The organism is Sphingomonas adhaesiva (assembly GCF_036946305.1).
GTDB lineage: Bacteria > Pseudomonadota > Alphaproteobacteria > Sphingomonadales > Sphingomonadaceae > Sphingomonas > Sphingomonas adhaesiva_B.
Genome location: NZ_JAQIJJ010000008.1, coordinates 1 through 193,695 on the forward strand (window position 1 = coordinate 1; position 193,695 = coordinate 193,695).

The 193,695-nt window shown below is 69.6% G+C and carries 166 protein-coding genes, 7 pseudogenes, 1 riboswitch and 1 other annotated feature; of the genes and pseudogenes, 81 read left to right on the plus strand and 92 right to left on the minus strand.

Annotated features, from left to right (window positions below):
• From PGN14_RS13575 to PGN14_RS13610, 8 genes and pseudogenes are all read right to left on the minus strand, one after another.
• Positions 1–284: pseudogene (locus PGN14_RS13575) on the minus strand (SulP family inorganic anion transporter); the annotation flags it as partial.
• Positions 285–343: 59 nt separating this feature from the next.
• Positions 344–399 (minus strand) — a sequence feature (sul1 is cis-regulatory element that is thought to sense ions involved in sulfur or methionine metabolism; They are found in Alphaproteobacteria).
• A 68-nt stretch (positions 400–467) separates the two neighbouring features.
• A complete protein-coding gene (locus PGN14_RS13580) occupies positions 468–686 on the minus strand; it encodes a hypothetical protein (protein WP_335300108.1) in 219 nt (72 codons plus the stop codon).
• Between the two features lie 252 nt (positions 687–938).
• Entirely contained in the window at positions 939–1,658 is a 720-nt protein-coding gene (locus PGN14_RS13585; protein WP_335300109.1) for an amidohydrolase family protein, read from the minus strand.
• Between the two features lie 332 nt (positions 1,659–1,990).
• Positions 1,991–3,169: a sulfotransferase gene (locus tag PGN14_RS13590; RefSeq protein ID WP_443019517.1), complete on the minus strand. Its 1,179-nt coding sequence runs from the start codon at positions 3,167–3,169 to the stop codon at positions 1,991–1,993.
• A gap of 91 nt (positions 3,170–3,260) precedes the next feature.
• Positions 3,261–3,929: pseudogene (locus PGN14_RS16880) on the minus strand (tetratricopeptide repeat protein); the annotation flags it as partial.
• The gene (locus PGN14_RS13600) at positions 3,926–5,062 is read right to left on the minus strand and encodes a TonB-dependent receptor domain-containing protein (RefSeq protein WP_335300112.1); all 1,137 of its coding nucleotides are present in this window, start codon (positions 5,060–5,062) and stop codon (positions 3,926–3,928) included. The gene PGN14_RS13600 and the pseudogene PGN14_RS16880, both read right to left, overlap by 4 nt.
• A 28-nt stretch (positions 5,063–5,090) precedes the next feature.
• Positions 5,091–5,783, minus strand: a pseudogene (locus PGN14_RS13605) (TonB-dependent receptor plug domain-containing protein); the annotation flags it as partial.
• 70 nt (positions 5,784–5,853) lie between these two features.
• Entirely contained in the window at positions 5,854–6,531 is a 678-nt protein-coding gene (locus PGN14_RS13610) for a TonB-dependent receptor plug domain-containing protein (protein WP_335300113.1), read from the minus strand.
• Positions 6,532–6,931: 400 nt separating this feature from the next.
• Positions 6,932–7,154: riboswitch (cobalamin riboswitch) on the plus strand.
• Between the two features lie 122 nt (positions 7,155–7,276).
• Here PGN14_RS13610 and PGN14_RS13615 point away from each other — a divergent pair.
• The 3 genes and pseudogenes from PGN14_RS13615 (at position 7,277) to PGN14_RS13625 (ending at position 9,318) form a co-directional block, all read left to right on the plus strand.
• Positions 7,277–8,260 carry a putative oxygenase MesX gene (locus PGN14_RS13615; protein ID WP_335300115.1) on the plus strand — a complete coding sequence of 328 codons (984 nt, stop codon included), beginning with the start codon at positions 7,277–7,279 and terminating at the stop codon, positions 8,258–8,260.
• A gap of 28 nt (positions 8,261–8,288) precedes the next feature.
• Positions 8,289–8,549: pseudogene (locus PGN14_RS13620) on the plus strand (methionine synthase); the annotation flags it as partial.
• 19 nt (positions 8,550–8,568) lie between these two features.
• The gene (locus PGN14_RS13625) at positions 8,569–9,318 is read left to right on the plus strand and encodes a methionine synthase (RefSeq protein ID WP_335300116.1); all 750 of its coding nucleotides are present in this window, start codon (positions 8,569–8,571) and stop codon (positions 9,316–9,318) included.
• A 44-nt stretch (positions 9,319–9,362) separates the two neighbouring features.
• Here PGN14_RS13625 and PGN14_RS13630 read toward each other — a convergent pair whose 3' ends face one another.
• Positions 9,363–10,127, minus strand: coding sequence for a hypothetical protein (locus PGN14_RS13630; RefSeq protein ID WP_335300117.1), 765 nt, complete (start codon positions 10,125–10,127; stop codon positions 9,363–9,365).
• An 85-nt stretch (positions 10,128–10,212) separates the two neighbouring features.
• Between PGN14_RS13630 and PGN14_RS13635 the strand changes: the two genes are divergently transcribed.
• From PGN14_RS13635 to PGN14_RS13660, 6 genes are read left to right on the plus strand one after another with little or no spacing between them, the layout of a single operon-like run.
• Positions 10,213–10,926 (plus strand): DUF4129 domain-containing protein, encoded by a 714-nt coding sequence (locus tag PGN14_RS13635; protein WP_335300119.1) that lies wholly within the window; start codon positions 10,213–10,215, stop codon positions 10,924–10,926.
• Positions 10,923–12,197, plus strand: coding sequence for a hypothetical protein (locus tag PGN14_RS13640; RefSeq protein WP_335300121.1), 1,275 nt, complete (start codon positions 10,923–10,925; stop codon positions 12,195–12,197). The genes PGN14_RS13635 and PGN14_RS13640 overlap by 4 nt, the downstream gene beginning before the upstream one ends.
• Positions 12,194–13,150 carry an AAA family ATPase gene (locus PGN14_RS13645; protein ID WP_335300122.1) on the plus strand — a complete coding sequence of 319 codons (957 nt, stop codon included), beginning with the start codon at positions 12,194–12,196 and terminating at the stop codon, positions 13,148–13,150. The genes PGN14_RS13640 and PGN14_RS13645 overlap by 4 nt, the downstream gene beginning before the upstream one ends.
• Before the next feature lie 13 nt (positions 13,151–13,163).
• Positions 13,164–14,477, plus strand: a complete 1,314-nt coding sequence (locus tag PGN14_RS13650) for a DUF58 domain-containing protein (RefSeq protein WP_335300123.1) — start codon at positions 13,164–13,166, stop codon at positions 14,475–14,477.
• A gap of 26 nt (positions 14,478–14,503) precedes the next feature.
• Positions 14,504–15,493, plus strand: a complete 990-nt coding sequence (locus PGN14_RS13655; protein ID WP_335300124.1) for a stage II sporulation protein M — start codon at positions 14,504–14,506, stop codon at positions 15,491–15,493.
• The gene (locus tag PGN14_RS13660; RefSeq protein ID WP_335300125.1) at positions 15,480–16,376 is read left to right on the plus strand and encodes an RDD family protein; all 897 of its coding nucleotides are present in this window, start codon (positions 15,480–15,482) and stop codon (positions 16,374–16,376) included. Before PGN14_RS13655 ends, PGN14_RS13660 begins: the two co-directional genes overlap by 14 nt.
• 27 nt (positions 16,377–16,403) lie before the next feature.
• On the opposite strand, the gene PGN14_RS13665 is transcribed toward PGN14_RS13660, so the two are convergent.
• Both PGN14_RS13665 and PGN14_RS13670 read right to left on the minus strand, forming a co-directional pair.
• Positions 16,404–16,748 (minus strand): YybH family protein, encoded by a 345-nt coding sequence (locus PGN14_RS13665; protein ID WP_335300126.1) that lies wholly within the window; start codon positions 16,746–16,748, stop codon positions 16,404–16,406.
• Positions 16,745–17,974 (minus strand): NAD(P)/FAD-dependent oxidoreductase, encoded by a 1,230-nt coding sequence (locus tag PGN14_RS13670; RefSeq protein ID WP_335300127.1) that lies wholly within the window; start codon positions 17,972–17,974, stop codon positions 16,745–16,747. Before PGN14_RS13670 ends, PGN14_RS13665 begins: the two co-directional genes overlap by 4 nt.
• Positions 17,975–18,088: 114 nt before the next feature.
• On the opposite strand from PGN14_RS13670, the gene PGN14_RS13675 reads away from it, so the two are divergent.
• Entirely contained in the window at positions 18,089–18,451 is a 363-nt protein-coding gene (locus PGN14_RS13675) for a gamma-glutamyltransferase (RefSeq protein ID WP_335300129.1), read from the plus strand.
• Between the two features lie 56 nt (positions 18,452–18,507).
• Positions 18,508–19,740 (plus strand): GTP-binding protein, encoded by a 1,233-nt coding sequence (locus tag PGN14_RS13680; protein WP_335300130.1) that lies wholly within the window; start codon positions 18,508–18,510, stop codon positions 19,738–19,740.
• A gap of 24 nt (positions 19,741–19,764) precedes the next feature.
• Here the strand turns inward: PGN14_RS13680 and PGN14_RS13685 are convergent, their stop codons facing one another.
• The gene (locus PGN14_RS13685; RefSeq protein ID WP_335300131.1) at positions 19,765–21,963 is read right to left on the minus strand and encodes a beta-glucosidase; all 2,199 of its coding nucleotides are present in this window, start codon (positions 21,961–21,963) and stop codon (positions 19,765–19,767) included.
• Positions 21,954–24,536, minus strand: a complete 2,583-nt coding sequence (locus PGN14_RS13690) for a family 20 glycosylhydrolase (protein ID WP_335300133.1) — start codon at positions 24,534–24,536, stop codon at positions 21,954–21,956. Before PGN14_RS13690 ends, PGN14_RS13685 begins: the two co-directional genes overlap by 10 nt.
• Before the next feature lie 268 nt (positions 24,537–24,804).
• Between PGN14_RS13690 and PGN14_RS13695 the strand changes: the two genes are divergently transcribed.
• Positions 24,805–27,564 carry a TonB-dependent receptor gene (locus PGN14_RS13695; protein WP_335300135.1) on the plus strand — a complete coding sequence of 920 codons (2,760 nt, stop codon included), beginning with the start codon at positions 24,805–24,807 and terminating at the stop codon, positions 27,562–27,564.
• Between the two features lie 21 nt (positions 27,565–27,585).
• On the plus strand, positions 27,586–28,740 hold the full coding sequence (locus PGN14_RS13700) for an acyltransferase family protein (RefSeq protein ID WP_335300136.1): 1,155 nt from the start codon (positions 27,586–27,588) through the stop codon (positions 28,738–28,740).
• Between the two features lie 4 nt (positions 28,741–28,744).
• Here the strand turns inward: PGN14_RS13700 and PGN14_RS13705 are convergent, their stop codons facing one another.
• A complete protein-coding gene (locus PGN14_RS13705; RefSeq protein WP_335300138.1) occupies positions 28,745–30,403 on the minus strand; it encodes a tetratricopeptide repeat-containing sulfotransferase family protein in 1,659 nt (552 codons plus the stop codon).
• Positions 30,404–30,484: 81 nt separating this feature from the next.
• Here PGN14_RS13705 and PGN14_RS13710 point away from each other — a divergent pair, with 81 nt between their 5' ends.
• From PGN14_RS13710 to PGN14_RS13740, 7 genes are all read left to right on the plus strand, one after another.
• Positions 30,485–31,255, plus strand: coding sequence for a GntR family transcriptional regulator (locus PGN14_RS13710; RefSeq protein WP_335300140.1), 771 nt, complete (start codon positions 30,485–30,487; stop codon positions 31,253–31,255).
• A 63-nt stretch (positions 31,256–31,318) separates the two neighbouring features.
• Complete coding sequence (locus tag PGN14_RS13715; RefSeq protein WP_335300288.1) at positions 31,319–32,323, plus strand: SIS domain-containing protein; 1,005 nt, start codon at positions 31,319–31,321, stop codon at positions 32,321–32,323.
• Complete coding sequence (gene nagA / locus PGN14_RS13720) at positions 32,320–33,471, plus strand: N-acetylglucosamine-6-phosphate deacetylase (protein WP_335300142.1); 1,152 nt, start codon at positions 32,320–32,322, stop codon at positions 33,469–33,471. Before PGN14_RS13715 ends, nagA begins: the two co-directional genes overlap by 4 nt.
• Positions 33,472–33,490: 19 nt before the next feature.
• On the plus strand, positions 33,491–35,977 hold the full coding sequence (gene ptsP / locus PGN14_RS13725) for a phosphoenolpyruvate--protein phosphotransferase (protein WP_335300143.1): 2,487 nt from the start codon (positions 33,491–33,493) through the stop codon (positions 35,975–35,977).
• Positions 35,974–37,659, plus strand: coding sequence for an N-acetylglucosamine-specific PTS transporter subunit IIBC (nagE, locus tag PGN14_RS13730; RefSeq protein WP_335300144.1), 1,686 nt, complete (start codon positions 35,974–35,976; stop codon positions 37,657–37,659). The genes ptsP and nagE overlap by 4 nt, the downstream gene beginning before the upstream one ends.
• Positions 37,660–37,723: 64 nt before the next feature.
• Complete coding sequence (locus tag PGN14_RS13735) at positions 37,724–38,335, plus strand: TetR/AcrR family transcriptional regulator (RefSeq protein WP_443019518.1); 612 nt, start codon at positions 37,724–37,726, stop codon at positions 38,333–38,335.
• Positions 38,336–38,683: 348 nt separating this feature from the next.
• Positions 38,684–39,082: a hypothetical protein gene (locus PGN14_RS13740; protein ID WP_335300147.1), complete on the plus strand. Its 399-nt coding sequence runs from the start codon at positions 38,684–38,686 to the stop codon at positions 39,080–39,082.
• Positions 39,083–39,112: 30 nt separating this feature from the next.
• Here the strand turns inward: PGN14_RS13740 and PGN14_RS13745 are convergent, their stop codons facing one another.
• Together PGN14_RS13745 and PGN14_RS13750 are read right to left on the minus strand one after the other, a co-directional pair.
• A complete protein-coding gene (locus tag PGN14_RS13745) occupies positions 39,113–39,820 on the minus strand; it encodes an anti-sigma factor (protein WP_335300149.1) in 708 nt (235 codons plus the stop codon).
• Complete coding sequence (locus tag PGN14_RS13750; RefSeq protein WP_335300152.1) at positions 39,810–40,421, minus strand: sigma-70 family RNA polymerase sigma factor; 612 nt, start codon at positions 40,419–40,421, stop codon at positions 39,810–39,812. The genes PGN14_RS13745 and PGN14_RS13750 overlap by 11 nt, the downstream gene beginning before the upstream one ends.
• 115 nt (positions 40,422–40,536) lie before the next feature.
• Here PGN14_RS13750 and PGN14_RS13755 point away from each other — a divergent pair, with 115 nt between their 5' ends.
• The 3 genes from PGN14_RS13755 to PGN14_RS13765 all read left to right on the plus strand — a co-directional run bounded on the left by PGN14_RS13755 (position 40,537) and on the right by PGN14_RS13765 (position 43,496).
• Positions 40,537–41,508, plus strand: coding sequence for a ferritin-like domain-containing protein (locus tag PGN14_RS13755; protein ID WP_335300154.1), 972 nt, complete (start codon positions 40,537–40,539; stop codon positions 41,506–41,508).
• Between the two features lie 55 nt (positions 41,509–41,563).
• The gene (locus PGN14_RS13760) at positions 41,564–42,574 is read left to right on the plus strand and encodes a ferritin-like domain-containing protein (RefSeq protein ID WP_335300155.1); all 1,011 of its coding nucleotides are present in this window, start codon (positions 41,564–41,566) and stop codon (positions 42,572–42,574) included.
• Between the two features lie 85 nt (positions 42,575–42,659).
• Positions 42,660–43,496, plus strand: a complete 837-nt coding sequence (locus tag PGN14_RS13765) for an outer membrane protein (protein ID WP_335300156.1) — start codon at positions 42,660–42,662, stop codon at positions 43,494–43,496.
• Between the two features lie 86 nt (positions 43,497–43,582).
• Here PGN14_RS13765 and PGN14_RS13770 read toward each other — a convergent pair whose 3' ends face one another.
• The gene (locus PGN14_RS13770) at positions 43,583–46,048 is read right to left on the minus strand and encodes a sulfite reductase flavoprotein subunit alpha (protein ID WP_335300157.1); all 2,466 of its coding nucleotides are present in this window, start codon (positions 46,046–46,048) and stop codon (positions 43,583–43,585) included.
• Between the two features lie 112 nt (positions 46,049–46,160).
• Between PGN14_RS13770 and PGN14_RS13775 the strand changes: the two genes are divergently transcribed.
• The 3 genes from PGN14_RS13775 to PGN14_RS13785 all read left to right on the plus strand — a co-directional run bounded on the left by PGN14_RS13775 (position 46,161) and on the right by PGN14_RS13785 (position 49,140).
• On the plus strand, positions 46,161–48,344 hold the full coding sequence (locus PGN14_RS13775; protein WP_335300158.1) for a TonB-dependent receptor: 2,184 nt from the start codon (positions 46,161–46,163) through the stop codon (positions 48,342–48,344).
• 113 nt (positions 48,345–48,457) lie between these two features.
• On the plus strand, positions 48,458–48,733 hold the full coding sequence (locus PGN14_RS13780) for a metal/formaldehyde-sensitive transcriptional repressor (RefSeq protein ID WP_335300159.1): 276 nt from the start codon (positions 48,458–48,460) through the stop codon (positions 48,731–48,733).
• Positions 48,734–48,789: 56 nt separating this feature from the next.
• Positions 48,790–49,140, plus strand: coding sequence for a DUF3147 family protein (locus PGN14_RS13785; RefSeq protein WP_335300160.1), 351 nt, complete (start codon positions 48,790–48,792; stop codon positions 49,138–49,140).
• Positions 49,141–49,160: 20 nt separating this feature from the next.
• Here PGN14_RS13785 and PGN14_RS13790 read toward each other — a convergent pair whose 3' ends face one another.
• The 3 genes from PGN14_RS13790 to PGN14_RS13800 all read right to left on the minus strand — a co-directional run bounded on the left by PGN14_RS13790 (position 49,161) and on the right by PGN14_RS13800 (position 51,585).
• Positions 49,161–49,859 carry a glutathione S-transferase gene (locus tag PGN14_RS13790; protein ID WP_335300161.1) on the minus strand — a complete coding sequence of 233 codons (699 nt, stop codon included), beginning with the start codon at positions 49,857–49,859 and terminating at the stop codon, positions 49,161–49,163.
• Positions 49,860–49,937: 78 nt separating this feature from the next.
• On the minus strand, positions 49,938–50,672 hold the full coding sequence (locus PGN14_RS13795) for a class I SAM-dependent DNA methyltransferase (RefSeq protein ID WP_335300162.1): 735 nt from the start codon (positions 50,670–50,672) through the stop codon (positions 49,938–49,940).
• A 37-nt stretch (positions 50,673–50,709) separates the two neighbouring features.
• Entirely contained in the window at positions 50,710–51,585 is an 876-nt protein-coding gene (locus PGN14_RS13800; RefSeq protein WP_335300163.1) for a class I SAM-dependent methyltransferase, read from the minus strand.
• Between the two features lie 30 nt (positions 51,586–51,615).
• On the opposite strand from PGN14_RS13800, the gene PGN14_RS13805 reads away from it, so the two are divergent.
• Positions 51,616–52,017, plus strand: coding sequence for a helix-turn-helix domain-containing protein (locus PGN14_RS13805; RefSeq protein ID WP_335300164.1), 402 nt, complete (start codon positions 51,616–51,618; stop codon positions 52,015–52,017).
• Between the two features lie 18 nt (positions 52,018–52,035).
• On the opposite strand, the gene PGN14_RS13810 is transcribed toward PGN14_RS13805, so the two are convergent.
• Genes PGN14_RS13810 through PGN14_RS13820 form a run of 3 tightly spaced genes read right to left on the minus strand, consistent with a single transcriptional unit; the run spans position 52,036 to position 53,575 of the window.
• Positions 52,036–52,647, minus strand: a complete 612-nt coding sequence (locus PGN14_RS13810) for a DNA-3-methyladenine glycosylase I (protein ID WP_335300165.1) — start codon at positions 52,645–52,647, stop codon at positions 52,036–52,038.
• Positions 52,648–52,650: 3 nt separating this feature from the next.
• Positions 52,651–52,935 (minus strand): YciI family protein, encoded by a 285-nt coding sequence (locus tag PGN14_RS13815; protein WP_335300166.1) that lies wholly within the window; start codon positions 52,933–52,935, stop codon positions 52,651–52,653.
• Between the two features lie 10 nt (positions 52,936–52,945).
• Positions 52,946–53,575, minus strand: coding sequence for a TetR/AcrR family transcriptional regulator (locus PGN14_RS13820; RefSeq protein ID WP_335300167.1), 630 nt, complete (start codon positions 53,573–53,575; stop codon positions 52,946–52,948).
• Between the two features lie 294 nt (positions 53,576–53,869).
• Between PGN14_RS13820 and PGN14_RS13825 the strand changes: the two genes are divergently transcribed.
• The 8 genes from PGN14_RS13825 (at position 53,870) to PGN14_RS13860 (ending at position 64,584) form a co-directional block, all read left to right on the plus strand.
• The gene (locus PGN14_RS13825; protein ID WP_335300168.1) at positions 53,870–56,791 is read left to right on the plus strand and encodes a TonB-dependent receptor domain-containing protein; all 2,922 of its coding nucleotides are present in this window, start codon (positions 53,870–53,872) and stop codon (positions 56,789–56,791) included.
• On the plus strand, positions 56,788–58,341 hold the full coding sequence (locus PGN14_RS13830; RefSeq protein WP_335300169.1) for an alpha/beta hydrolase-fold protein: 1,554 nt from the start codon (positions 56,788–56,790) through the stop codon (positions 58,339–58,341). The genes PGN14_RS13825 and PGN14_RS13830 overlap by 4 nt, the downstream gene beginning before the upstream one ends.
• 80 nt (positions 58,342–58,421) lie before the next feature.
• Entirely contained in the window at positions 58,422–59,231 is an 810-nt protein-coding gene (locus PGN14_RS13835; protein ID WP_335300170.1) for an IclR family transcriptional regulator, read from the plus strand.
• Positions 59,232–59,253: 22 nt separating this feature from the next.
• Positions 59,254–60,198 carry a dihydrodipicolinate synthase family protein gene (locus tag PGN14_RS13840; RefSeq protein ID WP_335300171.1) on the plus strand — a complete coding sequence of 315 codons (945 nt, stop codon included), beginning with the start codon at positions 59,254–59,256 and terminating at the stop codon, positions 60,196–60,198.
• 3 nt (positions 60,199–60,201) lie between these two features.
• Positions 60,202–60,891: an SDR family NAD(P)-dependent oxidoreductase gene (locus PGN14_RS13845; RefSeq protein WP_335300172.1), complete on the plus strand. Its 690-nt coding sequence runs from the start codon at positions 60,202–60,204 to the stop codon at positions 60,889–60,891.
• Positions 60,892–60,914: 23 nt separating this feature from the next.
• Positions 60,915–62,087: a mandelate racemase/muconate lactonizing enzyme family protein gene (locus PGN14_RS13850; protein WP_335300173.1), complete on the plus strand. Its 1,173-nt coding sequence runs from the start codon at positions 60,915–60,917 to the stop codon at positions 62,085–62,087.
• Between the two features lie 63 nt (positions 62,088–62,150).
• The gene (locus tag PGN14_RS13855) at positions 62,151–63,545 is read left to right on the plus strand and encodes a sodium:solute symporter family protein (RefSeq protein ID WP_335300174.1); all 1,395 of its coding nucleotides are present in this window, start codon (positions 62,151–62,153) and stop codon (positions 63,543–63,545) included.
• 4 nt (positions 63,546–63,549) lie between these two features.
• On the plus strand, positions 63,550–64,584 hold the full coding sequence (locus PGN14_RS13860) for an alpha/beta hydrolase (protein ID WP_335300175.1): 1,035 nt from the start codon (positions 63,550–63,552) through the stop codon (positions 64,582–64,584).
• 16 nt (positions 64,585–64,600) lie between these two features.
• Here PGN14_RS13860 and PGN14_RS13865 read toward each other — a convergent pair whose 3' ends face one another.
• The 8 genes from PGN14_RS13865 to PGN14_RS13900 all read right to left on the minus strand — a co-directional run bounded on the left by PGN14_RS13865 (position 64,601) and on the right by PGN14_RS13900 (position 75,350).
• On the minus strand, positions 64,601–65,947 hold the full coding sequence (locus PGN14_RS13865) for a methyl-accepting chemotaxis protein (protein ID WP_335300177.1): 1,347 nt from the start codon (positions 65,945–65,947) through the stop codon (positions 64,601–64,603).
• Between the two features lie 134 nt (positions 65,948–66,081).
• The gene (locus PGN14_RS13870) at positions 66,082–68,517 is read right to left on the minus strand and encodes a PQQ-dependent sugar dehydrogenase (RefSeq protein ID WP_335300178.1); all 2,436 of its coding nucleotides are present in this window, start codon (positions 68,515–68,517) and stop codon (positions 66,082–66,084) included.
• A 78-nt stretch (positions 68,518–68,595) separates the two neighbouring features.
• Positions 68,596–68,931, minus strand: coding sequence for a hypothetical protein (locus tag PGN14_RS13875; protein ID WP_335300179.1), 336 nt, complete (start codon positions 68,929–68,931; stop codon positions 68,596–68,598).
• A complete protein-coding gene (locus PGN14_RS13880) occupies positions 68,915–70,102 on the minus strand; it encodes a DUF2252 family protein (protein ID WP_335300180.1) in 1,188 nt (395 codons plus the stop codon). Before PGN14_RS13880 ends, PGN14_RS13875 begins: the two co-directional genes overlap by 17 nt.
• Before the next feature lie 81 nt (positions 70,103–70,183).
• Positions 70,184–71,932: an N-acyl-D-amino-acid deacylase family protein gene (locus PGN14_RS13885; protein WP_335300181.1), complete on the minus strand. Its 1,749-nt coding sequence runs from the start codon at positions 71,930–71,932 to the stop codon at positions 70,184–70,186.
• 27 nt (positions 71,933–71,959) lie between these two features.
• Entirely contained in the window at positions 71,960–72,724 is a 765-nt protein-coding gene (locus PGN14_RS13890; protein ID WP_335300182.1) for an IclR family transcriptional regulator, read from the minus strand.
• Complete coding sequence (locus PGN14_RS13895) at positions 72,721–73,605, minus strand: 3-keto-5-aminohexanoate cleavage protein (RefSeq protein ID WP_335300183.1); 885 nt, start codon at positions 73,603–73,605, stop codon at positions 72,721–72,723. The genes PGN14_RS13890 and PGN14_RS13895 overlap by 4 nt, the downstream gene beginning before the upstream one ends.
• A gap of 2 nt (positions 73,606–73,607) precedes the next feature.
• Positions 73,608–75,350: an N-acyl-D-amino-acid deacylase family protein gene (locus PGN14_RS13900; RefSeq protein WP_335300184.1), complete on the minus strand. Its 1,743-nt coding sequence runs from the start codon at positions 75,348–75,350 to the stop codon at positions 73,608–73,610.
• A 195-nt stretch (positions 75,351–75,545) separates the two neighbouring features.
• On the opposite strand from PGN14_RS13900, the gene PGN14_RS13905 reads away from it, so the two are divergent.
• Together PGN14_RS13905 and PGN14_RS13910 are read left to right on the plus strand one after the other, a co-directional pair.
• Positions 75,546–76,322 carry an SDR family NAD(P)-dependent oxidoreductase gene (locus PGN14_RS13905; RefSeq protein WP_335300185.1) on the plus strand — a complete coding sequence of 259 codons (777 nt, stop codon included), beginning with the start codon at positions 75,546–75,548 and terminating at the stop codon, positions 76,320–76,322.
• Positions 76,323–76,391: 69 nt separating this feature from the next.
• Positions 76,392–78,869, plus strand: a complete 2,478-nt coding sequence (locus tag PGN14_RS13910; RefSeq protein ID WP_335300186.1) for a TonB-dependent receptor — start codon at positions 76,392–76,394, stop codon at positions 78,867–78,869.
• A gap of 39 nt (positions 78,870–78,908) precedes the next feature.
• On the opposite strand, the gene PGN14_RS13915 is transcribed toward PGN14_RS13910, so the two are convergent.
• Positions 78,909–79,388: a GAF domain-containing protein gene (locus PGN14_RS13915; RefSeq protein ID WP_335300187.1), complete on the minus strand. Its 480-nt coding sequence runs from the start codon at positions 79,386–79,388 to the stop codon at positions 78,909–78,911.
• 165 nt (positions 79,389–79,553) lie between these two features.
• Between PGN14_RS13915 and PGN14_RS13920 the strand changes: the two genes are divergently transcribed.
• Complete coding sequence (locus tag PGN14_RS13920) at positions 79,554–80,387, plus strand: SDR family NAD(P)-dependent oxidoreductase (protein WP_335300188.1); 834 nt, start codon at positions 79,554–79,556, stop codon at positions 80,385–80,387.
• Between the two features lie 24 nt (positions 80,388–80,411).
• On the opposite strand, the gene PGN14_RS13925 is transcribed toward PGN14_RS13920, so the two are convergent.
• Together PGN14_RS13925 and PGN14_RS13930 are read right to left on the minus strand one after the other, a co-directional pair.
• A complete protein-coding gene (locus tag PGN14_RS13925; RefSeq protein WP_335300189.1) occupies positions 80,412–82,607 on the minus strand; it encodes a xanthine dehydrogenase family protein molybdopterin-binding subunit in 2,196 nt (731 codons plus the stop codon).
• Positions 82,604–83,065 (minus strand): (2Fe-2S)-binding protein, encoded by a 462-nt coding sequence (locus tag PGN14_RS13930; RefSeq protein ID WP_335300289.1) that lies wholly within the window; start codon positions 83,063–83,065, stop codon positions 82,604–82,606. Before PGN14_RS13930 ends, PGN14_RS13925 begins: the two co-directional genes overlap by 4 nt.
• Positions 83,066–83,258: 193 nt before the next feature.
• Between PGN14_RS13930 and PGN14_RS13935 the strand changes: the two genes are divergently transcribed.
• The 14 genes from PGN14_RS13935 (at position 83,259) to qhpE (ending at position 96,874) form a co-directional block, all read left to right on the plus strand.
• Positions 83,259–83,861: a TetR/AcrR family transcriptional regulator gene (locus PGN14_RS13935; protein WP_335300191.1), complete on the plus strand. Its 603-nt coding sequence runs from the start codon at positions 83,259–83,261 to the stop codon at positions 83,859–83,861.
• A gap of 81 nt (positions 83,862–83,942) precedes the next feature.
• Positions 83,943–85,088, plus strand: coding sequence for an MFS transporter (locus tag PGN14_RS13940; RefSeq protein WP_335300192.1), 1,146 nt, complete (start codon positions 83,943–83,945; stop codon positions 85,086–85,088).
• Positions 85,089–85,145: 57 nt separating this feature from the next.
• Positions 85,146–86,303 (plus strand): amine dehydrogenase large subunit, encoded by a 1,158-nt coding sequence (locus PGN14_RS13945; RefSeq protein WP_335300193.1) that lies wholly within the window; start codon positions 85,146–85,148, stop codon positions 86,301–86,303.
• A 2-nt stretch (positions 86,304–86,305) separates the two neighbouring features.
• A complete protein-coding gene (locus tag PGN14_RS13950) occupies positions 86,306–86,845 on the plus strand; it encodes a MauE/DoxX family redox-associated membrane protein (protein ID WP_335300194.1) in 540 nt (179 codons plus the stop codon).
• Positions 86,846–86,852: 7 nt separating this feature from the next.
• A complete protein-coding gene (locus PGN14_RS13955) occupies positions 86,853–87,455 on the plus strand; it encodes a methylamine utilization protein MauD (protein WP_335300195.1) in 603 nt (200 codons plus the stop codon).
• Positions 87,456–87,482: 27 nt separating this feature from the next.
• A complete protein-coding gene (locus tag PGN14_RS13960; protein ID WP_335300196.1) occupies positions 87,483–88,028 on the plus strand; it encodes a methylamine dehydrogenase light chain in 546 nt (181 codons plus the stop codon).
• A 3-nt stretch (positions 88,029–88,031) separates the two neighbouring features.
• Positions 88,032–88,565 carry a c-type cytochrome gene (locus PGN14_RS13965; RefSeq protein WP_335300198.1) on the plus strand — a complete coding sequence of 178 codons (534 nt, stop codon included), beginning with the start codon at positions 88,032–88,034 and terminating at the stop codon, positions 88,563–88,565.
• A gap of 143 nt (positions 88,566–88,708) precedes the next feature.
• Positions 88,709–90,529: a quinohemoprotein amine dehydrogenase subunit alpha gene (gene peaA, locus PGN14_RS13970; protein ID WP_335300199.1), complete on the plus strand. Its 1,821-nt coding sequence runs from the start codon at positions 88,709–88,711 to the stop codon at positions 90,527–90,529.
• Positions 90,526–91,977, plus strand: a complete 1,452-nt coding sequence (gene peaB, locus PGN14_RS13975; RefSeq protein ID WP_335300200.1) for a quinohemoprotein amine dehydrogenase maturation protein — start codon at positions 90,526–90,528, stop codon at positions 91,975–91,977. Before peaA ends, peaB begins: the two co-directional genes overlap by 4 nt.
• Positions 91,974–92,303: a quinohemoprotein amine dehydrogenase subunit gamma gene (gene qhpC, locus PGN14_RS13980; protein WP_335300201.1), complete on the plus strand. Its 330-nt coding sequence runs from the start codon at positions 91,974–91,976 to the stop codon at positions 92,301–92,303. Before peaB ends, qhpC begins: the two co-directional genes overlap by 4 nt.
• Positions 92,304–92,343: 40 nt before the next feature.
• Positions 92,344–93,432, plus strand: coding sequence for a hypothetical protein (locus PGN14_RS13985; protein WP_335300202.1), 1,089 nt, complete (start codon positions 92,344–92,346; stop codon positions 93,430–93,432).
• A 36-nt stretch (positions 93,433–93,468) separates the two neighbouring features.
• On the plus strand, positions 93,469–94,464 hold the full coding sequence (locus PGN14_RS13990; protein ID WP_335300203.1) for a hypothetical protein: 996 nt from the start codon (positions 93,469–93,471) through the stop codon (positions 94,462–94,464).
• The gene (locus PGN14_RS13995; RefSeq protein WP_335300204.1) at positions 94,461–96,161 is read left to right on the plus strand and encodes an ABC transporter ATP-binding protein; all 1,701 of its coding nucleotides are present in this window, start codon (positions 94,461–94,463) and stop codon (positions 96,159–96,161) included. The genes PGN14_RS13990 and PGN14_RS13995 overlap by 4 nt, the downstream gene beginning before the upstream one ends.
• Positions 96,158–96,874: a subtilisin-like serine protease QhpE gene (gene qhpE / locus PGN14_RS14000; RefSeq protein ID WP_335300205.1), complete on the plus strand. Its 717-nt coding sequence runs from the start codon at positions 96,158–96,160 to the stop codon at positions 96,872–96,874. The genes PGN14_RS13995 and qhpE overlap by 4 nt, the downstream gene beginning before the upstream one ends.
• A gap of 48 nt (positions 96,875–96,922) precedes the next feature.
• Here qhpE and PGN14_RS14005 read toward each other — a convergent pair whose 3' ends face one another.
• A complete protein-coding gene (locus PGN14_RS14005) occupies positions 96,923–99,658 on the minus strand; it encodes a TonB-dependent receptor (protein WP_335300206.1) in 2,736 nt (911 codons plus the stop codon).
• 389 nt (positions 99,659–100,047) lie between these two features.
• Here PGN14_RS14005 and PGN14_RS14015 point away from each other — a divergent pair.
• A pseudogene (locus PGN14_RS14015) lies at positions 100,048–102,106 on the plus strand (sulfotransferase).
• On the opposite strand, the gene PGN14_RS14020 reads toward PGN14_RS14015, so the two are convergent.
• Both PGN14_RS14020 and PGN14_RS14025 read right to left on the minus strand, forming a co-directional pair.
• Positions 102,095–102,451: a c-type cytochrome gene (locus tag PGN14_RS14020; protein ID WP_335300208.1), complete on the minus strand. Its 357-nt coding sequence runs from the start codon at positions 102,449–102,451 to the stop codon at positions 102,095–102,097. The pseudogene PGN14_RS14015 and the gene PGN14_RS14020 overlap by 12 nt on opposite strands.
• Before the next feature lie 114 nt (positions 102,452–102,565).
• On the minus strand, positions 102,566–104,755 hold the full coding sequence (locus tag PGN14_RS14025) for a penicillin acylase family protein (RefSeq protein ID WP_443019519.1): 2,190 nt from the start codon (positions 104,753–104,755) through the stop codon (positions 102,566–102,568).
• A gap of 28 nt (positions 104,756–104,783) precedes the next feature.
• Between PGN14_RS14025 and PGN14_RS14030 the strand changes: the two genes are divergently transcribed.
• A complete protein-coding gene (locus PGN14_RS14030; RefSeq protein ID WP_335300210.1) occupies positions 104,784–106,052 on the plus strand; it encodes a metal-dependent hydrolase family protein in 1,269 nt (422 codons plus the stop codon).
• Positions 106,053–106,269: 217 nt separating this feature from the next.
• Here the strand turns inward: PGN14_RS14030 and PGN14_RS14035 are convergent, their stop codons facing one another.
• From PGN14_RS14035 to PGN14_RS14155, 25 genes are all read right to left on the minus strand, one after another.
• Entirely contained in the window at positions 106,270–107,967 is a 1,698-nt protein-coding gene (locus PGN14_RS14035) for a class I adenylate-forming enzyme family protein (RefSeq protein WP_335300211.1), read from the minus strand.
• 46 nt (positions 107,968–108,013) lie between these two features.
• On the minus strand, positions 108,014–108,691 hold the full coding sequence (locus PGN14_RS14040) for a nitroreductase (protein ID WP_335300290.1): 678 nt from the start codon (positions 108,689–108,691) through the stop codon (positions 108,014–108,016).
• Between the two features lie 11 nt (positions 108,692–108,702).
• Entirely contained in the window at positions 108,703–109,938 is a 1,236-nt protein-coding gene (locus tag PGN14_RS14045) for an acyl-CoA dehydrogenase family protein (protein ID WP_335300212.1), read from the minus strand.
• A gap of 11 nt (positions 109,939–109,949) precedes the next feature.
• Positions 109,950–110,708 (minus strand): enoyl-CoA hydratase/isomerase family protein, encoded by a 759-nt coding sequence (locus PGN14_RS14050; protein WP_335300213.1) that lies wholly within the window; start codon positions 110,706–110,708, stop codon positions 109,950–109,952.
• Positions 110,701–111,954 carry an acyl-CoA dehydrogenase family protein gene (locus PGN14_RS14055; protein WP_335300214.1) on the minus strand — a complete coding sequence of 418 codons (1,254 nt, stop codon included), beginning with the start codon at positions 111,952–111,954 and terminating at the stop codon, positions 110,701–110,703. Before PGN14_RS14055 ends, PGN14_RS14050 begins: the two co-directional genes overlap by 8 nt.
• A gap of 13 nt (positions 111,955–111,967) precedes the next feature.
• Positions 111,968–113,080: an acyl-CoA dehydrogenase family protein gene (locus PGN14_RS14060; protein WP_335300215.1), complete on the minus strand. Its 1,113-nt coding sequence runs from the start codon at positions 113,078–113,080 to the stop codon at positions 111,968–111,970.
• A 74-nt stretch (positions 113,081–113,154) separates the two neighbouring features.
• Complete coding sequence (locus PGN14_RS14065; protein ID WP_335300216.1) at positions 113,155–113,847, minus strand: FadR/GntR family transcriptional regulator; 693 nt, start codon at positions 113,845–113,847, stop codon at positions 113,155–113,157.
• Positions 113,844–114,590, minus strand: a complete 747-nt coding sequence (locus PGN14_RS14070; RefSeq protein WP_335300217.1) for a helix-turn-helix domain-containing protein — start codon at positions 114,588–114,590, stop codon at positions 113,844–113,846. Before PGN14_RS14070 ends, PGN14_RS14065 begins: the two co-directional genes overlap by 4 nt.
• 52 nt (positions 114,591–114,642) lie before the next feature.
• Entirely contained in the window at positions 114,643–115,902 is a 1,260-nt protein-coding gene (locus PGN14_RS14075) for an MFS transporter (RefSeq protein ID WP_335300218.1), read from the minus strand.
• Positions 115,899–117,299, minus strand: coding sequence for an FAD-binding oxidoreductase (locus PGN14_RS14080; protein WP_335300219.1), 1,401 nt, complete (start codon positions 117,297–117,299; stop codon positions 115,899–115,901). Before PGN14_RS14080 ends, PGN14_RS14075 begins: the two co-directional genes overlap by 4 nt.
• A gap of 17 nt (positions 117,300–117,316) precedes the next feature.
• The gene (locus PGN14_RS14085; protein WP_335300220.1) at positions 117,317–119,482 is read right to left on the minus strand and encodes a TonB-dependent receptor; all 2,166 of its coding nucleotides are present in this window, start codon (positions 119,480–119,482) and stop codon (positions 117,317–117,319) included.
• 136 nt (positions 119,483–119,618) lie between these two features.
• Positions 119,619–120,407, minus strand: coding sequence for an SDR family NAD(P)-dependent oxidoreductase (locus PGN14_RS14090; RefSeq protein ID WP_335300221.1), 789 nt, complete (start codon positions 120,405–120,407; stop codon positions 119,619–119,621).
• Positions 120,408–120,537: 130 nt separating this feature from the next.
• Entirely contained in the window at positions 120,538–122,034 is a 1,497-nt protein-coding gene (locus PGN14_RS14095; protein ID WP_335300222.1) for a carboxylesterase/lipase family protein, read from the minus strand.
• 96 nt (positions 122,035–122,130) lie between these two features.
• Complete coding sequence (locus tag PGN14_RS14100) at positions 122,131–122,841, minus strand: hypothetical protein (RefSeq protein WP_335300223.1); 711 nt, start codon at positions 122,839–122,841, stop codon at positions 122,131–122,133.
• A gap of 97 nt (positions 122,842–122,938) precedes the next feature.
• On the minus strand, positions 122,939–123,247 hold the full coding sequence (locus tag PGN14_RS14105; protein ID WP_335300224.1) for a hypothetical protein: 309 nt from the start codon (positions 123,245–123,247) through the stop codon (positions 122,939–122,941).
• 191 nt (positions 123,248–123,438) lie between these two features.
• Positions 123,439–124,044 carry a hypothetical protein gene (locus PGN14_RS14110; protein WP_335300225.1) on the minus strand — a complete coding sequence of 202 codons (606 nt, stop codon included), beginning with the start codon at positions 124,042–124,044 and terminating at the stop codon, positions 123,439–123,441.
• Between the two features lie 30 nt (positions 124,045–124,074).
• Positions 124,075–126,126: a M13 family metallopeptidase gene (locus PGN14_RS14115; RefSeq protein ID WP_335300226.1), complete on the minus strand. Its 2,052-nt coding sequence runs from the start codon at positions 126,124–126,126 to the stop codon at positions 124,075–124,077.
• Positions 126,127–126,183: 57 nt separating this feature from the next.
• A complete protein-coding gene (locus PGN14_RS14120) occupies positions 126,184–127,224 on the minus strand; it encodes an LLM class flavin-dependent oxidoreductase (protein ID WP_335300227.1) in 1,041 nt (346 codons plus the stop codon).
• A 108-nt stretch (positions 127,225–127,332) separates the two neighbouring features.
• Positions 127,333–129,717: a TonB-dependent receptor plug domain-containing protein gene (locus tag PGN14_RS14125; RefSeq protein WP_335300228.1), complete on the minus strand. Its 2,385-nt coding sequence runs from the start codon at positions 129,715–129,717 to the stop codon at positions 127,333–127,335.
• A gap of 122 nt (positions 129,718–129,839) precedes the next feature.
• Positions 129,840–130,937 (minus strand): PepSY-associated TM helix domain-containing protein, encoded by a 1,098-nt coding sequence (locus tag PGN14_RS14130; protein WP_335300229.1) that lies wholly within the window; start codon positions 130,935–130,937, stop codon positions 129,840–129,842.
• Positions 130,934–133,141 carry a TonB-dependent receptor gene (locus PGN14_RS14135; RefSeq protein ID WP_335300230.1) on the minus strand — a complete coding sequence of 736 codons (2,208 nt, stop codon included), beginning with the start codon at positions 133,139–133,141 and terminating at the stop codon, positions 130,934–130,936. Before PGN14_RS14135 ends, PGN14_RS14130 begins: the two co-directional genes overlap by 4 nt.
• 84 nt (positions 133,142–133,225) lie before the next feature.
• A complete protein-coding gene (locus PGN14_RS14140; protein WP_335300231.1) occupies positions 133,226–133,648 on the minus strand; it encodes a DUF2946 family protein in 423 nt (140 codons plus the stop codon).
• Positions 133,649–133,787: 139 nt separating this feature from the next.
• Positions 133,788–136,166: a TonB-dependent receptor gene (locus tag PGN14_RS14145; RefSeq protein ID WP_335300232.1), complete on the minus strand. Its 2,379-nt coding sequence runs from the start codon at positions 136,164–136,166 to the stop codon at positions 133,788–133,790.
• A 98-nt stretch (positions 136,167–136,264) separates the two neighbouring features.
• Positions 136,265–138,190, minus strand: a complete 1,926-nt coding sequence (locus PGN14_RS14150) for an oxidoreductase family protein (protein WP_335300233.1) — start codon at positions 138,188–138,190, stop codon at positions 136,265–136,267.
• Positions 138,191–138,222: 32 nt separating this feature from the next.
• Positions 138,223–138,480, minus strand: a complete 258-nt coding sequence (locus PGN14_RS14155) for a hypothetical protein (protein ID WP_335300234.1) — start codon at positions 138,478–138,480, stop codon at positions 138,223–138,225.
• A 160-nt stretch (positions 138,481–138,640) separates the two neighbouring features.
• Here PGN14_RS14155 and PGN14_RS14160 point away from each other — a divergent pair, with 160 nt between their 5' ends.
• From PGN14_RS14160 to PGN14_RS14205, 10 genes are all read left to right on the plus strand, one after another.
• Positions 138,641–139,600: a LysR family transcriptional regulator gene (locus PGN14_RS14160; RefSeq protein ID WP_335300235.1), complete on the plus strand. Its 960-nt coding sequence runs from the start codon at positions 138,641–138,643 to the stop codon at positions 139,598–139,600.
• A gap of 72 nt (positions 139,601–139,672) precedes the next feature.
• On the plus strand, positions 139,673–140,329 hold the full coding sequence (locus tag PGN14_RS14165) for a TetR/AcrR family transcriptional regulator (protein ID WP_335300236.1): 657 nt from the start codon (positions 139,673–139,675) through the stop codon (positions 140,327–140,329).
• Positions 140,330–140,465: 136 nt separating this feature from the next.
• Complete coding sequence (locus tag PGN14_RS14170; protein WP_335300237.1) at positions 140,466–142,760, plus strand: TonB-dependent receptor; 2,295 nt, start codon at positions 140,466–140,468, stop codon at positions 142,758–142,760.
• A 31-nt stretch (positions 142,761–142,791) separates the two neighbouring features.
• Positions 142,792–143,604, plus strand: coding sequence for an SDR family NAD(P)-dependent oxidoreductase (locus PGN14_RS14175; RefSeq protein WP_335300238.1), 813 nt, complete (start codon positions 142,792–142,794; stop codon positions 143,602–143,604).
• An 11-nt stretch (positions 143,605–143,615) separates the two neighbouring features.
• The gene (locus PGN14_RS14180) at positions 143,616–144,149 is read left to right on the plus strand and encodes a cupin domain-containing protein (protein WP_335300239.1); all 534 of its coding nucleotides are present in this window, start codon (positions 143,616–143,618) and stop codon (positions 144,147–144,149) included.
• Complete coding sequence (locus PGN14_RS14185; protein ID WP_335300240.1) at positions 144,146–145,234, plus strand: zinc-binding dehydrogenase; 1,089 nt, start codon at positions 144,146–144,148, stop codon at positions 145,232–145,234. The genes PGN14_RS14180 and PGN14_RS14185 overlap by 4 nt, the downstream gene beginning before the upstream one ends.
• Positions 145,225–145,731, plus strand: coding sequence for a hypothetical protein (locus PGN14_RS14190; protein WP_335300241.1), 507 nt, complete (start codon positions 145,225–145,227; stop codon positions 145,729–145,731). The genes PGN14_RS14185 and PGN14_RS14190 overlap by 10 nt, the downstream gene beginning before the upstream one ends.
• On the plus strand, positions 145,728–147,263 hold the full coding sequence (locus PGN14_RS14195; protein ID WP_335300242.1) for an acyl-CoA synthetase: 1,536 nt from the start codon (positions 145,728–145,730) through the stop codon (positions 147,261–147,263). The genes PGN14_RS14190 and PGN14_RS14195 overlap by 4 nt, the downstream gene beginning before the upstream one ends.
• Positions 147,260–148,297 carry an alcohol dehydrogenase family protein gene (locus PGN14_RS14200; RefSeq protein ID WP_335300243.1) on the plus strand — a complete coding sequence of 346 codons (1,038 nt, stop codon included), beginning with the start codon at positions 147,260–147,262 and terminating at the stop codon, positions 148,295–148,297. The genes PGN14_RS14195 and PGN14_RS14200 overlap by 4 nt, the downstream gene beginning before the upstream one ends.
• Before the next feature lie 69 nt (positions 148,298–148,366).
• Positions 148,367–149,455, plus strand: coding sequence for a GGDEF domain-containing protein (locus PGN14_RS14205; protein WP_335300244.1), 1,089 nt, complete (start codon positions 148,367–148,369; stop codon positions 149,453–149,455).
• Between the two features lie 177 nt (positions 149,456–149,632).
• Here the strand turns inward: PGN14_RS14205 and glsA are convergent, their stop codons facing one another.
• Positions 149,633–150,556, minus strand: a complete 924-nt coding sequence (glsA, locus tag PGN14_RS14210; protein ID WP_335300245.1) for a glutaminase A — start codon at positions 150,554–150,556, stop codon at positions 149,633–149,635.
• On the minus strand, positions 150,553–152,637 hold the full coding sequence (locus PGN14_RS14215) for a catalase (RefSeq protein WP_335300246.1): 2,085 nt from the start codon (positions 152,635–152,637) through the stop codon (positions 150,553–150,555). The genes glsA and PGN14_RS14215 overlap by 4 nt, the downstream gene beginning before the upstream one ends.
• Before the next feature lie 356 nt (positions 152,638–152,993).
• Here PGN14_RS14215 and PGN14_RS14220 point away from each other — a divergent pair, with 356 nt between their 5' ends.
• From PGN14_RS14220 to PGN14_RS14245, 6 genes are all read left to right on the plus strand, one after another.
• Positions 152,994–154,064, plus strand: a complete 1,071-nt coding sequence (locus PGN14_RS14220) for a helix-turn-helix transcriptional regulator (RefSeq protein WP_335300247.1) — start codon at positions 152,994–152,996, stop codon at positions 154,062–154,064.
• A 161-nt stretch (positions 154,065–154,225) separates the two neighbouring features.
• Complete coding sequence (locus PGN14_RS14225) at positions 154,226–155,680, plus strand: hypothetical protein (protein WP_335300248.1); 1,455 nt, start codon at positions 154,226–154,228, stop codon at positions 155,678–155,680.
• 78 nt (positions 155,681–155,758) lie between these two features.
• On the plus strand, positions 155,759–156,091 hold the full coding sequence (locus PGN14_RS14230; protein ID WP_335300249.1) for a hypothetical protein: 333 nt from the start codon (positions 155,759–155,761) through the stop codon (positions 156,089–156,091).
• 38 nt (positions 156,092–156,129) lie between these two features.
• The gene (locus PGN14_RS14235; RefSeq protein WP_335300250.1) at positions 156,130–156,804 is read left to right on the plus strand and encodes a C39 family peptidase; all 675 of its coding nucleotides are present in this window, start codon (positions 156,130–156,132) and stop codon (positions 156,802–156,804) included.
• Positions 156,801–157,478, plus strand: a complete 678-nt coding sequence (locus PGN14_RS14240) for a hypothetical protein (protein WP_335300251.1) — start codon at positions 156,801–156,803, stop codon at positions 157,476–157,478. The genes PGN14_RS14235 and PGN14_RS14240 overlap by 4 nt, the downstream gene beginning before the upstream one ends.
• Positions 157,478–158,800 carry a transporter gene (locus PGN14_RS14245; protein ID WP_335300291.1) on the plus strand — a complete coding sequence of 441 codons (1,323 nt, stop codon included), beginning with the start codon at positions 157,478–157,480 and terminating at the stop codon, positions 158,798–158,800. The genes PGN14_RS14240 and PGN14_RS14245 overlap by 1 nt, the downstream gene beginning before the upstream one ends.
• A 10-nt stretch (positions 158,801–158,810) precedes the next feature.
• On the opposite strand, the gene PGN14_RS14250 is transcribed toward PGN14_RS14245, so the two are convergent.
• Positions 158,811–159,704: an EamA family transporter gene (locus PGN14_RS14250; RefSeq protein WP_335300252.1), complete on the minus strand. Its 894-nt coding sequence runs from the start codon at positions 159,702–159,704 to the stop codon at positions 158,811–158,813.
• Between the two features lie 84 nt (positions 159,705–159,788).
• Here PGN14_RS14250 and PGN14_RS14255 point away from each other — a divergent pair, with 84 nt between their 5' ends.
• Together PGN14_RS14255 and PGN14_RS14260 are read left to right on the plus strand one after the other, a co-directional pair.
• The gene (locus PGN14_RS14255) at positions 159,789–160,262 is read left to right on the plus strand and encodes an Lrp/AsnC family transcriptional regulator (RefSeq protein ID WP_335300253.1); all 474 of its coding nucleotides are present in this window, start codon (positions 159,789–159,791) and stop codon (positions 160,260–160,262) included.
• 61 nt (positions 160,263–160,323) lie between these two features.
• Complete coding sequence (locus PGN14_RS14260; protein ID WP_335300254.1) at positions 160,324–160,962, plus strand: TetR family transcriptional regulator; 639 nt, start codon at positions 160,324–160,326, stop codon at positions 160,960–160,962.
• Positions 160,963–160,981: 19 nt separating this feature from the next.
• Here PGN14_RS14260 and PGN14_RS14265 read toward each other — a convergent pair whose 3' ends face one another.
• Entirely contained in the window at positions 160,982–163,453 is a 2,472-nt protein-coding gene (locus PGN14_RS14265) for a zinc-dependent metalloprotease (RefSeq protein ID WP_335300255.1), read from the minus strand.
• 107 nt (positions 163,454–163,560) lie between these two features.
• Here PGN14_RS14265 and PGN14_RS14270 point away from each other — a divergent pair, with 107 nt between their 5' ends.
• Complete coding sequence (locus PGN14_RS14270) at positions 163,561–165,186, plus strand: acyl-CoA dehydrogenase family protein (RefSeq protein WP_335300256.1); 1,626 nt, start codon at positions 163,561–163,563, stop codon at positions 165,184–165,186.
• Positions 165,187–165,317: 131 nt separating this feature from the next.
• Here PGN14_RS14270 and PGN14_RS14275 read toward each other — a convergent pair whose 3' ends face one another.
• A complete protein-coding gene (locus PGN14_RS14275; protein ID WP_335300257.1) occupies positions 165,318–167,072 on the minus strand; it encodes a histidine kinase famiy protein in 1,755 nt (584 codons plus the stop codon).
• Between the two features lie 190 nt (positions 167,073–167,262).
• Here PGN14_RS14275 and PGN14_RS14280 point away from each other — a divergent pair, with 190 nt between their 5' ends.
• A complete protein-coding gene (locus PGN14_RS14280; RefSeq protein ID WP_335300258.1) occupies positions 167,263–167,928 on the plus strand; it encodes an energy transducer TonB in 666 nt (221 codons plus the stop codon).
• 26 nt (positions 167,929–167,954) lie between these two features.
• Here PGN14_RS14280 and ruvC read toward each other — a convergent pair whose 3' ends face one another.
• The 4 genes from ruvC to PGN14_RS14300 form a co-directional block, all read right to left on the minus strand.
• The gene (gene ruvC / locus PGN14_RS14285; RefSeq protein ID WP_335300259.1) at positions 167,955–168,461 is read right to left on the minus strand and encodes a crossover junction endodeoxyribonuclease RuvC; all 507 of its coding nucleotides are present in this window, start codon (positions 168,459–168,461) and stop codon (positions 167,955–167,957) included.
• Positions 168,462–168,609: 148 nt separating this feature from the next.
• Positions 168,610–168,963: an endonuclease domain-containing protein gene (locus PGN14_RS14290; protein WP_335300260.1), complete on the minus strand. Its 354-nt coding sequence runs from the start codon at positions 168,961–168,963 to the stop codon at positions 168,610–168,612.
• Positions 168,964–169,048: 85 nt separating this feature from the next.
• A complete protein-coding gene (locus PGN14_RS14295) occupies positions 169,049–169,792 on the minus strand; it encodes a YebC/PmpR family DNA-binding transcriptional regulator (RefSeq protein WP_335300261.1) in 744 nt (247 codons plus the stop codon).
• A gap of 29 nt (positions 169,793–169,821) precedes the next feature.
• Positions 169,822–170,364, minus strand: coding sequence for a DUF1003 domain-containing protein (locus PGN14_RS14300; RefSeq protein WP_335300262.1), 543 nt, complete (start codon positions 170,362–170,364; stop codon positions 169,822–169,824).
• A gap of 113 nt (positions 170,365–170,477) precedes the next feature.
• On the opposite strand from PGN14_RS14300, the gene PGN14_RS14305 reads away from it, so the two are divergent.
• Positions 170,478–171,941 (plus strand): ATP-binding protein, encoded by a 1,464-nt coding sequence (locus tag PGN14_RS14305; protein WP_335300263.1) that lies wholly within the window; start codon positions 170,478–170,480, stop codon positions 171,939–171,941.
• A gap of 120 nt (positions 171,942–172,061) precedes the next feature.
• Here the strand turns inward: PGN14_RS14305 and PGN14_RS14310 are convergent, their stop codons facing one another.
• From PGN14_RS14310 to PGN14_RS14320, 3 genes are all read right to left on the minus strand, one after another.
• Entirely contained in the window at positions 172,062–172,592 is a 531-nt protein-coding gene (locus PGN14_RS14310) for a PilZ domain-containing protein (protein WP_335300264.1), read from the minus strand.
• A 103-nt stretch (positions 172,593–172,695) separates the two neighbouring features.
• Positions 172,696–172,962 carry a DUF2312 domain-containing protein gene (locus PGN14_RS14315; RefSeq protein ID WP_335300265.1) on the minus strand — a complete coding sequence of 89 codons (267 nt, stop codon included), beginning with the start codon at positions 172,960–172,962 and terminating at the stop codon, positions 172,696–172,698.
• 131 nt (positions 172,963–173,093) lie between these two features.
• A complete protein-coding gene (locus tag PGN14_RS14320; protein WP_335300266.1) occupies positions 173,094–174,419 on the minus strand; it encodes a metal-dependent hydrolase family protein in 1,326 nt (441 codons plus the stop codon).
• Positions 174,420–174,503: 84 nt separating this feature from the next.
• Here PGN14_RS14320 and PGN14_RS14325 point away from each other — a divergent pair, with 84 nt between their 5' ends.
• The gene (locus PGN14_RS14325) at positions 174,504–175,292 is read left to right on the plus strand and encodes a 2-keto-4-pentenoate hydratase (protein WP_335300267.1); all 789 of its coding nucleotides are present in this window, start codon (positions 174,504–174,506) and stop codon (positions 175,290–175,292) included.
• A gap of 9 nt (positions 175,293–175,301) precedes the next feature.
• On the opposite strand, the gene PGN14_RS14330 is transcribed toward PGN14_RS14325, so the two are convergent.
• The 18 genes and pseudogenes from PGN14_RS14330 to PGN14_RS14415 form a co-directional block, all read right to left on the minus strand.
• Positions 175,302–175,598 (minus strand): GCN5-related N-acetyltransferase, encoded by a 297-nt coding sequence (locus PGN14_RS14330; RefSeq protein ID WP_335300268.1) that lies wholly within the window; start codon positions 175,596–175,598, stop codon positions 175,302–175,304.
• 48 nt (positions 175,599–175,646) lie between these two features.
• Positions 175,647–175,847 carry a hypothetical protein gene (locus PGN14_RS14335; RefSeq protein WP_335300269.1) on the minus strand — a complete coding sequence of 67 codons (201 nt, stop codon included), beginning with the start codon at positions 175,845–175,847 and terminating at the stop codon, positions 175,647–175,649.
• Positions 175,848–175,977: 130 nt separating this feature from the next.
• Positions 175,978–177,369, minus strand: a complete 1,392-nt coding sequence (lpdA, locus tag PGN14_RS14340; protein ID WP_335300270.1) for a dihydrolipoyl dehydrogenase — start codon at positions 177,367–177,369, stop codon at positions 175,978–175,980.
• A gap of 42 nt (positions 177,370–177,411) precedes the next feature.
• Positions 177,412–177,702 (minus strand): GIY-YIG nuclease family protein, encoded by a 291-nt coding sequence (locus PGN14_RS14345; RefSeq protein ID WP_335300271.1) that lies wholly within the window; start codon positions 177,700–177,702, stop codon positions 177,412–177,414.
• Between the two features lie 120 nt (positions 177,703–177,822).
• Positions 177,823–179,058, minus strand: a complete 1,236-nt coding sequence (odhB, locus tag PGN14_RS14350) for a 2-oxoglutarate dehydrogenase complex dihydrolipoyllysine-residue succinyltransferase (RefSeq protein WP_335300272.1) — start codon at positions 179,056–179,058, stop codon at positions 177,823–177,825.
• Between the two features lie 64 nt (positions 179,059–179,122).
• Positions 179,123–182,093: pseudogene (locus PGN14_RS14355) on the minus strand (2-oxoglutarate dehydrogenase E1 component).
• Positions 182,094–182,256: 163 nt separating this feature from the next.
• Entirely contained in the window at positions 182,257–183,141 is an 885-nt protein-coding gene (gene sucD, locus PGN14_RS14360) for a succinate--CoA ligase subunit alpha (protein WP_335300273.1), read from the minus strand.
• A gap of 54 nt (positions 183,142–183,195) precedes the next feature.
• Positions 183,196–183,492, minus strand: a complete 297-nt coding sequence (locus tag PGN14_RS14365; RefSeq protein WP_335300274.1) for a GIY-YIG nuclease family protein — start codon at positions 183,490–183,492, stop codon at positions 183,196–183,198.
• Between the two features lie 56 nt (positions 183,493–183,548).
• The gene (mdh, locus tag PGN14_RS14370) at positions 183,549–184,511 is read right to left on the minus strand and encodes a malate dehydrogenase (protein WP_335300275.1); all 963 of its coding nucleotides are present in this window, start codon (positions 184,509–184,511) and stop codon (positions 183,549–183,551) included.
• Positions 184,512–184,776: 265 nt separating this feature from the next.
• Positions 184,777–185,880 (minus strand): cell division protein ZapE, encoded by a 1,104-nt coding sequence (gene zapE, locus PGN14_RS14375; RefSeq protein WP_335300276.1) that lies wholly within the window; start codon positions 185,878–185,880, stop codon positions 184,777–184,779.
• Positions 185,881–185,942: 62 nt separating this feature from the next.
• Positions 185,943–186,416, minus strand: coding sequence for a PaaI family thioesterase (locus tag PGN14_RS14380; RefSeq protein WP_335300277.1), 474 nt, complete (start codon positions 186,414–186,416; stop codon positions 185,943–185,945).
• Between the two features lie 4 nt (positions 186,417–186,420).
• Positions 186,421–187,203 carry a succinate dehydrogenase iron-sulfur subunit gene (locus tag PGN14_RS14385; RefSeq protein WP_335300278.1) on the minus strand — a complete coding sequence of 261 codons (783 nt, stop codon included), beginning with the start codon at positions 187,201–187,203 and terminating at the stop codon, positions 186,421–186,423.
• Between the two features lie 171 nt (positions 187,204–187,374).
• Positions 187,375–187,845: a VOC family protein gene (locus tag PGN14_RS14390; protein WP_335300279.1), complete on the minus strand. Its 471-nt coding sequence runs from the start codon at positions 187,843–187,845 to the stop codon at positions 187,375–187,377.
• A 16-nt stretch (positions 187,846–187,861) separates the two neighbouring features.
• Positions 187,862–188,248 (minus strand): VOC family protein, encoded by a 387-nt coding sequence (locus PGN14_RS14395; protein ID WP_335300292.1) that lies wholly within the window; start codon positions 188,246–188,248, stop codon positions 187,862–187,864.
• Positions 188,197–188,658, minus strand: coding sequence for a VOC family protein (locus PGN14_RS14400; RefSeq protein ID WP_335300280.1), 462 nt, complete (start codon positions 188,656–188,658; stop codon positions 188,197–188,199). Before PGN14_RS14400 ends, PGN14_RS14395 begins: the two co-directional genes overlap by 52 nt.
• Positions 188,659–188,677: 19 nt before the next feature.
• Positions 188,678–189,400: a DUF1428 domain-containing protein gene (locus PGN14_RS14405; RefSeq protein WP_335300281.1), complete on the minus strand. Its 723-nt coding sequence runs from the start codon at positions 189,398–189,400 to the stop codon at positions 188,678–188,680.
• Entirely contained in the window at positions 189,397–190,098 is a 702-nt protein-coding gene (locus PGN14_RS14410; protein ID WP_335300282.1) for a glutathione S-transferase family protein, read from the minus strand. The genes PGN14_RS14405 and PGN14_RS14410 overlap by 4 nt, the downstream gene beginning before the upstream one ends.
• Entirely contained in the window at positions 190,098–190,532 is a 435-nt protein-coding gene (locus PGN14_RS14415; protein ID WP_335300293.1) for a VOC family protein, read from the minus strand. Before PGN14_RS14415 ends, PGN14_RS14410 begins: the two co-directional genes overlap by 1 nt.
• A gap of 74 nt (positions 190,533–190,606) precedes the next feature.
• Between PGN14_RS14415 and PGN14_RS14420 the strand changes: the two genes are divergently transcribed.
• The 5 genes and pseudogenes from PGN14_RS14420 to PGN14_RS14440 all read left to right on the plus strand — a co-directional run.
• Entirely contained in the window at positions 190,607–191,290 is a 684-nt protein-coding gene (locus PGN14_RS14420) for a winged helix-turn-helix transcriptional regulator (RefSeq protein ID WP_335300283.1), read from the plus strand.
• A 55-nt stretch (positions 191,291–191,345) separates the two neighbouring features.
• Entirely contained in the window at positions 191,346–192,350 is a 1,005-nt protein-coding gene (gene cobS / locus PGN14_RS14425) for a cobaltochelatase subunit CobS (protein ID WP_335300284.1), read from the plus strand.
• 44 nt (positions 192,351–192,394) lie between these two features.
• Positions 192,395–192,676 (plus strand): type II toxin-antitoxin system Phd/YefM family antitoxin, encoded by a 282-nt coding sequence (locus tag PGN14_RS14430; RefSeq protein ID WP_335300285.1) that lies wholly within the window; start codon positions 192,395–192,397, stop codon positions 192,674–192,676.
• A complete protein-coding gene (locus tag PGN14_RS14435; RefSeq protein WP_335300286.1) occupies positions 192,676–193,062 on the plus strand; it encodes a type II toxin-antitoxin system VapC family toxin in 387 nt (128 codons plus the stop codon). Before PGN14_RS14430 ends, PGN14_RS14435 begins: the two co-directional genes overlap by 1 nt.
• Positions 193,062–193,695 (plus strand): annotated as a pseudogene (locus PGN14_RS14440) (cobaltochelatase subunit CobT); the annotation flags it as partial. The gene PGN14_RS14435 and the pseudogene PGN14_RS14440, both read left to right, overlap by 1 nt.

Genomic DNA, 193,695 nt, shown 5'->3' on the forward strand with positions numbered 1-193,695 from the left:
ATAAATCGACGCCATGCTCGCGCACGAGTGGCACGACGACGACCGCGACCCGCGGCCGTCGCGGCCGAGATCATGCCGGGGCGGCCGCCGACCAGCGCGATCGTGATGGCGATCGCCACCGAGGCGTACAGGCCGACGCGCGGATCGACCCCGGCGATGATCGAGAAACCGATCGCCTCGGGGATGAGGGCGAGCGCGACGACGATGCCGGCAAGCACGTCGCGGCGGGCGGCGGCGCCGTCAGTGAACCACTGGCGGCGATAGGAAGCGAGATCGAATGTCATGGAAGATCCACATCAGGGCACATGGCGCATCAGGCGGCGCATTCGGGTTTCATGTGTGATGTTGTCCGGCGGATCGGCGGCCGGCATAGCCACCCGGGGTCTCACCGGGTCCTTGCGATTGCCGGCGCTCTTAAATGAAGGAGCCGGTCGCACGCAACCATCGTCGATCGTCGATCCCGGCCGTCATCCGCCCCGGAGGCGTTGGTTCTCGGCCGCGACCTTCGCCTTCACCGTCGCCAGCATCGCGTCGAGCGCCGCCCGGTCGTAGGTCTTGCCGCGCAGGATGACGGCGCGGATCGCGCGGGTCGCCGCGATGTCGGTGAGCGGGTTGCGGTCGAGCAGGACGAGGTCGGCCGCCTTGCCGCCGCGATGCTGCCGTAGCGGTCCAGTTGCCCGAACCATTGCGGGCCGGCGCGTGTGGCCGACGCCAGCGCCTGGGGCGGCGTCAGGCCCTTCGACACGAACAGCGACAGTTCGTCGTGAAGGCCGATGCCGGGATAGTTGAAGGAGTTGAGGAAGCCCGCGTCGGTGCCGGCGATGATCGTCACCCCCGCCTTCTGCAGCATCGGCAGCACCGCGGCGCTGCGTTCATATTCCGCATGTCGTGCCGCGATCGCGCCGGCATCGGCCCCGGCGGCGCGTCCGATGCGCCAGTCATAGGTCTTGCGCAGCTTCGGCCCGATATAGGCGAGATACGGATCGTTCGCATGGTCCGTCGCGGTCGAGATAGGCGAGGATGCGGCTGCCGTTGAGCGTGGGCGTGACGAACACGCCGCGCTGCGCGAACAGGCGATAGGCGGCCATTGCGGTGGCCTCGTCGAAGCCGGCCTGGATGCGGCGATTGGCCTCGGCGCGGTCGATACGCTTCGCCGCGACATCGGCGGCAATGGCCGCTTCGTCCTTCACGCCCGCCTTGAAGGCGTAACCGATATGCTCGATCGAGCTGATCCCCGCGTCGACCGCCTGCCGGACCGTCAACGCCATGGGGATATGCCCCGAGGTGCGCAGCCCGACGGCCTTCGCGCGACCGAGCGCGTACAGGAACAGTTGCGGATCCAGCGTGCTGTCGGTGATCTTGACGAAATCGACGCGGTCGCGCTGCAATCGGGCGATGGCGGCATCGACGTCGGCGCGGCTGCCGACCTCGATCGTGCCCTTCCACACGGGCTTCAGCCCCTCGATCTTCGCGCCGGAGGTGAGCAGACGCGGACCCAGGAGCGTGCCGTCGGCGATCGCCTGCCGCCAGGCGAGCACCTGGTCCGGAAGGTCGCCCGAGCAATCGCGGATCGTGGTGATGCCGTGCGCGACATAGAGCGGAAACAGCGCCTCATTCTCGGCGATGAGGTCCGGCCCGCCGCCGAAATGGACGTGCATGTCCCACAGACCGGGAATGACGAACCGGCCGCGACCCTCGACACTGGCGGCGGCGCGCCATCCTCTCGCGATCGTGGCGTCGGGGCCGACCGCGACGATCTCCTCGCCGCGAAGGACGATCGCCTGACCGGGCTGCGCCCGGGCGCGTTCGACGTCGATGATGGTGACGTGCCGGACGATCGTGTCGGCCGCTGGTGGCGGGGCAGGGGGCGGCGGAGGCGAGCAGCAAGGCCAATGCGGGAAGGAGCATCTTCATGGCGCCCCGGATAGCGCGGGATCGCGCCGCTGGCGACCGAGGGTGTCGCGCCCCGCTCCGCGTGCAAGGTCGATCGCTACGACCGCCAGTCGTCGATGGCGTCGCCCAGCGCGATCCGCAACGCGCCCAGCCACGGCGCGAACATGGTCCAATGGTCCAGCCCGGAACGATAGATCGGCTGGCGCACCTGCTCCGAACTCACGGTGCGCACCGCGCGATCATTTTCGAAGAACCGCAAACAGGCGTGATCGAACGGCAGCCCCGCCGCCGCGACCAGCCGGCGCACTTCCACCTCGGTCGCCTCCACCAGGTCCTCATAGATCACCCGGTGGACCGCATCGGGCTGCACGCTGGTCATGTGGCGCATGATGGTCAGATAATAGCGGTAATATCGGCCCAGATCGCCCAGGTCGTAGGAATGGTCCTGCCCCTCGGCGAACAATTGCTTGAAGCAGGAAAAGCACGTCGCCATCGGCGCGCGCCGCACGTCGATGATCGTGGCGCGCGGCAGGATCAGCCGGATCAGCCCGACGTGGCGGAAATTGTTCGGCATCTTGTCGACGAAACGCGGTCGCCCCAGCCGCCGGTGGATCGCGGCACGCGCGAGATAGTCCTCGCCCAGCGCGCGCACCTCGGCGCGCGTCAGCGCCTCCGCCCCGTCGCCCACCCGCGCCGCGATCGCCCCCATATAGGACAGCTCCATCGTCCCCTCGACCGCGGCATGGCTGGCCAGGATCTGTTCGACCAGTGTCGAGCCGGAGCGCGGCAGCCCGACGACGAAGATCGGCGCGGCATCGTCGACGCCCCAGCCCGCGCGCGCGGCGAAGAAGTCGGCGGTGAAGACGCGCGCGACCTGTGCGGCATGGGCGCGATGGTCGATGAGGGCCGCGCCACGCCGCCGCGCGATGGCCGCGCCACGGGCATAACAGGCGAAGCTCTCCCCGGCCTGCGCGTCATCCTCCAGCCGCCGGCCCAGCGCATAGGACAGGCGCATCCGGTCGACCTCCGGCAACGAAGCGTCCGCCAGCAGCGCGCGCATCGCGGCCTCGTCGGCGGCGGTCAGCGCGGCGATCTTCAGGTTGGCGAGGCTCCACCACGCTTCGCCGTTGCGCGGATCGAGCGCGAGCGCCCGGCGATAGGCGGCGATCGCGCGGTCGCGGTGCCCGCTGGTGCGCAGCGCATGGCCGTGATTGACCGCGATCCGCGCGTTCGCGGGGGTAGCGCGCCGCGAGCATGCCGTGCAGCGCCTCCGCACCCTGATCGTCGCCAAGCAGCGCGAGGCAGCCCGCGCGCAGGTTCTGATAGGCCGGATTGTCGGGGTCACCGGCTTCGAGCGGCGCCAGTTCGGCCAGCGCCGCCTCCGCCTGCTGCCGGGCGAAGAGCGTGTGCGCGAGATCGAACCGCGTCCGCACCAGCGTCGGGTCGATCGCCAGCGCGTGGCGCTGCAGCGTCTCCGCATCGTCATAGGCGCGCGCCGCGACATAGCAGGCGGCGAGCAGCCGCAGCGCCTCGACATCGTCGGGGTGCGCCAGCAGGTGCGCGCGCAACCGTGGCTCCGCGCGATCGAAGTGTCCCAGCGTCACCTGCTCGGCGAGTGCGGCGAGCATCGCTTCGGCCCCCGTCAGCCGGGCGAGCGCGGCGCGCGCGGTCGTCTCGCGCGCATAGTCGCCGATCGCGAAGGCGGCGTCCGACAGCGCCTCCCATGCCTCGATCAGGTGCGGGTCGAGCTGCACCGCGACGTCGAGCTGCGCCACGCCCTCCGCCGGCTGCCCCGTCATCCCCAGCGCGAGCCCCAGTTCGTAGCGGGTGCGCGCCGCGCGCGGATACGCACGCGCCAGATCGGTCAGGATCGGCAGCGCGCGACCGGCATCGCCGCGTCGCCGCAGCGCGGAGGCGAGGATCAGCCGGGGGCGCGGATCGCCCGGATGCGCCGCGATCAGCGCGCGCGCCAGCCGCTCCGCGGTGGGCGCGTCCTCTGCCAGCGCGGCGGCGGCGGTGGCGAAGGGATCGGTCATCTACGGTCGCACGGGCCTCCGGCTCCGGCCCGGCCCCGGGAGATCGGGGCCGGGCCGGTCGACGTCAGAACTTGAACGTCAGCCGCGCGTAATAATAGCCCCCGTTGATCCCCCATGGGGGTGAACGCGATGGCGGCGCGATAGACGTTGTTGAGCAACGGCCGCGTCACGCCATTGGCGACGATCGTCGGCATCTGCGGCGCCTGCTTGTCGAACAGGTTGCTGGCACCGACGTTGAACCGCACCGCCGGCGTCACCTTGTAGCCGACATCCAGGTCGGTGATGAACGTCGTACCGATCGTCACCAGCCGGGCATTGGTGCCCGATCCCGATCCGTCCGGGCTCAGATGCTGGCTGGTCTCGCCGTACATCGTTTCGCGCAGGTCGACGGACAGCGGCCCGCGGTTCCACGTCGCACCCGCGATCACCTTCATCCGCGGCGTGGCGGTGGTCAGCGCGTCGATCGCATAGCGCGTCATCAGCGCGGTCTGTCCCTGCGCCGCATTATAGACCGCGGCAGGCAGGTCGATCAGCCGCGTCAGCTCGGTCTTGTTGTGATTGACGCCCAGCGACCAGTCGACATGCCCGGCATCGCCGAAGTCGCTGGCATAGGATGCGGTCGCCTCCACGCCGCGGGTACGCGTGTCCGCGCCGTTGGTGAAGATGTCGATCCCGGCATAGGAGGTCGCATCCGCCAGCGAGATGCGCCGCGCCGCCAGCGCGTCCAGCACCGCCTGCGACACGATCGTCGATCCGTTGGAGCCGAACAGGTCGCCCGACCCGACGATGCGGTCGCGGATTCTGATCTGGTAGGCGTCGACCGTCAGCTGGAGCGCCGGGGCGGGATGCGCGACCATGCCCAGCGAGAAATTGGTCGATTTCTCCGGCTTCAGCCTGGAGAAGCCGAGCAGCTGCGCCGCGTCCGAATTGGCGGGCAGCTGGCCATAGACATAGCCCGGCCCGATGTTGACCGCGGAATAATATTCCTCCGCCAGCGTCGGCGCGCGGAAGCCGTTCGACACCGTTCCGCGCAGCGCAAAGGCGGGGGAGAAATCGTAGCGCGCGGTGCCCTTCGCGGTCAGCACCGATCCGAAATCGGAAAAAATGCTCGTGCCGCGCCGCGACCTCGACATGCAGCGCGTCGGTCGGATCGACCGCCAGATCGGCGTAGAACGCGTAGGAACGCCGGCGATACCTGCCCGCGTCGGTCGGCGCGAAGCCCTGATAACCCTGCGCACCGCCATAGGCATAGGCCGCGAACTCTCCGGCCGCGACCTCATAGGTGCCGCGGCGATATTCCGCGCCCAGCGCCAGCGTCACCGGCTTGGCCAGCCCGACCGCGAATTCGTGCGTCAGGTCGAGGTTGGCGGTGAGCTCCCCGTTCGAGAGCTGCCCGTCGTAGAAGTTGCGTTGCAGGTCGGTCAGCGGGGTCGCGCTCTGCGACTGGAGCTGGCGGAAGATGACGCGATGCGCCGAACCCAGCGTATCGATCTTCACCGCGTCGCGGCCATAGGTGGCCGACAGGTCGTAGGTCCATCCCGACGCCGCGCCCTTCAGCCCCGACGTGAACGAGAAATCCTCCTCGCGCAGCCCTTCCTGCGGCGAGAAGCCGTTGGGCAGCGGATAGACGGTGGTGCCGGTGCTGGTGGTGCCCGACACGCGCGCGCCATCGCGATAATTCTGGTTCGAGCGTGCGGTGCGGTTGCCGTAGCTGCCGAAGGCATAGACGGTGGCCGCGTCGGTCAGCTCGTAGCCTGCGTCGAAGGTGGCGTTGTAGATCTTGTAGGTCGCATCGCCGTTGATGCGGTTGACGCGCGGATAGCCCGGCGACGCCTTCAGCCCGGCGACCACCACCGGATTGGTCGCGGTCAGCGTGCAATCGGCGTCGAAATAGCGGCGATCGCACGCGCCATGCTGCGTGAAGTCATGGTAGCGATACTCGCCGGTCAGGTTCAGATAGCCACGCTCGCCCAGCCCGAACCCGGCGTTGACCGCGGCGGTCGCGGTCTTGCCGCCATTCTCGTAATTGCCGCCGCCGTTCAGCACCACGGTGCCGCCGTCGCGTGCGCGCTTGGTGATGATGTTGACGACACCGGCGATGGCGTCCGACCCATATTGCGCCGCGGCACCGTCCTGCAGCACCCTCGATGCGCTGGATCGACGCGACCGGCACGAAGCTGAGGTCGGTGGTCGCCCCGCCCGAGAACGGGCTGCCGCCGGCGACCGCCAGATTGGCGGTGGTGTGGCGGCGCTTGCCGTTGACCAGCACGAGCGTGTCGTTGGGGCTGATCCCGCGCAGCGCGACCGACAGGGTCAGGTTGGCGGTATCGTTGCCGAAGCCCTGGACGTTCAGCGACGGCAGCGAGCGCGCCAGCGCGCCGCCCAAATCGACCGGGCCGACGTTCTGGATCGCGGCGGCCCCCACGACCTGGATCGGCGCCGGGCTGTCGCTGGCCCGCATGCCGGACTGGCGCGTGCCGGTCACCACGATCGTGTCGACACCGTTATCCGTCGGGGTCTGCGCCGTCTGGCCGGAATCGGCATAGGCGGATAGCGGCGTGACGAGGGCGAGCGCCGACGTCGTGAGCAGGTAGAACCTCATGATGCTCCTCTGGATTAGTCTGCGTCCGACCCGCCAACGTGGTGCGCGTCCTGCGGGGGAGCGCGCTATCCGACGCAGATGCTAATCACCTGTTTCCGGCCACAGCTGCCGCAAAACGGCATGGGCGGAATATAAAATGTCATTTTCATGAAACGAACGGCATTTCGGTCTGAATGACGGCAAAGATCAATTTGAAGGAAAGTGAGAAAGATAGGATCGATTCTCGAATGTAACTTTCTCGTCATTCTTTATTCATTTAGGTTCTGGCGTCTGGTCGTCGGTCCAGCTATCTTGTCTGTGTCCGCAATCCCGGGATGGAGGCTGCTGCCTCAGACTGTCGTCGCCACATCAAGATATAAAGATATCTTTATATGGATGTTGACAGCACCGCGCCGATGGTGTTGAACGGCCATGTCGAGGTTCCCCATCCCAGGCATGGCGGTGGGGCTAAGACGGGAAGCCGGTGGTGTCCGTCAGGGCAGAATCCGGCGCTGCCCCCGCAACTGTAAGCGGCGAGCGGCGGCTCCATTTCGTGTCACTGGGCTTTGCAACGAGCCCGGGAAGGCCGGAGCCACCGTGTTGACCCGTGAGCCAGGAGACCTGCCTCCGACGCCATAACGTTCCTCGGACGGGGGTTCCTCCGGTGGATCGCGCTTGACGCGTGGATCCCCGGGGCGATGCCGGCCGGACCCCTTCATGCCTTGCGCGCTTTCGCCTGACCTCCGCCCGCTATGCGAGGTGAGTCATGACGAACAGCGGGTTCACGTTCACGATCAGCAGCATCCCCTTCGACGAGGATTATCGTCCCGCCGACAACACGCGGATCACCACCAATTTCGCCAACCTCGCGCGCGGGGAATGCCGGCGGGAGAATCTGCGCAACACGCTGGTGATGATCGACCATCGCTTCAACGCGCTGATGCACTGGGACAATCCCGCGGGCGATCGCTACACGATGGAGCTGCGGATCGTCTCGGCCATGCTTGGAACCGGGGAGGGCGACGGCCACGAAACCTTCCCGCTGATCGAGATCCTGCAGACCGCCGTCATCGACGGGGCCAGCGGCGAGCGCATCGACGGCATGGTCGGCAACAACTTTTCCTCCTACGTCCGGGATTACGATTTCAGCGTTGTCCTGCCCGATCACCTCAGGAGCGGAGGTGGCGGCGCGCCGCAGGGGTTCGGCGATCTGCACGGCAACCTGTTCAGGCGCTTCCTCGATTCGCGCGCCTATCGCGACCATTTCCGCAAGGCGCCCGTCATCTGCCTGAGCGTGTCGAGCCGGGAGGTCTATCGCCGGACCGCCAACGTCCATCCGATCCTGGGCGTCGAGTATCGCAACGACAGCTGCTCCCCGACCGACGAATATTTCGCCAAGATGGGCATGAAGGTGCGCTACTTCATGCCGCCGCACGGTGTCGCGCCGCTGGCCTTCTATCATATCGGCGATCTGGTCAGCGACTATACCAACCTCGAACTCGCCAGCACGATCGCGACGATGGAGACGTTCCAGAAGATCTACCGTCCGGAGATCTACAACGCCAATTCCGTGGCGGCGGAGCAGTACCGGCCCAGCCTGACGTACCAGGACTATTCGCTGACGCGCATCCTCTACGATCGCGAGGAGCGCAGCCGGCTCGCCGCCCTGCAGGGCAAGTTCGCCGAAGAGCATGTCATCAAGCCGCACGGTGCCGCGCTCCGGCGCTGGTCCGCGAGCTGCGGCCTGTGATCCCCCCGCACACGAAGGTATTCGTATCATGACGACATTGTTGCCGACGACGACCGCGGGCAGCCTGCCCAAGCCTTCCTGGCTCGCCCGGCCCGAGACCCTGTGGTCGCCGTGGAAGCTGGAGGGCGAGGAACTGATCGCGGGCAAGCAGGACGCGCTGCGCCTGGCGGTCGACGATCAGCGGCAGGCGGGCATCCATATCCTCGGCGACGGTGAACAGACCCGCCAGCATTTCGTCACGACCTTCATCGAGCATCTCGACGGCGTCGATTTTGACAAGCGCGAGACGGTGCGCATCCGCAACCGCTATGACGCCAGCGTGCCGACGGTCGTGGGCGCCGTGTCGCGGCCCCCGCCCGGTCTTCGTCGACGATGCGCGGTTCCTGCGCGCGCAGACCGACCGGCCGATCAAGTGGACGCTGCCGGGGCCGATGACGATGATCGATACGCTGTACGATGCGCATTATCGGAGCCGCGAGAAGCTGGCCTGGGAATTCGCCCGCATCCTCAACGAGGAAGCGCGCGAGCTGGAAGCCGCCGGCGTCGACATCATCCAGTTCGACGAACCCGCGTTCAACGTCTTCTTCGACGAGGCCAACGACTGGGGCATCGCCACGCTGGAACGCGCGGCCGCGGGGCTGAACGCGGAGACCGCCGTCCACATCTGCTACGGCTATGGCATCAAGGCCAACACCGACTGGAAGAAGACGCTCGGCGCCGAATGGCGGCAATATGAGGAAACCTTCCCCAACCTCCAGAAATCGTCGATCGATATCATCTCGCTGGAATGCCAGAATTCGCGCGTGCCGATGGACCTGATCGAGCTGATCCGCGGCAAGACGGTGATGGTCGGCGCGATCGACGTCGCGACCGATACGATCGAGACGCCGGAACAGGTCGCCGACACGCTGCGCAACGCGCTCCGCTTCGTCGATGCGAACAAGCTCTATCCGGCGACCAACTGCGGGATGGCGCCGCTGTCGCGCACGGTCGCGCGGGGCAAGCTGGCGGCATTGGCTGCGGGTGCGGCGATCGTCCGTGGCGAATTGGGGGGCTGACCCGGGATCGGGAGAAGGGGGGGGCGGCGACGTCTTGGCGCCGCTCAGGCGAAGACCTCCGCCAGCCGGTCGGTCTGCGGCCCTTCGCCCCGCTCGCGCAGCGTGAAGTACAGGCTGGTGAGCAGCGTCGACCACAAGGCGGTCGTGATCGTCGCGGTGAACGCGCCGACCACCAGCGTCCCCGCGATGCCGGACCCTTCACTCAGGATCGCGCCGGGGATCGCCGCGACCGCCGCCAGCAGCCAGGTGATGACCAGCGCCACCACCATCACGAAGAAGATACGCCACCGCGCGCCCTTCGTCAGTGCGCGGCTGCGCCCGAACGCCTCGGTCACGCCGGCATCCTCCTCGACCAGCGCGGGCGCCGCCACCGACCACATCACGAACAGGATGACGCCCGGCACGAACAGCAGCGCCATGCCCAGCATCACGCCCAGCCCGAGCAGGATCGACAGCCCCAGCAGCGGCAGCACCTTCGCCAATCCGCCGCGCAGGCTTTCGCCGAGGCCGATGCTGCGCCCCTCCAGATAGGCGCTGGTCGTGCGCACCAATGCGGCCTGAGACAACATGCTGCCGAGCAGGAAAACCACAAGAAATCCAAAGAATAGCGCTCCCTTGCCCAGTTGCGCATTGGGGTTGTCCCCGGTTTCGACCGTCAGGAGATAGCCGAAAAGCTGTTGCGGCAAGGCGCCGAGCAGGAATGCGATCGCGAAGACCGTGGCGGGGTTGCCGCGCATCACCCCGAACGCGCCCCCCAATACCGTTCCGATCGCCAGCGGCGCTGCCTTGCGCGCCTCATTGTCTTGCATCGTTCGCCCCCCTGTTCAGCAATTCTCCCGAACCTGTCGCAAGATTGTGGATTTGTCACTCGGGATGTGAATAGATGCCTGCCGAATGGGGGCATCGACAGGCATGGCGGCGGGCGCGGACGCACGACTGGCCGCGGCGCATCGCGCGTTGCGCGAGGCCGGGGACGTGCAGTTCGACCTGCCCCCCGCCGATCCGCCGGCGCACGCCCCCGCCTGGTTGCAGGCGCTGGGCGAATGGACGCGCTGGATCCTGTCGCCGATCGGTCGCCTGCTGCGCTGGATCGGCGGGTTCATGCCGGATGCACCGTATGCGCGCATCGTGCTGTGGACGATGCTGGCGGTCCTTGCGCTGCTGGTGGTCGCCGCGGTCGTGGCGCGCCTGCGCGAGGGTGCGTGGCGGCTGCCGTGGCGATGGCGGCGCGCGACCGTCGCCGCCGCGGCGGCGGACGTGGATCCGGCGAGCGACTGGACCCCCGATGCGGCACCCGCGCGGCGCTGGCTGGAACAGGCCGACGCACTGGCGAGCGAGGGGCGCTTCGCGGAGGCGATCCACCATATCCTGTTGCGCAGCGTCGACGATATCGCGCGCCGTCGCCCGCGGTTGGTGCGCCCCGCGCTGACCAGCCGCGACCTGGCGCGCGCGGAGGCGATCCCCGCCGCGCCGCGCCGCCTGTTCGCGGACCTGGCGGCGGTGGTGGAGCGCAGCCTGTTCGGCGGCCGTGCCGTCGATGCGGGCGAGTGGGAGCGGTGCCGCGCCGCCTATGCCGAGTTCGCGCTGCCGCGCGGGTGGCAGGGATGAGCACCAGCGCACCGGGGCCGTTCCGCACGATGACGGTCGCCATCCTGATCGCCGTCGGCGTGGTCGGCTTCGTCGCGATGCTGGTCCTGGGCGCCTTCGCCCCCGACCTGCGATCCGGGCGCAACGGCGGCGGGCACGCGCTGTCGGATGCGGCGACCGGGTACAGCGCGCTGGTCGAGCTCGCACGGGCGACCGGGCGCCACCCGCGCATCGTGCGCGACCCGCGACTGTTCAACACCCCCGACCTGCTGGTGGCCACGCCGGAGCGGGGGGAGGTCAACATCAGCGCCGCGCTCACCAACCGCGACTATGTCCCGACGCTGTTCGTGCTGCCCAAATGGCGGACCGAGGCCGACCCCGACCGTACCGGCTGGGTGCGGCGCACCGGCATGTTGCCGCTGTCGGAGCCGATCGGCGTGCTGGCGCCGGGGATCCGCTTCGCGATGGCGCGGCGCCGGGACGACGGTGGCGAGGTGCTGGCCACCACCGCCTTCCCCGAAACCGTGCGGCTGCGCGCGCCATGGCGGATGCAGGTCATCACCGGCGCGACCTTCGCGCCGCCGGACGAGGATGCGGATGAGGAGGCGCATGAGGACGGGGAGGAGCAGGCGGCGCGGCCGGTGCTCCGCCCGCTGGTGGTCGACCGGCACGGCGCCATCGTGCTGGCGCAGATCGGCACCACGCCGCGGTACGTGCTGTCCGATCCCGACCTGATCGACAACCTCGGCGTGAAGGAGCTGGACCGCGCCGCCGCGGCGCTGGCGATGCTGGACGCGCTGGACCCGCGCCGGGCGAAGGGGATCGCGTTCGACGTGTCCTTCAACGGGCTGGGGCCGACGCAGAACCCGCTCAAGCTGATGTTCGAGCCGCCGTTCCTAGCGATGACGCTGACGCTGGCCGTGGCGCTGTCGCTGGTGGGGTGGCGCGCGCTGGCGCGGTTCGGGCCGATCGTGCCGCGCCGCGATCCGATCCCCGCGGGCAAGACGGCGCTGGTCGACAACAGCGCTGCGCTGGTGCGCAAGGCAGGGCGCGAGGCGGCGATGGGCGCGCGCTACGCCGCGGCGATCCGCGACCGCGTGGCGCGCGCGTTCGGCGTGCCGGGACGTGTGCAGGGCGTGGCGCTGACCGCCTATCTCGATACGATCGGCGACGCGCCGCATTATTCGCAACTGGCCGGCGCGGTGGAAGCCGCGGGCGACCGCCACGCCGTTTTGAGGGCCGCGCGTGCGCTGCACGCCTGGTCGACGAGCAGGATAGGGAGAGATCGGTGACGGTGAACGACGTCCAGGCGCTGGCCGCGGACATCCGCGCGGAGGTGGCGCGCGCGGTGGTTGGGCAGGAAGCGACCGTGGAACTGATGCTGATCGCGCTCTTCTCGGGCGGGCACATCCTGCTCGAAGGGCCGCCGGGCACCGCGAAGACGCTGCTCGCGGCGTCGTTCGCGCGCGCGTTGGGGATCGGGTTCGGTCGGATCCAGTTCACGCCTGACCTGATGCCGGGCGACATCATCGGCGCGAACCTGTTCAACTTTCAGACCAGCGCGTTCACGCTGACGCGTGGCCCCGTCTTCACCGAGCTGCTGCTGGCGGACGAGATCAACCGTACCCCGCCCAAGACGCAGGCCGCGCTGCTGGAGGCGATGCAGGAGCGCACGGTGACGATCGACGGCACCAGCCTGCCGCTCAGCGACCGCTTCACCGTCATCGCGACGCAGAACCCGATCGAGCAACAGGGCGTCTACCCGCTGCCCGAGGCGCAGCTCGACCGGTTTCTGTTCAAACATACCGTCGGCTATCCCTCCGCCGAGGAGGAGAGGCGCATCATCGCGCGTCACGGTGCGCGCAAGCACGCGATGGCGCCCGACGACTGGGGCGTTGCCCCGGTTGCGGATGCGGCCCGGCTGGAGGGTGCGGTGGCCGCGGTCGCCGAGGTGCGGATGGTCGACGAGGTGACCGACTATATCCTGGCGCTGGTTCGCGCGACCCGCGGCGTCGCCGACCTGGAAAGCGGGGCCAGCCCCCGGGCGGGGGTGATGCTGGCCGGTGCCGCCCGCGCGCGCGCCGCGATCGAGGGGCGCGACTTCGTCATTCCCGACGATGTGAAGGCGCTGGCGCCGGCGCTGTTGCGCCACCGCCTGATCCTGTCGCCCGCCGCGGAGATCGACGGGCGACAGATCGACGATGTCGTCGCCGGCATCATCGAGACGATCGACGCACCGCGCTGACGCCGCTGCCGCGATGATCTACCCCACCCGTCTCGCGGTTCTGGCGACGCTCGCCGGCCTGCCGGTGGTGCTGCTGGTCGCGCTGATCCTGCCGGCGCAGTGGCAGGTCGCGCTCGCCTGGCCGCTGGGGGTGCTGGCGCTGACGATCGCCGACGCGCTGACGGGGCTGCGGCCGGGCCGGGTGCGCGCGACGGTGACGCTGCCGGCGACGGCGGGGGTGGGCACCACGCTCGACGCCGCGCTGACGATTGTCGTGGAGGGCGCCGCGCCGTCCCGCATCGCCTTCGACATCGGCGGCAATGCGCTGCTGGAGCGGGTGGATGCCGGCATCACCTCGCTCGATCTCGCTGCCGGCGGGGGCCGGTACGCCATAGGCTATCGCGCGGTGCGCCGCGGCACCGCGACGCTCGACCGGCTGTGGCTGCGCTGGCCCGGCGCGCTGCGGCTGGCGTGGAAGCAGCAGGTGGTGGCGCTGGACGCGCACGCCGCCATCCTGCCCGACCTGACGCCGGTGCACGAACGCGGGGCGCAGATCTTCCAGCGCCACGCGCTCCAGGGGCTGATGGTACAAGTCGATCGCGGCGACGGCGCGGACTTCGACGCGCTGGTCGAGTTCCGCAGCGGGATGGACCGGCGCGCGATCGACTGGAAGCAATCGGCGCGCCACCAGAAGCTGCACGCCAAGGAATATCGTACCGAGCGCAACAGCCAGATCGTCTTCGCGATCGACGCGGGGCGACAGATGTCGGAGCCGGTGGCGGGGCTCAGCCGGCTCGACCGGATCGTGTCGGCGATGCTGCTGACCGGCTGGGTCGCGCTGAAACTGGGCGATCGCGTCGCGCTGAACACGTTCGATGCGCGCCCGCGCATCGCCGGCGGGCTGGTCGGCGGCGCCGCTGCGTTCGGTGCGTTGCAGCGGCTGGCGGCGCGGATCGCGTATAGCGAGGAAGAGACCAACTACACTTTCGCGCTGTCGACGCTGGCGGCGCGGCTGACGCGGCGGTCGATGATCGTGCTCTTCACCGAGGTGACCGATCTCGTCTCCGCCGACTTCATGGTGCGCGCCGCGGCGCGGTTGATGCACCGGCACCTGTTGCTGGTGGTCGTGCTGCGCGACGAAGAACTGGAGGCGATCCTGGACCGCGCGCCGCAGACGCCCGACGACGTCACCCGCGCGGTGACCGCGGCGGCGCTGTTGCGCGATCGCCTGATGGTGCTGACGCGCCTGCGCCACCTGGGCGCGCATGTCATCGAAAGCGGCCATGACGAGGTCGCGACCCGGCTGGTCGAGGGCTATATCGACCTGAAGCGCCGGAACCTGTTGTGACCGATCCCGCTCCCCACGGCCCGCCGATGAACGCCGCGCGCTTCCGCGAGGCCTATGCCGCGGAATGGCAACGGCTGGAGACGATCGTGACGCGGCTGGAGAAGAGGTCCGCCCGGTCGCTCGACGACGACGACCTGCTGGCGCTTCCGTCGCTCTATCGCAGCGCGCTGACCTCGCTGTCGGTCGCGCGCGCCACCTCGCTCGACCGCGGGCTGGCGACCTATCTCGAACAATTGTGCACGCGCGCTTATTTCCAGCTCTACGGCGTGCAGACGTCGGCGTGGCGCCAGCTCGGCACCTTTCTGCGCCGCGGCTGGCCGCAGGCGACCCGCGCGCTGTGGCGCGAGACGTTGTTCTGCCTGATGCTGATGGCGGCGGGCGCGGTGGCGGGCTTCTTCCTCGTGCGCGCGGACCCCGCCTGGTATTATGCGCTGATCCCCGACGGCATGGCGTCCGGGCGCAACCCGACCGCGAGCGTGGAGGCGCTGCGATCGTCGATCTATGGCGCGAAGCAGGAGATGCTGGCGACCTTCGCGGTGTCGCTGTTCACGCACAACAGCCAGGTCGCCATCTTCGCCTTCGCCCTTGGGTTCGCCTTCGCGATCCCGACGCTGATGCTGGTCACCTACAATGGCCTGATGCTGGGCGCGATGGTGGCGGTGTTCGCGGACAAGGGGCTGGCGGTCGGCTTCGCCGGCTGGCTGACGATCCACGGCACGACCGAGCTGCTGGCGGTCGCGATCGCGTCGGCGGCGGGGGTGCGGATCGGATCGGCGGTGGCGTTCCCGGGGCGCGAGGCGCGCGCCGACGCCGCGGTCACCGCGGGGCGCGAGGCGGCGGTGGCGATGGGCGGCGCGGTCTGCATGCTGATGGTGGCGGGCGTGCTGGAGGGGATCGGGCGCCAGACGGTGCAGTCGGACGGCTTACGCTTCGCGATCGGCGTCGCCGCGCTCGCCGGCTGGATCGCCTATCTCTACCTGCCGCACTGGTCGGGGCCGCGCGATGCGCTGGACTAGGCGCCAGACCGCCCCGCCGCCATCGCTGGTGCGCCGGTTCATGACGCCGGAGCGAGTCGACCTGCGCATCGAGCTGGGCAGCGCCACCGCGCGCGCCATGGCGTTCCTGCTCGACTGGATCGCGATCCTCCTGCTGATGGCGCTCGCCACCGCCGGGATCGCGTTGCTTGGCCGGCCGGAGGATCGCGGGGAACTCGCCGGGATCCTGTGGCTGGTCGGGCTGTTCGTGCTGCGCAACGGCTGGTTCGCGCTGTTCGAGATGGGCCGCCGCGGGGCGACGCCGGGCAAGCGCGTGCTGGGGCTGCGCGTGATCGCGCGCGACGGCGGACGGCTTACTCCCGCCGCGGTGATCGCGCGCAACGCGCTGCGCGAGGTGGAAATCTTTCTGCCGCTGTCGTTCCTGGCGATGGACGGCGCCAGCAACGATCGCATCGGCGGGTTCATGGCCGTCTTCTCGCTGTTGTGGGCGGGCATCTTCTTCCTGTTCCCGTTGTTCAACCGCGACCGGCTGCGCGTCGGCGATCTGCTCGCGGGCACCTGGGTGGTCAACGATGCGCGCGATGCGTCGAGCCGCGCGGTGGTCGATCGCGCGGACGATCCGGTGCCGCGGCGCGTCTTCACCGACGCCGCGCTCGACCTCTACGGCGTCTATGAATTGCAGATGCTGGAGGACGTCCTTCGCGCGCGGCGCGAGGCGGCGGTCGCCACGGTCGCCGCGACGATCCGGCGCAAGGCGGGGCTGCCCGACGACGGCGACGATCTGGGCTTCCTGTCCGATTATTACGAGGCACTGTGCGGCCGACTGGAACGGGGCATCATGGTCGGACGACGCCGCGAGGACAAGCACGGCGCGCCGCGCGTGCCGCGCGATGCCGCAGCATAGGGTCTGTTCCGGCGCGGCGCAGGCCGCTCAGAGCTGGTGCACGTACACTTCGTTCAGCGCGATACGATCGCCGTCCAGCAGGACGAGGTCGAACCCGCGCAGCCGCCCGCCGCCCTCGATATCGCAATACCAGCGGCCGCAGAAGCCGCCGGGGATCGGCCATGTCTCGTCCGGGGTGTAGGTCATCGCCGGGGTCGCGGCGAAGAGCTGGGTCAGATAGGCCTCCAGCGCGGCATGGCCGGTGATGCCGCCGGCGGTCTGCGGATCCATGTAGCGGCAATCCTCGGCATAGAAGCCGAGCAGCCCGGGCACGTCCTTCGCGGTCCAGCGTGCCAGCCAGTCGGCATTGTAGCGTGCGATGTCCATGCTCATGCTCCCACCACCCGGGCGACGTGCGCCGGCTCGAAGATGTCGGCGGGCACCGCCTCCGGCCCGGCGAGGACGGCGACGCCGTGCAGCCCCAGCGTCGGGTCCGCGGCCGCACCTTCGTGATAGCGGCGACGGCGGTTGCGCGCATCCTCACCGAATTCCATGTCGAGCGTCGCCTGCATTTCGGCTGCGAGCCGCAGGCGGCGCATCCGCTCGACCCGCTCCTCCTCATAGGGGCGGAAATCCGGTGCGGCGCCGTCGGGGGTGGCGCGCAGGATGTCGCTGACGATCCGCACGTCGCGATAGGTGATCGACAGCCCCAGCCCCAGGATCGGATCGTTCCATCCGGCGGCGTCGCCGATCAGCACCGCGCCGGGCGCGAACGGCCGCTCGGCCAGCGCGCTGTTGTTGTAATAAGCGAACAGCGGCCCCGCCGGGGTGCCGGCCGCGATCGCCTCGTTATGCGGCGCGGAGCGCAGGCGGAAGGCATCGAGGAAGCGGCGCGGCCCCTCCGCCCCGGCGAAGCGCGTCTTTGCCGGCAGGTCCCAGCCGCCATAGACGCGGACGCGGCCATCGCCCTGCGGAAAGGTGAGGAAGGCGAAATCGCCCTCGGTCCCGATCGTCTGGCGCAGCGGATCGACCCCCGCCACATCGTCGACCAGCAGCCCGGCGAACCAGTGATGCGGCTTGTCCTGATGGAGCGTCAGGCCCGCGGCACGGCGAACCTGCGACTGGCGCCCCTCCGCACCGACCACCAGCGGCGCGGTGGCGACCTGCTCGCGGCCCTCGTGGACATAGGCGACCGATGGCGACGCGCCGAGCGTGATCGCGCCCACCGCGACGCCGCGCAGCGCCTCCGCACCGGCGAGGACGGCCTGGTCGAACAGCGTCTGGCAGTGGACCGGGTGGCGGATGCACAGCGGCCCCACCACGCCGTCCGCGAACATCCCCAGCGGCAGCGCGCCGGCTTCCGCGGCGGCGGGATCGCGCGTTTCGTCATAGGTCACATGGCTGGTCAGATGGTGCCCGCCCGCCGCCACCAGCGCGTCGTACAGCCCGGTCCGCTTCGTCTCGGTGACACCCCAGGGCGCGATCCACTCGCCGCGGACGCGATCCTCATAAGCGGTGGATTTCTCCAGCAGCAATACGCGCCGGCCCGCGCGCGCCATCACGGCCGCCAGCGCGGATCCGCCGATGCCGCCGCCGACGATGATGAGATCGTGGGTCACGCCCTGTCCTCTCCGAAATGTCCTTTCCGAACGCCTTTTTCAGGCGCTGTCGGGCCAGTGTGACATGCGGGCATCGCTTTGATAAGCGGGAATGATTGATCAGGGCGCGCCGGATTGGCAGACGCCCCGCAACGGGCTGGCGAGCAAGACCTCTGCCGCGGAGCGCGCCGCGCTGATCCGCCCGGACCCGGCGAGCGCGTCGGCTCGACGATCACGCCGCTGATCGTGTTCCGGGAAGAGCGTCCGTGGCTGGTCACCGGGACGCCCGGCGGCGGCTATATCATCGCGACGATGGTGCCGTTGCTGTCGAACGTGATCGACCACCGCCTGAACGTCGCCGAAGCCGCGGAGCGGCCGCGGATCAACCAGGGCGGCGGCGATGCGCTGATCGCGGAGGCAGCGGCGGGTATCAGACGCGCGCCCGCGCCGCCCCGCTTCCTGGATAGCGGGCGGTGCCGATCGACCACTATCCGATGACAATCAGAATGAGATAATATATCATCCTGAGAATGGTGACACAGGAGTCTGTAGAAATGAGCCAGTTCGCGGGTGACGCACGCTTGCCGGTAACGGTGTTGTCCGGCTTCCTCGGAGCAGGGAAGACGACGCTTCTCAATCACATCCTCGCCAACCGCGAGGGCCGGCGGGTGGCGGTGATCGTCAACGACATGTCGGAGGTGAACATCGACGCCGATCTGGTCCGCGGCGGCGAGGCGGCCTTGTCGCGGTCCGAAGAGGCACTGGTCGAGATGACCAACGGCTGCATCTGCTGCACGTTGCGCGACGACCTGCTGGCCGAGGTGCGCACGCTCGCGGAGGCGGGGCGGTTCGATTATCTGGTGATCGAGAGCACCGGCATCTCCGAGCCGTTGCCCGTCGCGACCACCTTCTCCTTCCGGGACGAGAACGGTGCCTCGCTGGGCGATGTCGCGCGGCTCGACACGATGGTGACGGTGGTCGACGCGCTGAACCTGCTGGCGGATTATTCGAGCCAGGATTTCCTCGCCGATCGCGGCGAGACGATGGGCGAGGAGGACACGCGCAGTCTGGTCGGCCTGCTGGTCGAGCAGATCGAATTTGCCGATGTCGTGATCGTCAACAAGGCGTCGTCGGTATCGCCGGAGCAACGCGCGGTCGTGAGGAAGCTGGTCGCCAGCCTCAATGCCGATGCGATGATCGTGCCCGCCGATCACGGCCGCGTCGACCTCGATCTCGTGCTCGCGACCGGCCTGTTCGACGAGGAGAAGGCGGCGCGTCACCCGCTTTGGGCCAAGGAGCTGTACGGCTATGCCCATCATCAGCCCGAAACCGAGGAATATGGGATCGAGAGCTTCGTCTATCGTGCCCGCCAGCCGTTCGATCCGGCACGGTTCCATGCCTTCCTTACCGATGGCCGGCTCGACCATGTCGTTCGCGCCAAGGGCCATTTCTGGCTGGCGACGCGCGCCGACTGGGTCGGCGAACTCGCGGTGGCGGGTAGCCAGGTGGAGACGGCGCGCATGGGCCGCTGGTGGGCCTCGATCCCGAAGAACCAGTGGCCCGACGACGGCCGGTTCGAGGAATTCGTCGCGAGGCACTGGGATCCGGTATGGGGCGACCGGCGGCAGGAGCTGGTGATCATCGGCATCGACATGGACGAGCAGCGCATCCGGCGGCGGCTCGACGCCTGCCTCGTGCCTGCCGCCGCCGTCACCCCCGCGCTATGGGCGACCTTGCGCGATCCGTTCCCCGCCTGGGGAGAGCGTCAGCTGGAGGCCGCCGAATGACCGCTGCGGCCGCCCGACGCCGGCTCAATCGGCGAAGCGCGTCGCCGACAGCATGAGGCTGACGGGCGGGCCGAGATCGCGCGACGAGGTGCCGAGACGGAAGCGATAGCGTCCGCCCGCGATCACCCATCGCTCGGTCGCGCTGTCGTAGCTGGCGAGCAGGCGCGGATCGACCGTGATCGTCGCGCGTCGCATGGTGCCGGCGGGCAGGTCGAGCCTTGCCCAACCCGCCAGCCGGCGTGGCGCCTCAAAGCCGCCGTCCGCGCGCTCGACATAGAGTTGCGGCACGGCGGCGCCGCGGCGCGTGCCGGTATTGCGGACCGCGAACGACACCCGGACGCCGCGTCTCGCGCGGGCCGCCGTGGGGGCGTCGAACGCGAAGCGGGTGTAGGACAGGCCGTGGCCGAAGGCGAAGAGCGGCGCACGCCCGTCGCGGTCGAACGCCTTGTAGCCCACCGCCGCACCCTCGCAATAATCGACCGCGAAGGCGGTGCCCGGTGCGGGCGTGCCATGCAGCGGGGTGCAGCGACCCGCTGCGTCGTCGCGCGGGACGGTGATCGGCAGGTGCCCGGACGGATTGACCGCACCGGTCAGCAGCCGCGCCAGCGCCACACCGCCGCCCGCCCCCGGATACCAGCCCTGCAGGATCGCGTCGACGCGATCCGCCCAGGGCATCAGCACCGCACCGCCGGTTTCCAGCACGACGACGCTGCGCCGCGCCGTGCCCGCGACGGCGGCGATCAGCGCATCCTGTCCGTCGGGCAGCGTCAGCGACGTATCCTGCGATTCCGCGGTCCATTGCGTCGCGAAGACGATCGCGACGTCGCTTTCCGCCGCCGCACGCGCCGCGGCGACGGGATCGCTGCCGTCGAGATAGGCGACGCGAACTCCCGGCAGCAGCCGCCGCAGCGCCGCCAGCGGCGAGGACGGCAGATAGATCACCGGCCCGGGCCAGCTGGTGGGGGAGAGGCCGGGCACCGCATTGCCCCCCACCGGATGCACCTGCGACGAGCCGCCGCCCGACAGCACGCCGACATCGGCATGACCGCCGATCACGACGACGCGGTGCAGCGCCGCGGCACGCAGCGGCAAGGTATCGCGCGCGTTGCGCAGCAGCACCGCGCCCCGCTCCGCGGCATCCTGCGCCACCGCGCGGTCGGCGGCGGCATCGATCGGCGCGATCGCGACGGGGCGGTCGACCAGTCCGTTGGCGAACATCGAGCGCAGGATGCGCCGCACCATGTCGTCGAGCCGCGCGGGGCTGACCGCACCGCGCGCGACCGCCTGCGCCAGTGGCGGGCCGAAATAGGACGAAGCATCGAAGGTCGCGGCGGATTGCTGGTCGAGGCCCGCATTCGCCGCCGCCACCGTCGAATGCACCGCCCCCCAGTCCGACATGACCCAGCCGGGATAGCGCCAGCCGCGCTTCAGGACATGGTTCAGCAGCCAGTCGTTCTCGCACGCATAGGCGCCGTTGACGCGATTATAGGCGCACATGACCGCGCCGGGCCGTCCGCGCTCGATCGCGATCTGGAAGGCGAGAAGGTCGGACTGGCGCAGCGCGGCACGGTCGATCCGCGCGTCGAGCGTGAACTGGTCGGTCTGCTGCGCATTGAGCGCATAATGTTTGATCGTCGAGACGATCCCATTGGACTGGATACCCGCGATCTGCGCGCCCACCATCCGCCCGGCGAGCAGCGGATCCTCGCCGCCATATTCGAAGTTGCGGCCGTTGCGCGGCTCGCGCGTCAGGTTGATCCCGCCCGCCAGCAGCACGTTGAAGCCATAGCGGCGCGCCTCGCCGCCGATCATCGCGCCGCCGCGCCGCGCGATGTCCTCATCCCAGCTCGCGATCGTCGCCAGCGTGGAAGGAAGCGCGATCGCGGCGCGCGCGGTGCGCGCGGTCGGTTGCGTCGCGACGCCCATCGCGGCGTCCGCCTCCCACAAGGGCGGAATGCCGAGCCGCGGGACACCGGGGACATAGCCCGCCGATCCGTCCCGCGCGGCGGCGGGCGCATGGACCTCCGGCTTGCCGACCTGTTCTGAGGCGAAGGCGCCGATCACCATCACCAGCTTTTCCTCGCGCGTCATCGCCGCCAGCGCCAGCGCGGCGCGACGATCGGGCGACAGCGCGGGGTCCTGCCACGCCCGGTCGCCCTCCGCCGCGGGGACAGGTGCAGCGATCATCACCAGCGCGAAGGGAAGAAGGCGCCTCACTGCCACGCCGCCCGCGTCGGAACGACCGTGACGGTGCGGCTGGCGCGGCGGCCATCCGGGGTGCGGCTGCGCACCGCGACCGGGCCGTCGACCGCCACCGGCGCGGCGTAGCGCGTCCAGGCGCCGCCCGCGACGCGATATTCGATCGTCGTGCCGGGCAGTTCCGCCACCGCCTCCAGCCGCCCGCCGGCGATGCGCGCACCGGGCGGCGCGAGGCGATAGACGATGCCGTCGCGGTCGAGCGCGCCCAGCCGTGCCGAGACCCGCCCGGCGAAGTCGCGCCATCCCGCCAGCAGCGCCGCCGGATCGACCCGCGCGTCGCCATAGCCATAGCGCGCGCCCGGCGCATAGGCGGGCTCCCACGCGGGGGGCGACCAGGCGCGTTCGGCGAGCGCGAACAGGCGCGGGAACAGCATATATTCGACCTGCGAATCGCGCCGCACCATCTCGCTCCACAATTGCCCCTGGATCCCGGCGATCACGCGTCCGGGGGCGAGCGGAACCGGGTCCGCGACGGTGCCGGTGCGGTTCAGGATGTCGGTCGCCACCGCGGCATTGGCGGCGAGATTGCCGGGCATGAAGGCATAGAGCCGGAACAGGTCGATCTCGCGCGTCGCCCAGGTCGCGCCGGATTCATCGGGATCGACCGCCTGCGGCATGTCGAGATACGTGAAGTCCGGCATCGACAGCACCACCGTCCAGCCGCGGTTGGCCTGCGCATGCGCCTCCGCCACCGCATTGCCGAACAGGCCGCTCCACACATTCGACTGGATGGTGGGCGGCAGCGCCGCGGGATCGGCATGGGTAAGGCCGTCGCTCCACGCGGCCGGCTCGATCCCTTGCTGCGACAGCATCGTCGCCACGCGCTCGACGAAGCGGGCGCCCATCTGCGCGACCGGGGTGCCGAGCCGCGCCGCCTCCGCACGGCATGCCGGGGAACCGGTCCAGGCGCCCGCGGTCTCGTCCGCCCCGATGTGGAAGCGGCGCAGCGGCACGCCGGCGCGGGCGTGGAGCGCCGCCATCCGCGCCACCACCGTCTCGACGAAGCGGAAGGTCTGCGGGATGCAGACGTTCAGCGTATTATCGTCATAGGTCTGGATGCTGCGATACCGGGTCGCGTCGGCGGGTTCGACCAGGCGATAGCGCTCTGCCTCCGCGGTCCGGCCGGTGGCGGCGAGCCGGCGGTAGCGCGCCTCCATCGCCTTGATCGCGGCGCGCGAATGGCCCGGCATGTCGAACGAGGGGATGACCGTGATCTGGCGCGCCTTCGCCGCGGCGAGGATGGCGAGATAGTCTGCGGTGGTGAGATAGCCGTTGGTGCCCGCGTCGCGCGCCGGGTCCGCGCCGAGCTGCGGCTGGAGGCAGGTCGCATCGTCGAGCGCCAGGCAGCGATAGGCGCCGACCTGCGTCAGTTCGGGCAGCGCCGGGATCTCCATCCGCCAGCCCTCGTCGTCGGCGAGGTGGAGGTGCAGCGTGTTGAGCTTCACCGCCGCCATCTGCTCGATCAGCCGCAGCAGTTCGGCCCGCCCGTGGAAATTGCGTGCGATATCGACGTGGAGCCCGCGATAGCCGTAGCGGGGGTGGTCGACGATCGACAGCGGCCGCACCACGCCATGGTCATGTTCCGCCTGTTGCGTCAGCGACCGCACGGCATAGGCGGCGCCGGCGGCGTCATGCGCGGTGATGCGTACACCCTGGGCATCGACGTCGAGGCGATAGCCCTCCGCGGGCAGGTCGCGGTCGCCCACTACGATCCGCAGCGGGACCGGGCCGGCCCCGATACCCGCCCTGGCCAAGCCGTCCAGCGCCGGCGCGATCACCGCGCGCGATACGCCCGACAGGACCGGGCGCACGCCATGCGACAGGTCGAGCGATGCCCCGGCCGAACGGCGCACCTGCGTCGGCGCGGGGAGGATGACGATATCGGGCTGCGTCCCGACGCCCCGCGCGACATAGCGGTCGAAGGCGCGCGGCGGCGTCAGCCAGCGGTGGGTGTCGATGCCGTCCGCGGTCGCCAGCCGCGCCTCGTCGGTCATCGGCGCGATATAGGGCAGGGTTTCCAGCCCGGTGTCCGGATCGGTGCCGGGGCGCGTCGCGGCGATCACCGCGGGGGCGGCGCCGGGTGCCCTGACCCAGGCGTGCGGCAGGACGAAGGCGCGCGAGAAGAACGGCACGCTGGTCGTCAGCCGTAGCCGGTAATGCCGGCCGGGCGCCAGCAGATGCCCGGGCTTGAGCGAGAATAGCGTGACGTCGCCGTTGACGAGGCGGCTGTCGAACTCGGCACTGTCGATTGCCAGCACCGATCCGATGATGCTGGCGCCGATCTCCAGCCCCGCGGGCGGGGTGACGTCCGCGGGTGTGTCGAGGTCGATGTCCTCGATCATGCAGCGTCGCGGCGGCGCCCCCGGCGGCGGGGGCGGGGCGGCCGGATCGCGCGGGCAGGTGGTCGGATGGTTGTCGACGATCGTGACGCGATAGCCGAGCCCGGCGGCGAAGCGGGACAGATCGGCGGGAGCCGGCGTCGCACCCGAAAGCGCGGGCAGCCCCGCCGATGCCAGCACCGCAATGAGCAACCGCATCCTACGCTCCCCGCAACGATCGGAGCGGAAAGGATTTCCGCTGCCGAGGTCCGCTACCTCGCCCGCGATCGTGCCGCCAGTACGCCGATAATACAATACCAAAATATGACTTCACGGCCATGCCCAGACACAAAGGCGCAACATTTGTCTTGCGATCTAGAGCTGCAAATGATTACTTTCGTGCTCTACCGGGCAGCGGTTCGAGTCCATCACGGCAGCAAGCCAACCGATCCAATGCCAATATAGAGCAAATCGGAAGGGGGCTTCCATGACCGTCAAGGCAATCCTGTCGTCCGTCAGCGTCCTCGCACTGACCGTATCGGTGCCCGCACTCGCCCAAACCCAGCCGTCCACCGTACCGTCGACCAAACCGTCCGCCGCCGATCGCGCCGACGACCAGGCGTCCGACGATATCGTGGTGACCGGCATCCGCGCCTCGATCCAGGCGTCGCTGAACCAGAAGCGCAAGTCGGACATGGTGTCCGAGGTCATCACCGCGCAGGACATCGGCAAGTTTCCGGACAAGAACGTCGCGGACTCGCTGGGGCGGCTGACCGGCGTCAACGTCGTCACCGGCACGGCGGCGGCGGGCGGGTTCGGCGAGAACCAGTCGGTCTCGATCCGCGGCACCGATCCGGAACTGAACCTGACGCTGCTCGACGGGCACAGTCTGGCGACGGGCGACTGGTTCGTGCTCGATCAGGCGAATGGCGGCCGCAGCTTCAACTTCAGCATGTTCCCGTCCGAGATCGTCGGCAGCCTGGAAGTCTATAAGAGCGCGCAGGCCGACATTCCGGAGGGCGGCATCGGCGGCACGATCAACGTCCACAGCCGCATGCCGCTGGACTTGCCGTCGGGCACGTTCAACCTGACCGCGCAGGAGGTGTACAACGACCTGTCCGACAAGTGGAAGCCGCAGGTGTCGGCGGTGGCGAGCTGGAAGAACGCGGCCGGCACGCTCGGCATCCTCGCCGCCGGCTTCTACGAGGCGCGCTCCTTCCGCCGCGACGGGCAGGAGTTCCTGGGCTATGCGACGCAGGAGGATTTCAACGGCACCGGCAAGACCGTCGCCTATCCGGCGCTGATCGGCGCGGCCTATTTCACGCAGGAGCGGATCCGCAAGGGCGGCACCGTCACCATCCAGTTCAAGCCGACCGACACGCTCGACCTGGTGGCGACCGGCCTCTACACGCGGATGAGCGCCGACAACGTCAACGTGAACAGCATGGCGTGGACGAGCAAGCTGGTGACGGAGAATTCCACGCCCGGCATCCCCGGCTATGCGCTCGGCGCCTATACCACCGCCGATTACGAGGGGATCACCTATCTGACCTCCGCCGCCTGGCGCGCGACCGGGGCGGGCGGGACGCCGGCCTATGGGCGGGTACAGGACGACATCTTCCGCACCGCTTTCTCCTCCACCTTCAACGGCACGCTGGATGCCACCTGGCGCCCGGCGGACGGCCTCGGCGTCCACGGCACGCTGGGCTATACCGAAGGTCGCGGCGAGACGACCTCGTCGGACGCGTGGGAGAGCTATTGGCAGACCGGCATGACCTATGCCTTCGCGGGCAAGCGGGCGGAGGTGACCTATCCGGGGCTGCCGACCGATCCCACGTCGACCGCGTATCTGAAGAATTCCTTCAGCGGCACCTGGGGCGGCGCGACCATTTCGCCCGACAAGGAATTCTACGCGCAGCTCGACCTGGAGCAGGTCATCGAGGACTCGGCCTGGCTGCGCGCGATCAAGACCGGCGCGCGCTACACCCATCACACGCGCGCGGTGAATGCGACCGGCGTCATCTGGGCCGGCAACGAAACCCCGCTCGCCGATCCGCAGAACGGCGCGTCGGGCACCAGCCAGATCGGTCTGTACGACGTCTATGACGGCGCCACCACGCCCGCCGATTTCGGCCGCCGCATCGGCATCGCCGGACGCTATTCGCTCGCCAGCCGGGCGAAGATCGACGCCATCCTGAAGACCCGCGGCGGATCAACCGAAGCCTTCTATCCGCCGTCGAGCTTCTCCGTGAAGGAAGACGACACCGCCTTCTACGCGATGGCGAAGATCGGCAACGACCGCAACTGGCGTGGCAACATCGGGCTGCGCACGATCCGCACCGATATCGACACATTGCAATATTCGCCCAACGTTGCGCCGACGATCAGCAACAAGTTCGGCGACTTCGGCGAGGTGAAGGCGGGGCGCGGCTATTGGGACGTGCTGCCCAGCGCCAACTTCACCTACAACGCCACCGACAAGCTGCTGCTGCGCGCCGCCGCGGCGAAGGTGATGTCGCGCCCCGGCTATGCCCAGCTCGCCGGCGCGTTCAGCGTCGACGACCTCAGCCTGTCGGGCAGCGCGGGCGGCAATCCGGACCTCGATCCGTTCCGCGCGTGGCAGTTCAACCTCGCCGCCGAATTCTATTACGGCCCGCAGGCGCTGTTCTCGGTCGGCGTGTTCGGGCTCGACATCCAGAATTACATCACGACCACCACCACGACGCGCTTCTATCGCACCGTCCTGCACCCCAACGGCGCCAATTTCATCGTCGAGGCGCCCGTCAACGGCGGCGGCGGGACCAACAAGGGCGTCGAGGTCAACTGGCAGCAGCCGATCGGCCGGGGCTTCGGCTTCATCGCCAACTACACCTATTCGGATGCGAAGAAGGACAAGGACGCCGTCACCGCCGCCGACCATTTCAGCCGCGAGATCGACGGCAATTCGAAGCACACTTGGAACCTGACCGGCTATTTCGAGAACGATCGCGTCAGCACCCGCCTCGCCTACAGCTATCGCTCCAAGTTCCGCTCCGGCATCGATCGCGCCACGCCGATGTGGCAGGACGATTTCGGGCAGCTCGACGGATCGCTGCTGGTACATCTCACGAAATATCTGGCGCTCAGCGCCGACGCGCAGAACATCACCAACGCCAAGCTCTATTATTTCGTCGGCGATCCCGCGGTCCCGCGGGCCTATTACGACAACGGCCGCACCGTCTATGTCGGTGCAAGGCTGACCTTCTGAGCCATAGCGGGAGAGGATGACATGACCGCAGCCGCCGCTCCCGCCATCGGACCGCAGGCGACCGGCCCGCGCGATCCGCACGACCGCGCCGGGCGGCGGCTGCGCTCGCTCGACCTGCTGCGCGGGCTGACCGTCGCGGGGATGATCACCGTCAACGCCACCGCGGGGGTGCAGGGGCTGGACAAGCCGGTGTTCCCGCTGCTCCTGCACGCCGACTGGGCCGGCTTCACGCTGGCGGACACCGTCTTTCCCGCGTTCCTGACGATGGTCGGCGTCTCGATCGCGATCTCCGCGAAGGGCGATGCGGCGAGCGGGCCGGCGACGCGGCGCGTGCTGGCGCGCGCGGGACGGATGATCCTGCTCGGCCTGCTGCTCGGCCATATGTTCTTCCTGGCGGATTTCCACCGCTACGTGCCGCGGCTGCCCGGCGTGTTGCAGCGGATCGGCATCGTCTTCGCGATCTGCGCGCTGCTCTATCCGCGGCTGGGCGAGCGGGGGCGTGCGCTCCTCACGGGCGGGCTGCTGCTGGGCTATTGGCTCCTGTGCCTGATGCCGATCCCCGGCGGCGCGCCGACCGATCTATGGGTGCAGGGGCACAATCTCGTATCCTGGGTCGATCGCGGCGTGTTCGGCAACTGGCGCTACGTGAAGGGGCCGGACGGCTACGATCCCGAGGGCGTGCTGAGCACGCTGCCGGCGATCGCGCAGGGGCTGATCGGGACGCTTGCCGGCGACTATATCCGTCGCGGCCTGCCCGTGCCCGTCGCGGCGAAGCGGCTGCTGCTCGCGGGGGTGGCGGGCATGGCGGCGGGGTTGCTGTGGGGTTTCGTCTTCCCGATCGCCAAGAACCTGTGGACCAGCAGCTTCGTCCTGCTGTCGGCGGGGCTGACGGTGGCGTTGCTCGGCGCGTTCCACTGGTGGTTAGATCGCGACGACCGGCCCGCGACGAATGGTGACCTGCTGGGCAGTTTCGGGCGTAACGCGATCGCCGCCTATGTGCTGCACGACCTGGCCTCGATCATCCTGACCGGCGATGCGATCCAGGCGCCGTTCAAGCTGCTGGCGCCGGTCGTCGGCACGCAGGTTGCGGCGCTGGCGCCGGTGGCGATCTTCGTCCTGATCGTCTGGTATCCGATCGCCTATATGGACCGGCGCGGCTGGTATCTGCGCGTCTGAACGGTCACGCTTCGTAGCCGTCCCACGCCATCGCCGCCGCCACGACCGGCACGACGGGCGCGAGCGCGGACGCATGGGCGCGCCAGCGCTCGACCGATCGCGTATGGAGCGGCTCGCGCACCTGCGCATGGCTGGGCGTCGGCGCGTGGCGCGACTGGCGATGGAACGCGAGCTGCGCGGCGTCCTGCGCCAGCCCGACCGCCGCCATCACCCGCGCGATCTCCGTCGGACCGTCCGCGACCAGCCGTTCGTACCGCACGGTCGTGAAGCCGGGCGACAGCCGCTCGCGATAGCGCTCGACCAGCGCCGATACCGCCGCGAGATGATGCGCCGCATCGTCGAGCCGATAGGCGCAATTCCCGCCATGCGTCATGTCGTGCGCCATCATCGACACCAGCACGTCGAGCGGATGCCGGCGCATCAGGATCATCGGCGCGGCGGGAAAGGCGAGCCGCAGCAGCGGGGTATAGACCTCGTTCAACGGCATCTTGTCGGTGAAGAAGCGCACACCCTGCGTCAGGCCATGGGTGTCGGCGCGCGCAAGATAGAGGTCGCGGAACAGTGCTGGCAGGTGGTGTCGGTCGGCGATGCGCAGCCCGCCCGGCCCCTCCGCGCCCAGCATCGCGGCCGCGGCGTCGCGCAGCTCGGCGGCGAAGGGCAGCTCGCCGCCGGCGCGGATATCGGGATGCGCCGAGAGGATCTGCTCCATCAATGTCGTGCCCGACCGCGGCATGCCCATGACGAAGATCGGCTGCGCCACGTCGCTGCGGACGGCGGCGCCGCGAAGGCCAGCGGGCCAGCGCGCGAGCGTGGCGAACGTCGCCGCCGCGGCGCGGCGATCGTGTGGACGCGCCAGCCGCGCCTTGCCCGCGACGAAGTCCGCCCACGCCTCGGCATGGCGGCCCGCGCGCTCGCGCAGCCGCCCGCGCAGCAGGAGCGCGCCGCCGCCCACCTCGCCGGGCAGGCGGTCGAGCTGCGCCAGCGCCTCGCGCCAGCGATCGGCCATCGCCAGGACGCAAAGCCCCAGCAGCGACACGTCGCGGCCGAGCGGCGCCGCCAGCGTCCGCAACCGCGCGAAGGCCGCCGCGGCCGCGTCCGCGTCGCCCGCCTGCTCGGCCGCTTCCGTGGCGAGCGCGGACGCCTCGAACGAGGCGGGCATCGCGGCGGCGAGCGCCCGCGCGTCGTCAAGCCGCCCGGAGCGCAGCAAGGCGCGGCCCAGCTCGGGCAGGATCGCGGCGCGATCGCCGGGTGCGGCGTGGCGCACCGCCGCGCGCAGATGCCAGATCGCCTCGGGCAATGCCTCGCGCAGCGCCAGCCGCTGCCCGACGAAGGCATGGGCGGCGGCATCGTCGGGCATGTCCGCGAGCGTCGCGCGCGCCACCGCCTCCGCCTCCTCGGCACGTCCATGGCGCAGCAGGAAGTGCGCCAGTTCGTCGCGTGCCCACCCTGCGTGCGGCACGACCGTCACGAGGTGGCGCAGGTGCCGTTCGGCCGCGGCCATGTCCCCGCAGGCCTCGGCCGCGCCGGCGGCCACGTCGAGGAGGTCGGCGTCGTCCGGGTGGGTCGCCATCAACGCGACGAGGTGCCGTCGCGCCTCCGCGGCCTGCCCGGCCAGGACGGCGTTGCGCAGCGACTCGATCGCGGTCTGGGACGGAGCGGACATGACCGATCCGTGCCATTTTCATCTGCCATCCGACAATGGTAGGTGAGTGGACGTCGGGAAGAGGGTGGGAAGCGGGGCGACATGGCGTTCAAGGATCGGATCGGTGCGCTGCCGGCGGATGGCACCGGCCCGCTCTATCTCCGCTTCGCCACGCTGCTGCGTGACGCGATCGCGCGGGACGTGCTGATGGATCAGGAAGCGCTGCCGAGCGAGCGCGAGTTGTGTGCCGATTACGGTATCTCGCGCATCACCGTGCGCCGCGCGATCGCCGCGCTCAGCGACGAAGGGTTGCTGGTGCCGCGGCGCGGGGCCGGAACCTTCGTCGCGAAGACCGCGGCCGCGACCGCCGCCGCCGCGCCGGGGCGGGTGGAGAAGAGCTTCTCCGGCCTGTCGTCCTTCACCCAGGACATGCTGGCGCGCGGATCGCGCCCGTCGAGCCGGTGGCTCGGGCGATCGCAGGGGCAGGTGACCCCGGAAGAAGCGCTGTCGCTGGCGCTGTCGCCGGGGACGCCGGTCTATCGCTTCCACCGCCTGCGCCTCGCGGACGAGCGGCCGCTGGCGGTCGAATATTCCACGGTTCCGGCCTATTGCCTGCCCTCGCTGGAGGCGGTGGCGGACTCGCTCTACGTCGCGCTGGATGCGGCCGGCGCGCGGCCCGCGCGCGCGCTGCAACGGTTGCGTGCCGCGCCCTTCGCCGAGGAACAGGCGACGCTGCTCGACGTCGCGCCGGGCCATGCCGGGCTGCTGATCGAGCGGCGCAGCTTCCTGGCGGACGGTCGCGCGGCGGAGCTCACGTTGTCCTATTACCGCGGCGACGCCTATGACTTTGTTGCGGAGCTGGTAGAGGTCTAATATAGGACCAATAGCAGATCTATCGGAGACTCTTGGGACGTGAGCCGTGATGCGACGACGCTGATGCTCGCCGAGGCCGGGCAGGCTGGGGCAGCGGTCGCGCGCTTCCTGTCGACCAATGCCGCAGCCATCGATGCGCTGGCGGACCGCCTGCGCGCCGCGCCGCCCGCGGCGATCGTCACCTGCGCGCGCGGATCGTCGGATCATGCCGCGACCTACGGCAAGTACGTGCTGGAGACCGCGCTGGGCATCCCCGTCGCCTCCGCCGCGCCCTCGATCGCCTCCGTCTTCGCTGCGCCGGTCGCGCAGGGCGCGGAGCGGCTGGTGATCGCCATGTCGCAATCGGGGCGCAGTCCCGACCTGATCGCCACCGTCGCCGCGCACCAGCGCGCCGGGGCGCTGGTCGTCGCACTGGTCAACGACGCCGCATCGCCGCTGGCGCAGATGGCCGACACGCTGCTGCCGCTGGAGGCCGGCGCCGAACGCTCCGTGGCGGCGACCAAGTCGTGCCTGGTGGCGATGGCCGGACTGGCCGCCCTCGCGGCGGCCTGGGCGCGCGATGCGGCGCTGGCCGCGGCGGTACGGGCATTGCCGGACCATTTGTCCGACGCCTTCGCGCTTGACTGGAGCGCGGCGGAGGCGCCGCTGGTCGCGGCGTCGAGCCTGTTCGTGCTCGGCCGCGGCTATGGCTTCGGCATCGCGCAGGAGGCGGCGCTGAAGCTGAAGGAGACCGCTGCGCTCCATGCCGAGGCGTTCAGCGCGGCGGAGGTGCGGCACGGCCCGATGACGATCGTGCGCGCGGGCTTTCCCGTGCTCGCCTTCGCCACGTCGGATGCCGCGGGGGATGCGGTGCGCGCGGTCGCGCGGGAGTTTGCGGCGCGCGGCGCGATCGTGCGGCTGGCGGACGCGGGCGGAGGCGGCGACCTGCCGGCGCGCGCGACGCATCCGGCGATCGAGCCGCTGCTGATGCTCCAGAGCTTCTACCGCCTCACCAATGCGGTGGCGCTGGCGCGCGGGCTCGACCCCGACCGCCCGCCGCACCTCTCCAAGGTGACGCGCACGCTATGACGCGATGGATCTTCACCGGTGGCCGGGTGGTGACGCCCGCGGGCGTGCTGCCGGGCGCCGCGATCGCGCTCGACGGCGACCGGATCGCGGCGATCGAGGTGGCGATCGATGTGGCGGGGGCGGATGCGGCGATCGACCTCGACGGCGGCTGGCTGCTGCCGGGCTTCGTCGACACGCAGGTGAACGGCGGCGGCGGCGTGCTGTTCAACACCGACATGAGCGTCGAGGGCATCGCCGCGATCGCCGCCGCACACCGCCGCTATGGCACGACCGCGCTGCTGCCGACGCTGATCAGCGACACGCCGGCGCAGGTGGCGGCGGCGCTCGACGCCGTCGATGCGGCGATCGCGGCGGGGGTGCCCGGCATCGTCGGCATCCATGTCGAGGGGCCGTTCCTCAACCCCGTGCGCAAGGGGATCCACGACCCGGCGATGTTCCGCCGCCTCGATGCCGCGACGATCGCGCTGTTGACCGCGCCGCGGCGGGGTCGCGTGATGGTGACGCTGGCGCCCGAACAATGCGACGGCGCGGATATCGCGGCGCTCGCCGCGGCCGGGGTGCGCGTGTCCGCCGGGCATAGCGACGCGACCTACGAGCAGGCGATGGCCGGCTTCGCCGCCGGGGTCAGCGGGGTGACGCACCTCTATAACGCGATGTCGCCGCTCGGCCATCGCGCGCCCGGGATGGTCGGCGCCGCGCTCGACGCGGGCAGCGCCTGGTGCGGGCTGATCGCGGATGGCGTCCACGTCCATCCCGCCGCGCTGCGCGTCGCGGTGCGCGCATTGCCGGCGGACAAGGCGATGCTGGTGACCGATGCGATGCCCAGCGTCGGCGCGCGCGAGAAGGACTTCACGCTCTACGGTCGCCGTATCCATGTCGCGGACGGCGTGTGCCGGGGCGAGGACGGGACGCTCGCCGGCTCCGACCTCGACATGGCGCGGGCGGTGGCGAACATGGTGCGCGAGGTCGGCGTGGCGCCCGCTGCGGCGGCGGCGATGGCGGCGACCCATCCGGCCGCCTTCCTGGGCCTGTCGCATGAGCGCGGCGCGCTGGCGCCCGGATTGCGCGCCGACTGGGTGTGGCTCGACGCCGACTGGCGCGTGCGGGGCGTGTGGATCGGCGGCGAGCGGGTCGTGCACGCGGCCTAGGATCGGGAGAGGACGGCGCGTGGCACGATTGACCCTTGTTTCCCCGCTGCGCGGCTGGGCCATGCCGCTGGAGGAGGTGCCCGACCCGGTCTTCGCGGGGCGACTGATGGGGGAGGGCGCCGCGATCGATCCGGTGGGATCGAGCCTGCACGCGCCGTGCGACGCCACGATCGTATCGGTCCATGCCGCGCGCCACGCGGTGTCGCTGCGCGCCGACAATGGCGCGGAGATCCTGCTGCACCTCGGCATCGATACGGTCGCGCTGGACGGCGAGGGCTTCGTCGCGCATGTCGCGGCAGGGCAGGCGGTGCGCGCGGGCGAGCGGCTGATCTCCTTCGATCTCGATCGCCTGCTGGCGACCGCGCCGTCGATGGCGACGCCGATGCTGCTCACCGATCCCGATGCCTTCGCGGTGGTCGAGCGGCATGTCGCGCGCGGGGTGGAGGTGGGCGATCCGCTGCTGGTGGTCGAACCGCGGAGCCCGGTGGCGGCGGCATCGGTCGACACCGGTACGACGGCCGAGCGCCTCGTTACCGTGTCGCTGCCGCATGGCCTCCACGCCCGGCCGGCGGCGCGCATCGCCGCGCTCGCGCGCGGCTTCGACGCGGCACTCACGATCGGAAAGGCCGGCACCGATGCGCCCGCGACCAGCGTGACCGCCATGCTCGCGCTCGACGTGCGGGCCGGCAACACGGTCCGGATCGCGGCGCAGGGCGGCGACGCCGTGGCGGCGGTCGCGGCGGTGGCAGAATTGATCGACAGCGGCATGGAGGAGGGGGTGGTGGCGCCCGCACCAACTCCGCCCGTGCCGACATCGCCCGACGACGGCCTGTTGCGCGGCGTCATGGCCGCGCCGGGCATCGCGATCGGCACCGCCCGCTGGCTCGCGAGCGAGGATCGCGTGGTGGCGGAGGACGGCGCGGGCGTCGCGATCGAGCGACGGCGGTTGGACGACGCGATCGCGGCGGTGCGTCGGCGGCTGGCCGGGCAGACGGCAGCGGCATCGGCCGCCGTGCTGGCGGCGCATCGCGAACTGCTCGACGATCCCGCGCTGCACGATGCCGCCGCCGCGGACATCGTCGCCGGGCGCAGCGCGGGGCTGGCGTGGCGGCGCGCGCTCCGCGCACAGGCGGCGCGGCTGCGTGACACCGGCAACCCGCGCATGGCCGAGCGCGCCGACGATCTCCTCGACATCGAGCGACAGGTGCTCGCCGCGCTGGATGGCGAGGCTCCGGCGGCGCGGCAGGAGTTCGCGCCCGGCACGATCCTGCTCGCCGACGACCTGCTGCCGTCCGATGTCGCCGCGCTGGAGGGCGGGGCGGTGGTCGGGCTGTGTTCGGTGCGTGGCGGGCCGACCTCGCATGTCGCCATTCTGGCGGCGGGACTGGGCCTGCCCGCGATCGTCGCCATGGGCGAGGCGCTGCACCGCGTGGCGGACGGCACGCCGCTGATCCTCGACGCGACCGCGGGGCTGATCACGCCCGATCCCGACACTGCCAGCCTCGCCGCGGCGACGGATCGTCGCGATGCGGCGCGCATCCGACGCGACGCCCTGCGCGCGGCATCGGCGGCGCCTGCGGCCACCGCCGACGGAACCCGGATCGCGGTGATGGCCAATCTGGCGACGGTCGAGGATGCCGCCGCCGCGGTGGCGAACGGGGCGGAAGGGTGCGGACTGCTGCGCACCGAATTCCTGTTCCTCGATCGCGCCGCACCGCCCGACGAGGCGGAACAGGCCGCCGGCTATCGCGCGATCGCCGGCGCGCTCGGCGAGCGACCGCTGATCGTGCGGCTGCTGGATATCGGCGGCGACAAGCCGGTGCCGTGGCTGGCGCAGGCGGCGGAGGACAATCCGGCGCTCGGGCTGCGCGGAATCCGCGTCGGGCTGGCGCGCCCCGACCTTCTCGACACGCAATTGCGCGCGATCCTGTCCGCCGGCGCGACCTGCCGCATCATGGTGCCGATGATCGCGAGCGTCGCGGAGATCGTCGCCGTGCGCGCGCGCGTCGATCACCTGCGCGCGGCGCTCGGCATCGCGCATCCAGTCGAGGTCGGGATCATGGTCGAGACGCCGGCGGCGGCGGTGACCGCGGACCTGCTCGCGCGCCATGCCGACTTCCTGTCGATCGGCAGCAACGACCTGACGCAATATGCGCTGGCAATGGACCGCGGCAATCCGGCGGTCGCCGCGCAGGTCGACGGGCTTCACCCGGCGGTGCTGCGGCTCATCGACGCAACCTGCCGCGGCGCGGCCGGGCAGGGGCGCTGGACCGGGGTGTGCGGCGGGCTGGCGTCCGATCCGCTCGCGGTGCCGATCCTCGTCGGCCTCGGCGTGACCGAATTGTCCGCCACGCCGGCGCGGGTCCCGGAGATCAAGGCCGCGGTCCATGCCGCGACGCTGGAAGCGTACCGCGCGCTGGCACGCGACGCGCTGGCGCAGGAGACGGCGGAGGACGTGCGCCGGCTGGCGCGCGCCTTCGCATCGCAGGGGGAGGCCAGGGCATGAAGGCGTTGATGCAAGGGGTGCAGGCGCTCGGTCGCGCGCTGATGCTGCCGATCGCGGTGCTGCCCGCCGCCGGGCTGCTGCTGCGTCTGGGCCAGCCCGACCTGCTCGACATCGCGTTCGTCGCGACCGCGGGGGAGGCGATCTTCGCCAACCTCGGCCTGTTGTTTGCGATCGGCGTCGCGACGCAACTGGCGCGCGACGGCAATGGCGCGGCCGGGCTGGCCTCGCTCGTCTGCTATCTCGTGTCGCGCAATGGGGCGCAGGCCTTGATGGTGGCGCCGGCCGACGTCACCGGCGACCTTGCCATCGCGGCGTGGAAGGTGAAGGCGATCGGGCGGCTCGACGTGCCGATGGGGATCCTGTCCGGCATAGCGGGCGGCCTGTTCTACAATCGCTTCGCGGGCATCCGCCTGCCCGACTATCTCGCGTTCTTCGGCGGCCGGCGCTTCGTGCCGATCGTCAGCGGCGTCGCGGGGATCGCGATCGCGCTCGTCCTGGGCGAGGGATATGGCGCGATCTCGACTGGGATCGACCGGCTGAGCTGGAGCATCGCCGCGGCAGGTCCGTTCGGGCTGTTCGCCTATGGCGCGCTCAATCGGCTGCTGCTGGTCACCGGGCTGCACCATATCCTGAACAACATCGTCTGGTTCGTGCTCGGCGACTATCAGGGCACGACCGGCGACCTGCGCCGCTTCCTCGCCGGGGATCCCGGTGCGGGGGCGTTCATGACCGGTTTCTTCCCGGTGATGATGTTCGGCCTGCCCGCCGCCTGCCTCGCCATGTATCATGAGGCGCGGCCGGAGCGGCGGCGCGCGGTGGGCGGGATGCTGCTCAGCCTCGCGCTCACCTCGCTGCTGACCGGGGTGACCGAGCCGATCGAATTCTCCTTCATGTTCCTCGCGCCCGCGCTGTACCTGCTGCATGCGCTGCTGACCGGCGTGTCGATGGCGCTGACCTATATGCTGGGCATGCGGCTGGGGTTCGGCTTCTCGGCCGGGCTGCTCGACTATCTGCTGAACCTGGGAAAGGCGACGCGTCCGCTGCTGTTGTTGCCGGTCGGGCTGGCCTATGCCGCGATCTATTACGGCTCGTTCCGCTTCGCAATCCGCCGCTGGAACCTCGCGACGCCGGGGCGCGAGGTGGAGACGGCCGCGGCCGATGGCCAGGTTGCCGAGGGTGATCGCGGCGCGGCGTTCGTCGCGGCGCTGGGCGGGGCGGCCAATCTGACGACGATCGGCGCCTGCACGACGCGGCTGCGGCTGGTGCTGGCCGATCCGGGCCGGGTGGACGAGCCGCGGTTGAAGGTGCTGGGCGCGCGCGCGGTGCTGCGCCCGTCCCCGACCATGCTACAGGTCGTGCTGGGGCCGGTCGCCGACGCGGTGGCATCGGAGATGCGCGAGGCGGCAGCGGGCGGCGCGACGGCCATCGCACCACCGTCGCCGTCGCTGGCCGCCGACGAACCGCTCGCCCCCGTGCTCCTCGCCGCGCTGGGCGGGGCGTCGAACGTTCGCGCGCATCACTGGCGTCCGGGCCGTGTCGTGGTCGAGGTGCGCGACGCCACCGCCATCGACCATGCCGCACTCGCTGCACAGGGCATTCGCCTCGCGCTGCCGCTCGACGGCCGGCTCCACCTGCTGTTCGCCGCATCGCAAAGGGACGATCTGGTCGACCGCGCCGCGTGACGACCCGTCCAGCCGGGTTTTGCGCCTTGTGAATGCCGCCCCGGTATTTTATATACCGCCCGTTATGGAAATGTCCGCCGTTCCTGCCGTCAAAGGCCGTCCCCGTGAGTTCTGCGTCGATCGGGCGCTGGCGGCGGCGCTGGGCGTGTTCTGGTCGAAGGGGTATGAGGGCGCCTCGATGGCGGACCTGACCGGGGCGATGGGGATCACCAAGCCCAGCCTTTATGCCGCGTTCGGCAACAAGGAAGCCTTGTTCCACAAGGCGCTCGACCTCTACGAATCCGAGAAGCTGGAATATACGCGTGCCGCGCTGAAGCAGCCGACCGCGCGCGCGGTGGCGGAGCATTTCATGCGCGGCGCGATCGATGCGCAGATGAGCAGCTGCGATCCGAAGGGTTGCCTGGGCGTCATCAGCGCGACCGCGTGCGGTGCCGAGGCGGAGTCGATCAAGGCCGACGTCATCCAGCGCCGCGATTCGTCGCAGGCGGCGCTGGTCGAGCGGTTCGAACAGGCGCAGCGCGAGGGCGACCTGCCCGCGCACGTCGATGTGCCGGGCCTCACCAGCTACCTCTATGCCATTCTGCAGGGAATGGCGGTGCAGGCCGGGTCGGGGGCGACGCGCGCCGATCTGGAGCGTGTGGTCGAGACCAGCCTGACGATGTGGCCCAGCAACTGAGGGCGGATCGCCCAAAATAATTTACCGCGCGGTATAGAAAGCGATTGACGCCACTCCCCGCGATTTCTATACCATGCAGTATAGAAGAGGGGCCGGCCAGCGGCTCCCCAGTGTCTCCAAGGGAGGGCATCGTGCAACGCAATCCCGCCTGTCCGTCGAACGGGTGATCGCGCTCTAGGCGGCGATCGCCCCGGTTCCGCGTCCATTTCTCCGCGTCCTTCCGCTCGCGCGCCCGTCACGCGAGGCTGGAGCGTCGCATCCACACATCAGCGCCGCCGGGCGGTGCCGTCGCGATCCGCGTGGGTCGCGGCCGCCGCCGGCGCGCGCCTCGAACAAGGGAGGTTCCTCATGGCCTATGTGGATTTCTCCGGCGACCTGCTGCTCGCCGATGCCGCCCCGATCGCCACGCCGCCCGCGGTGACCGCCGGCGAGAAGGCGCGGCTGAGCGCGCTGGAATGGTCGGTGGTGGCGCTCGCGCGCGGCGACCGGCTGTCCTCGCTGTCGCGGCCCCGCCGCATGTCGATCGCGCTGGGCAAGGTGTTCGGCACGCGGCGCCAGCCGGCGCATCTCGCCGATCCGCGGCTGGAGGCGTTGCGGCGGATGGCGGTGCTGACCTGGCATCGCGGCTTCGCGGTGCCGGCCAGCGAGGTGCGCGCCTTCTTCCGGGCCGGCTTTTCGACCGATCAATATGAGACGGTCACCGCCAGCATCGTCACCGCCCGCCTGCGACAGGGGCTGCCCGTCTGAACGTCGGCGGGGCGCGTTGCCGCACCGCGCTCACGTCATCACGACGACGCCTGATGCGATGACGGGACCGGTCGGCGCCCCGGTCGGCGAGCCGCCCTGCGGCTCGATCGAGATCGCGAGCGTGTCGCCTTCCTTCAGGCCGGCCATCGGGTCCGTCAGTTGTGAGGACCGGCCCGTCGCGGACAGCAGGCCGAGCGGGTGCGGCACCTTGTCGGGACCGATCGCCCACAATTCCGCGCTACGCCCGCGTGGCACCGGCACCGCGGCGGTCAACCGCAGCGCGCCGTCGTTTCGCGCGAGCCACGCCGCCACCGGGGCCTGCGCGCCGGCGTTGGACGGGACCAGCACCGCGATCAGCGGTGCGGCCGGGGCCGGGGCCGGGGCGGGTGCGGGTACGACGATCGGTGCCGGCCGGGGTATCATCACCGCCGCGGCGAGCGAGGCCGCCACCGCGCCGCTGACCAGCCCCCCGGTGAACCATCCCCACCGTCGCGGCGCCTGCGGCATGACGGCTGCGCCCGCCGCCTCATCGACGCGCGGCAGCAGGTCGGTCGTCGGCGCGACCGGCGGATAATCGTCGAGCAGCCCGCTGAACTGTTCGCGCCACCAGGCGACCTCCTGCGCGAAATCGGCATCGGACAGCACCCGCCGCAGCGCCGCGGCGCGTTCGTCGCCGTCGAGCAGCCCCAGCGCCAGTTCGGCCGCCTGCGTGGAGGGGGTGGGGGGATCAGAGGTCATCGGTCATGCGCTTGCGTAGTTGCAGCAGGCCGCGCCGCACCCTGCTCTTCATGGTCGCCAGCGGCACGCCGGCGCGTTCCGCCAGTTCGGCATAGGTGGCACCGTCCAGGAAGGCCGCGCGGATCGCGTCGCGCGATCCGCGATCCAGCGTCGCAAGACAGCGGTGGACGTGGTGCGCATCCTCCCGCGCGATCATCGCGACATCTGCGAGGGCCGCGTCGTCCGCCGTCTCCACCGCCGCGCGCGGTTCGGCATCCGGTGGCGGGGGCAGGGGATGGCCGTTGGCGCGCCGCCAGTCGATCGCCCGGTTGCGCGCGATCGTCGCCAGCCAGGTGATCGGGCTGGAGCGCAACGGCTCGAAGCTCGCGGCGCGGCGCCAGATGATGAGATAGACTTCCTGCAACACATCTTCCGCGGCCTGCCGCTCTCCACAGATGCGCAGGCAGATACCAAAAAGCTTGGCGGAGGTAAGCTGATACACCTTGCGGAAGGCGGCACCGTCGCGCAGTCCGGTCGCGGCCAATGCCGCCGCCAGCGCCGCGCGGCGTTCCGTATCGGGTGACGCGACGTCACCGACACCGGATGGCTCACTCTCCTGCATACCGATTGTTTTTCCGTGGCTGCATCCGCGCGGCTTCGCGCTTCGTACCTTCATACGTTCGCGCCGGAACACCCGTTCCGACCGCGAGCGTACATAAGGGAGGAGCCAAGTGACGATGGAGCAGGATTTGGTCGTCGACGCGTTCGACGCGCGCGTGCATCGCCGCCAGGGGCGACGCGCGTTCTTCACCGCCGCGCTGGGCGCCGCCGGCTCCGCCTTCGTCTTCAGCGATCCGGCCCGGGCGCAGTCCACGGTAACCGACGCCGACGTGCTGAACTTCGCGCTGAACCTCGAATATCTGGAGGCGCAATTCTATCTCTACGCCGTCAACGGCGCCGGGCTGCCCGCGAATCTGACCGCCAGCGGCAGCGGCGCGGCGGGCGGCACCGTCACCGGCGGCGCACGCGTCGATTTCTCCGGCGACGCGCTGGTCGGCGCCTATGCGCGCGAGATCGCGGCGGACGAACAGGCGCATGTCAACTTCCTGCGCACCGCGCTGGGCAGTGCGGCGGTGGCGATGCCCAACATCAACATCTCCGGCGATGCCAGCGGCCCGTTCACCGCGGCAGCGCGCGCGGCGGGGGTGGTCCCGGCGAACGGGACGTTCAACCCCTATGCCAGCCCCAACGACTTCCTGCTGGGCGCGTTCATCTTCGAGGATGTCGGCGTCACCGCCTACAAGGGCGCGGCGCCGCTGATCGGCAACAAGACCTTCCTGGAGGCCGCCGCGGGCATTCTGGCGGTGGAGGCGTATCACGCCGCGATCGTGCGCACGACGCTCTATGCCAAGGGCATCCAGGATCTGGTGACCGCGACGGAGCGCATCTCGAACGCGCGCGACACGCTCGACGGGGCGCCGACCGAGGATCTGGTGCGCGGTATCGCCCCGGACGACGATCAGGGCATCGCCCCCGCCGGCAGCGGCACCACGCTGCGCTCCAACATCGCACCGCTCAACAGCAACGGCCTGGCCTATAGCCGGACGACGGGACAGGTGCTCAACATCGTCTATCTGAACGCCGCGACCACGACCATGGGCGGCTTCTTCCCCAATGGCGTCAACGGCACCATCCGGTCGACCACATGAGCCGGCGATCGCTTCGTCGCGGTCCCGCCAACGCCTCTTTCCAGGGATGACCCCCATGATCGACCATCGCCAAGCTCTCGATATCCTCGCCGCCACCGAAACGCGTCGTGCGGCACGACGACAGTTCCTGAAGGTCGCCGGCGGCAGCACGCTGGCGCTCGGCAGTGCCACCTTGCTCGCCGGCTGCTTCGACTCGGACGGCGACGATGCGCCCAACCCGACGCCCACCCCCACGCCGACCCCGGCCGCGGTCACCGACAGCGACATCCTCAATCTCGCGCTCAACCTCGAATATCTGGAGGCACAATTCTACGCCTATGCCGTCAACGGCGCCGGGCTCTCCTCCAGCCTGACCGCGAGTGGCAGCGGCACCGCGGGCGGCACCGTCACCGGCGGCGCGGCGGTCAATTTCGCCGCGGACCCGCTGGTCGGCGCCTATGCGCGCGAGATCGCCGCGGACGAACTGGCGCATGTCGTCTTCCTGCGCACCGCACTGGGATCGGCAGCGATCGCGATGCCCAACATCAACATTTCCGGTGACGCCAGCGGCGCGTTCACCGCGGCGGCGCGCGCCGCGGGCGTGGTCGGCGCAAACGAGACGTTCAATCCCTATTCCTCGCCGGAGAATTTCCTGCTGGGCGCCTATCTGTTCGAGGATGTCGGCGTCACCGCGTACAAGGGTGCCGCGCCGCTGCTGAGCAGCAAGGTGTTCCTGGAGGCGGCCGCGGGCATCCTGGCGGCGGAGGCGTATCACGCGGGGCTGGTCCGCACCGTCCTCTATGCCAAGGGCGTCGCCACGCCCACGCTGATCACCGCGGCGGGGCGCATCTCCGACGCGCGCGACCAGCTCGATCAGGGCGGCGATACCGATCAGGGGCTGACCACCAGCGGCGGCGGCGCGAACCTCGTCCCCGCCGATGGCGACGCGATCGCCTACAGCCGCAACAGCCAGCAGGTGCATAACATCGTCTATCTCAACACCAGCGGTGCGAACCGAACCGGCGGCGGCTTCTTCCCCAACGGAACCAACAATCCCAACCCCACGCTGCGGGTGGGGCTGCCCTGACGCGCGCCGTCGGACCGATCCAGGACGTGTGGCGGGAGGGCGACGAACGGCCCTTCCGCCCTTTGATGCAAAAGGGAGATATTCGATGAAGATGCTCGTTTCGGCAGCCGGTGCGCTGTCGCTCCTCCTCGCCGTTCCCGCCGCCGCGCAGGAGGATGGCGGGTTCAACGGCCTCTATATCGGCGCCGCCGGCGGCTATGACGTCCAGTCCAACGACGGCGGCTCGGGCGTGCTGTTCGACCGCAACCTCGACGGCCGGTTCGGCGATGTCGTGCGCACCGGGTCGGGGGCGGACGCCTTCTCGCCCGGCTTCTGCAACGGGTCGGCGGCGAACCAGCTGAGCCCCGGCGCGGGCGGGGCGTGTACCAACGACAAGGACGACTGGGCCTATTACGGGCGCATCGGCCTCGATGCGCAGCGCGGCGCGCTGGTCGTCGGCGTGGTGGGCGAGTTCGGCACCACCAACATCACCGATGCGGTCACCGCCTTCTCCAGTACCCCCGCCAGCTATGTCTTCAATCGCGGGATCGACTGGGAGGCGGGCATCCGCGCGCGTGCCGGCTTCACCCCCAACAACACCACCCTGTTCTACGGCACGTTCGGGCCCGGCTATGCGCGGATCGACCGTGCCTTCGGCTCGACCAACACGACCAACACCTTCAGCGGACGCGGAAAGCGCGACCAGTTCGGCTATCAGGCCGGCGGCGGCATCGAGCAGCGCATCGGCAGTTTCTCGATCGGCCTCGAATATCTCTATCATCAATATCGTGACGACGATTATGTCGTGCGCGCCGCCGGCCCCGCCGGCACGCCCTTCACCAACGCCAACAACGGCGGCACCGCCACCGGCACCGACTTCATCCGCTCGGACGACAAGTTCCGCTGGCATTCGATGCGCGCGACGGTGGCGTTCCGCTTCTAACGGAATGCCGAACCGACGGCGGGGGGCGCGATCCAGCGTCGCCCGCCGCCGCTCCCGCTGATTTGGGTCGCAACGGCGCAGTGCCGTCAGTAGATGTCGCGCCGATACCGGCCATCGCCCAGCATGGCCTCCAGCGTATCGTCCCCCAGCGCCGCGGTCAGGACCTGCTGCACGCCGACCGCCATTCCGTCCATGCTGCCGCAGACGTAGATCGCCGCGCCCAACGCGACGGCACCGGCGACGGCGTCGGCCGAGGCGGCCAGCGCGTCCTGGACATAGCGCGGTCCGCATCCCAGCCGGGACCAGGCGGTCATGGACCGCACCAGCGTCCCGCGCGCGGCGTGGGCATGGCGTTCGGCGGCGTGATAATCGTCATGGTCGGGGTGACGTTCGCCCCAGAACAGCCACGCCGGGCCGCCGCCCTGCGCCGCGCGATGGCGAAGGTGTGCGAGCAGCCCGGCGAGGCCGGTGCCGTTGCCGATCAGGATCAGCGGGGTGGCGGGGTCGGCCGGGGCGTGGAACGATGGATTGCGGCGGGTCCGCGCCCGCACGATCCCGCCCATCGGCGCCCCGCCGGTCAGCCAGCCCGATCCCAGGCCGGGGAAGCCGTCGGCCGCGTCGCATCGCCGCACGATCAGCTCGACCCGACCCGACGCCGGGATCGAGGCGATCGAATAGTCGCGATGTGCGAGCGGCTTCAGCGCGGCCGGATCGATGCCGGCGGTGGGATCGTCCGGCAGGATATGCGTCGCCAGCAGTGCGCGAAGCTCTGGCGTGTCGGCCATGCGAGAGGCGCGCAGGAAGGCCTCGACGCGCCGCGGGTCGTGCTCCGGCAGGATTTCGATGATGTCGCCCGCCTGCCAGTCGGCCCGGCCGTCGACCGGCTCCAGCGCGATGTGCCACGCCTCGCCGCCGCTGCTGCCGGGATTGAGGAGCCGGCGCTCGACCAGCCGCCAGTCGTCCATCGGGGCGGGAGCCCAGTCCGGTTGGTCGGTCCGCGCACCCACGCCGACCAGTTGCTGCTGCCATTGGCGCTGGACGTCGGGATCGTCGCCATGCATCTCGATCAGGTCGAACAGGCGCGTCGCCCCGCTTGCGTGCAGCCAGCCGTCGATGCGATGCCCGAAGGCGCAGAAATCGGCATATTCGCGGTCGCCCAGCGCCAGCACGGCATAGCGCAGGTGCGGGAGATCCGCGACACCGCGTGACATCGTCCGCGCGAAGCCACGCGCGGCATCGGGCGGCTCGCCCTCGCCATAGGTGCTCGCGACGACGAACAGGCGCGTCGCCTGCGCCAGCGTCTCCGGCGTCAGCGCCGCGACCGGCACGGCGGCGGCACCGGGCAGCGCCTGTGCGGTCAGCTGCGCGATCCGTTCGGCCGATCCGGTCTGCGACGCGAAGGCGACGATCGTCGGCGCGGCGCCGCCCGGCGTGTCGGGCGCATCCCGCACGACCGCCGCCAGCGCCGCCTTGCGCCGCCGCCGCGCGAGGTACAGCAGGAGGCCGGTGATCGTGAACAGCGGCATCGTCATGCTGGTGAGCAGCATCACGATGCGTCCCGGCAGCCCGAAATAGGCGCCGCGATGAAGCTCATAGACGCTGGTGACGATATCCTCGCCCCAGCGCCGCTGCGCATAGGGGGTGGAGGACAGCATGGCGCCGCTGGTGCCGTCGATCGTGATCTCGTCGGACACGCGGTCGTGCCGTCCGCCGGGCAGCTTGCCGCGGAACTGCACGGTGGCGCCGTCGCGCACCGTCGCGGTCACCTGTTCATAGGCGCGACCGCCGCTCGCCCGGACGAAGCCGGCCCAGGCGAGCGACAGGTCGGCGCGTGCGTCCTTCGCCGCATGGCCCTTGGTGGCGGCCGGCGGGGAGGTCAGCAGGTGCTGCACCCCGTCGCGATACCAGCCATAGGACCACCATAGCCCCGTACTGCCGCTGATCAGGTAGAAGACCAGCACCCAGCCGCCGACCACCGCGTGCAGCGCGCGATGGAGGTTGCGCCCGGTCTTCCGAAGGTCGAGCACGAACCAGTTGCGCCAGTCGAGCGGCCGCCGCGGCCAGCGCAGATAGAGCCCAGACAGCGCGAAATAGATCAGCGACAGCGCGGCGAAGCCCGTGATCTGTCGTCCCCAGCCGTTGCCGTCGCCCGGCAGCGCCATCCATCGATGCAGTTTCTCGACCGTTTCGAAAAAGCGCGCGCCGCCGGCGTCACCCAGCATCGCACCGGTGGCGGGGTCGAGGTAGCTGCGCAGCCGCTCCTTCGACGCACCTAGCGTGTAGGTGACGATCGCGGCGCGCGCGGGATCGCGCTGCGTCACCAGGCGGGTGATGCGCGCGCCGGGATGTCGCGCCTCGACATGCGCGACCAGCTCGGGGCCGGACAGCAGCCGGGCCGTGGCCGGCGCGACCGTGACGATGCCGGGATTGGTCGCCGCGAGCAGCTCCGGCTCGAACGCGATGATCGCCCCCGTCACCCCCATGACGGCGAGGACCAGCCCCGCGGTGATGCCCAGGAACCAGTGGAGTTGGAACAGGACATTGCGCGCCATGTCAGCGGGAACCGCCTCTTGTTAATGAGAGCCATTCGCGTTAGGCGGCGCGCCGACGATGGTCAATGGTTTCGATGGGGGAATGACAATGCGGCGGGGGAATATACGGGGCATGATGCTGTGCGGCGTGGCGCTGATGACGCCGGGCCTCGCATCGCCGGCCGCGGCACAGGCGGTCGTCGAGGCGCAGCACGATGCCGCGGCGGAGGGCGAGGATGTCGTCGTCACCGCCGCGCGGACCGTCCTGCCGCCCAACGCCTTGCCGCTGACGATCGACATCATCGACAAGCAGACACTGGATCAGCAGATCGCGATCTCCGGCAGCATCACCGATGCGGTCGCGGTGCTGACGCCCAGCTTCTCGCCGACGCGGGGCAAGCTGTCGGGTGCGGGCGAGACGTTGCGCGGGCGATCGCCGCTCTATGCGATCAACGGCATCCCGCAGACGACGCCGCTGCGCGATGGCAGCCGCGACGGTTTCACGATCGATGGCTTCTTCATCGACCGGGTCGAGGTGATCTATGGATCGAACGCGCTGCAGGGCGTCGGCGGGACCGGCGGCATCGTTAACCAGGTGACGGTCGGCGCGCCGCGGCAGGAGGGGGTATCCGGGCGGCTGCTGGTACAGGGCACCGCCGCCGACGGCTTCGACGCATCGTCGCTCGGCGGCAAGGTTGCCGGGCTGGTGCAGTACAAGGCGGGCATCGTCGACGTGACGGTGGGCGCCTCCTACGAGCGGCGCGGCGTGTTCTTCGACGCGCAGGATCGCCGTATCGGCATCAACCTGACGCAGGGCGAGACGCAGGATTCGCGCGCCTACGACCTGTTCGCCCGCATCGGCGTGGCGGTGCGGGATACCGGGCGGCTCGACCTGATCGCCAACCGCTACGAGCTGAACGGAGACGGCGATTATATCGCGCTGGCGGGCAACCGCGTGACCGGCGTGCCGACCAGCGCGGTGCGCGGTGATGCGCCGGGCAAGCCCGCCGCCAACCGGGCCGAGGCATTGTCGCTGTCCTATACCGACAGCGACGTCGCGGGCGGCAATCTGACCGCGCAACTCTTCTTCAACCGCACCTACGACACGTTCGGCGGCGAGATCGCGCCGATCGCGACCTTCCAGGATCCCGCGATCGCGCCGGTCGGCACGTTGTTCGACCAGTCGGAGAACCGGTCGCGCAAGCTGGGCGCGCGCGCCAGCTACGAGCGCGCGGTGCCCGGTATCGAGGCGTTGGTCGCCACCGTCGGCTTCGACGCCTTGTGGGACAGGACCGAGCAGCGACTGATCGCCACCGACCGGATCTGGGTCCCGCCCGCCGATTTCCGCAGCCTGGCGCCGTTCGCGCAGGCGAACCTGAAGCTGTTCGACGGCGTGCTGCGGCTGGCCGGCGGCGTGCGGTGGGAGAATGTGACGGTCCGCATCGACGATTATCACACGCTCGCCTCGACGACCTATGACGGTCGCAATGTCGCGACCTATGGCGGGGTGGCCGTGACCGGCGGTGAGCCCGGGTTCGACCGCCTGCTCGTCAATTACGGTGCCATCCTGGAGCCGGTCGCGGGTCTCCGCGCCTATGCCAGCTATGCGCAGGGGTTCACGATGGCCGATATCGGGCGCATCACGCGCGCGGTCGGCACGCAGGGTACGAACCTGAGCAACTTTCGCGCGATCGATCCCGTCGTCTCGGACAATCGCGAGGTCGGCGTGGAGGTGAAGCGCGGGCCGCTGGATGCGAGCGCGACCTATTTCTGGTCGTCGAGCGACAATGGCCAGGTGCTGCTCGCGCTCGGCAACGGCATCTTCCAGGTGCAGCGCCAGCGGGTCGAGATCCAGGGGCTGGAGATCAACCTGGGCGTCAGGACGCCGATCGAAGGCCTGCGGCTGTCGACCGGCTATGCCCACCTGCTCGGCCGCTACGACAGCGACACCGCGGCGCCCGATGGCGTGGTCGACACCGATCTGGACGGCACCAACATCTCGCCGGACCGCCTGAACCTCGCCGCCGACCTTGCTACGGGGCCGTTGACGATGCGCGTGCAGACGCAATTCTATCTCCAGCGCAGCTTCCACGGGAAGGCGAACCCCGATCAGCGCAACAATTTCGGCGGCTATGACGTGACCGACGCCTTCGTGCGCTATCAGACGCGGTTCGGCGGGATCACGCTGAGTGCGCAGAACATCTTCGACGCCTTCTACATCGACTATAACAGCGACACCCGCCTGCCGAACGACAATCTGGCGTTCTTCGCCGGGCGCGGGCGGACGTTCACGCTGGGATGGGACATGCGCTTCTGATCGTCGGGGACCGAGCGGGCTGCGCAGGCCTTCGGCTCGGTCCCGCCGCGGTGCGCCACGTCGTCTCGCAATGGGATTGAAGATCATCCCAATATAGGGTAGGGGGGTATTCTATGTCACACCTCACCAGCAACACCGATGCCTTGCAGAAGCGCGTGCGCCGGATCGTCGGACAGCTTCAGGCCGTGGACCGGGCGCTGGCGGTCGAGGAGGATTGCGCGACGACGCTGCATCTGGTCGCCGCGGTGCGCGGTGCCGTGAACGGGCTGGTCGAGGAATTGATCGAGGCGCATTTGCGCGAGCATGTCGCCGCCGCCGATCTGTCGCCGTCGCAGCGCGATGACGGCGCCGAGGCGTTGATGACGGCGATCCGCCGCTACGCCAAGTGACGCGGCGCGTCGGGATCACGCGTCGATCCACCTGATCTTTCCCGGGAGGCAATGCGATGGGCTATCTGGCCGTGAAGTCGGTCATCTCCGCGATCATGATCGCGCTCGCGTCGGAAATGGCGAAGCGCTATCCGGGCTTTGGCGCGCTGATCGCGTCGTTGCCGCTGGTGTCGGTGCTGGGAATGATCTGGCTGTGGCACGATCGCCCCGATCCGGAGAACATGGCCGCGCATGCCAGCGCGACATTCTGGTATGTCCTGCCCTCGCTGCCGATGTTCCTCGTCATCCCCGTGCTGTTGCGGCACGGCGTGCCCTTCTGGATCGGGCTGGGGGGCGGGTGCCTGCTGACCATCTCGCTCTATATGACGATGATGTGGGTGGGACCGCGCTTCGGCCTGCCGCTGTAGGCCGGCGTTCGCGTCGTGCGTCAGCCGGCGACCGTGCGCAGCGATCGTTCGATATCGCCGCCGCAATAGGCGTCCCCGTAATCGGCGAAGCTCTTCCGCTTCAGCGCGTCGAGCGCGGGCAGCGCCTGGATCCGCCGGGTCAGCCCCCAGATCGTCGGCGTCGTCTCCGCTCCCAGCGTCGCGATCGTCGGCAAGCGGTCGGCCATGGTCGACCACAACGTCGCGGTCACGATGTCGGCGACTCCCGGCGCGGGGGTGCCGAGCAGGAAGCCGCGATCGGCACTCAGCCCATGGCGCGCGCCGACCGCGTCGAAGATGCGCATCCATTTGCGCAGCCGCGGCACGAACGCCTCCCATGCGGACGGCGTCCACATCGATGTGCCGCCGTTCCGCGTCAGTTCGTCGATCACGTCGTTGGCGTCGTTCACCACCTTGGCGGTCAGCGCCCGCCCTTCCGCGGTGTCCGGCAGCAGATCCAGACGCTCGCCCAGATACAGCGCGATCGCCGCCATCTGCGAGATCGCGCACCTCGTCTCACCGTCGATCAGCAGCGGCGGCCCCATGAAGGCGATCGGTTGCTCGGCGGGATCGCGTTCGAGGAGCGCGGCATTCTCGTCCGCATCATGCTCGGTCCAGCTCTTGCCGGCATAAGCGAGGATGGCGCGGATGAACTGACCGCGAAACGGCAGCGGCCAGTAATAGAGGTCGTAATCGCTCATGACGGGCTCTCGCGGTGGTGACGGGGAGAGAATGACGGCATGGCCGCATCGTTCCTGACCGGCGGTCACCCGGCGGGTTCAACGCTTCCGCGCCACGATGGCGTGCATCCTGCCGCAGGCTCGATCGTGCGTGACGGAAAAGCCGGTCCGCTCCAGCCCGGCGGTCAGGTCCGCGGGCGACAGGCGCAGCTTGCGGTAGCTGCTCTTGCGCAACGTCCAGCCTTCCGGGGAGCGGACATGGATCAGGTCGCTGACAGTCACCGTCTCGGGCGCATAGTCGAGCGCGCAGAGCATGATGCGGTCGTCGTCGGCACGGACGGGCAGGAAGCGGTCCAGTCCGCGCGGCTCGGCCGACAGATCACGAAACGTCAGCACCAGCCAGCCGCCGGGGCACAGCCGATCGTGCGCGTCGTCGAACAGGCGGAACACGTCGCCGCGATGGTCGAGATGGGGCAGCGTGTCGCCCATGCAGGCGATGGCGTCGGCGCTGCCCGGTGCGACCAGGGTCGTGAACGCGCGCAGGTCCGCCTGTTCGGTGCGGATCGCGCGGTCGCCCTTGGCCGCCGCCAGTTCGTCCAGCAGCGCGCGGCTGGTGTCGACGGCCAGCACCGTGCGCGCGCCGATGTCGCTGAGCGCACAGGATTGATAACCCGGCCCGCACCCCAGATCGACCGCGAGGCCGGTCGGCGCGACGCCCAGTTCGGTCAGCAGCGCGCGTTGCTCGTCGACCTTCTGCGCGAAGGGCAGCCCGCTCATCCACGAATAATGCGCCGCGAGCAGATCGTCGTAGTGGCGCTGTACGTCATTCGTCATCACGTTCTCCTGTTGCGAGCGGGGAGCCGGCGGGCGCTTATGGCGTGCGTGCGCGGACGCTCCAGCACGCCGCGTCGAACCGCGCCATGCCGTCCGTCACGAACGGCGCGAAGGCGGCATCCAGCCGCGCCTCCGCATCGCGCCGCGCCGGCGCGTCCAGTGTCGGCAGCACCATGCCGGCCCGTCCCATGCGACGGATGTAGAGCGACAGCTCGGCCACGGTCATGGTGCAGGGCAGCGCAAACGGCTGGATGTCGATCTCCGTCCAGCCGCTCGCCTCCAGGATCGCGGCGACCCGTCGCGCATCGGCAAAGGCGAACTGGCCGGGCGCATGGGGGTCGGACGGCGTGTCGCCGCCCGCGATCGGGGCGATCACCCGCTCCGCCGTCGCCATGAAGGGATTGTCCGCGGCGCTGCGCCAGACCGCGCACTCCAGCGTTCCGCCGGGACGCACCGCACCGGCGATCCGCGCGAAGGCGACGACCGGATCGTCGAAGAACATGATGCCGAAGCGCGACACCACGGCATCGTGATGCCGCCTGCCGAAGTTGTGGCGCTGCGCGTCGCCGGTCACGAACTCCACATGGTCCAGCCTCGCCGCGGTGGCGCGACACCGGGCGATCGCGGTCAGGGCGGGGGAGATGTCGATGCCGGTGCATCGCGCGCCTGGCCCCAGCCGCCGTGCGATCGCCAGCGTGGTCGCGCCCGCCCCGCACCCGATATCCAGGATATCGCGGGCGCCGTGCGCCGCCACGCGCTCCGCGATCCACTCCTCGAACGGCAGGAACAGCCGGTCGAGCAGCGGCTGGAGTTCCGCCCAGGTGTCGCCGCGACGGGCGGGCCATGACGCAGGGTCGGTCGACGTTCGCTGTTCCACCGCAAGATCCTTGTTCGACGGGGTGAGTCGCGCCATCGTGCCACTTCAAGTTCGGTTGAGGTCAAGATGGCGCTGATCGATATCGCGGAGGTGGCAAAACGCTCCGGCGTGCCGGCGTCGACGCTGCGCTTCTACGAGGAGCGGGGGCTGATCCGGGCGATCGGGCGCCGTGGCCTGCGCCGCACCTTCGACGCGGACATCTTCGACCGGCTGTCGCTGATCGCCTTGGGACGGGTCGCGGGGTTCTCGCTCGCGGAGATCGGCGGCATGCTGGGACCGGACGGCGCGCCCGCGATCGACCGTGCGATGCTTCAGGCGAAGGCGGATGGCATCGATCGCACCATCCGCCGGCTCACCGCGCTGCGCGACGGCCTGCGTCACGCCGCCGATTGTCCCGCGCCGCGCCATGCCGACTGCCCCACCTTCCAGCGGTTGCGCGCGGTCGCGGCCGGTCGTGCGCGTCGGTGATCGCGCGCGGTCGCGACGTCAGTCGCCCGGCGGCACGAAGGCGCGCCGGGCAGCCGCGGCGCGGTCGCGGATGATGCAGCCGTCGACATGGTCGTTGACCAGGCCCATCGCCTGCATGAAGGCATGGACGGTGGTCGGCCCCACGAACGTCCAGCCGCGCTTCTTCAGATCCTTCGACAAGGCGATCGACGCCGGCGAGGTCGATGCCGTCTGCGGCGCGGCGCGTTCCTCCGCCGCCGGCTCGAACCGCCAGACATAGGCGGCGAGCGATCCCTCGCGCGTCACCAGTTCCTGCGCGCGCCGGGCATTGTTGACGACGGCGGCGATCTTGCCGCGATGGCGGACGATGCCGGTGTCGTGAAGCAGCCGTTCGACATCCGTATCGGTGAACGCGGCGATGCGATCGATGGCGAAATCGTGGAACGCCGCGCGGAAATTCTCGCGTTTGGCGAGGATGGTGCGCCAGCTGAGACCCGACTGGAACCCCTCCAGGCACAGTTTCTCGAACAGGCGACGGTCGTCGTCGACCGGAAAGCCCCATTCGGTGTCGTGATAGGCGAGGAAGTCGGGCGCCGCCGCGCACCAGCGGCAGCGTGGCTGCCCATCCGGGCCGGGGATCGTCGCGGTCATCGTTCAGCCCTTCAGGAAGGCGAGGCGCGCGTCGGTGCGCCCCGGTGCGACGGCCAGGATCTCCGCGACGACCACGCCGTGCGCGACGAAGGGATCGTCCTGCACGCGCGCCGCGATCGCCGCCGGGGACGCATCCTGCGCGAGGATCATGCCGCCCGCCGACGGTTGAAGGCTGCCGACCAGCAGGAACACGCCGTCGGCGACGCCGCGGTCGATCCAGTCGTTGTGCGCGTCGATCAGCGACGCGGCCTTCGTCTTGTCGGCGAAGCGGAGGATGATGACGAACATGGCGGCTCCTTCAGGCGGTCGGGCGGGGCGAGGGGGACGGGTCGAGGGGAGTCGGGTCGAGGGGAGACGGGGCGGGCGGGCATCGGGCCAGCAGCCACGCCTCCATGTCCGCGACCTCGCGGCGCACGAACGCCGCGTCGCGCAGCGCGGTGGCGAGCGTGGCGACGCCCTGGCTACGCATCAGCAGGTGGAGCGCCAGCGCATCCGCCTCCGCGGCATGACCCAGCGCGGCGAACTGCCGGGCAAGCCAGTCGCGGAACAGCGCGAACAGCCCGGCGGCATCGTCCCTGGCGGCATGGTCGCGCTTCGCCAGCTCGTTGCACAATGTGCCGACCGGGCAACCATGCGCCATGATCGCGGCGCCGTTCGCGACCAGCAGGTGGATGAAGCGGCGAATCCGGTCGACGGGGGTTTGCGCCTCGCTCTCCCACCCGTCCAGCATCGCGCTGGTCTGCGCGCGCCGATGCTCGATCACCGCGTCCAGGATCTCGTCCTTGGTCCTGAAATGATAATAGAAGTTGCCGCGCGACAGCCCGGCCTCTCCAGCGATGTCGGCGAACGACGTCGCCGCATAGCCGCGCGCATAGAAGAGCCGGTCGGCGACATCCACGATATGCCGGCGTGTATCGTTCGCGCCCATCCTCCGCCTCCCGTCACGATGCGCCGTCGACTGTCCGGACAGTCTCTAGGACGTTTGCCCTATTGATTAGGGCAAATGTCCTAGAGGATCAAGAGTGGCCCGGTGCGTCCGGTCGCTCGCTGTTGGTGCCCGCGCATCGCTCGGCAATGCTGATCGCGAGGCCTTTTGGATAAGCAGGCGATTTCAGAACGATACAGCATCGCCTCGATGCTCGATCAACGCGCCGCTTGACGCACCTCCAGAAATCCAATATTCGTAATGCAAATAAAAGTTCGCAATGCGAACATAGGAGGGATGATGGGGAAGCGTCTGTTGGGTACGGTCAGCCGAATCGCGGTCATCGGCATACCGATCGTCTGCACACCGGCCGCCTGGGCACAGTCCGTCATCTCCCCGACCCCGCCGGTGGACGATTCGGCCACCACGACGCAGCAGGCCGCGGAGCAGGACATCATCGTCACCGGATCGCGCATCCAGAACGCCGGGTCGCAATCGCCCACGCCGCTGACCGTCCTCGACGCCAGCAAGATGCAGCAGGTGGCGCCCTCGGCGGTCGACGACATCATCGCGCAGCTTCCCGCCTTCCGCTCGTCCTCCGGACCCAATCAGGTGCAGCGCAACGCCGGGTCGATCTCGACCGGGCAGAGCCTCACCAACCTGCGCGGTCTCGGCAGCCAGCGCACGCTGCTGCTGATCGACGGGCGCCGTCCCGTGCCCACCAATCCGCAGGGCACGACCAGCACCAGCATCATCCCGGTCGGGCTGATCCAGCGGCTGGAGGTGGTCACGGGCGGCGCATCGGCGGCCTATGGCTCCGACGCGGTGGCGGGCGTCGCCAATTTCGTGCTGGCCGACCGGATCGACAAGATCCAGGGGCAGGTGCTGGGCGGCATCTCCGACCATGGCGACAATAAGGAATTCGGCGCCAACATCGCCTTCGGCCTGACGGGCGGTGCCGATGGTGGCTTCCGCCTCGTCTTCGGCGCCGACTATAACAAGAACAACGGCGTCGGGAACATCTACAGCCGCGACTGGAGCGCTGTCGAGGCCGGCAATTCGGGCAATCCGATCTCCTTCGGTGCGAACCGTCCGGCGGGTACGCCCGCGTTCGGCTGGGCCAATGGCGTCGAATATGCGACCCAGACGCTGGGCGGCGTCATCAACGGTGCGACGACCACCGCCGGCACCGCCTCCACCGCGCTCAACCAGCTCGCCTTCGCGCCGGACGGCAGCACCTATCGCCTCGTGCGCGGGCCGGTCTTCGGCAATCTGATGATCAATTCGTCGAGCAACCCGGTCGCCACCCCGATCGCGCAGTGGAACCTGAAGCAGCCGCTGGAGCAATTCACCGCGATGACGCGCGCCACCGGCGACATCGGGGCGGACACCACCGCCTTCTTCGAGGTCGGCTATGCGCGCAGCAACGTCTTCACCTACTCGCAATATCACCAGACTCCGACGCTGACGATCCTGGCGAGCAACCCCTATCTGCCACAGGGCACCCGCGACCTGATGACGGCGAATAACATCGCGTCGTTCAACATGGGCCGTGTCGATACCGAATGGCTCGGCACCTCGGCGGACAACACCTATTCGACGTTCCAGCTGGCGACCGGGCTCAAGGGTTCGGTGTTCGGCGGGTTCAAATGGGACGCGTCCTATTCGTTCGGGCGCTCGACGATCGATTCAAAGGTGTTCGGCACGCGCGAGGCGAACCTGTTCGCCGCCGCTTATGCGGTGCGTGACGCCAGCGGCAACATCGTCTGCGGTCCCGTGTCCAGCAATCCCAATTTCGCGGCGAACCGGCTGACCAACACGGTCCAGCCCGGCAACGTCCTGTCCGGCTGTACGCCGTTCAACCCGTTCGGCGCCGGCAACGCGTCCGCTGCGGCGCGTGACTATATCTCGGGCATCGAATATACCGACGTCATCATGCGCCGCCACGACGTGGCGGTGAACCTGACCGGTCCGTTGTTCCAGCTGCCCGGCGGCGCGGCGGCGATCGCGGTCGGCGGGGAGGTCCGCTGGGACTCGCTCGACCAGCGCGCGGACGCGTTGCAGGAGCGCGGCCTCTATTCGTCGGGCAACAACAAGTCCTACGCCGGCAGCAACCAGGTGAAGGAGGTCTATGGCGAGATCGACCTGCCGCTGCTGCGCGACGTCACCGCGTTTCGCTCGCTCGGACTGAACGGCGCGATCCGCCGCACCGACTATCGCGTCAGCGGCGCGGTGACGACGTGGAAGGTCGGCGGCACCTGGGAGCCGGTGGATGGCCTGCGCTTCCGCGGCACCCGCTCGCGCGATATCCGCGCGCCCTCGCTGTCGGAGCTGTTCTCGATCGGCGGCATCTCGGCCACCGGTTCCTTCTTCAATCCGTTCAATGGCCAGTCGGCACGGCTTCCGACGCAGACGGTCGGCAATCCGGCGCTGCGGCCGGAGAAGGCCGACACCACGTCCGCCGGCGTGACCTTCGAAGGGCGCGGCGGGTTGAGAGGGTTCCGCTTCTCGGTCGACTATTACAAGATCAAGGTGCGCGACGTGATCGCATCGGTGTCGGCGACCGACATCCTGCAACGCTGCTTCCAGGGCAGCACCCTGTATTGTTCCGCGATCACCTTCGACAATTCGGCGTTCGGCATCGCCAACATCTTCGTGCGGCCGTTCAACCAGTCGTTCCTGGAGACCGACGGGCTGGATATCGAGGCGGGCTATCGCCGCGACCTCGCCGGCATCGGCCTGCCGGGCACGATCGACGCCACCGTCTTCGCCACCTATCTGGCGCATCTCAAGAGCACCGATGTCGCCGGCCCGACCGGGGTCACGCTGGACAATGCCGGCTATCAGGCGGGCGCGCCCAAATGGGTGGTGTCGGCGTTCCTCAACTACCGGCTGGAACCCGTCACGGTCGGGTTGCAGATGCGCGCCTTCTCGAACATCAAATATTCGCCGCTGTACAGGGGGCCGGGCGAGGCCGGCTACGATCCCGCGGCGGCCAACAGCATCAACAAGAATACGTTCGCAGGGCAGGCCTTCTTCAACCTGAACCTCGCCTACGGCTTCGAGATGATGGGCAGCAAGATGCAGCTGTTCGGCAATGTCGCCAACCTGCTCGACACGCATCCGCCGGATTATGCGATCGCGGCGATCAACCTGGGCGGCAACCCGTATGATTATGTCGGACGCACCTATAAGGTCGGGCTGAGGTTCGGGCTGTGAGGCTGGCACTCGCCCTCGCGCTGGCCGCGGTGCCGGCCGCCCCGCTCGCGGCGCAGACTGTGCTGTCGGACTATGAAAGCGCGGCGCGCGCGAAGGAGATGCGCGCCAACACGGTCTGGCGGCTGGCGTTCCGCCCGACGCTGATGGTGCTTGAACAGGCGGTCGCGATCCTGGGTCGCGACGCGCCGCCGGCTGCGCGCACCCGCGCCGAGGCGCTGGTCGCCGAGGCGAAGGGCAAGGACGAGCCGACCGCGCGTCGCCTGCTGACGGAGGCGGCCGCGGTGTTGCAGGGGCAGGCCTGGAGCCCCGACACCGCGCTGGTCGACAGCCTGTCGATCCGGCCCGAGCGCGCGGTGCTGGACGGCGGACGCCAGACGGTGACGATCGCCGCGCTCTACCCGACCTCCGGTGCGAAGCCCGCGCGCTACACGATCGACCTGCTGCGCGCCGAGCCGACGTCGTCGGCCACGCCCAGGCGCGGCGCGCTGGTGCGGCGCCTCGCGTCGGGCAGCGTCGGCGCGCTGCCGGCACGACCCGGCGTCGCGCTGACCGGCGTGGAGGACGGCGTCTATATCCTGCTGGCCACGTTCCGCACCGCATCGGGTGCGGTCAGCGAGGCGGCCGCGCCGGTCTATCTGGTGCGCGACCTCGCCGCGCGTCATGCCCGCGTGCGCACGCGGCTGGCGCGGATCGCCGGCCACGAGGCGGCACGGCAGACCGCGGAATATCCCTATGCGCTGGCCGAGGCGATCAACGCCGGCACGCGTGAGGTGATCGCCTACGACTTCGCCGCCGCGATGACGCGGTCGGACGCGATCGTCACCGCGCTGGAACAGGGGCGCGACCCGGTCGCGCGCGCCACCGGGTTGCAGGATCGCGCCTATCGCTTCGCGGACACCGGCGAACTCGTCCCCTATCAGCTCTACGTGCCGAAAGCGTGGACACCGGGTCGCGCCTGGCCGCTGGTGGTCGCGCTGCACGGCGCCAATCTGGACGAGCGTAACATGCTGGGGCGTGCCGATGCGCGGATGCAGGCGCTGGCGGAGCAGCACGGCATGATCGTCGTCGCGCCGCTCGGCTATCGCATCAACAGCGGTTACGGCTCCGAACGCGGGCTGAACGTCGTGATCGGCGACGATGCCATGCGCCGGCGCCGCAGCGAGCAGGACGTGCTCGCCGTCGCCGATCTGATCGCGGCGGAATATGGCACCGATCCCGCGCGTACCTATCTGACCGGCAATTCGATGGGTGGGGCGGGTACGTGGTGGATCGGCGGCCATCATCCCGATCGCTGGGCCGCGATCGCGCCCGCCGCCTATGGCGGGGTCACCGCGGCCGATGTCGCGGGCTTGTCGAAGCTGCCGATCCTGGCGGTCGTGGGGGAGAAGGACGAACTCGGCATGGCCGATCGCGTCCGCGCCTCGGTCGCCGTGCTGAAGGCCGGCGGCGTCGAACCGCAGCTGCTGGTCGTGCCCGGTGGCACGCATGCCAGCGGCTTCGACATCGCCATGCCGAAAATCTTCGACTTCTTCGAAAGCCATCGGCGGTGATTTCCGCCGCATCCCTTATGCTCGTGCCCGGACAGCCGGCGCCGCGCCCCCGCGCGCGCCGGATCGACAGGGAGCCGTGCGTGAGCGAAGACAAGAATATCGTGAAATCGGTGGCGAAGGCATTCGCCGTCCTCCAGAGCTTCACCCCCGACGCCAGCGAGATGGTGCTCGCCGATGTCGCGCGCGCCGCGGGCGTCGACAATGCCACCGCGTTCCGCATGCTCAACACGCTGGTCGGGCTCGGCTTCGTGGAGAAGGTGCCCGAGACGCGGCGCTTTCGCCTGACGTTCAAATGCCTCGAACTGGGCTTCAACGCGATCGCGCGGTCCGACATCCGCAGCCTGGGGCGTCCGCTGCTACGCGGGCTGGTCGGCGACCGGATCGAGGCAGCGTCGATCGGCGTGCTGGACGGGCATGAGGTCGTCTATGTCGAGCGGATCCAGGCGGGGTTGCAGCGGCTGGCGGTCGACGTGCGCGTCGGCAACCGCGTTCCCGCTTTCTCCTCCGCGCTGGGTCGCGCGATCCTGGCGCATTTGCCGATCGACGACGAACGCGCCATCCTGACCGCCAATCCGCCGTCGCGCCTGACCGATCACACGATCGTCGACATCGATCGCCTGTTGCAGGAAATCGCCAAGGTGCGCCGCGACGGCTTCGCCGTGTCCGATCAGGAGACGGTCACCGGGCTGCGTGTGCTCGCCGCCCCGATCACCGACGTCGACGACGTGCCGATCGCGGCGCTGAGCGTCGCGGCACCCAGCTTCGGCCAGAGCGTCGAGGATTTCGTCGCCGAGGCGAGCGGGCCGACCCGCGACGCCGCGCGCCGGCTGTCGCTCGCCGTCCGTGCCGCCGGCGGCACCGCTGCCCATCCCTTCACCGGTCAGACCTGAACCACCACGGAGACTTTACCCAGTGCACAACCAGCTCGATCTCAAGGGACTGATTCCCGCGATCGCCGTCCCCTTCCGCGAGGATCACGGCATCGACGCCCCCGGCCTGACCCGCCTCGCCCGGTGGCTCGCCGAGCAGCCCGGCATCAAGGGACTGATGACCAACGGCCACACCGGCGAGGTCTTCTCGCTGACGCCGGAGGAGCGTACCGAGGTGACGCGCATCACCGCCGAAGCGGTCGCGGGCAAGGTGCCGGTGATCTCCTCGATCGTGTGCGAGGGCATTCGCGACGCGGTCGCACAGGCGCAGGCCGCGCGCGAGGCGGGGGCCTCCGCGCTGGACGTGATGCCGCCGCACCACTGGCTGCGCTTCGGCTTCCGCGACGATCACGTCATCGACTATTTCACCGCGATCGGCGAGGGCGCGGGGCTGCCGCTGGTGGTGCACGTCTATCCGGCCTGGACGAAGGCCAGCTTCTCCTCCGCCTTGCTCGCCCGGCTGGCGCAGATGGACCATGTCCACGCCTTCAAGATCGGCACGCGCGAGATGAACAAATATGCGCGCGACCTGAAGGCGATCCGCGCCGCCGCGCCGGACAAGGCGCTGCTGACCTGCCACGACGAATATCTGCTCGCCTCGATGGTGCAGGGCGTCGACGGCGCGCTGGTCGGTTTCGCGTCCTTCATCCCCGGGCTCATCAACGACCTGTTGCAGGCGGTGTGGCGCGGCGACCTGAACGAGGCGATGCGCATCCAGGCGATCATCGATCCGCTGAAGGATGCGGTCTATGGCGCGGGCGAGCCGACCGGCGAGGCGCATGCCTGCATGAAGGCGGCGATGGCGGCCGCCGGGCTGATCGACCGCGCCACCGTCCGCCCGCCGACGGTGCCGCCGTCGGCCGAGGAACTGGCGCGCATCGACGCCGCCGTGGCCCGCGCCGGGCTGACGCCGCGCGTCGCGGCCTGAGCCATGGCCGCCCGTCCTCCCCGCACCGCGATCGTCACCGGCACCGCCAGCGGCATCGGCGCGGCGATCGCACACCGGCTGGCGGCGGACGGGTGGCGCGTGGTCGGCGTCGATCGCGCGCGCATCGACGATGCCGCGCATCTGGCGGCACAGGTGACGCTCGACCTCGCCGATATCGCCGCGATCCCCGCGGCGCTGGCGCCTCACGTTGGCGCGGTGGCGCTGGTCCATGCCGCCGGGGTGATGCGCACCGGCACGCTGGAGACGCTCGACCCCGCCGACGGCGCGACGATGTGGGCGCTCCACGTCGCCGCGCTGACCGCGATGGCGCAGGCGATCGTTCCGGCGATGGACGGCGGCGGTCGCATCGTCGCGATCGGCAGTCGCACCAGCGCGGGCGCGGCGGGCAAGAGCCAATATGCCGCGGTCAAGGCGGCGATGGTCGGCCTGATCCGCTCCTGGGCGATCGAGTTGGCGCCGCGCGGCATCACCGCCAATGTGATCGCGCCCGCCGCGACCGCGACGCCGCTGCTCGCACGCGCGGATCGCGCCGCCGTGCCGCCCGTGCTGCCCCCGATCGGCCGCTATGTCGAGCCGGCGGAGGTGGCCGCCTACGCCGCCTTCCTGCTGTCGCCCGATGCCGGCGCGATCACCGGACAGCAACTCCTCATCTGCGGTGGCGCCTCGCTCTGACGCCGCGCCTAAAAGGAACGATTGTGACCTCACCCCGTATCGTCGATATCGTCGAAGTGACGAAGCCGATCGCCTCGCCGATCCGCAATGCGTACATCGATTTCAGCAAGATGACCGCCAGCCTCGTCGCGGTGGTCACCAATGTCGAGCGCGACGGGCGTCGCGTCGTCGGCTATGGCTTCAACTCCAACGGTCGCTACGGCCAGGGCGGGCTGATCCGCGAGCGCTTCGCCGACCGGCTGAAGGAAGCCGATCCCGCCACCCTGCTGGACGAGACGGGCGAGAATTTCGATCCGCACCGCATCTGGTCGACGCTGATGACCAATGAAAAGCCCGGCGGCCACGGCGAGCGTTCGGTCGCGGTCGGTACGATCGACATGGCGGTATGGGATGCGGTCGCGAAGATCGCGGGCAAGCCACTGTTCCGCCTGCTGGCGGAACGCAGCGGGCGCGAGGCGAACCCGCGCGTCTTCGTCTATGCCGCCGGCGGTTACTATTATCCGGGCAAGGACGACGATGCGCTGCGCGCCGAGATGCGCGGCTATATCGACCGCGGCTACAATGTCGTGAAGATGAAGATCGGTGGTGAGAGCCTGTCGGTCGACCGCCGCCGCATCGAAAGCGTGCTGAAGGAGATCGACGGCGATGCGCAGCTCGCGGTCGATGCCAATGGCCGCTTCGATACGCTGACCGCGATCGATTATGCCAAGGCGCTGCGCGACTATCCGCTGTTCTGGTACGAGGAAGCGGGCGATCCGCTCGACTACAAGCTGCAGGCCGCGCTGGCCGAATTCTATCCCGGGCCGATGGCGACGGGCGAGAATCTGTTCAGCCATCAGGATGCGCGCAACCTGCTGCGCTATGGCGGGATGCGGCCCGACCGCGACTGGCTGCAGTTCGACTGCGCTTTGTCCTATGGCCTGGTCGAATATATGCGCACGCTCGACGCGCTGGCGGAGGCCGGCTGGTCGCCGTCGCGCTGCATTCCGCACGGCGGGCACCAGATGTCGCTCAACATCGCGGCCGGGCTGGGGCTGGGCGGCAACGAAAGCTACCCCGACCTCTTCCAGCCCTATGGTGGCTTCCCCGACAGCGTGCGGGTGGAGGACGGGCATATCGTCATGCCCGACATCCCCGGCATCGGGTTCGAGGGGAAGGGCGACCTGATCGCGGAGATGCGCGCGCTCGCCCAATGACGTGGACATTCCGGTGAGAGGGGCGGGCGATGCACCCGCTCCCGCCGCGACGGGAGAGAATGGATGACCGACGACGCCCTGCGCCACGGCCTGATCGTGGGATCGGTATTGGTCTATATCGTGCTGACCAGCCTGCTCGCCTTCGTGCTGCGCAGTCGGACCAACGCGCAGTTCATGGTAGGATCGCGCGCGCTGCCCGCGGTGGTGATCGCGGTGCTGCTGATGAGCGAGTTCATCGGCGCGAAGTCGACCGTCGGCACCGCGCAGGAGGCGTTCGAGAAGGGGATGGCGGCGGGCTGGTCGGTGCTGGCCGCCGCGATCGGCTTCCTGCTGCTGGGCATCTTCTTCGCACGGCAGATCTATACCTCGCAGCAGCATACCATCTCCGGGCTGGTGGAGCAGCGCTTCGGCAACGGCGCGCGGATCGCGGTATCGATCATCATGATCTACGCGCTGCTGCTGGTGAACGTCGGTAATTACGTCAGCGGCGCCGCCGCGCTGGCGACCGCGCTGCGGCTCGACCTGACCACCTCGACCTTCGTCATCGCCGGGTTCAGCGCGGTCTATTACGTGTTCGGCGGGCTGAAGAGCATCGCCTATGTCACCGTGCTGCACAGCGCCATGAAGCTGTTCGGGATCGCGATGCTGGTCGTGGTCGCCGCATCGCTCACCGGCGGGATCCAGCCGATGCGGGATGCGCTTCCCGCCTCCTATTTCACCTGGGACGGCGATATCGGCGCGAACACGATCTTCGCCTGGATCGTCGGCACGCTGGGCGCGATCTTCTCGACGCAATATATCGTGCAGGCGATCGCCGCGAACCGCGATGCGCGCGCCGCCCGCTCCTCCGCGCTGCTGGCCGCGTTGCTGTGCCTGCCGCTCGGTTTCGCGCTGGCGTTCGTGGGGGTCGCGGCGCGCTATCTCTTCCCCGATCAGGACAGCCTGTACGCGCTGCCGGTCTTCATCGATCGCATGTCGTCGCCGATGGCGGCGGTCGTCACCGTCTCGCTCGTCGCCTCGGCGCTGGTCAGCGTCAGCACCGTCGCGCTGGCGACCACCGCGCTGGTGATGCGTGACTTCTACGTGCCCTGGCGCAAGCCTGAGCCGGAGGCCGAACTGCGCGCCACGCGATGGGTCGCGCTCGCGGTCGGACTGGTGCCGCTGCTGTGCGTGTTCGTCACCCCGCACATCCTGCAATTGTCGTTCTTCACGCGCGCGTTGCGGCTGTCGATCGCGATCATCGCGCTGACCGGCGTCTATCTGCCATGGCTGGGCAGCGGGCGCGGCGCGGTGGCGGCTCTGGTCGCCAGCGGCGTGCTGACCACGATCTGGTACCTGCTCGGCAACCCGCTGGGCATTGACAACATGTATGTCGCCGCGGTCACCCCGGCCGCGGTGCTCCTCCTCGAACGCTGGATCGGCCGTCAGGGCGACCCCGTTCGCGAACAGCGAGTCTGAAGCCATGACCCTGCGCCCGATCGTTGCCCTTGCCGCCCTTCTCGCCACCACCGCCGCGACGGCACAGACCGTCCGGGTCGATCCCGACGGCAGCATCGCCATGCCCGCGATGACGGTCCCGTCGTCGCCGCTGATGAGCAACGAGGGCAACCGGTCGCGTGTCGAGCATATCATGACCGAACGTTCGCTGAAGGGACGGTCGATCGCGGACCTCAACGCGGCGCTGTTCGGCCCGCGTCTGGAGCGGGCGAAGGCGCGCTACAAGGTCAGCGTGCGCCGCGACACGATCGGCGGCATACCCGTCCTCGTGTACGAACCCGCAGCGGGCGTTGCCAAAGCGGATCGCGGCAAAGTGCTGCTGAACGTCCATGGCGGCGGCTTCGTCGGCTGTTTCACGGAATGCGGCGGTCTGGAATCCGTCCCCGTCGCCGCACTGACGGGGATCCGCGTCATCAGCATCGACTATCGCCTGGCGCCGCAGGCGCGCTATCCCGCGGCCTCAGAGGATGTCTCGAGCGTCTATCGCGCGGTGCTCAAGACCGCGCCGGCGCGTCGCATCGGCCTGTTCGGATGCTCCGCCGGCGGGTTGCTGACGGCGCAGTCGCTGGCGTGGTTCCAGACGCACGGCCTGCCGGCGCCGGCGGTCGCGGGCATCTTCTGCGCCGGTGCCGATGCCACGATGGCGGGGGATTCGCGCACCTATGGCGCGGTGCTGGGTGACGGGGAGGCGCCGCCATCCGCCGCGCCGCGTCCGCTGGGCTATATGGCGGGCGCCGCCGCGACCGACACCGCCGCCTTTCCGGCGCGCGACGCGTCGGTGCTCGCCAAATTCCCCCCGACGCTGGTCGTGGTCGGCACGCGTGACTTCGCGCTCAGCAGCGCCGTCTATCTCCATTCGCGGCTGGTGGCCGCCGGGGTGCCGGCGCAGCTGAACGTCTGGGAAGGCGGCCGGCACGCCTTCTTCTACGATGCGGACGTGCCCGAGGCGCGCGAGGCGCACCAGGTCATCGCACGCTTCCTGACGTCGCACCTGCGCTGACGGCAGGCGGTCGGCGTCAGGCGCGGCGCCGCGATGCCGTGTGGGACGCCGCGGCGCGGGCCGATCCGATCGGCACGACGTCGCGCGGGCGGACGTGGAAGCGGCGCGTCTCGGTCGACATGCGGTCGGTCTGTTCGGTCAGGCTGGCGACGGCGGCCATCGTCTCCTCGACCATCGCGGCGTTGCGCTGCGTCATGACGTCCATCTCGCCGACCGCCTGATTGACCTGCTGCAACCCGGTCGCCTGCTGGTTGGCGGCCGCTGCGATGTCGGACACCAGGACGCTGATGTTCGAGATGCGCCCCGAGATGCGATCCAGCGAGGCGCCGGCGTCCGCGACCAGCCTCGCGCCGACCTCGACCTGCTGGCTGGACGTGGTGATCCGCGCCTTGACGTCCTTCGCCGCGTCCGCCGAGCGCTGCGCGAGCGCGCGCACCTCGCTCGCCACCACCGCGAAACCCTTGCCCGCATCGCCCGCGCGCGCGGCCTCGACCCCGGCGTTGAGTGCCAGCAGGTTGGTCTGGAACGCGATGCCGTCGATCACGGCGATGATCTCGCTGATCTCGTCGGAGGAACGCTCGATCCCGCTCATCGCGTCGACGGCACGGCGGACGACCTCGCCGGACTGTTCCGCGTCGCGGCGCGCCTCGCTGACCGCGTCGTTGGCGTGGACCGCATGGGTCGCGGTGTCGTGAACGGTGGTGGTGATCTGCTGCATCGCGGCGGCGGCCTGTTCCAGCGACGCGGCCTGCTGCTCGGTACGGCGCGACAAATCGTCGGCGGCGCGATGGATGTCGTTCGCACCGTCGGCGATCCCCGCGGCACTGGTGTCGACCACCGACAGCGCGGAGCACAGCGCCGCCGCCGCGGTGTTGAAGTCCTCCTTCAACTGCACGAAGGCGCCGCTCAACTCCGCGGTGATGCGATAGGTCAAATTGCCGGCCGCGATCTCGTTCAACCCGGTGCCCATCGCCAGCGCCATCGCGCGCTGCGTCTCGCATTCGGCGGCGGCGAGCGAGCTTCCGCGGAAGCTCTCCATCGCGGTGGTCATGCGGCCGACGCAGTCGCGATGCCGGGTATAGGCAACGGGGCTGTCGAGGTCGCCGGCCGCCAGCGCCTCCATCCGCAGGACGGTGTTCACATAGGGCGTGCAGATGAGGTGCGAGGCCAGCATTGTCACCGCCAGAACCGTCAGGACCAGCGCCGCCGCGACCGAAGCGACGACCGCGACGTCGATACCCGGCGCTGCCGCCGCCGCGTAGCAGGCGAGCGCGGCGAGCATCGCCGACAAGGTGCCGTACACGACGAGCAGCACCTTGAACTTCAGGCGGATCGGGGCGGTTTCCTTGAACCACTTCAGCATGGGCAGCATCGCTTCTTCAACATCGTGACGATGCCCAACGGCGTGAATTTTGCCGGTAAACGCCCGCTTAATCGCGTCCGCCGCGCGGCGCGGGTTAGACCGAAGTCCAATCCGGACCGCAAAAGTCCCGCCGTTCAGAGGAAGGAATAGTCGCCCGCCGTCAGCAGCGGGCCGGGCGTGCCGCCCGCGCTCACCCGAATCTGCCCCCAGGCGACGCCGGCCGCGTCATGCACCTCGTAGATCCGGGCGTTGCCGCTGTCGCCGACCCAGTCGAGTGTCGATCCTTTGGCGAAGCCGCTGACGCGGATGGTGTCGCCACCCGGCTGGCCGGCGCCCTGGAAGTCCACGATCAGGTCAGTCGTCCCCGTCAGCGCCAGGTCGCCGGCCGCGATCACGAACGTGTCGTCGCCTGCCCCGCCGCTCATCCGGTCGGCGCCCGGGCCGCCGGTGATCGTGTCCCTGCCGGCGCCGCCCGACAGGATGTCGTCGCCTGCGCCACCGTTCAGCGAGTCGTCGCAAGCTCCGCCGCGCAGGACGTCGTTCCCCTCCAGCCCTGCGATCATCACCCTGGCGGTGGCGGAGGAATAGTCGAGCGTGTCCGCGCCCGCGGTCCCGCGCACATAGCTGCCCGGCGTCACATCGTCGTTGCGGATGATGCTGCTTGCCGCCGCATGGAGCGGATCGATACTGCCGCCGCTGGCGGAGGTCAGCGTCACCGTGAAGCTCTCGTCGCCTTCGACCACGACATCGCCGGCGACGGCGATCGTTACGATCGCGGTCGTCTGCCCCGGCGCGAAGACGACCGATCCGGTCGGCAGCGCCCCGCCGACGAAATCCGCGCCGTTCGCGACCGCGCTGGTGGTGGCGAACGTGACGGTCGCGGCGGTGCCGAGCGCGCCGTGGCGCTCGATCGTGAACGCGAACGGCGTGCTGCCGCTGTTGCCTTCCGTCGCCGCGGCGGTGACCGCGACGATCGAGAAGGTCGTCGGCAGGTAGGCCGCGGCATCCACCGTGCCGTCGTCGAAGGCCAGATGCTCGACGCCGGTGAGCGTATCGATCCCGTCGAACGGGCCGCTGCGGGTGTCACTGACGATCAGCCGGCCGCTCGCCTGGTCGTATTGGATCAGATGCTGCGCGAGCGTGCCGGAGAAGCGCGCCGTGTCGTCGCCCGCGCCGCCGTCGAGCGTGTCGTTGCCCAATCCGCCGACCAGCAGGTCGTCACCCGCGCCGCCCAGCAGGACGTCGTCGCCGCTGCCGCCGTACAGGGCATCGTTCCCCGCGCCACCGTCCAGCGTATCGTTGCCGTCGCCGGCGGCCTCGGAGAAGCTCAGCCGCAGGAACTTGCCGTCGACGCCCATCGCATAGAGCTGGCCGTTGCCGCTCTGCGCGAAGGAGACGATGGCGCTGAACCGTCCGGCATCCACGCGCAGGTCGGCGTCCAGGTTGCGGAAGAACTGGGGCTCGCCATCGACGATGCGGGTCGCCCACAGGTGATTGGCGGAGAAATCGGCGAACAGATACAGGTCCTGCGCACCGCCCGGCCCGTGATAGACATAGCCGCCGGTCACCGACGTCCCGTTCAGCGGGCCGCTGCCGTGCGTATATTCGAGCGCGGGGTCGGTATAGGCCGGGTCGTTCGACCCCGTGGACCCTTCCTTGACCCGCCATCCGAAGTTCAGCCCGCCCGGCGTGCCCGCCCTGACGTAATTGACCTCCTCGGTCGTGTCCTCGCCCACGTCGGCGATGTAGAGGTCGCCGGTCTTCGTATCGAAGCTGTTGCGCCAGGGATTGCGCAACCCGGATGCCCAGACCTCGGGCGCGCCGCTGCCGGTCGCGAAGGCATTGCCCTCCGGGATGGCGTAATTGCGGTTCGCATCGTCCGGGAAGCCGTCGCCATGGACGTCGATCCGCAGCATCTTGCCCAGCAGCGAGTTGGGATCCTGCGCGGTATCCTCGACCCGCCCCGGATAGCCGCCGTCGCCCGTCGCGATATACAGATAGCCGTCGGGGCCGAAGTCCATCCACCCGCCGTAATGCTGGCTGCCCGGGTGATCGAAGGTGAGGATCGTCCGGGCCGATGCCGCGTCGGCCTGGTTCGGGTCGGCGGCGGAGCGCGTATATTCGCGCACCTCCACCGCGCCGGCCTGGTTGGTCAGATAGACGTAGAACCGTCCGTTGGCGGCGTAATCGGGATCGAACGCCAGCCCCAGCATCCCCTGTTCGCCGCCGGTGGCGAGGCCGGCGTCGGGCAGGTCGAGGAACGGCGTGGCCCGCTTCGTCTCGGTGGTGGTGTCGAGGACGATGATGCGGCCGGCGTGTTGCTCGACGACGTAGAGCAGGTCCGGCTGCCCCGGCGGGGAGGCCGCATAGACCGGGCTGGCGAAGCTGAAGGGAAGCCGATGGATGTCGATGACGCCCGAGTCCGGCGTGCGGTCGGCGGTGCCGAAGCCATAGAGGATGTCGTCGCCGTCGCCGCCGAACAGCTGGTCCGACCCCAGTCCGCCCGACAGGACATCCGCGCCGGCGGATCCGGTAACGCGATCATCCGCCGCGCCGCTGACAACGATCATCGCACATCCCCGCTCTTCCCCTTCGCGAGACTGGGCCGGGGCGTCGCGCTTAGCAAGCTGAAAAGGCGGGGGCTTTCGTCAAGGCTCGCCGTCCAATCGCGCGTACCAGCCGGCATAACCGGTGTTCTTCGCCATGTGGCGGTTGAGGTCGGGGGCGCCATCGTCCCACCACACCGGCCCACGCTCGCCCAGCGCCACCTTCGCCGCCTGTACCCGCTCGCGCGCACGGCGCAGCGCCGCGTCGTCGCGCGCGCGGAGTGCGGCCTGCACGGCACGGCGCGCCGACATCAGCGCATCGACCAGCGTCTGGCGCTCGTGCGGGTCGAGCGCGGGATCGCTGGTCCGCCACAATCGTCCGCGGACGACCAGATAGCGGCCGTCCGGGGTCGTCACCGCGTCACGCGGCGAGGGCATAGCGCCGACAATGGTCGAGATAGCCCACCTCGTGCTGCCCGGCCAGCGCGACCACGCTTTCCCACAGCCAGGTCGGCGTATCGATCGCGCTGCGACGATCCGCCTCCAGCACGCCCAGCCAGTGGTCGCGCGCGGCGCGATCCATCTGGCGGCCGTGCGCCTTGCCCACCACGAACGCCAGATGGCGCGCGGCGCGCACCGCCTCGCCATGGCTGAACTGATCGACCTCCAGCTTCAGATCGTGCGGCGTCAACTCGCGGATGAACAGCGACCGGTCCAGCATCCGCACCGGCAGCATCCGCGTGCCGAGATAGGGGGACAACGCCCGCGCCGCGGCGACCACGCGCTCGCCGTCGTCCTGCGGCATGACCGCCCCGGCGGCGGCAGGCGCGATCGGGTCCGTCGCCTCCTTCAGGTCGATCAGGGCGTAGGACCAATTGCCCTTGCGGGTGCGGACGCCGACGATCGCGGCATAGCGCAGCAGCCCCAGCGAACTGCATCCCTTCATCCAATAGGCGGCGTCGACCAGCCGCACCTCGCGGTTCCCGCGCTTGCCCTTCAGCGAGAGCACCATCGCGGCGACGCGGTCGTCGTCGAACAGATGCTCCAGCGCCGCGCGCTCCTCCGCCGCCAGTTGCCAGAACCGCTTGCCGAGCGGGATGCGCGGTTCGACCGCGTCGAGCCGCTCCCTGGCGAGATGGCACCAGCGCCGGCCCAGTGCCGCGCGCTCGACGCTGCGCACGACATCGGATTCCTCGCCGCAATCGTGGCACGCCGGATCGCGGATCGCGGCGGCATAGCCGTCGACCATCTCCTCCATCATCCGCATCGTGACGACGCCGGGCAGGTCGGAGCCGCGCGCCGCCGTCGCCAGCGACAGCCCCAGCCGGATCAGGTCGTGCGCGGGGTTGCCGATCACCGCCTGGTCCAGGTCGCGGATCTGGATCTCGATCCGGCCATCGCCGTTGGCGACGGGGCCGAGATTGCCGAGGTGACAGTCGCCGCAGATCCAGATCGGCGTGCCCTGCGGCACCCGCGCCGCGACCCGCGACGCGGCCAGCCATTCGTAGAATTTCGCGGTGTTGCCGCGCACATAGGCATGCGCGGACCGGGCCATCTTGAGCGTGCGCTTGCGATCGAGAACGGCGTGACGCTCGGCAGGAAGGGGCATGGACGGCAGAACCTCGTTGCTCGTTTCCGGGGCAACGCCTGGTCGCCCGAAAAGTAACGAAACGTTGCCGTCCTGCCGCGCTCACGCCGCCAGCGCGCGTCCTCCGCGCAACAGGCGCCCCGGGGTGCGGCCGGTCCATTCGCCGCGTTCGAAGGTGGGCATTCCCGACTTCACCGTCCAGCGATAGCCGCGCGGCTGCTGCAACAGGCGGGTGCCCCCGGCGGGAAGGTCCTGGACGATCTCGGGCGGTGCCAGCGACAGCTCGTCCAGCGCGATCACGTTGAGGTCGGCGAGATAGCCCGTCGCCACCACCCCGCGATCGTGCCAGCCGACATGCGCCGCGTTGCGCCGGGTATAGCCATGCACCAGCTGCTCCAGCGGGGTGCTGAGCCCCGACTTGCTGCCGCGCGACCACAAGGCGATCGTCGTCGTCGGAAAGCTGCCGTCGCAGATCGTGCCGCAATGCGCGCCGCCATCGGACAGGCCGTAGAGCGCATGCTCGCCCGTCATCATGCCGAACACGTCGTCCAGATTGCCGCGCGCATAGTTGATGAGCGGCATGTACAGCAGCCGGCGGCCCCTTTCCTCCAGCAGCGTGTCATAGACGAACGCGGCCGGATCGGCGCCCGCGCGCGCGGCGGCGGCGCCGATGGAATGGCGCTCGTCCGGTTCGTAGTCGACCGGGTCGGTCATGCGGAACATGCGGGTGAAGCCGCGGGTGATGAGCGCGATGAACCCCTCGCTGGCATGGAATGCGGCATGCTCCTCCAGGATCGCGGCGCGCACCGCCGGGTCCGCCAGCGCGTGCAGCCGTTCGTCCACGCTGGCGCTGGTCGCGGCGATGCGGCGATAGGTGGCGGTGACGACGAACGGATTGGTGGTCGAGGCGAAGCTGAGGATCGCGCCGATCGGGCGCGGCGCCACCTGCGTGGTGACGGGCAGGCCGTCCGCGACCATCTGCGCCACCTCGCGATAGATGCCCTTCCAGCGGTCGGGCGCGTCGTCGGTCTGCTGCACGGTGAAGGACACGCGCCGCCCGCTGGTGGTGGCGAGGCGGCGGATCAGTTGCAGCTCCGCCGCGGCGAAATCGTCGTCCGCGGTCAGATACGCGTCGGAGATCAGCTGGATCACGCCCTTGCCGCTGTCGCGCAGCGCCGCGGCGATCCCCATCAGTTCGGGATCCTCCGCGGTCAGCGTACCGATGTTCAGCCCGTCGCGGCTGCGATGCGCATGGGTGCGCGAGGTGGAGAAGCCGAGCGCGCCGGCCTCCATCGCCTCGCGCGTCAGCGTCGCCATCGCCGCCACCTCGCGCTCGCTGGGGCGCGCCAGATGGTCGCCGCCGCGATCGCCCATCACATAGGCGCGCAACGCGGCATGCGGCAGGTGCGCACCCAGATCGATCGTATATTCGCGCCGCGCCAGCGCATCCAGATAATCGGGGAAGCTCTCCCAATCCCAGGTGAGCCCCTCGGCCAGCGCGCTGCCGGGGATGTCCTCCACCCCCTCCAGCAACTGGATCAGCCAGTCGTGCTTGTCGGCGCGCGCGGGCGCGAAGCCGACCCCGCAATTGCCCATTGCGGCGGAGGTGACCCCGTTGATCGACGATGGCGCCAGCACCTGGTCCCACGACACCTGCCCGTCGTAATGGGTGTGGATGTCGACGAATCCCGGGGTGACGATGCAGCCGTCGGCGTCGATCGTCTCGCGCGCGGTGCCCTCGGCCTCGCCGACCGCGACGATCCGGCCGTCCGCCACGCCCACGTCGCCGCGGAATCGCGCCGCGCCCGTGCCGTCGACGATCGTGCCGTTCTTGATGAGGAGGTCGTACACGCTGGCTCTCCGTTGCTGTCTCGTTGATCAGGCGTTGGCCGCGTCCGCCACCGCGCGCAGCCGGCGAGCGATGGGGTGGACGTCGGCATTCGGATCGGCGTCGAACATCGCCGCGGCGATGACGTGGCGCAGCGGTCCCGCGGATTCGAGCGGCACCGCCACGCCCAGGATGCCGGCGTTGACATGGCCGCGATCGACCCCGACGCCGTCGCGTCCCGCCGCCGCCACCTCGCCGAGCCAGGTCGCGTAATCGGGCGCGACCGCCCAGGGCACCGCGGCGAACCCCGTCGCCAGCGCCGCATCGTCCAGCCCGCCGCGCGCCGCGACCAGCCGCCCCATCGCACCCAGCAGCATCGGCAGGCGGCGCCCCAGCGTGAAGGCGATGCGGATCGCAGCACCGCTGTCGGCGACATGGATCAGCTCCACCTCGTCGCCGACCACGCGCCACAGCCCGATCGTCGCGTGCAGTTCCTGTGCCGCCGCCGCCATCGCGCGCTGGGCGCGCTGCACCGGATCGTCGCGCCCGCTCAGCGGCGCGGCCAGTTCGGCGAGCCCGTCCGCCAGCGCATAGCGCTTGGCCCGGCGGTCGAACGACACCAGCCCCTCATATTCCAGCGTGCGCAGGATGTTGAGCGCGGTGGAGGGGTTGATCGCCTCCGCGCGCACGATCTCGCTCAGCCGCATGCTGTCGGCGTGACGCCCCAGGCAGCGCAGGATCGCGACCGCGGCGGTCACCGCGCCGACCGGCTTCGCCGGCACCGCGGCGGTCGCGATCGGCACCACGTTGCTCACCGCGGCAGCCCCAGCAGCGCCGCCGCCTCGCGTGGGGTGGCGACCGCACGACCGGCCCGTTCCGCCAGCGCGACCACCTGTGCGATCAGCGCGAGGTTGGTGGGCGTATGATCGCCGCCGAAATCCTCCAGTCCGACGCGGACATGCCCGCCGCGCTCGATCGCCAGGCGCGCCAGCCCCGTCTCCACCACATCGTCGCCGATCGCGGCTACCGCCCAGGGCAGTCCGGACCCGTCGAGCAGTTCCAGATAGGCATCGAGCGCGCGCTCGGTCGGCGGCAGGCCGAAGGTCACCGCGCTGCGCTTCCCGTCGAGGAAGTTGTAGCGGCCGCCGAAATACAGCTTCACGAACGCGCCGGCGGGCAGCCGCCCGGCCTGATGATAGGCGAGCGTCGTGCGCAGCCAGCCGGGTTCGTAGATCGCGATCGCGGGCGCCAGCCGCTCCTCCTCGTGCAGCGCGGCGAGCCAGGCGATGTCGCGGTACGAGGTCGCATAGACGAACGACTGGCCCGGCAAACCGTCTGCGCCATGCGTGCCCAGGTTCACCGATCCCGGGTCGAACGCGCCCATCCGCACGCCGGCGCGCGCCAGCCCGCGATAATGGCCGAAGCGCGCCTCCGCATCGGGGCCGGTCGCCACCGTTCCCCACAGGATCGCGTCGGGGCGCGCCGCCAATATCGGGGCATAGCCCTCCATATAGCGCGCGACCGCGGCGTCGCCGGTCAGGTCCATCCGCTCGATATGCGTGTGGACGATCGCCGCACCCGCGTCGATCGCGGCGAGTGCGGCGTCGGCGATCTCCTGCGGCGTCACCGGCACATGCGGGTTGCGCGTCCTGGGCGTCGCGCCGTTGAGCGCGGCCTCGATGATGAGCGGCGGCATCGTCACGCCGCCAGTGCCGCATCCCGCACCGGCTCGGGCGCCGGCTGGCGCCCGCGGATCAGCTTGCCCGGCAGCGCGCCGGTCGCCTCGCCCTCGGCATAGATCACCGCGCCCGACTTGATCGTCGCGACATAGCCGGTCGCCTTCTGCATCAGCCGTCGCGCGCCGGTCGGCAGGTCATAGACCATGTACGGCCGCCCCAGCGCCAGCGCGTCGAAATCGATGACGTTGAGGTCGGCGAGATAGCCCGGCGCCACCACCCCGCGATCCTCCAGCCCCACCGCGCGCGCAGTGTCGCGCGTCTGCTGACGCACCGTGGTGGCGAGGTCGAGCAGCGGCCCGCGCGTGCGGTCGCGGCACCAGTGCGTCAGCATGAAGGTCGGCAGGCTGACGTCGCAGATCGCGCCGACATGCGCGCCGCCGTCGGACAGCCCGGCCAGCGTGTCGGGATGCTCGATCATCGCCTGCACGTTGTCGAGATTGCCCTCGACGTAATTGTGCATCGGGAAGAACAGGAAGGCGCGCCCCTCGTCCTCCAGCAGCGCGTCATAGACCAGTTCGTCGGGGTGGACGCCCAGCCGCTCCGCCTCGGCGGCGATGCTGGTCGCGGGGTCCGGCTCGTAATCGACGTGGTGGCCGATGCGGAACATCTTGTGGTGTGCGCCCGCGACCGAGTTGACGAACGGATGATCCTTCAGCGGCGCCTCCGCGATCAACCGCGCGCGCAGGAAGGGATCGCGCATCGCCGCCACCTTCCCGGCGAGCGGCAGATGCTGGATCCTGGCATAGCTCGGCCGGCTGATGAACGGGTGGACCGATCCCTGCAACCCCAGCATCAGCCCGACCGGACGCCCGGCGATCTGCGCCTTGATCGGATAGCCTTCCGCCACCGCCTGCTCCAGCCGCCCGGTCAGTTCGCGCCACTGGTTGGGCACGACATCGGCCTGCACCATCGAGAAGCTGAGCGGCTGACCCGCGATCCTGGTCAGGTCGCGCACCAGCGCGAATTCCTCGTCCATGTCCTGAAAGTCGGACACCCACTGGATCACGCCCGATCCGGCATCCGCCAGCCCGTGCGCGATCGCCTCCATCTCCTCGCGTGCGGCGCGCACCGTCGGCGTCAGGTCGCCGTCCGCGGTGCGATGGACCATCGTGCGCGTGGTGGAGAAGCCCAGCGCGCCGTCGCGGATCGCCTCCGCGGTCAGCGCGCGCATCGCCGCGTTCTCCTGCGGCGTCGCAGGCTCGCGATCGGCGCCGCGCTGCCCCATGACGTACACGCGCAGCGCGCCGTGTGGCACCTGCACCGCGACATCGATATCGTGCGGCAGCGCCTCCACCGCATCCATATATTCGCCGAACGTCTCCCACTGCCACGACAGCCCCTCGTGCAGCGCGGCGCCGGGGATGTCCTCCACCCCCTCCATCAACCGGATCAGCGTATCCTCGTCCCCGGCACGCACCGGGGCGAAGCCGACGCCGCAATTGCCGACCACCACCGTCGTTGCGCCCAGCGTGGAGGAGGGGTCGAGTCGCGACGCCCAGGTGATCTGTCCGTCATAATGGGTGTGGATGTCGACCCAGCCCGGCGTGACGATCCGCCCCTCGGCATCGATCTCGCGCGTCGCGGGGCCGCTGACATGGCCGACGGCGGCGATGCGATCGCCCTGGATCGCCACGTCGCCACGGAACGGCGCCGCGCCGGTGCCGTCGACGATCGTGCCGTTGCGAACGATCAGGTCGTACATCGCCTCTCTCCTGCGCTTTCGTATTTTGCCGTGGAGGGTATCCTCAAGCGGCGGACAGGCAAGCAAAATTCGCGCAGGCGAACGTTATTCTCCTTGGAGAATGTCGGTGATGTCGGGACGTCGTTTTCGATGGCCAAGGCGCAACGCGCGCTGATACGGACATCGGCTGTCGTTCCACATGTCGAGGATGGTGCCATGAGTGTCTCACCGGAGCGGAGCATCGCGGGGAAGGTGGCGCTCGTCACCGGCGCGGCCAACGGCATGGGTGCCGCCACCGCGACGCTGATGGCGCGAGAGGGCGCCAGCGTCGCGGTGATCGATCGCGACGCCGCGGGGATCGCGGGGGTGGTCGACGCGATCGTCGCGGCGGGCGGGACGGCGCGGGGGTGGACGCTCGATCTTGCCGACCATGCGGCGATCGCGGGCGTCGTGACGCAGGCGGCGGAGCATTTCGGCGCGCTCGACATCGTCGTCAACAATGCCGGGATCGCGGCGATGGGCGTGGGGATCGAGGACGACGGCTATGACGCGATGTGGGATAAGATCGTCGCGATCAACCTGACCGCGCATCAACGCGTCGTGCGCGCCGCACTGCCGTGGCTGCGGCGTTCCGACAGTGCGCGGATCGTCAACATCTCATCGACCGAGGGGCTGGGCGCGTCGCCGCGCGACACGCATTACGCTGCCAGCAAGGCTGGCGTGATCGGCCTCACGCGCGCGCTGGCGGTCGATCTGGGCAAGGAACAGATCACCGTCAACGCGATCTGCCCGGGGCCGATCCACACGCCCATGACGTCGTTCGTCGACGACGGCGACAAGGCGGCGTTCGCCCGGGTGCGCACCGCCCTGCGGCGCTATGGCCGCCCGGAGGAGGTCGCGCACATGACGCTCAGCCTGTGCCTTCCCGCCGCCTCCTATGTCACCGGCGCGATCATCCCCGTCGATGGCGGCCTGACCGCGCGCAATGGCTGACCATCGGCATTAAATCGTTTGCAAGAACTGGTTCGTAGAGACGCCCCCGACCAATTCTAGGGGGAAAAATTGCTCATTCATCGCCTGTTGATCTCGACCATTCCGTTCGCGCTGCTCGTTCCGGTTCAGGCCCACGCCCAAGCCCCGGTTCCGGCCGGGGACGCGGCGGACAAGCCCGCCGACAAGGATATCGTGGTGACCGCGGTCGCGCGCGGTCGCGACCGTCTGGACAGCGCGATCTCGACCAGCTCGCTGAGCCAGGCGGAGATCCTGAAGGTCGCGCCGCGCTCGACCGCGGAGATCTTCCGCAACGTGCCCGGCATCCGCGCGGAAAGCTCCGGCGGCGACGGCAATGCCAATATCTCGATCCGCGGGCTGCCGATCGCATCGGGCGGCGCCAAGTTCCTGCAATTGCAGGAAGATGGCCTGCCGGTGCTGGAATTCGGCGACATCACCTTCGGCAATGCCGACATTTTCCTGCGCGCCGACATGAACGTCGCCTCGGTCGACGCGATCCGCGGCGGCTCCGCCTCCACCTTCTCGTCCAACTCGCCGGGCGGCGTCATCAACATGATCTCGAAGACGGGCGAGGTGCCCGGCGGCGCGATCATGGCGACGGCGGGGCTCGACTATGGCGACCATCGTCTCGACTTCGACTATGGCGCGAAGGTCAGCGACACGCTGCGCTTCCACGTCGGCGGCTTCTATCATCAGGGCGAAGGGCCGCGCCGGGTCGGCTATGACGGCACCAAAGGCGGCCAGATCAAGCTGAACGTCACCAAGGAATTCGAGGGCGGCTATATCCGCTTCTACGGCAAGTTCCTGAACGACCGGTCGGCGGGCTATCTGCCCAATCCCGTCCGCGTGACGGGCACCAACGCCGACCCGCAATACCGGAACATCGCCGGCTTCGACATCGCACGCGATGCGCTGCTGTCGCGCTACATCACCGGCAACGTGACGCTGGACGGGCAGAACAACCCGGTCGTCGACGATATCCGTGACGGGCAGCATCCGGTGGTCAAGGCGTTCGGCGTCGAGACGCGGTTCGACGTATCCGGCTGGACCGTCACCGACCGATTCCGCTACGCCGACATCTCGGGCCGGTTCATCTCCAACTTCCCCTCCAACGTCGACAGCGCGGCGGCCATCGCGACCGCGCTGGGCGGGGCGGGGGCGACGCTGCGCTATGCCACCGGTCCGGCCACGGGGCAGGTCATCGCCAACCCGTCGGCGCTGAACGGCAACGGCCTGCTGGCGCAGGTGGTGGTGTTCGATACGAAGCTGAACAGCCTCGACAATGTCACCAACGACCTGCGGGCCAGCCGCGTCGATCCGATCGGCGCGGGCGAACTGACCACGACCGCCGGCTTCTACACGTCGCGCCAGACGATCGACACCGACTGGCTGTGGACCTCCACGCTGATGGACGTGCGCGGCGACGGGCGCGCGGCGCTGGTCGATGTGGTGAGCGCCAACGGTACCGCCCAGACGCAGAACGGTTTCTACGCGTTCGGCGCCGATTATTTCGGCGGTTGCTGTCGTCGCAGCTATCGCGTCGACTATAACGTCAACGCGCCGTTCGGGTCGCTCAACTACAAGATCGGCCGAGTCGCGCTGGGCGCCAGCATCCGCTACGATGTCGGCGACGCGCAGGGATCGATCTACGGTGCCGATCTGGGCGGCGGGCGTGTCGGCACGGTGACCCGCGACATCAACGGCGACGGCGTGATCTCGGCGGCGGAAACGCGCGTGGCGACGATCCCGCTCACCAGCCCCGCGCCGGTCGATTACAGCTGGCGCTATCTGTCCTATTCGTCGGGCATCAACTTCCGCGTGTCGGAGCCGTTCGCGATGTTCGTGCGCTACAGCCGCGGCGCGCGCGCCAATGCCGATCGCCTGCTGTTCGGGCCGGCGGTCAGCACGGTCGACGGCCATCTCGTCAACGCCGACGCCGCGGTCGATTACGTCCGCCAGGCGGAAGCCGGGCTGAAGTATCGCAAGCGCGGCCTGTACGTGAATCTCACCGGCTTCTGGGCGAAGACCGAGGAGCAGAATTACGAGGCGACGCGCCAGGTCTTCATCGATCGCGAATATCGCGCCTATGGCGTGGAGCTGGACGGCGCCTATCGTACCGGGCCGTTCAGCCTGGCGGGCGGCGCGACCTGGACCGATGCGAAGATCGTCAGCGACGCGCTGAACCCCGCTGTCGTCGGCAACACGCCGCGACGCCAGGCGCGACTGATCTTCCAGGCGACGCCGCAGGTGGAGCTGGACCGTCTCACCGTCGGTGCCAACATGCTGGGCACGACCAGCAGCTATACGCAGGACACCAACCAGCTGAAGCTGCCCGGCTATACGGTGGTCAACGCCTTCGTGCAGTTCCGCGCCACCGATCGGGTGCTGGTCTCGCTCAACAGCAACAACCTGTTCGACGCCAACGGCTTCACCGAGGCGGAGGACGCGGTGATCCCGGCCAACGGCATCGTGCGCGCCCGCGCAATCAACGCGCGGACCACATCGCTGTCGCTGCGCGTCGGCTTCTGAAGAGATCGGGACGCCGTCGCCCGGCGGCGTCCCGCTCGCTCAATTCTGCATCAGGCGTTCGGCCTCACGCGCAAGATGGCTGAGATCATAGGCGTCGAATGCCTCGTGCCGGGGCCGCGTATCGGCGACGCACAGCGCGCCGAGCGCGAATCCGGCGCGATCCACCAGCGGAATGCCGGCATAGAAGCGCACATGCGGCAGCCCCAGCACCGCCGGATTGTGCGAAAAGCGCGGATCCAGCGTCGCGTCCGACACGATCAGCGGCTCGCCGGGGCGCAGAATGGCGAAGGCGCAGAAGGATTCGGATCGCGGGCGCTCGCTGTCGTCGATGCCGACCCTGGCGGCGAACCACTGACGGCTGCGATCGATCACCGACACGGCGGCGATCGGCGCGCCGGCCAGCGAGGCGGCCTGTTCGACGATCCGTTGCAGCTCCGGATTGGCGGCGCGACGCGTCACGCCCGATGCATCGACCGCCCGCTGACGGGCCGCCTCGTCGAAGGGGAGGGGAAAGTGCATCGCGGTAGAAGTCTCCTCGATGATAATATCCGGGGTCAGGGGCCGCGACTCCGCCCCTCGACGCCGTGTGAAGCATCGGGGATGACGTGAAAATCGTGTCAAATCAATGATATTTCTGGTGTCGAGGCGGCTCGCGCAGTGACGCGTGGCTTGAACGGGCCGGCGATGGCTGGCACGTTCGATCGCCGCGAGCAGCTGTACCGGAGTGCGTTGACCATGCCCTATGCCCCGTTCGATCTCACCGGCAAGGTGGCTCTGGTAACCGGAGGCAACGGCGGGATCGGGCTGGGCATGGCCGAGGCGCTGGCCGCGGCGGGCGCCGATATCATCATCTGGGGCAACAAGCCCGACAAGAACGCCGCCGCGCTGGAGCGATTGCAGCGCCACGGCACGCGCGTGACCGTCGAGCGGGTCGATGTCGCCGACGAACAGGCGGTCGAGGCGGGGATCGCCGCCGCCGTGCGCGACGCCGGACGGCTGGACTTCGTCGCCGCGAACGCGGGCATGGGGCTGGCCGCGCCCAGCTTCGACGCGATGCCGACCGAGACGTGGAGGCGCGTGCTGGCGGTCAATTTGGACGGCGTGTTCTGGACGTTGCGCGCCGCCGCGCGCCACATGCGGGAACGCGCCGAGCGCGGCGATGCCGGCGGATCGCTGCTGGTCACCTCGTCGACCAGCGCGCTGCACGGCGCGCCCCGCAACCAGGCCTATGCCGCCGCCAAGGGTGCGGTGCTGCCGATGATCCGCGGCATCGCGGTCGAATATGCGCGCTGGGGCGTCCGCGCCAATGCGGTGCTGCCGGGATGGATCACGACCGACATGACCGCGCGGCTGCAGAACCAGAAGCGGTTCGAGGACAAGGTGATCGGCCGGGTGCCGCTGCGACGCTGGGGCGAGCCGGAGGATTTCGGCGGGATCGCGGTCTATCTGGCGTCCGATGCCTCGCGTTTCCACACCGGCGACAGTTTCGTCATCGACGGCGGCTACACCATCTTCTGACGCCCCACCGCGTCCGACCGATCGCTAGGCGAGGCGCAGCGGCAGGCTGCGCAACCGCTTGCCCGTCGCGTCATGGACGGCGTTGGCGAGCGCGGGGATGACGGGCGGCAGCGCCGGCTCGCCCAGCCCCGTCGGCGGCGCGGCGGACGGCACGAAGACCACGTCGATCGCCGCCGGCGCGCCGTCGATCCGCAGCAGCGGGAAGTCGGCGAAACTCTCCTGCACCACCGCGCCGCCGCGCACCTCGATCGTCTGGCCCAGGATCGCCTGCGCGATCCCCTCGATCACCGCGCCCTGCACCTGATGGACCGCGTTCAGCGGGTTGATGACATGCTGGCCGACGTCGCCCGCGACCCATACCTTGTCGACCCGCACCACGCCGCCGTCGCCGACCGTGACGTCGACGACCTCGGCGAAATAGCCGGCGTGGCTGAAGTAGAAGCCGAACCCTTGGCCCCGGCCGCCGCCGCGCGGCAGGCCGTGGCCGCGCGCCGGACGCCATCCGGCGCGGGTGCAGACCGCCTCGATCACGGCGCGCGCGCGTCCCGTGTCGAAGGCGGCGCCACGTGCCGGCGGCGGCAGCGTGCGCGCCGCGCCCAGCGTCCGGCGCAGCAGTTCGGGCAGGTCGAGCCCGGCCGCCTCCGCCACCTCGTCGAGGAACCCCTGAAAGACGAACGCCATCGCATTGCTGGTCGGCGCGCGCAGCCAGCCGGTGGGAACGGTGGTGGCGAGATAGGATGCGCCGTAATGCACCGCGGGGACGAGCTGCGCGGGGAATTCCAGCGGGCTCATCTCCGCGGCGATCGCAGGCTCGCCGGCAGTGCCGAAGCTGACGAAATGATCGCGGATCGCGACGATCGCGCCCGCCGCGTCCAGTCCGGCGGTCAGCCGATGCCACCCCGCCGGCCGGTAGAAGTCGTGCCGGATATCATCGGCGCGATCGTACAGCAGTTTGACGGGGCGTCCCGGCACCGCCTTCGCGATCGACGCCGCCTGCACCATATAGTCGTTCATCAGACGACGGCCGAACCCCCCGCCGATTCGCGTCATGTGGATCGTGATCGCCTGCGGATCGATCCCCAGTGCCTTAGCGGTCAGCTTGCGCCCGGCGGCGGGCGACTGACTGGGCGCCCATAGCTCAAGCTGCCCGTCGCGGAACAGCGCGGTGCAATTCTGCGGCTCCAGCGTGGCATGCGCGAGGAAGGGATAGTCGTAGCGCGCGGTGACGAGGCGGTGCGCGCCGCGCATCGCCGCCGCCGCGTCGCCGCTGCGATACAGGTCGTGCTGCGGCTCGCGCTCCATCAGGGTCGTGGCCGCGCGGTCATAGGCGGCGGTGTCGTGATCGCCCGCCGGCGGTGAGGACCAGGTGACCGCCAGCGTGCGGCGCGCCTGGCTGGCGGTCCACCAGCTGTCCGCGACCACCGCGACCGCATCCGTCCGTCCCTCGCCGACCAGCCCGCTGTTGAGCGGGACGACCGCGGCCACCCCCTTCACGGCGCGGGTCGCGCGGTCGTCGAGGCTGGCGATCGTCGCACCGAACACCGGGCTGATCAGGATCGCGGCGTGGAGCATGTCCGGGACATCGGTGTCGATGCCGAACAGCGGCTGCCCGCGCACGATCGCCGGCGTGTCGACGCCGCGGACCGGCGTGCCGATGATGCGGAAGCGCTCCGCCGCCTTCAGCGGTGCCGTCGTCGGATCGGGCGCGGGCAGCCCCGCGGCGCGCGCGGCGAAGGCGGCATAGGGCATGCGGCGTGCGCCCGATGCGTCGACCACATGACCGCGATCGGTCGACAGCGTCGCGGCATCGACGCGCCATTCCGCGGCCGCAGCGGTCAGGATCATCTGCCGCGCCGCCGCGCCGACCTGGCGCATCGGCAGCCAGTTGACCGGCGTCGCGCGGCTGCCGCCCGCCACTTGCGGACCATAGAGCGCGTCGTTCGCCAGCGTTTGCTCGATCCGCACCTGCGTCCAGTCGAGGTCCATCTCCTCCGCGATCAGCATCGGCAGCATCGTGCGGACGCCCTGGCCGATCTCCGGGTTCTTGGCGCCGATCGTCACCGTGTTGTCGGCCGCGATCCGGACGAAGACGTTGATCGCCACCGCACCCGCCGCGCCCTGCGCCAGCAGCGGAATGCGCGCGTCGAACGCCAGCCCGGCACCCGCCAGCACCGACACCGCGAGAAAGCTGCGGCGATCGATGGCCGCGCGCGCGGTCATGCCGCCGCCCCCGCCGCCTGCGCGATCGCGGCGCGGATCCGCAGATAGGTCGAGCACCGGCAGATATTGCCCGACATCGCCGATTCGACCTCCGCGGGCGAGGGATGCGGCGTCTGCGACAGCAGTGCGGTAGCGGACATGATCTGCCCGGCCTGGCAATATCCGCATTGCGGCACGTCCAGCGCGATCCAGGCCGCGGCGACGCGCGCACCGGCGGGCAGCGTCGCGACATGTTCGATCGTCGTGACCGTCCGCCCCGCGATCGTGCCGACCGGCGTCTGGCACGACCGGATCGCCTCGCCATCGACGAGGACGGTACACGCGCCGCACAGTCCCGCGCCGCAGCCGAACTTCGTGCCCGGCAGCCGCAGATCCTCGCGCAGCACCCACAACAACGGCTTGTCGGGATCGGCATCCACGCTGCGGGACGTGCCGTTCACCGTGATCGTCGTCGCCATCCGTGTCCCCCCGGTCACCGCCACCGTCCGAATGTTGGACATCTATCCAGTTTTCGTCAAGCGGCTGCGCTCTTGCCATTGCCCGGGGCGGGTTCTACGGCGTTAAGCCGTGCTTCGATAAGCCACTGAGTATCGTATGAATTGCGTCACCGCTCCTACGCGACCCGGCATCTACGCACGCGGTGCCGAGACGGTGGACGCCATCCTGAAAGCCGCGCTGGAATTGTTGATCGACGAAGGCGCGGTCGCTTTCACGATCCGTCGCATCGCCGCGCGCTGCGACATGCGGGTCGGCAACGTCAGCTATCATTTCCCGCGCAAGGAGCTGCTGGTCCAGACGCTGCTCGACGATCTGATCGAGAATTACTCGCGCGTGCTGGCGGAGATGGTGCGCATCCCCTCCGTCCCCGCGGAGGAGCAGCTGCGGCTGCTGATCGTGCTCTGCCTGGACGATATCCGCGGCAAGCGCACGACGCGGCTGTTCTCGGAATTGTGGGCGCTCGCCAACCATAACGACTTCGTCGCCGATCGCGTGCGCCTGTTCTACCAGCGCGTGCACGATTATATCGGCGAATACGTGGCGCTGGTGAACCCGGCGCTTTCCCCCGACGAGGTCCATACCGTGTCGCTGTACATCAGCGCGTCGATGGAGGGGACGACGCCGTTCCTGGGCTATGAGAAGCCCTGGGCGCACAAGATGCCCGCGATCACCGCGCTGGCGGCGAAATGGCTGGTCGATCTTGCCAGGACGGTCACGTCGCGCGACATTGCGGGTCTGCCGCCGGTCGCGAACTGACGGCGGCCATCATCGTGGGGCGTATCGGGGGATGATCTGAACGGCGGGCGTCGCAAGGCGCGGGTCGTTGTGAGGTCTTGAATGGAGCCATCTTCCGCGCGTGCGCCGTGGCGCGCGATCGTCGTTGCCGCGCTGGCATGCCTGCAGCCCGGCATCGATCCCGTGTTCCTGACGCTGTTGTCGCAGGCCGGCGGACTGCCGGCGCAGACGCATGGCTGGATCGTCGGCGCCACGCAGGGCGGGATGGCGATCGGCGCCTTGCTGGTGTGGCGGCGCCGGCCGTTCCTGCCGCGGCGTGCAAGCCTGTTCGCCGCGCTGGTGGCGATCGTGGCGGCCATCGCGACCGGGGTCGCGCGCGATCTTGCCGCAATGCTGGCGATCCGCGCGACGTTCGGCGTGGCGATGGGGATCGTCTATACCGAGGCGATGGGCGCGGCAGCGGCGACGCACCCGACGCGGTCCTATGCCACCGTGTTCCTGTCGCAATTGCTGCTGTCGACAGTGACCGCGCTCGCGCTGCCGACGCTGTCGCACGCCGCCGGCGCGCGCGCGACGCTGCTCGCGCTCGCGCTGGTGCCGCTGGTCGTGGCACTGCTGGTCGCGGGTGCGCCGTCGGTCGTCCGGGAAGAGGCCCCGCGCGGTGTTGCGCGCGCGACATCACCCATCGCCTGGGCGCTCGCCCTCGCCACCTTCGCCTTCATCTGCGCGACGATGATGGTGTGGAGTTCGGCTGGTGCGCTGGCGACCGACCATGGCTTCGACGCGGGTGCGATCGGCGTCGCGGTCGCGATCGGATCGATCACGGGCGCCGCGACTGCGCTGGCGATGATGCGCGAGCGGCGGCGGTGGCCGCTGCCGCTGACCGGGCTGGCCGCGAGCGCGTGTCTCCTCGCGCCGCTGGTGCTTACCCCGCTCGGCGATCGTACCCTGTTCGTGGGCGCGATCGTGCTGCTGAACATCGGTTCGACCGCGATCATCATCCGCTGTTCGGGCGCCGCCGCCGCGGCCAGCGACGATGCCGTCTTCCGCCGCTTCGTCGCTTGTACCCATCCGCTGGGCATGATCGCCGGGCCGCTGGCGGGTGCCGGACTTACCGCGCTGGCCGGCGTTTCCGGGCTGGCCGGCGGCGCGCTCGCGTCGCTGGCCTGCGGGTGCGGCGCGCTGCTCGTGGGGGCGGGCGCTCCATCCTTGTCGCGCTATCCCGAAAAAACGCGATCGGCCGCTTGACGAAATCTGGACACATGTCCAAACTTGATTCGTATCGGCAGGGGGGACAGTCGACCAATGAGGATGTTTCGCGCCATCGCGTCTGCGGCCATCGGCAGCGGCCTGTTGATCGCCGCCAGCGCCGCGCCCGCCCAGACCGAATTGCAGCCGGAGGTGTCGGACACGATGCGTGCCGATCCGCCGCAGCCCGACTGGTTCTTCGTCGACGGCGGATGGGATCAGCCCGGCACGTCCATCTTCGACGGCCGCAGCGGCAAGATGAAGGGGATGGTGGAGACCAGCCGTCTGACCGATTTCGCGATCGATCCCGCCGGCAAATATTATTACGTCGCGGAATCGATCTGGTCGCACCGCGATCGCGGCACGCGGCAGGACATGGTGTCGGTCTATGACGCCCGCGACATGAAGCTGCAGGCGGAGATCGCGATCCCCGGGCGCATTTTGATCGGCGCGCGCAAGAACAATTTCGTCATCAGCGACGACGGCCGCTGGGCCTATGTGTACAATCTCGATCCCGCGTCCTCGGTCAACGTGGTCGACCTGGCCGCGCGGAAGTTCCGCCGCAACGTCGAACTGCCCGGCTGCGCCAGCCTGATGCCCAATCCGGGTGTGGGCTTCTCCGCCCTGTGCTCCGACGGGTCGATCGCCACGGTCGACATGACGCGCAGCAAGCCCGCGATCACGCGCACCGCGCCGTTCTTCAAGGCGACCGACGATCCGATCTTCGACAATTACGCCTATGATGCGGCGAAGAAGCGGGCGGTGTTCCTGACCTATACCGGGCTCGTCTATACCGCGACGGTGGGGGCAGCGCCGGTGGTGGCCGCGCCCTTCTCGATCCAGGCCGCGGCCGGGATGCGCCCCGGCGAGACGACGCCGCTGGAGGTCAACTGGCTGCCCGGCGGACGCCAGCCGATGGCGCTGCACCGCCCCTCCGGCCACCTGTTCGTGCTGATGCACATGGGCGAATATTGGTCGCACAAGGCATCGGGCACCGAGGTTTGGGACGTCGACCTCGCCACGCAGAAGGTGGTGAAACGCTTCACGCTCGACAAGCCGATGAACAACATCGAGGTCAGCCAGACCGCCACGCCGATGCTCTATCTGGATGGCGAGGGGAAGACCGCGATCGTCGTCGACGCCGTGACCGGCGAGCGGCGGCACGAGATCAAGAATGCCGGCGGCGGCGTCATCACCGTCGTCAATCCCTACTGACGATGGACGGCGCCGACGGCCTTGCCATCGCCGCGCTGGCCGCCTCGATCGGCGCCGGGCTGATGTTCGTCGCGGCGGGATTGGTCAAGCTGCGCCACCGGTCGCTGGTGGAGGGGGTGGTGGCCGATTATCGACTGCTGCCCGCGTCGCTCGTCGCGCCGGTCGCCCGCGCGCTGCCGTGGGGGGAGATCGCGCTCGGGCTCGCGCTGGTGGCGGGGCTGCGGCCATGGGCACCCGGTGCCGGCATCGCGCTGCTGCTCGCCTTCGCGGCGGCCATGGCGGTCAACATCCGGCGTGGGCGCCGAAATATCGATTGCGGCTGCGGACTCTCGGCGCTGCGCCAGCCGCTCGGCTGGGGGACGGTGGCGCGCAACGTCGCGCTCGCGGCGTCGCTGCTGCCTGCGACCGTCCTCGACGCTCCGCACGGCGCCGCCGCGATCCTGGTTGCCGCGGTGACCGGCGCGGCGCTGTTCCTTTGCTATCTGATCGGCAACGCGATCGCCGCGCTGCCGTCGACGCCGTCGCGGGCCATGGGGAGATAAATCGAGCATGATGACGATATTGATCGTGTCCCAGGCGCTATCCTGGCTGATGGTGCTGGCGCTCGGCGTGGCGCTGCTTGCGGTGGCGCGACAGGTGGGCGTGCTCCACGTCCGCGTCGCCCCGGCGGGCGCGCTGACCACCGCGGGCGGCGTGGGCGTGGGTGATCGCCCCGCGGCGGTGCCCGCGACATTGCTCGACGGCGGCGCGACCGTCGTGGGCGGCGCCGCGCCGGGCGCGGGGCTGCGGCTGCTGATGTTCGTGTCGGCGCAATGCCCGCTCTGCAAGTCGATGATCCCGACCGCGCGCTCGTTCGCGCGGCATGAGCGGGTGGCGCTGACGTTCGTGGGCGACGACGATCCTGTGGCGCAGCGTGCGCTGATCGCGCAGCAGGGGATCGAGGCCTATCCGTTCGTCAACGGCCCCGAGGTGGGGCGCGCGTTCGGCGTCGCCAAGCTGCCGTTTGCGGTGCTGCTGGCGGTGGATGGCACCGTGCTGTCCAAGGGGCTGGTGAACAGCCGCGAACATCTGGAGAGCCTGATCGTCGCGCACGAAATGGGGATCGCGTCGGTGCAGGACTATATCGCCACGCTGAAGGTCGAGGCCGCCTGAACGGCGTCGAACGGGGGGAATGGGCATATGAAGCTTCTTGATGCGGACGCCATCGGCGAAACCGTCCTTCGTACCTTCGCTGGGCGCACGTCGCGCCGCGGGATCCTGTCGCGCCTGGGGCTGGCGCTGGTCGCGGCGCCGGCCTTCCCGCTGCTGCCGGTCAGCCGCGCGCAGGCGTCGAAGCTCGATCGCTCGCCCGAGGCGAAGACCGTCTTCGCGCGCAACGCGCAGACGAAGGACGAGACGAAGTGCGACTACTGGCGCTATTGCGCGATCGACGGCGCGCTGTGCACCTGTTGCGGCGGCGGCATCCACAGCTGCCCGCCGGGTGCGGAGCCCTCGCCCGTGTCGTGGGTGGGCACCTGCATCAACCCGGACGATGGCAAGGCCTATCTGATCGCCTACCGCGATTGCTGCGGCAAGCCGACGTGCGGCCAGTGCGAGTGCGACAATACCGATCGCGAAACGCAGCTCTACACGCCGCAACTCAACAATGACGTGATCTGGTGCTTCGGCACGTCGAGCATGGAATATCATTGCTCCACCGCCGTGCTGGTGGGGGCCGCGGGCTGAACCATGGCGCTCGGGTGGCTGGCGGCGGCGGGATGGCGGATCGCCGCACTGGCGTCGGGCGGGATGGCGATCGCCACCGTCGCCGCCGCCACGTCGCCGCGCCCGTCCTTGCCTGCGGCGATCACCGATCCCGTGCTCGCGCGCTCCGATTATATCGAGCATTGCGGTGGCTGCCACGGCGCCGACGGGCGTTCCGCGCCCGCCAGGGTACCGGAGTTGCGCGACCGCGTCGGCTATTTCATGTGCAACGCCGACACGCGCGCCTATCTCGTCCGGCTACCGAACGTCGCGCACAGCCGCATCACGGATAATCAGCAGCTCGCCGACCTGGTCAATTTCGTCGTGTTCGGGCTCGGTGGCGCCAGCACGCCAGCGCAGGCACGTCCGTTCACCGCCGCCGAAGTGGCGCAGGACCGGCATGCGGCGCTGTCGTCGGTATCGCTGCGCGAGGAGCGTGCGCGGCATGTCGCTACTGCGATCCGGCACTGTCACGCACCGGTTTCGCTGCGCCGCTTCTACCCCGGCGAGCCCGGCTGACAGGTATTTTTACCGCGTCGCAACGCTCCCGTTCGCAGCCGCACAAATCGCTTGACCAATATAGGACGTTTGTCCAGTCTCTCGAGTCGAGGGGATACGGGGCACCCCGAATCCAGCTGCGTCCACAGGGGGCTAGGCCGCGCATGACCATCCCACCACGCATTGACGGATCCACCGCGGCGGCGCCCGCGTCGCCGGCGATGACGGCGTCGCGATCCCACCGCCCGCGACTGCTGCTGCTGGGGCTGGCGGGGACGTTGGTCGCCGTCGCGCACGCCAATGCGCGCGACGCGGCGCCGCCGTCCAACCCGGTCGCGGATGCGTCACGCACCGAAACCGAGGAGGGCATCCCCGTCACCGATGCGCTGACCACGGAGAAGTGCGGCACCTGTCATGCCCCCGATGCCAAGGGCAATCTGTCGCGCATCTCCTGGCTGCGCACGACGCCGGAGGGCTGGTCGCAGGCGATCAAGCGCATGGTGCGGCTGAACGGCCTGCAGGTCACGCCCGACGAGTCGCGTGCGATCGTGCGCTACCTCGCGACCTTCCACGGCTTGGCGCCGGAGGAGGCGAAGCCGGTCATGTACCTGCCGGAGCATCGCATCGTCGACGAAAGCGCGATCCCGAACGACAGCGTGCGCCAGGCGTGCGCCGCCTGCCACGCCTTTGCGCAGCCGCTGTCGTGGCGGCGGTCGAAGGTGGAGTGGAAGCTGCTGCAGGACATGCATGTGGCGATGTATTCGCAGGCGGAAGCGCAATACCGGCGCGCGATCGATCCCGCGCCGGGCGTGCCGCCCACGCCGCCGGGGACGCCGGCGGTCACCAACGGTCAGGTCGCACTCGACTATATCCAGAAGGCGGCGCCGCTGCGCACGCTGGAATGGGGCAACTGGCGCCCGCGCATCCGCGCGCCCTATCTGGCGGGCAAATGGCTGGTGTCCGCGCATTTGCCGGGGCGTGGCGATTACGTCGGCGAGATGACGATCGCGCCGGGCAAGACCGCGGAGGAGTTCGCCACCACCACCACGCTGCGGTCGCTGACCGGCGGCCCGGCGCTGACGCGGCGCGGGTCGGGGCTGGTCTATGGCGGCTATTCCTGGCGCGGCCGGTCGACAGGGCCGGCGGCGGCCACGGCGGTCGACGATCCCAACCAGCCCACGCGCGAGGCCTTGTGGTTCGCGCCCGATCAGAAGAGCGCCGAAGGTCGCTGGTTCTGGGGCGAATATCATGAGTTCGGCTTCGACGTGAAGCTGACCCGCGAAGGGGCGGAGCCGGCGATCGCCGCCGTCGGGCCGGTCGCGCTGCGCGCCGGGACGACCGGCGCCAGAGTCCATGTCGCGGGCGCGAACCTGCCCGCGGACCTGACCGCGGCGGACGTCAACCTGGGCGAGGGCGTCACGGTGACGAAGGTGGAGCGCGCCGGGCCGGACGATGTCGTGGTCGTCGCGGACGTTGCCGCCGACGCCGTTCCCGGGCGCCGCGACATCGGCCTCCGCGGCGCGGTGCTGACGCAGGCGCTGCCGGTCTATCAGCGGATCGATTTCCTCGAGGTGGTGCCGGAGACGGGGCTGGCGCGGCTTGGCGGCGAGGCGCATCCGAAGGGTTATGGCCAGTTCGAGGCGATCGGCTATGCCAACGGCCCCGACGGCAAGCCCAATACGCCCGACGACGTGAAGCTCGGGCCTGTCGATGTCGACTGGCGCGTCGAGGAGTTCACCTCGGTGCTCAACGACGACGACAAGGCGTTCGTCGGCACGCTGAGCCCGACCGCGCTGTTCACCCCGGGCGCGGACGGCCCCAACCCCGCGCGCCGCTTCGGGCGCAACAATTACGGCGATGTCTGGGTCGTGGCGACCGCGCGATCGGAGAAGGATCGCTTCGGCCAGCCGCTGACCGCGCGCGCCTATCTCGTCGTCAGCGTGCCCGCGTACCAGCGCTGGGACCAGCCGGAGGTCGCCCAATGACCGTCATGCTATCGCACCGCTATCGCCCGGGCGAATATCACTCCTTCGCCGCGGCGGATGCGCGGTTCATCTATCTGGTCAGTGCGGGCGCGATCTTCCAGCTCGATACGGCGGCGCAGGCCGTGCTGGAACACCTCGAACGCGAAGCGATGGGCCATGGCGACCTCGTCGGCGCGTTGGCGGGCGGGGGCATGCCGGCGGCCGATGCGGAGGATCTGGTACGCGAGCTGCGGTTCGCCGGCGTGATCGTCAGCGATCAGGCCGCCTATGCGCCGGCACCGTCCACCCCGCCGCGCGACTTCCCGCTACAGGCGCTGGTGCTCAACATCACCAACCAGTGCAATCTGGCGTGTACCTATTGCTACGAATTCGGCGCCGACAAGATCGCCACGCCGCAGGGCAAGAAGAAGTACATGTCGCTGGAGACCGCGAAGGAGTCGGTCGATTTCCTGCTCGACCAGTCGGCGGATCGCAAGGGCGTCCACATCACCTTCTTCGGTGGCGAGACGTTGATGAACTTCCCGCTGCTGAAGGAGGTGGTGGGCTATGCCACCGACCGCGCGGCGGCGGCGGGCAAGCGGATCGGGTTCAGCCTGACGACCAATGCGACGCTGCTGACGCCCGAGATCATCGCCTTCCTGTCGGATCATGCGATCGGGGTGACGGTCAGCATGGACGGCCCGCCCGACCTGCAGGACAAGCATCGCATCTACAAGAACGGCAAGGGCAGCTACGCCGTGGTCGAACCGCGGCTGCGCGCGCTGATCGCGGGCCATCGCACGCGCGCCATCACCGCGCGCGTCACGCTGACGCAGGGGGTGACCGACGTCCTGCGCATCTATCGCCACCTGAAGGACGATCTGGGCTTCCACGAAGTCGGCTTCGCGCCCGTCACCAGCGGCGACGCGCGCACCTATGCGATCGATGCCGGCGACATGGACGGCATCCTGTCGCAATTCCACGCGCTTGCCGACGAATGGCTGGACCATGCGCTGCAGGGGCGGTCGCACGGCTTCTCGAACGTCAGCGAGACGATCAGCGAATTGATCCAGGGTGTCCACAAGTCGCACCCCTGCGGCGCGGGGCTGGGGCTGCTCGGCGTCGGGCCGTCGGGCGACCTGTCGCCGTGCCACCGCTTCACCGATGCGGACACGCATACGCTGGGCCATGTCTCGACCGGGATCGACCGCGACAAGCAGGGCGATTTCCTGTCGCGCGGCCACGTCGATGCGAAATATGCCTGCCAGAGTTGCTGGGCGCGGCCGCTGTGCGCCGGGGGGTGCCATCACGAGGCGTTCGTCCGCTACGGCGATACCGGCCACGCGAACCTGCATTATTGCGACTGGATCCGCGATTGGACCGACCGCTGCCTGCGCATCTACGGCGAACTGGCGGCGAAGAACCCCGCGTTCCTGGAACGCTTCGCTGACAGAAAGGCGCTGGCATGAAGCATCTTCGACCGCTGAACAAGAAGGCGTCGCGGATCGACGAGGCCGCGGCGATGCTGGCGGAAGACGTCGTCGCGCTCCAGCAGGCACCGCGCCCGCATGTGCCGATGGGCTGTTCGCTCGCCTTCTCGCCGGGGTGGGAGGTCGATGCCGGCGGCGGCACCGCGGGGCTGTGCCAGCCGGTCGAGCGCGACATCTACGATTGCTACGTCACCTGCTTCTGGCCTGTGCAGGTGCCGGACCATGTCAATTACTCGCCCGACTGGGCCAGCAATTGCGCCGTCGCCACGAAGGACTGGCGCAGCCTCGACCTGGTTTTCCCGTGATCGTCGCATCGTCCGCCCGCTGCCTTCGAAGAGGTGCCCGATGACCCTGTTCCGCACCGCCGTCGCCCTTATGCTCGCGCTGCTGCCCGGCCCGCTCCACGCCGGCACGATGTACATGGGCGGCTATCCCAACGTGCTGCTGCTGTTCGACGAGGCGAGCGGGAAGGTGACGCGCCGCATCACGCTGTCCACCGGATTGCCGACCGGCTTGCTGGAGTCGGCTGATCGCCGCAGGATCTACGTCTCCACGATCACCACGGGCGGGATCGAGACGTTCGACGTGGCGAGCGGGCGGATCACCGACAGCTTCAGCCTGAATACGCCGACGACCAAATACCGCTTCTACAGCGGTGTCGCCGATGCGGCGGGGCGTTATTTCTACACCGTCGCGGAACGCATCGACAAGGACATCGACCGCTACCGCATCGGCAAGCCGCAATATACCGTCGTCGACCTGAAACTGCACAAGGTCGTGCGCGCGGTCGACATGGAGGCGGAGGACGATACGCCCGGCGCGCCCTATCGCGCCGCCTATGCGCTGTCGCCCGACGGGCAGTTCTTCTACGTCTTCCGCGACAAGGCGATCGTCGTCGCGACGTCGAACCTGAAGGCGGTCGAGCGGATCGATCTCGCGAAGTCCGACATCGCGGGCTATGAAGCGGTCAATTTCGGCGGCGGGGTCGAGGCGATCCGGACCCCGGGACAGTTCGTGTCGCTGTTCAGCGCGGCCGACCCCTATGTGCACAACAAGGTGTTCGGCGTCGCACGGATCGACCTCGCCACCCGGCGCTTCTCCTTCGCGCCGATCGGGCCTGCGCCGACCACGCTGGCGGGGCTGGAGGTCACGCCGGACGGCAAGCAGGGCTATACCGTCGCCACCACCGGGTTGCTGGGGAACAAGAGGTGCGAGTTCTGGCGCTTCGATCTCACGACCAACCAGTTGACCGACAAGGCCGAATTTCCCTGCCGGACGCGCTTCCAGTTCGGCATGTCGGGCGATGGCACGAAGCTCTACATCTATGGCGCGAGCTACGATATCGAGGTCTATGACGCGCGCACGCTGAAGCTGGAGAGAACCTGGGACATCGGCAACGACGCGACCATGGCCGGACTTGTCGTCTCGCAATGAGGCGTCCGCGACCGTGACGCGGGAAGGCGCGATGGCGTGAACGTCGCGATCGACGGCTCCGGCATCGCCGCAGCCTGTTGCGCACACGTGCTGACGCGACGCGGCCTGCCGACGCGCACGATGCCGCGCGCTGGCGGGGGCGCGCCGGTGGTGATGCTGAGCGCGACGGCGGTCGCGCTGATCCGCGACGTCTTCGATCGCCCCGATCTGTTGGCGACGGCGCATCGGATCACGCGACGCATCGTCGCCTGGGGCGGCGCGGTGCCGGCGACGATGCCGCACGACGCGATCGTCGTCAGCGGAACCGCGCTCGCCGCGGCGCTGGCGTGCGATGCGGTGACCGACGACGCGATGACGGGGGACATGACCGTCCGCACGCGTCCGCGCGACGTGGCACCGATGATGCGCTTCGGCACGCGCGTGGCATGGGCGACAATGGTGCGGCTGTGCGACCGCGCCGCCGCGACCGACAGCTGGATCGAGGCGATCGACGCCGGATGGCTGTTCCTGATCCCGTCGGATGCGGCGGGTGCCGCGTGGCTGCTGTCGGTCGGTGGGCCGATCGATGAGGCATTACGGTGCAGCCGCCATATCGCGCCGCGCATCGTAACGGGCGACGCGCCGCACGAGATGTTCGATCCCGCTCCCCGGCTCGCTCCGCAGCTGACCGGCCCGGACTGGATCGCGTGCGGCTCCGCGGCGATCGCGTTCGATCCGATCGCCGGGGACGGCACCGCGCAGGCGGTACGCGCCGCGATCCTCGCTGCCGCAGTGATCGGCGGCATCGCCGACGGTGGCGATCCGGATGCGCTGCGTGGCCATTACGATGCGATGCTGACCGCGGCGATGCGCCGCCACCTGCAATTATGTGCCCCCTTCTACCTTAGCGGTGGCACCGGCGGATGGTGGCAGGCGGCGCACGCGGCGCTGGCGCGGGGGCATGACGCGTGCACCGCGCGCCTCGCCGCCGCCGGTCCCCCGCGCTTCGTGCTGGACGGCCACGACCTCGTCCCGCGGGCGCTGGTGGCATGACCGAACCCGTTCCGATCGCCGGGTGGCGCACCTATCGCCGGCTCGGCGTCTATCTGTGGCCTTATGGGGCGCAGCTGGCGCTGGTGCTCGTCATCAGCCTGTCGTCGACCGCGGTGAACCTGGCGCAACCCTATCTGTCGAAGCTGCTGATCGACGACGCGCTGCTTCAGCGCGACATGCGGGCGCTCGCCATCGTCGCGGCGGCGCTGCTGGGCGCCACCATCCTCGGCTTCGCGCTGAACATCGCCGCCAGTTACCGCCATGTCGCGCTGTCCGCGGCGATGCTGTATGATATTCGCGTTGCGCTGCTGCGGCATCTGCAGACGCTGTCGCCGCGCTTCTTCGGCGGGTTCCGGCTGGGCGACCTGATGTCGCGGATGAACAGCGACGTCAGCGACGTCCAGCGCGTCGCCGCCGACACCTTGCTGTCGGTGCTGAGCAACGTCCTGTTCCTGTTGGGCAGCGTGGCGCTGATGCTGTGGCTCAACTGGCGGCTGTTCGTGGTGGGTACCGCGCTGGTGCCCGCGTGCATCGTGGCGTTCCTGTGGTGCCAGCGACGGTTGACCCTGCTGACGCGTGAGATGCGCGAGCGCGGCGCCGATCTCGGCAGCTTCCTGGTCGACACGGTCATGGGGATGCGCACCGTGACCGCGCTGCGCGCCGGCGAGGCGGAGGTGGCCCGCTTCCGCACGCGCAACGACGCGTTCGTCACCGCGATGCTGCGAATGCAACTCGCCTCGTTCGCGGCGGGCGCACTGCCGGGGGCGATGCTGACCGCGTCGACCGCGGCGGCGATGCTCTACGGCGGCTATATGATCATCCACGACACGATGACGATCGGCACGCTGGTCGCGTTCATGACCTATCAGGGGCGATTGTTCGCGCCGATCCAGGTGCTGATGGGGCTGGGGAGCGGATTGGCCTCGGCGCGGGTATCGCTCGCGCGCATCGTCGAGCTGTTCGATACCCCCGCCGACGTGGTGGAGCGCCCGGATGCGCTCGCGCTGCCCCCCGTTGCCGGGGCGATCCGCTTCGATCATGTCGCCAAGCGGCACGATCGCGACGCGGTCCTGTCCGATATCGAGGTGACGATCCCCGCGGGCACGTTCTGCGCGATCCTGGGGCCGAGCGGTGCGGGCAAGTCGACCCTTGCCGACCTGCTGGTGCGCTATCAGGACGTCGATGCGGGGCGGGTGACGATCGACGGCGTGGATGTCCGCGACGTCCGTCTGGACGATCTGCGGCGTCGCATCATCCTGATCGATCAGACGCCCTTCCTCTTCAACGACACGATCGCGGCGAATATCGCCTTCGGGCTGGAGGATGTCGCGCCGGCGCGCATTGCCGCGGCGGCGCATGTCGCGCGGCTGGACACGTTGATCGCGCGGCTGCCACAGGGGCTGGCGACGTCGGCGGGCGAGCGGGGGCAGGCGCTGTCCGCCGGCGAGCGGCAGCGCGTCGCGCTGGCCCGCGCCTTCCTGCGCACCCCCGATGTCCTGATCCTCGACGAACCCACCGCCGCGCTCGATGAGGATACCGAGGCACTGGTGGCGGAGCGGCTGCGCGTGGCGATGCCGCAGGCGACGCTGATCGTCATCACGCACAAGCCGTCGCTGGCGGCGCGCGCCGACATGATCGTGCGCATCGACGGCGGGCGCGCGACCGTGTCGACCGCGACGACGCTGGTCGGGGCGTGACCGCGCGCACCGGGCGGGGAATCCGTATAGCGGTCGTCGACAGCGGCGTGCATCCCCGCCATCCGCACATCGATGCGCGGCAGTTGTGCGGCGGCGTCGCGGTGGCGCGGGACGGCGCGACCATGGACGGTCCGGATGCGCTGCTCGACCGGCTGGGGCACGGCACCGCAGTCACCGCGGCGATCCAGGAACGCGCACCCGATGCGCAGATCGTGACGGTGCGGGTGTTCCACGAAGCGTTACGCGCCTCGGCTGCGGCATTGGTCGCGGCAATCGCGTGGAGCGTCGAGGCCGGCGCGGACATCGTCAACCTCAGCCTGGGGTCGGTCAATCCCGCGCATCGCGGCGCCTTCGCCGATGCCGTCGAGCGTGCCGTTGCCGCCGGCGTGCTGGTCGTCGCGGCACGCGCGGTCGAGTCGCAGCCGTGCTGGCCGGGCGCGCTGGACAGCGTACTGGGAGTGGAACTGGACTGGGACTGCCCACGCGGCCATTACCGGCGCGTCGGCGCAGGTGTCGCGGTGGCCGCGGCGGGCTATCCGCGCCCGATCGACGGCGTCGCACCGACACGCAACCTGCACGGCATCAGCTTCGCGGTCGCGCAGATGAGCGGGATCGCCGCCTGTGCCGCAGAAGCATTGCACGACGAGGATCCGCTCGCAGACCTGTCGCGCACGCTTCCCTCGCGCCTGCTGCGCGACGCGGACACCGCCTGAGGTAACGCGCACCTGCCCTGCGGCGGGTGCGCGTTGCATCGTCGTCGATCAGAACTTCTGCGCCAGCCGCACGCCGAAGAATTGCGGCTTGATCGGGAAGACACGCGACGATCCCGAACAGAAAGTGATGGAGCAGAAGGTGTTGGTGGTCAGCTGCCCGCGTTTGTCGAACGCATTCTGGATGAAGAAGGTGACCGACCAATTGTCCCGGCTGATCCCGGCCGAGAAATCGAAGCTGACGAACCCCTTGGTGCTGCACGACCGCCCCGCAACGGTGTTCTCCTTCGCCGTATCGGGGCAGACCAGCAGGTTGTTGTCGGAGACGTTCAGGTCCTGGGTCGCCCCGGTCTGATACAGCGCCGCCCCCTGTAGATAGGTCTGAAACGCGCCGATCTCGGTGTCGTAGCGGATCGATGTCGTGCCCTTGAACTTCGGCTGGCGCGGCAGGCGGGTGCCGTCCGCCGCGGCGACCTGCGGCGTCCCGGTGTTCGTGCCGCCGACGTTCTGGCCCTGTGTGCAGGAGCTGAGCTGCGATATCACCTTCGTCGTGGCATCAACCGCGAAATTGCAGAAATTGCCCTTCAACTTGCCGTCGTTATACGCGCCCGACGTCGAGATGGTGACCTTTCCGAGCCGCAGATCGGCGTCATATTCGACGCCCTTCACATCCGCGATGCCGGCGTTGCCGGTCATCCCGGCACCCTGCGCGCCGGCGACCACGACGCTATACTGGATATTGCTCCATTTCTCGTAATAGACCGCCGCGTTGAAGCGGAACATGCGGTTCCACGTCGTCTTCACGCCGAATTCGTAGTTGGTCAGCGTTTCCGACTTGAACGGATCGACGTCGACCGGCCCCAGCGAGCGGATCCGCAACGGTCGATTGAATCCGCCGGGGCGGAAGCCGGTGGAGTAATTGGCGTAGATCATCTTGTCGGGCGTGACCTGCCAGTTGAGCGCGACCTTGTGCGTCTCCCCCTGCTCCTTGTAGCGCCCGGTCTGGTCGGCGGCGCGGAAGTTGGTGTTGAGGCACTGCAATCGTTCGGCGGGCAGCGGCGTCGGGCATCCCATCTTGCCGGTCGGGACGTAATAGGAGGTGACGGTGTTGGCGGCGGAGGCGGCAACGCCGGCGAAGCCCTTCACCGCATAATCGGTCCAGAAATATCGTATGCCGCCCGTGATCTTCAGCTTGGGCGTGATGTTGTAATGCCCTTCCGCGAAGACGGCGGTATCGTGATAGAGCTGGTTCTGCTCGACGATGTAGAAGCCGTCCTGCTTCACCGCGGGTGTCCCCAGCGCCATCGTGCCCAGCGGGTTGCCGTTGGGGTTGATGACGTCCGTCGTGAAGGCGCCGTCGCTGATCGCGAACACCGCCGGCACGCCGATCAGGCCACCGGGCACGTCGCCGCCCCCGGTCTGCGTATAGCCGGTGATCTTGTCGAGTCCACGGATCGCATAATAGGTGTTCGACTGATTCGCCTGCCGCTGATAGAAGCCGCCGACCGTCACATCGAAGGGCCAGTCCTTCGGCGTCGTCAGGCGCAGTTCCTGGGTGAACTTGTTGCGCTTCCAGTCGGCGTGATAATATTGCGTCGGATCGATCAGACTGCATTTCTGCGCCGCGCCGGTGCCGGTGCAATTGTCGAAGAACTGAAGATAGCTTTCGTATCCGACACCGAACCCGTCATAGGTGACGGTGTAATATGTATAATCGTTGAGCGTTTTCGTGCGTCGCTTGAAGAAGCCGGTGGCGGAGACGACGTCCCAGTCGCCGATATGGCCGTGGATCGACAGCGCGGCCTGGTACCAGCGGTCGTCGTTGCGGGTGGCGTTATAGTCATGCACCTGCAGGTCGCCGACGCGGGGGTCGTAGCCGAAATAGCCGCGCGCGATCTGTCGCTGCGCGGTGATCTCGGGCGTGATCTCCCACCCGTCCCATGGTGCGATCAGCAGCATCGCGCGGCCGCCATATTCGTTGATCGAATTATAGTCGTCGCGCGCGATCGCCGCGTTGCTGACCTGCATCGTGGTGTCCGGATTCGCGTCGCCGAGATGGTACACCGCCGGACGGCCATCGTTGAAACGGCCCTTGTTGGGCGTATTGTCGATGTATCCGCCGTCGCGACGATAGTAACCCATCGTCCTCAGCGCCATCATGTCGTTGATCGGGACGTTGATATAGCCCTGATATTGCGCGCCGAGATCGCCCTTGCCGTATTTGTTGATCTCCGCGTCATAGCCATATTCCAGCTTGTTCAGCTTCGGCTTGTTGGTGATGAAGCGGATCGTGCCGGCGAGCGACCCGGCACCGTACAACGTCCCCTGCGGACCCGACAGCGCCTCCACGCGCTCCAGGTCGTAAACATGGATGTCGGGCACTTCGGTGCCGGTGATGGGAATGTCGTCCAGATAATAGCCGACCGAGGCATAGGCACCGCCGGCGGGGACGATGCCGCGGAAGAACGCGGTGTTGCGCCCCGGACCGATCCCCTCGAACGACACCGATGGCATCAAGGAGGCGAGATCGCTCAACCCCTTGACCTGGCGTTGCTCCATCTTCTCCGCGCCCAGCGCCTGCATCGAGATCGGCACCGCCTGCACGCTTTCGGCGCGGCGCGTCGCGGTGACGACGATGTCGCCGAGGCCGGGATCGTCGTCGGCGGGCGGCGGCGCTTCGGTCGCGGTCTGCGCGGCGGCGGCGGTGGTCAGGATAACGGGCGTCAGAAAGGTGGTGGCGCCCAGGATGCAGAGATGCGCGGCGCGCGAACGGCAACGATTGGCCATGCGTAAAATCCCCCGATTACGCGTTGCTAGGCCTCTCCTGTCGGTCGCCCGCTCGGGTGTGGTCCCCGTATCGGGTCTCTCGCTGCGTTCCGCCTGCCGATCCGACGCCTTCGCACCCGTTGGCGATGGGCAGCCGACCTCGATTCCCGACATCAGGAAGACGCCGGAATGCCGAAGACCAACCCACCCGATCGTGGTGCCATGACGCTCTACAGAGCCGGTTCGTTCGCACTTGCAATATTGAGAACGACCGTCCTAGATTGAATACAGCCAACAGAGGTCGCGCTGTCAAGCGCGCATTATTGGGTCGAATCGACGAGACGACGCGACATCATCGTGCGTCCGCGAGCGAGAGTTTTTGTGCACCTGCTCACATCATCGGGAGGCGTATGGGGAACGTGATGGCGACACCTGCAGCCGGCGACCGGCGCGTCGACCTGTCGCGCGCGGCGGCGATACTGGACGGCGATCCCCATCATGCGCTCGCCGAGGCTGAGGCGGCGCTGCGGCAGGTGCCCGGTTTTCCCCCGGCGGAATTGCTGGCCTGCCAGGCCCTGCGCCGCGTCGGTCGTGCGGCGGCCGCGCTGCCGCGGCTGGAGGCGCTGGCGCGTCGACAGGCGCCGGTGCCGGCATTGTGGTGGGAGCTGGCGCTGGCCGCGGTCGACGTCGGGCGTACCGACCGCGCGATCGCAGCGCTGGAGCGGCTGACGCGGCAGCAACCCGCAGTCGCCGCGGGCTGGTTCCTGCTCGCGCGCGCGCTGCGCGCCGCCGGCCGCCATCAGGGCGCGTGGCGCGCCGACCTGTCGGGGGGTACATGCCGCGTCGAGCGACCCCGCGCTCATCGAGGCGGCGATGGCGATGAACGACGGGCGCCTCGACGAGGCGCAGCGCCTCCTCGACGCGCGGCGGCGACGGCATCCGGACGATCCCGTCGCGACCCGGCTGCTGGGCGAGGTGCGGTGGCGGCGCGGCGACATCGCCGATGCGCTGACGCTGGTCGGCGAGGCGCTCGATCAGGCCCCGGGGTTCGACCTGGCGCGCGATTTCCTGGTGCGGCTGCTGCTCCAGAGCAACCGGCTGCGCGAGGCGCTGGACCATGCCGAGATCCTGACGCGATCGCCGATGCGCGTGGCAGGGCACGACCTGCTCAAGGCCTCGGCGCTCGTCCGACTGGGCGATCAGGAATCCGCCGCGGCGATCTACCAACGCCTGCTGGCGCAGGAGCCTGCGCAGCCGCAGGTCTGGCAGAATCTGGGCCATGTCCACAAGACGCTGGGCCGACAGGCGGAGGCGATTCACGCCTATCGCCGCGCCGTGACCCTGAAGCCGACGATGGGGGAGGCGTGGTGGAGCCTCGCCAACCTGAAGACCGTGCGGCTGGATCAGGCGGATATTGCGGCGATGCGCGCTGCGCTCGACACGCTGGCGTCGGTCGGCGGGGACGATCGGGGCGACGACGTCTTCCACCTGCATTTCTCGCTCGGCAAGGCGCTGGAGGACGCGGGCGACTATGCGGCCTCGTTCGACCACTACGATCGCGGCAATCGCCTGCGCCGCGCGACGATCGCGCATGACGCGGATGCGTTTGCGGCGGAGGTGGCGGCGACGACGCAGACCATCGCCCCGGCGTTCATCGCGCGGATGGGGGAGGGCGGGTGTCCCGCGCCCGACGCCATCTTCGTCGTCGGCCTGCCGCGATCCGGCTCGACACTGGTCGAGCAGATCCTCTCCAGCCACAGCCAGGTGGAGGGGACGATGGAGATGCCCGACATGATGATGATCGCGGCGCGCCTGCAAGCGCGCGTCGACGAGGGCGAGTTCGCCGATGTCGGCGCGATGGTCGCGTCGCTGACCCCCGCCGACCGCCGTCGTCTGGGCGAGGAATATATCGAGCGGACTCGCGTCCACCGGCGCACCGACCGCCCCTTTTTCATCGACAAGATGCCCAACAATTGGCAGCACATCGGGCTGATCCGGCTGATCCTGCCGAATGCGCGGATCGTCGATGCGCGGCGGCATCCCGTCGCCTGCTGCTTTTCGGGCTGGAAACAGCATTTCGCGCGCGGTCAGACGTTCACCTACGACCTGACCGATATCGGCCGCTATTATCGCGACTATGTCACGCATCTGGCGGCGATCGACCGCGTGCTGCCCAGCCATGTCCATCGCGTGATCTACGAGCGGATGGTGGCGGACACGCCGGGCGAGGTGCGCCGGCTGCTCGACCATCTCGGCCTGCCGTTCGAGGAGGCGTGTCTCTCCTTCTGGCGGAACGATCGCGCGGTGCGCACCGCCAGTTCGGAACAGGTGCGGCGACCGATCTTCACCGACGCGGTCGATCACTGGCGCCATTATGAGGCGCATCTGTCCGACCTGTTCGCGGTCCTGGGGCCACTGGCGTCGGCCTATCCCGACGTGCCGGCGACCGTCGAAGGATCACTTTCGTAGCGAGACCAGATAGTTCACCAGCGCCGCGCGATCCGCCGGATTGGCCACCGAGATCGCCATGCGCGTTCCGGGCACCATCTTGCCGGGCGCCTGCAGGAACTTGTCGAGCGTCGGCTTGTCCCACTTCAGCCCGGACGCGCGCAGCGCCGGGGAATAGAGGAAATCGGTACTGGCCGCCTTGCGTCCGCCGACACCCGCCAGATTGGGGCCGAGCCCGGCGCGCTGTCCGGGCGTGCTGACGTGGCACATCTGGCACCGCTGGCGAAAGATCGTCCCGCCATCCGCCTGCTGCGCCGACGCCGTCCCGGCCAGTACCGACAGAGACGCCGCGGCCAGGCCGGTCATCCACATCACGCTGCGACAGTCCACGATCCACCCCCCTGAATGATGCGTCGCACAATCATGACGATCGTCCAGTTTGTGGCAAGTCCTTTCTTTGCGGGGGCGTCGGCCTGTCGCCTAGCCCCCAGGCCGATAGGTCCGCTCGACGTGCCCGGCGAGTTCGTCCGGGTGGAAATAGACCGGGCGCAGCCGTCCGGTGGCGTAACGGTCGATCTGGTCCGCGAAATGCGGCGAGGCGGGATCGCCGCTCTGTCCTCCCGCCATCACCGCACTGGCCTTCACGCGCGGCCCGAATTCGACCACCGCGACGAAGCTGTTGCCGCTGGTGCCGTAGTAGCGCCGCGTGCCCGGCCAGGTCTTTGCCCCGAACGAGGCGAGGCTGCCCCATTGCGCGGAGGTGAAGGGGACGGGAATCGACGGCCGCGCGTCGTCGAAATGCGGGCGGATGGAATCGTCCAGCCGCTGGAAGCGGTTGATCGCGCGCCACGGGGTGCGCCACGTCCCGAAGTCGCGCGACAATCGCGCGACCGCGGCCTCCAGCGCGGCGAGCGTCGCGGCCGGATCGACGCGTGTCGCGATATAATCGGGCACGTTCATCCGCTCCGCCTGCGCGACATCGCCCACCTCGCGCCAGAGCTGGTCGCCCCAGAAGACGGCGAGGCTGGTCGCGACCGAATCATATCCCCAGCGATGATCCCACCGCGCCAGCGTCGCGATCGGCGCCGCCAGCGCCTGCCGGCGCGGGTCGGCGCGGGGCAGCGCCCGCCATGCCGCGACCAGCCCCGGCAGCAGCCGCGCGAAGGCGGGCAGATAGGGGTCATAGGCGGCGACGCGCAGCCCCTCCGGCGTCCAGCCGCGCCTGCCGGTCAGCAGCAGGTCGGCATGGGCGCCGCGTGCATTGGCGCCCACCTGATCCATATAGCGAGGGTAATCGGCGGCGCGGGGGCTGTCCGGCCCTGCCGCGCTCCACGGCCAGTCGTTGGTGTTGTGGACCCAGCCGGTGCGTGGATTGGCGACGCTGGGCAGGCTGGCCAGCGTGTGCAGCCCCTTCCAGTCGGTCGCCGGGTCGCTGCCGTCGACGGGCCGGGTATAGTCGAAGCGATCGTCGCGCACCGGCATGAACTGCGGCATCAGGAACGCGATCTCGCCCTTGTCGTCCGCGAACAGCGTGTCGTTGGACGAATTGGCCTTGCGCTCGGCGACGGCCATGTATGCGGCCAGATCGGTCGCCCTGGTCCGCAGCCAGCTCTGTTCCAGCGCGGGGACCGGGCGCCACATCAGCGCGGTGGCGATCCAGCGGCCGTCCTTCGCCGCGACGATCGGTCCGTGATGCGTCCGCCAGGTGGCGAAGCGCCGCTCTCCGGTGCCGCCGTCGGCGCGGCGGAAGCGGATCGTCACCGCGCGTTCCTCGACGGGGCGCATCTCGCGGCCATAGCGATAGGCCCAGCCACCCGCCCGCCGCGTCACCGCCTCCGCGAACTGGTCGACATTGTCGACGGTGGAGGAGGTGTGCATCCAGCCGGCGTGCGCGTTGAACCCCTGATAGACGAAGAACTGCCCCCAGGTGCTGGCACCATAAGCGTTCAGCCCCGCATCGCTGGTCACCTGCGCCTCGGAGCGGAAGTAGAAGCTGGTGTGTGGATTGATGAGCAACAGCGCGTGCCCCGCGCGCGTCAGCGCGGGCGCGATGGCGATGCCGTTCGACCCGGACGGCTCGCGCGGGATCGCGCCGCGCTCCTCCGGGCTGGGCGGTGTCGGCTGGCCGTAGAAGGTTTGCAGGTCGGCCAGCGAGATGCGCTCGATATCACCGCCGATGCTCCCCTCGGTGAAGCTCAGCGCCATCCACGGTTCGAAGCGGGTCAGGACGCGGGGCCGGGTCTGCGGGTGCGTCGCCAGATAGAAGTTGAGCCCGTCCGCCCAGGCGTCCATCAACGCACGCAGCCAGTCGGGACTGGCGGCATATTGCGCCTTCAGCACCGCCGGATCGACGAACAGCCGCTGGCGCAGGTCCGCCCAGATCGCCGTCTCGCCCTCCGCCTCCGCCGTGCGCCCCAAAGCGGTCAGGTAATTGGCCTCGATGCGCGCGAAATCGTCCTCCGCCTGCGCATAGGTCATGCCGAACACCGCATCGGCATCGCTGCGTCCGCGGATGTGCGGGATGCCCCAGTCGTCGCGGGTGATCGTCACCCGCGCCGCCTGCGCCTGCCATCGCGTCATGTCCGGATCGGGCGCCGTCGCGCCCGTTGCCATCGCGAGCATCATCAGGAGGACCAACGGATTGCGCGCGTGGCGGGGGAGCCTATCCATACCTCCGTCTAGAATAGAAGGGGGCACGATGGCCATGCGCTGGTTGACGATCATCGCGGCGCTGCTGCTGGGCGGCGCGACCGAGCCGCCCGGCGCGCCGGCCGCGATCCTGCTGCGTCCCGCCGCGGTGTTCGATGGCGTCGACGGCCTGGCGCACGCCGGCTGGCAGGTGCTGGTGCGCGGCGACCGTATCGTCGCGGTCGGCCCGGCACTGACGGTGCCCCCGGACGCGCGGGTGATCGATCTCGCCGGCGACACGCTGATGCCGGGGATGATCGAGGGGCACGGGCACCTCTTCCTGCATCCCTATGACGAGGCGACATGGGACGATCAGGTGCTGCACGAGCCGCTGGCGCTGCGCACCGCGCGCGCGGTCGCGCAGGCGCGCGCGACGCTGCACGCCGGGTTCACCAGCGCGCGCGACCTTGGCACCGAGGGCGCGGGCTATGCCGATGTCGGGCTGAAGGCGGCGATCGACCAGGGGATCGTCGAGGGGCCGCGGCTGCGCGTCGCCACCCGCGCGATCGTCGCGCTCGGCGCCTATGGCCCCAAGGGGTTCGAGCCGGGCGTCGCCGTCCCGCAGGGGGCCGAGGAAGTATCCGGCACGGAGCAGATGGTGGCGGCGGTCCGGCGCCAGATCGCGGCCGGGGCGGATTGGGTGAAGCTCTACGCCGATTACCGCTGGCGCCCGGGCGAGGAGAGCCGCGCGACGCTGAGCCTGGACGAGATCAAGGCCGCGGTCGCGGCGGCGCACGATGCCGGACGCCCGGTGGCGGTCCATGCGACGACGCCCGAGGGGATGCGCCGCGCGGTCGAGGCCGGCGTCGACACGATCGAACACGGCTATGGCGGGACGGCGGCGATCTTCGCGGCGATGGCGGCGAAGGGGATCGCGCTGTGCCCGACGCTGGCCGCCGCCGACGCGAGCGCGCGCTATCGCGGCTGGAACGGCGCGGAACCGGCGCCCGCCGCGGTACGCGCCAGCCGCGACGGCTTCCGCCGGGCGCTGGCCGCGCATGTGCCGATGTGCATGGGCGGCGACGTGGGGGTTTTCGCGCACGGCACCAATGCGCGCGAGATGGAACTGATGGTGGCGGCGGGTATGACGCCGGCGAAGGTGCTGCTCGCCGCGACCTCCGGCAATGCGCGCTGGATGCGGATGGACGACCGCATCGGTGCGGTGAAGCCGGGGCTGCTGGCGGACCTGGTCGCGGTGGCGGGCGATCCTCTGGCCGATATCGCGGCGGTGCGCGACGTGCGGCTGGTGATGAAGGACGGGCGCGTGATCCGGCTGTAGCCGGTGAGGTGCCTTGTAATCACCGTGCTCCTGCGCAGGCAGGAGCCCAGGGTTGTCGGTCGCATCGGACGTCGTTCTGCCTGACCCTGGGCTCCGGCCTTCGCCGGAGCACGAGGTGCCTGGTGCGACCTCCCGCCATCCTGGCGTGCCGCGAAGGGTTCGGCAAGACAGTGGGGGAAATCGGTCAAGACCGGGAGACAGCGGCGCCCGGACCTCTTCAGACCGCCAGCGCCGCCACCAGCCGGTCGCGGACCTCGCGCTTCATGAACTTGCCGCTGGCGTTGCGGGGCAGCGCCTCGTCGACGACCCACAGGTATCGCGGCACCTTGTGCCGGGCCATCAGCGCGGCGCAATGGTCGCGCAGCGCGTCGGGCGACAGCGTCTCGCCCGCCTTGGCCACCACCGCCGCGCCGACTTCCTCGCCCAGTCGCTCGTCCGGCACCCCGAACACGCAGCATTCGGCCACCGCCGGGTGGCGATACAGGCTCGCCTCCACCTCCGCGCAATAGACGTTCTCGCCGCCGCGCAGCACCATGTCCTTCTTGCGATCGACCACGAAGATAAAGCCATGTTCGTCGATGCGCGCGATGTCCCCGGTGTGGAGCCAGCCGTCGGTGATCGCCGCGGCGGTCGCCTCCGGGCGGTTGATATAGCCCTTGATGACGGCCGCACCCTTCACCCACAATTCGCCGACCGCGCCCGGTGGCACGGTACGGCCGTCGTCGTCGACGCATTTCGCCTCATAGGCGGGCATCGCCGGGCCGGCGCTGTCGGGCTTGTCGACGAAGAAGTCGCCGCCGACGGAGGTGATGATCCCGCACGTCTCCGTCATGCCATAGCCGGTGCTCGGACGCGCGGTGCCGACCTCGTCGTCGATGCGCTGAACCAGATCGGGCGGCACCTGCGCGCCGCCGCCGGCGAGCGCCACGAGGCTGGAGGTGTCGGTGGTCGCGAAATCGGGATGGTTGATGACCTCGCGCGCCATCGTCGGCACCCCGCTCATCGACGAGACGCGCTCGCGCGCGATCAGCCGCAGCGCCTCGCCCGCGTCCCAGCGGTACATCAGCACCAATTTGCCCCCCGCCGCCGTCGTCAGATACGCGCCGCAATTGTTGGCGGTGACGTGGAACAGCGGCGTCGTCAGCAGCGTGACCGGCGGGGCAGGGGGTTCCGCGGGCGGTGCGATGCCGGTCGCCAGCTCCATCGCGCGCGCGCTCGACGCGCCCGAATAGAGCATGTTGAAGAGGTTGGTGACGCAGCCGCGGTGCGTCAGCTGCGCGCCCTTGGGGAAGCCGGTGGTGCCGGAAGTGTAGAAGATGCACGCATCCGCATCGGGATCGATCGCGACATCCGGCATCGCGCCGCCATGCGCGACGACGGCGCTCCACGGCGTCACGTCGTCCGCCTCGTCGGCGATCCGCACGCCGACGAGGCGGATGCCGTCCCCCATCGCGGCGCGCTCGCGCAGCCGCGCCAGCCGCTCGGCATCGAGGAAGAGGACCTTGGGGCGCGAATCGTCGAGCGCATAGGCCATCTCCTCCGCGGTCCACCATGCGTTCATCCCCACCGCGGCGACGCCGATCGACACGCACGCCCAATAGGCGAGCAGCCATTCGGGATAGTTGCGCATCGCGATCGCCACGCGATCGCCCGGCCGCACGCCCTGATCCCACAGCCATGCCGCGACCGCATTCACGCGTGCATGCGCCGCGCCATAGGTCAGCCGCTCGTCCTGATAGACGAGATAGTCGCGCTCCGCGAACGCGGCGGTGGAGAGCCAGATGTCGCGGACCGACGCGGGCGCGTGGCGATAGGTGCGCACGCGGCGGCCGAGCACGTCGGCCTCGACGATCTCGAACGCGCCGCCCGCGCCGGTCAGCTCCGCGCGCGCCTGCTCCAGTTCGGCATAGTGCATGTGACGGAAATCCTCTCCTGCCGCGGCGTCCTCGCCGTCGGTCGTGTCAGTCGAATCCGACGAAGCGCGCCGCCTCCGCCACCGGCTTGCGGTTCGATACGACCGCATTCGCCGGAAAGTCGTCGTCGGGCCAGCCCAGCGCGATCGCCTTCATGATGATCTGGTCGTCGGGGATGCCGGCATGTTCGCGCACGACGGGCGACTGCATGATCCCCTGGCTGTTGATGACGGTGCCGAGGCCACGCGACCAGGCCGCGTTGACCAGCGCGGTCGCCACCGCGCCGCAGTCGAACGGCGCATCGTCCATCCCCTCCAGCGCGCGGTCGAAGGAGATGATGACGCAGACCGGCGCGTCGAACTGGCGGAACCCGCGCAGCACCCAGTCCTGCCGCCGTTCGGCATCGTCGCGGGCGATCCCCATCGCGCCGAACAATTGCTTGGCGACCTCCACCTGCCGGTCGCGATGCACGCCGGCGAACCCGCCGCTGCCGGTACGGAATTCGCGCGATTGCGGCACGCCCGCCAGCGTATTCTCGGTATTGCCGCGGCGGATCCGCGCCAGCGGCTCGCCGGTGATGACGTGGAAATGCCACGGCTGCGTGTTCATCGACGACGGCGCGCGGCTGGCGAGCGTGATGATCTCTTCGATCAGCGCGCGCGGTACGGGATCCGGCTTGTAGCCGCGGATGCTGCGGCGGCCCATCACCACCTCGTCGAACGTCATCGCCGGCGCGGTCACAGCAGGTCCCCGCCGCACGCCGCCGCGGTCGTGCCGTCGCGCTCGAACGCCTTGATGACGTTCTTGCCGACCGTCCAGCGATGCACCTCGTCCGGCCCGTCGACCAGCCGCTGCGACCGGATGTGCGTGTACCAGGCGGCGAGCGGGGTATCGAGGCTGAACCCCAGCGCGCCGTGCAGCTGGATCGCGGTATCGACCACCTGATGCACCATGTTCGCCAGGAACACCTTGGCGATCGAATTCTCCTGCCGCAGGTCCTCGCCCCGCTCCGCCTTATAGGCGATGTGGAGCAGCATCAGCCGCGCCTTGTAGATCTCCGCAGCGCAATCGGCGAGCATCCACTGCACGCCCTGCCGGTCGGACAGTTTCTGCCCGAACGTCTCGCGCTGCGTGACATGGCCCACCGCCAGGTCGAGCGCGCGCTGCGCCATCGAGACGTTGTGCATCCCGTGGCGCAACCGGCCATAGGCGAGGCGGTGCTGCCCCATGTTGAAGCCGTTGCCCTCGCCGCCCAGCAGATTTTCGGCCGGAACGACCAGATTCTCGATCACCACCTCGGAATGGCCGCCGCCCAGCACCTCGGTCAGCGGGCCGTGGACCGCCATCGTCTCGATATCGCGCACGATGCGATAGCCCGGGTCGGGCAGCTCGACGATGAACGTCGAATAGCGCTGGTGGCGCGGCGCATCGGGATCGGTCATCGCCATGACCAGCGCGATGTCGGCGACGCTGGCGGCGGAGGAGAACCATTTCTCGCCGTTCAGGACATAGCTGTCGTTGCCCTGCTTCACCGCGCGGGTCTGCATCCCCGTCGCGTCGGCGCCCGCCGCCTTCTCGGTCATCGAATAGCAGATGCGCTTTTCGCCGTTCAGCAGCGGCTTCAGGAATTTCTCCTTCTGGTGCTCGGTGCCGTGCGTCAGCAGGGTCAGCATCGTCGCATCGTCCGGCCCCTGGGTGTTCATCGACAGCGCGCCGAGGTGGCTCTCGCCCAATTCCATCTGGACCAGCGCATTGGCGAGCGGGCCGAGCCCCATGCCGCCATGCTCCTTCGGGATGAACGGGCACCACAGTCCCTGTGCGCGCGCCTTGGTGCGCAGCTCGTTCAGGACCGCCTTGTAATCCTCCCCGGCGGCGAGCCGTGCCTCGGCGGGCTTGCACTCGTCATGGACCCAGCGGCGCACCTGTTCGCGCACCGCCTTCGCCTCGGCCGGAATCTCGAAGTCGATCGACACCTGTCTCTCCCTCACGCCTTCTTGTCGGTGAACGCCGCGATGCGCGCGCGCATGTCGGGGCCGACGCCCTCATTCTCCATCACTTCCCATTGCAGCCCGGCGTCGAGCGCGCCGCCGTCGGTCGCATCCAGCAGCCGCTTGTTGGCGGCATGGCTGAAGCGCGAATTGGCGGCGATCCGCCCTGCCAGCGCCGCCACCTCCGCATCGAAGCGGTCGAGCGGGATGACGCTTTCGGCAAGCCCGATCCGCAGCGCCTCGGCCGCGTCGATCATATCGGCGGTGAACATCAGCCGCTTGGCGGTCGCCACGCCGACGCGCCGCGGCAGCCGCTGGCTCATTCCCCAGATCGGGGTCAGCGCCCATTTCGCATGGGTGTCGCCGAAGCGCGCATTGTCGGCCGCGACGATGAAGTCGCACGCCAGGGCCACCTCCAGCGCGCCGGTGTAGCAATGGCCGTGGACCGCCGCGATGACGGGCATCGGCAATTTCTCCATCAGCCGCAGCGTCTCCGAATGCCACCCGCGCGAGGGCACCTCCTCGCCGGTCGCGATATCGGCCAGGTCGTGCCCGGCGGAGAAACAGCGCCCCGCGCCGCGCAGCACGACGCAGGCGATGGTATCGTCGTCACGCAGCGCCGCGACATGCGCGCGCAGCTCGCGAAAGACGCCGACCGTCAGCGCGTTGAGCTTGTCCGGCCGGTTGAGCGTCAGCCGGCACCAGCCGTGCATATCCTCGCGCAGGACGAGGGGTGCGGGCGTCGCGTCAGGCACGCGTCGGGATCTTTTCGAACGGCACGTCCTTGTCGACGCGGACGTCGCCGGGCAGCCCCAGCACGCGCTCGGCGATGATGTTGCGCAGGATCTCGTCCGTGCCGCCCTCGATCCGGGTCGCCGGGCTGCGCATCAGCATCGCCTGGAATCGCGCGGCGGCGGCGGCGCGCGTCGCATCGGTCAGCACCCCCGCCTCGCCCTGCTGGTCGATCGCGAACATCGCGATCTCCTGCATCGTCGTGCCGGCGACCAGCTTGCCGATCGAATTCTCCGGCCCCGGCTGCTCGCCCTTCGACAGCGCGGTCAGCGAGCGCATCGCGGTATATTTCAGCCCGCTCGCCTTGGTCGCCCAATCCGCCAGCTTCGACCGGATCGCGGGATCGTCGACCAGCCGCCCGCCGTCGTGGCCCGGCGCGCGGATCGCATAGTCGAGCAGCGGTTCGAACCCGGTCGACATGCCCGATCCGATCGACAGCCGCTCGTTCATCAGCGTCGTCAGGCTGACGTTCCAGCCATTGCCGACCGCGCCCAGCCGCTGGCGATCGGGGATGCGCAGGTCGGTGAAGAACACCTCGTTGAACCCCGACTGGCCATGCGCCTGAAGGATCGGGCGCACCTCGATGCCGGGCGAGCGCATGTCGACCCAGAACATCGTCAGCCCCTTGTGCTTGGCGACGCCGGGGTCGGTGCGCGTCAGCAGGATGCCATACTGGCTGATATGCGCGCCGCTGGTCCAGATCTTCGATCCGTTGACGATCCAGTCGCCGCTGCTCTCCTCCTGCACCGCGCGCGTGCGCAGCCCGGCGAGGTCGGAGCCGGCGGCCGGTTCGGAGAACATCTGGCACCAGATGTCCTCGCCCGCGGCGAGTGGCGGCAGCAGGCGCTGCTTGTCCTCCTCGTTGCCCCAGGCCATCACCGTCGGGCCGCACATCCCCTGACCGATGATGAAGGTGAAGGAGAGCTGCGCGTACACGCCCTCCTCCTGGTTCCAGATCACGCGCTGCATCGGCGTGGCGCCGCGGCCGCCATATTTCTTCGGCCAGTGGAGGCAGGCCCAGCCGGCGTCGCGCTTCGCCTTCTGCCACTTCTTCGCTTCGGCGAGCATGTCGAAATCGGCGATGTCGGGCGACGTGCCGAAGCCGGAGCCGGACAGGATCGGATACAGATAGGTCGGCGCGTTGGCGTCGATCCAGGCGCGCGCCTCGGCGCGGAAGGCGGCCTCTTCGGGCGTATCGTCGAAGTTCATGGGCGTGGCCTCCTCAGGCGATCGGTTCGTTGACGGCGGCGAGGCGGGAGACGAGCTTCTCCTCCCAGTCGGGCTGACTTCCGAGCGCGAGCGCCAGCTGCTGCGCGCGGCGGTAGAAGAGGTGGCAGTCCATCTGCCAGGTGAAGCCCATGCCGCCGTGCACCTGGATGTTGTTCTTGGCGCAATGGCGGAAGGCGTTGGTCGCGGACACGCGCGCGGTTGCCGCCGCCTGCGGCAGCTCGGCCGCGCCGGTGGACAGCGCCCAGGCGCCGTAATAGGCGTTCGACCGCGCCAGCGTGGCGGCGACATACATGTCGGCCAGCATGTGCTTGATCGCCTGGAAGCTGCCGATCTGGCGCCCGAACGCCATCCGCTCCAGCGCATAGTCGCGCGCCATCTCCAGCGCGCGATCGGCCCCGCCGATCTGTTCGAATGCGACCAGCACCGCCGCGCGGTCCAGCAGCGTCTGGTACATCGCCCAGCCTTCGCCGCGCTCGCCCAGCCGCTCGCCCGCCGCACCGGCGAAGGACAGTTCGGCATAGCCGCGCGACGGATCGACGGTGTCGAGTCGCGTCCGCGTGACCTCCGGCTGCGTCAGGTCGACCAGGACCAGGCTCGTCGCGTCACCGTCCTTCGCCAGCACGATCGCGACATCGGCGATGTCGCCGTCCAGCACCGGCGTCTTGACCCCGTCGAGTCGCCCGTTGGCGAAGGTGACGCGCAGGGCGCCCTCGTTCAGCCGTTCCCCCTCCGCCGCGGCGAGGCAGCCGATCGCCGCGCCTGCGGCCAGCCGGGGCAGCCACGCCGCCTGCTGTCCGGGCGAGCCGAACGACACGATCGCCTCCGAGGCGAGATAGACCGAGGACAGGATCGGCAGCGGCGCGATCGCGCGGCCGAACTCCTCCGCCACCGCGCACAGTTCGAGATAGCCGAGCCCCAGCCCGCCATGTTGCTCCGGGATCGCAATCCCCAGGAAGCCCATCTCCGCCACGCCCTGCCACAGCGCGCGGTCGAACTGCTTTGCCTCGATCGCCCCGCGCACCCGGGCAGGTGGGCATTCGGCCGCAAGGAAGCGCCGCGCCTCGGCACGGAACTCGGCCTGCTGTTCGTTGAAATCGAACTGCATCTCGCCTCTCCATAACTTTCGTTATGGGAGGTGATGCACGCTGACGGAAGGTTGTGCAACTCCCCTTGATCGCCTCAGCGGTGCAGCAACTCGCTGATCGACGCGATGAAATGGCTGTCCATCGCCTGCACCGCCGCTGCGGGATCGCTGCGGTGGATGGCGTCCGCGATCTGTTGATGCGTGCGCAGGATGTCGCGCCGCTGTTCCGGCGTGACGCGGGTGCGCCACGCCACCGGCACCGCGATCGTCATCAGCGGCTCGAACGAGCGGATCGTCTGGCGGAACAGCGTGTTGCCGCTGGCGCGCGCGATCGCCTGGTGGAAGAGGATGTCGTGCTGCGTCACCTGTTGCAACGCATCGCCCGCGGCGACCATCGCATCCGCCTCGCGCGCGATCTCGTCCGCGTCGGCCGCGGTGCGGTGGCAGGCGGCGAGTTCGGCGGTGCGCATCTCCAGCGTGCGGCGCACGTCCCACACCTCCGCGACGGAGATCTGCGCGGTGACGACGGCATGTTCGATCGAGGTGCCCATCACCGATCCGTCGATCGCGCCGACGCGCGCGCGCCGGCCGTTGGCGACGTCGATCAGCCGCAGCGCGGCGAGCGCGCCGAACGCCTCGCGGATCACCGCGCGGCTGACCCCCAGATCGGTCGCGAACCAGCCCTCGCCCGGCAGCGGATCGCCCACCTTCAGGTCGTGGGCGCGGATATGCTCGCGCACGCGGCGCGCGGCATGGTCGGCGAGCGACCCGCCCTCGACCGGGGTCATGCCGCCACCTGCCGCAACTGGCTGGGCGGCATGCCGAAGCGGCGCGAGAAGGCGCGCGTGAAGCTGGCGTTGTTCTGATAACCGCAGGCATAGCCGATCGAGGACACCGCAAGGTCGGTCTCGCGCAGCATGTGGCGCGCGCGGGTCAGCCGGTTTTCCGCCAGCGCATCGGCGACCGAGCAGCGGAACATCGCGCGGAACCCGCGCGTCAGCTTGGCGCGATTGACGCCGCAGCTGCGCGCGATCTCGTCCAGCGTCAGCTTCTCGCGCCAGTTCTCGTCGATCATCCGCCGCGCGGCGAGGATGCGCATCGCATCGCCCTCCAGCAGTTCGCCCGCGCTGTCCGCGGCGACCAGTTCGCCCGCGACCGCGCGGGTCAGCAATGCCAGCAGCAGCTCGATGCTCTTGGCCAGCCGCAGCGTGGCGCGCGCCGGTTCCGGCAGCGCGCAGTCGGTGATCGCCAGCGCCACGCTGCGCAGGTCGGTCGGCAGGTACCAGCGGCCCGTGCCGACCGGCCGTTCGCCCGTCAGGCGACCGCAGGCTGCGGGATCGACCGCGAAGACCAGCGCGGCGCCGGCCATTCCATCATCCGCCGCGTTCGATACGATCGCTACCCGCGCCGGTGCCTCGGCCAGTCCGTCGAAGGCGAACAGCAGCCAGTCGCGCGGGGCGGGTGGCAGCGGCAGCCCGGCACCCACGTAGGAGCGCATCTCGGGCGACACCTCGATACATTGCTTGGTCATCGGCATCTCTCCTGCGGGAAAGATGACCTGTCAGACAGGTATTCGTCAACACCTATCTGACAGGTGTTTCCGGCGCGCGGCGGATCGCCTGTGCGAAGGCGGCGATCGAGGCGACGCCGGTGCCCACGCCGACCAGCGCCAGCGCGGTGGCGAGGTGCCGTTCGCCGCCCAGCAGCGTGCTGACCCATGTCACCGCGGTCGGTGCCACGCCGAAGCCGATCACGCCAGCGACCGCGATGAACAGCCCGATGCACAGCCCGCGCGCCTCGTTGGGGATCAGCACGGTCAGCGCGACCGAGGTGATCAGCCCCGTCACCGTGCCGCACAGGATCAGCACCCCCATGCTGAAGGCGAACAGCGGCACCGATCCGGCGACCGGGAACAGCGCGGCCGGCGCGCCGATCGCGGCGGCGACCAGCGCGCCGATCAGTACGCCGCCGCGTCGCCCGCTGCGCTGTCCCCCATCCGCGGCGATGCCGCCCAGCACCGCACCGCCCAGTCCGGTGGCGAACACCAGCGCCCCCATCCAGCCCGCGAATCGATCGGGTGTCAGGCCATAATGCCGCCCCAGCACCGGCGCGGCCCAGATCAGCGCCGAATTGTCGGCCATCACCACGCTCACCTGCCCGATGAACAGCGGCAGCAGGAAGGCGCGGCGCGTCCACAATTCGCGCGCGACCTCCCTCAGCGGCGCGCCCGCCACCGCGACCTCGCGCCGCGCCGGCTCGCGCAGCGTCAGCAGCGGCAGCAGGCACAATGCGAATACGGCGCCCAAGATCAGGTGTACCGCGCGCCAGCCGCTGAACCCCGGCAGCCCGCCCGGGATCATGCCGAACAGCGTGCCCGAGAGCGCGAACCCGGCGGCGATGCCCAGCGACTTGCCCAGCGTCATCACCAGCATCGCGCGCCCGCGCGCGCTCGGCGGATACAGGTCCGCCCCCAGCGACAGCGCCGCGGTCAGCGCGCCGGTCGTGCCCGTGCCGGTCATCATCCGCGCGACGAACAGCATCGCGGTGGAGGAGGCGAACGCGGTCAGCAGCGTCCCCAGCGTCCACAGCAACGCCAGCCCCAGGAACAGCCGCACGCGGTTGCGCCGGTCGACCAGGATGCCGATCGGGACCGACAGCAGCGCCAGCGGCACCGCCGCCGCGACGCCCTGCACCAGCGCGAGCGTCTGGTCGCTCAGCGCCAGTTCGGCCTTGGCGCTGTCCTGTACCGTGCCGAACGATCCCATGGCGGCGAACCCGGCGGTGAGCCCGAGCGCGAGGACGCCCAGCGACCAGCCGGCGCGCGGTGCGGAGGCGTCGCTCAACGCGCGAAGATCTTGCCGGGGTTGAACAGGTCCTTCGGATCCAGCGCCTGTTTCAGCGTGCGCATCACGTCGACCGCGTCGCCCAGCTCCGCCACCAGCCATTCCTGCTTGCCGAGGCCGATGCCGTGCTCGCCGGTGCAGGTGCCGTCCATCGCCAGCGCGCGCTCGACCAGCCGGGCGTTGATCGCGGCGACCTCCGCCATCTCGTGCGGGGCGGACGGATCGACCGAGAAGATGACGTGGAAATTGCCATCGCCGACATGCCCCAGGATCGTCGCGGGCACGCTCGATGCCGCCAGATCGGCTTGCGTCTCGGTGATGCACGCGGGCAGGCGGCTGATCGGCACGCACACGTCGGTGGTCCAGCCGACCGCGCCCGCGCGCAGGTTCACCGCGGCATAATAGGCCTCGTGCCGCGCCTTCCACAGCCGCGCGCGTTCCTCGGGCAGGTTGGACCAGGCGAAGGCGCCGCCGCCATTGCCCTCGGCGAGCGCCTCGACGGTCGCGATCTGCTCCGCGACGCCCGCGGGCGAGCCGTGGAATTCGAAGAACAGCGTCGTCACCTCGGGCAGCGCCAGCTTCGACCAGCGGTTGACCGCGCGGATCTGCATCTCGTCCAGGATCTCGACACGCGCCAGCGGCACGCCGAGCTGGATCGACTGCACCACCGTGTCGACCGCGCCCTGCAACGTGGCGAATCCGCAGACTGCGGAGGAGATCTGCTCCGGGATCGGGTGCAGCCGCAGCGTCACCTCGGTGATGATCCCCAATGTGCCTTCCGACCCGACGAACAGGCGGGTGAGGTCATAGCCGGCGGCGGACTTGCGCGCGCGGCGGCTGGTGCGGATTACCTTCGCGTCCGGGGTGACGACGGTCAACGACAGCACCGCCTCGCGCATCGTGCCATAGCGCACGGCATTGGTGCCGCTGGCGCGCGTTGCGGCCATGCCGCCGATCGTCGCATTGGCACCGGGATCGATCGGGAAGAACAGCCCCTGGTCGCGCAGGTGCAGGTTCAATTCCTCGCGCCGGCAGCCGGCCTGCACGGTACAGTCGAAATCCTCCGCGTTGACCGCGACGATCGCGTTCATTTCCGACAAATCGACGCTCACCCCGCCGCGCACCGGCAGCGCATTGCCCTCGATCGAGGTGCCCGCGCCGAATGCGACGATCGGCACGTCATGCCGGGTGCACCAGCGCACCAGATCGACCACATCCTCGGTCGATCGCGCATAGACCACCGCATCCGGCAGCGCGGTGGCGAAATGCGCCTCCGACCGGCCGTGCTGCTCGCGCATCGCATCGGTCAGGTGCAACTGGCGCCCGAACCGCGCCTCCAGCCCGGCGAGCAGGTCGGGCGCGAGCGGTGCGCGCGGTGGCAGGGGATCGTGGTGCATGGCCGTCAGCCTTCCGGTCAGAAGCGGATCGACGCGCGCACGCCGTAGCGGCGCAGGTCGCCGATGATCCCCAGGTCGCTCGCCGGTGCGCCGGGGAAATTGATCCCCGCCAGCAGCAGCGTCGTCTTCTCGATATAGGATTCGAAATAGCGCGTGTTGAACAGGTTGTTGACGAACGCGCCCACCTCGACCGCACCGACGCGATAGGTGGCGGAGGCGTTGCCCAGCACATAGCCGTTGAGCAATGTCGGGGTCGTCTCGTTCAGCGTCGCCGCCAGCCGCTTGCTCTTGCCGGTCAGCCCGGCCGACAAGGTAATCGAGCGGTCGTCCGCCAGCGGCACGGTATAGTCGCTGCTGATGTTGCCGAACACGTCGGGCTGGAAGGTCAGCCGGTCCGACGACAGCCGCCGCCCCGTGATCGCGGTATAGGCGCTGCTGTCGGTCAGCCGGGCGTGCATCACGGTCAGCCCGCCGCTGATCGTCCATGCCGGCACCGGCTTGAAGAAGCCCTCGATCTCGATGCCGTAGCTGGCGACGTCGCCGGCGTTGAGGTCGACCGTCACCAGCCCGCCCGCCGACGACGGCGCGATCGAGTTGAGGCCGATGTAATCCTTGTAATCGCTATAAAACAACGCCGCCGACAGCGACGACCGACGATCCGCCGAGGCGTATTTCGCGCCCGCCTCGTACACCCAGGCGGAGTCGCCCTTGTAGGTCCGCGTCGGCGCGGTCGGCGCATTGAACCCGCCGCCGCGATACCCGCGCGAAACCGAGGCATAGGTCATGAACTCCGGATCCCAGTGGCGCGTCAGCGTGATGCGCGGCTCCCACTGGTCCGACTTGATCTTCGCCTGCGGTACCGCGACCCCGCCGACGGTGCCGTTCGCGGCGCGATCCTCATGGTCGTAGCGCAGGCCCAGCGCGACCTCGTAATCGCTGTTCGGCTTCCAGAAGAGCGTGCCGAAGGCGGCATAGGTGTCCGCCTTGTTGGCGCTGGTCTGCGGCACCGCACGCGCCAGCGGCACGATCGTCGTGGTGCTGGCGGCGTCGAATGTCTCGCGGCTGTAGAACAGGCCCACCAGCGAGGAGACGGTATCGCTCCATTTGCTGTCCAGCCGCGCCTCCGCGGTGCGGGTGCGCAGCACGTCGCGCCCGCGCGAGCGCACGAAATCGACCGGTCCGAAGTCGCCCTCGCCGTCGATGACGGTGCTGGTACGCTCGTTGTACGCACCGATCAGCGTCAGCGTGTGCAGGCCCAGGTCCTGTTCGAGCCGCGCATTGGCGTCCTTGTAATGGAAGGTGACGCGATTGGGCGTGTTGAACTGCACGTTGCGCGAATAATCGGTGGGGCCGGCGACGCGCGCATAGGGCGTATTGACGCCATCGACCCAGTCGTAGGCGCCCTTGATCGTCAGCCGCGTCGTGTCGCCGGGGGTGAAGCGGATCGTGGCGTTGACCGAGTCGGTGTTGAACGGGTTGGCGTCGCCGCCGATCACGGTGTTGCGCAGGAAACCGTCCTGCTGGCGATGCGAGGCGGCGACGCGGACCGCCAGCACGTCCTTCACGATCGGGCCGCCGATCGATCCCGACAACAGCCAGCTGTCGTCCGGGCCGGCGTAGCTGCCGATCACGCGCGCCTCCAGCTCGTTGCCCGGCTGGCGCGTGATGACGTTGATCGCGCCGCCCAGCGTGTTCTTGCCGTACAGCGTTCCCTGCGGCCCGCGCAGCACCTCGATCCGCTCGACGTCGAGCAGCGGGTTGTTCAGGTACGAGGTATTGGGCTGGTACACGCCGTCGATGAACAGGCCGACGCCCGGTTGCACCGTCTGCACCAAGGTGACGCCGACGCCGCGGATCGCGACGAAGGCGCGCCCCGCGCCGTCCGAATTGATGTTGAGCCCCGGGGTCAGCGCCGCGGCCTCGCGCACCGAGGTGATGCCGCGGTTCTCCAGCACGGTGCCGGTGATCGCGGTGGCGGCGATCGGCACGTCGAGCAAAGTCTCCTCGCGCTTGCGCGCGGTGACGACGATCTCGCCCGAATCATAGGTGGAGGCGGCGGCCTGCGCCTGCGTCTGGCGAGGCGAATCCTGCCCGGTGGTCTCGGCGGCGCGCTGGTCGGTCTGCGCAAAGGCGGGCGTGGTGAGCGCGATGGCGGCGGTGGACGCGAGCAGAACCAGACGCATGGTGGAAACCTCTCCTGTGGCGGGTGGATCGCTCGTCCACCTGTCGGAAAGGTCTAGCGCCGTGAAAACCTATCAGAAAGGTCTGCGGCTTTGCCGATCGGATCAACCTGTTCGCCGATGCGCCCGGGGACCCGTGCTACCAGCAGCTATAGCCGCCGTCCGCCAGCACGATGCTGCCCGTCATCAGGCTGGACGCGTCGGACGCCAGGAACAGCACCACGCTCGCCACCTCCTCCGGCTCGCCCAACCGCCCCTGCGGCGTGCCGTCGATCCAGCGCCGGTACATCTCCGACGCCTGGTCGGCGAACGCGTTGAGCGGGGTGGCGATATAGGTCGGTGCGACCGCGTTGACGCGCACGCCCCGCGGCGCCCATTCCGCCGCCAGGCTGCGGGTAAGCTGGTGCACTGCGGCCTTGGACGCGTTGTAATAGCTCTGCGGCTGGGGCCGGTTGACGATGAAACCCGACATCGAGCCGATATTGACGATGCTGCCGCGCCCCGCGGCCAGCATGTGCCGCCCGAAGGCGCGCGCGCACCAGAAGGTGCCGTTGAGGTTGACGTCGATGACGTTCAGCCAATGCTCGTCGGCGACCTCCTCCGCGGGGGTGTCGCTGCGTGCGATCCCGGCGTTGTTGACCAGTATGTCCTGTGCCCCCAACCGGTCCGCCGTCGCGGTGACCGCGGCGCTGTCGGTGACGTCGAGGACGATGCCCTCGACCGCATGGCCCTTGCCGCGCAGCCGCTCCATCCCCTGTTCGAGCAGCGCGGCGTCGCGATCCGCGATCGTCACCCGCGCGCCGGCCTCGCTCAGCGCCTCGGCACAGGCGAAGCCGATCCCCTGCGCGCCGCCTGTGACGAAGGCGGTGCGCCCGTCGACGTGGAAACGGTCGAGATACATGCGGGTGTCCTTTGGTGTCTTCGTCATGCCGGACCTGTTCCGGCATCCAGGGTTCAGCGCGCCTTGCGGTCGTTGAGTGCGTGGAACCCTGGACCCCGGAACACGTCCGGGGTGACGGTGCGGATGGGGCGAGCGCGCGGCAAAAACGATTGGATGTTCACGGCAGGAAGCGCGCGGCGGGCATCACCGCTTCCTCGATCGTGCGGTCCGCCGCCAGCTGGTGGACGTGGCGCCGCTCGCGCGTGAATTCGGGCCAGGGCAGCGTGCCGTCGGTCGCGAACCGTACCCAGATCGCGTGGACGCGGTCGGCCAGCGCCTGCGGCGGCGCCGCGCCGCACAGCCCTTCCGCGCCGGTCGTGGTGGCGAGGCTGTCGAACACGAACGGCAGCTCCATGCCGTGCCCCGCGCCCAGCGCGCCATCGTAGCGCGGGCTGCGCCAGTCGAACTCGTACATCCATGTCCGCCCGCGATGTTCCTCCGCAAAGCGCCGCGCGGGCCAGCGGAAGACGAGGTCGCTCAGCGCGCGCACCAGCACGCGGCCCGGCGTGTCGCGGCCCATGCCATAGGCGCGGAGCACCGCCCAGGCGCGCGGCTGCGCACGCCGCAGGATCAGCCAGGCGAACAGCCGGTTGACCTTGGGCAGCACACCGGCGGGGACGAAATACAGGTTCATCTCCTCGGCATTGCTGCCGATCAGCACGTCGACCCCGGCCCCCGCGCCCGCCTTCAGCGCATCGAGCGGGGGCTGGGGCAGCACGTCGTCGCCATGGACGGGGATGAAGCGGCTGATCCCGAACACCGGCTCGCGTCCGCTCGCGTCGCGCAGGTCGAGCCGCGTGGTTGGCAGCGATACCTTCTCCACCGCGTCCAGCGCCTCGCCCGGGGCGACCGCGGCGAAGCCGGCGCGATCGGGGGTGATGCGCAGCAGGTCGGCGAGCTTGCGCACCAGCCGCTGCGCGACGGAAAGGTCGCGCGTCATCGCGCCATGCCCGCTCTGGATGATCGCGCGGCGGAACAGCCCCTTCGCCAGCGGCGAGGCGACGAGGTCGGCGATCGCCATCGCGCCGGCGGATTCGCCGAAGACGGTGACGTTGTCGGGATCGCCGCCATATGCGGCGGCCTGATCGCGCACCCAGTGCAGGGCCGCGATCATGTCGCGCAGCCCCAGGTTGGTCGGCACGCCCGGGATCGGCAGGAATCCCTCCACCCCCAGCCGATAGTTGATCGCGATATAGATCACGCCGTCGCGCGCGAAGGTGGCGCCGTCCTGAACCGGCGCATCCTTCGCCCCGACCACGAAGCCGCCGCCGTGGATGAACACCATGACCGGCCGCGCCGCCGACGTGTCCGCGGGACGATACAGGTCGAGCGTCAGATAATCGTCGCCGGCGCGCCAGCCGGCGCCGATCAGCGGCACCACGTCCAGCCCCGGAACGGCGCGGGTCCGTTGCGGCGCGGTGGGGCCGGGCTGCGTGCCGTCGCGGCATCCGCTCCCCGCCGGCACCGCCATGGGCGGATGGAAGCGACGGTCCCCGGTAGGTGGCAGCGCATAGGGGATCGCCCGGAACACCTCCACCCCGTCGACGCGGATGCCCTCTACATCGCCGGATGCGAGCCGAAGCAGCGGAGCCTGTGGAGGGGACGCATGAGCCATCCGCACCTTCTATCGAACGCACGCCACGGTGCGCGATCCGCCGCTTTGCCGATCGGCAACGATCGTTGGCCGCGGCGTATCGCGCGCCCCCCGGGGCTAGGACGTTATCGTCGGCGTGGTCAGCGCGTGGACGCGCAGCCGCGGGAAGACCTCCTCCAACGGCTTGATATCGGGCATGACATAGACATAGCCGCCCTTCTTGCGGAACAGCGGTTGCAGCTTCGCGGCATAGAAGGCGCGCGGCACGTTAATGCAGCCGAAGGTGATGCGATGCCGCTCGGGATCGGGCGACAGCATCCGTTCGCGCCGCTTCTCGCCCTTGGCGGCATCGGCGGGGATGGCATGGATCGCGACGCTGTTGGCGTAATCGACCCACAGCACGCTCTGCCGCCCGGCGGCATAGCCGAACTTCGCCAGAAAGCGCCCCGCGGGCGTGGTCTTCTCGGCCGGCCCGATCTCGTCCAGCTTCTTGCTGCCGACACCCGGTGTGGCGTCGTCGCCCAGCGCGATGCCGATCAGCACCGGCACCTGGTCGAGCGCTTTTCCCTTGGCATCGTAGAGGGTGAGCGTGGCCGCCTTCTTGTCGATGACCGCATAGGGCAGCTTGCGATTGTCGCCCGATGTGGCGATCCAGTCGGCGACGAACAGGCCCTGCGGCGAGGGGAGGAGCGGCGCCTTGGGTACGACGGCGGCCGCGGCGGGGCGGGGTGCGGTCTTGGCCCGGGCGGGCTTGCGCGGGGTCGGTGCGGCATCGGCACCGGTCGCCAGCAGCGCCACGCCGGCGAGAAACGGGATCATGGTCTTCATGGATTTCCACGCGCGACGGCGGCGGCCCCCGATGGAGACCGCCGCCACGGTGATACATGACGCGAGGGGCGCGAACGGTCGCGCCCGTCGTCGCCGATCAGTGACGAGGCCGCTTGCCCCGCCGCTCCTGCTCCTGCAGGCGCTGTTCGACGCCGTCGACGCGACCGTTGATCTGGTCGAGGCGCTGGCCCTGCTGCTGCGCCTGGCCTGCGGCGGCCTGCGCCTCGGCGAGCGCCTGCTTGGCGGTCCCGTCGGTCGCCTGCAACTGCGTCTCCAGCGCGCCGACGCGCGCGCTGACCGGCGCGATCTGCTCGCGGACATAGGATTTGGTGGCACAGCCGGCGAGGCCGGGCGCGGCCAGCAGGATCATCAGCGCGGGGGACAGCTTCGTCAGGGATGGGTGCATCGCTCTCGTCCAATGGTTAATAACGTGTCGAAGGAGCGCGCGTCGCGGCCCGGCGGCAATAGACGCGGCGATAGCCCGGGGCAGCCGTGCGGTGGATCGAGTGCCATGACCCGCTATCCTATGCCGTTGACTTTCCTGAAACTTGGCCGGGCCGCGAGGATGAACAAACCCTGAATTGAGGAGGGCGTTCGTTACTTGCGCGAGTCGCGTCTGACCTTCACCGCGAACGGATCTGCCGGGATGCGGCCCGTGTCCTTCGCGATCGTGCGACCGGCGGGTGGCGCGCCGCGATAGGAGGCGACGCATTTGCGCAGCTCCGCGATCGCCGTGCCGCTGCCCTCCAGGTCGAGTTCCTCGACCGGCACGTCGCCGCGGGTGATGTGGAGGAAGCGCGACGCCGCGAAGGTCGCGGGGAAGGCCGCGCCGAAGGTCGTGACGAACCCCTTCTTGCCCTCCGCGGCAAGCCCGATCGCGAGATGGCGCGGGAAGGCGGCGCGCGAGAGGCGATAGGTCAGCCGCAGCCGCTCCTTCTCGCGCACCGACCAGCGCGCGTTGAGGATGGTGAGGCGATTGCTGCCATCGGTGTCCAGCCCGAGCTGGAGCGTGGTTTCGCGCGGCGCCGGGAAGGTGCGGGTGAGGAAACAGCCCTGCTTGTCGCTGCTGGGCGACACCACCCAGGGACCGATGTCGCGCGGGGCATAGCCCTGCGCGTGCGCCGCCGCGCCCGGCAGCAGCAGCGCGGCGAGCAGGAGCGCCGACCGGCGGCGAAACGGGGAGCGGAACGACAGGGGCGTCATGCGCAATTCTCTTGGCGGATCGTCATGCGACTAGCGGCGTGCCGCGGGCATGGCGCCCCAGATCGACACGCGCTGGTCCGGTGCGAGGTACAGGGCGTCGCCCGGCGTCACGCCGAACGCCGCATACCAGGGGCCGAAATTGCGGACGATGCCGTTGACGCGATATTTGTCGGGGCTGTGCGGATCGGACAGCAGCGCCGCGCGCTGCGCGCCCTCGCGTCGCTTGCCCTGCCACGCCTGCGCATAGGCCAGGAAGAAGCGCTGGTCGCCGGTGAAGCCGTCCAGCACCGCCGGCTCGCCGTGCCGCGCCACGTAGCGGCGATAGGCGGCATAGGCCGTCTCCATCCCGCCGAGATCGGCGAGGTTCTCGCCCAGCGTCAGCCGGCCCTTGATGCGGGTGCCGGGGATCGGCTCATATTGGTCGAACTGGGTCGCGAGCCGGTCCGCCTGGACATTGTATTTCGCCGCACTCGCCGCGGTCCACCAATCGCGCAGGCGGCCTTTCTCGTCATACTGGCGGCCCTCGTCGTCGAAGCCATGGCCCATTTCGTGCCCGATCGTGGTCGCGCCCGTCTCCGCGTAATTGACCGCGGGGTCGGCGGCGGCGTCGAAGAACGGCGGTTGCAGGATCGCGGCCGGCAACGTGATCTGGTTCATCGTCGGATCGTAATAGGCGTTCACCGTCTGCGGCGTCATATACCACAGCCCGCGGTCGACCGGATGCGGGAAGCGCTGGAGCTGGAGCGCCCAGCCGAATGCGTCGGACGCCACCGCATTCGCCAGCGGATCGGTGCGGCTGACCGCCAGCGTCGTGTAGTCGATCCACTTGGCGGGATGCCCGATGCGCGGATCGAAGGTGGCGAGCTTCGCCAGCGCCGCGGTCCGCGTCGCATCGTCCATCCACGACGCGCCGTCGATCTTGTCCTTGTAGGCGGCGCGCATATCGGCGACCAGCTCGTCCGCCTTGGCCTGGGTCGCGGGCGTCCAATAGCGCTGGACGTAGATCGCGCCCACCGCCTCGCCCAGCGCACCGTCGAGCAGCGCGATGCCGCGCTTCCAGCGTGCGCGCTGTTCCGGCACGTCGTACAGCGTCTTCTTGTAGAAATCGAAGTTCGCCTGGTCGAACGCCTGCGGCAGATAGGCGGCATGGTCGCTGACGAAGCGCGCGGTCATCCACTCCTTCCACGTCGACAGCGGCACGTCGGCCAGCCGCTTCCCCGCCGCGGCGACGGCGGTCGTTTCCGCCACGTCGACCTTCTGCGCCGCGCCCAGCCCCATGGCGGCGAGGGTGGCGGTCCAGTCGAACTCGGGCGCCAGCTTCGTCAGCTGCGCGCGCGTCATCGGATTGTGCATCGCCACCGGGTCGCGCCGCCGCTCGGGCGTCCATTGGTCCTGGCTCAGCCGCGTCTCCAGCGCGATGATGCGGTCGGCGCGGCCCTGCGGGTCGGGCAGCCCGGCCAGCGTCTGGAGGCGCACCAGATAGGCGCGATACGCCGTGCGGATCGCAACATATTTCTCGCCCGGCAGTAGGTAGTAATCGCGCACCGGCAGTCCCAGCCGCGCCTGCCCGGCGTTGGCGGTGTAGCGCGTGGGATCGTCCTGATCGACGCCGATGCCGACCTCGACCGGCGCGGGCATTCCCGGCTGCATCATCAGCCGCACCAGCTCCGGCCGCGTCGCCACCGCGTCGATCCGCGCCAGATACGGCCGCAGCGGCGCCAGCCCGCGCGCCTCGATCCCTTTGTCGTCCATCCAGGCGACGTAGAAGTCGCCGACCTTGCGCGCGGTCGGCGTGGCCGGGTTCGCCGCTGCCTGCTCCACGATCTCGCGCACCTGCCCCTCGATCTCGTCGGGCAGGTCGTAATTATAGCCCGCGCCCACCTTGTCGGCGGGGATCGGGTGGTTCTTCAGCCAGGTCCCCTCGGCAAAAGCGTAGAAGTCGTCGCCCGGCTTCACGCTGCGGTCCATGTCCGCGAGGTTCAGGCCCCAGCTGCCGTAGCGCGGCGTCGCGGTCTGGGCGACGAGCAGGGCGGGGACGGCGAGCAGGCTGGTGGTGGCGGCGAGCAGGACGGAACGGCGCATCGATGATCCTCTTCAGATCGCGCGACGCTATCCCACTCGCCGGGTCGGGTCACGCCCCTAAGCGGCGGCGCCGAGCGGATCGTCACGCCAGCCCAGCGCCGGGGCGACATGGCGCAGGATGTTCGCGATCACATGCGCGTTATAGTCGACGCCCAGCTGGTTGGGGACGGTCAGCAGCAGCGTGTCGGCCTCCGCGATCGCCTCGTCGGCGCGCAGCTGCTCGATCAGCCGGTCGGGTTCGGCGGCATAGGAACGCCCGAAGACCGCGCGCATGTCGTCGATGATGCCGACGTGATCGGCATCGTCGCCGCGTCCGAAATAGGCGCGATCGCGGTCGCTGGTCAGCGCGAAGATCGACCGCGACACCGACACGCGCGGCGTGCGCGTGTGCCCGGCCGCCGCCCAGGCCGCGCGATAGGCGCGGATCTGGCGGGCCTGCTGGACGTGGAACGGCTCCCCCGTCTCGTCCGCCTTCAGCGTCGAGCTTTGCAGGTTCATGCCCTGCTGCGCCGCCCAGACCGCGGTCGCATCGGAGGCGGAGCCCCACCAGATGCGCTCGCGCAACCCCGGTGCGTGCGGCTCCAGCCGCAGCAGCCCGGGCGGGTTGGGGAACATCGGCTGCGGGTTCGGGCGCGCGAACCCCTGTCCCTGAAGCAAGGCGAGCAAGACCTCGGCATGGCGCCGCCCCATGTCGGCATCGCTCTCGCCCGCCGCCGGCGCATAGCCGAAGTGGCGCCACCCCTCGATCACCTGTTCGGGCGAGCCGCGGCTGATCCCGAGCTGGAGCCGGCCTTGGCTGATGAGGTCGGCGGACCCGGCATCCTCGACCATGTAGAACGGGTTTTCGTACCGCATATCGATCACGCCGGTGCCGATCTCGATCGAGCGCGTCCGCGCCGCTACCGCCGCCAGCAGCGGGAAGGGCGATGCCAGCTGCCGGGCGAAGTGATGGACGCGGAAATAGGCGCCGTCCGCGCCCAGCTCCTCCGCCGCGACCGCCAGGTCGATCGACTGGAGCAGGACGTCGGATGCCGATCGCGTCGCGGAGCCGGTCGCATCGGACCAATGGCCGAAGGACAGGAAGCCGATCTTCTTCATGGGAACCTCGTTGCGCTTTCGCCTGCGAACGTGGTTCGCGTCGCCGCGCGGTACAACGGCCCGCACGGCAACGCATCGTTTCGGATCAGCGCACCGTGCGCGCTGCCGTCACCAGTTCAGCCCGGCGCGCGCATAGATGTAGCGCCCGTTGAAGCCGAACGGCGAATAATAGGGGAAGCCGACCACGCCGCTGGGCGCGTTGAGTGTGCCGGGATAGCGATCGGGATAGATGTCGAACAGGTTGTTGACGCCCAGCGCCACCTCCGCGCCCCGCGTCGCGCGATAGCGCAGCTCGGCGTCGGTGATGGTGTGCCGGCCGGTATGCGCATCGCCCGCGGCGGTGGTGCCCGGCTGGGTCACGTCGCCGTAATAGGTCGCGCGCAGCGTCGCGCCCAGCGCGCCGTCGCTCCAGTCGATCGTCCCCGCCACCTTCTCGCGCGGGGTGCCTTCCTCCAGCGTCAGCACGCGGTTGCGCCCGAACAGCGCGGTCGAGGGCCGCGTCGTCAGCGACACGTCGTTGACGTTGCCCGCCACGGTCAGGTCGAACGTGCCCGCCCCCTGCGTCGGCAGGCGATAGTGCGCGACGACGTCGATCCCCTTGGTCGTGGAGCGCAGCCCGTTGATGAAGAAGCGCGCCGCGCTGATATTGGGCAGCGTCGTGACCGGGATGTTCTCCGACAGCGCGATCTGGTCGCGCAGCCTGATGAGATAGCCGTCGACGGTGACGTCGAACCCGCCGAAGCGCAGCACCGTGCCGGCGGAGAAGTTGGTCGACTTCTCCGGTCGCAGCGCGCGTGCGCCCAGGTTCGCGACGCGCGGATCGTTCGACGGGAAGGTGCCCGTCTCGATGATGTTGCCGCCGACGAGGACCGAGGAGATCGAAGTGAAATATTGCTGCTGGAGCGACGGCGCGCGGAAGCCGGTCGACACCGTGCCGCGCAGCGCGATGCCGCGCGTCAGGTCGTAGCGCGCCGACACCTTGCCGGTTGCGATCTCGCCGAAGTCGGAATAGCTTTCGCCGCGCGCCGCGACCCCGATCAGGAAGGCGTCGGTCAGCTGCGCCTCCAGGTCGAGGTAGGCGCTGCCCGAGCGGCGGCTGCGCTTGATCTGGTTGAGCGGGGAGAAGCCGGCGAAGCCCTGTGCGATCGACGGCGCGCCCGCGACCGCGCCGGTGGCGGGCGCGGAATAGGACGCCGGCTCGCCGGGCTGGATCTCATAGCCTTCGCGGCGGCCCTCCAGCCCCCAGGCGACGTTGAGCGAGCCGAGCACGTCGTAGCGCTTGCTGACGTCCAGCCCGGCGGTCCACTGGTCGTAGATCACCGCACCGTCGTAGAAGCTCTTGGGCGAGGCCGCGCCATAGGAGAAATTGGCCGAATTCTCGGTGCGGAAGCGCACCTTGTTGCGGCCGTAGCCGACCGTCAGGTCGACGCCCCAGCCGCCGATCTCGCCCTTCACGCCGACCGCGGAGGTGACGTTCTGCGACCGCGTGTCGATCAGCGGCAGGAAGCCGTTGGGATAGCCGACCGCCGCCAGATACTGCACCGCGCCGGCATTGTTGGGACGCGGGAAGGCCGCGCTCGCCGTGTCGCGCTGCTGGACGCCGCCCCAGCCGTACAGCCGCCACACGTCGCCCAGCGGCACACCGGCATTGGCGAACAACGTATATTGCTCCACCTCGGGATCGCCGAAGCGCCCCTGCAACGCGACGCCGCTGGCGCCGGTCGGCGCGTTGGCGGCGGGCGCATCGGCGCGGTTGGTGGGATTGCGCTGCACATATTCGCCCGACAGCGTCAGGAAGCCGTCCTGGCCCAGCCCGACGCCCTGCCACCCCGCAACGGTGACGGTCGACTCGCCCTTCACGTTGCGGCGTGCGCGCGCGGTTTCCACCTCCGTGTCGTAGAAGCCGTAGGTGACCGACGCCGCGCCGCCGCCGCGCGCCTCGCGCAGCCGCAGGTTGATGACGCCCGCGATCGCATCGGAGCCATATTGCGCCGATGCGCCGTCGCGCAGCACCTCGATCCGGTCGAGCGCCACGGTAGGCACGGTGTTGAGGTCGACCGCGGCCGCGCCGCGCCCGACCGTGCCGTTGACGTTGAGCGACGCCGACGCGTTGGTGCGCACGCCGTTGATCAGCACCAGCGTCTGGTCCGGCGACAGGCCGCGCAGCGTGGCGGGGCGGATCGCGTCGGTGGCATCGGTCGCGGCGGGGCGCGCGAAGCTGATCGAGGGGGCGACATTGGCCAGTGCCTGCGCCAGTTCGGTCGTCCCCTGCTGACGCAGGCTGTTCGACGACAGCACGTCGACCGGCGAGGCGGTTTCCAGCCGCGAGCGCCCGGCGACGCGCGTGCCGGTGACGACGATGTCCTCGCCACTGTCGGCGGTGCTGTCCGCCGCCGCGACCGCGGGTGCGGCGTCCTGTGCCTGTGCGGTGTCGATCGTCGCCAGCAGCGCGAGCGGCGCGCTGGCACCCAGAAGGATGGAGCGGATGTGCATGATGTCGTTCCCTTTTTTGCGATCGGTCGTGTCGCCGTCTTGTCGTGACCATAATCATAGCGCGCCACTGGGGGATCGATCAAATTGATTGGCCACGCTAAAGCCCAGCTAGAGTGGGGCGGTCACGCGCGCCGCCGCCGCTGCCAGTGGAGGATGCCGGTCGCGAACAGCAGCGCGGGCAGCAGCCCCAGCACGACCGCCAGCACCCGCGTCGCCGTGCCGCCGACCGTGCCGTCGTGCAACGTCCGGATCCAGCTCGCCACCGCCGTCCCGGTGCCGGCGTGGCGGACGTCGTGCATGGCCGCGACATGCCCGCGATACGGATCGACGAAGACGTAGCTGCCGGGGAAGCGCGGGTGCGGGTCGCCCGGCACCTGAAGGCGGACGCGGATCGTCGCGCAGGCGTCGCCGGGCACGTCGACGAAGACGATGCGGCCGTCGGGCAGCGCGCGGTGCGCGACGGCGAGCGCCTGCGCGATCGTGATCCGCCGCGCGGTATCATCGGTGGCGACGGGAGCGGGGATCGCGGCCGGGCGTAGCAGCGCCTGCGTCACCGCGGGCAGCGCGAGCAGGACACCCGTCGCGACCAGGACGAGCAGCAGCGCCACGCCCGCCACGCCGGCGAGCTTGTGCAGGTCGCGCAGCCGTCGGATCGGTGCCGCGTCGCGCTTGAACGTCAGCGCCTTGCGCCAGCTGCCGCGCGGCCACCAGGCGAGCAGCCCGGTGACGAGCAGCAGCAGCGTGGCGACGCCCGACCAGCCGACGACCTGTCCGCCGACATCGCCCGCCAGCAGCTGCATGTGAAGGCGATAGAGCCAGCTCATCATATAGCCGCCCCAGGGGTCGGCGCGCAGGATCCGCGTACCGTCCGCGGAGAACCACACCATCTCGCGATCGCCGTGATGGCCGGGCGCGGCATAATAGCGGGCGGGGATCGCGCCGCCCTCGCCCGTGATCTCGAACGTCCATGTGCCTCTGGGATCAGGCCAGCGCGCACGTCCGGTGGCGAGCGCCCTATCCAAGGCGGGCGAGGTCCAGGCGGGTGGTGCCGCGCTCGACTCCCGTGTCTCAGGGTGCAGCGCGGCGTCGATCCCGGTGTAGAACACCAGCGCCGACCCGGTCAGGCCCAGCACGGCGAACAAGGCGCCCAGGCTCAACCCCAGCCACAGATGGACGCGGCGCATTGCGATCCGCGCGCGCGACCGGTGATGGCGCGTCATGGCCGAAACCGCGTCGCCAGCGCGATTTCGAACGATCGCGGCGCGCCGATATAGACGTTGGTGGTCGGATAGCCGGAATATTCGCCGTAGAAGGCGTCGGTCAGGTTGCGCCCCCGCACCGTCAGCGTTGCCTGGCGCCCGACCGGCAGCGACAGGCTGGCGTCGACGACGGTGTGGCCGGCGACCCGGATGCCGTTCGCGGTATCGGTGTAGAAGGCGCCGGCATGGCGCAGGAAGCCGCCGATCGTCACGGCGCCGGCGATGGTGTAGAGCGCGGAGGCATTGGCGGTGGTGGACGGCACGTTGATCGGGCGGCGTCCGCGTCGGTCGATCCGCACCCCGCCGACCAGCTCCGACAGCTCGTCATAGCGTGCGTCGGTGTAGGAGACGCCGCCCGACAGCCGCAGCGACGACAGCGGCGATGCGACGCCGGCCAGCTCGACCCCGCGCGACGACTGCCGCCCGCCCTGCACCGTCAGCGCCGGATCGCTCGGGTCGCGGGTCAGGATGTCGCGTTGGGCGATGCGATAGGCGGCGGCGGTGATGCTGGCGCGCCCGCCCCAGGCGCTGGCCTTGACGCCGGCCTCCTGCGCGTGCCCGCTGGTCAGGCGGAAGCGGCTGTTGGCGATCGATGCCAGCAGGATCGACGACACCGGCGACACCGCGGTCGTATATTGCGCATACAGCGTCAGCCCGGGCGTCACCGCCCAGGTCGTTCCCGCCCGCCACGACACGGGGTCGAACGTCGGGCGGTTGCGATCCACCGCGCCGGTCGCATTCTGCACCGTCGCCCGGTCGAGCGCGATATGGTCCCAGCGCACCCCGCCGACCAGCAGCCATCCGGGGGTCAGGTCGAGCGCATCCTCCGCGAAGACCGACGTCTGCCGCAGCCGGGAGCGGAAGGTGACGTCGCCGGCGGTGAAGATCGCGGGCGTATCGGGAACGGTGACGATCGCGGGATCGCGCACGTCCACCGCCGGCAGCGCGCTGGCGGGCGCGGTGCGGCGCAGGCTGGTGAAGTCGGTATCGTTATGCTCCACTCCCAGAGTGAACCGGCTGCGCCGCCCCGCGATGCGGCCGTCGCGGCCGATCGCGGCGCGCGCGTTCCAGAAACGGTGATCGTGGCGGAAATCCTGATAGGTCTGGCGGAAGCTGCCGTTGGGGAACGCCGCGCTGGGGGCGACGAAGGTCTGGCTGTCCGCCAGCAGGAAGGCACGGTCCGCGCTATAGCCGGTCAGGTCGACCGCGATTGTCCAGCCATCGGCGACCGTCCAGTCGAGGCGCGAGCGTATCGTTGTCTCGTCCGCGCCGGAATAGGCGCCCTGCGGGTTGTAGTTGCGCCGCCGCAGTGCGCGATCGGCAACCAGTCCGTTCGTCGCGACGACCGCGTCGGACGGGTCCAGCGCATAGCGTGCCGGGATCAGCGGCAGTCCCTGATAGGTGGCGTCGTAGCGATCCTGAGCATGGTCGACCGCGAGGAGCAGCGACACGCGGTCGCTGGGTCGCCACAGCGCGCTGGCGGTCAATCCGGCCGAAAAGGTGGCGTTGTCGTCCACGTCGTAGCGGCTGTCGGCGCGCTGGTAGCTGGCGTCGGCCCGCACCGCGAGATCCTGCGCCAGCGGCAGGTTGATCCCGGCGGCGGCGAAGACGGTGCCGAAGCTGCCGACCGACAGCAGATTGTCGAGCCGGCGTTCGCCGATCACGGGCTTGCGCGTCACCTTGTCGATGACGCCGGCCAGCGCGCCCTCGCCATGCAGGACGGAGGCCGGCCCCTTCAGCACCTCGATCCGGTCGTAATGCCAGTTGTTGCCGTCGCGCTGGACGACGGTCGAGGCCGAGATCCGCACCCCGTCCTGCAGGATCGAGACGGTATTGCCGGTGAAGCCGCGCAGCGACACGACCGCCGGATTGCCCGGCACGTTGCCCGCGGTGGCGCCGACGACGCCGTCGAACGTCTCGCGTGCGGTGCGCAGCCCGCGCGCCTGAAGGTCGTCCTGGGTCAGGATCTCGACGCTGGCGGGCGTCTCGCGGAGGGTGAGGCCCAGGCGGCTGGCCGCCTGCACCCGCTCGTCGAGGCCGAGCGGATCGCGCTGGCCGTTGACGACGATCGCCGCATCGGCGCGATCGCGTGCTTGCGCATCGACCGGGGCGGGCAGCAGCAGCCACGGCACGGCAGCCCCGGCCAGAGGAAGTGTTCGCAACATGGATATACCTTCGACCGACCCGGCGTCGTGGACGCGGGTGCGCGGTTCATGGACGTGCGGCGCGGGGCCGCACGGAATGACGGGTCAGCGGAAGGCGGGTGGTCCGCGTAACGGCGGGCGCAGATACGTGCGCCGCGACGGTGCCGGCAGGAGGGCGGCGACCAGCCCCAGCGCCGCGATGAAGGCGATCAGCGCGGCGAGCTGGATCGGGTCGGTCGCGCCCAGCATCGACGCCGACAGGCCGGTGAAGGCGCAGGGCATCTCCGCCTTGCCGTGATCCTTCGACGGGTCGTGCGACGGGCCGGACATGTCGCTGCCGTGCATTCCCGGCATGTCCATCGCCATGGAGGAGGCCGAGGCCACCCCGGAGCAGATGCGGATGGTCAGGCGGCCGTGATCGCTGTCGATCATGTAGCCGGCGGGGACCAGCAGCTTCAGCAGCAGCGCCGCCGTGCAGATCAGGACCGCGAAGTGGCGTTGCGCGACGAGATGCCGGACGGCGTGCACGCGTGCGGGCTATCGTGCGGGGGGCGGGGTGTCGACCGGACAAACCGTCCCATCCCCCATTTTTCGTCATAGCATTGATGTGGATCGGGAATTGGCGCGCGGGGTACGCGCCAATTCCCGCCGGTCGACAGGTGGTCGGTCAGAAGCTGGCGCGCAGCCGGATTCCGTAGGTGCGCGGCGCGCCGAGATAGCCGTTCTCGTCCCCGGTCTGCAGCGGGGTCGCGAACGCCTGGGTGAAATAGGTCTTGTCGAACAGGTTCTGAATCCAGCCCTCCACCGTCAGCTTCGACGACGGGATTTTGACGCCCAGATTGGCGTTGAGCAGACTGATCGGCCCCTGCCGCGACGTGCCCGCGGTGTTGATGAGCTGCCCGCTGGTATATTGATATTGCACGCGCGCGGTCAGATTCATGTCGTCCGTCACCGGCTGATCGAGGTTCAGCGCGACATTGCCGCTCAGCTCGGGCGCGAAGCGGAAGCGGGAGTTGGACAGCACCGGGTCGATGTTGGCATCGTTGGCGTATTTCGCATGCGGAATGTACGTGCCGTCCACGCCCAGCGTCAGGCTGTCGGTCAGCTGGAACAGATTCTCCATCTCGACGCCGTAATCGGTCGCCGCGCGCGCGTTGAGCACGGTGAAGCGCAATCCGATGAACTGCGCGATCTGAAGGTTCGAAAGGTCGTAGTAGAAGAAGGCGATGTTGGTGCGGGCGCGGCGGTTGAGATATTCGATCTTCGCGCCGGCTTCATAGGCGTTGACGGTTTCCGGCTTGTAGATCGGGCTGAGCGGCGCCTGTGCGGTGACGCCGGGGAAGAAACCGGCGCGGATCGCGGCGGGGAGCGCGTTGAAGACCGCGGCATTGTTGACCAGCGTGCCCGCGCCATTGGCGTCGATGTTGACGCCGCCCGCCTTGAACCCGCGATTGTAGGTGGCGTAGAGCATCACGTCGTCGACCGGGCGGAACTGAAGCCCGAACGTGCCCGACAGCGCCTTGTCGGTGGTGCTGCGGTCGTAATCCGGCCCCGGGCCGACGCCGAGCAGCTTGAACACCGCGAGCGGGCTGGGATCGAAATAGCTGTTGCGGAAGCTGCCGCGCTTCTTCTCGACCGAATAGCGCAGGCCCGCGATCACGTTCACCCGGTCGCCCAGCGCGAAATCCAGATGCGCGAAGCCGGCGTAGGACTTCGCCTTGCCGTGCATGTCCTCGATCGCCCAGGGACCGACCGGCGCCTGTGCGGTGCCGGCGGGGATGCCCGCCGCGCCCAGCACCGTATCCCAATAGGCCTGTCCCTGCACCGCCCAGGGCAGGGTGCGGCCCATGTTCAGCTTCTCGTCGGAATAGAAGCCGCCCAGCACCATGTCGGCGTTCAGCGCCTCGACGCGGGTGTTGAACGTCACTTCCTGCGAAAAGAAGCGGCTTTCGAAATTCTCGTAATAGCGGAAGATGTCGGCGCCGGAGAAATCCGGATCCATGTCGCGCTGGTCGACCTTGAACCGGCGCAGCGCGGTGACCCACTTCAGCGAGCCGTTGCCGAGGCCGATGTCGACCAGCGCGGTGCCGCCGTAATCGGTGATCGTCTGGTGGCCGTTGCCGTTCAGCGTCTGCTGCCAGTCGGACGGGTTCGCAGAGGGAACGCGGAGGCCCAGCGCCGTCGTCAGGCCGTCGATCAGCGGTTGGGTCGGGCCGGCGCGGAACGAGGAGGTGGCGTAGCAGCAATTGCCGCCGCCGCGCGAATAGTCGCCGATCAGCCGGATCGACAGGTCGCTCGACGGCTCGAACAGCAATTGCACCTTCGCGGCCTGGGTGGCGTCGCCGTTCAGGTCGCGCCCGGTCTGCGCGTCGGTGTAGAAGCCCTTGCGGGTGGAGGCGAGCCCGGCGATGCGGACCGCCAGCGTATCGGTCAGCGGCACATTGCCCGCGGCGCGGACCAGCACCGAGTTGAAATTGCCATAGCCCATGTCGACCATGCCCTCCATCCGCTGCGTGGACGGGCGGGCGGAGGACAGCAGCAGCGCGCCGGCGGAGGTGTTCTTGCCGAACAGCGTCCCCTGTGGCCCGCGCAGCACCTGGAGGTTGTCGATGTCGAGGAAGTTCTGCAACGCCGCGGCGGCGCGGGTGCGATAGACGCCGTCGATGAAGACGCCGACCGACCCTTCGAAGCTGCGGCTGTTGCCGGTCGTCCCCAGACCGCGGATGATGACGTTCGCGGTCGAGGACGAGATGTTGGTCGCGCGGAAGGTGATCGACGGGCTGATCGCCTGGATGTTGGCGATATTGTCGACGCGCGCGGTCGCCAGCGTATCGGCGCTGGCCGCGGTGATCGCGATCGGTACGTTCTGCAGGTTCTCGGCGCGGCGCTGCGCGGTGACGATGATGTCGCCCAGCCCCTGGCTTTCCTCCGTGGCGGCGGGTGCGGGGGTGGGAGACGGCGGCGCCGCGGCCTGCTGGGCATAGACGCCGCTGGACAGACAGCAACCGGCAACAGCGGCCAACAGCCGCGCACGCATGAACGCCATGATTCCTCCCCCAATATCGCGGTCCCGATCGTTGTCGGGACCCTTCATCCTCTACGTAGCATGATCCAACATACGTTACAAATGTAACGCAACTTTTCTTACTCGTTTTGCGCGGACAGCAGCGCGATCGTGTCCCAGTCGCGCAGGGCGGCGACATTGCGTTGCGCGAGCATCACCAGCAGCGCGCGATTGTGCGGCGTGTCGGGCATCACCGCCGCCGCGCCGATCGTCGCGGCGAGGCCGCCGGGCACGGCGATGCGATAGGCCGCCTCCGCGCGCTCGATCGTATAATCCGGCGCGACCGTCGCGATCGCGGCCGCATGGTCGGCGATCAGCGCGCGTTCGCAGGCGCGGCGGTCCGCGACCGACAGGCTGCCGGTCAGGAAATAGGCCAGATCGATCGCCGGCGCGCCGCGGCTGACCATCTGCCAGTCGATCAGATGCGCGACCGGGGCGTCGCCGCGGCGGTCGAACATGACGTTATCGACCCGCGGATCGGCGTGGATCAGCGTCGCGGGGCCGTGATCGCGCGCCTTCCACGCGGCATGGAGCGGCGCGAAGGCGCGGATCACCGCCATATCGGCCTCTCCCATGTCGCCGGCGTAGCGATCCTCGAACACCGCGACGCCGCGCGCGTAGAAATCCGGCGCCGGCGCGTCGCCGACTCGGTTCGCGGCGATCCACGGCCAGCGCGCCAGTTCGGGCGCGTTCCAGAAATGGGCGTGGAGGCGGGCCAGCTCGTGTACCACCGCGGCGGCATCTTCGGTCGAGCAGCCGGCGATCTGGTCGCCCGGCGTGCAGAAGGCGCCCAGATCCTCCAGCACCAGATTGGCCGCGAACCCGTCCTCCGACACCGCGGCGTGCCACGCGCGGGCGGTGCGCAGCGGCGGGGTCGCCCCGAACAGCCGGTACGCCTCCACCTCCGCGCGATACGGCGCGATCGCGGCGACCAGGTCGCGCACCGCGGGATGTGGCGAATGGAACTTGCAGACGACCGACGTCGGCTCGTCCACCACCGGCTTGTTATAGCCGATCGCGATGCGCACCGTGTCGCTGACGTTGCCGTGGCCGATCGGCGTGGCACGCACCATCGAGATGCGCGGCAAGTCGACCCCGGCATGCTGGAACACCGCCTGCAACCAGTCTCCGTCGATCGCGTCGACCGTATCCAGCAGCGCGGGCGGCGGCAGGTCGGTCGCGACCGCGCCATCGCCCTCCCGCCCCCAGGCTCCGCGCGTGCGCGGCGGCGACCACCATTCCACCAGCCGTCCGTCGGCGGCGCGGAACACGTCGATTCCCGACGTCACCGGTGCGTCGGGGTCGGTCGGGTGCAGGTTCCACACCGCACAGGCGAGGTCGTCCTGCGCGAACAGCGCGTCGAAGGTGACGGTCCCGCCGCGACCGGCGAGCGGATCGTCCAGCAGATCCGACACCGTGGCGGTGGCCACCTCCGCGGTGCGATAGCGGGTGACGCCGTCGCCGACGATCGTCTGCAACGCGGTCCGGTCCGCGGTCCCCAACGCCGCGAAGAAGCCGCGCACCAGCGCCGCCGGATCGCCGCCACCGCCGCTGCCGCCCACCGCGGTGCGCGGGTGAAGGATATCGCGGTCGTCGCCGACCCGTGCCCAGAAGCCCTTGGTATAGGGCGTGTTCCAGCAATCGCTGAACCGTCCCTCCGACGCCTCGAACACCTCGATCCCGGACAGGTCGACGCGCTCGCCCTTCGTGGTCGTCATGTTCCAGACCGAACAGACGAAGCGATCGTCGCCCAGCAGCACCTCGTGCGTGAAGCGCGGGTTCAGCGTCTCGCTCTGCTGCTCGACGCGCGCGATCTGCTCCGCGACGCTCAGCGCGCTGACGCAGGACGGATCATGCCGCACGATGGGGTCGTGGCACACGCGCGCGATCAATCCGGCGCGGCGCTGGTTCCACACCTGCTCCCAATAGGTGCGGATCAGGTCGGTGGGCGAGGGGGTGTCGTCCATTGCGGTTTCGTCCATCACGGTCGTCGGGTCGTTCTGCATCGGTGGGGCCTGTCGTGGAGAAGGAGGCGGCATCAGGCCGCCGGACGGACCTCGATCGCGACGCGGCGATCGAGCATGACATGGACGGTGGCGGTGCCGCGCGCATCGGCGACGATCTCCGCCTCCTGTGCGAGGTCGACGGCGAGCACGCCCAGCACGCTTCGGCGCCACGGCCGGACCGGCGCGACCGGTCGGGCGGTTGCGCCGGGTGCCCACGCGACCGCGGCGTCGGCGCGCGCAGGCGCCAGAACCTGCATCAGCAGCATCACCGCAAAGGCGCAGCAGGCCATGCCAACCTCTCCCGATGCGGGCGCCGTCGTTGCAGTCGAACCCGCATCGTCACTGTCCGGCAACGCGGCGTCACCGTCCAATCAAAGCTTCTGCGCGATTGATACAGATCATCGATCAATCTACCCTGATACCCGCGCAGGATGCGCCGGGAGGAGGGGCATGTCGCTGGAGTTGAAGCCGCTGCGGTGCTTCGTCATCCTGGCCGAGGAACTCAACTTCCGCCGGGCGGCGGCGCGGATCAACCTGACGCAGCCGGCGCTGTCGGCGCAGATCCGCGCGCTGGAACGGCAATTGGGCTTTGCCCTGTTCGAGCGCAGCACGCGGCGCGTCGAACTGACCGGGCGGGGCGAGACGCTGCTGGCGCCGGCGCGCCATCTGGTCGAACAGGGCAGCCGGTTGTGGCAGCTTGCCGAGCAGCTGCGGCCACGCGGTGCGCGGCGCATGCAATTGGGCGCGGCCTTCTACACGATCGACATTCCCGAGCGCGTCGCGCTGCTGGAGGGGGTGTTCGACCGCCATCCCGACATCGCGCTGGACGTCAGCACCGCCTATCAGAACGCGCTGATCCCGATGCTGCAACGGGGCGAGATCGATGTTGCGCTGCTGTTGGGATTGCCGGTCGAGCGATCGCGCTACACCGCGGAGCTGGACCGCCATCCGCTGGTGGAGACGATCTTCCCCGACGATCTGGAGCGGATCGTCCTGCGCCGCGAGCGCGTCGGCTTGCTCGTCCCGCGCGAGCTGGCGCCCGCGTCGGAGCTGCCGCCGGAGCTGCCGCTGGCGGCGCTGGCCGGGCGGAAGGTGGCGATGCTGGGGCGCGGCCACGGCGGGCCGCTGATCGATCCGATCCTGCGCGTCCTGGCCGAGGCCGGGGCGACGCCGATCACTCCGCCGGAATCGCATGCCGTGGGGGTGGAGCGCTATGCGCGGCAGTTCCTCATCCCCGGCATCTCGCTGGGATGGTTCGGGCTGGACGATCCGTGCATGGTCCGCTGCCACGTCGAGGGGCTGACGCTGGAAACCGAGTTCAGCGTGGTCCGCTCGCCGCCGTCGGCGGCCGGGGGGCTGGAGCCGTTCTGGGCCGTCGCACAGGGCGGCGCGGCGCGGCGGAACGACTGATCCTCCCGCGTCCGCCAGCGTTGCCGGTGCCGCGGCGATTGAAACATGCGGCGTTTCGCGTCAGATCGGACCATGCCCGCCAGCGATCGCCCCGCCATCAGCCGCGCCACCCCCCGCCGCCTGACCGACAAGGGCGCCGCCACGCGCGAGCGGATCCTGGCGGCGACGGTCGAGCGGATCGTCGAATCGGGCTTCGCCGCGATGACGATCGAAAGCGTGATGGCCAAGGCGGGGCTGTCGCGCGGCTCGGTGCTGCATCAATTCCCCACCCGGCTCGATCTGGCGATCGCCACCGCCGACCGCACGATGCATGCAGTGATCGAGGCGGCGCGCGAACAGGCGAGCCGGATCGCCGATCCGTTCGAGCGGCTGGCGGGCTATGCGCAGATCGTGTGGGACACCCATGCCATGCCGGAGGGGCTGGCGCTGACCGACATCCTGCAGGCGGCGCGCTGGGATACCGAGCTGCTGGCGGCGATCCAGCCGGTGGCGGCGCAGGTCGAGGCGGAGGTGGCGCGCGAGCTGCTGGCACTCGCGACCGCGGGCGGGCTCGCCGATCCCGAATCGATGGTGGCGCGCGGCTGGCTGCTGGTGTCGAGCGCGCGCGGCCTCATCATCGAATATCGGCTGGGCAGCAACCGCACGGTCATCAACGCCGCGATCGAGGAGATGAAGCAGAGCCACCGGCGCTATTGCGAGACCCACGCCCGGAAAAATAGTCACGCCTGATTGGTCAGTGTTGACTATAAAACGGATCGGTGCTGTATCGGCGCCGAGCCGGGCACCATGAGTGCGTCGGCCGATCGGGAGGGGATCGATGCCGATGGCATGTTCGAGAGCGTTGTTGTGCGCCGGTACGGCGTGGATGGTTCTGGCGGCGATGCCCGCCGCGGCACAGACGGCGGCGCCCGCCCTGGCGGTGGATCAGGCCGGCGATCAGGCCGCCGGTCCGGACAATGGCGGCAGCACCGACATCATCGTCACCGCACAGCGCCGCGCGCAGTCGATCAACTCGGTGCCGATGTCGATCACCGCGATCGGGGGCGACCAGCTGGCCGCACAAGGCATCTCCAGCACCGCCGATCTGGTGAAGCTGGTCCCCGGCCTGACCTTCACGCAGAGCCAGGTATCGACCCCGGTCTATACGCTGCGCGGCGTCGGCTTCTATGAATCCACGCTGTCGGCCTCGCCCGCGGTCAGCGTCTATGTCGACGAGGTGCCGCTGCCCTTCGCGATCCTGACCGAAGGCGCCAGCCTGGATATCGGGCGCGTCGAGGTGCTGAAGGGGCCGCAGGGCACGCTCTATGGCCAGAATGCGACCGGCGGCGCGATCAATTACATCTCCGCCAAGCCCGGTGATGCCTTCGCGGCGGGGGCGGATGCCAGCATCGGCCGCTTCGGCGCGGTCGACGTGTCCGGGTTCGTCAGCGGGCCGATCACCGATACGTTGGGCGCGCGGATCAGCCTGAAGACCGAGCAGGGCGGGACGTGGCAGCGCAACTACACGCGCGACGACACGCTGGGCAGCGCGCGCCGCGTGTCGGGACGGGCGATCTTCGTCTGGCGCCCGCTCGACACGCTGACGCTGACCGCGAACCTCAACGCCTGGTCGGACACGTCGGACGTGCAGGCGCCGCAGCTGATCGGGCACACGCCGTACAATCCCGCCAACGCCTATGCCCGCGTGCTCGCGGTGCCGCTAGCGCCCGCCGATGCACGCGCCGCGAACTGGAGCGCGGACTGGCCGATGCGCCGCGACGATCATTTCTATCAGGGGTCGCTGCGCGCGGACTGGGACCTGAGCGACGACGTCAAGCTGACCTCGATCTCGTCATGGCTGCGCTTCACGACCGATTCGTACCAGGATCTGGATGCGACGCAGTTTCGCCAGCTGGACAGCAACACGCCGGGGCATATCCGCAGCTTCTTCCAGGAACTGCGCCTGACCGGCACGACCGGCCCGGCGCGCTGGATCCTGGGCGCGAATTACGAGCGCGACCGCGCGCGCGAAAGCCAGATCCTGCGCACCGACGACCTCAGCAGCAACGTCATCATCCCCGGGCTGCCGATCCTGACGCGTTCGGGCGTGTTCACCGAACAGGCGGTGTCGAGCTACGCCGGCTATGCCAATCTGGAATATGACGTCACGTCGCGGCTGACCGCGCAGGGCGGCGTGCGCTACACGCGCAACATCCGCGATTTCCAGGGCTGCGGCTATGACGCGGACGGGACGACCTATCTCTCGTTCAACATCCTGACGCAGGTGTTCACCGGCGCAGCCCCGATCACGCCGATCCCGGCCGGCGGCTGCCTGACGTTCAGTCCGACGTTCCAGCCGGGGCTGGTCACCGACCGATTGTCGCAGGACAATGTGTCGTGGCGCGGTGGGCTGACCTATACGTTCGACAGCCGCGCGATCGTCTATGCCAACATCTCCAAGGGGTGGAAGGCCGGCGGCTTCCCGACCGTGCCGGCATCGTCGTTCACCGGCTTCCTGCCGGCGACGCAGGAATCGCTGCTGGCGTATGAGGCGGGGTTCAAGCTGCCGCTCGCCGATCGCACGGTGCAGCTGAACGGTGCCGGCTTCTACTACGATTATCGCAACAAGCAGGTGCGCGGGCGCATCCTCGACCCGATCTTCGGCCTGCTGGAGAAGCTGGTCAACATCCCCAAGTCGGAACTGTACGGTGCGGAGGCCGCGGTCGTGTGGACGCCGCGCGGCACCGGGCTGACCGCGAACGTGTCGGGCACCTGGGTGAAGAGCCGGATCATCGACTTCACCGGCTACAATGGCACCGGCGCGTTCGGCAGCTATGCCGGCTCGGCCTTTCCCTTCACCCCGGAATGGCAGGTGATGGGCGACCTGCAATATCAATGGCCGCTGAGCGAGCGGTGGAACGCGACCGTCGGCGCCAACGCCAATTACAACAGCGCCACCAATTCCACCTTCGGCGATCCCGCGATCCTGGCGATCAACGCGCGGACGCTGGTGGACCTGCGTGCCGGCGTCGAGACCCCCGACGGGAAGCTGCGCGCGCAGCTGTGGGGGCGCAACGTGTTCAACAAATATTATTGGAACACGACCTTCCAGGCGGACACAGTGTGGCGGATGGCCGGCCGGCCCGCGACCTACGGCGTCACGATCGGCTGGCGATACTGACACGGCGAACGACGCCGGAGGGAGAGGATCGATGCGGTTCAGTGGCAAGGTGGCGATCGTGACCGGCGGCGCGTCCGGGATCGGGGCGGCATTCGCGCGGCGGGTGCATGGCGAGGGCGCGGCGGTGATGATCGCGGACCTCGATGCGGAGCGTGGGCAGGCGCTGGCGGCGGAACTGGGGGCCGATATGAAGGGGCGCGCCGCGTTCCGCAGCGTCGATGTCGCCGATCCTGCGGCGATGGAGGCGCTGGCGGCGGACACCGTCGCGGCGTTCGGCGGGATCGACATCCTCTACAACAATGCCGGGATCGGCTGCTACGGCCTCACCCCCGATTTGGCCGTAGAGCAATGGCGGCGCGTGGTCGCGGTCAACCTCGACGCGGTCTTCTACGGCTGTCGCGCGGTCATCCCGCACCTGAAGGCGCTCGGCGGCGGCGCGATCGTCAACACCGCATCGGCCAGCGGGATGCGCGCCGACTATGGCTTCACCGCGTACAATGCGGCCAAGGCGGGCGTCATCAACTATACCCGCAGCCTCGCGATCGACCATGCGCGCGACAATATCCGCGCCAATGCGGTGTGCCCCGGCCCGGTCGACACGCCGATCCTGACCACCGGCGTCGACGCCATTCCCGGCCTGCGCGCCGAATGGGAGCAGGTGGTGCCTGCGGGCCGCTTCGCACGCGCGGAGGAGATTGCGGCGGTCGCCGCCTTCCTGGTCAGCGACGATGCCAGTGCGGTCACCGGCGCGGCAGTGCCCGTCGATGGCGGCCTGACGGCGCACACCGGCCAGCCCGACCTGCGCGCGCGGATGGACGCGGCGGCGGCACAGCAGAACGTTTGAGGAGAGCGATCATGACTGCGGACACTTCGACGACCGACGCCCCGCGCTTCCAGATCTATCGCGCCGCGGACGCGCCCGATTACAGCGAAACGTCGTGCATGGAGATGTCGGGGCTGACCGACATCATCACCGACGGCATCACCCGCGCCGAGGCGGCGGGCGCGTCGGAGGGCAATGTCGTCAAGCTGCTGTTCGCGATGCCGGGGCTGAGCCTGACCTATGCCTGGTTCAAGAGCGGCTTTCCGTTGCCGCTGCACAGCCACAATGCCGACTGCCTCTATTATATCGTCGCCGGCACGCTGAAGCTGGGCACCGAGGAACTGAGCGCGGGCGACGGCTTCTTCGTCGGGCGCGACGTGCCGTACAATTACAAGCCGGGTCCACAGGGGGTCGAGGTGCTGGAATTCCGGACCGCCGACACGTTCGACATCCGCTTCCTGGGCAAGACCACCGCCTTCTGGGACAAGACGGTTGCCGCGCTTCAGGCGGAGCGGCCGAAATGGGCGACGCAGCGCCCGCCGCACGAGCTGGTTGCCGCGCAATGAGCGCGACGATGCGCGCGCTGGTGCGGCGCGGGCCGTCGCTCCACGTCGCCGACGTGCCGGACGCGGAGCCGGCGGCGGGGCAGGTGGTGGCGCGGACGCTGGCGTGCGGCATCTGCGGGTCGGACCTGCACGCGGTCGACCATCTGGAACATGGCGTCGCGATCGGGCTGCGGTCGGGCGCGGCGGACACGATCGATCCGTCGTGCGACCTCGTCATGGGGCATGAATTCTGCGCCGAGATCCTGGATCACGGCCCCGCCACCGACAAGAGGTTGAAGGCGGGGACGCGCGTCGTCTCCACCCCGTTCGCGTTCGGGCCGCTGGGGCCGGAGCTGATCGGCTTCTCCACCCGCTATCGCGGTGCCTTCGCGGAGCGGGTGGTGCTGACCGAGGCGCTGCTGCTGCCGGTGCCCAACGGCTTGTCGGCGGAGGCGGCGGCGCTGACCGAGCCGCTGTCGGTCGGCACCCATGCGGTCGCGGTGGCGGCACCCACGTCGCGCTCGGTCGCGCTGGTCGTCGGCTGCGGCCCGATCGGGCTGGCGGTGATCGTCGCGCTGAAGCGGCGCGGCATCGGCCCGATCATCGCATCGGACTTCTCGCCGGCGCGTCGCGCGCGGGCGGAGCGGCTGGGCGCGGACGTGGTGGTCGATCCCGCGGTCACCTCGCCGCATGCCTCTTGGGAGGCGTATGACGTCCCCGCCACGCTCGCCGCGCTGGGGCCGGCGCAGCTGGCGGGGCGCGACGTGCGCGACGCGATCGTGTTCGAATGCGTGGGCGTGCCCGGCATGTTGCAGTCGCTGATCGAGAATGCGCCGCCGCTGGCGCATGTCGTGGTGGTGGGCGCGTGCCAGGAGGACGACCGCATCCTGCCGGTGATCGCGATCAACAAGCAGCTGCGCTTCAGCTTCGTCTTCGCCTATTCGCCGACCGAATTCGCCGAGACGCTGGACGCGCTGGCGGAGGGGGCGATCGATGCCGATGCCTTCCTGACCGGCGCGGTGTCGCTGGACGAGGCGCCCGCCGCGTTCCGCCGGCTGGCGACGCCGGAGGATCAGGTGAAGGTGGTGGTGCGGCCATGGCAGTAGAGGCGGCGCCTGCGCTGACGAAGGGGCAGGCGGCCGGCATCACGCTGGGCGTCGTCGTGCTGATCGTCGGCTTCCTGCTGATCGGTGCGTGGCTGGCGCTGCCGCCGCTCTACGCCGGCTTCCTGCTGCTATGGTATTTCGGCAGCATCGACGTGCTGGACACGAAGGCGCTGCCGGCGCTGGCGATCGGCGCGCTGGCGGGGACGCTGACCGCGTGGCTGTTGCAGGTCGGGGTGGCGCACAGCGGCGCGGTCGGCGCGGTGCCGGCGCTGGTCGTCATCGTCGTCGCGATCTTCTGCCAGCTGCTCGGCTGGCTGCCGATCGCGATCAACCGCGCCTATATGCTGTACGTCACCGTCATGGCGGCGCCGCTGCTGCAACAGCAGGAGCGGTTCGATCGCGTGCTGCTGACGATCGTCGTCGCGACCGTGTATTTCGGCGGCACGGTGATGCTGGGGCGGCGCCTGATCGCGATGCGCGGAGCGCGGGGGGCATGACGCGCGGCGTCGGCCTGCACCTGACGCAGCCGCTGCACCGCGCGTTGCGCGAAGGGGCGGATGCGGTCGCGACGATCGACGGCGCGCGTGTGCGCACCTGGCGCGAGACGGTCGCACGGGTCCGTCGCGCGGCGGACGTGCTGGCCGGCCATGGCGTCGCGCCCGGCGACCGCGTCGCGCTGCTGGCGCCCAATGGCGACGTCTTCGTCGACCTGCTGTTCGGGACGATGTGGGCCGGCGGCGTGCTGGTGCCGGTCAACACGCGCTGGTCCGCGGCGGAGATCGCGCATGCGCTGGTCGACAGCAGGCCCCGCGTGCTGGTGATCGATCACGGTTTCCTGCCGCTGCTGCCCGCGATCCAGGTCGCGGTGCCGCAGATGCCGCCCGTCATCGTGTCGGGCGGCGCCGCGTCCGGGTTCGACGATTGGGAGGCGCTGCTCGCCGCCGCCACCGAGGCGGAGGAGCATCTGCGCCACGGCGACGATCTCGCGGCGCTGCTCTACACCGGCGGCACCACCGGCGCGTCGAAGGGGGTGATGCTGTCGCACCGCGCGCTGCTGACCTATGCGATGTGCCTCGCCGGATCGGGGGAGAGCGCACCGGGCGCATGCATGCTCCACACCGCGCCGCTGTTCCATGTCGGCGCGCTGTCGGGGCTGCTGGCGAGCCTGCTCAACCGGGCGCGCCATGTCTTCCTGCCCGCGTTCGAGGCCGGGGCGGTGATCGCGGCGATCGCGGAACATCGCGTCAGCGACCTGTTCCTGGTGCCGACGATGGTGCAGTCGCTGCTCGATCACCCGTCCTTCGCCGCGCACGATCTGTCCTGCGTCGAGCGCGTCTATTACGGTGCCGCGCCGATCGCGCCCGCGCTGATGGACCGCGCCATCGCCGCGATGCCGCGCGTCGGCTTCGTCCAGGGCTATGGCATGACCGAGACGTCCGGCTCGGTCGCGCTGCTGAAGCCCGCGGATCACCGCCACGACACGCGCGTCCGCTCCAACGGGCGCGCGGTGATGGCGATCGAGATGAAGATCGTCGATGCCGGGGATCGCGAACTCCCTGCGGGCGAGCGCGGCGAGATCGTGGTGCGCGGCGATGCGGTGATGGCCGGTTACTGGAACCGGCCGGAGGAGAGCGCGGCGGCGCTGCGCGGCGGCTGGATGCACACCGGCGATGTCGGCTGGATGGATGCGGATGGGTACGTCCATGTCGTCGACCGGCTGAAGGACATGATCCTGACCGGTGGCGAGAACGTCTTCTCGATCGAGGTGGAGGGCGCGCTGTCGTGCCATCCCGCGGTCGCGCAATGCGCGGTCGTCGGGCGTCCCGACGATCATTGGGGGGAGACGGTGCACGCGGTCGTCGTGCTGCGCGACGCGGCGACGGCGGACGAGCTGATCGCGCACTGCCGCGACCGCATCGCGCGCTACAAATGCCCGCGGAGCGTCGAATTCCGTTCCGCGCTGCCGCTGTCGGCGGCGGGCAAGATCCTGAAGGCGCAATTGCGCGACGAAGCGAAGGACGGTCGATGAAGGCGCTGATCTATGCCGGCCCGCGCGACGTCCGGTACGAGGACATGGCCGATCCGCGGATCGAGGACGATCGCGACATCGTGGTGAAGATCGAGCGGTGCGGCATCTGCGGCAGCGACCTGCACATCTATCACGGCGACCAGCTGCGCGACGACGTCGGTTTCTGCATCGGGCATGAGGCGATCGGCGAGGTGGTGGAGACGGGACGCGCGGTCACCCGGCTGAAGACGGGGGACAAGGTGCTGATCCCCGCCTCGGTCGGGTGCGGCGCGTGCCGCTATTGCCTGGCGGGCAACGTGATGCAGTGCCGCAACGAGGTGGAGATCTGCTATGGCCTGAGCCGCGCGTTGCAGGGATGCCAGGCAGAGGGGATGCGCGTTCCCGCGGGCGATTTCAACGCGCTGCCGATGCCCGACGGGATCACGCCCGACCAGGCGATCACGCTGACCGACAATCTGCCCACCGCCTGGTTCGGCTGCCGCAACGCCGATGTCGGCCCGGGGCGAACGGTCGCGGTGATCGGGCTGGGCGCGATCGGCTTGATGGCGGTGGAGGCGTCGTTCCTGCTGGGTGCGACGCGCGTCTTCGCGATCGATCCGATCGCGGAGCGCCGCGCCATCGCCGAGGGGCTGGGCGCGACCGCGCTGTCGCCCGACGATGCGGCGAACGTGATCCGCGACGCCACCGACGGGCGGATGATCGACAGCGTGGTCGAGGCGGTCGGCAAGGAAGCCACGATCGCGATGGCGATCCGGCTGGCGGGAAAGCGCGCGTCGGTGTCGGTGATCGGGGTGAACATGAGCCGGCGGATGGACTTCCCGATGGCGCGCGTGTTCGCCAACGGCCTGACGCTGCGCAGCGGCATGTGCTCCGTGTCCGAGCATCTGGGCGAACTGGTCCCGCTGGTCCAGCATGGGCGTCTGCGGCCGGAGCGCTACGTCACCGATGCGATGCCGCTGGCGGAGGGGGCGGCGGCCTATGCGAGATTCGATGCGCGCGCGGGCGGCACGCTGAAGACGGTGCTGCTGCCATAGCCCGTTGAAGGCGGGATTTTTTTACCAATCCGGGCTAGGCCGCCGGTCGACCAGCCCCGGACCCGATCATTGCCCAGCCTCGATTCCGCCACCGTCCATCTGTGTACCGTCCTGGCGAGCCTGTCGTTCGGGCTGCTGTTCGTCGCGCTGTGGGTGCTGCGCGAGCGCGGCACCTTCTACCTTCTGTGCGGCGGGGCGGCGCTGACCTATGCCGCGACGCTGGCGGGGTTGAACCTGCCGGGGCGCGGGCTGGCGTTCTCGACCTTGCTGTGCGTCGGCATCGGGGCGTACAACAGCTATATGCTCGCCGCGCTGCGGCTGTTCGAGGGGAAGCGCGCGACGAGCCCGCTGGTGATCGCCATGCCGGTGCTGGCCGGCTTGTCCTATCTCGTCTTCGCGGTGCAGCCCGGCGGGGTGCCGGCCGGGCGCGTCGCCAATTCGATCGTGCTGGGGCTATCGACGCTGGTGGTCGGGGTGATCTTCCTGCGCTGTCGCGGGGCGCGCGCGCCGCGCAGCCGGCGGATCATCGGCGTGATCCAGCTGGCCTATGTCCCGTCCTACATCGTCTCGGTCACGCTGGACCTGGCCGCGGTGGGACAGCGCGACTGGCTGTCGCTGATCCCGTTGCTGAGCGATCAGGTGCTGCTTGGGGTGCTCAACGTCGCGCTGCTGTCGATGCCCGGGGAGCGTGCCGAGGCGGACTTGCGCGACATGGCGCTGCGCGACCCGCTGACGGGCGCGTGGAACCGCGCCGGGCTGGACCGGATCCGCGCGCATGTCGACCGGCCGCTCGACGTCATCGTCTTCGATGTCGACAATTTCAAACAGCTCAACGACCGCCACGGCCATGCGGTGGGCGACGAGGTGTTGCAGTCGCTGGCAGCGAAGGCGACCGCGGTATTGCCCGACGATGGCCATCTGATCCGGCTGGGCGGCGACGAATTCGCTGCGCTGGTCCCTGCCGGGCACGACCCCCGCCGGGCCGCGCGCGTCGCGGAGACGCTGCGGCTGGTCGCGCGCGACGAGACGCGCTGCACGATCAGCGTGGGGCTGGCGCGGATGGAGGGCGAGGCGGCCGACCTGGCCGCGACGTTCGAGCGCGCCGACCGGATGCTGTACCGCGCCAAGGCGGCGGGCCGCGACCGGGTGGCGGCATAGGGGGATCGAGGTTCACGCCCTCGTCGACCCACGACCGTCACCCCGGGGTCAAGCCCGGGGTGACGGGGACGTTGCTTCCGCCCCGCTGCCCATGTCCGCCACCTCGTCCGCGAAGGTCGCCAGCAGCGCGGCATAATCCGCGGGGTGGGTGAGGAAGGGGGCGTGGCCGGCGCCGGGTCAGGCGGGGCCGAACACCGACCAGCCGGTGCGATGCGCCAGCATCTCCAGCGCGCGGACGCCCAGGATCGAATTGCCGTGCTGGTCCAGGTTCGGCGACCATACCGCGATCGACGCGACATCGGGCATGATGGCCAGGATGCCGCCGCCGACCCCGCTCTTCGCCGGCAGGCCGACGCGCAGCGCGAAATCGCCCGATCCGTCGTAATGGCCGCACGTCATCATCAGCGCGAGCAGCTTGCGCCGCCGTCGCGCCAGCGTGCGAGCGGCCTCGTCGCCCTCCAGCCGGGTGCGCGACAGGAACAGCCCGGTCCGCGCCAGCCCCGCGGCGTCGAGCGTGATCGCGCATTGCTCGACATAGGCGCGCATCACCGCATCCGGATCGCAGCGCAGATTGTCGTGGTGCCGCATGAAGCTGAGCATCGCGCGGTTGAGGTCGCCCGCCTCCTCTTCGCTGGCCAGCACGTCGGGGTCGAGCGTCATGCACGCGCCGCCGCATTCGCGCTCCACGAGCGCGGCAGGCGTATCGGCGGGGTCGGACGCATCGAGCAGCGCGTCCACGGTCACCAGCGCGCCCGCGTTGACGAAGGGATTGCGCGGGATGCCCTGCGTCCGTTCCAGATCGACGATCGAGTTGAACGGATCGCCCGATGGCTCGCGCCCGACGCGCTTGAACAGGCGATCGCCGATCGCGGCGAGCGCGCGTTCCAGCGTGAAGACCTTGGCGATGCTCTGCAACGGGAAGGGCGCGTCCGCCGCCCCGCCGCGATGCGTCTCGCCGTCCCGCGTGGTGACCGCGATGCCGAAGGGGCCGGGCGCCAGCCCTTCCTCCTTGGCATCCGCGGCCGCCTCGATCGCGGCGGCGTCGGCGACGATCTCTTCCGCGATATCGGCCAGCATCGCCGGCAGCGCGTCGGTGCTCACGCCAGCGTCCGCACCTTGGGCTCGCGGTCGTAGAAGCGTTTCGCCGCGGCGGCGACGAAGCCGGCATCCGCCGCGGTGACGCCCGCGTCCGCCTCGATGCCGGCCTTGTCGAGCAGCGGGCGCGCCGCATCGGTCGCGCCGATCGCCTTCAAATGGCCGAACGCGTCCATCACGAACTGCACCGCCGCCGCTTCCTTCAGCAGCGCGGCGCAGCCCTCCGCCGACAGTACGATGGCGACCGCGTCGAACAATTGCGACGGGGTGCCGGCCAGCTGCCCATCGGCCTTGCGCCTCGTCCCGTCGGACAATGTAGCGCCGCCGACCTTTGGCGATACCAGCACCGGCTTGCCCCCGGCGTCGTCGATCGCGTCGACCAGTGTGTCGAGCGTGGCGGCGTCACTGCCGTCTGCGAAGAGGATGCCGACCGCGCGACCCTCCAGCGTGTCCTTCATGTTCTTGTGGATCGACAGCGCGTCGGACGGCGCCATGTCGACCGGCGCGCGCGCGGCATCGGCCTTCTCCGGCAGGTCGATGCCCAGTCCGTCGGCGACGCGCCGCGCCAAATCCTCGTCGACGTTGCGCAGATTGGCGACCATCCGCGGCGGCACCTGATCCAGCACGCCGACCTTCGACAGTTCGAACACGAAGGAGGAGGCGATATGCGCCTGCTCCGCGGGGGTCTGCGAGCGGTAGAACAGGCGCGCCTGGCTGTAGTGGTCGGCGAACCGCTCGGCACGGACGCGCAGCTTGTCGCCCTGTTCGTCGGCGCCGGTGGCGGCGTTCACGGTCGCGAAGCCGCGCAGCGGGCTTTCGCGCGGGCCGCCGTCCTCGCCATGTGCGGCGAGGCTGTTGGGCTCGTAATTGGCGCGGCCCTTTGGCACATGGGTCTGCATCTTGCCGTCGCGCTGGAAGTTGCCGAACGGACAGCGCGGCGCGTTGATCGGGATCTGGTGGAAGTTGGTGGTGCCCAGCCGCGAATTCTGCGTGTCCATATAGCTGAACAGCCGGCCTTGCAGCAGCGGGTCGTTGGAGAAGTCGATACCCGGCACGATGTTTGTCGGCAGAAAGGCGACCTGCTCCGTCTCGGCGAAGAAATTGTCCGGGTTGCGGTTCAGCGTCAGCGTGCCGATGACGCGCACCGGCACGTCCTCCTCCGGGATCAGCTTCGTCGCGTCGAGCACGTCATAGGGCTGCGCATCGGCGAAGGCCTGATCGAACACCTGGATGCCCAGATCCCATTGCGGGAAGGCGCCGGTGTCGATCGCCTCCCACAGGTCGCGGCGCTGATAGTCGTTGTCGGCCGCCTGCAGCTTCAGCGCCTCGTCCCAGATGGTGGATTGCAGCCCCAGCCGCGGCTTCCAGTGGAACTTGACGAAGCTGGCCTTCCCCTCGGCATTCACCAGCTTGAAGGTGTGGACGCCGAACCCCTCCATCGTGCGGAAGCTGCGCGGCAGCGTGCGGTCCGACATCGCCCACATCAGCATGTGCGTCGTCTCGGGCATCAGCGACGCCCAGTCCCAGAAGGTGTCGTGCGCGCTGCCCGCCTGCGGATAGGCGCGGTCGGCCTCCATCTTCACCGAATGGACCAGATCGGGGAATTTGATCGCGTCCTGGATGAAGAAGACAGGGATGTTGTTGCCGACGAGATCCCAATTGCCCTCGCGCGTGTAGAATTTGACCGCGAAGCCGCGCACGTCGCGCGGCGTGTCGACCGATCCCGCACCGCCCGCAACGGTGGAGAAGCGGACGAAGACCTCGGTCTTCTCCCCCTTCGCGAACACCGCCGCCTTCGACAGGTCGGAGATATCGGCGGTCGCCTCGAACACGCCATGCGCGCCGGAGCCGCGGGCGTGGACGATCCGTTCCGGAATGCGCTCGTGATCGAAGTGGAAGATCTTTTCGCGCAGGACGAAGTCCTCCAGCAGCGTGGGGCCGCGCGCGCCGGATTTGAGGCTGTTCTGGTTGTCGGCGATCGGTACGCCGTGGTTGGTGGTCAGCACCGCGCCCCCGCTCTCGCCGCCGTCCGCCGCCTGCTGGTGCGTCTCGCCGCCCGCGCCGATCATCGTCTTGCCGTCGCTCATCGAACTTCCCTGGATCAGATACGTGGATCAGGTGGCTCAACGAGCCGGGGCGCGATTCAGGCCCCGTCCCGGCAAAAATTGGCGACTCGGGCGCGACCGGAAGAGCGCGTTGGACCGCGAAAGAAAAGGGAAAGCCTAATCGGAAACGAGTAGGAAGAAATGAAGTAGAAACATAAATTGGTCGTAAGAAGCGGCATGTAGAACATGGATCAGGGTGAATTTGATTCCTTACAGGTCGGATCGGGACCTTTCCCGGCGTGTTATTCACTCGTCCCGGCAGTGTTGCGATAAAAAGGGGCGGGGGGGGGGACGACATGGCCAGTTCGTGTGTGCAGGCACCGATTCGTCCGGAGGCGATGAGGCCCCTCGATGCGGCCGCGCCGATCGCCGATGCCGGCGAGGATCCCCTGTCGGTGATGATGCGCGAGATCGTCCGCGAGTTCGCCGCGGACGGCGTGCTGATCTCGCAGCGCGAGGAGGGGGCGGACCCGGTCGTGCTGTTCGCGGAGGGCGATGTCAGGCCGGCGCGGATGCAGATGGACGCGCTGCTGATCGAATCCGATGCCGGCGCCGGCAGGCCCGGGTCCGGCGGCGCGGAGTGGATCGCGCTGGCGGACGATCCCGCGGCGGCGATCCTGACCACCAGCATCCCGGCGCGCGACGGCGTCATCACGGTGCGCACCGTCTTCGCGCGGATCAGCGATGCCTCGCGCGGGCGGGCGCGGCTCGTCTCCGCGCGGCTGGCGCCGCTGCTGAAGCCGTTCGCCAGCCTGTGGTGGCAGCACCGCCGCGCGCAGACGCAGGTGCGCGCGCTGACGCATGCGATCGATCGCGCCGATATCGGCGTGCTGCTGGTCGATCCGCGCGGTGAGGTGACCTTCGCCAATGCCGCCGCGCGCGCGCTGGTGGCGGCGGGCGACGGGGTGCGGATGCGCGGCGCGATGCTGGGCGGGGCGACGCTGGCCGATACGCTGCGCCTCCATGCCGCGGTGGAGCATGTCATCAGCGCGGGCGCGCCCGATGCCGCCGCCCCGGTGGTCGCCTTGCCCCGCGCGTCGCGACGGCCGCTGATGGCGGCAGTCGTCGCGGGCGAGGCGCCGGACGCGCGCGAGGATGCGACCGCCGCCATCATCTATCTGGTCGATCCGGAGGACGAGACGGGTACGCTGATCGCGCCGGCGTGCAAGCTGTACGGCCTGTCGCCGGTGGAGACGCGGCTGACCTGTCTGCTGGCCGAGGGGATGAGCCTGGCCGACGCCGCACAGGCGATGCGCGTGCGCGAGATGACGGCGCGCTCCTACCTCAAGCAGATCTTCCTGAAGACCGAGACCAACCGCCAGGCCGAGCTGGTCTGGCTGATGCTGAAGAGCGTGGTGCGCACGCGCAGCGCGCGCGACGTCGGCACGATGGTCGCCACCCTCGTTTGAGGGGGCGGGGTGCCCCCCGCATCGGGGGCGCGATAATCCTCATTCACGGGCAGAAAGACATTGGTTAACAGGGAATTAATGGATGCGTGCCGCTCCGGCGCCGCATCGCCCGGCCGCTCCCCCCGGCCGTGGCGAGGCGTAACAGGAAGGAAGCCACTCGCATGAAAAGCCAGTTCTTCACGTCGTGCTCCGCGGCCGCGCTGCTGATGGCGGTGCCCGCCATGGCGCAGGACACGAACACCTCCGCCGGGGCGGGCCAGACCGCCGCCAACGGCGACGCCACGACCGACAATTCGATCGCCGACAGCAACAACAACAGCTCCACCACGACGACCACCGATTCGGGCAACAGCGCCACGAACACGTCGAACGCGGGCAACGATTATTCGAACAGCTCGACCAACACGTCCACCACGGACAGCGGCAACGACAGTTCGACCACGACGACCAACGCCAACACGAACACCAGCACCAACAATTCGGTCAACACCGCGGACAGCGGGAACGACAGCTCGACGCACTCGTCGACCACGAACACCAACAATTCGGTCAACACCGCCGACAGCGGCAACGACAGCTCGACGCACTCGTCGACCACGAACACCAGCACGAACAATTCGGTGAACACCGCCGACAGCGGCAACGATTATTCGAACAACTCGACCAACACGTCGACGGCCGATAGCGGCAACGACAATTCGGTCGCCACGACCAACACCAGCACCGACAATTCCGTCAACACCGCGGATTCGGGCAACGACAATTCGGTGACCACCAACACCACCACGACGAGCGATTCGGGCAACGACAGCTCGGTGAAGGACAGCAACAACGACAGCTCGGTCACGACGACCGACTCCGGCAACGACTATTCCAACAACTCGACCAACACGTCGACGACGGATAGCGGCAACGACAATTCGGACAATTCGACCAACAGCACCGTCACCGACGCCAACAACGATTATTCGAACAACTCCACCAACACCTCGGTGGCCGACAGCAACAACACCGACAATTCGACCAACACGACGACCAACGTGTCGACGGCGGATTCGAACAACGACAATTCGGTCACCACCACCAACACCTCGACCAGCACCTCCACCGCCGACAGCGGCAACGACAATTCGGTGACCAACACCAGCACCGACAATTCGGTCAGCACCGCCGACAGCGGCAACGACAGTTCGGTGAAGGACAGCAACAACGACAATTCGGTGAGCACCGCCGATTCGAACAACGACAGCTCGATCCGCAACAGCAACAACGACAATTCGGACAATTCCGTCCGGGTGGCGGATTCCTACAACGACAATGCGGATCGCTCGGTCAGCGATACCTCGTCGATCGCCGGCGGCGCGCGCAACAGCGGCGTCTTCGGCGACGGGGCGGTGGTCGCCAGCTCCACGCTGTCGGGCTATGTCACCGGCGTGACCGTGAACTTCTCGGGTCGCGAGGGCGACGGCACCAATGCCGATACGTCGCTGCGCGTCGGCGGTTCGGCGTTCCAGAACTTCGCCGGGATGCAGGCGCTCAACCAGAACACGGGCGTCGGCGCGTCGCAGAACGCCAGCGTGTCGGTGGCCGCCTCGACGGGTGACGTCGGGCTGTAACCGTAACTGAACGGACCCGCGGCGCCCCCCGCCCGCTACGCCGCGGGTCCACCTTTTTCCTCCCGCGTGGAGCGACCGATGCGCAAGCTCTTCATCCTCCTGGTCATCGCCACCCTGTTCCCGTTCGCCGCCCAGGCGCAGCAGGCCGCGCCGTTCGGCGAGGCGATCGCGGACCAATCGCTGGGCGCGATCGCCGGGCGCCAGGACACGCAGCAGGAGGCAAGCGCGGTGCAGACCGCCGAGGTCACGCGCAACAGCGTCGGCGACAATGTGTCCACCGGCGAGGCGCGGATCGACGGGCAGGCGTTCCAGAACCTGTCGGGCCTCTCGATCCTGAACGTCAACACCGGCAACAATGTCGCAATCAACGCGGCGATGAACGTGACGATCTCGTTGAGTCCGGCCCCCTGAGCCGCCGCCCCGTGCCGCGCCGGCTGCTCCCGCTCCTGATGCTCGTCGCGACCGGATGCGCCACGCAGCCGGGCGCGCCGTCGCGGTTCGTGACGACCGCGGGCGCCGTGGGCGACTTCCAAGTGCCGGTCGCGTCGGTGGTGGAGCGCCGCTATGCCGGGGTGGTCCGGCAGAAATACGATTTTTCCTGCGGGTCCGCCGCGCTCGCGACGTTGCTGCGGCATCATTACGACTTCGATGTCGAGGAGACGACCGCGTTCCGCGGCATGTGGGCGAAGGGGGATCGCGCGCAGATCCGCCGCCTGGGCTTCTCGCTGCTGGACATGAAGCGCTGGCTGGCGAGCCGCGGGCTGTCCGCGGACGGCTACAAGGTGCCGCTGGCCAAGATCGCGGAGACGGGGGTGCCCGGCATCGCGCTGATCGCGGTCCGCGATTACCGGCATTTCGTGGTGGTGAAGGGCGTCAGCGCGCACGAGGTGCTATTGGGCGATCCGTCCACCGGGGTGCAGGTGATGCCGCGCGCCCGCTTCGAGGCGGCGTGGAACGGCATCTATTTCGTGCTGGGCGAGGATCAGGCGCTGGCGAAGTCGCGCTTCAACCGCGCACGGCAATGGGCCGCGTTCGCGCGCGCGCCGGTGGGCGGGCGGTTCCAGGAACCCGTGAGCCAGCAGGCGCTGTCGCTGACCGCGCCCTTCTTCGGAGACATGTCGTGACCGTGATCCTGCTGCTGCTGACGCTCGCCGCCGCACCGTTCGCGGGCGTGCCGCTCGCGGACGAGGAACTGGCGGCGCATCGTGGCGGGTTCCGCCTGCCCGGCGGGGTGGACGTGGCGATGACGATCGACACGCAGACCGCGGTCGATGGCGCGGTGGTGCTGCGCACCGTGTTCCGCGCCGATCAGGGGACGCCGACGCTGACCACCTGGGTCCCGCGCGCGGGCGAGACGGTGGCGGCGGCGCCGGCCGGCGCGGCGGCGCCGGTGCGCACCGCACCGACGATCAGCTACGACCGGCAGAACGGCATCCAGGTGACGGGCGGCGTGAGTGCGGGCAGCGCGCCCGCGGGCCTCGTGCTGGCGACGCGCCCCGGCGCGATCCCCGCCGGGCTGGAGCAGGCGAGCGGCGGTGCCGCGACCGCGGCGGGGCAGGTGAGCGAGCGCACGCAGGGCGCGCTGCGGCTGGTCGAGCTGACCGGCGGCGACCTGTCGGTCACGCATATCGCGGGCGGCGCGTTCGGCGCGGCGATCGCCAACATGGGCAACGACCGCGTGATCGAGACGCAGACCAGCGTCGCGATCGACCTGAGTCATACCGGCCCCGACGTGATCGGATCGGCGATGCTGCGCGCGCAGGACATCACCGCACAGGCACTGGCGGGGCGGCTGTGATGCGCGCACTGGTGCTCGCCTCCGCCGCCGCCGCGGTGACGATCGTCACGCCCGCACAGGCGCAGCGCGCGCGGCGCCCCTCGCTCCAGCGCCAGCTCGACGCGGCGATGGCGCTGATCGAGGCGCAGCGCCAGCGGCTGGACGAACAGGCGGCGCAGATCGCGGAGCTGCGCACGCAGGTGCGCGAGGCGCAGGCGCTGCCATCCCTGCCCCCCGCGGTGGCGCCGCGTCAGCCCGCGCTGGCGGCGGCGCAGGGTGCGGCCCCGGGCGTTCCCGGCGATCCCGGCGCCGCGCTCCAGCCGCCGGTGCAGCCGCTGGAACGCGTCGGTCAGGCGGCGCCCGACGAGGATCGCCCGATCGAGCTGGCGGTGCTGGACGGCGGCGGCAGCGTCATCACGCGCGCCGGCCAGCTGACCGGCGAGGTGCAGATCGATTATGCGCGCGCCGACCGCAACCGCGCGGTGTTCCGCGGGATCGAGCTGGTGGAGGCGGTGCTGGTCGGCGTCTTCGACATCAACGAGAGCCGGCAGGACGTGGTCACCGCGTCCGCCGCGCTGCGCTACGGCCTGACCAACCGGCTGGAATTCGGGGTGCGCGTGCCGTTCGTCCACCGCGCCGATACGTCGATCCTCGCGCCGATCTCCGGCAGCACGCCCAACGACGCGGCGGCGACGATCGACAGCTCGACGCGGGGCACCGGCATCGGCGATATCGAGCTGAGCGCGCGCTACCAGCTGACCCAGGGGCGCGAGGGCGTACCCTATCTGATCGCCAACCTTCAGGGCGTGATCCCGACCGGCAGCGATCCGTTCGCAATCCCGCGCGACGCGCTGGGCCGCGCGACGCGCGCGGCGACCGGGGCGGGGTTCTGGGGCATCTCGCCCAGCATCACCGCGATCCTGCCGTCCGACCCGGTCGTGCTGTTCGGGACGCTGGGCTATACCTTCAACCTCGGCAAGTCGGTGAATACGCAGATCCCGCCGGTCATCATCGACTATGTCGATCCGGCGGACGCGGTGTCGGGGTCGGCGGGGATCGGCATCTCGTTCAACCAGCGCACCACGATCAACCTGGGCTATGCGCATACCTGGGCGTTCGGGACGAAGACGCGCACCCGCCTGATCGAACCGACCGCGAACTGGCCGGGCACGATGACCTCGACCTCGCGCGACTTGCAGGTCGGGCGGCTGCTGTTCGGCGTCACCTATCGCGTGACCGACCGCAGCAGCATCAACTGGTCGGTCGAACTGGGTGCGACCGAGGATGCGACCGACCTGCGTACCGTGCTGCGCGTGCCGACGGTGCTGCTGACCGGGCGCTGAGCGCGCGGCGTCAGGGCTGGGCGACCGGTCGCGGCCGGCGCGCGCCCAGCGCCGCGCCCGCGGACGCCGCCATGATCGCGACGATCGCGACCCACTGGATCGCGGACAGATGCTCGCCCAGCAGCGCCATCGCCATCAGCGCGCCGACCGCCGGCTCCGCGCTCAGCAGCGTGCCGAAGGTATTGGCGGGCAACCGGCGCAGCGCCACCATCTCCAGCCCATAGGGCACCGCGCTGGACAGGATGCCGACGACCAGCCCCAGTGCCAGCACGTCGGCGCGCAGCAGCGCCGCGCCGGCATGCGCGATGCCGACCGGGACCGCGATCACCGATCCCACCAGCATCCCCGCCGCCGCCGCCGCGGGGCCGAGCGCGGTGCCGACGCGCTTGCCGACCAGGATATAGGCCGCCCAGCACGCCCCCGCCATCAGTGCCAGCACGACGCCGCGCGGATCGAGCGCGCCGGCGCTGCCGGTGACGGGCAGCAACAGGAGCAGCCCGGCGACCGCCAGCCCGATCCAGACGAAATCGGCGCGCCGCCGCGACGTGGCCACCGCGACGCCGAGCGGCCCGACGAACTCGATCGCGATCGCCAGCCCCAGCGGAATGTACGACAGCGCCTTGTAGAAGCTGAGGTTCATCGCCCCCAGCACGACGCCGTAGAGCAGCAGCGCGCGCCATCCGCCCGCCACGCGCAGCCGCCACGGGCGCAGGATCGCGCTCAGCACCACTGCGCCCACCAGCATCCGGATCGCCACCGCGCCCTCCGCCCCGACGATCGGGAACAGGCCCTTGGCGAACGACGCGCCGCAGGTGACCGAGACCAGCGCCACCAGCAGCGCGGCCAGCGCGGGGACATCGCTGGACGGGGTCGGCGGGGCGGCGGGGGCGGCGAGGTCGGTCATGTCGTTCCTCTACCGCCCGCGGCGGGATAACGGCGCGCGAAATGGGCGCTGGCACGATAAACTTTATCGGCTAACCCTACCGCGATGATCGGCCGCGGCGACCTCGATTCCTTCGACCTCAAGCTGATCGATGCGTTGCAGGCGGATGCGCTGACGCCGGTGGCGGTGCTGGCGGAGCGCGTCGGGCTGTCGGCGCCGGCATGCTACCGCCGCATCCGCCGGCTGCGCGCCACCGGGGCGATCGTGCGCGATGTCGCGGTCGTGCATCCGCGCACGCTGGGCTGGCCGCTGTCGATGCTGGTGCTGGTGACGCTGGAACGCGAGGCCGCCGATACGGTGGACGAGATGATGCGCATGCTGAAGCGCGTGCCCGAGGTGATCGAGGCGTGGAACGTCACCGGCGATCACGATTTCGTGGTGCGGATGCTGGCGCGCGACATGGAGAGCTATGACGTGCTGGCGCGGCGGCTGTTCGCCGCGGACGAGCGGGTGCGGTCGTTCAAGACGCTGGTCGTCATCCGCCAGGTCAAGGACGCCAGCCCGGTTCCCGCCGCCTGACGGTAGCGCGCTTGCGCGGACGCGGCCGCTAGGTCATTGAACGGTCGTGAAACCCGCGAAGGTGAGCACCGCTGCCCCCGCCGCCGTCCCGGCGACCGCCGACGAGCGTCCCGCGCGCGACATGCTGCTGGAGGCGGCGAGCGTGCTGATGATAGCGCAAGGAACGTCGGACGTGTCGCTCCACGCCATCGCGCGCCACGCCGGGGTGACGGCGCCGCTGGTCAAATATTATTTCGGCAGCAAGGAAGGGTTGCTGGTCGCGCTGGTCGAACGCGACACCGCGCGTTCGCTCGCGCAATTGCAGGACCTGCTGGCGATGGACATCGATCCGGTCGCCAAGCTGCGGCTCCACATCACCGGGATCGTCCGCAATTATGCGCGCCACCCCTATCTCAACGCGCTGCTCGGCCAGCTGGTGCGCGGATCGGGCAATGCCGCGTCGGAGCGGATCCGTGCCAGCTTCGTCACCCCGTTGATCGAGGCGCAGCGCCGCATCGTCGAGGAAGGCGTCGCCGCCGGGCAGTTCCGCGCGGTCGACCCGGACCATCTCTACTTCCTGATCGTCGGCGCGTGCCAGTATCTGTTCGCGGTGCGGGTGCCGTTCGGCGCGATGATGGGCGGACGGCATCTGGACGAACCGTTCGCGCGCACCTTTGCGAAGACGGTGGTGGACGTGGTCCTGAACGGCCTTCGCGCCTGACCGGCGTTCCGGCGCGCGATCAGTCCGCGTCGCTGCCGATCGGCATCCCCGGCGGCACCTCGACCGCACCGGCGGGATCCTTCAGCGCCGCGGCCAGCGCCTCCGTATCGAGCAGCAGCCGCGCGGTCGCCAGCGCCCAGGCGCGATCGGCCGGATCGGCGAAGGATCGCGCCGGCTGCTTCGTCGCCCAGTCGCGCAGCGCCTGGTCGATCGCGGTCGCGGCCTCGCTGCCGGTCGCCGGTGCCCGCGCGGCGCGTGCGAGGGTCAGCACGATGCGCGTGCCGACGGCGCGGCGGACCGCGGCCAGCCGCGGGGACGCGACGGGCGCGTCGGTCGTGGCGAGCAGCCGCGCCGCGATGCGATCGGCGCCGGGGATCGCGGCCATGCGGCGATGCTGGTCCGCCAGCCGGGCGAGGCGTTCCGGTGCCAGCAGCGCGTCCAGCGTGACCTGCGCCGCCACCTGCGCCGCCACCAGCGGGTCGAACACCGCGTCGCCGCCGGCGGTGCGCATCACCTCGATATCGGTCTGGCGGTCGCTCCTGCCCGACCATCCCGCGGACAGCTGCGCGATCAGCCGGTCGGGTACGTCGAGCGCCGCGGGTGCGAGCGTGGCGAGCAGCGCATCCAGCGCACGCTGCTGCGCCGCGGGATCGACCGGATCGGCGGCCAGCGAGGCGCTGTCGGCGACCGCATAGGTGGAGGTGACGCCGCCCAGCGACTTGGCCGCGGCCTCCACCTGATAGCGGTGGAGCAGCCAGATCGGCACGAACTTGCGGCGCAGGTTGGCGACCGGCTCGCCCGCGGCGAGCGCGGCGGGGCCGAAGCGCGCGACCGCGGCGGCGCGCACCGTCATCATGCGGCGCAGTTCCGCCACCGCATCGCCGCCGTCGTCCCACAGGCTGCCCCAGGGCTGCGCCGTGGCGACGTCGCGCGCATTCTCGTCCGACACGAAGCGCAGGCCGCGGCGTTCCGCATCCGCCGCCTTGGCGCGCGCGGCGGCATCGGGATCGGCCCCGGCCGGATCGCCGTACAGCCAGTCGATCGCATAGCGATCCCAGCTGCCCAGCCCGACCCCATAGGCGTCCGACAGGTCCGGCGCGCCATCGACCAGCGTGACGCGCGGCGCGGGATAATCCATCACCGAAGCGCGATCCTGCGTGCTGCCCGCGAAATTGTGCAGCAGGCCCAGCGCATGGCCGACCTCGTGCGCGGCGAGCTGGCGGATCCGCGCCAGCGCCACCGTGGCGGGGTCGTTGGGGCCGCCCTTGCCGGTGCCGGCGGCACCGACCAGCCCTTCGTAGATCAGGATATCCTGCCGCACGCGCAGCGACCCCAGCAGCACCGATCCCTTCAGGATCTCGCCGGTGCGCGGATCGGCGACCGCATAGCCATAGGACCAGCCGCGCGTCGCGCGATTGACCCAGTTGACGACATTGTAGCGCAGGTCGAGCGGGTCGGCGCCATCGGGCAGGATCTCCACGCGATAGGCGTCGATATAGCCGGCGGCGTCGAACGCGGCCTTCCACCACGAGGCGCCTTCGAGCAGCGCGGTGCGGATCGGCTCCGGCGCGGCATTGTCGATGTAGAAGACGATCGGCTTCTTCACGCGCGAGCGCGGCGCCGTGGGATCGAGCTTCTCCAGCCGGAAGCGGTTGGCGAGACTCTGCACGATCTGCCCGCCGAGCGGGGCGGCGAAGTTCAGCGTCTGGGTGGAGAAGCTGCCGCCGCGCGGATCGAACGCGCGCGGGACATAGCCTGCGTCCGGCAGTGCCGCGAAGCTGTGGCGCACGACCAGCGTCACCTGACGCGGATCGGGCGCGATGTTGCGCACCTCCGCGCCGGGCGTGTCGCTGGCATAGGTCTGGCGCGCCTCGAACTCCAGGTTCAGCGGGAAGGCGCGGACCGCGTCGGGATCGGCGGCGCTGAGCGCGTCGACCAGCTTCCACCCTTTCTCTCCGCCGCTGTTGAGCTGTGCGGCGATGTCGCGCGTGTCACGCGCCAGGAACGGGGCGATGTCGACCAGCAGGCGGCCGTCGGCACCCTCCACCGCATCCCCCAGCCACACGGTCGAGGTGGCGAAGGCATCGGCGGCGGCGGCCTGTTCGGCGGGCGTGGCCCCGGTGGCGCGGAAACGCGGGTTCTCCAGCTCGAACGCCACCTTCCGGCCGAGGCGGCGGACGACCAGGATCCGCGCCGGGCCGGGCTGCGCGCGGTCGAGGCCGATCGGGGCGGAGCCGAGCCCGGTGCGCAGCGCGGTGACGTAGAGCATCCGCGCCGCGATGCCGTTCGCGCCCGGTGCGGGCAGCGACAGCAGGATGCGCCCGCCCGCGCGATCGACATGGACGGGGAACAGCCCCTCGTGCCGCTCGGTCCCGGCCAGCGGGTCGCGCGGGCGCTCCGCCGCGCCGCGTTCCTGCTTCGCGGCAACCACCGCGGGCGTGGCGACCAGAACGCCGATCATCGTGGCGACACGCAACATCTTCTTCCCCATGCCGATACCCTAGAGCCGGGTCGGGGGAGCGCAAGCCGCGGAAATGTCGTGCATGGCTTGCGCGCCACCCGTGCGGCGGCGCATGGCCGGCGGATCGAGGAGAGACGATGCCCGCCGACCTGAACGCCCTGCGCCGCGACGCCGCCCGCTGGCTGACCGATCTGGAGCACGCCGCGACGGCGCTGGCGACGCGGGTCGCGCAGCGCGGCGCGGCGGCGCCCGACCGGGTGCAGGTGGAATGTTTCGACCTCGCCTGGGCCGCGGCGGACCGGCGCGCGGCGCAGGCCGGGCTGGCCGCGGACGGCCCGCTGGCGGGCGCGCTGGGCGTGCTGTTCGCGACCGAGGCGGGGGAGGGCGCACTCGCCCGGCTGGACGCGGTGGCGCGCGCGTGCGGCGAGGCGGCGGACGAGGAAGCGCTCGCCGCCTTGCGCGCGGCGCCGGCGTGGCGTGCGCTGCTGCGCGCGGTGGCGGTGCCCGATGCGCTCGACCGCGTCGGCGCGGCGGTGATCGAGCGCGGCGACGACGGCGACGACCTGCCGCTCGACGAGGCGACGCAGATGGCGCGCGATGCGTTCGCGCGGCTGGCGGCGGAGGTGGTGGCGCCGCTGGCGGGGGCGATCCATCGCGACGACCTGACCGTGCCCGACGCGATCCTGACGCCGATGCGCGACATGGGCGCGTTCGGGCTGGCGATCCCGGACGACTTCGGCGGCGTCGCGGTCGACGAGCAGACCGCCGCGGTGACGATGGTCGCGGTGACCGAGGTGCTGTCGGAGGCGTCGCTTGCGGCGGCAGGGAGCCTGATCACGCGGCCCGAGATCCTGTCGCGTGCGCTGCTGGCGGGCGGGACCGAGGCGCAGAAGCACGACTGGCTGCCGCGGATCGCGGCGGGGCGGCCGCTGTGCGCGATCGCGATCACCGAGCCGGACTATGGCTCCGACGTCGCCGCGTTGCAACTGCGGGCGACGCGGGTGCCGGGCGGGTGGCGGCTGGACGGCGCGAAGACGTGGTGCACCTTCGCGGGCAAAGCGGAATTGCTGATGGTGGTGGCGCGCACCGGCGGCGAGGGGCACCGCGGGCTGTCGCTGATGATGGTCGAGAAGCCGTCCGACGATGGCCATGCCTTTGCGCATGTCCAGCCCGGCGGCGGGCGCATGGAGGGACGCGCGATCGCCACCATCGGCTATCGCGGGATGCATTCGTTCGATTTGTCGTTCGATGCGTGGTTCGTCGCCGACGATCGCGTGATCGGCGAAGAGGGCGGGGTGGGGCGCGGCTTCTACCTGACGATGGCGGGGATGACGGGCGGGCGGATGCAGACCGCGGCGCGCGCCTCGGGCGTGATGCGCGCGGCGGTGCGCGCGGCGATCGCGCATGCGCGCGACCGGCGGGTGTTCGGCGCCGCGCTGGGCGACTATCCGCTGACCCGCGCCAAGATCGCGCGGATGGCGGCACGCGCGATGGCGTGCCGGCGGCTGGCGTTCGAGGTGGCGCGCGGCCGCGATCCCGCCGCCGCCTCGTTCGAGGCGGCGCTGGCGAAGCTGATCGCCTGCCGCTCCGCGGAAGCGGTGACGCGCGAGGCGCTGCAGATCCACGGCGGGCTGGGCTATGCCGAGGAAACCGCGGTCAGCCGGCTGTTCGTCGACGCGCGCGTGTTGTCGATCTTCGAGGGCGCGGAGGAGACGCTGGCGCTGAAGGTGGTGGGACGCGGGTTGCTGGAGCGGGCGGTTTAGGGCCTACCGTCAGCCTCGCGTGACGTCGCCCTCACCCTTCCCACCCGGCTGCGCCGGGCGGGCCCCTTCCCTCTCCCGGCGGGAGAGGGAGGGAGGCGCGCAGCGCCGGAAGGGTGAGGGTGATGCGTCCTTCACGCCTGCGCCGCACCGAATTCGGAGCGCTGGCGGCGCGGCTGGCCTTCGCCGCGGCGGTTGAGTGCCTGGCTGATGCGGTCGAGCAGCTCGGACCGGCGATAGGGCTTGCTCAGCACGTCGGTGGTGCGCGCGCGCGGACCGTTGATGACCAGCTCCTCGTTATAGCCGGTGGTCATCAGCACCGACACCTGCGGATCGCGCTCGGTGATCGCGTCCGCCAGCATCAGCCCGTTCATCCCGCCCGGCATGACCAGATCGGTGAACAGCAGGTCGATGCGATGCTGCGCATGCGTCGCGTCGAAGAAGCGCAGCCCCTCGTCGCCGCTGATCGCGGTCGAGACGCGATATCCGGCGCTCTCCAGGATCTCGCGTGCGATCGCCAGCACCTCGTCATTGTCCTCCACCACCAGCACGTGCGGCGGACTGCCGTCACCCGAGGGCAGCGCCTGTGCCGGGACGTGCTGGCGCGGCGCGGCGTCCTCACGGTCCGCGCGCATCACCGGGAACAGCATGCGGATGCGCGTGCCGCGCCCCGGCTCGCTGTCGATCTCCAGCCGCCCGCCCGACTGGCGCGCGAACCCGCTGGCCATCGCGAGCCCCAGCCCGGTGCCCTTGCCGACGCCCTTGGTGGTGAAGAACGGCTCGGACGCGCGCTCGCGCACGTCGGCGCTCATGCCATGGCCCTCGTCCTCCACCTGGAGCGCGACATAGTCGCCCGGTGCGAGATCGACCGAATCGTCGCCCGCGAACCCATAGGGAAGCGTGGAGATCGTCACCAGCCCGCCATCGGGCATCGCGTCGCGCGCGTTGTTGACGATGTTGAGCAACGCCATCTCCAGCTGGTCGGGATCGACCACGACATGCGGCAGGCGGCGGCGCAGGCTAAGATGGATGTCGACCTGCTTGTTGACCGAGCTTTCGATCAGGTCGGAAAACTCGCTGACCAGCTGCGACAGGTCGAGGGGGCGCGGCTCCAGCCGGGTCTTGCGCGCGAAGGCCAGCAACTGGCGCGTCAGCTTCGCGCCGCGCTCCGCCGCGGATTGCGCGGCGGCGACGTAGCGTTTCACGCGCTCGGGGTCGTTGGTGGCGGCGACCAGCTCCAGATTGCCGTTCACGACCTGTAGCAGGTTGTTGAAATCGTGCGCCAGCCCGGCGGTCAGCTGGCCGATCGACTCCATCTTCTGCGCCTGGCGATAGCTCTGCTCGGTGTTGCGGCGGCGCGTGACGTCGAGCTGGCTGGCGAAGAAATAGCGCAGCGCGCCCTCCTTGTCATAGACCGGGCCGATGAACACCGCATTCCAGAACGGCGAGCCGTCGCGGCGGTAGTTGAGCAGCTCCAGCGCGATCGCCGAGCGCTTCTCCACCGCCTCGCGCAATTCCGCGACCGCGTGGCGATCGGTCTGCGCACCCTGGAGGAAGCGGCAGTTGCGCCCGAGAACCTCGTCCTCCTCATAGCCGGTAAGGTCGAAGAACGCCTTGTTGGCGAAGACGATCGGATTGTCGTCCAGATTGGGATCGGTCAGGATCATCGGCATCCGCGTCATCTCGATCGCGGCGAAGAACACGCCGCCCCGATCGCTGAGGTCGGCGTCGGTGATCGTGCTTTCGCGCCAGTGATGCAGGCCGGGGCGCTCGATCGGCTCGCTGGCGCCGGTGTCCATCGATCCCCCGGCCGGGCGCCCGGCGGCGAGGCCGGTGGGGTCCATGTCACGATGGGAGTCGGGGCCGCCGCCGGTATCGTCGTCGATCATGCGGGCGAGCGTTGGCAATGGTTTGCGGGCAAGGCAAGCACGAAGCGCGTGCCATGCCGGTGCGGTGGCGGTCACAACGCGAACTAAGTCGCTTGCCCGAGCGGGGGCGACGGGCGCAGCCTTCACGCTCGGAGGTTCGTCGACGGGCGGCATCCAGCGTCCGCGACACTCCGGAACGGAGGGAAGTCACATGGCCTATGCCGATCAGGTTCCCGGTTCGCGGCGCATCACGACGATCGCGGGCGTTGCGCTGATCCACGGTATCATCGGTTATGCGTTCGTCACGGGCATGATGGTGGACGTGGTGCGCGGGGTGACGCGCACGCTGACGACGACCAACGTGCCGCTGCCGGTCGATCCGCCGCCGCCGCAGCCGCGCGACCTGCCCAAGCCGCAGCAGCCGGTGCGACAGACCACGACGACCACGACGACGATCATCGACCTGCCGCCGATCGAACGGCCCTATGTCGAGCCGGTGCAGCCGTTCCGGCTTGATCCGCTGCCCGATGCGACGGGCACGCCGCAGCCGCAACCGCAGCCGTCGGTGACCCCGGCAAGCAGGGCGAGCGGGGTCCGCACCAGGGGCACACGCAGCGAATGGATCACGACCGAGGACTATCCGTCCTCCGCGATCCGCGCCGAGGAGCAGGGGACCGTCGCGATCACGGTCGCGATCGATGCCGACGGCCGCGTGACGTCGTGCACCGTGACGCAGTCGAGCGGGTCGGCGGCGCTCGATCAGGCGACGTGCCGGCTCTATGCGAAACGCGCGCGGTTCGAGCCGGCGCGCGACGATGGCGGGGCGCGCGTCGCGTCGACGTACAGCGACCGGGTGCGCTGGCAACTGCCGCGATGAGGTGAGGGCGCCGCGCCCGCTCCGGTCTAGGCGCCGGGGCGGGCGCGGCGCATCATCCCCTGCGCGCTCGCCATGTGATGCGCGTGGCAGATCGCGACCGCGAGCGCATCGGCGGCGTCGGGGCCGGCGAGCTTCGCGCCGGGCAGCAGCACCGCCATCATCGCCTGGATCTGGCGCTTCTCCGCGCCGCCGGTGCCGACCACCGCCTTCTTGACGGTGGAGGGATGATATTCGCCGATCGCCAGCCCCGATCCCCCCGCCGCCAGCAGCACGACGCCGCGCGCCTGCCCCAGCTTCAGCGTGGATTGCGCGTTGGTGTTGCCCAGCACCTCCTCCACCGCGGCACCGTCGGGGCGCTCGGCACGGATGACGTCGATCAGCGCGGTGTAGAGGTTGGTGAGGCGACGCGGCAGCGGAGCGGACGGATCGGTGCGGATCTGGCCGTTGGCGATGTGCGACAGGCGATTGCCCTCCGCCCGGATGACGCCCCAGCCGGTGGTGCCGAGACCGGGGTCGAGGCCAAGGATCAGCATGGGGTGTTCACGCGACGACACGACGACGCGAAGAAGAAGGTGGGTTCACGCGGCGGCGCGGAGACGCGGAGAGGGTGCGTGTGGGGCGGCGGACACGCGTCATCACGGATGGTGCGCGGATGACGGCCGCTGCGCGGCATGGCAAACATCAAAGCCCCTCCCCTTTAGGGGAGGGGTTGGGGTGGGGGACGGACCAGCGACCGGGTTGGTTCTTCAGCGCGGCCACGATCGTGAGCAGGACGCCTTCCATGTTGTCGCGGACATCCGTGTTGGTGAAGCGGAGGGTGAGGAAACCTTGGTGGGCGAGCGCTTGGTCGCGAACCGCATCCCTTTCAATATTATGCGTGTTGCCGTCGACCTCCACGATCAACCCCTTCGCCGGGCAGAAGAAGTCGCAGATGTAGGGCGCAATCACGTGCTGGCGGCGGAACTTGAAGCCGAGGCGGGAGGCGGACAGTGCGCGCCACAAGCGCTTTTCCCACTCCGTAGGGTTGCGGCGCATGTCCGCCGCTCTCGCCTGTCGCTCCCTATCGCTCGTCACTGCCCCACCCCTAGCCCCTCCCCTGAAGGGGAGGGGGACATCGGCATCACCCCAGCTTGGCCATCACCTCGTCGGACACCTCGTAATTGCCCCATACCGTCTGAACGTCGTCGTCGTCGTCCAGCGCGTCGATCAGCTTGAACAGCGTCGCGGCGTCGCCCTCGGCCACGTCGACCATCGTCTGCGGGCGCCAGGCGAGTTTCGCGCCCTCGGCCTCGCCCAGCACCGGCTCCAGCGCCTTGGCGACTTCGTGCAGCGCGCCCTGTTCGGTCCAGATCTCATGGCCTTCCTCGGTCGAGGTGACGTCTTCCGCCCCCGCCTCCAGCGCGGCCTCGAACACCTTTTCGGCGTCGCCAGCCGTGGCGGGATAGGTGATCAGGCCCATCCGGTCGAAGCCGTGACTGACCGATCCGCTCGCGCCCAGATTGCCGCCGTTCTTGCTGACCGCGGTGCGCACGTTGGTGGCGGTGCGGTTGCGATTGTCGGTCAGCGCCTCGATGATGAGGCTGACGCCGCCGGGGCCGAAGCCCTCGTAGCGGATTTCCTCGTAATTCTCCGTGTCGCCCTTCGACGCCTTGTCGATCGCGCGCTGGATATTGTCCTTGGGCATCGACTGCGCCTTGGCGGCGTTGACCGCGGCGCGCAGCCGCGGGTTCATGTCGGGGTCGGGCAGACCCATCTTGGCCGCGACCGTGATCTCGCGGCTGAGCTTGGAGAACATGCCGGAGCGCTTCTTGTCCTGCGCGCCCTTGCGATGCATGATGTTCTTGAACTTGGAATGGCCTGCCATGGTCGCCTCTGACGGATAATCCCGTGCCTTTAGGCTGCCGGACCCGCGTTCGCCAAGCGATCGATTTTATCCTCCAGCGTCGCCAGACGGTCGGCGACCAGCAGGTCCAGCTTCTCGTGCAGGCGCAGGATCTCCAGCTCGGCCCGCAAATTCGTCTCGTAATCCAGGCTGGCGGCGAGTCGGTCCTTCGCCGCCTGGCGGTTCTGGCTCATCATGATGACCGGCGCCTGGATCGCGGCCAGCGTCGACAGCATCAGGTTGAGGAAGATGTAGGGATAGGGATCGAACTGCCACCCGAATCGCGCCAGCACGTCGGTGTTGAGCAGCATCCAGCCGATCAGCACCACCGTGAAGGCGATGATGAAGCCCCAGGAACCGCCGATCGCGGCCACCTTGTCGGCCAGCCGGTCGCCGACGCTGGCGCGCAAATCCGCCTCGTCCGCGGCATCGCGCGCGACCAGCGTGCCCGCGTCGATACTGTCGAGGACGCGGCGCTCCTCCGCGTCGAGCGCATGGGGAGCCTTGCGCAACAGGCGCAAGGCGAGGTCGGCGATCGGCGGGCGCTGGGCCATGACGGTTCCGTTCCGAAAGGTGCGGACGCGCCCTAGACCCGCGCGCGACGATCGCCAACCCGCCGCAAACCCCTTGCTCCCGACCGGGATGATGGGCCACACGGGCGGCGATCATGACCGTTAGCGTGGACATGGGCACCGATACGTCGGGCGCGCCCGTGACGATGGACCTCGAAGAACTGCTCGCCACCCGCCTGCTCGTCCAGGGCAATTCGGGGTCGGGAAAGTCGCATCTGCTGCGCCGGCTGCTGGAGCGCTCCGCCGGGCAGGTGCAGCAGGTGGTGATCGATCCGGAGGGCGACTTCGTCACGCTGTCCGAACGCTATGGCCATGTCGTGATCGAAGGCGCCGATTATGCCGAGCGCGAGGTGGCACGAATCGCCGCTCGCCTTCGCGAACATCGCGCCAGCGTGGTGCTGTCGCTGGAAGGGCTGGAGGCGGAGGGGCAGATGCGCTGCGCCGCCGGTTTCCTGAACGCGCTGTTCGATGCGCCGCGCGAACATTGGTATCCCGCGCTGGTGGTGGTGGACGAGGCGCAATTGTTTGCTCCTACGACGGGCGGCGAGGTGGCGGAGGAGGTGCGCCGCGCCTCGCTCAGCGCGATGACCAACCTGATGTGCCGCGGGCGCAAGCGCGGCCTCGCCGGGGTGATCGCGACGCAGCGGCTGGCGAAGCTGGCCAAGAACGTCGCGGCAGAGGCGAGCAACTTCCTGATGGGGCGCACCTTCCTCGACATCGACATGGCGCGCGCCGCCGATCTGCTGGGGATGGAACGGCGGCAGGCGGAGACGATCCGCGATCTGGCGCGCGGCACCTTTCTGGCGCTGGGGCCGGCGGTATCGCGGCGCCCGCTGACGGTGCGGATCGGCGCGGTCGAGACGCAGGCGCGCAGCGGCAGCCCCAAGCTGGTGCCGCTGCCGCAGGCGGGCGCGGTCGATATGGCGGCGCTGCTGGACGTGACGCCCGACGCGGCACCGACGCTGCCCATGACGTTCGATCCGCGCCCGCGGCGTGTGCCGGAACAGGAATTGCTGGCGGAGATCGCGACGCCGGCCGCTCCGGCGACGCCCGCACCGACCCTGCCCGAGCGATCGGACGAGGAGGTCGAGACGGTCTATGCCGAGGTGCTGCGCGCGATCGTCGCCGATGGCGAGAGCGAGGGGCGTCCCGCCGCGGTGCTGTTCCAGGATTTCCAGGTACGCTGCCGGATGGCCGGCGTGGCGCGCCCGGCGCTGGACCTGCCCGCGTTCAGCCGGCGGCTGTCGTGCGCGCGCGCGGGCATCTTCGCGCCCAACGCGCCGGAATGGGCCGACGTGCTGGCGCTGGCACAGGGGCTGCCCGACGACATGCTGGGCGCGTTCCTGCTGGTGGCGCGCGCGGCGCGCGACGGCGAGCCGTGCCCGTCCGACGGCGAGATCGCGCATACCTATGGCACCAGCTCGATTGGGCGGGTGAAGCGGCTGATCGGCTATATCGAGAGCCGCGACCTGTTCGTGACGCGGACCGACCTGTCGGGCAAACGCTCGATCACGATCCCGCATCTGGGATGGACGACCGCGGCGGCGGAAGCGGCGTGAACCTTCTTCACCCCTCCCCTTCAGGGGAGGGGACGGGGGTGGGGCAGTCAAGGGCGGCATTCTCGGTGAGACATCCCCCACCCCCAACCCCTCCCCTGAAGGGGAGGGGCTTAGATGACGTTACTTCACCTCCAGCGCCTGGGTCACGGTTGCGACCTTTTCGGTCAGCGCGCCGTAGATGATGCTGCCGCCCAGCCCGACCGCGGCGATGATGGTCAGCACGATGCCGACATATTGGAACATCGAGGAAAAGGCGCGCGAGCGTTCGACGCTGCGCGCCATCCGCGCTTCGTGCGCCAGCCGGTTTTCGGCACGCCGTTCGGTGCCCGCATCCTGCGCCTTCGGCTGCGGGCGGCCGGCGAGCCGCGGTTCGTCGATGAGCGCCTTGACCGAGATGCGGTCCTGCGTGCGCACGCCGAAGAAGCGGCCCTTGCCCCACATCACCCGACCGACGATCACGATCGTGCCGCGGCGGACCTCGATATAGCTGCCCGGCGCGGGCGGCGTGTCGCACCCGCCCATCAGCCCGCGCGACGATACGTTGTGGATCACCACGTCGGTCCACGCGCTGCCGACGCGCATGCGCGACGGGATCAGGACGGTGATCCGCTCCTCACGCGGGCGGAAGCCGGTTTGCAACTTTGCCAGCACTTGGGGGACCTGCTCCACTTTGGTTCGGTCGACGGCAAATGCGACCGAAAGACCCAAGATGGCGTTAACGCGCGCGTATCCGTCCCCCGCAGCCGAACCGGTGTCAGAGCATCCCGAGCGCCTGCATATAGACCTCCAGGATCGACTGTTCTTCCTGATATTCCTCGCGCTTTTTCTTGCGGATCTGCAAGATCTTGCGGATCGCCTTGGCATCGTAGCCGCGGCTTTTCGCCTCTGCCATCACGTCCTTGATGTCGTCGGCGATGCCCTTCTTTTCCTCTTCGAGGCGCTCCGCGCGCTCGATCAGCAGCCGCAGCTCGTCCGCCGCGACCTGCCCGCCGCCCATGCCCTCGCCACGTTCCTCTGCCATGTACCTGTCCCCGCAATGAAAGACGCCGCCCGCGCCGCCGCGCGAATCGGGCGCGGTGCGGCGGACGGCGTGGTTGAGCCCTGTATGGGTGCGGCGGCGCGTCTATCGCCCCGCGCCGCCGCGCTCAAGCCTCACGCGGCCGGGCGTTTGGCGACGACGCCCCTGTGCATCACGAAGTCGACCTGCTCCAGCCGGCGCACGTCGTCGAGCGGGGAGCCGGTGACCGCGATGATGTCGGCGCGCTTGCCCGGCGCCAGCACGCCCACGTCGTCGCGCCCCAGCACGGTGGCGGCGTCGACGGTGGCGCTGCGGATCGCCTGCGCCGGCGTCATCCCCAAGTCCATCAGCTGCGCGAACTCGGTCGCATTGTCGCCGTGCTTCGACACGCCGGTGTCGGTGCCGAAGGCGAACTTCACGCCCGCGGCCAGCGCGCGCTTGTGGCTGGCGTGCATCGCGGCGGCGGCGGCCTCCGCCTTGGGGATGGTGGCGGGCGGCAGCGCGCCCGCGCGCGCCTGCGCCAGCGCGGCGATCGGTGCGATCTCGGTCGGGATCAGCCATGCGCCCTTGGTCTTGAACAAGCGGATCGTCTCGTCGTCGAGATAGCTGCCATGCTCGATCGAATCGACGCCCGCCTCCAGTGCGGCCTTGGTGCCCTCCGCCGCATGGCTGTGCGCGGTCGCCTTGCGCCCCAGCGCGTGCGCGGTCTCGACGATGGCGCGCATCTCCTCGGGCGTCATCGCGCGGCCCAGCCCGCCGGCGACGTTGGACAGCACGCCTCCGGTCGCGGCGAACTTGATGACCTGCGCGCCCAGCCCGACCTGCTGGCGCACCGCGCGGCGGCATTCGTCGGGGCCGTCGCACACGTTGATCTGGTGCGCATGGACCGCGTCCGCCCATTCGGACGCGAGGCCATTGGTGCCGTCGCCGTGCCCACCGCTGACCGAGATCATCGTGCCGGCGTTGACGATGCTCGGCCCCTCCACGTCGCCGCGCTCGATCGCGTCGCGCAGCGCGCGGATGCCGCGTGCGTTGCCGCCCAGATCGCGCACCGTGGTGAAGCCGGCCGCCAGTGTCTTCTTCGCATTGCCGACGCTGGTCATCATGTCGTCCGCGTCGTCGATGTTCATCCGCGTCAGCCGCTCGCGCAGCGGATCGCCGCCGATGCCCCACAGGTGGACATGCAGGTCGATCAGCCCGGGCATCACGAACTGGCGCGACAAATCGACCAGCGCCGCACCGGCGGGCGGGGCGACGAAGCCGTCGCGCACCTCCGCCACCATGCCGTCGCGCACCACGATCGTGCTGTTGCCGCGCGGCGCCTGCCCGGGCCGGTCGAGCAGGCTGCCGGCGTGAATATAGGTGACCTGCGGCGCGGTGGCGGCGGTGGTCGTCGCGCTCTGCGCCGCGGCGGGCACGGCCAGCACGACCGCCAGCGCGGTGGCGAGTGATTTCAGCATCTTCCCCATGTCTCCCTGTTGTCGCAACGGACTAGCGCGGCGGGGCGGGATGCTTCAACACCCGTCGCGATGCGGAGGGCGGATGTGAACGAGGTGGAAGCGATCGCGGCGCGGCTGGCGGAGGCGCGGCGCACGCGCACGGCGCTGGCCGAGTTTCCGGGCACGGTGCCGACGACGCTGGAGGCGGCCTATGCGATCCAGCGCGCCGGGATCGCGCGGCGCGGCATCGACGCGATCGCGGGATGGAAGGTGGGGCGCATCCCGCCCGCGCTGGCGGAGCGGCTGGGGGAGGATCGCTTCGTCGGGCCGGTGTTCCGCGACGGCGTGGCGGACGCACCGGCGCAGGGCGAGGCGGTGTTCCCGGTGTTCGACGGCGGATCGGCGGCGTTCGAGGCGGAAGTGGCGGTGGTGCTGGGCGCGCTGCCCGATGGCGTGTCGGCGGCGACGCCGGACCGGGCACGCGGGTGGATCGTCACGGCGCACATCGCAGTCGAGGTGGCGGGCAGCCCGGTGGCGACGCTGCCGTCGCTGGGCGCGTTCGGCTCGATCCCGGATCAGGGCAACAACAACGGCCAGATCATCGGTGCGGCGATCCCGGTGGCGGCGCTCGACGATCCCGCGGCGCTGACCTGCACGACCCGGATCGACGGGGTCGAGGTCGCGCGCGCATCGGCGTCGGCGCTGCCTGGCGGGCCGCTGGCGGCGCTCGCCTTTGCCGCGCGGCGGGTGGCGCGCATGGGGTTGCGGCTGGAACCCGGGCAGTTCGTGTCGACCGGGGCGATCACCGGGGTGCATGCGGTGCGCGCCGGGCAGGCGTGCGTCGCCGATTTCGGGCACCGCGGCACGATCGCGTGCCGTAGCCGGGCGATGTGACCCGCGGCATCACCTGCCGCGCCACGCCAGCGACTGGCGGTTGAGCGCGGCCATCTCGATTTCGCCGCGCGCCGCCGCCTCGCCCAGCGCGATCGCGCGCGCCAGAAGGTCGGGCGGCGCGTGGCGATAGGCGGGGCGGCCCGCGATCCGGTCGTACCAGCACCCGCCACAGGCATGGTCGAGCAGGATGCGCTGGAAGCAATGGTCCGCGGACACCGGCCAGCCGCGCGGGCCGGCCAGCGCGGGCAGCGTAGTGCGCGTCAGCGTCAGCCAGTCGTGTTCCAGGGCGGTGCGGTCGGTCGTCATGGCGCCTCGTCGCGCGGCCGGGGGTGCGACGCGCGACGGGGAAGCGCATCAGCCGCGGCGATGTTTCGCGGCGCGGTGATGGCCGATCGCGCAGCCGGCGGCGGCACCGGCGACCGCATGACCCTTGCCGACCATATGGCCCGCGACGGCACCGACCGCGGCACCCTTCAGGCAGCCCTTGGCCTCGGCCGGGCCGGCGGCGAGCGCGAGGCCGGCGAGCGCCAGCGCGAGGGGAGCATAGGCTTTCATGGCGTTCCTTCTCCTTTTTCGTATCGATGAAGGGAAGGTAGCCGCGCGCGGCCGTCATGACGGTGACGGGGCGATGAACTTTCGGTCAGGGGCGTGAAAACCCCTCCCCGTCAGGGGAGGGGGAACGGCGTCACGCGTGGATCGGCTTGCCCGTCACCGCCATCGCGGCTTCCTTGATCGCTTCGGAATGCGTCGGGTGCGCGTGGCAGGTGTAGGCAATGTCCTCGCTGGTGGCGCCGAACTCCATCGCCTGTGCGACCTGCGCGATCATCGTGCCGGCGGGCACCGCGATGATCCAGGCGCCCAGCACGCGATCGGTCTTCGCATCCGCGATCACCTTCACGAAGCCGTCCGGCTCGTGGTTGGTCTTGGCGCGGCTGTTGGCGAGCATCGGGAACTTGCCGACCTTCACCTCGCCGCGTTCCTTCGCGGCTTCCTCGGTCAGCCCGACGCCCGCGATCTCGGGCCAAGTATAGACGACCGAGGGGATGATGTCGTGGTTCACGATGCCATGCTGGCCGGCGATGTTCTCCGCCACCGCAATGCCTTCGTCCTCCGCCTTGTGCGCCAGCATCGGGCCGGGGACGACGTCGCCGATCGCCCATACGCCGTCGACCTTGGTGCGGAAATCGTGGTCGATCTCGACCTGGCCGCGCTGGTTGGTGGAAAGTCCCGCGGCCTCCAGATCGAGGCCGTCGGTGTTGGCGCGGCGCCCGATCGACACCAGCACGCAATCCGCCTCGATCGTGGTCGCCTCGCCACCGGCGGCGGGTTCGACCGTCAGCGTCGCGGTGTCGCCGGCGACCGCGACATTGGTGACCTTGGTCGACAGCTTGAACTCGATCCCCTGCTTCTTGAAGATCTTGTTGGCTTCCTTGCGGATGTCGCCGTCGAAGCCGGGCAGGATCTGGTCGAGGAACTCGACGCAGGTGACCTTCGCGCCCAGCCGGCGCCACACGCTGCCCAGCTCCAGCCCGATCACGCCGCCGCCGATGACGACCATGTGCCGCGGCACCTTGGGCAGTTCCAGCGCGCCGGTCGAATCGACCACCACCTTCTGGTCGATCTCGACGCCGGGAAGCGGCGTGACCGAGGAGCCGGTAGCGATGACGATGTTCTTCGCGGTGACGGTCTGCCCCGCCACCTCGACGCTGTGCGCATCCTTGAACGCGGCGCGGCCCTTCAGCCACGTCACCTTGTTCTTCTTGAACAGGAATTCGATCCCGCCGGTCAGCTGCTTCACCGCATCGCGGCGCTGCGCGTGCATCGTCTCCAGATCGAGTTCGACCTGCGTCCGGATGCCCAGCTTCGCCATCGTGCCGTTGGCCGCGTGATCGTACAGCTCGGACGCGTGGAGCATCGCCTTGGACGGGATGCAGCCGACGTTGAGGCAGGTGCCGCCCAGCGTCTCGCGCGCCTCTGCGCAGGCGGTCTTCAGCCCCAGCTGCGCCGCGCGGATCGCGGCGACATAGCCGCCGGGGCCGGCGCCGATCACGAGGACGTCATAGTCGTATTCAGCCATTACAAACCCTTCCGTGCTCCGGCGCAGGCCGGAGCGTTGGCCTCACGCGCAAACGTCGTCGAAGAGATCGCGCCAATCGGGATTTTGCTCCTCGATCAGCCGCAACTTCCACGCGCGCTTCCATTTCTTCATTCGATGCTCGCAGGCGCGCGCGTCCTGCAAATCGTCGAAATATTCGTACCACACGAGCAGTACGCAACCCTTGTCGCGCGAATGCCCGTCCATCACGCCGTTGCGGTGCTGCCATGCCCGCTGCGGCAGGTTGCTCGTCACGCCCAGATACGTCTGCCCGCGGCGATGGTTCGCCATGAGGTAGACGCATCCGGATTTCACCGTTCGTCACTTTCGCCGTGCTCCGGCGCAGGCCGAAGCGTTGGAGGGTAGGCGATCGCGTCTGGCTTCATCGCCCCACCTCCAGCGCTCCGGCCTGCGCCGGAGCACCGCGTTCTTGGATCACAGGTCGATCAGGATCCGCGTCGGGTCTTCGATCGCGTTCTTCAGCGCGACCAGGAAGGTCACCGCCTCGCGGCCGTCGATCAGGCGGTGGTCGTAGCTGAGCGCGAGGTACATCATCGGGCGCACCACGACCTGGCCGTTGCGGACCACCGGGCGATCCTCGATGCGGTGGAGGCCCAGCACCGCGGACTGCGGCGGGTTGATGATCGGGGTCGACATCAGCGAGCCGAAGACGCCGCCGTTGGAGATGGTGAAGGTGCCGCCCTTCATCTCGTCCATCTTCAGCGTGCCGTCCTTGGCGCGCTTGCCGAAGTCGCCGATCGTCTTCTCGATCCCCGCGACCGACAGGTCCTGCGCATCGCGGATCACCGGCACGACCAGCCCGTTGGGCGCGCTGACCGCGACCGAGATGTCGGCGTAATCGTGATAGACGATCTCGTCGCCCTCGATCGAGGCGTTGACGGAGGGGATGTCCTTCAGCGCCATCGTCGCGGCTTTCACGAAGAAGCCCATGAAGCCCAGCCGCACGCCGTGCTTCTTCTCGAACAGGTCCTTGTACTTCGCCCGCGCCTCGATCACCGCGGTCATGTCCACGTCGTTGAACGTGGTCAGCATCGCGGCGGTGTTCTGTGCTTCCTTGAGGCGCTTGGCGATCGTCTGGCGCAGGCGCGTCATCTTGACGCGCTCTTCCTTGCGGCCGGTCGACGCGGCGACCGACGGGGTCGGCGTCGGCTGCGCGGCGGGGGCAGGGGCCGGCTTGCTGGAGGCGGCGGCGGCGACATCCTCCTTGGTGATGCGGCCGTCCTTGCCGGTGCCCTTCACGGTCGAGGGGTCGACGCCATGCTCCAGCACCGCGCGACGCACCGACGGCGAGAGTGCCGCGGGCGAATCGCTGCTGACCGGCGCCTCGGCGTGATTGCCATAGCCGGCGGCCGGCGCGGCCTCTGCCGCAGGAGCGGGCGCAGCGGCGGCGGCAGGAGCGGCAGCGGCGCCGTCACCGCTCTCGATCGTGGCGAGCATCGCGCCCACCTCGACGGTGTCGCCGACCTTGACCGCATGCTGGCCCATCACGCCGGCGACGGGGGAGGGGACCTCGACCGAGACCTTGTCGGTCTCCAGGCTGGCGATCGGCTCGTCGGCCGCGACCGGGTCGCCGGGCTGCTTCAGCCACTCGCCCAGCGTCGCCTCGGTGATCGATTCGCCCAGCGTCGGGACGGTTACTTCGGTTGCCATTGTCGTCTCGCCTTCAACATCTGCGCGGGCGGGCCACGCTCGTCCTGGGGGATGGGTGGTGGGATCAGCTCGCCGGCTTGCCGGCCTTCTTGGTCGTCTCGGCCTCGCGGGTGCGGCGGATCTCGTCGCGCACATTATGGCCCAGCGCGTCCGCGATCAGCGCACCCTGCTCGGCCTGGTGGCGCTTCATCAGACCCGTCGCGGGCGAGGCGGCGGCGGCGCGGCCGGCATAGCGCGGACGCTTGACCGGCGCATTGGCGGTGCCCAGCGCTTCCTCGATGAACGGCTCGACGAAGAACCAATAGCCGTTGTTCTTCGGCTCTTCCTGCGCCCAGATCACTTCCTCCAGCTTCGGCATCCGCGCGATACGCTTCGCCAGCGCCTCGGTGGGGAAGGGGTAGAGCTGCTCGATACGGACGATCTGCGTCGCCGTGTCGCCCGCCGCGTCGCGTGCCTCGATCAGGTCGTAGGCCAGCTTGCCGGTGCACAGCACCAGCCGCGTCGTCTCCGCATCCGGCGCGCCGTTGGTGTCCGACAGGATGCGGCGGAAGTGGCTGTCGCCCTGGAAGTCCGCCGCCTTGGACACCGCCAGCTTGTGGCGCAGCAGCGATTTGGGGGTCATCACCACCAGCGGCTTGCGGAAGGTGCGGTGCATCTGCCGGCGCAGCAGGTGGAAATAGTTGGCCGGCGTGGTGCAGTTGGCGACCTGCATATTGTCGCCCGCGCACAGCTGGAGGAAGCGCTCCGGACGCGCCGAGCTATGCTCCGGTCCCTGGCCCTCGTAACCATGCGGCAGCAGCATGACGAGGCCGTTGGCACGCAGCCACTTCGCCTCGCCGCTGGCGATGAACTGGTCGATCATGATCTGCGCACCATTGGCGAAATCGCCGAACTGCGCCTCCCACATCACCAGCGTCTTGGGGTCCGCCAGCGCATAGCCATATTCGAAGCCGAGCACGCCATATTCGGACAGCGGGCTGTCGAGCACCTCGAAACTGCCATGCTCGATCGTCCACAGCGGCACGTATTTGTGCTCGTCATTCTGGTCGACCCACACCGCATGACGCTGCGAGAAGGTGCCGCGACCCGAATCCTGACCCGACAGGCGGACGCCATAGCCCTCCGACAGCAAGGAGCCGAAGGCCAGCGCCTCGCCGGTCGCCCAGTCGAAATTCTCGCCGCTGGCGAACATCTGGCGCTTGGCGTCGAGCACGCGCGCCAGCGTCTTGTGGATCGCGATGCTGTCCGGGACGGTGGTCAGCGTGCGGCCGATCGCGTCGAACAGCTTCATCTCGATGCCGGTGTCGACGCTGCGGCGCGACGTCTCCGGATCGGCGGGCGCGTGGAGGCCCGACCAGCGGCCCGCGAACCAGTCCGCCTTGTTGGGCTTGTAGCTGGCGCCGGCCTCGAACTCACCCTCCAGCAGGGTGGTGAACTGCGCGACATTGTCGTCCAGCCACGCCTGGTCGACCACCTTCTCCGCGATCAGGCGCTTGCCGTAGATCTCGGAGACGGGCGGGTGGCTGCGGATCGCCTTGTACATCAGCGGCTGGGTGAAGCCCGGCTCGTCGCCCTCGTTATGGCCGAAGCGGCGATAGCACCACATGTCGATCACGACGTCGCGGTGGAAGGTCTGGCGATATTCCATCGCGATCTTGGTCGCGAAGGTCACCGCCTCGGGATCGTCGCCGTTGACGTGGAAGATCGGCGCCTGCACCCCCTTCGCCACATCCGATGGATAGGGCGAGGAGCGCGCGAACTGCGGGCTGGTGGTGAAGCCGATCTGGTTGTTGATGACGAAATGGACGCAGCCGCCGGTGTTGTAGCCGCGGATGCCCGAGAAGCCGAAGCATTCCCACACGATCCCCTGACCCGCGAACGCCGCATCGCCGTGGATCAGCACCGGCAGCGCGCGCGAGTGCGTGTCGAGATCGCTGGAGATGGTCTGGATCGCGCGGACCTTGCCCAGCACGACTGGGTCCGCCGCCTCCAGATGCGATGGGTTGGCGACCAGCGACATATGCACCTTGTGCCCGTCGAACTCGCGATCGGTGGACGTGCCGAGGTGGTATTTCACGTCGCCCGACCCGCCGATGTCGTCGGGGTTGGCGGAGCCGCCCGCGAATTCATGGAAGATCACACGCAGCGGCTTGGCCATCACGTTGGCGAGCACGTTGAGGCGCCCGCGGTGCGCCATGCCGAAGACGATCTCGTTGACGCCGGCCGCGCCGCCGTATTTGATGATGCTTTCCAGCGCCGGGATCATGCTCTCGCCGCCATCGAGGCCGAAGCGCTTGGTGCCGACATATTTGCGGCCCAGGAACTTCTCCCACTGTTCGGCTTCGATGACCTTGTTCAGGATCGCCTTCTTGCCGGCGACGGTGAACTCGACCCCCTTGTCCTTGCCCTCCATGCGCTCCTGGAGGAACTTGCGCTCCTCGACATCGGCGATGTGCATATATTCGAGGCCGACATTGCCGCAGTAATTGGCGCGCAGCGTGTCGACGACCTCGCGGATCGACGCCCATTGCAGCCCCAAAGTGCCGCCGAGATAGACCAGGCGGTCGATGTCGGCGTCGGTGAAGCCGTAATATTCGGTGGTCAGGTCGGCCGGCAGCTCGCGCAGCCCCGACAGGCCCAGCGGGTCGAGGTTCGACGCCAGATGGCCGCGCACGCGATAGGTGCGCACCAGCATCTGCGCGCGGATCGCGTCGGCGGCGGCGCGGGCGATATCCTCCTGCGAGGGCGCGGCGGCGGCGGGGGGCCGCGGCGGCGGGCTTGCCCTTCTGCGGCTTGGGCGCGGGCTCCATCTGCGTCGGGTCGAGCGCCGCGGTGAGGTCGTCGGTGGTCGACAGCGGCCAGCGCGCATTGGACCAGGACGGACCGCTCATCGATCCCTCCAGCCCTTCGAAGAACGAGCGCCAGCCCGGCTCGACCGTGTCGGGGCTGGTCTTGTACTTCGCATAGAGCGTGTCGATGAAGGCCGGCGATACGCCGCCCGCGATGTCACCGAAATCCTGGCCTTCGTAGCCCATGTCTTCTTCCTCAGGCCCCTCTCCCGACGGGAGAGGGAGGGGCCCGCCCGGCGCCGCGCATGCGGTGCCGGGTGGGAGGGTGAGGGTGAGTGCGCCCATCGCCCTCACCCTTCCGCCGCCTGACGGCGGCTCCCTCCCTCTCCCGCGGGGAGAGGGAGAGCGGTTACTTGTTCAGCACGCTCAGCAGCGTGGAACCCAGTTCGGACGGCGAGGAGGCGACCTTGATCCCGGCCTCTTCCATCGCCGCGATCTTGTCCTCCGCGCCGCCCTGGCCGCCCGACACGATCGCGCCGGCATGGCCCATGCGACGTCCCGGCGGCGCGGTGCGGCCCGCGATGAAGCCGGCCATCGGCTTCTTGCGGCCGCGCTTCGCCTCGTCCTTCAGGAACTGCGCCGCCTCTTCCTCGGCCGAGCCGCCGATCTCGCCGATCATGATGATCGACTGGGTCGCCTCGTCGGCCAGGAACAGCTCCAGCACGTCGATGAAGTTGGTGCCGTTGACCGGATCGCCGCCGATGCCGACCGCGGTGGTCTGGCCCAGCCCGGCGTTCGAGGTCTGGAACACCGCCTCATAGGTGAGCGTGCCCGAGCGCGACACGACGCCGACCGAGCCCTTGCGGAAGATGTTGCCGGGCATGATGCCGATCTTGCACTCGCCGGGCGTCAGCACGCCGGGGCAGTTCGGGCCGATCAGCCGCGACTTGCTGCCCGACAGTGCGCGCTTGACGCGCACCATGTCGAGGACCGGAATGCCCTCGGTGATGGTGACGATCAGCGGCACCTCGGCATCGATCGCTTCCAGGATCGAATCCGCGGCGAAGGGCGGCGGCACGTAGATCACCGACGCGGTGGCGCCGGTGGCGGCGACCGCCTCGTGCACGGTATTGTAGTTCGGCAGGCCCAGGTGCGTCGTGCCGCCCTTGCCCGGGGTGACGCCGGCGACCATCTGCGTGCCGTAATCGAGCGCCGCCTGCGTGTGGAAGCTGCCGGTGTTGCCGGTCATCCCCTGGGTGATGACCTTGGTGTTCTTGTCGACGAGGATGCTCATTCGCGTTCCATCCTTACCACCCCGGCGTAGGCCGGGGTCCAGTTGGGAAGGCCGTCATGGTCGGGCGATGCGATCGTAGAGGTCGTCCCATTCCGGGTTGAGCCCCTCGATCTCCCGCACTTTCCAGTCCCGCCTCCACTCCTTCATCTGCAGCTCGCGCTGCCGTGCGGCTTCCCAGCTGTCGTGCGCTTCGTACCAGACGAGCAGATGACAGCCGTATCGTTTCGTGAACCCTTCGACGGCGCCGTTGCGATGCTCCCAAGCCCGCTTCGGCAAGTTCACCGTCGATCCCAGATAGAGCGTCCCGTTGCGGCGACTGGCCATGAGATAGACATAGGCCGATCCGATCATCGCCGGGGACATCCCAACTGGACCCCGGCCTGCGCCGGGGTGGTATCAACTCCTTCTTACGCCAGCGATCCGTCGATGCCCTTGCAGGCGACCAGCAGTTCCTTGACCGCGTCGACCGAGACCTGAAGGTTCGCCTTCGCCTCGTCCGACAGCTTCACCTCGACCACCTTCTCGACGCCGCCGGCGCCGATCACGACGGGCACGCCGACGTAGAGGTTGTCGATGCCATATTCACCCGACAGGTTCGCCGCGGCGGGCAGGATGCGCTTCTGGTCATACAGATACGCCTCCGCCATCGCGATGCCGCTGGTGGCGGGCGCGTAATAGGCCGAGCCGGTCTTCAGCAGCGCGACGATCTCGCCGCCGCCGCCGCGCGTGCGCTTGATGATCTCGTCGACCTTCTCCTTGGTGGAGAAGCCCATCTCGATCAGATCGGCGACCGGAATGCCGCTGACGGTGGAATATTCCAGCACCGGCACCATCGTGTCGCCGTGGCCGCCGAGCACGAAAGTGTTCACGTCCTTCACCGACACGCCGAACTCCTCGGCGAGGAAGTGCGAGAAGCGCGCCGAATCGAGCACGCCGGCCATGCCGACGACCTTGTTGGCGGGCAGGCCGGAGAATTCGCGCAGCGCCCACACCATCGCGTCAAGCGGGTTCGTGATGCAGATCACGAACGCGTCGGGCGCATTGGCCTTGATGCCCTCGCCGACCGCCTTCATCACCTTCAAGTTGATGCCCAGCAGGTCGTCGCGGCTCATGCCCGGCTTGCGCGCCACGCCTGCGGTCACGATGATGACGTCCGCGCCGGCGATGTCGGCATAATCGTTGGTGCCGGTGATCGTGGCGTCGAAGCCCTCGACCGGGCCGCACTGGCTGAGGTCCAGCGCCTTGCCCTGCGGCACGCCCTCGACCACGTCGAAGAGGACGATGTCACCCAGGCCCTTGAGTGCTGCCAGGTGCGCGAGCGTGCCGCCGATATTGCCGGCGCCGATCAGCGCGATCTTCTTGCGAGCCATCCCATCCCCTTCCGTGCGTTGACGTGCGTGTGAATGGTCATGCCGCCTACGCCCTTCGTTCTTCAGGGGCAACCCGCTAAAGCATGAGTCTTAAAAGTTTTACTGCAAATGGTTCGCAGGAGCGATAAGGTCGATCGTCACCCCGGACTTGATCCGGGGTGACGGAGAGGGGATCTGGCCCGCGCGCCGTCAGACGCAGCAAAGCTGCGCCTTGTGGCGCGCTGTGCTGCGCTGGCCGGGCTGGCGGGCGTGCGGCGTAGCCGTGCTACGCCGTCTCGCCCGCGGCGCCGTGCCCTTCTTGCAGATATTCCTCCGACCGCATCTCCTCCAGCCGGCTCACCGTCCGCTGGAATTCGAACGCGCCGTCGCCGCGCGGGTACAGCACGTCCGGCTCGGCATCCGCCGCCGCCAGCAGCTTCACCTTATGCTCGTACAAGGCGTCGATCAGGCTGACGAAGCGCGCGGCTTCGTTGCGGTTTTCCGGACCCAGCACCGGCACGCCGACCAGGATGACGGTGTGATAGCGCCGCGCGATCGCGAGATAGTCGGCCGACCCGCGCGCCTCGCCGCACAGCTTCCGGAAGCTGAACACCGCGACGCCCTTCAGCGCCTTGGGCACGCGCAGCGCCCGGCCCTGCACCACCAGCTCCTCCGACGGCACATGCTCGCGGTCCTCGGGCGGATAGTCGGTCAGGCGGAAGAAGGCGGCGGACAGTTCCGCGGTCGCCGCCGCGCCGTTGGGCACCAGCCACGTATTCTGCTGCCCCAGCCGGTCGCGGCGATAGTCGACCGGGCCGTTGAGCGCCAGGACGTCCAGCCGCTCCTCGATCAGCGCGATAAAGGGCAGGAAATGCTCGCGGTTGAGGCCGTTCTTGTAGAGGTCGCGCGGCGCGCGGTTGGAGGTGGTGACGATCGTCACTCCCGCCTCGATCAGCGCGGTGAACAGCCGCGAGAGGATCATCGCGTCGGGGCTGTTGGTGACCATCATCTCGTCGAACGCGAGCAGCCGCGCCTCCTCCGCCAGCGCCGCGGCGACGGGGGCGATCGGATCGCCCAGCTCCTTGCGGCGCTCGATCGCGATGCGGCCGTGGACCTCCAGCATGAACTCGGCGAAATGGACGCGGCGCTTGGCCGGCAGTGCGACCTGCGCGTAGAACAGGTCCATCAGCATCGACTTGCCGCGACCCACGTCGCCCCACAGGTAGATGCCGCGCGCGGGCACGGCGCGGCGGCGGAAGAAGCCGGTGGTGCGGGGGTGGGCCAGTTCCTTCGCGAGCGTGTTGAGGCGTTCGGCGGCGGCGCGCTGTTCGGGATCGGGGCGCAGCTCGCCCGCGGCGATCAGCTGGTCGTAGGCGTGGAGTACCGTCATGTCATTCCCGTCATGCCGGGTTGCGGAGCGATGGACCCCGGATCAAGTCCGGGGTGACGGGGCTACCGCCCCGGCTTGCGGATCGTGCCCGAAAACTCCGCCACGGTGTCTGATCCCTGCACCACCAGCCCGCGCAGGAACAGCAGCCGCCCGGTTTCGCGCAGCAGCTCCACCTGCGCCTCGACGGCCTCGCCGATGCGCCCGCCGCCGATGAAATGGGTGTTGAGGTCGAGCGTCACCGCGGTGCCCGCGCCGATCAGCCCGAAGCTGCGCGCCGCCGCGAACAGCGCGACGTCGATGAACCCCAGCAGCGCGCCGCCGTGCATCCGGTCGGCGAGGTTGGAATGCTGCCGCTCTGGCGTCATCCGCACGAACGCTCTTGGGCGGCTGTCCGGGTTATCCTCCGCGCGCACCATCATCTCGCCCAGGAAGGCGTTGTAGCGCGTCGGATCCTTGAACCCCCAGCGCATCCAACCGGGGTGATCGGGATGTTCCTCGTACAGGAACTCGGGCCGGGGGTCGTCGTATCGCTCCACGGGATCAGACGATCCGCTCGACTTCCATCTTCTTGATCTCGGCGATTGCCTTGGCCGGCGACAGCCCCTTGGGACAGGCGTTGGCGCAGTTCATGATCGTGTGGCAGCGATACAGGCGGAACGGATCCTCCAGCGCGTCGAGCCGCTCGCCGGTCATCTCGTCGCGGCTGTCGGCCAGCCAGCGATACGCCTGGAGCAGGATCGCCGGGCCGAGGAACTTGTCGCTGTTCCACCAATAGCTGGGGCAGGAGGTCGAGCAGCAGGCGCACAGGATGCACTCGTACAGGCCGTCGAGCTTCGCGCGCTCCGCCGGCGACTGGAGCCGCTCCTTGCCCGCGGGCGGCGGGGTGACCGTCTGCAGCCACGGGGTGATCGAGGCATATTGCGCGTAGAAGCGCGTGAAATCGGGCACCAGATCCTTGATGACGTCCATCGCGGGCAAGGGCGTGATCTTCACCTCGCCCTTCACGTCCTCGATCGCGGTGGTGCAGGCGAGGCCATTCTTGCCGTCGATGTTCATCGAGCAGGAGCCGCAGATTCCCTCGCGGCAGGAGCGGCGGAAGGTGAGGCTGGCGTCCTGCTCCGACTTGATCTTGATGAGCGCGTCGAGGACCATCGGGCCGCATTCGTCGAGATTGACCTCGAACGTGTCGTAGCGCGGGTTCTCGCCCGAATCGGGATCGTAGCGGTAGATCTTGAAGTTGCGCATCGCGCCGCCCGGTTGCGGCGAGGGGATCTTGCGCCCGCCCTTGATCTTGCTGTTCTTCGGGAGCGTGAACTCGGCCATGCGCGCGTCTCGTCTAGTCGGTCGGCGGCCGGCACGCACGGTCGCGCGCCGGTCCCGGTCGTGGGCAGGCGGGTACAGGATCGCGGCGGCGGCCGCAAACCTGCGCCCTCTTGCCCGCCTAAGTAACGACTAAGCCGGGCGGCTCAAGAGGCTATTGCGCGGCCGGGCCGGTCAAGAGGCTATCGCACGCTCCAGCGCGGCGATGTCGATGCGGCGCATCTCCATCATTGCCGCCATCGCCTTCGGGCCGTGGACCGGATCGCTGTTCAGTTCCAGCAGGCGGACCGGCGTGATCTGCCACGACACGCCCCAGCGATCCTTGGGCCAGCCGCACGCGCTCTCGGTCCCGCCGTCGGCGAGGAAGGCGTCCCAGTAGCGATCGACCTCCGCCTGGTCGTCGCACAGGATCATCAGCGAGGCGGCCTCGCTCTGGCGGAAGGTGTCGCCGCCGTTGAGCAGCGCGAAGTGGCGCCCCGCCAGCGTGAACTCGACCGTGAGCACGGCGCCGGCCGGGGTGGAGGGGTTGTCGAGCGGCGCGCGCATGATGCCGGTGATCGCGCTGTCGGGGACCAGCGCGGTGTAGAAACGCGCCTGTTCCTCCGCGGTGCCGTTGCTCCACAGCCAGGTGACGACCTTGTCCATATCATCCTCCTCCCGATCAGGCGCGGCGCGGGCCGACGAGGCCGAAGGCGGTGCCGTGCGGATCGTGCGCGACCACCGAATAGCGGCCGCCGGGGATCTCGTCCGGTCCCTGCAGGATGGTGCCGCCGCCGTGCGTCAGCCGCGCCGCCGCGGCGTCGATGTCGTCGACCGCGAAATAGAAGCGCCAGCCGGGCGCGCCGCCGGGCGGGGTGTTCATCGACGCGCCGATCGCCACGCCGCCCGACTGGATGAACTTATAGTCGCCCAACGGCCCCATCGGCATCGCGCCGGCATGGTGCCAGCCGAGCAGATCGGCGTAGAAGGCGAAGGAGCGGTCCTGATCGGCGGCGGTCAGCTCATTCCATACCGCATGGCCGGGCGCGGGCGCTCGCTCGCGTGGAATGCCTGCGAGCGGTCGGCGGCGGGGCCGCTCATCACGTAGAAGCGGTGGCCGTCGGGATCGACCAGCAGCGCGATGCGTCCCGTGCCGGGCAGGTCGACCGCGGGGATCGGTGCCTGCGCCCCCGCCGCCACAGCCTTCTCGATCGCGGCATCGACGTCCTCGACCACGGCGTAGAAGCACCAGCCGGGTTCCATGCCGGCGAACGGCGGGGGTGCCATCAGGCCGCCGATCCGCTCGCCATGGGGCGCGACGAACTCGCGATAATCGAACTGGTTCTCGCCCGGGGGCGGGGGTGGATCGTCGGGGGCGGTGGTCCAGCCCAGGACGTGGCCGTAGAAGGCCTCCGCGGCGTCAGGATCGGGGCTGACCAGCTGATACCAGACGGGGGTGCCATGCGGGTTGGTCATCATGCGTCTCCGGGCAAATGGGTCAGGCGGTGCGGTCGAGCAGGACCGAGAAGCCGCCGAAGATCATGCGCTGGCCGTTCCACGGCGGATCGCCCGCCGCGGCCATGCGGCCGTCCGCCATCAGGCGGTTCCAGGCGTCGTCGCGCACCGTGCGCGAGGGCCATTCGACCCAGCCGAAGCCGACCTGCTCCGCGCCCTCGATCGCGACCGCGCGCGCGAAGTCGGTGGCCTCGCCGGCGGGCACGTCGTCGGCGCGGGCGTCGAGCACGCGCAGCGCGCCATGCTCCAGAAACAGCGGCGCGAGCGCGGCGGCATGATCGCGATAGGCGTCGCCGGCGCCGCCGTGGAGCGGCAGGACGACGCCGTCGACGAACCCCGTGCCGGTTCCGTCGCCCGAGTCGCTAACCGCGGCGAACCCGCCATAGATCATCCGGCGCGCATCGAACGGCATGTCCTTGCCCATCGCGGCGAAGCGGGGATCGTTGCGGATGCGGTCGTTGGCCGCGTCGCGGGTGGCGCGATCGGGATATTCGAACCAGCTGAACAGCACCGCCTCGTCCGCGGTCGCCTGTACCGCGCGATGCATGTCGGTACGGGTGCCGTGCGGGACGTCCTCGCCCCATGTCTCGACCATGCGGGTGACGCCCAGTTCCAGCAGCAGGTCCGCGGCGCGGTCGGCATGGGCGCGATAGGCATCGCGGTTGGCGACGGGGACGGGGGTCAGGAAGCCTTCGACATAGGTCATGCGGTTTCTCCCTCACGCTGCTTCTGCTGCTCCAGCCAGGCGGCGAATTCGGGCGGCGGCGCGCCGGTGAAGCCCGCCAGCTGGTCCGCCAGCGCGCGCTGGAAGGCGGGGCGCGCCTCGCCGCGCGCGACATAGGCGGCGAGCGTCGGCTGCTCCGCCAGCAGCGGGTCGTCGCGCAGGATGCGCAGCACCGCGACCATCAGCAGGTCGCCCGCGCTGAACGTGTCGCGATACCATTCGCGGTCGTCCAGTCGCGCCGCGGTTTCCGCCAGCCGTCCGCGGATGCGCGCTTCGATCGCGGGCAGGCGCGGTGCGGACCACGGCTTGTCCGCCTCGAACAAGGTGGCGATCGCCTGGTCCATGATCGGCGGTTCGACCGTGTTGAGCGCGGAGAACGACCATTCCAGCGCCTGCGCGCGGGCGGCCGGATCGGTCGGGAGCAGCGCGGTGCCCTCGGCGAGGTGGAGCACGATCGCGCCCGATTCGTAGAGTGTCACCGCGCCGTCCTCATAGGTCGGCACCTGGCCATAGGGCTGACGCGCGCGATGATCGGGCTGTTTCTGCTGGCCCTGCGACAGATAGCGCACCGTATAGGGTCGGCCGATCTCCTCCAGCGCCCAGCGCACGCGCAGGTCGCGCACCTGCCCGCGCGCGAAATCGGGCACCCAGTCGAACGCGGTGATGACGGGGGTCTGCATCACGCCGCTCCCGCCGGGGCGGCGGCGTTCTGCTCGGCGATGATGTCCTCGGCACCTGCCTCCATGAACATGGTCTCCCAGGTGTGGCCGTCGGGATCCTCGAACGCGCCGCCGTACATGAAGCCCTGGTCCTCGATCGCGCGCACCTCGCGTCCGCCCGCGTCGCGCGCCGCGGCGGTGATCGCGTCGACGCCGTCGCGGCTGTCGAAGGACAGGCAATAGAGCGCGGCGCTGGCAGCGTGCGCATCCGCGATCGGTTTGTTGGTGAAGGTGGCGTAGAACGCATGGTCGAGCAGCATCACATGGATCGCCTCCGACCAGACCATCGCGCTCGCCTGTTCGTTGGAGAAGGCGGGGTTCCGGGTGAAGCCCAGCGCCGCGTAGAAACGGGTGGCGCGCGCCACGTCGGTGACGGGCAGGTTGATGAAGATCATCTTGGTCACGGCATCGCTCTCCTATGCGACTCGTTGTTTGCCTTTGATGCGCGCATCGGTTAGTAAAAACAACCATGAAGTTAGAAAAAGTAACCGAGTCGGCGATGCGCTGGTATGACGATGCATGCGGCACCGCGCTGGGGCTGGAGTTGCTGGGCGAGCGCTGGTCGATGTTGATCGTGCGCGAGCTGATGTTCGGCGCGCGGCGCTTTTCCGAGGTGCGCGCCGGGCTGCCGGGGATCAGCGCCAATGTGCTGACGCAGCGGCTCGACGGGCTGGCGCGCGCCGGCGTGCTGGTGCGCCACGGCGCGCCGTCGCCGCTCTACGAGCTGACCCCCTGGGGTTATCAGGCGGAGGAGACGATCCAGGCGCTGGGGCGCTGGGCGGCGCGCTCGCCCGCGCACGACCCCACGCTGCCGCTGTCGGCGGCGTCGATGATGCTGTCGCTGCGCACCATGATCGACCGCACGCGGGCGCGGGGCATGACGCTGACGCTCGGCTTCCGCTTCCCGCGCGACTCCTTCGTCGCGCGGCTGGCGGACGGCGCGCTGCCGATCGTGCGGGCGCCGGCCGCGGGGGAGGTGGTGTTCGATACCGTGCCCGAGGTGCTGGCGGGCATCATCTATGGCAAGCGCCCGGTCGACGCGGCGGAGGCGGCCGGCGACCTCGTCTTCCACGGCAACCGCGCCGGTGCGGAGGCGTTCATCGACCTCTTCCACCTGCCGGAGAAGGCACGGATGCCGCACGCGCCGGGTTGACGCGGGCGCGATCCGTTCTCACTGGTTGGGCCTACTCCAGCGAACGGCTTATCCGATGACCGATATCCCGAACACCCAGCCCGACAGCCGGGACACCACGATCCTGGACGCGCCGGACAAGATGGTCAGCGTGCGCGACCTGTTCGGGATCGACAGCGACATGCAATGCCCCGCCTTCTCCGAGGCGGACGAGCGGGTGCCCGACCTCGACCCCGCCTATGTGTTCGATCCCGACACGACGCTGGCGATCGTCGCCGGCTTCGCGCACAACCGACGCGTGATGGTGCAGGGCTATCACGGCACCGGCAAGTCGAGCCATATCGAGCAGGTGGCGGCGCGGCTGAAGTGGCCGTGCATCCGCATCAACCTGGACGCGCACATCAGCCGCATCGACCTGGTCGGGCGCGACGCGATCGTGCTGAAGGACGGCCAGCAGGTCACCGAATTCCGCGAGGGCCTGCTGCCCTGGGCGTTGCAGACGCCGACCGCGCTCGTCTTCGACGAATATGACGCCGGGCGCCCCGACGTGATGTTCGTGATCCAGCGCGTGCTGGAGACGGAGGGCAAGCTGACCTTGCTCGACCAGAACCGCGTCATCCGCCCGAACCCGCACTTCCGCCTGTTCGCGACCGCCAATACGATCGGTCTGGGCGACACCAGCGGGCTGTATCACGGCACGCAGCAGATCAACCAGGGCCAGATGGACCGCTGGAACGTGGTGGTCACGCTCAATTACCTGCCCGCGGTCACCGAGGCGCAGATCGTGCTCGCCAAGTCGGGCGAGTACGACAAGCCCGAGGGCAAGAAGGTGGTGGAGAACATGGTCCGCGTCGCCGATCTGACGCGCCGCGGCTTCGTCAACGGCGACATTTCGACCGTGATGAGCCCGCGCACGGTCATCACCTGGGCGCAGAATGCGATGATCTTCGGCGATGTCGGCTTCGCGTTCCGGCTGTCGTTCCTCAACAAGTGCGACGAGGCGGAGCGCTCGCTGGTGGCGGAATATTACCAGCGCGTGTTCGGCAAGGACCTGCCCGAGAGCGTGGTGGGGAAGGCTTGAGGGCAGGGGTGGACTAGGATATTAGTCCACCCGGGAGACAAGCGATGGCAGAGGCCGATCCGCAGAAGACCTTCAACGTCCACGACGCGAAGACGAACTTTTCGCGGCTGATCGATCGCGCCCATGCGGGTGAGGAGATCATCGTCGCCAAGGCGGGCGTGCCCTATGCCAAGCTAGTGCCGATCGACCCGCCCGCCCCGAAGAAACGCGTGCCGGGGCGGTGGAAGGGGCTGAAGCTGTCGTATGACGAGGTGATGGCGCCCTGCTTCACCGATCAAGAATGGCGCGAGATCGAAGAGCGCAGCATCTGTCCGTCGGACGATTGATGCGGACGCTGCTCGATACTCACGCGCTGCTCTGGTGGTGGCTGGATGATGCGGCATTGCCGGAGCGGACGAGACGGGTGATCGAGGATGCCGGCAACGAGGTGTTCGTCAGCGCGGCGACCGGCTGGGAGATCGCGATGAAGGTCCGGCGAGGAAAACTGGCGGCCATAGAGGATCGTATGCCCCGATTCGAGCAGGCGATCGCCGACGACGGGTTCCGCCCGCTGGCGGTATCGATGACCCACGGTTTGCGCGCCGGAGCATTGCCCGGGATACATAGTGACCCGTTCGACCGCATCCTCGCCGCGCAAGCTCTGGTGGAAGGTTTGGTGCTGGTGACGCGCGACCGCGCCATCCTCGATTTCGGCTGTGAGACACTCTGGTAATGGCCAACGACACCCCCCTCGATCGGTTCAAGAACGTGCTGGGCGGCGCGGCGCGGGCGCTGTCGGACGAGGCGGAGCTGGAGCTCGCCTTCACCGCGGACGCGCCGGCGCAGTCGGGCAAGCATCTGAAGGTGCCGATGCCCGCGCGGACGCTGCCCGCCGACCAGGTGGCGGAGGCGCGCGGGTTCGCGGACAGTTTCGCGCTGCGGTTGCGGCACCACGACACCGCGCTCCATGCCAAGGGTGCGCCGGCGGAGGCGGTCGCGCGCGCGGTGTTTCGACGCGGTGGAGACGGCGCGGGTCGAGGCGCTGGGTAGTCGCGGCTATCAGGGCATCACCGACAATCTCGCCAGCGCGATGGACGTGCGGCTGCGCGCCGACCCGATCACCCGCGCGCGCAACCGCAGCGAGGTGCCGCTGTCGACCGCGCTCCAGCTGCTGGTGCGCGAGGCGCTGACCGGGCAGCCGGCACCGGCCGCGGCCGAGCCGGGGCTGGCGCTGGTGCGCGAGTGGATCGGGGAGAAGACCGATCTGGAGGCGCTGGCGCTGGCGCTCGACGACCAGCGCGCGTTCCAGGGGCTGACGCGCAAGCTGCTGGAGGATCTGGAACTCGTCGAGGCGAGCAGGAGCCGC

Excerpts from the sequence above, each read along its gene's own strand:
- PGN14_RS13965 (WP_335300198.1), top strand. The coding sequence starts at position 88,032 with ATGGCGCTCGGGTGGCTGGCGGCGGCGGGATGGCGGATCGCCGCACTG.
- PGN14_RS13650 (WP_335300123.1), top strand. The coding sequence starts at position 13,164 with ATGATCTACCCCACCCGTCTCGCGGTTCTGGCGACGCTCGCCGGCCTG.
- PGN14_RS14235 (WP_335300250.1), top strand. The coding sequence starts at position 156,130 with ATGCTCGTCGCGACCGGATGCGCCACGCAGCCGGGCGCGCCGTCGCGG.
- PGN14_RS13615 (WP_335300115.1), top strand. The coding sequence starts at position 7,277 with ATGACGAACAGCGGGTTCACGTTCACGATCAGCAGCATCCCCTTCGAC.
- PGN14_RS14195 (WP_335300242.1), top strand. The coding sequence starts at position 145,728 with ATGACGCGCGGCGTCGGCCTGCACCTGACGCAGCCGCTGCACCGCGCG.
- PGN14_RS13855 (WP_335300174.1), top strand. The coding sequence starts at position 62,151 with ATGACCGACGACGCCCTGCGCCACGGCCTGATCGTGGGATCGGTATTG.
- PGN14_RS13900 (WP_335300184.1), bottom strand. The coding sequence starts at position 75,350 with ATGTACGACCTGATCGTTCGCAACGGCACGATCGTCGACGGCACCGGC.
- PGN14_RS13780 (WP_335300159.1), top strand. The coding sequence starts at position 48,458 with ATGTCACACCTCACCAGCAACACCGATGCCTTGCAGAAGCGCGTGCGC.
- mdh (WP_335300275.1), bottom strand. The coding sequence starts at position 184,511 with ATGGCTCGCAAGAAGATCGCGCTGATCGGCGCCGGCAATATCGGCGGC.
- PGN14_RS14220 (WP_335300247.1), top strand. The coding sequence starts at position 152,994 with ATGAGGCCCCTCGATGCGGCCGCGCCGATCGCCGATGCCGGCGAGGAT.
- PGN14_RS13810 (WP_335300165.1), bottom strand. The coding sequence starts at position 52,647 with ATGACCGCGACGATCCCCGGCCCGGATGGGCAGCCACGCTGCCGCTGG.
- PGN14_RS13660 (WP_335300125.1), top strand. The coding sequence starts at position 15,480 with ATGCGCTGGACTAGGCGCCAGACCGCCCCGCCGCCATCGCTGGTGCGC.
- PGN14_RS13610 (WP_335300113.1), bottom strand. The coding sequence starts at position 6,531 with ATGAGGTTCTACCTGCTCACGACGTCGGCGCTCGCCCTCGTCACGCCG.
- PGN14_RS14290 (WP_335300260.1), bottom strand. The coding sequence starts at position 168,963 with ATGCGCCGCAACCCTACGGAGTGGGAAAAGCGCTTGTGGCGCGCACTG.
- PGN14_RS14415 (WP_335300293.1), bottom strand. The coding sequence starts at position 190,532 with ATGATCTTCATCAACCTGCCCGTCACCGACGTGGCGCGCGCCACCCGT.
- PGN14_RS13665 (WP_335300126.1), bottom strand. The coding sequence starts at position 16,748 with ATGAGCATGGACATCGCACGCTACAATGCCGACTGGCTGGCACGCTGG.
- PGN14_RS13580 (WP_335300108.1), bottom strand. The coding sequence starts at position 686 with ATGGTTCGGGCAACTGGACCGCTACGGCAGCATCGCGGCGGCAAGGCG.
- PGN14_RS14250 (WP_335300252.1), bottom strand. The coding sequence starts at position 159,704 with ATGACCGACCTCGCCGCCCCCGCCGCCCCGCCGACCCCGTCCAGCGAT.
- PGN14_RS13775 (WP_335300158.1), top strand. The coding sequence starts at position 46,161 with ATGATGCTGTGCGGCGTGGCGCTGATGACGCCGGGCCTCGCATCGCCG.
- PGN14_RS13765 (WP_335300156.1), top strand. The coding sequence starts at position 42,660 with ATGAAGATGCTCGTTTCGGCAGCCGGTGCGCTGTCGCTCCTCCTCGCC.
- PGN14_RS14365 (WP_335300274.1), bottom strand. The coding sequence starts at position 183,492 with ATGATCGGATCGGCCTATGTCTATCTCATGGCCAGTCGCCGCAACGGG.
- PGN14_RS13680 (WP_335300130.1), top strand. The coding sequence starts at position 18,508 with ATGAGCCAGTTCGCGGGTGACGCACGCTTGCCGGTAACGGTGTTGTCC.
- cobS (WP_335300284.1), top strand. The coding sequence starts at position 191,346 with ATGACCGATATCCCGAACACCCAGCCCGACAGCCGGGACACCACGATC.
- PGN14_RS13705 (WP_335300138.1), bottom strand. The coding sequence starts at position 30,403 with ATGTCCGCTCCGTCCCAGACCGCGATCGAGTCGCTGCGCAACGCCGTC.
- PGN14_RS13945 (WP_335300193.1), top strand. The coding sequence starts at position 85,146 with ATGAGGATGTTTCGCGCCATCGCGTCTGCGGCCATCGGCAGCGGCCTG.
- PGN14_RS13710 (WP_335300140.1), top strand. The coding sequence starts at position 30,485 with ATGGCGTTCAAGGATCGGATCGGTGCGCTGCCGGCGGATGGCACCGGC.
- PGN14_RS13895 (WP_335300183.1), bottom strand. The coding sequence starts at position 73,605 with ATGCCGCCGCTCATCATCGAGGCCGCGCTCAACGGCGCGACGCCCAGG.
- PGN14_RS14410 (WP_335300282.1), bottom strand. The coding sequence starts at position 190,098 with ATGCAGACCCCCGTCATCACCGCGTTCGACTGGGTGCCCGATTTCGCG.
- PGN14_RS14055 (WP_335300214.1), bottom strand. The coding sequence starts at position 111,954 with ATGAACTTCGACGATACGCCCGAAGAGGCCGCCTTCCGCGCCGAGGCG.
- PGN14_RS13930 (WP_335300289.1), bottom strand. The coding sequence starts at position 83,065 with ATGGCGACGACGATCACGGTGAACGGCACGTCCCGCAGCGTGGATGCC.
- PGN14_RS13630 (WP_335300117.1), bottom strand. The coding sequence starts at position 10,127 with ATGCAAGACAATGAGGCGCGCAAGGCAGCGCCGCTGGCGATCGGAACG.
- PGN14_RS13825 (WP_335300168.1), top strand. The coding sequence starts at position 53,870 with ATGATGGGGAAGCGTCTGTTGGGTACGGTCAGCCGAATCGCGGTCATC.
- PGN14_RS14225 (WP_335300248.1), top strand. The coding sequence starts at position 154,226 with ATGAAAAGCCAGTTCTTCACGTCGTGCTCCGCGGCCGCGCTGCTGATG.
- PGN14_RS13875 (WP_335300179.1), bottom strand. The coding sequence starts at position 68,931 with ATGCCCTCGCCGCGTGACGCGGTGACGACCCCGGACGGCCGCTATCTG.
- peaB (WP_335300200.1), top strand. The coding sequence starts at position 90,526 with ATGACCGTCATGCTATCGCACCGCTATCGCCCGGGCGAATATCACTCC.
- PGN14_RS13800 (WP_335300163.1), bottom strand. The coding sequence starts at position 51,585 with ATGGCGCGACTCACCCCGTCGAACAAGGATCTTGCGGTGGAACAGCGA.
- nagA (WP_335300142.1), top strand. The coding sequence starts at position 32,320 with ATGACGCGATGGATCTTCACCGGTGGCCGGGTGGTGACGCCCGCGGGC.
- PGN14_RS14335 (WP_335300269.1), bottom strand. The coding sequence starts at position 175,847 with ATGAAAGCCTATGCTCCCCTCGCGCTGGCGCTCGCCGGCCTCGCGCTC.
- PGN14_RS14265 (WP_335300255.1), bottom strand. The coding sequence starts at position 163,453 with ATGGGGAAGAAGATGTTGCGTGTCGCCACGATGATCGGCGTTCTGGTC.
- PGN14_RS14025 (WP_443019519.1), bottom strand. The coding sequence starts at position 104,755 with ATGGATAGGCTCCCCCGCCACGCGCGCAATCCGTTGGTCCTCCTGATG.
- PGN14_RS14320 (WP_335300266.1), bottom strand. The coding sequence starts at position 174,419 with ATGCTGAAATCACTCGCCACCGCGCTGGCGGTCGTGCTGGCCGTGCCC.
- PGN14_RS13865 (WP_335300177.1), bottom strand. The coding sequence starts at position 65,947 with ATGCTGAAGTGGTTCAAGGAAACCGCCCCGATCCGCCTGAAGTTCAAG.
- PGN14_RS13740 (WP_335300147.1), top strand. The coding sequence starts at position 38,684 with ATGGCCTATGTGGATTTCTCCGGCGACCTGCTGCTCGCCGATGCCGCC.
- PGN14_RS13870 (WP_335300178.1), bottom strand. The coding sequence starts at position 68,517 with ATGATCGTTGTCAGCGGCGCGGCGGATGATCGCGTTACCGGATCCGCC.
- PGN14_RS14255 (WP_335300253.1), top strand. The coding sequence starts at position 159,789 with ATGATCGGCCGCGGCGACCTCGATTCCTTCGACCTCAAGCTGATCGAT.
- PGN14_RS14200 (WP_335300243.1), top strand. The coding sequence starts at position 147,260 with ATGAAGGCGCTGATCTATGCCGGCCCGCGCGACGTCCGGTACGAGGAC.
- PGN14_RS13815 (WP_335300166.1), bottom strand. The coding sequence starts at position 52,935 with ATGTTCGTCATCATCCTCCGCTTCGCCGACAAGACGAAGGCCGCGTCG.
- PGN14_RS13770 (WP_335300157.1), bottom strand. The coding sequence starts at position 46,048 with ATGGCGCGCAATGTCCTGTTCCAACTCCACTGGTTCCTGGGCATCACC.
- PGN14_RS13845 (WP_335300172.1), top strand. The coding sequence starts at position 60,202 with ATGGCCGCCCGTCCTCCCCGCACCGCGATCGTCACCGGCACCGCCAGC.
- PGN14_RS14185 (WP_335300240.1), top strand. The coding sequence starts at position 144,146 with ATGAGCGCGACGATGCGCGCGCTGGTGCGGCGCGGGCCGTCGCTCCAC.
- PGN14_RS14215 (WP_335300246.1), bottom strand. The coding sequence starts at position 152,637 with ATGAGCGACGGCAAGACGATGATCGGCGCGGGCGGCGAGACGCACCAG.
- PGN14_RS14170 (WP_335300237.1), top strand. The coding sequence starts at position 140,466 with ATGGTTCTGGCGGCGATGCCCGCCGCGGCACAGACGGCGGCGCCCGCC.
- PGN14_RS13925 (WP_335300189.1), bottom strand. The coding sequence starts at position 82,607 with ATGACCGCGCGCGCGGCCATCGATCGCCGCAGCTTTCTCGCGGTGTCG.
- PGN14_RS14110 (WP_335300225.1), bottom strand. The coding sequence starts at position 124,044 with ATGACGCCCCTGTCGTTCCGCTCCCCGTTTCGCCGCCGGTCGGCGCTC.
- PGN14_RS14135 (WP_335300230.1), bottom strand. The coding sequence starts at position 133,141 with ATGTTGCGAACACTTCCTCTGGCCGGGGCTGCCGTGCCGTGGCTGCTG.
- PGN14_RS13655 (WP_335300124.1), top strand. The coding sequence starts at position 14,504 with ATGAACGCCGCGCGCTTCCGCGAGGCCTATGCCGCGGAATGGCAACGG.
- PGN14_RS14070 (WP_335300217.1), bottom strand. The coding sequence starts at position 114,590 with ATGACCAAGCAATGTATCGAGGTGTCGCCCGAGATGCGCTCCTACGTG.
- PGN14_RS13785 (WP_335300160.1), top strand. The coding sequence starts at position 48,790 with ATGGGCTATCTGGCCGTGAAGTCGGTCATCTCCGCGATCATGATCGCG.
- PGN14_RS13625 (WP_335300116.1), top strand. The coding sequence starts at position 8,569 with ATGACGCCAGCGTGCCGACGGTCGTGGGCGCCGTGTCGCGGCCCCCGC.
- PGN14_RS14295 (WP_335300261.1), bottom strand. The coding sequence starts at position 169,792 with ATGGCAGGCCATTCCAAGTTCAAGAACATCATGCATCGCAAGGGCGCG.
- PGN14_RS14270 (WP_335300256.1), top strand. The coding sequence starts at position 163,561 with ATGCCCGCCGACCTGAACGCCCTGCGCCGCGACGCCGCCCGCTGGCTG.
- PGN14_RS14400 (WP_335300280.1), bottom strand. The coding sequence starts at position 188,658 with ATGATGACCAACCCGCATGGCACCCCCGTCTGGTATCAGCTGGTCAGC.
- nagE (WP_335300144.1), top strand. The coding sequence starts at position 35,974 with ATGAAGGCGTTGATGCAAGGGGTGCAGGCGCTCGGTCGCGCGCTGATG.
- PGN14_RS14125 (WP_335300228.1), bottom strand. The coding sequence starts at position 129,717 with ATGCACATCCGCTCCATCCTTCTGGGTGCCAGCGCGCCGCTCGCGCTG.
- PGN14_RS13795 (WP_335300162.1), bottom strand. The coding sequence starts at position 50,672 with ATGACGAATGACGTACAGCGCCACTACGACGATCTGCTCGCGGCGCAT.
- PGN14_RS14405 (WP_335300281.1), bottom strand. The coding sequence starts at position 189,400 with ATGACCTATGTCGAAGGCTTCCTGACCCCCGTCCCCGTCGCCAACCGC.
- PGN14_RS13690 (WP_335300133.1), bottom strand. The coding sequence starts at position 24,536 with ATGCGGTTGCTCATTGCGGTGCTGGCATCGGCGGGGCTGCCCGCGCTT.
- PGN14_RS14005 (WP_335300206.1), bottom strand. The coding sequence starts at position 99,658 with ATGGCCAATCGTTGCCGTTCGCGCGCCGCGCATCTCTGCATCCTGGGC.
- PGN14_RS14155 (WP_335300234.1), bottom strand. The coding sequence starts at position 138,480 with ATGGCCTGCTGCGCCTTTGCGGTGATGCTGCTGATGCAGGTTCTGGCG.
- PGN14_RS13960 (WP_335300196.1), top strand. The coding sequence starts at position 87,483 with ATGAAGCTTCTTGATGCGGACGCCATCGGCGAAACCGTCCTTCGTACC.
- PGN14_RS14430 (WP_335300285.1), top strand. The coding sequence starts at position 192,395 with ATGGCAGAGGCCGATCCGCAGAAGACCTTCAACGTCCACGACGCGAAG.
- PGN14_RS14035 (WP_335300211.1), bottom strand. The coding sequence starts at position 107,967 with ATGCACTATGCCGAACTGGAGCAGGCGCGCGCGGAGCTGACCGGCGCG.
- PGN14_RS14275 (WP_335300257.1), bottom strand. The coding sequence starts at position 167,072 with ATGATCGACGACGATACCGGCGGCGGCCCCGACTCCCATCGTGACATG.
- PGN14_RS14165 (WP_335300236.1), top strand. The coding sequence starts at position 139,673 with ATGCCCGCCAGCGATCGCCCCGCCATCAGCCGCGCCACCCCCCGCCGC.
- zapE (WP_335300276.1), bottom strand. The coding sequence starts at position 185,880 with ATGACGGTACTCCACGCCTACGACCAGCTGATCGCCGCGGGCGAGCTG.
- PGN14_RS14180 (WP_335300239.1), top strand. The coding sequence starts at position 143,616 with ATGACTGCGGACACTTCGACGACCGACGCCCCGCGCTTCCAGATCTAT.
- PGN14_RS14100 (WP_335300223.1), bottom strand. The coding sequence starts at position 122,841 with ATGAAGACCATGATCCCGTTTCTCGCCGGCGTGGCGCTGCTGGCGACC.
- PGN14_RS14145 (WP_335300232.1), bottom strand. The coding sequence starts at position 136,166 with ATGGCGTTCATGCGTGCGCGGCTGTTGGCCGCTGTTGCCGGTTGCTGT.
- PGN14_RS14080 (WP_335300219.1), bottom strand. The coding sequence starts at position 117,299 with ATGCACCACGATCCCCTGCCACCGCGCGCACCGCTCGCGCCCGACCTG.
- PGN14_RS14390 (WP_335300279.1), bottom strand. The coding sequence starts at position 187,845 with ATGGACAAGGTCGTCACCTGGCTGTGGAGCAACGGCACCGCGGAGGAA.
- PGN14_RS14305 (WP_335300263.1), top strand. The coding sequence starts at position 170,478 with ATGACCGTTAGCGTGGACATGGGCACCGATACGTCGGGCGCGCCCGTG.
- PGN14_RS13600 (WP_335300112.1), bottom strand. The coding sequence starts at position 5,062 with ATGTCGAGGTCGCGGCGCGGCACGAGCATTTTTTCCGATTTCGGATCG.
- PGN14_RS14385 (WP_335300278.1), bottom strand. The coding sequence starts at position 187,203 with ATGGCCGAGTTCACGCTCCCGAAGAACAGCAAGATCAAGGGCGGGCGC.
- peaA (WP_335300199.1), top strand. The coding sequence starts at position 88,709 with ATGACCATCCCACCACGCATTGACGGATCCACCGCGGCGGCGCCCGCG.
- sucD (WP_335300273.1), bottom strand. The coding sequence starts at position 183,141 with ATGAGCATCCTCGTCGACAAGAACACCAAGGTCATCACCCAGGGGATG.
- PGN14_RS14435 (WP_335300286.1), top strand. The coding sequence starts at position 192,676 with ATGCGGACGCTGCTCGATACTCACGCGCTGCTCTGGTGGTGGCTGGAT.
- PGN14_RS13735 (WP_443019518.1), top strand. The coding sequence starts at position 37,724 with ATGGAAATGTCCGCCGTTCCTGCCGTCAAAGGCCGTCCCCGTGAGTTC.
- PGN14_RS14150 (WP_335300233.1), bottom strand. The coding sequence starts at position 138,190 with ATGCAGAACGACCCGACGACCGTGATGGACGAAACCGCAATGGACGAC.
- PGN14_RS14300 (WP_335300262.1), bottom strand. The coding sequence starts at position 170,364 with ATGGCCCAGCGCCCGCCGATCGCCGACCTCGCCTTGCGCCTGTTGCGC.
- PGN14_RS14020 (WP_335300208.1), bottom strand. The coding sequence starts at position 102,451 with ATGACCGGCCTGGCCGCGGCGTCTCTGTCGGTACTGGCCGGGACGGCG.
- PGN14_RS14330 (WP_335300268.1), bottom strand. The coding sequence starts at position 175,598 with ATGACGACCGACCGCACCGCCCTGGAACACGACTGGCTGACGCTGACG.
- PGN14_RS13805 (WP_335300164.1), top strand. The coding sequence starts at position 51,616 with ATGGCGCTGATCGATATCGCGGAGGTGGCAAAACGCTCCGGCGTGCCG.
- PGN14_RS13715 (WP_335300288.1), top strand. The coding sequence starts at position 31,319 with ATGCTCGCCGAGGCCGGGCAGGCTGGGGCAGCGGTCGCGCGCTTCCTG.
- lpdA (WP_335300270.1), bottom strand. The coding sequence starts at position 177,369 with ATGGCTGAATACGACTATGACGTCCTCGTGATCGGCGCCGGCCCCGGC.
- PGN14_RS14420 (WP_335300283.1), top strand. The coding sequence starts at position 190,607 with ATGAAGTTAGAAAAAGTAACCGAGTCGGCGATGCGCTGGTATGACGAT.
- PGN14_RS14190 (WP_335300241.1), top strand. The coding sequence starts at position 145,225 with ATGGCAGTAGAGGCGGCGCCTGCGCTGACGAAGGGGCAGGCGGCCGGC.
- PGN14_RS13950 (WP_335300194.1), top strand. The coding sequence starts at position 86,306 with ATGGACGGCGCCGACGGCCTTGCCATCGCCGCGCTGGCCGCCTCGATC.
- PGN14_RS13745 (WP_335300149.1), bottom strand. The coding sequence starts at position 39,820 with ATGACCTCTGATCCCCCCACCCCCTCCACGCAGGCGGCCGAACTGGCG.
- PGN14_RS13790 (WP_335300161.1), bottom strand. The coding sequence starts at position 49,859 with ATGAGCGATTACGACCTCTATTACTGGCCGCTGCCGTTTCGCGGTCAG.
- ruvC (WP_335300259.1), bottom strand. The coding sequence starts at position 168,461 with ATGCTGATCCTTGGCCTCGACCCCGGTCTCGGCACCACCGGCTGGGGC.
- PGN14_RS14130 (WP_335300229.1), bottom strand. The coding sequence starts at position 130,937 with ATGACGCGCCATCACCGGTCGCGCGCGCGGATCGCAATGCGCCGCGTC.
- PGN14_RS13915 (WP_335300187.1), bottom strand. The coding sequence starts at position 79,388 with ATGCACTTTCCCCTCCCCTTCGACGAGGCGGCCCGTCAGCGGGCGGTC.
- PGN14_RS14060 (WP_335300215.1), bottom strand. The coding sequence starts at position 113,080 with ATGCAGTTCGATTTCAACGAACAGCAGGCCGAGTTCCGTGCCGAGGCG.
- odhB (WP_335300272.1), bottom strand. The coding sequence starts at position 179,058 with ATGGCAACCGAAGTAACCGTCCCGACGCTGGGCGAATCGATCACCGAG.
- PGN14_RS13955 (WP_335300195.1), top strand. The coding sequence starts at position 86,853 with ATGATGACGATATTGATCGTGTCCCAGGCGCTATCCTGGCTGATGGTG.
- PGN14_RS14280 (WP_335300258.1), top strand. The coding sequence starts at position 167,263 with ATGGCCTATGCCGATCAGGTTCCCGGTTCGCGGCGCATCACGACGATC.
- PGN14_RS13985 (WP_335300202.1), top strand. The coding sequence starts at position 92,344 with ATGACCCTGTTCCGCACCGCCGTCGCCCTTATGCTCGCGCTGCTGCCC.
- PGN14_RS13755 (WP_335300154.1), top strand. The coding sequence starts at position 40,537 with ATGGAGCAGGATTTGGTCGTCGACGCGTTCGACGCGCGCGTGCATCGC.
- PGN14_RS13760 (WP_335300155.1), top strand. The coding sequence starts at position 41,564 with ATGATCGACCATCGCCAAGCTCTCGATATCCTCGCCGCCACCGAAACG.
- PGN14_RS14175 (WP_335300238.1), top strand. The coding sequence starts at position 142,792 with ATGCGGTTCAGTGGCAAGGTGGCGATCGTGACCGGCGGCGCGTCCGGG.
- PGN14_RS14315 (WP_335300265.1), bottom strand. The coding sequence starts at position 172,962 with ATGGCAGAGGAACGTGGCGAGGGCATGGGCGGCGGGCAGGTCGCGGCG.
- PGN14_RS14230 (WP_335300249.1), top strand. The coding sequence starts at position 155,759 with ATGCGCAAGCTCTTCATCCTCCTGGTCATCGCCACCCTGTTCCCGTTC.
- PGN14_RS14085 (WP_335300220.1), bottom strand. The coding sequence starts at position 119,482 with ATGCGTCTGGTTCTGCTCGCGTCCACCGCCGCCATCGCGCTCACCACG.
- PGN14_RS13700 (WP_335300136.1), top strand. The coding sequence starts at position 27,586 with ATGACCGCAGCCGCCGCTCCCGCCATCGGACCGCAGGCGACCGGCCCG.
- PGN14_RS14030 (WP_335300210.1), top strand. The coding sequence starts at position 104,784 with ATGGCCATGCGCTGGTTGACGATCATCGCGGCGCTGCTGCTGGGCGGC.
- PGN14_RS13585 (WP_335300109.1), bottom strand. The coding sequence starts at position 1,658 with ATGCACGTCCATTTCGGCGGCGGGCCGGACCTCATCGCCGAGAATGAG.
- PGN14_RS13940 (WP_335300192.1), top strand. The coding sequence starts at position 83,943 with ATGGAGCCATCTTCCGCGCGTGCGCCGTGGCGCGCGATCGTCGTTGCC.
- PGN14_RS13695 (WP_335300135.1), top strand. The coding sequence starts at position 24,805 with ATGACCGTCAAGGCAATCCTGTCGTCCGTCAGCGTCCTCGCACTGACC.
- PGN14_RS14120 (WP_335300227.1), bottom strand. The coding sequence starts at position 127,224 with ATGAAGAAGATCGGCTTCCTGTCCTTCGGCCATTGGTCCGATGCGACC.
- PGN14_RS13640 (WP_335300121.1), top strand. The coding sequence starts at position 10,923 with ATGAGCACCAGCGCACCGGGGCCGTTCCGCACGATGACGGTCGCCATC.
- PGN14_RS14105 (WP_335300224.1), bottom strand. The coding sequence starts at position 123,247 with ATGCACCCATCCCTGACGAAGCTGTCCCCCGCGCTGATGATCCTGCTG.
- qhpC (WP_335300201.1), top strand. The coding sequence starts at position 91,974 with ATGAAGCATCTTCGACCGCTGAACAAGAAGGCGTCGCGGATCGACGAG.
- PGN14_RS14090 (WP_335300221.1), bottom strand. The coding sequence starts at position 120,407 with ATGACGAAGACACCAAAGGACACCCGCATGTATCTCGACCGTTTCCAC.
- PGN14_RS14065 (WP_335300216.1), bottom strand. The coding sequence starts at position 113,847 with ATGACCCCGGTCGAGGGCGGGTCGCTCGCCGACCATGCCGCGCGCCGC.
- PGN14_RS13880 (WP_335300180.1), bottom strand. The coding sequence starts at position 70,102 with ATGCCCCTTCCTGCCGAGCGTCACGCCGTTCTCGATCGCAAGCGCACG.
- PGN14_RS13750 (WP_335300152.1), bottom strand. The coding sequence starts at position 40,421 with ATGCAGGAGAGTGAGCCATCCGGTGTCGGTGACGTCGCGTCACCCGAT.
- PGN14_RS13995 (WP_335300204.1), top strand. The coding sequence starts at position 94,461 with ATGACCGAACCCGTTCCGATCGCCGGGTGGCGCACCTATCGCCGGCTC.
- PGN14_RS14095 (WP_335300222.1), bottom strand. The coding sequence starts at position 122,034 with ATGGCTCATGCGTCCCCTCCACAGGCTCCGCTGCTTCGGCTCGCATCC.
- PGN14_RS13905 (WP_335300185.1), top strand. The coding sequence starts at position 75,546 with ATGAGTGTCTCACCGGAGCGGAGCATCGCGGGGAAGGTGGCGCTCGTC.
- PGN14_RS14040 (WP_335300290.1), bottom strand. The coding sequence starts at position 108,691 with ATGACGTTCGACGAGGTGGTGATGGGCCGCCGCAGCATCCGCGGCTAC.
- PGN14_RS13920 (WP_335300188.1), top strand. The coding sequence starts at position 79,554 with ATGGCTGGCACGTTCGATCGCCGCGAGCAGCTGTACCGGAGTGCGTTG.
- PGN14_RS14160 (WP_335300235.1), top strand. The coding sequence starts at position 138,641 with ATGTCGCTGGAGTTGAAGCCGCTGCGGTGCTTCGTCATCCTGGCCGAG.
- PGN14_RS13860 (WP_335300175.1), top strand. The coding sequence starts at position 63,550 with ATGACCCTGCGCCCGATCGTTGCCCTTGCCGCCCTTCTCGCCACCACC.
- PGN14_RS13820 (WP_335300167.1), bottom strand. The coding sequence starts at position 53,575 with ATGGGCGCGAACGATACACGCCGGCATATCGTGGATGTCGCCGACCGG.
- PGN14_RS14245 (WP_335300291.1), top strand. The coding sequence starts at position 157,478 with ATGCGCGCACTGGTGCTCGCCTCCGCCGCCGCCGCGGTGACGATCGTC.
- PGN14_RS13635 (WP_335300119.1), top strand. The coding sequence starts at position 10,213 with ATGGGGGCATCGACAGGCATGGCGGCGGGCGCGGACGCACGACTGGCC.
- PGN14_RS14115 (WP_335300226.1), bottom strand. The coding sequence starts at position 126,126 with ATGCGCCGTTCCGTCCTGCTCGCCGCCACCACCAGCCTGCTCGCCGTC.